Source organism: Wolbachia endosymbiont of Brugia pahangi, from assembly GCF_012030695.1.
GTDB lineage: Bacteria > Pseudomonadota > Alphaproteobacteria > Rickettsiales > Anaplasmataceae > Wolbachia.
Map to the genome: position 1 here is coordinate 173,015 of NZ_CP050521.1, position 230,686 is coordinate 403,700.

Sequence of the window (230,686 nt, forward strand, 5' to 3'; positions counted from 1 at the left end):
TACTCATTTTGCTTGTACCATCTCTTAAGCTCATTATCCTTGATGCATGATCTAAAACTAGGATTTCAGGTATAACGAAATGACCAAGCTTATAGTGATTATTGAAAGCTAATGCAATATCGCGTGCGAGCTCCAAGTGCTGTTTTTGATCATCACCAACAGGGACGTATTTAGTTCGATATAGCAATATATCTGCAGCCATAAGTACTGGGTAACTATATAACCCAAGAGAGGCTTTTTGTTTATCACTTCCAGCCTTATCTTTAAATTGAGTCATACGATTAAGCCAACCAACTGGTGTGTAGCACCCGAGCAGCCAACTGAGTTCTGTATGACCACTAATTGTAGACTGATTAAAAATAATGGATTTTTCTGGATCTATTCCACACGCGATATAAGCTGCTGCTGTTTTAAAAATATTACTTTTTAATTCACTTGCAGAAAGCTTATTGGCTGTGATTGCATACAAATCAACTATACAAAAAATAGATTTGTATTTATCTTGTAAAGTCACCCACTGCTTAATTGCACCAAGATAATTACCTAAATGTAGTACACCACTTGGTTGAGTGCCTGAAAAGACTACGCCTGTCATTACATATTTATCTTATTGTATATGTATTACTAACTGCTTCCACAATTAGCAGTTTTTTTGGAAATGATAACCATTGCAGGACGAAGCAACCTATTTTTGATAGTGTAACCGGTTTGCAAGACCTCTACAATAGTGCCAGTTTTTTTTTCATTATCCTCTCTTTCTACAACAGCTTGATGTAAATTACTATCAAAAAGCTCTCCGATTGGGTCTATCTCTTCTATTCCATGCTTTTTGAGATCATTCATAATTTTTTTATAAGCTACTTTAATTCCCTCATGAACAGGATCATCGTCCTTCAAAATTTCCATTACTCTTTTTAAATTATCGCACGAATCGATCATATCACGGGCAAATTTTGTAACTGCGTAGTCGTTTGCATCGCTAATTTGTTTTTGCATTATACGTTTAACGTTTTCGTTATCTGCAACAGCACGGCGTAAATGATCTTCAAGCTGAACTGCACGTTCTTTTAATGTTTTGAGCTCATCTAAATCATCAGCTTGTTTACTATTATTTTGTTGGTCTTCGCTTTTTTGTTTATTCACCATGCCAGTGAATTTCTTCTTTCTTTCTTTACTACTATCTGACATATCATTATCCTTAAAAATCTAATAAATATATAACAATTAATCTGAAAATATCAAGAACTAGCTAAGCTTGTCGTTCTATGCTTGCATTTAAAAAGTCAATTAAAGCAATTTTATAAGAAGAATCAGAAAAAGTGTTAATATTATTTTGTGCCATATTAACATAGTGCCTAGCTTTTTCTATAGAAAGCTGAATAGCATTGTGATGATTGATATAATGTAATGCTTGGTCAAAGTTGCGCTCAGCCAAAGAAAAACATTTTTCCCAGAATTTTTGTTCTGCTGGACTGCCTTTTTCGTACGCTATAATAGCAGGTAAAGTGACTTTGCCTTCAAAGAAGTCCTTTCCTACTTGCTTTCCAGAAGTACGTTGGTCAGCAGTATAGTCAAGCGTATCATCAATTATTTGAAATGCCATACCAAAGTTAAGACCAAAATTTTTCAACCTCTCTGTTTCATTACTTGTAGCGTTGGATATTACAGATGCAGCTTCACAGCATGCAGAAAATAAAGACGCTGTTTTCTTTCCAATGATGTCGAAATAGTTTTTCCTAATAGTGTGAGAGTTAAAGCGTGCTGCCATTTGTTTTATTTCGCCATTTACAAGTGAATGCGATGCTCCAGATAAAATGGAGAGAATGTTTAAATTTCCACATTCTATAAGCCATCTGAATGCTAGAGTCAATAACAGATCACCAACTAAAATGCTTGACTTATTTCCCCAAATTTTATTTGCTGTTTTAACTCCATGACGTGCTTCACTTTCATCAAGCACATCATCATGAAGTAAAGTGGCGTTATGTATAAATTCTACTGATGCGGCAACTTTAACCCTATCCTCTCCGGAATAGTTCAGCATTTTACATATGATAAAGACAAGTTTGGGCCTAACTTTTTTTCCGCCTGATCTGACAAGATGAGATATAATATCAGCAGCAAGCTTAACATCTCCGTTGTTAACATCCCTGAAGATAAAATTCTTCATAGCTGATAAGTCAGAGGATACGATATCGTCTAATATATCATTATTTGTTAAACCGGTGTTCAGCATTAATGAGACTTATACCTCTTGTTCTTTTACTTTTTTTATCTCTGCTTTCTTTGTTTCTACTTTCTTTTTTTCTGCTTCTAAAGTTATTATGCCTTTTTTAATGAACCATAGTACCCTTTCACTTGCTTGCGCACCTACATTTAGCCAATATTTTAATCTATCGGCTTTTACCACGACACAATTTTTGTTGTCTTTTGATAGCATTGGATCATACTGCCCTATTCTCTCAATAAAACGTCCATCTCTTGGTGCACGTGAATCAGCTACAACTATTCTGTAAAAAGGGCGTTTCTTTGCACCAAATCTTGCCAACCTTATTTTAACTGCCATGTTAACCTTTATTTATTATACTAGTTACAATTTTATATAATTAAGCAGTTTTAGTCAAACTAATTGCCACATTGCCATTCAAGGACAATACAACTGCTCTTATTATCTATGTCAGATAGTAATAATTGGACTTTTTTTATGTATCATCAAGTATAGCGTGGTTAACCTTAACTTTATACTTTGATTCTAAGTAGCTAATTAACTGCTCTTTTAGCGATATCATTACACGTTTTCCAGTATCGAACATGTTTAATTTGCCGCTTGATGAGTACATTTCTTTTAAAACGCCTACTATAACTTCATTATTGTGTTGAACAGGGTCTGTTACTGAACCGATCGTTTTCATATTAAAAATCTCCTCTATAAAAGAAAAGGGGTAACTTTGCTGACCTACTTCATTGCGATGTATCTGCTGATCCTTAATCAATTCTATACCTTGAGTTTTTTTTAAATCTGCCTTTTCTTTTAGTCGAGCTGCAACTTCTTGTCCAATTTTAAACATTTTCTCTTTTATAAACCCATTACGCCAAAGATCTATTGCTAATGCCTTACCTTCTTCGAAGCTTTGCAATTTAGGTGGAACAATGTTGACGATCTTTACACTAACAACGGCATCTCCAACGCCTTTAAAATAACCTTTCTGGTCTTTTTCTCGTGAAAAGATAAAAGAAACCAGATCACTAGAGCTTTCCACACTATTGCCGCTTTGATCCTTTCCACTAGCATCTATTGGACCGATAGTTTGCATAGGCAAATTATATTCACTGGATATTCCTTCAATCGTTGCACCGTTATATATCTTATAGTTTACTTGGTTTATAAAATCGTTGACCTTTTCAAAGGACTTCTGATTAGTTAAAACTAACTTTATATTCTTCTTCAGATCAACTAAGTTCTCATTAGAGATTTGATGTGCACTATCCACTTTTATTATATGCCAACCAAAACTGCTTGCTAAGACTTCACTTACTTCACCAACTTTGAGAGCAAACACCTTTTCTCTCATGTCTTCTGGTAAAGAATCCTTAGTTATATTATTTATCCTAGTTTCCTCAAGTTTTGTTTTTCCAAACTTCTCTACTATCTGTTCAAAGCTTACTTTGTCTTCCTCAAATGCTTTCCGTGCTGTTTCAGCCTCTTCTTTAGTATAGAATATTAAGTTAAATATATCTCTTTGATCTTTAAGCTCCTGTTGTTTTATTATATCGTCAACCTCTCTATCTGAAATTTGAATTTGGTTTGCAAAGTATTTTTGACCTAAAGAAATATATTGTGCAGTTCGATATTCAGGGTAATAGAAATGGGATTTATTTTTTTCATACAAGTCAAGTAAAACTCGATCATCTGGTTCAGTAACGTTTGTAACTGCATTTTGAGTTATTTTAACAATATTAACTACTCTAGTTTGATAGCGGTTCTTATATATCTGTTCGTCGATTTTTTCGCCAAAAGTTACTGGATAATTATCATGAAATAATGAAGTTATGAACATAATTGCAGGTAGGATTTTCTCTAGCTTTGCTACATATTCTCCTTCCGTCATGTGCAGACTATTTAGCGCCTCATGAAATTTTTCTTTATCAAACTTTCCTTTATCGTTTTGAAAGTACTTGGTATTTCTAATGTGGTCTTTTATGGATTCTTCCCCAACTACTAACCCCAAATCACTGATTAAGTTAAACAGTAGTTTTTGCTCTATGAGTGCATTAAGTAGATCGTATTTCAATCTTTTCACTTGCTCTTCACTAATATCAGATCCAGAAATCTGCTTTCCATAACTTTGATATAGCAATTTGTACTCACCTAATGTTATAACTTCCTTTCCAACTCTAGCTACTTCTTCCTTTTTATTCTCATCCGAGAGAAAGTTACCAACTCCCGTAAAGATTAACAAACAAGTTAAAATGACAGCGGTTACTTTAGTAAAAAAATTTTTGACATTCATAAATGAAAGTTGATTAGCGGTTAATTATAGAATAGTGATAATTTAGTTTTTGTAAATTTATTAATTATTTAACTACTATATATAGTATTACAACACACTAGATTTAAAAATTAACCAATCCTTAAGTAAAAATATACATTTGACTAAGTTATCATGCCCAAAGAGAGAAAATATTTTTTTGAGTCGCTTAAGATAGATCTGGCTGCTTGATTATCCTAAGAAGTTAAAACCAAAAAAAGTCATCTAGTGATAAAATTAGTGCTTTTTTAATTTTAATAGCTTATATTTTAGCTCTATGTAACGACAATTGATTTTATTTTGGAGATGTTTCTTTGATGTCAACAGAACTTTCTAAGGGCAATAATGATAGAAATAAACAGTTTTTCATGCAAATTGCTGCTTGGCTAGTAGATAATACTGCTTTAACTTTTAATCAAATAGCGCAGTGTTGTAGGTTAGCTCTCGAAGAAGTGCAAGGTATAGCTGATGAAGAAATAGACGTAGAAAAGTTTAATCCTGTTATTTCTGGAATAATAACTGAAAAAGAAATTGATGACTGTAGAAGAAACCCAAATCATATTCCAAGTTTGATTGCAAAAAATATAAAAAAAAGAAGTAAGGTAGTTGGTAATATTTTGGGTTTTGCCTCTGCAGCAAGGCGTAGAGATAAACCTGATGCAATTTATTATTTAATAAAAAAATTCCCTATCTTGGACAATGGTGTTATAGCTAAACTAATCAGTACAACAAGCTATACGGTGGAGCAGGTAAGAGATGGATCTCATTACAATATGCAAAATATAAAACCTCAAGATCCCATATTACTCGGCTTATGTAGCCAAGAAAACCTAGAAGCAGAAGTGGAAAAGGCAAGAGTGAAAGAAGAGAAACGAGAAAGGTTAAAAAATATAAAGAAAAATTATTAAAGTTTTTCAAATCATTTACTTATTTTCATGCTGTGTTGATATTAAATTAACTTGACTTGCCAGTATTTATTGGTATAGTATTTAGGTAAGGTATGTAGCTTAATGATAATTAAGTTTGATACTTCCTGAAGATTAGCTCAGCCTAATTTATTATCTTGTAATCACGTTTTAGGTTAGTAAGCATCAGTTAGAATTTTTGGAGGACTATGGTAACGATCAATAAAGATGTTTTAGTAAAGGAAAAGGTTGTAGTTGCACCTGAGCCAATAGAAAAAAGTGAGCAAATTTTCGATAACGGTATGATAAAACAAACAACGAACAAAGGTATAAAGGAAATCAGAAAAACATTAAACCTAAGCGAGCTAAGAGAAAAAACAGCAGAAGAATTATTAAATCTAGCTGAAGAAAGAAAAATTTCAACTAATGGTAAAGGCAATGGCAGAATGTTAAAGCAGGAAATGATATTCAACTTGATGAAGAAAATGAGCGAAGAAGGAGGTATTACTATAGGAAGTGGAGTAGTGGAAATATTACCTGATGGTTTTGGGTTTTTACGCTCAGCAAATGCAAATTATGCTCCAAGCACTGATGATGTTTATATTTCCAATGGACAAATAAAAAAGTTTAATTTGCGCACAGGAGATATAGTATGCGGAGAAATAAGACCACCTAGTGATAAGGAAAGATATTTTACTTTAACTAAGGTTCAAGGTATAAACTTTACTGAAGTAAGTGAATTAAGAAAGTACGTCCATTTTGATAATTTGCTTCCTCTTTATCCTGGGGAAAGTTTAATCCTTGAAAACAACAGCAGCGGAGATAATAAAAAAGATATAAATATGCGTGCTGTGGATATAGTCGCACCTCTTGGAAAAGGACAAAGAGCATTGATAGTTGCTCCACCACGTACAGGAAAAACTATACTACTTCAGCAAATGGCTCATTCTATAGCTACAAATCATCCTGAAATAGAATTGATAGTATTACTTATAGATGAAAGACCTGAAGAAGTGACAGATATGATGCGCTCTGTGAAAGGCGAAGTAGTAAGCTCTACATTTGATGAACCTGCTTACCGTCATGTACAGCTTGCTGAAATAGTAATAGAAAAAGCTAAAAGGATGGTTGAACATAAAAAAGATGTGGTAATCTTGCTCGACTCTATAACTCGTCTTGCACGTGCTTATAATGCAATTATTCCTTCATCTGGAAAAGTTCTAACTGGTGGTGTAGATTCTAATGCACTACAAAGACCAAAACGTTTTTTTGGAGCAGCTCGTAATATTGAAAATGGTGGTTCTTTAACAATAATTGCTACTGCTCTTATAGAGACCGGCTCAAAAATGGATGAGGTTATTTTTGAGGAGTTTAAAGGTACAGGTAATGCTGAAATTATACTTGATAGAAAACTTGCCGATAAGCGAATATTCCCAGCTATTGACATTACAAAATCTGGAACTAGAAAAGAAGAGCTGTTAATTGACAAAGCTATATTAAATAAAATATGGGTGTTGCGTAGGATACTGAGCCCTATGGGACCTGTTGAAGCAATGGAGTTTCTACGTGACAAACTACTTTTGACAAAGAGCAACTCTGACTTTTTTAACTCTATGAATAATTAAAAATAAGCCAGTCCTAATGGTACTAGCTCTAAGTTGTTTCCTGTTAATAAGAGGCAGTGCCTGCAGGACTTTGTTGCATTGCAACGTGTGAAAAGTTCACTATAGTTGGGATTATAAACAACTTATTGGAAATCTTGTTTTTTGTAATCAATCTAATCAAATTTAAGAATAGTAATTCGTTATTTATATTAATAAATTTAATCCTATTCAAAATAGCTAAAGTATTGAAATACTTGAATTTTAACCGGATTAGTGAATGATAGTGAAATTTCTTTTACTCAGATTTAGGTATTCATTGACAGTTTTTATTATAAAAGAAAATGATAAGTTACTAATATTCTCCAGCTACAAATATTTAAAAAACTTACTAAGTAAAAAAAAGGCAAAAAAACCAGAAGTGGCTAGTTACTACTCTTTATTTTAAAAATTTGACGTTGGGTGATGTCTTAAATGCTTTGTAAGCACGTTTCAGCTTGTATAGGTAAAGAACTCTAGAAATTTTATTAAAGATATTACAGTACACGTAGTGCGAAAGATTAAACAGTAATGCATCAGGTACAAGATCTTCTTGTCATTTTAATCTGTACAGATTGGGAAGTTATGTAAAATAGATCCACTACTGGGATAAGAAAGCTGGCAAAGTATGTCAAGTAATTTTTTGCATTTCTGTGAGCTATTTGAATGACCGGTAACTATGGAACAAAGCCTGCTCTTGCCATCATACAGCTTGGAACCATGTACCTAGCTAATTTTATGTAATGCCCTATTGCAATTTACTTAATTGGCGTATAAGCTTTAAATAAAGCCTATGAAAAAAAATGGAAGCTTGTTACTCGTTTGACGATATACTCCTTTTGCCAGCTTATTCTAATATATTGCCTTGTAATGCAGACACAAAAACTTATTTGACAAATAGTATAGAACTCAACATCCCTCTTATATCTTCTGCAATGGATACTGTCACTGAATCAGATTTTGCAATAACTATTGCCCAACATGGTGGGATAGGTTGCATACATAAAAACCTATCAGTAGATGAGCAAGTTTCAGAAGTAAGAAGAGTAAAAAAATATGAAAATTGGATCGTGTACAATCCAATCACGATTTCCCCAGATAAAACAGTTGCAGAAGCAATTTCATTAATGAAAAAGCATGATTATTCTGGTATTCCTGTGGTTGATCAACGCAAGTTAGTCGGAGTTTTAACTAACAGAGATATAAGGTTTATTGAAGATCAGAACATGAGTATAAAAGTCTCCGAGGTAATGACAAAAGAGAAGTTAGTTACAATACGGGAGCAGGAGGTAGATAGCGCTTCAGCAATGAAACTATTGCATGAAAATAGAATAGAGAAGCTTTTGGTCATAGATGAAAACTTCTGTTGTATAGGTTTGATCACAGTTAAAGACATTGAAAAATACAATAGATACCCTAATTCATGTAAAGATAGTAAGGGGCGGCTTAGAGTTGCCGCTGCGGTTGGTACTGGTAAAAAGGATGGTATAGAAAGATGTGAAGCTCTGATCGGAGAAGAGATTGACGTGATTATTGTGGATACTGCTCACGGTCATTCCGAAAACGTTATTGATACTATTAAAGAAATAAAAACGATGTACCCAAATACGCAGCTAGTTGGTGGAAACATTGCAACAAAGGAAGCTGCTGAAGCATTGATTGATGCAGGTGTTGATGCAGTGAAGGTTGGAATAGGACCTGGATCAATTTGCACAACCAGAGTAGTTACAGGTGTGGGTGTGCCACAATTTTCTGCAATTCAAAGTGTTGCAAAAACGTGTAAAGCAAGAAAAGTAAGATTGATTGCTGATGGTGGTATAAAATACTCAGGAGACATTGCAAAAGCTATTGCAGCTGGTGCTGATTCTGTGATGATCGGTTCAATTTTTGCTGGTACTGATGAAAGTCCAGGTGAGATTATCATGTATAAGGGTAGAGCATATAAAAGTTATCGAGGAATGGGGTCTATTAGTGCGATGAAACAAGGTTCTGCTAGCCGTTATTTTCAAGATAAAGACTCAAAACTCAAATTAGTTCCACAAGGAGTGGAAGGAAGAGTGCCATTTAAAGGTCCAGCTTCGGGAGTAATCCATCAATTAATTGGTGGGTTGCAAGCTGCAATGGGGTATACCGGTAATAGGAATATAGAAGAGATGAAGAAAAACTGCAGGTTTGTAATTATAACTGCATCAGGGTTAAGAGAGAGTCATGCTCATGATATAATCATTACGCAGGAAGCTCCAAATTATGCTTACCAAGTGTTTAATTTGTTAACTGATTCAGACGCCTAATTGTTAATTGTCAACTGGTACGGTAAGAGTAAACAAGGTAAAGCATGGGTTTTTGTACTAGTGCAAAAACCCCTACTGTGGTTGAAAATGCATTATTTCTTAGTTTATTAAGTTGTAAATGCGTGTTTTTTGATCTATGTAGTTTATATTATATCTGTGCTTGCTGTACAGCCTGCTACATCTATCACATCATTATCAATTACTCCTTCACTATCTTCTACTCCTCATAAGTTAATTGTGACCATTGAAGACATCTGGTGCAGAAGCTATCTCTTCTGCTTCATTAGAAGAGCATTTTGCACAAGCTAAAATAGCTTTTGCAAAGTCAAGTGATTCCACTGCAGCTGAATCTATAAATTCGGGCAGTTCTTTTAAACATTTGTCCTTTATGTAAATTTTGTTATAAAGTAAACTCCTTAGATTTTAATAATAGACATTCGTGCTAACGTGCTAATGTTAACTTTATATTAATAAAGACCTAAAATTATTTTTAGGGTGGTTTTGTTGCCCAACTAATTTGGGGTAGATGAAAAAAAACTACCAGAGTATATGGTCATTAACATATCATATCATAAAATGAATATATCAACTATATATATGCTATAAAATAGCAGTTAGCATAGCGGAATTCATGTTTGACCCCACTATTAGTAATATCTTTATTATTATATGAGATAGGCAGACTAGTATTTATAAATTTATACTGTGTTACGTATAGCTCAGGAAAGTAAGATTTACTGGTTACGTGCTGGAATGAACCAATTGTAACCTCAACTCTGCAATACTTGGATCTGTACTTGCTTGTATATTAATTTGTACCATGATTTTATTAGAATTTTCTGCTGTCTATGCTAACGAAAATTTGTAGATACAAAAAGCCTTTAATAGCTTTGCTAAGTATATGAAAGCAGACAAAAAATGTAAAGACTTTGACGTTATTGAAAAAAAGAGTGACAAATTCAATATTAAAATTTTACAGAGCTCCGGTAAAAGCTTTAGTATGCACTCTATCTTAGAGAAGGTAAAGGACTCCTTTGAGTCAGAAGGTAGTGAGACAGTTGTTTCTCTTCTTAGTCAAGTTGTTGCAAGATTTGCTTATCATAAAAATGCCTTAATTGTGGGCTAGGAAATATTTATTCTACTAACAAAGAATATAAAAGAGCTATAGAGGTCTACATAAAACTTTTAAAAGAATATCCTGGTAACTCTTATATATTAGAAAACTTTCTAACAATAATTTCACAGTATAATCCTGATCTGGTGTTAAGTGGAATGTTGAAATTGTATGATATGCAAAAAAATTATGCTCCTTTATTAGCAAACTTAGGTTTGATCTATATGAAAAAGGAAAACTATAAAGGAGCTAAGGAATACATGGTAACTGTAATTTCCCTTGATCAAAATAATATTTTTTATATCTATAATCTAGCTGTTATTCTAGAATAAATTATCAGATTTCAAAAATACTGCAATATTCTACCTAAAGTTATTGAACATGGCTGCAAATTTGAAGGATGTGAGTAAGAAAATACCCATATGCAAGGTGGAAGCAAGACTAAAATTTATAAAGCTTCACAGTACAGACTAGACGATTTTATAAAAGCTAAGGAAAAGTCAACCACTGTAAGATAATATATTTCTAAGAATATGGGCAGTGAGGTATAACCAATGGGTATCAAAAGCAACCTATTAATTCAAGCTACCAAATACAACAATAAAGGAATTATAAAACTTACTCAATGCCTCTTCAATGCGTTAGATAAACTCTTCTCATCTGCTAAAAGATCTGCTAAAAAAAAGGAATCCACCAACAATAGAAAGGATAATCAGCACTTAAACGATGCACTTGCGTTGCTATAGAAAATCTCAATTACAACATAGTAGAATTACTTATCAATGCAGGGGCTGATGTTAACTCATTAGACAAAGATGATAAAAATGCTATAACGCACGCTGTGAGAAAGACTAGCTGCCTTAAAATTTATAGTTGGACCTATCAAAGAACTTGCCAAAGGAAATAATCTCTCATCCTATAGTACAAGTTTTTGTTGGTAAGAGGCTCTGAATATTACAATACAGGCAGTATGAATATTGAAGGAAAGTATGCCTCAATGATAAGGGGGAGTGTAAGGCATTCTTTGCAATTGAATCACACTTATGAAGAAATGTCTTCCCAGAAGGCTGGAACACAATTTGCATATAATAAACACATTTATGAGAAAATGGATGGTTTTGAGATAATGATTCACTCAACAGTTGCTACTCTAGCATAAAAGAGCTTAGAGCACAGAGAAGGACGGTCGATTTGTCACGCGTATATATCCCGGTGAATCTTACTGCAAAACAAGAAGCAAAGGAACAAGATGGTGAACATTTTTATGAAGAATTCTCTCATTATAGAAGAGATAATAGTTCACTTGACAGTGATTATTCTAGCACAGGAGAATACAAAATACAGGATGGTTCAATTGATTTGTCACAACAATATGCTGAAGCAAGTTTTGCTGGAGAACAAGAAACAAGAGAACGAGATAGTAAACACATTTACACTAAAATTTCTTAATGTTAGGAAACGTAAAAACCAGCTCTACACCAGCACAGAAGAGTGTAAAGCACAGAAAAAGGCAAACGATTCATTGCAACAAGAATCCACATATGCTAAAGCGTATCTTACTACAAAAGGATCAGAAAGGCAGGCAAAATTTATAAAAGCTAATTCTGGAACTTACCATGGGCTAGTGCAAGATAGAAAAAGTCAGTGAGAGAAAAAATAAACAAATATAAATCCTTGGAAGCTAACACAGTGATAAATAAAAAAGAAGAGTTAAAGACTAATACTAGAAAAATTGTTGGTACCAATGTAGAAAGAATAAGGTATAAATATGAAACAGGCTGTAATTTTAGACATTCTGATATAGAAATGAAATGGTTAAGAAAGAACCCTAAAATTCCCAACTTTAAAATAAGTTCATGTTGAATATAGAATAGTAGGAGGTTGTAGATATACAATTACTGATATATCACTTTAACTGTATGATTCATGGAGGTTATAGTAATAGAAGTATGCGCTAAATAAAGTTTTGGATTTATGTAAGTTTATAGACCTTATTGCAACAATAGGAAACAAAGCTAACAAATGAAGAACTGTAAATAAAGTGTCACCTTTAAAATATTCCTACTTTTCAATTAATCACAAGAAGCATGGCTCCTTCAAAAACCCTGTCTAGTTAAAGATTTTTTGTAGAAAATTCTTTCTTTTGCTTCAATCTATTCTTCATTATTAGAATAAAAAGAATTAACTCATTTAAGATATGACCTGCAGCTACTGATAATATAGAGGCGGCACTGAGTGACATGAGGCCCATTAAGACCAGAAGCAGTTCTAGCCATCTTAGGAAAGATTGACATTACGCTCGCTGCACCAAGTAGAAAAAAAGATCTATTGCCTGATATTAGAATAGTTATAGAAATAATAATTTCTAGTGGATTACTAATTGTATTCCAAGCTAAAATAAACATCACTGCCCCACTAATGGTAAAGATTATTGTACCTAATAACAACGCGTTATCTATAGTGCTGGTTTTTATTATTTTTTTACTTAACACGTTGCCTAATACATATGATAAAGCTATGGTAATATAGAAGAAACCTATGCTACCTGGATTGAACTCTAATTTACTAAAGATAAATGGAAAGTTGACTAAGTGGGCGAAGTAAGTACAGTAAGCCGCACAATACAATTGTACTGTATGCTAATAGATCCGGTTGCATAGCATTTCCTTATGGTGTGTTATAAGGCCTGTAATAGATATGCTAATTCTTTTATTTTTGGGTAAGGTTTCTCTGAACGGAATGACTATGATAACCATCAATATAATTCAAATGATTACTGAAAAAAGAAAATTAGCCCGCCAGTTAAAATAAGCTGCAAGGAGTCCTCTAATTATAGGAGATATGACTGGTGACATGGCCAATAATTGAAAATATACTTCAAAAATTTGCGCTGTTTCTTCTTTTTTATTTAAATAAATCACCAACAGTTGTTCTTCCTAACACCATACCGGAGCATGCTCCTATTGCTTGAAAAGAGCGAAAATTACCAAGGCTTTAACGCTAGTAGATATTATACAAAGTCCAGAAAATACAACATAAATAGCAACACCTAATTATAATAATAATCTGTGTCCAAACCTATCTGATAAGGAACCATAAGTTATTTGTACAAGAGATAAGTTAAGCGATGTATACTTAGAGTGGTCTGTATGTCTTGTGGTTCCACGTGGAAATACTCTGCCATTACTGGCAATGCGGATAGGTAAATATCTGAAGACATTAATCCTATAACGCTCATCATTACAATTATTGTTATAAATAGGTAGTAATTTTTTCTTTCATAAAGATCTTCATCACAGCCTTAATAAAATAATATGGATGAAAAAAAAATAAAGAGAAAGAAAAAGTGATAGTTTAACCTAAAAATGACAAAATAGAGGAACTACCAAGTCTAAAGGCAATAACTGGACATATTTATTGTGAATGTTTTTTATAAAATAAATGAACCTTGCGTTTTGCTGAGTTACTGATATCCTGAATAAAGAAGTCGGGGCGTAGCGCAGTCTGGTAGCGCATTTGGTTTGGGACCAAAGGGTCGGGAGTTCAAATCTCTCCGCCCCGATTTTTGGCGGGGAGCTTCACGCTTTTGAGCCTTCACATTCTGGCCATGTTACAGTTAAGTTTATAAAATAATTGACAATGTTAATTTTCTAATTTATAAATAAGCTTTTGAGATGATTACCGAAGGAGGTATAAAGTTTGATTGAAGTATCAGTTCATTATGGTAATGTAGATAGGGCTTTTCCGGTATTGAAAAAAACAATTCAAAAGGAAGGAAGAGGGATGAAGATGAAAAAACAATATCATGAAAAAAAGTCAGAAAAGAGAGCTAAAAAGAAAGCTGAAGCTAAAAAAAAGAAGCGCCAACAAGAAAGTAGAAGGCAGCGCTACGGTTGGTAATTTTTAATAATTTATCATTGGTTGTTTTATGAATATTCACGAATATCAGGCAAAAGAGATCTTGCATAAATTTAATGTTCCAGTGCCAAAGGGTTTTGTTGCTATGTCTGCAGAAGAAGCAGAAACCAAAATAAATCAATTAAAGTCCGATGTGCTTGTAGTCAAAGCTCAAATTCATGCAGGTGGTAGGGGTAAAGCTGGTGGCGTAAAATTGGCAAAGTCGGCTGAAGAGGCTCAACAGTTTGTAAAGGGTATGCTTGGCATAACTTTAGTTACTCATCAAACAGGACCAAATGGACAGCAAGTAAGAAGAGTATACATTGAAGAAGGCTCTAGCATTAAAAAGGAATATTATTTAAGCATAGTAGTTGACCCAAAGCTCAGTAGGCCGGCGTTCATATTTTCCTCAGAAGGTGGAATGGATATTGAGGAAGTTGCAAAAAATTTTCCCACGAAAATTGTGAAGCTTGATATTGATTATGCTGCTGATTTCGCAAGTTTTGATAGCAGAAAACTAAGCAACATTTTTAACTTAAGTCCAGAACAAATAGAAAAAATAACAAATGTTGCAAAAAATATATATGACACATTTATTGCAACTGACGCAAACCAAATCGAGATTAACCCACTAGTTGAAACAAATTCTGGAGATTTTATTGCGCTTGATGCTAAAATAAGTTTTGACGACAACGCTCTATACCGCCATCCGGAGATTGTGGAACTCCGTGATTATGATGAAGAAGTGAAAGAAGAGATAGAAGCTTCAAAGCATGGGCTTAATTACATAAAAATGGACGGCAATATTGGTTGCATGGTAAATGGTGCAGGTCTTGCTATGGCAACAATGGATATAATAAAATATTATGGAGCAGAACCTGCCAACTTTTTAGATGTTGGTGGCGGAGCAAGCAAAGAGACTGTCACCGAAGCGTTTAAAATTATATTGTCTGATAGTAACGTAAAAGGAATTTTAGTTAACATATTTGGTGGTATAATGCGTTGTGATATTATTGCAAGTGGAATTGTTGAAGCTGCAAAAGGAATGAGCATTAAAGTTCCCCTAGTGGTTAGGTTATCAGGTACTAACTTTGAGAAAGGAAAAAGAATCTTGGAAGAATCAGAATTAAATATTATTGCTGCAGATGAACTCGATGAAGCTGCGCAGAAGATAGTAAAAGAGGTGGAATAAAGCATGTCTGTTTTAGTAAGCAAAGATACAAGATTAATATGCCAGGGTTTTACTGGTGCACAGGGTACATTTCATTCAGAGCAAGCTATCAGCTACGGGACAAAGATGGTTGGTGGTGTAACCCCTGGAAAGGGTGGAAGCTCTCATCTCAATTTACCAGTCTTTAATACTGTAGCAGAAGCTAAAGAAAAAACTGATGCGAATGCTACGGTTATATATGTACCTGCTAAGTTTGCTGCTGCTGCAATACTCGAGGCAATAGATGCAGAGATAGAGTTGATAGTTTGTATTACAGAGGGTATTCCTATACTTGATATGGTAAGGGTTAAGCATGCGCTTGTTAGTTCAAAAAGTCGATTGATTGGTCCTAACTGTCCTGGAATTATTACACCTGAAGAATGCAAAATAGGAATCATGCCAGGACATATTCACAAGCGTGGGCATATAGGAATTATGTCTCGTTCTGGGACTTTAACTTATGAAGCAGTGGCGCAAACAACCGCTGTTGGACCTGGTCAGTCAACATGCATTGGAATTGGAGGAGACCCTATTCATGGTATGACGTTCGTTGACTGTATGGAACTATTTTTAAAAGATGAGGATACTCATGGTATTGTAGTCATTGGTGAGATAGGCGGAAATGAGGAAGAGGATGTATCACATTTTGTGAAGACAGAAAAAACTAAAAAACCAATTGTTGGATTTATAGCTGGTCAAACGGCACCTCCAGGGAGACGCATGGGACACGCTGGGGCAATTATCTCTTCTAGTGGAGGAAGTGCTGGTGCAAAGCTAGAAGTTATGAGCAGTGCTGGTATTACAATTGCGGAAACTCCTGCGATGATTGGCAAAAAAATTTTGGAAGTGATGCATAAGGCTCATGTTGCCTAAACTGGGGCTATAGAAATCCTATATCGCCAGTCATAAATATGTTATCTGGCCACTCGATTAGTAATTTGCCTCCTGGCAAATTCACTGAGGTCTGTCGAGTAATCAAGTATCCACGAAGCACGGATGCAATAAGTGCTGCACAGGCTGCACTACCACATGAGGCAGTGATACCTGTACCTCTTTCCCAAACTCTTAAAGATATTTCCCCAGATTTTTCAACTTGCGCAATGTTAACATTCACTTTCTTGGGAAATAATGTATGCTTTTCTAGCTTTGGTCCTAAGCTTTGCAACGGTATTTCGCTTATGTTATCAACAAAAAAAACCATGTGCGGATTACCAATATTTACTGCAACTGGATCTTTTAGCATTTCAAGCTCTATGGGTAAATGAAGTGGATCACACTTAGCGGAAAGAGGAATTTCATGCCACTTAAACAGTGGTTTGCCCATATTGACCTTTATGGATCTGCTACCCACTTTGAAGCACTCTAAAATGCGCTTGTTTACTAACTCGATGGTGGCATACTCAGTACTTTTTTCTGACATTATTAAATATCCAACGCAACGTGCTGCGTTTCCGCACATTTCGACTTCACCACCGTCAGCATTATAAATGTGCATAAAGCAATCAGCTGCACTGGAGTTAGTTATTACTATAATTTGGTCACAGCCATTTTGATTGGCAATTTCTCTATAATTCCAATTCAAGTTGTTTATCCAGCGTGAGTCTATGATAACGAAATTGTTACCAGTACCATACATTCTTTTAGGACTTTGGCTACTCATTATAAAAACATTTCCTCTATTGGCTTTCTTGTCTTTTCCTTGATTTCAGCACCCTTTTCTTCGTAATCAACCGCTATTACTTACATTATATTAAAATCATCTGGTATATTGAATTTTTTACTATTTTATTCCTATCAAATCTACTCATCTGATGAGCATTAAATTCATAGATGTAGCCTGTAGCATAAATGTATAATTTGCTACACCAGTATCGTGGCTGCCCCAAAAATTTACTCTTTATTGTATGATCATGGAAATTTTTAGTGCTCAATGATATAATTAGCATTTGTGTATCTTTTGCCCACTTTTTGTTGGGTTCAGTAGGGCAACTCAGTAATTTTTCCCATGCATCTTGATTGCTTTGTCTATTGCATATCACTTGTCTCCAGGGCTCGTCACCATAACGTGAGGGAGATAACCATGCAGTTTCTATCAGCATATTTATTTCTTCCTGATGTGCTAATTTACTTTGACCATATGAACGTCTGCTGTGCCTTATTTTCATCAACTCCAGTAGATCTTCTTTACTTATCATTTTTAATCCTTAACAAAAAAAATTAACTATATAGTAGAATATTAAAAAAGTTTAACCTTTTTGTTCCACACAAGGAATATAATTATGAGCAACAAAAGCAAGATTTAAGTTGCAAAGCTCCTAAAATATAATTAGCTTTAATATGTTTTTACTTAGAGGAGTATGTTTACAACGCAATCTAGCAGTAAATCGGCGTTAATCGAGGTCTTCTTTTGTGTTTTGCTCTTATTTCTAACAGCTCAAATAAACATACCATTAAAACCCGTGCCTATTACACTGCAAAGTTTAGGAGTGATGCTTATTGGACTTAAGTTTAACTGCAGGGCAGCGTTTTTTTCTGTGCTTACGTATTTATCACTTGGTGCGGCAGGATTACCTGTTTTTGCAGATTTTCTTGGTGGCTATCACACTTTTCTCAGGCCAACAGGTGGATACTTAGTTGGCTTTTTAGCTGCTGTTATAGTGATGAGTAAAGTGAACGAATCGCTGAATTCTAAATATGAGTCACTTATATGTAATTCTCTGAACTGCCTGGCTGGTACAGCCGTAATCTTTATTTGTGGTATCAGTTGGCTTGCTATTCACGTAGGTCTGAAACAAGCAATAATGGTTGGCATGCTACCGTTTATCTTTCCTGGTTTGGTGAAGATTTTACTACTCGTAGCAGCTTTACGATATTTGAGGAATGATAAGATTTAGTCCTCACTATTTCATATAAGCTCTTGCGTTGCAAGGATATGGATATCTTCAAGATTTTATAGAAAGTTACAGAAAGATAGCAGTAAAGTAATCACTGACCCCAATACTCAAATTAAAGTAACTGGTAATCTTAATAGTATCTGTAGTGCTTGTCTAAACCAAGACTCAGCAAGATAAATGCACTACACAAGCTAAAGTTTTAGAACTGGACAGAAGGTATATGAGGTTTTAAGAATAAAAATTAGAGAAACTTTGACCTGGAGTGAAGCAGTAAAAAGAATCAGGGAAAAAACGTCTTTAGAGAAATTTGACTACACATGTGAGGGATGCAACTGGAAGCCAATTGAATATACAAAAGCGCCCTTTAACTTCCACATAATGTGTTGATAAAGATGTATAGAAAAATAATCAGGAAGGGTTTATCACCTCGATTTGCCAGAAAGGGTATTATTCCAGTGCCTTGACACTGAGATCCAGTTTTTCATAATCATTAAAAACGTTATACTCTGTTAAAAAACAGTTACTTTCATGACACTATTATCAAAGTAACTCAGCGTCAATGCCAGAATAAAAGGGAAGAGAGGACTATTACTTTTTGTTGAAACAATCCATTCTCTTCTCCGATAGTATAAGGCAATTGGGGAGCTTCTAAAAGACCTGGCATCTTATCACGAAGCTTGCTTAAACTTCATTTTGAATATTCTAAGTTCACTGTCTATTTTGCTTGTATTTTGCCCTATATTATCTATAGCTGATGACAGTGTTTTATTATTTTATTTATAGTCTCAGCTCTTGCATCTTCGTTATACTTATGAATGCTTCCCATCAAGCCATCGTAAAACTTTTTTAGGTATTTTGCACTTACACTTGCATTCACGGTATATCATCCATATCTTTTTGCTTCATTTCCTGAGTTATGTCAAATATCTTACTGGTCTTTGTATCAATTGTTTTCCCTACTTCTGAGTTTACGAAATTTAGTTTGTCAAACTTAGGTTTCTGAAGTTGTTGTAATTTTATTTTACTGTGAAACTTCTTCACTAGAATATAATTTTGCATTATTTTTACTCATAATAAGTTATTCCTATGAGAAATTAATTCTCATAAATTGCTACTATGGAAGTAGCATTGGATCGTTATTTCTTCCGCTATTGTAAAATCCTGAGCTTCTAAGAGACCTGATGTATCCTCCTTGATTTGCTTGAGTATCTCAATAACTTTTTTATTTTTTTTGTTCTGCTCCTCAAACTTTTCTATCAACATCTCAGCAACAGCATCAAGTTGACTTTTATCGCCTGATTGAACAACCATAGATATGACTTTCTCATAAGGCAGCTTATGAAGAACATCTTTTAGATCTTCTGCATTTAGATTGTTTAAAAGTTCTGCAAATTGTTGATCAGATATACTGTTAGCAAAAGTCTGAAGTTTTTCTGGTTAGTGGTTAGGTAATCGATTATAACTCCGATTCTGACATGATTGGTTAAATCATGAGCTATTGCTGCGAGCTCTCATGATCCAGTTGTTAACTAAATTCTTTAATTTATCTTCTTCTAAAGTAGAACTGGGAATTGAAGTCAATCATGCTACAGTTCCTTGGAAAGGATGGTTAAATGGTGGTCAGATAAATCTCTTGTTAGATATACAAGCTGATGGTCATCTATATTGTTAATGAGCACCTTGAACTGATCTGCTTTTAAGTGAGGTAAAGCGTTTTTTACCTGATCTGGTTCTAATTCTCTCACTAAAGATTCAAGTTAATCTTCACCTAACATAGGAACAATAATCTTCGGTTTTGTCTCATTTAATTCCTGAGCAAGAGTTTGTAATTGGTGATTAGTTAAGTGGTCTATTAAGACTTCGGGTTAACCATCAGTTAGGTGTTCTGCTGGGGCTTGAAGTTGGTAGCTATTAAGATCTTTTGTAAGGATCTTTAATTGATGATTAGTTAGTTGATCTGCTAAACTTTGGATTTGAATATCTGTCAGATTTTCAATAATTACAGATTCGCAAGATTGGAATATAATGTCAAGTGGGCTTTGTGAGTTTTGTAACGTACTTTTTAATTGAGCATTTCAAGAATTCCCAACAACGGAGTTTCCTTTCCTATCTTGAAAAATAGATAAGGGAATCATTAAGTCCGGTTCATTTTTTATCACAGTACATACTTAGAATCTCCTACTTTTTACCTGGATTAGGGCATCATTGTCTATAAATCATGGGTTTCATTTTATCTGTTACAGGCAACGCTTTATCATGTAGTCCACAAAAACAATTTGTTTTTGTAAATCTCTAACGGCCAGTACCGGATTACCATAGTCAATATACAGTATAGCTTTTCCCTTCTCAGACTGCTTTTCATAATATTCTTTTAATTGTAGGTTATTTACATGAGATTTTAACGATGAGTCAGGTAGAGTTATACCTCCCTATAAAAATTAATATTTCACTTGTTAACAAGCTTTAAATGGTATTTAACTATTCTAATCTTAATATTATATCAGTTACGATTGGATTATATGCCACATTACATACCATGTTGGACACCGATCAAGTTTCATTTTCAATGAGAATAGCAGAAAATTTGATTTGTATAGTCATCATTAGGATCATGCTCACCCAGATATTATATATTTTTATAATGTGCTGCAAATGTTCATTGAATGTGACTTCTTGCTCTATCTCTCCGAGAGGATTTTTCTCTACTAATTTTACCTTGTAACACTTTTTGCCATCAGTTTCTATTAGGCTACCTTTTGCTATCTTAAAAACACATTTTTTCACTCATGGAAATCTTTCGATAAGTTTGCAGTTATTAGTATTATAATGTCTATTGGTTAATTTATTAATAAATTAATATATATTCTAAATTACAATAGAAAACATTGTTTGTATGTAAATTACTAAATTTTTTATGCCTACCTCTCTATTGCTCAAGTGCCTCTTTCCTCTGTCGTCCCAGTGTATGACACTGGAATCTGGTAAATTTATTTACTATTTCTGTTGCCTCATGATTTTCCAGTATGAGAAGCCAGCTTCACGTGCTGGATATCGGCAGCCCCTATGTCATACTGCGATTCATTCACGGTATCCTTCAGCTGCTGACAAGCGGCGGTTATCGGTGGCTATAAATATTAAGAAATTTACCAAGTAGCACCGAACAGAAGAAATCTGTCAAACCAGGAAGAAGCTCCTTAATTTAAGTTTTTAAGAACCCCAGAGGCAATTACTGCTACTATAAGAAAGTTAGCACGTATCTTCTATCAAATGTTGAAATGTGGACAAGGATATGTGGAAAGAGGTATAAGCTACTATGAAACACGTTATAAAAAGAAAGTGTGAAAAATTTGATCAAAAGGGCACAGGAATTTGGTTATATGTTGGTTCAACAAGAGGAGTTGGTTGAAGAAGTTTCTTAGGAAGAAAAAGGGCAAAAGAAACCTTAGTGATATCTCTTGTAGGAACTTGACATTAATGTCTTATATGCTTGGTAAGTAGTCAACCTTGGAATTATAAATATCCATAACGTCACGATAAGGGTAATGCAGAAGTTTTTCAAATAATTTCTTTATAAAAAAAAGAAGGTTAGTTGATTTTTGAACTAATTCTTAAATAAAGAACAATGCAATGTGAGTTGTTTACTGTTCTCTCAAAAACTTGGCGCTTATTACATTACCTAATAAGCGAGATTCAGCTAACGTAGATAAAAATTTATAAAGACATGGAGTGTCTATATAAGAAAAATTAAACATAACACACCTAGTTTAATAATGTGCTTTTGTCACTTAAATAAAGATTAAGGATAAATTTTAGGTCTAAAACATCCCCATATAAGGGTTCTTAAGGCCTGTAAAATGGGCTTTACATTTTTATGAGCTACTTGAATCCTGTTATCAAATCACGATGTTTGTATAGTTGTGGGCCTGAAGTGTTTGGCACATAAGTCTAATAAAAATTCACATATATAGGAAAGATTGGTAACATTACCTAGAGAGATCATTATTATAATTATGCCAAAACGTACAGATATAGAATCTATATTAGTAATAGGGGCAGGTCCGATAATTATAGGTCAGGCATGCGAATTCGATTATTCCGGAACTCAGAGTTGCAAGGTATTAAAGAACGAGAATTATAAGGTTATTTTGGTTAATTCTAATCCTGCGACTATAATGACGGATCCTGAGTTTTCTGATGCAACGTATATTGAACCTATACTGCCTGAAATCATAGAAGAAATCATAATTAAAGAGAAGCCAGATGCAATATTGCCAACAATGGGCGGGCAAACTGCTTTGAACTGTGCAATGAAACTTGCAGATGATGGAGTATTGGATAAATATAACGTAAAGTTAATTGGCGTAAATAGAGAAGCAATTAAAAAAGCGGAGGATAGAGAATTATTTCGCCAATCTATGGATAAAATAGGATTAAAATACCCTAGAAGTATCATTATAAAAAATCGAGAACAAATAAAGGAAGCTCTCGATTATGTAGGGTTACCTGCGATCATCCGTTCATCGTTTACTCTTGGTGGTGCAGGTAGCGGCATAGCGTACAATAAGAAGGAGTTTTTCAACATTGTGGAGAATGCTTTGAAAGTTTCACCGATAAATGAAGTTCAAGTAGATGAATCGATTATCGGCTGGAAAGAATATGAAATGGAAGTTATTCGCGATTGCAAAGATAACTGTATAATAGTCTGTTCGATAGAAAATGTTGATCCCATGGGAGTTCACACAGGTGATAGCATTACCGTTGCCCCCGCTTTGACTCTGCGTGATGCGGAGTACCAACAAATGAGAAATGCATCTATAGCAGTGCTTAGGGAAATTGATGTTAGTGCAGGTGGTGCAAATGTTCAATTTGCAGTTAATCCTAAAGAAGATGGAAGCCTTGTTGTAATTGAAATGAATCCAAGAGTTTCCCGCTCTTCTGCGCTTGCCTCAAAGGCAACAGGTTACCCCATAGCAAAAGTTGCAACTAAGCTTGCTATTGGCTATTCACTTGATGAAATACGCAACGATTGTGCACCAACTATACCTGCTGCATTTGAACCAGTGGTTGATTATGTTGTCACTAAGGTTCCTCGTTTTGAGTTCGAAAAATTTAAAGAAACGGATTGTGAACTGTCAACTTCCATGAAATCAGTGGGAGAAGTAATGTCTATAGGTCGCACTTTTAATGAGTCACTACAGAAAGCTTTCCGCTCACTTGAAACTGGCCTTACAGGACTTGATGAGGTGTTTCCTGAGGATACGGATGTTGATCACATAAAATCTCAATTAGCGAAATTGTTGCCAAATAGATTATTAATTGCTGCTGACGCGATGCGTCATGGAATTAGCATAGAAGAGATAAATTCAATTACAGGGTATGACTTATGGTTTTTGCAGAACATACAGCAAATCATCTTGGCTGAACAGAAAATTAAAGAAACTGGCCTACCTGAAACCGCGTACGAAATATTAGAACTAAAAAAGATGGGATTTTCAGATGCAAGGTTGGCAAAGTTAAGCAATAAATCTATTCCAGCTTCACGCACTGTAGACCAAATAGAACAGATTGAAAAAATGAGAAAAAAGTTTGGTGTTAGCCCAGTTTATAAATGTGTAGATACGTGTGCGGCTGAATTTGAATCGAGCACTGCTTATATGTATGGTTGTTATGAGGGAGACGTTGTAAATAAGACAGAATGCGAAGCGGACGTTTCTAATCGAAAAAAGGTTGTAATTTTGGGTAGTGGACCAAACCGTATTGGTCAAGGTATTGAGTTTGACTACGCATGTGTGCATGCAGTTTCTGCTGCCAAAGAGATGGGATACGAAACAATAATGATTAACTGTAATCCTGAAACTGTTTCAACTGATTATGATACTGCTGATCGTTTGTATTTTGCTCCGTTAACTGTAGAGGATGTACTTGAGATACTAAGTAAAGAGCAAGAAAATGGTACACTAGTAGGTGCCATAGTTCAGATAGGTGGTCAAACACCTTTAAGGTTAGCAAAGGTACTGAATAAAAGGGGTTTTAATATCCTGGGCACGTCTTTTGACTCTATAGATCTTGCTGAAGATCGTATGAGGTTTAAAAACCTTGCTTTGCAACTTAATTTAAAACAACCTGAAAATTCTATTTGTCATTCAGTAGAAGAAGCGTTGGCTAACGCAGAAAAAGTGGGTTTTCCATTAGTAGTTAGGCCATCCTATGTCTTAGGTGGTCAATCCATGTCAATTAAACACGATATTGAGAGCTTTAAGGAATATGTCCTGGGTCAAACTAAAATTTTTGAACATGGGCCGCTGCTGCTTGATAAGTTCTTAGTTAATGCAGTTGAGGTTGATGTTGACGCTATATGTGATGGAGAAAAAGTTTTCATTGCGGCAGTTATGGAGCATATTGAAGAAGCTGGAATTCACTCTGGTGATTCAACCTGCTCAATACCGACAAACACGTTAAATGATGAAGTCGTAAAAGAGATTGAGCTACAGACTGAAAGAGTAGCTCTTGAATTAAAAGTGAGAGGTCTGATAAACATTCAATTTGCCATACAAGAAAATGATATATACATACTTGAAGTGAACCTAAGAGCTAGCCGTACAGTTCCTTTTATTTCCAAGGTAATTAATGTTCCTATTGCAAAGCTTGCTACTCAGGTTATTTTGGGCAAAAAATTAGACCAAGAAAAAAAATCTCTTAGTCACTTCGCAGTTAAAGCTGCTGTTTTTCCGTTTACGCGTTTTTCAGGGATTGATACTCTACTTGGCCCAGAAATGAAGTCAACAGGGGAAGTAATGGGAATTGACTTGTCCTTTGAAGCAGCACTTGCAAAAGTGCACATGGCTGCAGGATATAAGTTACCAACAAAAGGAACAGCTCTAATTTCAGTAAAAGATGACGATAAAGAGTATATATTGCCAATTGCACGAATGTTGAAAGAGATGAATTTTGGAATATATGCTACCAAAGGTACAGCTTCATATCTGAATAATAATGGCATTGCTGCGAAAGCTGTAAATAAAGTGAGAGAAGGCAGACCCCACATAGTTGACATGCTTAAAGATGGAAAAATAAATCTAGTGATTAATACCTCAAAAGGTGTGAAATCAGTTTCAGACAGCAGAGATATTCGCAGAACTGCTATTTTGCAGAATATAGCTTACAGTACCACAGCTTCTGGAAGTAAAGCATTAGTGCTTGCAATTCAATATGTAAAGAATAGTGAGATGGAAGTTAAGTCATTACAGCAAATACAAAACGTTTAGATACTAGAGCCAAAATAGTTTTATATACGTAGAGTTTCAGCATTACTTGAGCAAAAACTGCCTTATCTATGACCAATGAAGATGAGGTTTTCGACAGCCATGGTTCATTGTACTTTTTGCAAACTATGTAGTTTTTGCCAAGCCGTCATTTAAGTATCCCGAAAAAACTGCTTGGTAAACTCTGCCAGCTTTCTTACTATAGTAGTAAAAGTATTCAGTTATCTTTGATCTGTGCAGGTTAAATGACAAATTATTATGTGTTTGGCATCTTAATATTTAATCTTTTGCACTATGTGCACCTTATGTCTTCACAACATCTAGGTTTTATCTATATAAGCTGAAATGCGCTTATAAACCATTTAAGACAGTATAGTGCGCCAAATTTGTAGGATTAGAGAGTGAACACTATCTAACAAAGGTTTTTTTTGCCTTTTTTTTTCTGCCTAGTAAATTCGTATCCATTCAGCTAAGCGGTGTGAGAGACGATAGATAGGAGATTATGGAAAGGGTTTAGCTCCTTTTGTTTCCATGTTAAGTATAATGAAATTACCCATTCAAAAAATGCATTTCTTTGTCCCGATTATGTAAGATATGGGTTTTTGTATAAACTATATAATGCAGTGTTTGCCGTTCAGTATGGTTGTTCGTTAGCAGAATGTTTCCTGGATCATCCAAAAATTTCCACATCGTCCTTTCAACTTCAAAATATTTTTTGCAACTCGAGAGGCTCCAATTGTTTTAGGTAACTGGGATATCTCCTTCAAGTAATACCTTGTGCACTTTCACAATTTTCTGGTACGCCTGACAAATCTTAAAATATCTATCTCATTCTTTAGTAAGGCTCTTTTAGTGCAAATAACTCAGCAGCAACGTTTCTTTTAAATAACAGGCGAGAACTTTGACTTCTCTGTTACAACTATAGGCTAATCTTTCAAAATCTCTTGATAAATGAGTCCAACAGATCTGTCTCTTTTTATCAGTAAAATAACTGTATGCTGCATACCTGTTAGTTATTACTAAGCTATGACAATTGCAGAATTTACTATTTTTTTAAACTTTCATTCCTCTTAACTCTGTCAACTTTACAAAACTTGCCGTATTACTTGTAAACATCCAGCGCTAACTAAGCTTACCTTTATTGTAATGGCTGGTTTCGTCAATATAAAGAACTTTGCTTGTACTTACTTCTTGTTTAACTGCTAATACATTTCTTCACATTTTGAAGCTATTCTATGTTCACTATTTGATATGCTACCAACACTTATGTTCACATTGAAAATGTCATTATAATATTCGCTATTCCATATTTCGAATTTTTATAAAACTTGCTGAATGCTGCAATTATCAACTTAACTCTTGGCCTAAATGTGTCTGGTATAACACCTTCCGGTAAGTTGATATTCCATTACATAAGACTCGATCTTCGGAAGATCAACTTGGTGGATGTATGGTTTATCAAATAATGAATTTTTTGAATTTAAACCGAGCTTTTCCTTTAACTCAGCATTTTCTATTTTCAAAATCTTGTTCTCTGCCTTTAGACTTTCATTCTCTCTTTCCAATCTTTCTATTTTTGCTTCTAACTTTGCTATTTTCTGCTCCAGACTTCTGTAAAGTTCTAAAAGATTTACCATATTACCTCACTTTTGCTCTATCGTTATCTTTTATACTACCTTGTCTATCTTATTTTGCTACTCCGCTGAATGGATACCATTTTCTATATCTTTGTAATTTGCCATACCACTATTACTCTCACGATAAATTAAATGTCCTTTATGATCGGTATGAATATTTTTATTTTTACAATCTTTTTCTTTAGGGTCATGTTCAAGCACTATGTTTCTTCTGAACTACCCTATTTCAGCTAGTTGATCGCTAAGTTTATCGACAAATTGCGCTTCCTTGGAATTACATTATCGCCTTTCCTACTAGCAATTAATACAGAGCATTTTGTATTTTACAACTTCCCGTGGATTAAAATCTAATCTGTAACACCAAAACCAAAAATTCAAGGATTTTGTAGGAAGCCACCTTGTGAAAAAGTCCTTATTCCATGAGGAAAGTTATTAGTTGCATCTTTAAGCAAACTATAGGAATTGCTGTGAATTAGTGTCAAATGAATACCATGATCTTCAAATCTTTTTAAAACTTCTGCTGCAATTCTCGCTCCAATAGAGTTAATATCTAAAACTATGTTGTTTAGATGTATCTCATTTACAGGCAACATGTTTACCCCATTGCCATTTCAGCTTGAACTAATTCTTCTCCATTTGTTGGAAAGTTATATAGTGCTACGACCTTCTCTTTTTAAAAGGAACTCTATAATATCCTCTATATCTTTTTCCGACTCTTGATTGTGAGCTTTTGTACCCATTTCTGAACTTTTTATAAGTTCTTTTTCATAACGCTTTATCTACTCAGGGCTGACTTCACTTTCTAAAAAGCTTTTTATTCTATGTACAACAAACCTTTCCTTAATAAGGTCGAAAAACATCCATAAGCAAATCACAAAAAAATATATGGTAGCTAAAATTAATAACACTATTGACATAAAAGCTAACCCAGTAAGTACCTTTTTTGATCTTTGATTATTATACACTAAGTATAGTAATGTAGCAGAAGTGTAGATAATATTGCAGAACATGATCCATAGCGATATTATCCTTGCAACAAATTTTTTGCTTCATCCTTCAGTTCCTCTTCAAAGAATTTTGGATTAACAATTCTAGAAAAATAAGGATAGTCAAAATAATGCTTAACTAATTTACTTTCTTGCTTTTTAGGTGCACCTTTACCAAACGTATTAACCTTAATACATTTAAGCACTCCAAAAAAGTTTATTACATGTTGCGTACCTTCTTTTAGCTTAATATTACCATCGGTATAATAAATAACTTTCATTTACCATTAGTGAATATTCAGTCATTTTAACATAAAAATTGAAAAAAGCCAAGGTAGCTCTAAAATATAGACTAATATAATAAGAGGCCTATAGAAAACTTCCTACAATTTCTTTTAGATGGATTTTAAACTTTTGAAACGTCATGACATTGTTAATGCACCTATCAAGAAATGATAGAGTATCTGCAAAACCTTCTGAATAGTCATTAATAAAAAAGAGTATTATGCTTAAATATACCCCAGCCAATATTGCCCGTTTTGTATAGTAATTAAAATCTGTTGATTGATCGTGAATACCATACCAAATCATATCGACTATTCTGCATAAGAGTTTACTAGAAAAGTATATATTTTTTGGTAATACAGAAAAGGATAGAATATTTTTTAAAAACTCTCTGTAATTTGGTAGCGTAGCATAGTTTGAGAGGCATATTTGAACAGCTAACTTTATTTGCTCCTGCACTTTCATATCTTCCAAGTTAGAATTCCGAAGTTCAGCTTCCATTGAACTATTCAAGTCCTCTACTATGCACTCCAAAGCACTATATATTCCATTCCGAAATTTGCAAAAGCTATTGGCTAGATTAAGGTCTGTGCACACTTTTAATAGAGTCTTATCGCTTATCCCTTCAAATGGAATAATCCTGATTAGCTCATCTATTATCAACCTTATTTCATCTTGTTCCACAACAACATTGTATTAAACAACACGTGTAATTGTAAATGAATCCCTGAGTTTTTCAAACATTCTGCAAAATGCTTCACCACGCTCTTCAAAATTTCTCCACTGATCAAAAGAAGCACATGCAGGAGAAAGTAGTATTGTTGTTTTTTCTTTGCTCTTTATGGCCTCTTCAAAAGCCAGTCTAAATGCGTCTTCTAAATTGCAACATCTAACATAATCCACTTTATTTTCCATAGTGCTTGCAAAAACTTCTGTTGATTCTCCAATAAGAAGAGCTTTTCTAATTCTTGCAAAATGCTTGCTTAATGACTCTATACCACCTTCTTTACTTCTTCCACCAACGATCCAATATATGTTTTTATAAGACAAAATCGCCTTTTTGCTCGATTCAGCGTTAGTTGCTTTGCTATCGTTTACAAAAAGCACATTTTCTATTTTGCCAAGTAGTTCATTTCTGTGCTTTAACCCTGAAAAAGATTTGATCCCGTCGATAATAGTGCTGCTATCTATTTTAAGCAACTTACACACAGCACATGAAGCTGCTATGTTTTCTGCATTGGATGTTAAGTTTATTTTCGCGTCACTTACTAATAAGTTATGATTTTCTAGTTTTAACGAAATTTCCTGGATCTCAGCGCCCTTTTTATCATCCAATAAGGAGCGTACTCCTGAGATTGGAATCTTATTTCCAGTAAATTTATTAAATATATCAGCGGTAATTCCATTATCACATCCTATCACTGCGACCTTACTACCGCCTATTAGCTTTGATTTAACTGCTATATAATTTTCCATACTTCCATGTCTATCTATATGATCTAGGGTAATGTTGAGCAATACTGAAATATCTACCTTTATCATTCCAGCCATCCTTTTCGTCACCTCGGTCATCTTTTTTGTCATCTCAGATACCCTTTTTATCATCCAAGCAGCACGATACTGTGATCCAGAAAAAAAGGTATGGTCATGCACTGGAATAACGGCAGGCATGTTTATTAGTTCCAATTGAAAAGAGGAAATTTCAATTACATAAATTTCCGCATCTTTTTCTAGATCCAAAATAGGAACACCTAAATTTCCACCAATAGCTACTTTTTTCCCCGCAGATTTTAATATGTGACCTATTAATGACGTAGTGGTTGATTTGCCATTCGTTCCTGTGACGCCTACAATTTTCTGGTTCTTAGCTTTAGCTTCTAGAAATAGTTCAATATCCGATTTTATTTTACAGTCAAAACTTCTTGCAAGTTTTACTATCCAATGTGGCTTCGGATATGAAATTGGTACTCCAGGGCTTAAAATCAATGCTTTTATCTCGTGCCAATCGTATTTTTTTGGATGGATAAAATTACACTCTTTGTACATTGTTTTCGCATTTGCCATTTGTTCTTTACTATCATCCCACGCATACGCTTTTGCACCACTCTTTATTAGAACATTGATGACAGACAAACCAGTTTTGCCAAGGCCAAAAACAGCAACACTTTGATTTTTGTATTTGCTCAGTTGCATTACTTGTTTTAGGAAGGCGTCATATAAATTATTAATAGGCTTAACGTAAAGAGTTTGCAAATACTAGTTATTACCTGTAAGATATAGGAAAATTAGTAAGGATCTTAATAGGAAGGTAATATGCCATCTGTCACTTTTATTTTACCTGATGGAAGTAAGAAAAGCTATGAAGCTGCAGAGGGGGAAACTCTACTTAATTTAGCTCACAGAAGTGACCCTGATCTGCTTGAAGGTGCATGCGAAGGCTCTCTTGCCTGTTCTACATGTCATGTAATTATTGATCAAAATTTTTATGATGCTGTAGAAACACATAATCCTATATCTGATGAAGAAAATGATATGCTAGATCTAGCTTTTAGCTTAACAGAGACGTCAAGGCTTGGGTGCCAAATAAAAATTACAAAAGACATCGATGGTTTATGTGTAACCATACCAAGGGGTACAAGAAATATATCACTGGATAAACAAGGGAACGATTAAGTTATGCGTAAGGTTTTCATCTATACAATAATTTCTTTATTTCTGTTTGTCCCCATAGCTTACAGTGGTTTTTGGTATTTTTCTGCATGGAAGACAAAAAATCTTTTAGCTGAAACAATATTATATACTAACGATGAAAAATTCGATGTTTCCTATGACTTCAGCGGATTTCCTTCTAGCCTAACTTTCCACATGACAAACCCAAAATTTTCTAACGAGCAGTTAACTATTTCGTCTGAAGCTTTGCTGATAAAAAACAGGTTATTCGATAAATCGGTGTATATCTATATACCAAGCAATGAAGTCAATATTACTACTCATGATGATGAGAAAAAGAATATAAAATGCTACACAAGTAATAACAACCATTTTGTTATCAAGCTAAACGACTTACCATCTTCGTTGCGATTTACTAAAAATAGTACCATGATAGACTATGTAAACATACTTCGTTACGAAGATTATGGATTAAAATGCAATGTTTCAGAAAATCAACAAAGTGTTATAACTGAAGCAGGTGGTAAAAGTAACTACATTCAATTTCATTTCAATAAAGAACCTAGCGGAAATACTAAGCTAGGATTTGATTTTTATACCTACCGATACAAGAATGTTGCAAGTCCTGAACATTATCTTAGTATTGATACTAAATTAGATTATGAGTTTATAAGTCATATCTCAGCTTCCAGAGTTAATTTCAATATAGAAAGATTTTTAATTCAGAGTGATAACTTTTCTCTTACCGCAGATGGTGGAGTGCAAAATTACAACTTGATTACGTCTTCATTCACAAACAAGGTTAATGTGGCCGTATCCAATTATAAAGAATTAATCTCGCTTTTGGCTGGTGAGAAAAATCACTCAAAAACTTCAGATGCGTTTGAAAAACTAATATCTTCCTTATCAGAAAAAACAACTGATGACAGCATTCAATTTTCAATAAAATATGATGATAACTTAGGGTCAAGTTTTATTGGAAAGTTATCCACCACTGATTTTATGAACCAACTAAGTAAAATCACCAAACTAACCAAGAATGAAAATATTAATTAGTTTACTTTTCATATTGATATTCTACTCAAGCGCAAATGCTTTTACTTTGGATGACAAACTCAGAGACAAAAATATGGAAAAACGAGCAACTAATTTATTTGAAATGATAAAATGTCCAATATGTTCTGGTGAGTTGTTATCTGAGTCCGGGTCCCAAGTTGCATATAATATGCGCAAAATGATTCGTGAAAAAATCAGTGATGGATATACTGACGAGCAAATAACTTCAGAGCTAAGAAATTCTTATGGAGATTCAATTATAATTGTCCCACCTGTAAAATTTAGTACTTACATTTTATGGCTCATTCCACTTGTAATTCCACTAATAGGATGTTTTCTAATACGAAATATAATTAAATAGATATATACTCCAAAAGACAGAAAATTGATAAGTTCTTCTCCTTTACTATTAATAGGTTTATAACGCAATTAGTCTTAAATATTCAGTGTGAAAAGCTTTGCACTTATATTTTACTATTAGCATTACCTACAGATGCCGAGTGTGTCGAAGAAAACTGCAACTGTGAATATTACCCTAAATTGAATCACAATTCTACAGATGAACTATGCATTATAAGGAAAAATTATTACAGATAAGATGAGAAATTAAAAATATTAGGAGGTAAGAGAATAAAGGAGATAAAAGAAACCGCTTTAGACATTAACAGTAAAACTAGTGATTTATAAATTTTTCTGGTTTTACTATTCTTTCAAATTCTTGCTCAGTGAGTAGCTTAAGCTTCACTGCTGCTTCTTTTAGAGTGATATTTTCTTTATAAGCAAGTTTTGCTATTTTTGCTGCATTGTCATATCCTATATGTGTATTCAATATAGTGACCAACATCAATGACTGGTTTAGTAGATCTTTTATTCTCTTTTCATTTGCCTTAATACCAATCACACACTTTTCTGTAAAATTCAAACTTGCATCAGCTAAAAGTCTTATAGACTGCAAAACATTGTAAATTATCACTGGTTTAAACACATTCAATTCAAAATGGCCATTTGAACCACTGACAGTTACGGCAACATGATTCCCCATAACTTGAGCGCATACCATAGTCACAGCCTCACACTGAGTTGGATTTACCTTACCTGGCATAATTGAAGAACCAGGCTCATTTTCCGGTAATGTGATTTCTCCAATTCCACACCTTGGACCAGAACCGAGCAATCTTATATCACTTGCAATTTTCATTAAACTGACTGCTACTGTATTAAGCGTTCCACTTAATTCAACTAGAGCATCATTTGCTGCTAATGCTTCAAATTTGTTGTCTGCTGAAGTAAATGGAAGATTGGTAATTTCTGCAACTTCTTTGGCAAAATCCTCAGCAAAACCTTCTTTAGTGTTTAACCCCGTACCAACTGCAGTACCGCCTTGTGCGAGCTCGTATAAATTGCTCAGAGTTGATTTTATTCTCTCTATTCCCTTTTTAATCTGAACTGCATAGCCAGAAAACTCCTGCCCTAGTGTTAGAGGTGTTGCATCTTGCAAATGAGTACGTCCTACTTTTATTATATTTTTAAATTCCTGAACCTTGTCATTCAATGCTTTGTGCAGCACTTCAAGATTTGGAATAAGAGAATGATTTATCTGCTTTGCTGCTGCTATGTGCATTGCTGTTGGAAAAGTATCATTTGATGACTGACCGTAATTCACATGATCGTTTGGATGTACTGGAAATTTACTACCCAAATTACTGCCCAAAATCTCTATTGCGCGATTACTTATCACTTCATTTATGTTCATGTTAGTTTGAGTTCCAGACCCAGTTTGCCACACAACGAGCGGAAATTCGTTGTTAAATTTACCATCTATTATTTCCTTCGCAGCTACACAGATTGCATTTCCTACTTTTTCATCAATAGTACCATGCTTCACATTTACACGTGCTGCTGCAAGTTTTACCATTGCTAATGCTTTAATTATGGGCTCTGGCATTTTTTCCATGCCAATTTTAAAATTCTCCAAAGAACGCTGCGTTTGTGCTCCCCAATAATGTTCACTTGGTACTTTTACTTCCCCTAAACTATCTGATTCTATTCTAGTTTTTTTATCCATATTTCCTTCTTCGGTGTCATAAAAGTAGCTGACACTGGCGTTCAGCTTCACTACATAATTTTTTCATGTGAATATCTCTATTTCTTGGTTAATTAAATCATACTAGATTCCAGTGTCAAGTATGTGGATATTGTAACATCGATGTTTAATGGTAAACGATGTCATTCCAGTGCGTGACACTAGAATCTTAGTAAATTTATTTACTATTTTCTATCATTCTATGGTTTTCCAGTATGAGAAGCTAGTATCACGCGCTGGGATGTTGGCAGACACAAATATTAAGGAACTCATCAAGCAGGAAAAAAAGCAAAAGAAACCTTAGTGATATCTCTTGTAGGAACTTGACATTAATGTCTTATATGCTTGGTAAGTAGTCAACCTTGGAATTATAAATATCCATAACGTCACGATAAGGGTAATGCAGAAGTTTTTCAAATAATTTCTTTATAAAAAAAAGAAGGTTAGTTGATTTTTGAACTAATTCTTAAATAAAGAACAATGCAATGTGAGTTGTTTACTGTTCTCTCAAAAACTTGGCGCTTATTACATTACCTAATAAGCGAGATTCAGCTAACGTAGATAAAAATTTATAAAGACATGGAGTGTCTATATAAGAAAAATTAAACATAACACACCTAGTTTAATAATGTGCTTTTGTCACTTAAATAAAGATTAAGGATAAATTTTAGGTCTAAAACATCCCCATATAAGGGTTCTTAAGGCCTGTAAAATGGGCTTTACATTTTCTATGTCATCACTAATTGTAAAGACTTGCAGATTTTATGTATCCAGCTAAGCTGTTTACTATTATTCATAAAGCTCTTTTTGCTTCAGAGAGCATAAAAAAAACTGATGATCAAGAAATGCGTGATAAATTTTATTCATTATTTATGTTAATATCTAATTGTTAAGCTAATATATACCACCATAGGGCTTTGTGAAAATTCCCATCTTTACTATGCAAAACGGCCTATTTCTTCAAGGCTTGAGGCTCTACTTATCCTTCACCACCACCCATCTTTTTTTTCTGTTCTTTAGATTGACTTATTGTCTCAAAATGTATTGGTTTTCCAGATTTAGCAAAAAAAACTCGTTATATGGCTTTATTAACTGGTAGCCCTCCTAGTGAGCAATTCTTTCCTATTTTTTTGTTGCAATCTTTTAATCATTCCTACTTCTTTTGATCTTTTACTTCTACCTTTATTAGGTCTTTATCTTGCTTGCCAGTATATAATCTCACCTCTAATGCGCCCTGGCTGGTATAGAAAATTGATACTATACCGCTATCATCTGTAAGGTCCGTGTAAACCTTATTCCTTTTTCTGTTATAATTTCTGCCTCACTTTTACCAATCTTGTCCTTTTCATTAGCAGTAACCTTCTTTTTATTAAAATACTCAACTATATCTGAGTAACCATTTTTATCAGCAACATCTAAAGAAGTATCACTGCTGTTATTCTTATATTAGCATAAATCTCTTTATCTATAAGATATTTAACTATGTCCAACCGACCAGTTTGAGTAGCAAAGTGCAAAGGAGTATTGCTCTCATTACTCTTTGCATTAACGTCAACCTCTTTTTCATCTATAAGAAGATATTTGATTATGTCTAAGTGATGACCTTCAACAGCTAAGTGTAAAGGAGTGTAGTCAAATTAACTACTTGTTACATTAGCATCAACCCCTATCTCTTAAAGACATTTAACTATCGTCTGGTTGACCAATACAGGCAGCTATGTATAGTAATGTAAATTCGATCTGGTGTAGTGAGTGTTACGTTAAATGGATAATCTATCACCTTGTCACTCTTGATATATGTCTAAGATTTCTTTTTTTTACTGCTCTTTTATTTTTTCAATTAATGTTACTCTTAAAATCTCTTTGAGCATTTTATTGAACTGAGTACTTTTCCACACTGATTAAGGCGGAAACATGTTTATAGTTTCTCTAATTTAATGAAATGTATGCAAACTAGTATAATGAAAGATTTAATCATTAACTCTCTATTTTTCAAAGTTGCAAAAGTACGTACCTTTTTGAGAAGGATAGTAGAAAGTTAACAGATTACGAAAAGAGGATAGGAGAATTTGGGCAGATAATTAAAATGCAAAAGATTACCTGTATAGGTGATTGAAGCAAGCTATTGTTGCTGATCTTGTAGTATACTAGAATTAATATAATTAGTGGCTGAGGAGGGAATCGAACCCACGACCAAGAGATTATGATCCTCCTGCTCTACCGACTGAGCTACTCAGCCTAATCAAAGACCTTTTTGTATATATGGTCTACATATTTCGTATAATATTTCAAATCAAATAAAGATTCAAGTTTTTCAGAGTTAATGACTTCAAGTAAGGACCTGTCTTGTTTCAACTCAAACAGAAAATCACTGTTGTTTTGTTTCACTTTCATTGCATTGCCCTGAATAATTTTATACGCCTCTTCCCTTGTTAAACCACTATTTACTAATTCAAGTAATATACGCTGTGAGAAAATTAAACCTTTTGAAGAATTTAAGTTCTTTTCAATGTTTTCTTTATTAATTGCTAATTTATCTATCAAATCCGTTAATCGCACTAAAGCAAAATCCATTAATATACAAGCATCAGGAGCAATACATCTTTCTACAGATGAGTGTGATATGTCCCGTTCATGCCACAACACAACATCTTCTAGTGCAGGAGATACGTAACTGCGTATTAAACGTGAGAGCCCAGTTAAATTCTCACTTAAAATAGGATTGCACTTGTGTGGCATGGCAGAGCTTCCTTTCTGTCCAGTAGAAAAATATTCGGCAATTTCCGCAATCTCAGTTCTTTGTAAGTGACGAATTTCAACAGCAACATTTTCCATTGAACTTGCAATTACTCCTAAAACTGAAAAAAACATGGCGTGTCTATCACGAGGAATTACTTGAGATGATATGGTTTCAGGTACAAGTTCCATCCCTTTTGCTACATATTCCTCAACAAACGGATCGACATTTGCAAAATTACCTACCGCGCCTGATATTTTGCAAATTGAAATTTCTTTTTGTGCATTAATTAATCTTTGATAACTGCGTTTAAATTCCGCATAAAACCTGGTAAATTTCAACCCAAGAGTTGTTGGCTCTGCATGCATTCCGTGACTGCGCCCAACACATATAATACCTTTATAGTCCTCAGCTTTTTTTTTCAATACTGCAAGTAAATTTTTTAGATTCTCAAGTAGAATATTACATGACTCTTTTAGCTGCACAGCAAAGCATGTATCTAACACATCAGAACTTGTCATTCCGTAGTGAAGGTAACGTACATCAACTCCCACTTTTTCAGCGATATATGTTAAAAAAGCTATAACATCATGTTTTACAGTGGATTCAATCTCGTTGATACGTTCAACATCAAATGTAATAGCACCAGAGAGCCTTTTAGCAACATTACTTGGAATTACTCCTAACTTTGCTTGAGCCTCACATGCTAACTTTTCTATTTTGAGCCATATGTTGAACTTATTGTTTTCCTCCCAAATAGCAGATATTTCTTTACGGCTATAACGAGGTATCATAGAATGACCTCCTTTTTGTTTCTGAGTATACTAAACCCCAGTGCCACGTACTGGAATGACACCAACTTAGTTATGAAAAATATCTCCTTGCGATTATAATAAGATATCACTTTTGATCAGCTTTATCACTATCAGTAGCTTCTCGAACTTCATTCTGTTTTGCCTCTTGTTGTTGTGACTTTTGGCTTTGCGATTTTACCTGCCTCAACTCATGTGCATCTGTTTCTGACCTCACAACATGCACAGCAACTTGTACTACTATTTCACTATGAAACTCTATACTTGCCTGGTACTCACCTAAATTTCTTATCTTTACTCCATTAAAAGATATTTTACGGTGATCAACTTCATACTCTTGCGACAAAGATCTTGCAACTTCTCTTGTTGTTACAGAACCAAAAATTTTACCATCCTCAGAAGCTTGCTTTACCAATATTACAAACTTACCAGCAAGAGAAGCTGCTAGCTCACTTGCCAAATTCAATTTTCTTATATTTTCCTCTTCTAGAAAGGAACGCTGCTCCTCCAGTTTTGCTATACTTTCCTTGGTTGCTTTCACTGCTTTCCTTTGTGGAAAAAGAAAATTACGTGCGTAGCCAGGCTTTACTTTCACAATTTCACCTAATTTACCGAGTGTTCTGATATTTTCTTTTAAAATTACCAACATAAACTACCTAAACTTTTTTAGTACAGTAAGGAACAAGAGCTAAAAAACGTGCTCTTATAATTGCTAAGCGCAATTTTCTTTGTTTTTTTGCACACACCCCTGTTAATCTTCTAGGTAATATTCTACCATAGTCAGAGGTAAACCTGGATAATAAATCCGTATTCTTATAATCTATGTCTTCATCTTGAGAAGTAGCAAGAGGGCAAACTTTAGAACGCTTAAACCCTGTTCTATTATTTACAGATACGTAAGAATCATTAAAATTATTTCGTTTCTTTGTCATTATGCGCTTTGTTCCTCAACTTGTTTATTCATCATATGAGATTTACCTTCAAAAAATTTATCAACATGCACAGACAAGTGGCGAATAATGTTCTCGTTGAGTTTTATTCTACGCACAAATTCATCCATAATGTTTGAAGTAGAACTTATGCACATTATACAATAATGACCACTCTTCATCTTGTTTATTGGATACGCAAAATCCAGTAAACCCCAATATTCGTATTTTATCAATCCTGAAGCTTCAATATTGTCTAGAAGCATTTCCAATGTTTTGCTTGATTGGTTTGGCTCTGCCATTCCAAAATTTTGTAAAATTCCTTGAAAGATCTTTATTAGGTGCTTTGAAATATCTTCCTTTAAAGCACTTACTGCATTGTGAATAAATGCATTCTTAGCAATTTGCTTACCACCCTCTGGAAGCTTTATAAAACCTTGTGCTATTCCTAAACCTTTTAGGTCGTCTTTCAACTCTTTGCTAATTTTCAATTTCACTTCTTTCAAATTTGAGAGATCTTCCTCTAATTCAATCCATAAAATTTTCGCAAAACTTTCCAAGAAACTAGAGTAAGCAATTAGATTTTCTTGAATGTCTTTAGCATGCATTTCTGAATCTCGTTTTGTAAACTTGTCACTTCCTTTTTCCAGAATACCCTTAATTTGCTGGAACATAATATCTGCCTTAATATTTTTTAATGAAACACCTAGCTCTTGGGCCATTCCTTCTACTTCTTGCTGCAATAACCCCTGTTGCGCTATAAAAGTAAATTCGTAAAGGTTCACTATATTTTCCTTTAATATTGATTAAGTATTTCATTATATAAAACTTTTTTATATAAGCAAGCTATTTGTATCAATTTCTATGCCTTTAATCCAGCTTAAGTTAGATATTTCATAAACAACTTGAGGGGTGATCAAATATGCACCTGGTAGCAAGATGTTCACTGTATGCTTTTCAAAGAGAAGTTTGAGCATTATTTTAGTTTTACCATTGCCTTTCAATACTGAGTTTAATTCTATAGCGGCTTTTTGTGAATCAGCACATCCGGTAGTTAAAACTAAACTTTTCATTACAGAAGTAATCCTTTCTGTAAATTCAGATATATCCCTTCCCACTAATCTTGTCGTATTCTCCGAAGTTTCAAGATCAACTACTACAAATGTTCCAGGCGAAAATAAATTTCTTTTCTTCTCTATTATTTCATTATTGTAGAATGCTATTTCAGAAACGTTATGAGGATCAGAAAGCGTAAGTATAACAAACCTTCCGCGTTCTGAAGTTCTCATACGCACATTTAATATTACACCAGCAGTTTTTGCTATCTTATTCTCTCCAATAAACCCAATATTTAGCTTTTCGAGAAGAGTTCTAAATTTTTCAAGTGGATGGCTAGTTAAGTAAAACCCTAGCGAAAATAACTCATGCTCTAATTTTTCTTCTTCATTGAAATCTTTTACCTTCTCAAGTTTTGGCTTTAGAACATCAAAATTACCAAACAAAACAGCTTGATTTGATTCTCTATCCTGTCTGTTTTTATTTGCAAAGTAAACCAGTGTGTCTATTGACTCGTATAGTTGCTTTCTATTCTTATGTACACTGTCACATGCTCCAGACTTAATCAGGCTTTCTAGTGCCCTTTTATTTGTTATATGACCTGAATTTTGAATGAATTCCCATATATCCTTATAAGTGCTTGAACGTGTGTTCACTATTCCCTCTGCTATAGAAAAACCGACATTGCGCAGAGCAGCAATACCATAACGTATATGCTTGCCCTCTATTGAGAATTCAGCCTTAGATTTGCTTATATCAGGCAAAAGAACAGAAACCCCACTGAATTTTGCAGCATGATAGAACAAATTCAATTTATCTCTATCATCGATATTCAGATTCATTAAGGCCGTGAAAAATTCTAACGGATAGTTAGCCTTAAGGTAAGCTGTTTGATAAGATATAACCGCGTATGCGGCTGCGTGAGACTTATTAAACCCATAGCCAGCAAATTTTGCAACAAGGTCAAAAATGTAGCTTGCCCTATCATAATCAACGCCATTTTTTGTTGCTCCTTGAACAAAAAGTTTACGTTGTTTATCCATCTCTGCTTTGATTTTCTTACCCATAGCACGTCTTAGCAAATCTGCTTCTGCGAGACTATATCCAGAAAGAATACGTGCTATTTCCATCACCTGTTCTTGGTAGATTATCACTCCAAATGTTTCTTTTAATACCCTTTCAAGTAATGGATGAATATAATCTGGTTTTTCAAGTCCATGCTTTCTTGCGATGTAAGTTGGAATGTTATCCATAGGTCCTGGACGATAAAGAGAGATTAACGCAATGATATCTTCAATGCAATCTGGTTTTAACTTGATTAAAGCTTCCCTCATCCCCGAACTTTCAAGTTGGAATACTCCAATTGAATCACCGTTTGAGAGCATTTCGTAAGTTTTGCGGTCATTCAAGGAAACTGAGGCAATATCAATCTTTTTCCCATTTTGATTAATTAAACGACAGACATGATCTATTAGCGTTAGTGTACCAAGTCCAAGAAAATCAAATTTTATCAGCCCAGCTTTCTCAACATACTTCATGCTGTATTGGGTAATTGGCAGAGCCGAGTTTGGATCGTAGTACACAGGAATAAAATTTTCTAATTTTTGATCGCATATCACAATTCCAGCAGCATGAGTTGAAACGTGGCGATATATTCCTTCAAGCTTAAGAGAAATATCAAGGAGTTTTGCAATTACTTCATCACTATCTCGTTCTTTCTGTAAGTTTTGATCAAACTCTATTGCTTGTGATAAAGTTACAGGATTCACTGGGTTGAATGGAACCATTTTAGATATCTTATCCACCTGAGTATAAGACATTTGTAGCACCCTTCCCACATCACGCAGCACGGCTCTTGCCTGTAACTTACCAAAAGTAATTATTTGAGCAACATAACCGTATTTCTTTTGAACATAATCAATAACTAAGTCCCTTTTTTCCTGGCAGAAATCGATATCAAAATCAGGCATCGATATACGATCAGGGTTTAAAAATCTTTCAAAGATCAAGCCAAATTTTATTGGATCGAGGTCTGTAATCTGCAATGCCCAAGCAACAATTGATCCAGCACCAGAACCCCTTCCTGGGCCAACTGGAATACCATTTGCTTTGCTCCAGCGAATAAAGTCAGAAACTATCAAAAAGTAGCCAGCGTAATTCATCGAAGTTATTACACTTAGTTCATAGTTCAGCCGATCGTAGTATTGCTTAAGGTCTATGTCTATTTTATTTGCAATACGAAGTTCTAATCCCGCAGTTGCTTGCTCCTTTAGTTCTTCATTCTCAGTTTTATTTTCTCGACAAGGAAATTTAGGCAAAATAGGCTGCCTGCTTCTTGGCATGTAAGAGCAACGCTTAGCTATTACTAAAGTGTTATGAATTGCTTCGGGAATGTCGCTAAACAGCTTTTCCATTTCTGCCACAGATTTAAAATAGTGCTCAGTAGTTAGCTTCTTTCTGTTATTCTCCAGAGTATAACTCCCCTCCGATATACACGTTAATATATCATAAGCTTCATAGTCAGATCTATTTGGAAAAAATACATCGTTTGTTGCAACAAGTGGTATATTATGCTGGTAAGCAAAGTCTATCAAGGTTTCTTCAAGTTCTAATTCCTTGTTCAATCCATGACGCTGCAGTTCAACATACAAATGACCATTGAATGCTAAAAGCAGTTTTTCAACTATTCCTTTATCTTGCCTAAATAACAGTTGAGCCAATATTCCATCACATCCACCAGTTAAAGTGATCAGACCTGTGCTTAAATTTAATAGCTCATCAAAATCAACATAAGGAATATCGCTGTTATTTTTGCGCTTTCTGAAAGACTTACTTACCAAAGTGACTAGATTAGTGTATCCTTGCTCATTTTTTGTAAGCAATAATATAGGTAAATTTTGCTCTGAATATCTGACTATAATATTGCATCCTGTTATTAGCTGTATTCCCCTACTTGCCGCGTATTCTGAAAATTCAAGTGAGCCAAATAAGTTACCTGAGTCAGTAATTGCAACTGCCGGCATTTTGTTCCGCAAGCAAAGGCCTATCAGCTCCTCAATTTTGACCGAACTTTCAAGTAAAGAATAAACACTGTGAACACGCAAGTGTATGAACATAAAAAACTTTAGATTAGCAATAAAAGGATAACATTAATTTACTTATGAGGATATAATTTCATAAAAACAAAAGCTTATTTATGGTTTATCAGTTCTAACATAAAATACAAAAAACTACCTGATAAACTTCACCAGCTTCCTTATTATAGCACTGAAGGTATTCAGTTATCTTCAGTCTGTGCAAATTAAACAATAGAAGTATTAACATAGTTTGGTATCTTGTGTTTAATTTTTCTCACTATGTGCGCCTTGTGTCTTTATAACATTTCTAGGTTTTTATCTATATAAGCTGGAACGCACTTATAAAGCGTTTAAGACAATATAGAACAGCAATGTTTTTAAATAGGTATTAATCAGGGATTCTTTTGCCTTTTCTCCTATTTAGTAAATTTCTATAAATATTTATAGCTAAAAGTTATACTAAGAATACCTGAATTTATCACTATGTATTTCCTACATCTTATGCTATGCCATGCCTTCTTAGTAATGTTAAACTATTCTCAATCTTAATACTTACAAAGAGGCATAATGGAATCACAAAACTATTACTTAGAAATAGATCCTATTAATTGTTAAAAAGTGAAATATCGTGCAAAGTGCCTGAAATACTCCAGTTGTTTCACTCATGATAGCCTTAATGATATTGAACAAGGGATTTTTTACAGTATTTTGCCTTCAATCGATAGGTATAAAGAAGATAGGAGTTATTTTGCAACTTTCGTAAGCCGAGTTACTGAATGTTGTGCTATTAATCTAATAAGCAAATGTTTATGAGTGAAGCGTGGTGGTGAAGCTGTATTTTATTTATAAATTCCGCTGCTTTGGATAACATAGTTGGTAAGAAATACTTTTCTGAAATTGGAATAATAACCCGAATTGATATATAAGATACAGTAAAATGACAAATTATATGTGAGTAGCTAAAAACTTTAAATATTATGGAAATAGCTAAAGTGAATGGAATATCAAAAACAACTATATATAGCATTTTGAAAAAGATAAAACAGCGCAACAAAAAAAATTGCTTGACACATTTTTATAGCTCTATTCCCCTGGCAAGGAAGGTGTTTTAGGATCTGAGATCTATTTTCGTTTACAGGCTTAAATAACCAAATTTTAGTGAAAAATGTAGCGTATTTTTGCAAGTGGTATGCAAGTGTACATGCATTTCCACCCAATGCACGCTGCATTTTTTCTGAATCTTTTTGTATATGTGGTTCTATAACTAAGTAACTTCTGTGTAGCTCTTTATGTTATATAGTCTATGTATCTGTTTTACGCTGGACAGATTCTTCGTAAGAAAAGTATGAAGAAGCAGTACTCTATCCATGTTCAAAAAATGAAATGTACCCTAAATTGTTTGCAGTTGAAGTTTTTGTGGATAATATTACAGTATACGCTGTAAATTAAAATGAGTATAGCCTATTGTATGTTATGCTGAGAATTATGTTTTATTTTCATATTTATATCTTGATCCAATGCAACTAATAAGTTAAGCAAGTATTCTAAAGAGAACCCTTCAATTTTTGACTTATTAATTTGAGATACTTTAGGTTGGTCGATCTTTAGGGCAATTGCTGCTTTTTTCTGTGTTCTGTACCTCTTATTTATTAACCGTGCAACAATCTTTATTAATTTCAGTTTTGTATCTTTTATATCATCCAACTCTATTGTTATAGGATAATTTAATTGTGAATTTTGCATGATAACAACTTCCTTATGAAAAAATTACTTTAATTTTTCTTCTTTAAATAATACGTGCCTTCTGACTACTGGATCATACTTTCTAAACTCCAGTTTTCTAGTAAGCTTTTTTGGATTGCGCTTTTTTACGTAAAAGTAACCTGTTGACTTTTCTTCACCTGTACTTGTTATTTTTGTTGCGCTGCTAACTAACTTCACAAGCAAAGAAGCATTTTTTTTTGCCATACTTAATATAATAATATAAATCCTGTGTGAGTTTATTACGTAAAGCGCTAAAAGTCAATCACTTTGTGCCTTAGAACAATGTAGATTGCAAATTCTTGACAATCGGCAGTACGTTAAGTAACATAAAATTAATTTGAGAACGCAAGGCAAACGGTAAATAAGTGGCAAATAGTGGTAAGAGGTTACTATTAATAGAAAATTCTATCTGTTCTGATGAGGTAAGAGTTGCTTTATCAGCTGACAATAGAGTTGTGGAATTTGAACAAGAATTCAAAGAAAAAAAACAATTAAGAGGTAATATATATATTGCTTGTGTAAAACGTGTAGAGCCTTCTTTACAAGCTGTGTTTATTGAATATGGAAAAAATAAGCAAGGTTTTTTGTCTTTTTCTGAAATATCTCCAGATTATTTCAATATTCCAGAAAAGGAGAAAGAAACTTTCTTTGAGGGTTGCCTGAATGATGATTGTACAGAGGAAAGTGGTAATGCCTCAGCAAATATTTCTTCAGATTCCTTAACTAATAAGAATGTTAACGAATCCGGTAATGGTTTTGTAAGAGAAGTGTCTTTATATAAGAGATATAAGTTGCAAGATGTTATTTCAGTAAATCAAAGGCTATTAGTTCAACTAACTAAGGAAGAGCGAGGCAACAAGGGAGCTTCGTTTACAACGTACATAACTTTAGTAGGAAGGTACTGTGTTTTTATGCCTAATTCCATGAGTAAAGGTGGAGTGTCACGCAGAATTGAAGATGTTAATGTCAGAAAGCAGTTAAAGGATATATTAAGTTCAATGGACTTGCCAAAAAGGTCAGGTTTGATAATAAGAACCATTGGTTCAGGGAAAAGTAAAAAGGAAATTGAGCAGGATTACAATTATTTATCTTCATTGTGGCAGAATATTCAAAAAAATGCTTCCTCTGTAAATGTTCCATCATTGATTTATAATGAAGCAGACCTAATTATGAGGTCTATTCGTGATTTTTGTAGCAATGGTATGGAAGTTATAGTATCTGGAAAGGAAGCTTTTGAAACGGTAAGACAATATGCTAGAAATGCATTAAAAGGTAGTAGGTTACGTTATAGGTTGTATAGAGGTTTTATTCCAATCTTTACTTACTACGGAGTCGAAGATCAAATTTCTGAGTTATACAGCAATAGGGTAAAACTGCCGTCTGGTGGATCTTTGATAATAACTTTAACTGAGGCGTTTGTTTCAATAGATGTAAATTCAGGAAAGATGACGGGAGAGGATAGTATAGAGGAGACAGCTTATAGAACTAATATGGAAGCAGTACCTGAAATATCAAGACAGGTGAATTTAAGAGGCTTGTCGGGATTAATAGTAGTAGATTTTATTGACATGTTAAGGTATCAATATTGTAGAGCTGTTGAGTCTGCTATTAGGCAGGCGTTTAGGGATGATAAAGCTAGAGTTCAATTTAGCTACATAAATGACTTTGGTTTAATGGTATTTTCAAGGCAAAGGATTAAACCAAGCATACAGGAAATTAACACTACAGAGTGCTTGCACTGTAAAGGGATTGGGAAGGTGAAGTCAAATGAGGTGATTGTTGCATCAATATTGAGAGACTTGCAGCACATTGCTAGTAGAAATCGAAATAGGTCATTTGATTTGGTAGCTCATGGTGCAATTATAGCACATATTTTTAATAACAAACGCAGCACAGTTTCTACAATCGAAAAAGAGTTTAATATTAAGTTGAATGTTAGTGCTGATAGCAGTTTGAGTGTAGATACGTTCGTTTTAAAACGAGGGGATGAAGTTAACTTAAGTGATTGTAAGCCATTACAAAACTCTGGTTACAAAATTGAAAGCAGCAGTAATGAAAGGGCTGATAATTCAGAGAAGTTACAAGGCAGTTTTTGGTTAACTAAGTGGCTTTCACGCATTTTGAACTCTAATAGCTAACTGGAAATCCTAAAAGAGACTTGTAATTGGCGAGTCCTATACTTATATATCCTTATATCAGATAACATTTATAAGGGAGTATTCATTATGGGAAGAGCAATAGGTATAGATCTTGGAACAACAAATTCTTGTGTTGCGATACAAGGCAAGATAATAGAGAATAAAGAAGGAGCAAGAACTACTCCATCTGTAGTTGCATTTACTTCATCAGGGGAGAGATTGATTGGCGCTCCAGCAAAAAGGCAAGCAACCACCAATGCAAGTAATACTTTTTTTGCTACTAAAAGATTAATAGGCCGTCAGTATGGTGATCCTGAAATGAAAGATCTGAATGTGCCGTATAAAGTGTTTGCAGCAAAAAATGGTGATGCATGGATTAAAACAACAGATGGTAAAGAATACTCCCCTAGTCAAATTGGTGCTTTTATACTACAAAATCTAAAAGAGGCAGCAGAGGCTTATCTTGGGGAAGAAGTAAAAGATGCTGTAATAACAGTGCCAGCATACTTCAACGATTCTCAACGTCAGGCAACAAAAGATGCAGGAAAAATTGCCGGGTTGAATGTACTTAGAATAGTTAATGAACCAACTGCTGCGGCGCTTGCTTATGGTCTTGATAAGAAGCATGGGCATACAATAGTGGTATATGACCTTGGTGGTGGTACATTTGATGTTTCAATACTCGAAATAGGTGATGGAGTTTTTGAAGTAAAAGCTACGAATGGTGATACCCATCTTGGAGGTGAAGACTTTGATAATGCAATAGTAAGTTACTTACTAGATGAATTTAAGAAAAGTAATGGCATTGGTCTAAAAAATGATCCAATGGCTATGCAAAGAATCAAAGAAGCTGCTGAAAAAGCGAAGATTGAATTATCAAGTGCAATGGAAACAGAAATAAATCTGCCATTTATTACGGCTGATGCAAATGGTCCAAAACACTTAAATATGAAATTAACAAGGGCAAAACTTGAGAGCTTAGTAAATGATTTAATCGAAAGGACTATGACTCCTTGCAAAAAAGCTCTTGAGGATACTGGTTTATCCGCTAACCAAATTGGTGAAGTGGTGCTTGTTGGTGGTATGACTCGTATGCCAAGGGTAATAGAGAAAGTTAAAGAATTCTTTGGTAAGGATCCACATAGAGGAGTAAATCCTGATGAAGTTGTAGCAATTGGTGCTGCAATACAGGCAGGAATCGTTCAAGGTGATGTAAGGGATGTGTTATTGCTTGATGTAACTCCGCTTTCTCTTGGTATTGAGACTTTAGGAGGGGTGTTCACTCCACTTATTGAGCGTAATACTACTATTCCTACTAAAAAATCTCAGGTATTTTCAACTGCAGAAGATAATCAAACGGCTGTGACAATTAAAGTGCATCAAGGTGAAAGGAAATTGGCAGTTGATAATAAGTTGCTTGGTCAATTTAGTTTGGAGGGTATACCACCTGCTCCTCGTGGAATTCCTCAGATCGAAGTGACATTCGATATAGATGCAAATGGAATAGTACATGTTTCTGCAAAAGATAAAGCTACTGGAAAAGAGCAGAAAATACGTATTCAGTCTTCAGGTGGTTTATCTGAGAGTGAAATAAATCGCATGATAAGAGAGGCTGAGGAAAAGGCACAAGAAGATGAGAAGCGTAAAAAATTTGTTGAAGTGAAGAACCAAGCAGATAGCTTAGTTCATTCTACGGAAAAGTCTCTGAAAGAGTATGGCGATAAAGTTTTACCAGAAGATAAATCTGCTATTGAAAATGCAGTTAATGAATTAAAAGAGGCTAGTAAGTCTGATAACATTGATGATGTTGATTCAATACAACAGAAAATTACTAATCTTTCTCAATTATCTATGAAGCTTGGAGAAACTATGTATAAAGAATCTCAGCAGCAACAGGGGAAAGAAAGCTCTGCTGGTTCATCCACAATAAATGAGGAAGAAAAAGTAGTAGATTCTGATTATCAAGACATAGATAATAAGGAAGAGAATAAATAAGAGTGTATTTTGTCAGCGCGTGGTGCTAAAATTTAGGAAAAGAGAACTAGTATTAGCTATTTGAATGACAGGATGGATATTATTAAGACAATAGAAGAAAAAATACGTGGTTCAATAGATGTAATTGATGTTGATATTATCGATGAGTCCGTAAAACATGCAGATCATTATTTTTCTTCGTCTTCAATGCTACCTTCACATATCAAGCTAGTACTAATATCTGACAGTTTTGCCGGAATGGACAGTCTCAAAAGGCACAGGTTGATTTATGAGTTATTAAAGAGTGAGATAGAGCTAATACATGCAATTTCTCTTCACTTATATACACAAAGCGAATACAATTTAAAAAATAAATAACAGAACGTGAAAGAGAAATCCTTATTAGTTAAAGCGGGGAGAAAGTTTGAAGACTATAAAGGTTCTATGAACCCGCCAGTTTATCATTCTTCTACTATATTATTTCCTACTTACAAGGACTACTTAGATGCAGCAGATGGAAAAAACATATACGGTGTGGTTAATGATGGTATTGCAAGAGATTATAGCTACGGCAGTGTTGGTACTCCCACTGTTCATTATTTTTCAAATGCACTTGCTGAGATTGAGGGTAGGGGACAAGCATTAATCTATCCTTCCGGATTGTTTGCACTCACTTTTGCTATTCTGACTTTTGCTAGAGCAGGTTCGCATGTTTTAATTCAAGATAATAGCTATTACCGACTTAGGAGGTTCGCCGAAAATGAGCTACCAAAAAGAAGAGTAGAGGTAACCTTCTATGATCCAACACAGGATATAGCTAGTTTAATTCAGAGTAATACTAGATTAATAATGATTGAGACTCCTGGTTCTGTAACATTTGAGGTTTCAAATATAGAACATATAGTAAAAATTGCTAAGGAACATAAAATCGTGACTGTTTGCGACAATTCGTGGGCTACTCCTTTGTTATTTAGGCCACTTGATTATGGCATTGATGTTGCGTTGTATGGGGTTACGAAATATATAGCCGGTCACTCAGATTTATTGATGGGAGCTATTATTGCTGAAGGTGAAGTTTTTAAATTGCTTTATGAGATCTGCAAGAATTACGGAGTTACTGTGCAACCATACGACTGTTACCTTGCACATCGAGGGCTAAGAACACTAGGCACGCGCATGAGGAAGCATCAAAGTACAGCAATGAAAGTAGCAAAGTGGCTGGAAAAGCATTCAAAAATCAAAAGAGTCTTATATCCAGCACTTCCTTCTCACCCTCAACATGAACTATGGAAAAGTTACTTCAAGGGGGCAAGTGGCGTATTCAGTATAGTACTGGATAGAGAATATTCATGTGAGGAACTAAGCTATATGGTTGATCATATGAAAATTTTTAGTATTGGTGCTTCTTGGGGAGGATGTGATAGCTTGATATTGCCAATAGATCGTAAATCTGTGTCAAGATCTGTAATGAGTTCAGATTATAGTGGAAGTTTCATAAGAATATTTTGTGGACTAGAAGACCCTGAAGATTTAATTTCTGATTTGAATGCTGCACTAGCACGGTTGCCATGTTTGGGCTTTCAAGCTGATGAAGTAGGACATGATACTAAGAGAATTACTGCATGATATTGGCCATTTTTCTGTCATTCCGGTGCTTGGCACTGGGATCCAACAATTAGCGTTACACACTGGAATAACACTAGGCAACTGTACTGTTGATTTTAACATTGAAATTAAGGGTGTTACATGTAATCCGAAGAAAGTCAAAGAGGGTTATCTTTTTGTTTGTGTGTCAGAGGAAGGTGAGAGATGTGTAGGCGGCATAAAAGCTTCAGCAATAATAGCAAGCTTTAGTGCAATCCCAGCGCAGGGTGCTGAGATCTATATCTTCTACCCAAACCCTCGAGAGATATATGGTAAGATAGTTAGCAGGTTTTATCAATTTAAGCAGCTCAAATGTGTTGCTGCTGTAACAGGTACGAATGGCAAGACTTCAGTGGTAGAATTTTGCCGTCAAATCTGGCAAAATGCAGGTTGTAATGCAGCATCTGTGGGAACGCTTGGAACATGTGTTAATAATGAAAGAAAAGATAATAACAGTAACCTTACTACTCCAGGTGCGGATGACCTTTATTTTACATTGCGTGATGTAAATAGTAAAAATATAGAACATTTAGCATTAGAGGCTTCGAGCCATGGAATTGATCAGTATAGAATCCATGGATTAGAATTAAATGCTGCAGCTTTTACTAATTTCTCGCAAGATCATTTAGATTATCATAAAGACGTGAATGAATATTTCGAGGCTAAGAAAAGGTTATTTTACGAGGTATTACCAGAAGGAAAAACGGCAGTATTAAATTCGGATATAGATGAATACTATGCATTGCTTAAGATAGCTGAAAAACGTAGCAACAAAGTTATAACATATGGAAAAACAGGCTCTGACATTACTTTATTAAGGCAGATTCCCACTCCCGATGGTCAACACCTTACGATTAAAATTGGTGATGAGGTTTACGGTATGTTTTATCCAGTTTTAGGGCAGTTTCAAGCATATAATTTGCTGTGTGCAATCGGTATAGTTATTGCATCTAAGCTGGATTATCAGAGGATATGTATAGATAAATTTGTTTCTTTACCGGGAAGGATGGAAAAAGTTAAACCTTTTGCATTCGTGGATTACGCTCACACTCCAAGTGCACTTAAACAGGCTCTGTTGTCTTTAAAATGGCACTTCAGTAAAAAAGTAGTTCTGGTTTTCGGTTGTGGTGGAAACCGTGATCAGGCAAAACGTGCAAAAATGGGTAAAATGGCGAAGATGTATGCAGACAAGGTGATAGTTACAGATGATAATCCGCGTGATGAAGATCCAGCAAAAATTCGTTACGATATTTTACTATGTTGTCCCAATGCACTAGAGGTGGGGGATAGAAGAGAAGCTATAAAGAAAGGTATAAATATTGCCTATGACGAGAATATGGTTCTGCTTGTTGCAGGAAAGGGACATGAAAAATTTCAAATTATAGGGAACAAAACTTTTGAATTTAGTGATGTTGAGGTTATTAAAAATCAAATTTTAACATACTGATTTTCAAATGGGCTTCTTGCGTTGCCTCCTGTCATTCCAGCGTGTGACGCTAGAGTCCAGAAAAAATAGATTCCAGTATCAAGCACTGGGATAACACCGAAGAGTGAACTGCTAATTTTTTATGTGGTTACGTAAGAGGCCTAATCATTCACCGTTCTTGCAGGTGACAACACTCTTACTCCCTTGCACTAGAATTTGAGATTTCTTGAGAACAGGACCTTACAGGTGCTCCAGTTGTTACCATATCATCAGCCAATATCACGATTTTATTTTTGATAATTTTGTTATTACTTGTTTTAAAAGCCTTTTCTAAATTTTTCACGCTATTTAAGTCAAAAGACTAGCTTGAAGTGTGGTATGGCGAGGACGTTTTATTGCAAAAGTGGTGTATAAGACAAGTTGGATAACTTACTTAATTCCTTTGCAAGCGAAGTATATCCTTGTTAGCTTGACATATCCACTTCATATAGACTTTTGCATAATTTAAATTCTTAAAAATTAAGATTTATGATCATATTTTTACTGTGTTGATCATAAGCACAAACTGATTTTAACACTTTAAACGGTGAGAGATTAGTGATGCACTTACCACACATATAAATGTTGTCTGAAATTGCTGTACTGCAAACGTTGCAGTAATGTTTAGTTAAAAAGTTAATTTTTATTGCACTCGCTACACAGATCATAATTTTTATCGATTATGCGTTCACAATTTACGCACACATTTTGAAATAAGAGATTTGTGGCTTTTTATTAGTAAGAAACTCACTTTCCCTACTGTTTAAGCTTAAAAAATGTATATGATAGTGTTATTTCACTTAAATCTTTTGTGCTATCATCAAGCATTATGTTAGGATCTATGTAGAAGGATACAGGCATAGCTACTTTTTGTTTGGGTAGCAATATTTGCTCTTCAAAACAAAAGCATGCAACTTTATTGAAATACTTACCTGCTTTGAAAGGTGTAACGTTATACACTGCCATTCCAAGCAAGGGCTGATCAGATAGATTTTCTACGTAATAAAAAGTTAAACTTTGTTCCCCTATGTTTGTATCGATATAATTAGTTTCTGAATTGAATTTCCATGGTAAATCTAGCATTACATCAGCATTGAAATGAACCCTAATTTTTTGGTTAGTTATGTTAGTTGTCGCACTGGTTACTTTTCTTGTTGTACCGCCGTACCCAGTAGCTTTACAGAAGATGCTATATAGTGGTACCGATGCGTATGCAAAACACAGCATCAATATCACTAAAGATATTAGAAAGAAAACTATAGAACTCTTACTGCTTCTCCTTACAGAGGGGACCATCTAATCCCTATTGTTGAACAAGTTAAGTAACCTGAGTAAATTGAGGAATACGTTGATAAAATCAAAATAAAGATTAGTTGCACCAAATATAGCTAGCTTAGTGGTTACAGCTTCTGAGCCATCATTATACCTATAATAAACATCTTTAATTCTCTGAGCATCGTATGCAGTCATTAAGGTAAAGACTATTACTGATATGAACGATATTGCAAAGTAGAGGGGACTACTTCCAAGAAATAAGTTAACTATGGATGCAATAATTAACCCCCAGATTCCCATAACCAAAAAAGAACCCATACTAGTTAAATCTTTTTTTGTACTATTGCCGTATAAAGCCATAGAACCAAACATAATTGACGTGATGAAGAATGCTCTTGCTATATTTTCTGTAGTATAAACTATAAAGATATAAGATAGGGAGAGCCCCATTAGGACTGAAAACAGGAAAAATACAGTGACTGTGGACTGAGAACTTAGGTATTGAAGTCTATGAGACATGTAAAATACTAGTACAATTGGAGATAGGATTACCACAATCGAAAGAACGGGGTTAGAATAAATTACCTGAAAGAGATCAAAAAACACCGTTAGAAATGCAATAAGCCCTGTTATACCTAAAGCTAAAGCCATATAATTATATACTTTAGTTAGATAACTTCTAAGCCCAGCGCTATAGTAAACGCCTTGAGAGCGGATATCTTGTTCATTTTTCATATAAGACATAATATACTCCTTTCATCCTTATAATAATATACTGTAATACAAAACTGCACTTTTATCAAGCATAAAATCACTTTTTATTATAATTAATATGCAATGTTTTAGTATAGACAGAGTATAATCCTATTGCTGCTGCATTTGAAACGTTTAAACTATCAATTACATTTGACATTGGGATTTTTAAAAGATAATCACAATTTTCTTTAACTAACCTCCGCATTCCTTTCCCTTCAGAACCAAAAATGATTACTATTTTTTTCCCAAAGCTCTTTATTTCATCTATGTTCTCTTTAGCATTGCTATCAAACCCATAACACCAGTAACCGACTTTTTTTAAATATTCCATAGTTTTTACTACATTTGTGACATGTATTAGCGGGACAATGTCTAATGTCCCACTTGCCGCTTTTGCAATAGATGCATTTTCGCTTGGTGAATGGTTATATGGTAAAACCAATGCGTCGACATTAAAACAAGCTGATGTTCTTAAAATTGACCCAATGTTGTGCGTATCAGTAACTTGATCTAAAATGACTATAGTAGAGCTATTGCTCGAGCTTTCAGCTATTTCCTCGATACTTAAGCTATGAAGAATAGGAGCAACTTTTAAAGCAATTCCCTGGTGATTAGCGCTTTTAGATAGAACTTCACTAAGTATTTTGTTCTTTACTAGCTGAACTTTGATACCCTTACTATCTACACATTGTCTAATTTCTTTTTCATATTCTCTATAAGAATTTTCTGTTACCAACAGTTCTATACATAGCCTATTTTTGTTCTTCAGTGCTAACATGCAGGTATGTTTTCCATACAACCAAAAATTCTTATTAAGTTTTAATGATTTCATCGTATTATTGAAGGTCGAGTTTCCATAAAACAAGCAGCATTTTACTATGCTTAGATATTGTTGTAAAATTATATAATTTAATTAATGCGTTTATGTCAGACGATGAGTTAGATTGGAAAAAAAACGTTAAGCCAATAGAATGTGGGAAGGTTACTTTGAAAATTGACCATAAAGTGGGCACAAAATCTATAGTTAATAAAGGTACTTCTGACTTACAAGAAAAATTTCTCAGTACCAACAATATTAGCTTATCATTTTGCCTTGACTATAACACAAAATCAAAAGTTAATAAGGGTAAATATTTTATAAGCGATAGACTAGACCTTCATGGTTATAATATAGAAGATGCTTACTGTAAATTGGTAGATTTTATTATTAAAAATTATCAAACAGAGAGTAGAGGTTTATTGATAATTACAGGACAAGGTAATGGAACAGGTAAAGCGGATACTATAAAGAATAATTTAAGTAAGTGGTTGAATGATACTAAAATTCGGCATATGATTCTATACTATCAACAAGCTACAAAAAAACATGGTGGTAAAGGGGCTTTTTATGTTTTATTGAGAAGGAATAAAAATTTTGTACTCTGAATTTGTGTTGCTAGCCAGTGCTTAAATTTTTTTTAAGCCTTAATTTGAATAGGCTTCTTGCATATCCCAGAGAAAAGGCAAATAGTTACTGTTTTAAATATTGGTGTTTTTTTTGTAGCGTTTGCTGCTCTTAAGTTGCTTTAGCTAAAATATTTAAGAAATTTACTAAGTAGGAAAAAGGCAAGAAAAACCTAAGATAGCTAGTATTCAAATTCTCCTTTGTCGATTTGAAGTTCTTTGCTGTTTTGAACTCTTTATAAGCACATTTTGGCTCATATTAGGTAAAAACTTAGAAGTTTTATAAAGACGTACGTGCACATAGTGCAAAAAATTAAACATAAGATGCAAAATATCCTAGATTTTTTGTCATTAACCTGCACAAATTGTGAAGGTAAATAGCTTTAATTCTAAAGTAAGGAAGCTGACGAAGCTTGCCAAGTAATTTTTTTCGTTTCTATCAGCTACCTAAGTGATGACTGAATGCCCAGGTGTGCTACTAAAAACCGTACGGTTATACAAAAAATCTAATGAATTTTAATTCCCATATATCCGGAGTAATTCTTGTGCTCTATCCTTTATTAGAGTAGGACATTTTCTATCGTTTAATAGTAAATGCAATATTTTGATCGCACCTTTAATATCATTATTATGTATCTTTACTATAGCGATGGCTTCTTGGCTTGAATAGGGGTATACTATGCTTGATTCTAGATTGTTAATTTTATCTTCATTTATTTTTTCACCATTTAGGTGAAGTAAATTCATTATTTCTAAATATTGTGCTAACTCGCGTAAAATATTAGGAACATCTTTATTATCTGCCATACTACTATAAATAGATACTGCATCTGTTAATGTTAAATTTGATATATGATTAAATGCACCTTCAAAGTTTGCTAAATGCTTCCAATTTGAATCTGTTTCTTCTAGTAGCTTATTATCTTTTTTGGAGAATAGTATTTCATAAAACTGATTACCTGCGGTTATAGATTGTTTTATGTTATCAATATTGTGCAATAAGTGTAATGTAATGCCTACTAATATTAACACCAATGCAAGTAAAAAGATGTATTTTTTCATAGTAGTATCCTCAATAGATATGTATTTGTATCTTAATACTTTTTAATTTGCAAAAACATATTGACATAGTTATTGTATCACATGATAATGTTTTCAAAGTTGTTTGAATAGTTGGAAGTTAAAATATTTCTAAAGTAGAAATAAAGACAGCAGTATAAGCTAAATTATTTTTTATCGGATTTATCCGATATACCCTTAACCTTTTATAGGTTAAAGTCTAAATTTGAGAGTTTGATCCTGGCTCAGAATGAACGCTGGCGGCAGGCCTAACACATGCAAGTTGAACGGAGTTATATTATAACAAGTTATAGTATAACTAAGTAGCAGACGGGTGAGTAATGTATAGGAATCTACCTAGTAGTACGGAATAATTGTTGGAAACGGCAACTAATACCGTATACGCCCTACGGGGGAAAGATTTATTGCTATTAGATGAGCCTATATTAGATTAGCTAGTTGGTAGGGTAATGGCCTACCAAGGCAGTAATCTATAGCTGATCTGAGAGGATGATCAGCCACACTGGAACTGAGATACGGTCCAGACTCCTACGGGAGGCAGCAGTGGGGAATATTGGACAATGGGCGAAAGCCTGATCCAGCCATGCCGCATGAGTGAAGAAGGCCTTTGGGTTGTAAAGCTCTTTCAGTGAGGAAGATAATGACGGTACTCACAGAAGAAGTCCTGGCTAACTCCGTGCCAGCAGCCGCGGTAATACGGAGAGGGCTAGCGTTATTCGGAATTATTGGGCGTAAAGGGCGCGTAGGCTGATTAGTAAGTTAAAAGTGAAATCCCAAAGCTTAACTTTGGAATTGCTTTTAAAACTGTTAATCTAGAGGTTGAAAGAGGATAGAGGAATTCCTAGTGTAGAGGTGATATTCGTAAATATTAGGAGGAACACCAGTGGCGAAGGCGTCTATCTGGTTCAAATCTGACGCTGAGGCGCGAAGGCGTGGGGAGCAAACAGGATTAGATACCCTGGTAGTCCACGCTGTAAACGATGAATGTTAAATATGGGAAGTTTACTTTCTGTATTACAGCTAACGCGTTAAACATTCCGCCTGGGGACTACGATCGCAAGATTAAAACTCAAAGGAATTGACGGGGACCCGCACAAGCGGTGGAGCATGTGGTTTAATTCGATGCAACGCGAAAAACCTTACCACTCCTTGACATGGGAATTATTCCTATTCGAAGGAATAGGGTCGGTTCGGCCGAATTTCACACAGGTGTTGCATGGCTGTCGTCAGCTCGTGTCGTGAGATGTTGGGTTAAGTCCCGCAACGAGCGTAACCCTCATCCTTAGTTACCATCAGGTAATGCTGGGGACTTTAAGGAAACTGCTAGTGATAAACTGGAGGAAGGTGGGGATGATGTCAAGTCATCATGGCCCTTATGGAGTGGGCTACACACGTGCTACAATGGTGGCTACAATGGGCTGCAAAGTCGCGAGGCCAAGCTAATCCCTTAAAAGCCATCTCAGTTCGGATTGTACTCTGCAACTCGAGTGCATGAAGTTGGAATCGCTAGTAATCGTGGATCAGCATGCCACGGTGAATACGTTCTCGGGTCTTGTACACACTGCCCGTCACGCCATGGGAATTGGTTTCACTCGAAGCTAATGACCTAACCGTAAGGAGGGAGTTATTTAAAGTGGGATCAGTGACTGGGGTGAAGTCGTAACAAGGTAGCAGTAGGGGAATCTGCAGCTGGATTACCTCCTTGGGCTTTGTGCATGATTCACCACTTTTAATAGTGGCGCTATTATGTACTATACTGCTGTCTTTACTTTTACTTTGTTTTAATTTTCCGATAATGAAGTTTTATGATTGATAGGCCCCTTTCTCCGCATTTACAGATATATAAAGTACAAGTTACTAATTTCTTCTCTATTATGCACAGATTAACTGGTATCTTACTATTCCTTTTGTTGGTGATGCTTTCTTGGTATTTCACATTACATGTTTATTTTCCTGAACTATTTATAGTAGAATGCTTAAACGTATTATTGTCTACTTTTATTGCTAAATTAGTTTGCATTCTATGCTTTATAAGTTTTTCATACCATTTTCTTAATGGTATTCGTCATTTATTATGGGATGCTGGATTTAACTTAGAGATTACTGGTGTTTTAAAAAGTGCTATGCTACTGACAGTAATGCTAATTCTTTCTACTATGGCTTTTTTATTTGTGTTTATATGAATCAATCTGGAAATGCAGTACATTATTGGTGGGTTCATCGTATTTCTGCGGTAATTTTACTATTTTTACTTCCTTGGTTTATCTATTCATTTTCTTACGCATTTTATGCTAATAATTCTTTATCTTTTAATGAAAAATTATTTCAGGCTATCAATCACCCCCTAGAGCTTCTATTTTTTGTTGTATTGCTGTTTTGTATTTTTTGGCACGCAGTTCTTGGAATGCAGGTAGTGTGTGAAGATTATATACACAGCATACCTCTAAGGATTTTTACAATTACATGTATAAAGTATTTGTCAAGCATCACTTATATAGTTCTTGCCTTTACAATTTTTTTCTTTTATAAGCATGTTTTCTTATAAAATTGCTAATTCTATGTTAATGTATTATTAATGTGCTAGTTTTATTATTGAACTATAGTGCTTATAGTGATCTTGGTTTAACAGTATGTTAGAGGCGTTAAAGAGAGTAGGAACGGATTTTGTACTGAAAACAAAGGATCTGTTTACTCCATCCGAATCTCAAGTTTATGTCAAAGACCTTAGAAAAGTAATGGTATATAAGGATGGGCGAAAATGCCGATATCCAAAAAATTATGATCAGGTTGTAGAATCTGGTAAAGTTATAGAAAATAAGGATATGCATGGAAATTCTGTGCTAGATAAGGATAGAAATCCAACCTATAGGCTTTTATATGGAAATAAAAATAAAGATGGGTGGCCAGTTTTTGAATTAACTAAAATTATGGAAATTGGTGACAAGTCTTATTTTACCATTAAATTTTTAGTTGATAAGGGCAAGGTCAGTAAGGGTAAGTGTGATAATAATGATTATCATAGCTTTTATAAGCCATTTGGATTTTTAAAAATAGATCTTGAAAAATATTTGCCAGTTTTTGAAGCTCAAAAAACTAAGAAGTCTACATGTTCATTTGAATTCACCAATTCTTCTGTGCCTACTAAGAAAACTAAAAATAAGAAAAGCAATAAAGTCAAAGAAGTTGTTGATGAAAAAGAAAGAAATGGAGAATTATTATATACTAGTGATTATAAGAAACTAAGCACTAGTTTTTTTGAAATTAGAGATCAAAGTAATAACCTAGAACTAGGCAAGAGCCTTATATCTGTTCCTATTGTTTTTGCTGCGGGCTTAGCTAAGATTTGTGCTAAATTACTGACCTATATTCCTATGGAGTTGGGAGAGTATTTAATAGGTAAACAAAGTCTAATCGCAAAATTTTTTGGTTATTTTTTTTTATTTACTCCTGCAGTGGCAGTAAAGAATTCAGTAAATATGTTGGCTACCTTGCTAAAGTTGCCGATCTGTGCATTTGTAGCAAATAAAGAAGAGTATGGTGATGCTTACTGGACTATGTGGAAATACCAATTGAAAGAATGTTGGCAGGAAGCAAAGAATGATTATTCGGTCATTAAAGATGGGAAAAGATCAGAGCTAAAGAAAAAAAATTACCCTAAACGTGAGGTTGCAGGTACATGGAAAGAACTTGATGCTAAGAGGTCGATTATTGAGGAAGAGTTGGAAAGCAGATTGAGCAAAGGTGATGAAAATATGACTGATTCTGGGAAACAAGAAAAAGACTTAGAGCAAGACACAACGCAGCCAAGAACCCTAATACAAAGAAAAACTGATTATGTTAGTAAATTGAACGAAGAGCGAGACCAAGATAAATGTGTTTCACAAATCCATAATTGATTTGCTATTACTTTAAGTTAATATTTACTTTCTACCTTAACTGTTCTACAACAAAAGCTTGCACACATTTTACCTTTAATATAAGTTATTAATTATTTAGCTATTTTTTACTAAATGCGCCCTGTAATACTATGTGGTGGTAGTGGTAGTAGACTTTGGCCTTTATCTAACCCAAGGCAGTTTCATAAAATGTTTAGCTGTAGCACTATGTTTCAGAGCACTTTGTTGAGATTAAAAAGTGATTATATGCTACCCATAATTGCCACAAGTATGCAGTGTGAATCGTTGGTAATGGAAGAGTTAAATGTGCTGCAGGAATATAAAGTGATTTTCGGGCTAGTAAAAATTGGAACTGCAGTGGTGCTACTGATTTTAGCATTTCTTTGCGATAAAAACGAGACAATGTTAATTCTACCTTCAATCTATTTTATAGACGATTTAAATAATTTTTATGCTTCTGTTGAGAAAGCATCTCAGCTAGCCTCTGAACTGACTCTATGGTTACATTTAGAGTGAAACTTCATGAGTTTAATCCTGAATACGGCTATATCGATGTAGTGTATGATCAGAAAGAGAAATATTATGTAGTAAAAGATTTCATAAAAAAGCCTGAGCATAAACTAAGTAATTATCATTACTGGAACTCTGGCATATTTGTATTTAAAGCGAAACGCTATATAGTGAGACTAAAAAATATGTTCTGCATTTTTAATTGTATTGTGCAAGTGTAAAGCATTTCTCTCTACATAGAGAGATTGCTGTATTTAAAACAACGAGATTGTGTAGAAATTGAAGGCATTTCTATTGATTATTTGGTAATGGAAAGAGCAAGAAATATTGCAATAATAAAAGCTAATTTTGATTAGATAGATGTTGGAACTTGGAGTTCTGTTTTAGGATTAAGTAAGAAGTTTGATAAAGAACCAGAGTATCATCCCAATACGTAACTAGAGAAAAAGAACCGATTTTGACAACAGAAAGTGATGCAAAAAATTTGCTAGGTAAGGCTTATAAACAGCGAAATGTTTCAGATGAGAGCCTAATATCGTTTATTATAGAGTTAAGGAAGGAAAAGCGATAAGAAAAGAAGTTAAACCATGGGGATTTTATAGTGTAATTTTAATGTGCGAGAATTTTCTTGTAAAATGCCTTTTTATAAATCCATTAAGTTGCATTTCTAGGCAGTTCCATCACTGTAGGGATGAGTACCATATAGTACTGTCAGGAATTGGATATGTTAGTTTATACAATAAAACACATGCTATAATAGAAGATTATGTGATAGAAATTCCAAGGAAATTTTTCCATAGGATTGAAAATAGAAGCACAAACGCTTCACTTGAAATAGTTGAATTTCAAGTAGGTGAGCTTTTGTCTAATAATAATATAGTTAGTTAGATGATATATATGGAAGATATTATAATGTTAAAGTGTTGGATATACCCTATAAGCCTGCTAGATGATTAAAGGCGACCTAGTTTTTAAGTAAGGGGAAGTCTACGATTATATGAATCTTAAAAATATAATATTTAATCTCAAGTAATGTCCATTGTCTTTGAAATTACTATGGCTGTTCGCTATTTGCGAGCAAAGAATGCCAAATTTTGCTCTGCAATGACTTTGTTCTCTATTATAGGTATTGCTCTTGGAGTTGCGACATTAATAGTGGTGATGTCTGTAATGAACGGATTTAGAGCAAGGTTGCTTGACTCAATACTTGGCATTGATGGCCATATCAATGTTTATTTTGATAGAAACATAAATTCAGATTACCGTACAGTATTAGAATCTGTTAAGAAGATTCCAGGTGTATTAAAAGCAACCCTTATGACCAATGATCAAGTTATCATTACAGCGAATAGCAGAATTGTTGGTGCTGTAGTGCGGGGTGTGTCAGCTAAAGATTTGCTTAATAATACTACTATTAAAAACAGTGTAATTGTAGGTGATGTGAGAAAATTCGATGAAGGAGTAGTAATAGGGGCACGCTTAGCGGAAGTATTGGACGTTGGTTATGGAGATAAAATTGTGCTTATATCATCTGAGGGGTTTGATTCATTGCTTAGTGAGGTGCCGAGAATGAAAGAATATGAGGTCATAGCGATATTTGATATGGGCATGTTTGAGTATGATAATACCTTGATATACATGCCCATAAAATCAGCACAAGCTTTTTTTCACTATAGAGATAGTGCAAGAAACATAGAAGTATTTGTGAGTGACCTTACTAAGGCTAATGAGCTAGCAAATATTATAGAAAAAGAAACGGGAATGGAAGCTAGAAGTTGGCAATTACAACAGAGCCACTATTTTAATGCTTTGGAGACTGAAAGAAATGTGATGTTTTTAATTCTTACTTTGATTATAATTGTAGCGGCATTTAATATTGTCTCGAATTTAATGATGATAGTGCAAGAAAAAAAATCTGCGATTGCAATTATGCGCACATTTGGTGCAACAAGTGGGAGCATTATGCGCATATTTTGCATTTGTGGATTACTAATTGGTTTTACAGGAACTTGTCTTGGTTGTATTATAGGTGTTGTTTTTTCTCTCAATATTGAAAATATTAGAGTATTTTTAGAAAGCATTACTAACGTTAAGCTACTTGATCCTATGGTATACTTTTTTTCAAGTTTACCAGTAATATTAGTCCCTCAAGACATAGTAAATATTTCTGCACTTGCATTATTCTTATCATTTCTAGCGACAGTTGCTCCTGCATTACAGGCAGCTGCGCAAGACCCTGCGGAGATACTACGTTATGAATAGTACTTGGCAAAAATGCATAGGCTGGTTCTTAATTGCATTATTATTTGCTAGTTATATTACAATAAATAACATAGTGTTTTTAAAAGTAAATCAACAGGAGAGTGAGAACAATATAGAGGCTTTGACCGGGAACATAGATGAGCTTAGGGCATTGCTTGAAATTAATCAGTCAAGAATAGAAAAAAAGATATTTGATTTCAAAAGAAGTTTGCTCACTCAATGTGAGCAGATAGGTGATGGTAGTGCAAGGTATAGGAATCTTGCAAAATTACTTTTGCTTGTAGTTAAGATGAAAAATTCATTATTGCAAGAAGCAAAATTTGATAACTATATAAATTCAATGAAACCTTTGATATCAGAGCTTGATGATCCAGAGATAGAGAATGCAGTGAATGAATTAGAAAGTTTAGAAGAGATAAATACTTTACGTGAATTGAATTTATCTTTTGAAAAAACTATTGCTATTATTAACTACAATAAAGGTACACTGTTTCAAAAAATCATTTCAAACTGGGTAAAAATACGAGATAAAAATGACCCGTTAAGAACAAAATTTGCAGAAATTGAAAAGTTAGTAAACGATAATGATTGGCAAAGTGTGGCCGCTGCAGTAGGCAGTTTAATAAACCCAGAATTCAAACCATGGCTTAATAGATTGAATAGTTTTATTGTGGCTTCTAAGAATATTTCAATAATATATCATCACTTATTACAATATGTCTCATGATTTATTTTATAATTTTTGCCCTCTCATTTTTATTTGGTATATGGGCTAAGGTGAGTGGTGAAGTAGTAAAGTTAGAATTAGGGAGTTACACTATAAGTGCTGATCTATGTTTTATTATTTTTGCTTGTGTAGCTTTATTGTTTTTATCAGTTACACTTACGCGCTTTTTTTCTTCCATTTCGTCAACATTTGCCAATATAAGAAATAGAAAAAGAGACAGAGAAGAACTGCTTCTTTTTGAGGCATTTTTTAGCATAGATTTAGGTAATATAGAAGATGCTCATAAGCTAGTTAAAAGTCTAAATCAGAAAACCGATAGGTTATCTCTAATAAAGATTTTTAACTCAGGTAAGACGGGGAATTACAGCTTTTTCAGTAATGGTTTAACAGATATTGCAAGTAAAAATCGTAACTTAGCTCTGCTTCTAACCAATAAGCTGATTGCTCATCTCAAACAGGAAAGAATAATCTTTCAAAAATTCATAGAGTATTGCTCTAGCTCAGTTAATGACAGAATTCTATCTATTCCCTTTCAGATAGAACACTGTGCACTGCAAGAAGATTGGGTCAATGCAATTTCGAGATTAAAGGAAGCTATTAAGTTCAATGTTTTTCTTCCCTTTGATTGTAAAAAGATGCTTGCAGTTTTTTATTGTGCTTTGGCAAAACAATATGAAAGTAAAGGAAATTTTAAAGAGGCTGTGAAGTCTTTATTTAGGGCACAAAGTTATTGTGTAACTTTTCAACCTATCAATTATTTAAAGGCAGAGTTGTATATTAGGCTTGGAAAGATCAGAAAAGCTTCTGCAGTACTAGAGGCGGAGTACACAGTAAACCCTACTCCTCAATCAGCTAAAATTTACATCAGTTTGAATAGTGAAGGTGCTGAGAGGTTATATAACTTACGCCCCGATTATTATTTTAGTTATTGTTTACTTGCTTCATCCTCAATTAGTTCAGGTAAATACGATCTTGCAAGTCAATATCTAAATACTGCTATAAAAAAAGCTAATTACATGTCAATCTACCTCATTATGGTGCAGCTCAAGATTGTGTTACAAGAGCAAGATCAGACAATTTATTGGCTAAACAAGATGGGCTCAGAAGCTTTGCCTGATCCGTGCTGGAAGTGTAAGAATTGTAATAAAGAACTAGAACGATGGGATTATAAATGTTCAAGCTGCAATGGCTTTAATTGTGTATGTTATAGTTAGGTTAGTGGTGATTCTAGGCACAAGATCTATGAACCAGTTTCAACTACTGATTCAAAGCAGTCTTGTGCATTGCTGATTTTCTTTTCATTTATGTTGATATATTTCAAGGTAGTAGTTATGCTAATTTTGTAAATTAATTTTGTTTTTATGAAAGATTACAATCTAAAGACCTTGCTTTATCAATATAACGAAACAGGACCTTTTTAGTAAGTTCAAAATCTTCCAAGGTATCTCCTTCGCACCTTGCTGTAATGCAGTTTTGTGTATTTGATACCCTAAGGAGCCACCATCCTTTATTATCGTTGCCGGTTACTTTAATACCATCAAGATCTGAAAATGCAATGTTTTGTTGCTCTAGTGTTTTCTTTATTAATTCAATTATTTGAAATTTTTTTTCATCTTTAACCACAATCTTCACTTCATGGGTGATATATAGCTTTGGTAAATCCTCAATCATCTGAGATAGGCCCTGACTTTGCTTAAGTAAAATGTCAATGGCCTTAATAGCAGAATATAGTCCATCATCAAAACCTAGCTCGGAGAAGAAAAAATGCCCACTTAATTCACCAGCAAACTTTGCTCCTTCCTCTAACATCTTTTTCTTAACTAGTGAGTGCCCGGTGGCACAGGTAACCACTTGCCCCCCTAACTTGCTAACGAAATCATGCACTTTCATACTCATTTTTACATTGGCAATAACTTTGCTGCGTGGACATTCCTCTAATACTTCACGTACAAAAATCATAAATAAATGATCATTAGAAACAATACTGCCTTTATTATCAATTAAGCGCACCCTATCACTATCACCATCGAGTGCAATGCCAAGATCACATTTGTCTTGCTTTACAATATCAATAAGTTGAACGAGATTTTTTTCTTCTATGGGATCTGGATTATGCAATGGAAATACTCCATCTATAGAGTTATTGATTATAATATGTGTATGACCAGGTAAGATCGTTTCAATATACCTTAAGATTCCACTTGCTGGACTATTTCCACAATCCCAGGCTATCTTTAGTTTTTGTGTAGAATTGTTCTTTACCGCACTTTTTAATACGCGAATGTATTGGCTATATATATTTACATTGATTAAACTTCCAATTTTTGTACTGTTTTTAATTGAACTACTTATAATTTCCTTTGTTTCTTGATCTAAGTAAACTTTTTCACTACTGAAAAATTTAAAGCCATTATAGTCGCTTGGGTTGTGGGAGGCGGTTATTATAATGCCAAGGTCTGCCTGTGTGATTTGCGTTGCAGCGTAGAGCATAGGTGAAGAGCATAATCCAATGCGTATAACATTTGCTCCGGATAAAGTTAAGCCCCTAATTAATTCTTTTTCTATACTTGGTGAATCTATTCTACTGTCATAGCCTACACAAACATTAGCTACAGTCTGGCCAAACTTTCTGCCTATTTCATATCCATCGTTAATCTGTAGATCTTTGCCTACCACGCCCCTAATATCATATTTTCTTATAATGGTATTGTCCATACTATACTGCTCAGAGTAACTACTATATAGCATTATAGACAAGCGCTCAAGTTTCTTCTTTATTTACTCTCGTAATTAATTAATTTTTAAGTTAAAGATATTAATATTTTCTATATTCTCTAGAAATGTAAAATTATGCTAGAGGAGAACAGAGATTTCGTCTATGTCGGAAAAAAATGAAAATATATCTATTGAGGGTCAGAATTTAGATGTAGATGAATGAAAGAAAAATAATATTTTAAGTTTTATTCAATCTTCTAGCAGCCTTCAGGGCACTATAGAGCAACTAGAAAGAAAAAATTTAGTCTAGCATTTTATTGATCTTTTGTACAAGAAAGAAGATGAGAATATTACAGAACAGGTAAATTTAAAGTGGAAAGGAGAATTTAAAAAATCAATAAATAAAACACATAAGAAATTTGAAGCATTCTTACCAAGCCAAAAATTCTTAGCGTATTCGACAAAAGATAATAACTTTAACATTAGGTTTGAAAATAAAGAAGAATTAATAAAAATCAGTGATGTTTTAAGAGCTAACAATGAAGATTAGGTTTATCACATGTTTTTAGGAAAAGACAGTAAAATAGCTGCGTACAAGAAAAAGGCAATGAGAGGTACTATGATTTTACTGGCTTTGGTCCATGCAAGATGACCATTAACTGGCAGGCTAAGGATCCTGAAGGGAATAGCATAAATTGTAGCATGACTGTGAAGGTAGGATCTGGTGGTATCCAAAGTGCTACTGGTGGGTTTGGTGTTTCGAAGTTCAAAAGTCCATTACCAGAAGGGAAAAAAAGTGAAATATTAAAGTTGGTTAAACAGAATAAAGAAGTTTTTATTAGTGGAAAAACTCTGTATAAAGCTTTTACTGACATGGGCCAGAGTGTAGACGATTAGCAAATATCGAAGAAGGAAACGTTTACATGAAATCACCTACATCACCGCAATTGCCTACACAAAATAACAGTGAGTATTCTTTTCTCCTGGAAGCCTGTCCGCGTTTTCTTCACGCAGAAGTTCTTTTTTCATTAATAGCGAGGTTAGCAGTGAAGATGAAATATATGAGAATGATTCATATGATAACAGAGAAGTGCATGAACGAGGGGAAATGAATTAGAGAATAGAGTAAAAGATTAGAAGAAAAGAACAAGCATCTTGGAGGGGAAAATAAAGGGTTAGAAGGCCATAATGGAAAAATAACAGAGAAAAGTGATGAGAGGACAAATGGATTAATCAAGGAAAAGCAAATTTTGGAAAAGAAAGTTAAAAAGTTTAAAGCTGAATTGGAAAAAAAAGATAAAAGAATTAGCTGGGAAGGATTGAGACATTAAGGGATTAAAACGAGAGAAGGCGTACTAGAACAAAGTCAAAGGGATAGAAATGCTGGAATAGCAGAATTGAAGAGTCAACTAAAAGAAGAAAAAAACGAGAGCCTAATCAACAGACAAGATTAACAAAGAGCTACGGAAAAGTTAGAGAAAGGTGAAGAAGTTAAGGAGAGAATGGGAAAGAATTGAAAGAAGCTAAAGCTCAATTAAGTGTACTAGAGAAAGAAGTGAAAGAGATGACCGAAAACGTAAAGGATGATTATAAACAACGCTTAGCAGAACTTTCATCAAAGCTAGACAAAGAGCGATTAGAGATTAAAACAATTAGCTGAAGGATTAAATAAACTGTGAAAAAAAGCTTTAGAGGAGGAAACAACCTAATACAGGTAAGAAGTTACCTGTAGGTAAAATAGAGAAGTAGATATAAGGTGAGGAAATAAGAAGTTTGAAAGAGGAAATCGAGAGAAAAATTTGGAGATAAAAAAGTTAAAGAAAAGTTTAGAGCAATTACAAGAAGAAAATGAGTAACTAGAACAAAAGCTACTAGGAATATCTTTAGAAGATCAAGAAGAGATTAGAAAAACAGAAATGCAACTTTGTAAAGTCATTAGCTTATTCTTTGACGAAAAAAACAATTATCTTGAAACAAAGGTATTCGATCGAGCTTATCTTATTGATGGAGAAAGCGAAGGTGCCAATACAGTATTATTAAATCCAAGCTTAACTACCTGCTAAGAACTCAAAAATTAAACTAGACTAGGCTTAATCTGGTTGTTGTGACCTCTATCAATCGCATACATTATAAAACTTCTTGCACTACCTCCTACCATCTTCAGTAAGTAGACGCTAGTATTTTTTCTGGTTATGTGTTGAAATGAAATGAATTTTGTGTTGTTTGAAAGAGAGAATATGGATGACAAAAAAGTGACAATACATAACAATTCTCGGTATCATTAGAGGGTTTTTTGCTTAAAGATATATTTTATTTCATTTAGAATATTTTACTTGGTTTATTTGTAATATAGTGAATAAGTTACTGAAGAAATTTTACGGTATTATTTATTGTCTTTATCATGCTTTGATTGACACAATTTATAATGACGGGATGGAACATGCGGGATATTTATCATTTTTAATCTTGTTGTCGATATTTCCGTTTCTCATTGTCTTAATGGCTTTGGCGTCAACATTTGCGAATTTCTTAGACCAATATAACATTGGCTGGACATTTATAATTGACAACATGCCACAGGACATTTTAGCATCTTTAATGCCGCGCATTAGGGAGATAATATCAGGGCCACCACAAAGTTTATTAACTTTAGCAATTGTGGGTGCTATTTGGACTGCTTCGTCGACAATTGAAGGGTTAAGAACGATATTAAATAAAGCCTATAAAGTTCCGGTTTCGCCTCCTTATGTATTAAGGAGAATATTAAGTATATTACAATTCTTAATAATTACGTTTATTATAACTCTAACTATAGTATTTTCTACATTAGTGCCAATGCTAATCGATTTTTCTTACCATGGGCTAAGTTATACTAGGTATCTTCTCATTGAATTCGTACTTTTCATAGTAGTTTCCTGGCTATACTTTATGCTGCCCAACATAAGACAAAATGTGTCAGATGTATTTCCTGGATCTTATATAGCTGTTATGCTTTGGACAGTTTCTGCTTCAGCTTTCAAACAATACTTAAGAGCTTCCTTTGACCAACTGGATTTAATATACGGAAGCTTGGGTGGCGTGGTAGTGTCATTACTGTTTTTTTATATGGTGAGTTTAATTTTTATATATGGAGCAAAGTTTAATTTTCAGCTAAAATGTTTTAATGGATCTCGCTAAGGAAAAAGAAATGGGTAAGTTAGAAGGCAAAATAGCTTTAATTACCGGGGCTTCAGGTGGAATGGGATCAGCCGTTGCAAAAAGATTTGTGAGGGAAGGTGCATATGTAATTTTGATTTCGAGGTCTATTGATAATCTCAAGCAGCTATATGATGAAATCGAAAAGCTTGATGAATTCAAAGAGGGTTCTGTTAAGCTAATTCAGCTTGATCTTTTGGACTTTGAAAACGTAAAGATATTGGCAAATATGATAGAAAGCCTAAAATTATCAGAATCTGGGGCGCTTGATATATTAGTTGCATGCACTGGAATTTTAGGTAAATTGAATCTTGTTCATGACTGTGAGCTTGAAGAGCTACAGAATGTAATGAATACAAATTTTACTGCCAATTGGTACTTACTAAAAAACTTAGATCCAGTACTAAAAAAATCCAATTCTGGAAGAGTGATATTCATGACCTCAGAAGTGACGCTTTCTCCTTCTTCTTATCCATATTGGGTACCTTATGCTGCAAGTAAAGCTGCACTGGAAATCATGGTAAAGATATATGCATCTGAGACAAAACATACAAAATTGTGTGTGAATGCTGTGTATTCAGAAGGGCCTGTTGATAGTGAAATGTATAAGCAGGCATTTCCCGGAAAAGATATATCTGAATTGATATTACCTAATAAACTAACAGACAAATTTGTGGAGCTAGCTTCTGAGGATTGCAGCATATCAGGGCAAGTTTTGCCACTAAGTAAATCCCTTGAATAAATTGTGTGAACATTGTGTTTTGAAATAAACATTTAAAATTACCTGCAGTTGTTAGGCCTAAAGCATGCTATACGGGCATTGTAAAAGTAGTGAAATATTGTAGGAATTTTGGGAATATGATGTTCTACTACAAAGAAATGATATCAAAATTGCCAAAAGAAGAGCTGGGAAAAATGGATGGGGCTGTTGACGTAAATTATAGAGTTAGCAAATTTACGGGGAAAATGTTTTCAATTTATTGTTGTATAGCATACTAGAGAAAAATGAGATGAGCTTGCGGATAATTGAGAAAAATTATCGCCGCATGTTCAACTTAGATACACGCCATTCATCAGTAGCAAGCCGCTTAAAAACAATACCTGTTGAGTACTTTAAGAGGATTTTTCTATTCATGTTGTAGAGTTTTTGTAGCCCGGGGGAATCAACGAAAGTTGCTGATTATAGATTCAACGACACTTCAACTATCAAGTAAATTACTACGGCTTGGTATTTCCTGCAGAAGCACGAAATATTGTAAAGAGACGTGATAAAGTGCACTGTTGCAGCAGATGGGAGGTTTGAAAATTGTTTGATTTATGTACTCAGGCAGAAAGTTTTTCGTATTATAAATCGTTCCGGGAAATGATTTTAAATCACGGTCAAGAGTCAATTTGCTGTTTGACCGTGAGCTATAAAAACGTGCTCCTTTTGAGGAGTTTTTAGGGAAAAATGTATATTTTATCAATCATGGCAATGACAAATAAAATGGTTCGTATTCACGCAAAGATTACAGGTGTACAAACGGAAACGCTTGAACTGACAGAAGATATGATAGTCCAGTTAGTGCAAAAGGTTCGGCGTTTTTGCAGTTTGAAATCAGGCCAATTAAAACAAAAAACCAAGAAAGTGGTGAGATTCTCACATTTTTAACCAATATTTACGAAATATCTGTTGAGGAAATTTGTGCTTTTTACAAAAAGTACTGGTCAATAGAAGTTTTTTTCAAATTTATTAAGCAAAAGCTCAATACCAGGCATTTTCTTAGGTACAGCAAAAACACAATTTTTGTTACATTGTATATGATTCTCATCACCTCTGTTTTATTAATGAAATACAAGAAACGCAGTGAAGTCAAGAGTTACAAGTTTGCAAGGAGAGCGTTTATAAATGAACTTAGGCTCGAAATCTTAAAATCTGTCATTGAATATTGTGGTGGAGATCCAGAAAAAGTCTACGATTATTACCTTTATTCTTTTCCATAAGTAATATTTGTACAGCTGTGTGCTTGGTACTGGGATCAGGTTGTTTTTTTCTAAATCCAAGCGTCATATGCTGAAATGACACCCTACTTTTTCTGGATCTCAAGTTTGGGTGACCTCTCTCTTAAATTGCTTTAGCCATAAACATTAAGAAATTTACTAAATAAAAAAAGGCAAAAGAATCCCCGTGGTCGGCTAGTTATTTACATTTAACTTTGAAACATGGCATTCTCCTATTCTAAATGCTTAATAACTGCAACTCAGTTGCTTTTGAGCTGCAATCAGTCTAAATTATAAGCGTTAAGAAATTTACCAAGTAGCACCGAACAGAAGAAATCTGTCAAACCAGGAAGAAGCTCCTTAATTTAAGTTTTTAAGAACCCCAGAGGCAATTACTGCTACTATAAGAAAGTTAGCACGTATCTTCTATCAAATGTTGAAATGTGGACAAGGATATGTGGAAAGAGGTATAAGCTACTATGAAACACGTTATAAAAAGAAAGTGTGAAAAATTTGATCAAAAGGGCACAGGAATTTGGTTATATGTTGGTTCAACAAGAGGAGTTGGTTGAAGAAGTTTCTTAGGAAGAAAAAGGGCAAAAGAAACCTTAGTGATATCTCTTGTAGGAACTTGACATTAATGTCTTATATGCTTGGTAAGTAGTCAACCTTGGAATTATAAATATCCATAACGTCACGATAAGGGTAATGCAGAAGTTTTTCAAATAATTTCTTTATAAAAAAAAGAAGGTTAGTTGATTTTTGAACTAATTCTTAAATAAAGAACAATGCAATGTGAGTTGTTTACTGTTCTCTCAAAAACTTGGCGCTTATTACATTACCTAATAAGCGAGATTCAGCTAACGTAGATAAAAATTTATAAAGACATGGAGTGTCTATATAAGAAAAATTAAACATAACACACCTAGTTTAATAATGTGCTTTTGTCACTTAAATAAAGATTAAGGATAAATTTTAGGTCTAAAACATCCCCATATAAGGGTTCTTAAGGCCTGTAAAATGGGCTTTCTTATTTCTTTGGATGACAGTTATTATGCGCTTAGCGTGCTGCTAAAAACTAATTTGAGTGCAAAAATTCTATTATATAATTTATTTAACCACATATGAAAATTTTAGTTTGATTAAAACGGATAAAATCTGTATTACTGTTTAATATAGCTGAAAAATAAAATGATCCCGTAGCTCAGCCGGTAGAGCAACTGACTTTTAATCAGTGGGTCGCGCGTTCGATTCGCGCCGGGATCACTAAGGTCTCGGGAATCATAGTGAAAGAACAGGACAAAATATTCACTAATTTGAGTGGTAAAGAAACTCCACTACTCAAGGGTGCAAAAAAACGTGGTAGTTGGCAAAAAACAAAAGAATTATTGGATTTAGGGTCAGAAAAAATTATTGATGAAGTAAGAAAATCTGGCTTAAGAGGTCGAGGGGGTGCAGGATTTTCTACTGGTCTTAAATGGAGCTTTATGCCCAAGAATCCTTCAAAAGAGCAGCCAACATACTTAGTAGTCAATGCGGATGAATCAGAACCTGGTACATGTAAAGATAGAGATATATTGCGGTATGAGCCACACAAATTACTTGAGGGAGTTCTCTTGGCTAGCAGGGCAATTAGTGCATCTGTTGCATATATTTACATTAGGGGTGAATTTTATAATGAATATTTAGTTTTAAAACAAGCACTTGAAGAAGCGTATAAAGAAGGCCTAATAGGAAAAAATGCATGCAAATCAAGTTATGATCTTAACGTGTTTATCCATAGAGGTGCAGGGGCTTACATATGTGGAGAAGAAACAGCTCAGCTTGAATCGATCGAAGGAAAAAAGGGCTTTCCCCGTATGAAGCCTCCATTTCCTGCTGGTGTTGGACTTTTTGGCTGCCCAACCACGATAAACAACGTTGAGACTATAGCTATGGTTCCAGACATTCTGTATCGTGGAGGGGAGTGGTTTGCATCTCTTGGCAAACCAAATAATACTGGTACTAAGATCTTTTGTGTTTCAGGGCATGTAAATAACCCGTGTAATGTTGAAGAGGAACTTGGAATTCCGCTACGTGAATTGATTGAAGAATATGCGGGTGGAGTACGAGGAGGTTGGGATAACTTACTTGCTGTAATACCTGGTGGGTCTTCAGTACCATTAATTCCAAAATCTATATGTGATATTATTAAAATGGATTTTGATTCATTAAGAGCAGCACAGTCAGGGCTTGGTACTGCTGCTGTAATAGTGATGGATAAATCGACTGATATAATAGCTGCAATAGAGAGGTTATCGCACTTCTATATGCATGAATCATGTGGACAGTGCACACCATGTCGCGAGGGTACTGGATGGATGTGGAGAATTATGAAAAGAATGGTAACAGGAAATATTAAGCATGGTGAAATAGATAAATTACTTGACCTTACAACTCAAATAGAAGGCAATACAATTTGCGCACTTGGTGATGCTGCAGCTTGGCCAATTCAAGGATTAATCAGACATTTTCGCCACGTTATCGAAGAGAGAGCAATTACTAAACTCTCTGTTTATTAAAACAAGAGCTTTTGTCACCATCACTGATTTCTACTTGATCTTGCAATCCTTTCAATTTCACTAATGGAAAGACCAGTAAACTTGACAATAGTGTTGGTGTCAACATTATCAGCCAGCATTGCCTTTGCCACTTCAATTTTTCCTTCTTCTATACCTTCCAAGTTTCTGTTCAAGGATAGCTTCCTCTTTGTACAGATCCATTATTCTTTCTTCATACGCTGTTTAGGTCCTTTTCATCCCAGTGAAACTTGTTTAACTCATCATATGCTTAATTTATTATTAATACTTCTCCTGCTATCTTCTTTAAATTTTTATCCATTGTTTCTTCTGCATACTTAAATAAAGAAACACCAGCGTTCTACTATGCTTGTTAATTGGTCTACTTTACCTTTAGGAAATTTAGATAGTTCAATGAATACGAATTGAAAATCTTGTAAATCATGCTCATTAGTTTCATCGTCTCTTATGGTATGGCTAGATATATAATTGGACTCATCGGGAAATAAAGTACAATTTGATATTGTAATAAAGAAAATCTTTTGTAAATTATGATATCCACCAGATTGCCTTGAGAAGCTTTGGCAACGTAATATTGAGTACGTTTTTCAAAGTCCTTGTCACGAGTGAGCTCCATTTCAACCACAAACTTATTACCAACAGAATCCTTGCAGAGAACACCAACCATGCTTTGTTTCTCAGAAGCAAATTTAGAATTCATAATGACGCTGATGAATTCTATTTCTTGCATAGTATTAACTTCAGTATACCCTAAAACATCGCTCAAAAATGGACAAGAATATTCTTATTTATTCCGTGCCAAAGATCTTCTTGAAAGTCAGGTCCAACTTTATTAAGGAATTTAGAAAGTACTATAATAAATTAACTTAAATAGTATTAATAGTAATACACTATTTTTTCCAAATATTCAATCTTACTTGCACCAAATTTCAAGATGCAAGCAGTTTTCTTTTTAATTTAAAACAAAATCTGTTTTAAATTAATGGAGAGCTTAAGAAAGATAAAGCCAATCCTTGACCGCCCTTAAAAATGATAGAATGTAGTCGTTTATTTAAATAAGAACTAGTCAAAGGTTTTATTTAGTAAATTCTGCTACTTGGCAGTCAGAGCTAAGAAATATTGATTTCCTTCCCGTTTAGGTGCTGATTCTATTTTTGCAATATCCTCAGTGTCCCTAATTAGCCGTTCTAATTTTTCCAGCCCAACTTCAGTATTTATCAGCTCTCTACCTTTAAATTTCATTGTAACTTTAATTTTATGTCCATGTGTAAGAAAATCCCTTGCGTGACGCAATTTTGTTTCATAGTCATGATCACCAATGTTGGGACCTAGTTTAATTTCTTTTATAGTTAATGTTTTTTGTTTCTTTTTTGCCTCACTTGCCTTCTTTTTTGCATCATACTTTTGTTTGCTATAATCCAGTATTTTACATACTGGAGGAATTGAATCAGGTGCAACTTCCACCAAGTCTAAACCGACGTTTTGTGCAAATGTCAAGGCTCTTCCTATTGATACAACTCCAACCATTTCGCCATTATGGTCAACTAAACGTACCTCCTTAGCTGTAATGAACTCATTAATTCTATTTTTTTTAACTTGCAAGTTTTAGCTCCCTTAACTTAAATTAATACTTTCTTTAATAGCAGTTTAGCAGCTTTTTCACAAGAAGAAGACTCCTGCTTCTCTGATCCTAAATTTCTCACTGATACAGTTTTGCTTGCAACTTCATTTTTGCCTACAATCCATAATATAGGCACCTTGTTTGAACTATGCAAGCGTATCTTATAACTAACTTTCTCATTGGTTAAATCGGTCTTAACCCTGACACCTTGTTCTTTTAAAACGTTACTAATTTCTGTGGCATAATTGTCAGCTTCATTTGTGACGGTTAAAATAACAAGTTGTGTTGGAGCGAGCCATAGCGGAAATTTTCCTGCATAGTGCTCTATTAAAATTCCAATAAAACGTTCAAAAGTTCCAAGGATTGCTCTGTGCAACATAACAGGGTGATATTTTTGTCCGTCTGCTCCTATGTAAAAGGCCCCCAGACGTTCTGGTAAAATGAAGTCAACTTGCAGCGTTCCACATTGCCAACTTCTGCCTATTGCGTCTTTCAAAATAAACTCTAACTTTGGACCATAGAATGCACCTTCACCCGGGTTAAGTTCATAACTGAGTCCTGCTTCTTTAACGGCTTCAAGCAACGCTTTTTCAGCTCTATCCCACACTTCATTGTCTCCTGCTCTAACATTTGGACGGTCTGAGAATTTCACAGAAATTTCATTGAATCCAAGCTCTGAATATACTTCTTTTAAAAGAGCACAGAATTTTACAGTCTCAGAATTAACTTGTTCTTCCATGCAAAAAATGTGTGCGTCATCTTGTGTAAAACCGCGTACTCGCATTAGTCCATGTAATGAACCTGAGCTTTCATTCCTATGGCACATGCCGAATTCTGCCATACGTATTGGTAAATTACGATAGCTTCTTGTATAAGAGTTAAAAATCTGCACATGGCAAGGGCAATTCATGGGTTTTATTGCTAGTTTTTTACTCTCAGATTCGTCAACGATAAACATGTTTTCACGAAACTTATCCCAATGCCCTGATTTTTCCCACAACTCCTTGCTTACTAAGATAGGAGTTTTTACCTCAGCATAGCCATTGTTTATTAATTTTTTCCTTATGTAAGACTCAAGAACGTTATATAAAGTATATCCCTGTTCATGCCAAAAAACTTGTCCAACAGCTTCCTCTTGAATGTGAAACAAGTCCATATCCTTAGCGATTTTGCGATGGTCACGTTTTTTTGCCTCTTCCAGACGTTTAAGATAAATGTTTAGTTCGTCTTTGTTTCGCCATGCAGTACCATATATTCGCTGCAACATTGGGCCCTTTACATTGCCACGCCAATATGCTCCTGCGACTTTCATGAGTTTAAACGCTTTAACTCTGCTAGTTGAAGGAGAGTGTGGACCGCGACATAAGTCAACAAAATCACCTTGTCTATAAACAGTTAGATCTTCGCTCTCTGGTATGGAGGAAATAATATCAACCTTGTATTTTTCACCTATACTACTAAAAAAATTAATTGCTTGCTTACGGGCCCAAACTTCTCGAATAAATCTGTGGTTACTTTTTATAATTTCTTTCATTTTCTTTTCTATTGCAACAAGATCATCCGTGGTAAAAGTATGATCTATAGCAAAATCGTAGTAGAACCCGTCCTGAATTGTTGGGCCGATAGTAACTTGGGCATTAGGAAAGAGCTCTTTCACTGCCTGAGCCATTATATGAGCAGCATCGTGCCTTATTATATCCAAACCCTCTTCATCATTAAGTTGTATCACATCTATTTCTGTATCAGATTCAATTTCACGTGAGAGATCATACAACTCACCGTTTACCCTTAAGGCAATTGCTTCCTTTGAAATATCTGGTTGTAGTATATCAAAACCAGTAACTCTACTGCTATATTCTTCTACTTTTTGTTTTGCTAAAAAAGTAATTCTGATCATAAGTGGAACTCTTGTATAATAAGCGGAGGTCAGTATTTGCCAGTATGTGACCACGTTTTTTTCTGGATCCCAGTGTCAAGCACTGGGATGACATGAGAGGATGCTGGAATAACAGAGGTCTAATATTGTAAACTTCTAGCATTAGTGGTACGATACATCCTTTTTTAGTCTGAGTGCTATTGCTTCTTCCCAAATTTCACCATTACGCAATAGCTTTTCTTTATTATACATTAGCTCTTCTCTTGTTTCTGTTGCAAACTCAAAATTAGGACCCTCGACAATTGCATCAACAGGACATGCCTCCTGGCAAAGCCCGCAATATATGCACTTTGTCATATCAATATCATAACGCGTAGTGCGGCGGCTACCATCTTCTCTTTCCTCTGCTTCAATAACTATTGCTTGGGCGGGGCAGATAACTTCACATAGTTTACAAGCTATGCACCGTTCTTCACCGTTTGAGTATCTACGCAATGCATGCTCGCCACGAAATCTTGGGCTTAGTGGACCCTTTTCCATAGGATACTTAAGCGTAACCTTCGGTTTAAACGCATACCTGAGGGTAATAATAAATCCTTTGATCAACTCTACGAAGGACCAATACCAAGCTAGTTTCTTGAACATAAAGTATTTAAAGTTTATGACAGTAATTATAAATCATGTTACCAGTTTTTAGAAGGCTTTTTTCTTATGCTCGATTTTCAATTTTGGTAGCTATTAATTATATTTGAATCAATTGCCTTCATCCCTACAACATTATATCCTGAATCAACATGTAAAATTTCTCCGGTAGTACCACTACTTAGGTCACTTAATAAATATAGTGCTGCTTTTCCAATATCCTCAAGAGTAGTGTTGCGTCTAAGAGGAGAATTATTTCTGTTCCATTCTGATATGAAGTGAAAATCACTTATTCCAGAAGACGCTAAAGTTCTGATTGGACCAGCAGAAATGGCATTTACTCTGATGTTTTGTGGACCCAAGTCACATGCTAGATACTTTACACTTGCTTCAAGTGCTGCTTTACACAAGCCCATGACGTTATAATTTGGCATAACTTTTTCAGCACCATAATAAGATAAAGTAAGTAAACTGCCGCCATTTGGCATCATTTTTTCAGCCCTCTGTGCTAAGGCAGTGAAAGAATAGCATGATATATTCATTGCATTTTGGAAATTGTTCAGTGAAGTATTAACATACTTGCCGCTTAATTCGTTTTTGTCAGAGAATGCAATTGCATGTACCAAAAAATCAAGGGTACCCCATTTTTCTTCTATTGACTTGAAAACATCATCTATAGTTCCTTCATTTGCAACATCACAGTTTAATACTAGCTCCACATTTAATTCAGCTGCTATTGATGATAATCTCTCTTTTACTATTTCATTCTGGTAAGTGACTGCAGATTCTGCACCATGCTCTGAGAGAGTTTTTACTATACCGTACGCTATCGATCTCTTGTTTATTATTCCAGTTATTAATCCCTTTTTGCCTTGTAGTAGACTTATTGCCATAAAACTATCTGTTTTTTACAATTTAGAATATTAACTAGATAAAGTCAACTGTGGTTAAAAGTAATGTTTGTGGTCAAATTGAGTATATATCGACCTTGCATTGGATATAAGTTTTGGTAAATAGAGTAGCTAAAATCTTGAGGATCTCTTTTTCTCCTTAGGGTTATTGAAAGTAACAAACTCCTTTATTTAAAGCCGAAGTTTTGCTATCCTCACATTTTAATAATTTAAAATTAATGAATATAAACAAAAACGAATTTTTATTTCTTCCACTTGGAGGGGTAGGCAGGATTGGGATGAATGTTAACCTGTATCATTACCGAGGCAAGTGGATTATGATTGACCTTGGTATTGGTTTTGCCGATGAAACTATGCCAGGTATTGAGCTATTAATTGCTGATGTAAGTTTTATTGCTCAAAGGAAGAAAGATTTGCTTGGAATAATAATTACGCATGCACATGAAGACCACTGCGGTGCAGTGCCTTACTTGTGGAAAGAGTTACAATGTCCCATATATACAACAAAGTTCACAGCTAATTTTCTCAAGGAAAAACTGAAGGAATTTCGGCTGGAAGGTATGGTATCTGTGAAGGAGGTGGATATAAACGGTAGTATAAATTTAAGTCCTTTCACTGTTGAGTTTATAAATGTAACTCATTCAATTCCTGAAGCACATTCAATATTAGTTAGCACTGATGTGGGCAGCGCGCTTCATACTGGTGATTGGAAATTCGATCAAAAACCTATTGTTGGTTTAACTTCTAATATAAGTCGTTTAAAAGAAATTGGTGATAAAGGTAATCTGCTTGCAGCAATTTGTGATTCAACAAATGTGTTAGGCAAGCATAATCCTGAATCAGAAAGTGAAATTTATAACAATATTTATAATATAATAAAGCGGTCTAAAAAGCTAGTTGCTGTGTCGTTATTTGCTTCAAACGTGGCACGGATTGAAACGATAGGCCAAGCTGCAAAGGTACTAGGTAGAAAAGTGGTTTTGCTTGGTAGGTCCTTGTGGAGAATAGTAAGAGTTGCACAAAATAGTGGGTATTTAACCGATTCTGTTGAATTTTGTAAAGTAAAAGATGTGGCAGATTTGCCAAGGGAAAAGTTATTATTAATCTGTACTGGTTGCCAAGGCGAGCCAATGGCGGCAATCTCAAAACTTGCTAATAAGAGTCATCATGCATTTAAAATGCAACAAGGTGATACAGTAATTTTTTCGTCAAAGATTATTCCTGGTAATGAAACTCGTGCACATGTTATATTCAATGCTTTCATTGAAATGGGAGTGGAGATTGTTACTGAGAAAACAGAACGTGTTCATGCTTCTGGACATCCAGTCAAGGCAGAGCTAAGAGAAATGTATTCTTTGATAAAACCTAAAATGTCTATTCCAGTCCATGGTGAGTATATTCATACGCATGCACATGTAAAATTTGCTAAAGAGTGTGGTGTGGAAAAAGCAATAATGATTGCACCGGGTGATATTGTTAACTTGGAGAACGGAAAGAAAGTTGATTCAATTAATGTTAACTATTTTGGTGTTGATGGTATTTTGCTACGTCATCCGGAGAGTAATGTTATAAGAATGCGTAAGAAGATGAGGAATGCTGGAACTATTGTAGTGACAGCAATTGTAAACAAGAAAAATAAATTGCTGGCTAAACCAAAAGTATTTGCGCCTGGTGTTTTAGAAGCAGTAGAAGATGCAGCTATCATACAAAGGATCATAAAGGCGGTTGAGTCAGCATTTAATTTACAGTCGACAAAAAAAGTAAGAAGTAAGATTGAGAGCTTAATATTTAGTATCTTAAAGGAATATTTACTGAAAAGACCTATAATTGAGGTCCAGATAGAACAGGTATGAAATAAACCTCTTTTTTTAACCATTATTTAAGTAAGAGGTTAACAATGTACTCCTTGTCATTTCAGTATGTGGCGCTAAAATCTAGAAACAAAGGACCTGTGTCAAGCATACAGCTGTACAAGCATTGTGTTTGAGTTTACCCAGGAGGGTGTCATCCCAGTGCGTGACACTGGGATCTAGAAAAATTGCTTGTGAAAAAGCACACTGCGCAACATTTTCGATGAAATTACCAAAAAACTGAATTCCAGTGTCATATACTGGAATAACACCAGAAGCTGATGCCACGTGCTGTAACACGAGGATTTGAACAGTCGTGTATCAGCTACTTTCATGGCGTCATCTGTATGCAGTTTACCTTCAAAATAAACGCTTGCTGGGAGGGAGAAAGTCTAATGAATTTACTTGTTCAGCTAATATTACTTCTTCCGTTATTTATTTCTTATTTTACTAAAGCTGCTTTGTAGTTGATGTAAGAAAGGATAGTGTTGGTAATATCAGCTTTGTTGTGTCCAAATGTATATGCAAGACAAAGCTGGAAAGTGAATTAAGTGAAAGCATTACAAAAATGATTGAGAAAAATTTATCCAATTGCGGTTTATTTAATATAGAACAAGGCGTAGGGGCTATAAAATCATGTCATTCAAAAACCTTGGAAGAGCGATATGTTATTTACAGTAAGTTTAAACAAAGTATCTGGTAGTACCTTAGAGCTATCATTTCATTTGTTTGATTCTTTTATAAAAGGAGAGTTATTTACCCAGTCAGTTGTTTTTCCTGCAAAAGACTAGAGAAAAATTACCAATCTTATTTCGGATGCAGTACATGATAGATTAATTGGTGAAAAGGGGCATTTTAACACGAAAATAGAGTACATTGCAGAAGTAAAGAGATAGTAATTACAAGTCCATACGCAGAATTGCTGTTGTGAATCAAGATGAAAGCGATATAAAATACTTAACAAACGGCGATAAATTTGTGTCAATACTAGGGTTTCACCAAATGAGGAGAGTATTGTTTATATCTCATATTTGGATGGCAGAAGCTATATGATATGGAAGAGTTTAAAAAAAATACTAAATCAATAGTTGGTATATTTAAAGGTGTTATTTCTGCTCCTAGTTTTTTTCCTGATGGCAAATCTCTTCTCATTTCTCATTCATTTGGTGGTGAGACAAATATATTATCTTTAGGTTTAAGCAGTAAACGTACGAGAAAAATTACTAAAAGTTTAGCTATAAGTACTTCCCCATCTTTTTCTCCAGATCAGAAATACATGGTTTTTAGTTCTGATGTGAGTGGAAGTCAGCAACTTTACATTATTGATTTTACAAAAAAAAGTAGAGAATCTAAGAGAATTAGTTTTGGAAGTGGAGATATGCTACACCTGTTTGGTCACCAAAGCGTGGTCTTATAGTTTTTACAAAGATTCAACCAGGAAATTTTTATATAGGAATTATGAAGTCAGATGACGAAGAAGAACGTTTGCTTTCAGAGAAGCATAAATCAAATCCCAGCATGGCTGTCAAATGGCAGAGGAATATCTTTACAAAAACAGAATCACAGAGCAGTTCTAAACTGTATTTAGTAGACTTGGCAAAGGAAAAGCCACAAAATAATTTCTACTCCTACAAGTGCCTATTTACCAGATTGGTCTCATTTTTGAACTACTGAGTTGCACATTTCTGACTATTACAGCATTGATTTATTGCTGCATTAATAAGATATCCTGTTACACCACCTGCTATAGCATCAGCAATTCCTGACAACACGGCTGTTACAACTGCTTCAATAGCAGCAATTTTATGTATAATTCCTATTATAGCCAGTTTGGCTCCTATAGCACTAAACAATAACGCTAGAGCTATAATTATCCATCTTCTTTCTGAAGATTGTTTTTATGGAGAGTTATGATCTGTTATAGGTGGCTAAATACCTTATTTTTTACTGGATGTGAATTGTTGTTAATTACATTTTCTTTGTGTTCATTAAATAGTTTCACAAGCTTACTTTTTCCTTTTGACTAGGCCAAATATGATGTACTAGTATTTAATTCTCCTTTTTCTATTTCACCGAAAAATTTAGGGTTAGTACTTCCCTTCAATAGTAATTTTGCTTTTTCAATATCGTGATCAGTTTTCTCATGATAGCTGTAGGCAATTGATTGTAACATCCTGTTTTTTGTCTATATAGATGCATACGGTAAGAGTATTTCCACCGTACTCTGACTATATTCTGTAGTACCGCTGATAATTAACCTTTCTTCTACATAGTCTACATCAATTTTAGCACCATATTCAAATAGTGCCTTAGCAACATCATTTTTATTTTTCTTTAAAGTATAATTAAAGTGGTGAAGCCCAAATACCACATATATTATGGTCTGCTTCGTACTTTAAAAACAAATTTACAACATCAAGGTTACCTGGTGCACACGCAGCAGTAAAGGGTATCACAATAATCCCTCTAAGGGTTAATGTTAAGTTTTGGACATGGATCAACACTACTATTATAAACTGGTATTGAATTATTAGCGCTGTACTTGGATAGAAGTTTTTCAAGAAGTTCTATCCAAACTGATTCAGGATTATTACAAGAGTTTTCTACAATATAGTGTAATATTGAATTGCCAGTAAATATATCACAAATTTTAGTTTGTGCGTTGGTATCTTGAACTTTTTCTAACAGAGTTTTTGTTTTAGCTAGATCTCTATTGTCAAGAGCCTCAAAATAAATCAACTTCTTCTTCACTTGAATGTGAACCATAGCGTTCTTTACGGAATTCTTTTATCTAATTTTTAAAATATTTAGCTAAATTGTTAACCAAGTCATCATTAGACTTTTTACTGATGAATTCTTATTCAACTTGACTTGTTAATATTCCGTATGCTACTGTTATTTCCTTAGTCTTTTCCATTGCTTTGTTTTTCTCTTTTTGGATTTTGCCTTGCTGTTTATTATAGTACCATTCCAATGCAAGTTTGTGATATGCCTTTTAGTCTCTTCTATACTTGCACTCTCTAATAATCCTAGTACTTTAAATGCCTCTTCGCGTGTTTTTGGAGCCATAACTCCCCCTTGTTCAAATTAATTTAATGTAATATGCTATTTTTAGAAAATTCACCCAAGAAACCAAAGTAAAAGATGAGAGTTTAAAGACAGATTTCTTGCTTCACCAACTTGTATCTCATTTTATAATCCTCTGTGGTGTCATCTAAATAGCTTACACTAGAAAAAAAAGACCCAGACCTCTTGCTTAAACAAAAAAGTTTCATAACGAAAGTAGATTAGAATTTCAATCAACCTAAAAAAAGTAAAAGAACCCTTGTGGGTGGTTAGTTATATGTACTCAAATATAGGTGTTTTTTATTCTAAACGCTGCAGTTCGGCTGTTTTTTGCAACCAATCTAATATTAAGAAATTTACTAAGCAGGAAAAAAGGTAAGAAAAACCCAGGGTAACTAATATTAAATTCTTTCTGTTAATTTGACATTTTTTGCTGTCTTAACGCTTTTTAAGCACACTTCAGCTTATATAAGTAAGACCATAAAAGTCTTATAAAGGCATACGGTACGTGTAATGCGAAAAATTAAACATAAGATACCAAATACCCTAAACTTTTTGCCATTAATCTACACAGATTACAAAGATAAATAATTAGCTTCAATGCCATAATCAAAGAGCTGGTAAAGTTTATCAAGTAGTTTTTTGCATTTCTATGAGTCACTTGGATAACATCCTTAAGCACAGCTAATATTAACTTCCAATGTCGTACCTGAAGAAACCTCCTGGCCATTCTAAAAAATTTAATGCAGAGTACACTTTACTTTTAGCTTCTTCTAAAGTGTTTCCTTCTCCTACTATATTCAATACTCTTCCGCCATCGGAAACCCAATTGCCACTTTCATCCAACTTAGTACCAGCATGAAATACCAGTACACCAGGAATACTTTCAATTTTAGCTAGTCCTTTAATTATTTCTCCCTTTTGATAATCACCTGGGTAGCCTTTGCTTGCAACAACTACACAAACTGTAGCTTTGCTATTAAGCTCCACCGTTTTAGCACTTAACTTCCCTTTTGCAACTGACAACATTAATTCCAATAAGTCACAACTTGCATCAAACCTAGGTAACATGGATTGTGCTTCAGGATCACCAAATCTAACATTGTACTCAAGAAGTTTTGGACTATCTTTGCAAGTTATTAAACCAGCAAAAAGCACTCCTCGATAAGGGGTTCCCATGTTAGCCAATGCTTGAATTGTAGGATATATTATTCTTTGGATAATTTTTTGTTCCATATCCTTACTTATAATTGAAGGTGACGAGTATGACCCCATACCTCCAGTATTTCGACTGTCATTATTCTCATCAACTCTCTTATAATCTTTCGCACATCCAAGGGTTACTACTTTTAACCCATCAACAAGAGCAAAGAAGCTTACTTCCTCTCCAACTAAAAATTCTTCTATGATTATTTCTTCACCTGATTCACCAAATTTTTTCTCCACCAACATTGAGTCTATTGCTGAAAAAGCCTCATTTTCCGTATTGCATACTATTACACCTTTCCCTGCTGCAATTCCATTCGCTTTCACTACAAGTGGAAATTTTATTTTATTACTACGTACAAAACTTTTAGCTAATCTCTCGTCAACAAAACACTCGTACTTGGCAGTTGGTATGCCGTATTGCTTACATATTCCCTTGGTAAAGGATTTTGATGCTTCGAGTTTTGCAGCTGCTTGACTTGGAGCAAAAACATTTATTCCCTCTGCAACTAAGTTGTCAGCAAGCCCATCAATTATTGGTTGTTCTGGACCAATAATAACTAATTCTATATTTTCTCTCTTACAAAATCGTGTCATATCGATTGAATTTTGAATATTTATATTCACAAGAACTCCGAGATTTTCCATAGCTGGGCGGCCAGGAGTGATATATAACTCGGTTAAGATAGGAGACTTCTTTAAAGTCCAAAGCAAAGCATGCTCACGTCCACCAGAACCTATAACCAGAACCTTCATCTCCATTTCCTCGCTTTTCTACTTCAAAACTATTATTTGCTTATAACAGTACCATTACTGATGTATTTTTGCAACACATTTGGTATTGTAATCGACCCGTCAGGATTTTGATAATTTTCCATTACGGCAATAATCGTTCTTCCTATAGCTAAAGCCGAGCCATTTAAAGTGTGAACATATTTTTTTACCTTTTTATTAGCTTCTAAAGAGTATTTAGCGTTCATCCTCCTTGCCTGAAAATTACCACAATTTGAACAGCTCGATATTTCTCTATACCTATTTTGCTCAGGTAACCACACCTCTATATCATAAGTCTTTTGTGCAGCAAAGCCCATATCGCCGCTGCATAATAGTATTACTCTATATGGCAGTTCTAATCTTTTTAATATCTCTTCAGCAACACCTGTCATACGCTCAAGTTCATCATTTGATTGATCTTCAGTTGTGATACTTACCAACTCTACTTTACCAAATTGGTGTTGCCTTATCATGCCTCTCGTGCTTTGTCCTGCACTACCAGCCTCTTTACGAAAACATTCTGAATATGCAGTAAAACGAATAGGCAGTTTCTTTTCTTCTACTATTTTATCAGCAACCGAATTTGTTAAAACCACCTCACCTGTGGGGATTAATCTTAATTCGTCGGTAGTTAGATATGAATCATCAGAAAATTTCGGTAGCTGACCAACATTATACATAGCCTCATTTTTTACCAAGACTGGGTGATATACCTCAGTATAGCCAAATTCATTAACATGCATTTCAAGCATAAAATTTATTAGTGCTCGTCCAAGCTTAGCTAGCTGCCCTTTTAATATCGCAAATCTTGACCCAGAAATTTTTGCTGCTTGCTCGAAATCCATTAAACCTAACCTTTCTCCGAGTTCATAATGAGACTTTGGTACGAAATCAAATTGCCTCTTTTCTCGATATCTTCTCAACTCTAAATTAGAGTTCTCGCCTGCACCTATTGGTACACCCTGCACAGGGATATTCGGTAAATTAGATAAGATATTAACTAATTTATCCTTTTCCATTTGCTCTTTTAAGCTGATTGCTTCTATCTCATTTGTGATATTTTTTGATGACTTTATTTGCTTCTCACAAGGGCTCTTGCTCATTTTAAGCTCTTTTATTTTTTTTGTGATTTCGTTGCGTTGCCTATTTAAATCTTGCAATTTAGTGGTCAACAACCTTTTCTTGTGATCAACTTTTAGTATCTCTTCTGCAGAAAACTCTTTTATTCCCCTACTTTCCATTGCTTTTTCGAATTCTTCAGAATTTTGGCGTATATATTCTATATCATGCATACATTGCGCTACTACTGATATTGTTACTGTACTTTAAAAGCTTTTAATACTCAATATTTTTACACATAACATGAATGAATGCTAAGATCATCATGGTTGACTTTACCCTCAGAATTTGTTAAAATTTGGTTAACTTGCATTTACGGAATAAATATGTCAGGCACTATAGAAGAGAGCACTTATCTTATTAAGCTCAAGGCCGGTGGAAAATTTGCTATTTACGCTTTTGGTATACATCTGGCAGCTATGTTTACCATTAGCTGTTTAGGATTGGCAATAGGATCTCCCCTCTTAATTTTACTGCTTGCTATGCTAAACTCTCGTCCTATAGTTTGGATTGTGATCGGGATAGCTCTTGCAGTAGCATATAAAATTATTGGAACTTTATACCACTTAGTGAGAGATTATATTAGTGGAAGAGGAGCAAATCAAGAAGATCAAAAGACTCTAAGTGAGGATAGTGGTATTAATAGTGAACATGGTTCAAGGGACGATAGTCGTAGAAGTTCTATTTCCATCGCTTCAAAAGATAGTGGTTTGGGTAGTAAAGAATTCAGTGAGGATTTACAAACCCTTGTACATCAGACAAACGGAGGTAAGTATGCTTACTGGCTACAGCAGCATGATATTGCTCACATTGCAAGGATTAAATATGGATATTCAGAAAGCTCTTCGGATAATGTATTTTTCTGTATTCCTGGCAATCTTGAAGCTTTGAATGAAAGGCTGATAGAATACAAAAGTAAGGTGGAACAGGAAGATCAAAAAGTAACGTTCGCTTCAGTGGTGAACTTAGGAAATCGTCATTGGACCACATTAGTTATTGCATATGATTCAGGCAATGGACAATTTAGAGCCTATTACTGTGATTCTTTTAGTGCTAAACTACCACGTTCTGGTAGTCAGCGTAGTAATATAGAAAATGCAAATGAAATTAAAAACGATTTAATGCTTCCTCTTAACAAGCAAGCTTGTGCGTTAAATACGCAAGGAAGAAAAGAAATGAGCAAAGATGTGCAAAAAACAGCACAAACGTGTAAGAAAAGGAAAGATGAACTAATTAACATTCCAATAAACACCGACAGTATAGTAAGTGCACTGGAAGCAGCCTTAGAAATTGGAAATGATGATATAAGAAGCTCCTCGATTAAGCAGCAAAATGATGGCTATAACTGCGGAATATTTGCATTAGAAAATGCTCATAAGATTACACAAATGTTTAAGGAGAATAAGTCATTTGATGAAATTGATGCAGAGCTATCGAAATACAAACCTGATTCAAAGCAATTGAAAGAGAAAAGAAAAGAATTTGCAGAAGCACTTATGAATGATACAGAATGGAAAGAACATTTAAAATACGGATTGTTATGTGATCTTCCGCCAAGTACACAAACATCTATTACTTTAAAAGAGCAAAATGTTCAAGCTTGTACACCATGGGTTTACAATGAAGAATTACCGTTAACTCCATGCCCCTGCAAATAGGAATTTTGATGATTGGTTCTCCGGTAATCTTAGCTCCAATGTCTGGAGTTACTGATTATCCATTCAGAAGCATTGTGAAGAAACTTGGTGCAAGTTTGTTAGTTTCAGAGATGATTGCAAGCAGAGCTATGATCATGCAAACTCGCCAAAGTATGCAAAAAGCAAAAGTTGATGAATTAACTGCTGTGCAGCTTGCTGGGTGCGAACCAGATATAATGGCAGAAGCTGCAAAATTAAATGAAGATATGGGAGCTAAAATCATAGATATAAATTTTGGTTGCCCAGTTAAAAAAGTTGTGAATGGTTATGCAGGGTCAGCGCTAATGCGTAATGAAAAAAAGGCTGCTGAGATAATTGAAGCTGTAGTCAAGGCAGTGAACGTGCCAGTTACGGTGAAAATTCGTACCGGATGGAACAATGAAAACCGTAATGCTCCACGTTTAGCAAAAATTGCAGAGGATCTTGGAGCAAAGATGATAACTGTGCACGGAAGAACAAGAGCACAGCTTTATAATGGTCAAGCAGATTGGAAATTTATTAGAAATGTTAAAGAGCAAGTAAAGATCCCGGTAATAGTAAACGGCGATATTAAAAGTTTGAATGATATTCAAAATGCACTTAAAGAATCCAGAGCAGATGGGGTTATGATAGGTCGTGGTGCTTATGGTAGACCTTGGCTGATTAACCAAGCAATAAACTTTTTAAGTGGAAATGAAGTTTCTGAGCCAACAGCTTCAGAGAAACTGAGCATTATACTTGAGCATTATGACAATATTCTTGAGTACTACGGAAATGATGCAGGAATAAAGATCGCCCGCAAACACATAGGTTGGTACAGTAGCGGGTTTAAGAACTCATCTGAATTTCGTGTGAGAGTAAATAACATGACAGATAGTATGGAAGTGAAAGAAAATATAGTTAGCTTCTTTAGTCAAGTATGAATTAGGTATACCTCAAGATTCCTCCGGTATTTTTATGCACTAAGTTGACTATAGCACTCGATTCTTTTTGAATTTCCTCTTCAATCAAGGTGTGAGTTGGAGAACAGAAAGTAACTGACAATGCTATAGACATTTTATTCGGTTCCATGTTATTTCCATGGTATACGTCAAATACGAAAACTTCCGTGATGAGCTCTGAGCTTTTTTTTACCATGTTAATTATTTTACCAACTTCTACATCCCTATTCACAATAAACGCAAAATCGCGCTTTACGCTTTGATGCTTATAATCGATAAATTTTTCTCTGCTTACAGGTAGATTTTCCATATTTTCTAATATCATCTCAAAGCCTACAACTTTTTGTTTGATGTCAAAAAGGTCTAATATATTAGGATGCAACTCCCCAAAATAACCTGTTGCTTTATTCTTGAAAGAGAGAGTGCCTGACTTTCCTGGGTGGTAATATTCTTTTTCTGCTCTTTCTATTGTTAAATTTCCATAACTAACATTAAAAAGCTCCAAAGCTGCTATTAAATCAGCCTTTGCATCAAAAACATCTATTTTCCTATCAGTATTATAATGATTTCGCGGCAAATTATTGCCTGTTCTTATTCCACTTAAAGAATACTTAGGTTGGTCGAGACTATCGTAAACTGGTCCGATCTCAAAAATTGCAAGATCAGACATTCCATGGACGATATTGTCAGCAGTAACTTGCAACAAATTTGGAACGATACTTGGCCTCATTATATTGAAGTTATTATTAAATGGATTGTCGATGATAAATAACTTATTTGAGTAGCCAAATTTTTCAGCTATCGATTCACTCATAAATGACCAAGTGAACACTTCATGAAATCCTCTGCTTATCATCAAAACACGCAAGTTATCGTGTGTATTAATTTCTACCTCAACGTTGTCTATTAGTGGTTCCTCTTTTATTTTATCATATCCATATATTCTTACTACCTCTTCAACTAGGTCAGCAGGTATGGTAACATCCGATCTCCAGCTTGGTACTTTTACATTCCAATTATTCTCAGTTTTTTTATCAGTGCTAAATCCTAATTTTGTTAAGATATTAAACATCTCGTCAGGCAATACAGACACACTTCCAAACTTGTTTACATCTTGATAATCAAAACTCACCTTGGTATCAGCCTCATCCAAACTGCCAGCAAACACTACATTTGAGGCTTTTCCACCACACAAATCAACAATCATCTGAGCTGCAAAATGGAGCCCATCAAGAATAAATCCAGGATCAACTGAACGTGCAAATCTGTAACTTGAGTCTGTGGAAATATTGAGTTGCCTTGAAGATTTAGTAACAGAGATAGGATTAAACCAAGCAGATTCTAAAAAGACATCAGTAGTTTCAAGTGTACATTTACTGCACTTACCGCCTATAATTCCAGCAATTGCGTGAATATTATTATCATCAGAAATAACGCTTATATCATTGTTTAATAAGTACTCTTTACCATTTAAACCAGTAAATTTTTCTCCATTGTTTGCTTTGCGTACTATGAGTTTCCCTTCTATTTTTTTCGCATCATACGCATGCATCGGGCGACCAAAGGACATCATAATATAGTTAGTAATATCAACTATTGCAGAAATGGAACGTATTCCTACTGATTCCAGCCTATCTTTTAACCATCTTGGGCTCTCCTTATTTCCCACATTGGAAATGTATACTCCACTAATAAAGCTCTCACCATCGATGACCTTAACATTTATAGAAGAGCTACTTGTCATTCCAGACTTGGATCTATCTTGGATTCCAGTATCATGAGCTGGAATGGCGCTAGAATAAATTAAGGAATTTAATGTTCCAATTCCAGTTGCTGCCAAGTCTCGAGCTATTCCATGCACACTCAGGCAATCTCCACGATTTGTGGTGACATTTATATCGATTACAGAATCACAATTGAAAAATTTATTCCCCACTTTATAATCATCAGATAGTTCAATTATTCCTTTACTTTTCTCTTGAGCCAGCATAAGCTCAGAAGCAGAACAGAGTATTCCTTCACTTAGCACCCCTCGTATTTTTGTGGGCTTAATTGTGAAATTACTTTCTGGCAATGTGCTGCCAAGAGATGCAAGTACAGTCTTCAAGCCTTCTCTAACGTTATTTGCCCCACAGACTATTTGTAAGATTTTACTTCCATTATCTACTTTACACAGCTTTAACTTATCAACATTTGGATGAGGTGTGACTTCCAACACTTTTGCAACAATGAATCCAGCTAATTTGGTATTGTCAACCACATCTTTTACTTCTAACCCTATATGAGTTAACTTATCAGTGATTTCTTCTAAACTAGCATTCGTTTCTAAGTGCTCTAGTAACCAAGATAATGTAAATCTCATGAATCTTTAAAAGAGACAAAAAAGTTATTGTAATATAAAATATAATGCTTTTAAAGTTTGTTGTAGTAAATGACTTCTCTATTGCAAGAAACAATAGAGAAGTTTACATATGTGATTATGTATCTTTTCAAAGAGAAGGAATTTTGTTTATATCACTTTTTAAATCTATACCCATATAGTACTCAAGATTTATATTATGATTGTCTTCATGGAAATTGTAGATGTAACCATCAATAGTTAAGTTTTCTATTATGTCATGGCTTTCACTAGTATTTTACTTTCCACTTTGGAATAGCCAATATATTCGTTAGAGGAACCATCCGTTAGCTTGATGTGTCCATTGTCAAATTCCTGTTCTAAATTTAAAGATTGATTAATATTAATAAAATTTATTTTATTCATGATATATCTTACTAAAAAATTAAATTATAAATAAGATAACGTGTAAAGTAAAGTTATTTAATAATTTAGTAAAATTATTAAATTTTAAAATACAGCACAACTGCAATCAGCACTCTAGTATACATTTTACTAATCACTAACAGGCTTCTTACATAACCTAGAAAAAGAGACAAATAGTTATTATTTTAAATATTGGCGTTTTTTATAGCGCTGCTACTCTTAAATTGCTTTAGCTATAGATATTTAAGGAGTTTACTAAGTGGGAAAAAAGGCAAAAGATATCCCGTGGTAGATAGTGTTTACTCTCTAATCCTGCAAATTGGCGTTTTTATACTGTCTTAAATGCTTTATAAGCGCATTTCAGCTTATATAGGTAAAAACTTTAGAAAAGTTGTGAAGACATGAGGTACATATGGTGTAAAAAATTAAATATAAGACGCCAACTACGTAATACTTTGTCATTTAATCTGCACAGATTGAAGATAACTAAATACCTTCAGTGCTATGGGGCTGCGAGGTTTGTCAAGTAGTTTTTCGAACTACCTAAATGATGGCCAGGCAAAAACTATATGGTTTGCAAGAAGTTTAGTATTATATGGCCCTATACTATCTTAACTCTTGACTTCATCCTATAAAATTAGTACTTTATTTACTATTATAGTCTAAGTCTATAGGATCAAAAAATGGCGTTAAATCCGCTAGAACAGTTTAAAATACATACAATAGTAGAGTTACCTAAATTATTTGGGCATGACATAAATTTTACCAACTCATCCCTTTTTATGATGATTTCAGTAGTATCGGTTATACTTTTCTTGCTCTTGGGGGTAAGAAAAGGGGCAGTAATACCAGGCTATTTGCAAGCTGCGGTTGAGTACGTATATGATTTTGTTACTTCCATAATAGAAAGTAACACTGGAAGCAAAGGCCTAAAGCACATTCCGTTGGTATTCACAGTATTTACTTTTACTTTGTCGTGTAATTTGGTTGGTATGCTTCCTTATAGTTTTACAGTTACAAGTCATGTGATAGTTACTTTTGCCCTATCAATGATAGTTTTTACTTATACAACAATTGTTGGATTCAAAGAAAAGGGAATAAATTTTTTACGCATACTATTACCGGAAGGTATCCCATCATGGCTTGCACCCATGATGGTTTTTATTAAGCTATTTGCTTACCTGGCAAGGCCTATAAGCTTATCAATAAGGCTTGCTGCAAACATGATTGCGGGTCATACAATTATCAAAGTAGTAGCAGGGTTTATTATGAATATGCATTTGATTCTAACCCCTATACCGTTTTTGTTTATAATTGCACTAATAGGATTTGAAGTGTTTGTTGCAATTCTACAAGCTTATATATTTACTATATTAACGTGTATATATTTGTCGGATGCAGTAAAGTAATTGACTTTTCTCTAGAATATTTTATAATTAATACATTAAAGAAATAGTTAAAGGTGATATATGGATTTAGTAGCTTTAAAGTTTATAGCGATTGGTTTAAGCGTACTTGGCATACTTGGGGCAGGTCTTGGTGTAGCAAATATATTTTCTACTATGCTAAGTGGGCTTGCAAGAAACCCTGAATCGGAAGGTAAAATGAAAATTTACGTTTATGTTGGTGCTGGTATGGTTGAATTTACGGGGTTGCTCGCGTTTGTTCTTGCAATGTTATTGATGTTCGTTGCTTAACACATGCCACAGCTTGATGTTTCAACTTTCTTTTCTCAAGTTTTTTGGTTTTTAATTTTTTTTTCTTTACTGTTTTTTGTAGTACGTTATTTATTTCTGCCAAAGTTAGATGGAATAATAAATACTAGAAGTAAAAGGGTATTGGATTCTTTTAATAGTTCTATTTGTCTTCTAAGGCTCATAGAAAATCAGACTGTTAAATATAATACAGCTTTGGATCAAGCTGAGATACAGGTAAAAAGAGTTATAGATGATGCATTAATCCAGGTAGAAAAGATGAAGGCTAATGTGAAGAATATATTAGAAGAGGAAGACAAAAAAATAAGTAAGTTCATTGAAGAAGGAGTTGCAAAGTTTAAGTCTGAGTACACTGATGAGTTAAAGCAAATGACTACTAATATTGCCTTGATTTATTACAATAAGTTGACTAATTCTGAAATTAAAAAGGAATTTGTTGCTAATTTGGTGTCTAAAGAATTTTAGGAGTTTTTATGTCTACGTCACTAATTGTTGGTCTTGCTTTTTTTGTAGGCTTTATCTTTTCATATAAGTTATTAAAGAAAGTAATAAAAAATGCTCTTAACGACAAGCGCAACAAGAGCAAGCTTACGAATGAAGAGATTGAAAAATTCAGAAGAGATATGTTGGAGTATTACAAAAAATCTTCTGAAAAATACAAAAAATTAGATGAGGAAGTTAATAAAATGATGAATGAAGCATTTGATAAGGCTGATAGTATCATTAAGCATAATAGAAAGCAGCTAGATCGGACATTAGATGACAATGCACGTTCTTACTTGGAAAAAGTTACTGATCAAGTTGAAAAAGCCATTGGAGATTTGCAAGCTAACACAGCAAATATAGCTGCTGATGCTGTAAAGAAAATAATGCAAGAACATAAGGATGATAAGCGCAGTAGTGAGGTTATATCTTCGTTCTCGCGCAACCTAAATAAGAAACTGCATTAGGTTTAATGCAGGAATTACCTATACTTCAAGCTAGTAACATAGAAAAAATAAGTTCGGTGTCAATTTATGTAGGGAGCAAGGAGAACTCTTTTACTATGAGTTTAATATAGCACCCTGGCAAAAATTAAGCAACACTACTTTTTTTATGGTTGAATACGCAAGTTGAGATATCAGCCATTGGATCAAGACTAGCTACGGTGATGGCTATGTATTAATAAAAGCAAGTGGCGAGCAAGTTTTAAATTTTTTTAACTCGCACTTTGGTATTTCAGAATTTGCGAGCAATTATTTATAATATAAAAACCATGACTTTTTAGTCAAGAACATTAAACTAGGCTCAGTATTTTTTGCTTCTTTCCTTGTTGCAACTTCAATTTTAATGCTAGCAGAGAAATATACATATTTTGCTTTGACGTTGATATTTATAGTTGGATGTTCTAATTATTTGTTCAAATTTATAACTAAGGTTTTTAGCTTATATGAAACCTCCAACCGAAAAGTGAGTTATGATAAGATGAACGGAGAAGATTTTCCTATACATACTATTTTATTGCCTACTTTTGAAAAAAGTGCAATAATAGAATAATTGATTGAAAGTATCGAAAGTTTGGATTACCCAAGATCGGAATTAGAAGTAGAGTTTCTTATAGAAAGTAATAATCAGGAAATGCTTACAGCTATAGAAAAACATACTTTACCACAATATTTTGAAGTAATAAGTGTACCTCTTTTTTTACCTAAAATAAAGGCCAGGTTATACAATTATGCTATGAGCCTTGTAAGGGGAAAGTATGTAGTAATGTATGATGTAGATGACAAGTTAGACCCATTACAGTTAAAAAAAGCACTGATTGAATTTGACCGGGGTAACGATGAGTTATCTTGTGTGCAGGCAAGACTAAATTACTATAATCACAATCACAATTTTCTGACAAAATCCTTTTCTTTGAAATATATGAGTTGTTTCCGTACTTATTGCCTGGATTCCAAAAAATGAACATACAGATACCTTTGGGTGGTAGCAGTACCCATTTTTCAGTAGAGATTTTATGGAAAGTACTTTTTTGGGATGCTTATAACATTACTAAAGATGCTGAATAGTTTTGAGACTTGCACAAATGGGATATAAAACTAAAATTATTGATTTGAAAACATTAGAAGAATCACCAACTACTATGTTTTCTTGGATTAAGAAAAATGAGCACGTTGGATCAAATGCTACATGCAAACTTATATTATTCATTAAAAAAATATGAAGTCACTTTATAAACATACTGGACTCAAAGGAATTTTACTATTGAATCTTTTTGTTGGCTCTACAGCTTTTATGTTTTTCACTACTCCTTTTTTATTGCTTTTATTGATATTAACTCAAATTTTAAATAAATTATTTTTGTACTACTTTGCAGTGGTATACATTACTAATCTGATTCTTTCGACAATAGCGATCAAGCAGCAAAAGATGCCTTTTCACTTTTATGTAGCATTGGTATTTTCTCCTGTCTATAACCTGCTGCATAGTGTTGCATCTTTTCTCGCCCTGTGGGAATTTATTACTTGCCCTCAGCAATGGAACAAAATTCAGCATGGTTTATGGAACAAAAACAATCAAAATCCGTAGCTATTTGGCTATTTCTCTGCTCTATCATGATAGTCCTCATGGTGGGGATTGGTGGATTTACCAGACTCTCAAAAGCAGGGCTATCTATTACAGAGTGGAACCCAATTACTGGAGCGTTTCCACCACTTAACGAACGAGACTGGCTACAAGAAAAATCAAAATATGAGACTACACCTGAATATAAAACATTTAACTATGGTATGAGCATGGAGGAGTTTCGTACTCTATACTTGATAGAGTATGTACATAGATTGTTTGCAAGGCTAACGGGATTGATTTTCATTCTGCCATTTATATATTTTACACTAAAAAAAAGAATATCTAAAAAGGTAGTAATAAGGTTATCTATAGCACTATCATTTGGAGTCTTGCAAGCTTTTACTGGTTGGTATATGGTTAAAAGCGGTTTGGTAGCTAAGCCACATGTGAGCCACTATATGCTCACACTTCATTTGCTATTAGCATTGGTTATTTTTGCATTATTATCATATCAATTTTTTAATTATCAAGTTAGGCAAAAGCAAACTAAACTTAAGATTAGTGGTAGCACTGTACACTACGTAGGAATAATTCTGATCCTGATTGTAGTACAGATAATTTTTGGGGCATTTGTTGCAGGATTAAATGCTGGTTTAATTTACAATACCTTTCCACTAATGGGTGGACACATTATCCCGAAAGATTTATTTTTCTTACAGCCTACATGGCTAAATATCTTTGAAAACAGAGCAACAGTACAATTTATACACCGAACACTAGCATTGCTAATCTTGGTCCTGACAACAGTACTCACAATAAAAAATGCCAGTGTAAAATCTGTGTATGCTATGCTACTCTCCGTCATCATCCAGATAATTTTAGGAGTGGTCACTTTGTTGTTGCATATACCAATAACTATTGCTATATCTCACCAAATGTTCTCGTTTATCTTATTTGGATCAGGTTTATGTTTCCTATGCTATTTAAGAAAGCAGAACTAACACTACATCACCAATCTGTACATTTTTTCCTTCTTGAACGAGAACGTTTTTTATTACCATTTCTGCTTCAGCACATATGATATTTTCCATTTTCATTGCTTCCACAACAAATAAAGGTTGTCCTGTTTCTACCTGATCTCCTACGTTTACGTGTAATTTAACTAATAAACCGGATATTGGAGATTTTACAGCATCTACTGAGGCTTTTTCTGTTTCGTTATTTAACATTAACTTACTTAATTCAGCTACATGAGGTTTAAATATATAGCACTCAGCTTGCATTCCGGCATGCCTTATGAAGTATTTGCTGCCTTGTTTTTCTACTTTAAATGTTATATTAGTATCATCATTAATTGTAATACATAGCAACCTATAACTTGATTTCCACTTACCACTTACAGAATACGTGTTATGATTGTATATTGTCGTTAAAATATTATCTTGGTACTTTGCATTTACAAGATGTTCGTTGTCATTTATTCTAGCTACGAACACTTCATCGATCGGCTTATCGTAATATTTTTCTTTATTTTCTAAGTGAACATATAACCCAGCGAAAATAAATATTTTAATATATTCTTCTGTAACAAAATCACCATGAAACCCACTGGGGTAGTGGTCTAGAGTGAATCTTGTATGGAGCTTTGCTGCAACAAAATTTGGATGGTGGAAAATGGATTCTAGAAATTCTATATTATTTGTTACCCCTCCTATATAGCATTCAGACAATGCTTTTTGCATTCTGCTGATTGCTTCTATTCTATCTTTTCCATATGTTATTACTTTTGCAATCATCGAGTCATAAAACATGCTAATTTCTGAACCTGCAGCAACTCCGTCATCTACTCTCACATGATCATTTTCATTTGGTTTATCGTAGTATTTTATTCTTCCGCTAGAAGGGAAAAACCTTTTCGATGGGTCTTCAGCACAAGTTCTACTTTCTATTGCGGAACCAGTAAGTCTAATATCATCTTGACCGAACCTTAATTTTTCTCCGCAGGAAGTTCGTATCATTTCTTCTACTATATCTATTCCAGTTACAAATTCTGTTACTGGATGCTCAACTTGCAATCTCGTGTTTACCTCAAGAAAATAGAAGTTTTGGTTTTTATCCGCAACAAACTCAATAGTACCTGCTGAAAAATAGCCAGCTTGCTTTGCCAGGGAAACACATTGGGCATACATCTCTTGTCTTACTTTCTCGCTGATGAATGGACTTGGCGTTTCTTCTATTATTTTCTGATTATTCCTTTGTACTGAGCACTCCCTCTCTCCAAGACACACTACATTGCCATATTTATCTGCTATGATTTGTATTTCGATGTGCCTTGGTAACTCTATATATTTCTCTATAAAGATACTACCATCCTTAAAACTCTTCTCCGCTTCATTTTTTGCTGATGTGAATGCTAGTTCAATTTCCTTTTTGGAATTTACAATTCGCATACCTTTACCACCACCACCCGAAGCTGCCTTTAACATAACGGGAAAACCAATCTCTTCCGCAACTTGAGCTGCATGGGCAGCATCGTTAATCTTGCCCATATATCCTGGTACTATATTGACCCCAGCCTTTCTTGCGGCTTTTTTTGCTGTTATTTTGTTAGCTGTAACTTCTATTGTTTCTGCACTTGGCCCAATGAAATCTATATTGTATTTTTGTAGAGCATATGGAAAATCTGGATTTTCTGCTAAAAAACCGTAACCTGGATGCACAGCTTGTACACCTGTTTCAACTGCTACTTCACATATTTTTTCAATATTTAAGTAACTAAGGCAAGAAGGCGAAGGACCGATATACTTTGACTCATCTGCTTGCCTTACATGCACAGAATTTATATCTGCATCTGAGTACACGCATACACAAGATATACCCATTCTACGAGCAGTTTTGATAATCCTGCAGGCGATTTCCCCTCTGTTTGCTATTAAAATCTTATTGTACTTCTTTTCTGTCATCGTATAAGTATAATTTTATGTCATTGCCTACAAGTAATTTTCTTTCTTCATATATAAGTACCAGGTGCTACTATTTTTGCAGCACACTTAGCACTAATATCCTCCATTAGGGTGCTTACGTCATTCGAGTTGTATATCTCGCTAAATGCTTTAAAAGACAGACATGCAACTCCACCAGAAGCTATTGTTGCTACTGAAGCTAGTGCAAGCTCTTGAGAGCACAGACACAGAAAATATAAAGATGAACATAAGGTAGCAATACACGCTATAGTTCCTACTATATATAGGCACAGGTGAAATTTCTTATTACATAAGAAGCTCTCTTTTATGCCTGCAATTTTTCTTATGTCGTCTTTATCTTCCTTACTAACCATATCAAGGGGAGTCCTTTTTGTGGAGTCAGTTAACGCACATTTGCTACTTAACGCATTTCTGACGTAATTTTTGAACTTTTCTAGCTTTTCTGGATCATACTGCAATTTAGCTTTTTCTGAATTCAAGTGCTCAAATATTCCTTCTATTACTTTCAGTAGTATCTGCATTCTTGCTGCTATATGAAATGGATTTATGTTGCCTTCGCTGTACCCTAATAAACGGACATCACTTTTAATACTTTTCTTGAAAATAGATAAAAAAACTTCAACATTTCTTGTCCTTGCAGCTAAATGCAAGAGATTGTCTCCATTCGCTATTAATTTTGCTTTATCGGACGGACCTGCATAACACCAGTCAAGTGCACATGTATTGGTTGAAAGCAGACCTTTTATATATTCAAGTTCACCCATAACATACCTGGCTATATTTAACCGATATTGAACTATACACCACAATTTGTAAAAATAAATGCAAATTAATCTTTCAGGATAAATAATTTATAGTAATTCTAAATTGTTATAGACATGGATTTTAGCTATCATCGTTTACCATTGCTATAATAAACAAATATGCCAAACATAGTTACCAGATTTGCTCCATCACCAACAGGGTTTTTGCACATTGGTGGGGCTCGTACTGCCTTATTTAATTGGCTCTATGCAAAGCACCATGGTGGCAGATTTTTGCTCAGGATTGAGGACACTGACAGAAAACGTTCAACACAGGAAGCAATTGATGCGATAATAAATGGGCTAAAATGGCTTGGTGTGAGCTATGATGGAGAAATAGTATATCAATCGAAAAGAATAGAACGGCATATCGAAGTTGCAAATCTTCTTGTTGAGAAAGGTAAGGCATATTGCTGTTGTTGCCCTGAAGATAAAGTTGCAGAAAAGAAGGCAAAAGCGAGAGAGGAAAGGAAAATATATAAGCACAAATGTACTAGTGTAATACCAGACGCAAAGCCAGTTGTCCGTTTTAGCGTACCAGATTCACAGGAGATCATTGTCGATGATAAAATATACGGTCACATTAAAGTGAATAGTGACCAACTTGATGATATGGTGATCTTACGCTCTGACAATACTCCAACATATATTTTTGCGGTGGTAGTTGACGATCACGATGCAGGAATAACTGATATAATACGTGGTTCTGACCACCTCACTAATACCTTCAAGCAAGTGCTGATATACCAGGCTCTTGATTTTGATATTCCACGTTTTGCGCATGTACCGCTGATTCACGGGAGAGATGGGAATAAGCTGTCCAAAAGGCACGGTGCAACAAGTGTTTGCGACTACGAAAAAATGGGGATATTGCCAAAAGCGATGCGTAATTACTTGCTGAGGCTTGGGTGGAGTCACGGCAATGACGAGATTATTAGCAATGAGCAAGCAGTAAAGTGGTTTAATTTAGAAAGCATTGGTCGTTCGCCTGCACGGCTTAATTTTAAAAAATTGGAACATTTGAATAACCATTATATTAATAATATGAGCAATGAAGATATTCTGACCCTGATGCTTGGAGAAAGCACTCTAACTGACAAGAAAAAGAACTATTTATTACAGGGGTTAACGGAACTAAAAAAAAGAGCAAATTATCTGACCGAGTTGCTGGATTTAGCGCAGTTTTATATAAAAGACCCACCTTTTGGTTTGAGCGAAGAAGCTGAGCAAGTTGTCAAATCTAACCTTGATATAATCAAGTTACTTGCGTCATTTCTCTCGAATATCGGAGATAAAAACTGGAATAAGGGCTTTTTGTCTTCTCAGGTCAAGGAGTTTTCAAAGTTGCACAGTGCTAAAATAAGCGATATTTACCGTTCATTACGAGCCCCTATAACTGGGGTGATGGATGCACCAGGAATCATTGATATTATGATAATTCTTGGTAAAGATGAATGTATAAGGAGGTTACAGGCAGTTTAAATGAAATAAAAGAAATTACTTAACAAACCTTGCCAACCCACCATAGCACTGATGGTATTAAGTTATCTTCAGTCTGTGCAGATTAAATGATGGAGTGTCACATAGTTAGTGTCTTATGTTTAATTTTTTGCACTATGTGCATTGTATGTCTTTAAAAGTTTTTACCTATATAAGCTGAGACGTGATTACAAAGCGTTTAAGACAATATAAGCCGCCGATTTGCAGGATTAGAGAGTAAACTCTATCATGGGGTTTCTTTTACCTTTTTTTCTGTCTAGTAAATTTCTTAAATATTTGTAGCTAAAGCAGTTTAGTGTAAAGGCAACACAATACTATGAATGATGAATCAGTATTGCTTTAAAAAGAGTACCCATGTTTTCAGTCAACCTTAGAAATTCGCTAAAGATCCTATTCTTTTGTTCATCACTTGCATTTTCCATTAAAGCCTGTGTTCTTTCTTTTATACCAAAAAGATATAAAAATTCTCTTTGAGTTGAAATCTCACAGTCTACGTATCTTAGTGAGTCTCTTAACGCTTGAAAATTTACAAGCGCGGTAATATCACTATTACCGACATTTTCAAGAAAATTAGCATACTTATGTTGTCTTACCGATTGCAAAGTGCTCTTGTGAGAAGGATATACATAGCCGTAATCTATAATCAAAGCGGCTCCTCCGTTATTCATTATCTTATCCTCAAGCTTTTTTAATACTTCGATCCCAGCTGAACATACTTCCACTACTGCACCATCAAAACCCTCTGTCATCCCATTGCTTGACACTGGAATCCAGTTTTTTTGTAATTTCATCGAAAATGTTGAATAGTGTGCTTGTTTACGATCAATTTTTCTGGATCCAAGTGTCAAGCAATGGGATAAAAAGGAAGGAGCACTAGGATGACAAGAAAGGGACAGTGAGGTGACAACATTCTTTTTTCTGGATTTCAACGCCAGTTTACTTGGATCTTTTTTCTGGATTCTAGTATTAAGCAATGGGGTGACAAGAAAGGGGCACTGGGATGATGCCCCATCATTCTGCTTTGTCACCCTATTTTCGTGCCACTTCCCATTGCGATATACAAACTGGTCTATTGGAAGAGCATCGAAGAATTCATTTGCTAGAAAAATGGTTGGTTGTTCTGGTAAACTATCGATATTTTCGTGCCAACTGATTCCTAAACCCTTTAACTTTTCTTTTTGTATTTTTTGCAAAGTAGGACTTATCTCAACCAGGTGAATGGCCATTGAACTAAAAAAGCTACCGTACTTTTTAGTGACTCTTATTATATCATGAATGAGTGTTCCTCTACCTGGCCCAAGTTCGACTAGAGAAAATTTTGGTGGCTTTCCCAATTTTTTCCATGTGTGCATTACCCAAACTGCAATTATTTCACCAAACAATTGACTAATTTCAGGTGCTGTGATAAAATCGCCACCATTGCCAAGCGGTAATTTATTCATGTAATAGCCATATTCTTTATGGTATAGAGCAGCATTCATGAAATCACTGATGGATATTGATCCTTGGCTTTTATCAATTAATTCGTATATATAAGTGAGCATATTATTAATAAATGTTTAATTATAGTGTGCCATAATATAAAATAGTGGAGTATTTATATATATAGTATAAACTTAAAAGCTTATGAATAATAGTGCTTCAGTTATGGACGAACAAAACGTTACCCTTATGTTTCAAGATGATAGTATTGAACATAAGCTTGAAGAAGCTGTCAATTTTGTAGAAAACAAGGTTATAAGTTCTGACGGGCTAACTTTAGCAGAAGTATTTCAAGCGCTAGTTCAAATGCTAAATAATGATCTAGAGTTGGTAAAAAAAGTGCTAGCGCACGCTAATATTATGGCAAAGCATGGAATGAAGCTAGCAAAAGAGTCACAATTGAGCAAAGCTGATGTTTGCCGAGCTTTAGAAGGCAAAGAAAGTATCCTTCACAGACAAGACTTTATAAAGAAACTGTCTTCTCTACCTTCTGTAAAATCGATCAAAAAGAAAGGCAGAGGTCTTTAGATGGCTGATTCTATAAAAAAATTTACTGTGCAGTGTGATTTCAAAGGACAAAGCTCACCTTTTGCAATATACATAGGGGATCCAAAAAGTGATACTCATCCAATACATCATCAAGATCTATGGCTTGTAAAAGAACGTGGAGGGAATATCCCTAATAAAGTCAAAGAAAGCCTGCAGAAGTTATATAAGCTATCTCAAGAAAATGGAATTCCCTTTTCAGAGTTATGCGCTTATGCCATTACTGTAGTTAATAATAATGATAGAAAAAAGTGACGATAAGAAATGAGATAGCCTTAATCTCTCAATATTTCATTTATAGAAGTCTTCTGTCTTGTCTTTTCATCCACTTTTTTTACTATAATTGCACAATAGATTGAAATGTTATTTGCAGATAAAGTAGATCCTGGTACCACCACAGAATAAGGTGGCACTTCGCCGTAAAACACCTTATTGGTTTCTCTATCAATGATCTTTGTTGACGCTCCGATGAAAACTCCCATGCCTAAAACAGACCCTTCTCTTATTATAACGCCTTCAGCTACTTCGCTGCGTGCGCCAATGAAGCAATTATCCTCTATAATAACTGGAGAGGCCTGAATAGGTTCTAAAACTCCACCGATTCCTACTCCTCCGGAAACATGGCAATTTTTTCCTATTTGTGCGCAGCTACCAATTGTTGACCAGGTATCTATCATTGTACCAGAACTAATATATGCACCAACGTTAATAAAACTTGGCATAAGAACAACGTTTGTGCCTACGTAAGCAGATTGGCGAACAAAGCATCCGGGAACTGCTCTAATTTTTGACTGGTGAAATTCTTCTTCATTCCATCCGTCAAACTTATTATTGACTTTATCAAACCACCAACCGGTATGATCTGTCATTTTGCTCTCTTCAGTAAGAAAATATAACGATATTGCCTGCTTTATCCATGTATGTACTATCCACTTCCCATCTGATAGCCTTTCTGCTACTCTAATTTTGCCACTATCTAAGAGCTTAATTACCTTTTTAATTATTACTCTTGCTGCTCTTTTCACGCTACGATTGCTAAGTTTGCTTCTATTTTTCCAAATATCTTCTACGTCACTCTGTATTTTTTCTAGTTGCAAGTCTTCCATTTATTACTTATTAACAATAAGTTTATAATTTTGTATAACTTGAGCTTGTTACTGCTTCACGTGTAAGGGCTGTGAAAATACAATGTAATAATAATTGCACTAAAACCTACTTAGTACTTCCCGGATAAGTAGTTGAATCTGGGAGGAAAGTAAAATATATAAACTATAATCACGCATGGCATGAATATTGACAAGAACCTGACAAGCATACACACTGCTAGTATGCAAGAAAAAAGAATTGGTGGAAGGAATTTTTTACAAAATTTAGTGTTTACTACATTAGCCTTTGCTGTAGTAACAGGATTATGTGTCGCAATAGCTAGTTCCAAAGAGATGAATAGGGTATACAAAACAATAAGCTGTAAGCTGGATACAAAAAAAGCAAACTGATAGCCCAAGTATGAAAAGGCTTGCTGCAAGTAAATTTTATCAAGGCTACTTCTTTCTATCTAATTTAAGATCTAGCTAAACAGACGTCAATTACTGGTGTCATCTAAATAGATGATACTGAGATCCAGTTTCCGTAACGCAATTCTGTCCATAAATTTTTTGCTCCTTTTTATTTAGCGAGGTTCATTACAGTTAGAAAACTTATATAGATTTTTTCTACCTCTGTGATATCATAAGCCTGTAGTTATGGATAAGCACATATGAATAAATCAGCGTATGAAATCGTAGAACATGAATATGATGTAGTGGTGGTAGGTGCAGGTGGGGCAGGGCTCAGGGCAACACTTGGAATGGCTGCTACTAACTTCTCGGTTGCTTGCATTTCTAAAATTTTTCCTACACGCAGTCATACAGTTGCAGCACAAGGTGGAATTAGTGCGGCTCTAGGTAATATTGCTGAAGATGATTGGCGCTGGCATGCGTATGACACAATAAAAGGCTCAGACTGGCTTGGTGATCAAGACGCAATAGAATATATGTGTAAGAACGCTGCTAAAGCTGTTATTGAACTTGAAAATTTCGGTGTACCTTTTTCTCGTACAGGGAATGGTAAAATATACCAGCGTCCCTTTGGTGGAATGACAACTCATTTTGGCAAAGGAAAATCAGCCCAGCGTACTTGTGCAGCAGCAGACAAAACTGGGCATGCGATCCTTCACACTCTATATCAGCAGTGTCTTAAATTTAACACTGAATTTTTTGTCGAATATTTTGTAATCGATTTAATCATAGATAACGAAACCGGGGCGTGCTGTGGAGTTCTCGCTTGGTCGCTATGCGAGGGTACATTACATAAATTTCGTGCACATTCGGTGGTATTAGCAACAGGTGGATATGGACGTGTTTATTTCTCTGCAACAAGCGCACACACCTGCACAGGTGATGGTAATGGAATGGTGGTAAGAGCTGGATTACCACTTGAAGATATGGAGTTTGTGCAATTTCATCCAACAGGAATATATGGTTCAGGGTGCTTAATGACAGAAGGATGTCGTGGTGAAGGCGGGTACCTTGTTAATTCTCAGGGCGAAAGGTTTATGGAGCGTTATGCGCCAAAGGTAAAAGATTTAGCTTCTCGTGATGTAGTAAGTCGTGCAATAACAATTGAAATTAGAGAGGGAAGAGGTGTAGGACCGAAAAAAGACCACATATATTTAACTATAGCGCATCTTGATCCAGAAATAATAAAACTGAGACTTCCAGGAATTAGTGAAACTGCAAGGACCTTTGCAGGGGTTGATGTTACTAAAGATCCAATACCTGTTATTCCAACTGTGCATTACAATATGGGCGGTATTCCAACTAATTATCATGGAGAAGTGGTTACACTGAAGGAAAGTAAAGAAGAAGTGGTAGAAGGATTATTTGCAATCGGAGAAGCAGCGTGTATATCTGTACATGGTGCAAATCGGCTTGGTTCTAACTCACTTCTTGATCTTGTAGTTTTTGGTAGAGCTGCAGCACTCAGAGCAAAAAAGAAACTAAAGCCTAATATGCCACACAAAAAATTACACTCAGCTTGTATAGATTGGATAGTAGATAGATTCAATAAAATGCGGTTTGCTTCCGGAGGGCTCAGAGTATCAAAAATACGCAGCGAGATGCAGCACACTATGCAAAAATATGCATCAGTGTTCCGTGTTGCTGAGGTTTTAGAAGAAGGTAAAAGAGCTATAAAAGGAGTAGCAAAAATGATGCCTGATATTGCAATTGAAGACCGCAGCATGGTATGGAACAGCGACTTAGTTGAAGCGTTGGAGCTTGCTAACATGATTCCACAAGCGGTTATTACTATGGAGTGTGCAGCCAATCGCGAGGAAAGCAGAGGTGCTCATGCTCGTGAAGATTTTCCTGAACGTGATGACAAGAACTGGATGAAGCACACTATAGCGTGGCTCGAGGAAAAGGAAGGGCAAATCAATGTGAGAATTGATTACAAGAAAGTTGCTGAAGACACTCTGAGTGATGAGATTGATTTCATCGCGCCAGAGAAGAGGGTTTATTGATTTGCTCGTTGAATCCTAACAATCTCTTAATAACTTGAAATATTGATACACCATATATTTTAGAACTAGGAAGGCTTTCAGTGTCTTTTGATTGGTCTGATGACTCTTGTATTTCTTCCTTCTCTGAATTTTTGTGTTTATTTTCTACGTTCTGTTGAACAGTGCTTTTGAGAGCTTTGCCTTGCTCTGCAGATAGGTGATCATCTTTACTTTTAAGCACACCCTGTTTATCAGTGGTAAATTCTTTCGTAGACTTCTTAATACCATTAAACCCTAAAGTGAATATTAGGCAGACCATTCCAGTAATAGCTATAATAGGTAATGCTGCTCCGATTACAATTTGCCCTTGGAAGCAAGAAAGTGTTACCATTATAATAATGGTAGTTACTACTGTAATTGCTAACAATATACTAGCTCTCCTGCCAGAATCAACGCACTTCCATACAGCTTTGGAAGTATGTCCTATTTTTTTCATAGTGGTTTTTAATCGGTCTGCAGTAGCTCTACTTTGAGAATTAAACCATTTAGAAATGGTGCATACACCATATTTTGCTTCAAGCTTTTCTTTTAATTCTTTAGCTTTATCCCGTGCTTTTTGTGGTATTGTTTTATCATTCTTTGCATTTCTTAGAACCAGATAGTACTTCTTAGTATGAAATTTCTCATCTTCTAACCATAAAGAATGAGGGTTAGCACCTTCTTTTAATAATATTGCACAAAATTTTGTTGTGTTGCCACCACCGGACTTTCCGGAAACAATTTTTTTATGTTGAGAAAGGTGTTCAAATTTTTCTTTCATTGCTCTCCCCTTTAATGCTTCTTGTATAAGCGTACCTTTATCATCGGTGTCTGTCTCAGCCTCACTTAATTCACTTTTGCCTGATATTAGATCCAAACATGTAACTTTTTGCTTGCCTTTCGATGACATAATATAGTGCAGAGCATTATTTCCTTCTTTGTCCTGAATAGTAATATCAGCACCATTTTGTAGGAATAGCTCTAGTATTTTATACCTGTTAGTTTTTTCAAATTTCTTATCTGTAAGCGACTGGCTTTCACTTTTTTTTTCTATATACTGAAGCAATTGATGAAGAGGTGTTCGCCCTTCTTTGTTAGGAGTATTTACAGCATTACTAAATCCATCTTTATCTGAAATTAACTTCAAACATACAACTTTTTGTTTGCCTTTAAATGACACAATATAGTGCAAAGCATTGTTTCCTTCACCATCTCTTTTGCTAATATCAGCACCATTTTGTAGGAATAGTGCTAGAGTTTGATATCTATTAGTAGCATTAAATTCTTTTTTAACTACATTTTGTATTTTGTTTCCCAGCGAAGATTTTTTACTCTTTTCTTGTATGTGCTGAAGTACTTGATGAAGTGGCGTTTGTTTTGCTGTATTTTCAGTGTCTACAGCTTTTTTAAACTGTGCTTTAAGTTGCTCTTTTCCTTTCTCCTCGCTTATATTTAATACTATATTTAAAAATTCAAGCTTTTGTTCTTTCTTTGATTCTATAACTATTAGATGTAAAGCATTGTTGTTACTTGCACCTTTAATGCTAATATCCGCCCCTTTTTGCAATAGTTCCTTAAAAAGTTTCTCATCTTTATTTTTAATTGCTGAATGTAATAGATAATTGTCATTACCATCTGGAGTATTTATAATACGCGCTATAATTTCTTTAATTTTTGTTTTTATCTCTAGTTCTAACTCAGGTTTCTTTACTGACTCTGCTAATTTTTCTAGGAAATTAAGATAATATACCTTTTGCTTTTCATTTAAATTTTGTAGCACTTCTTGAGATAATTCTAACTGATCTGGTTTAACCTCATGCTCTAATAATGTAACAAAAAACTTAAGTGTGTTATCATTATCTTGGATTGTGTGGGGTCCATATTTCCCTTTTGTTATTTTGTCAATGAATGCCACCTGAAGCGGAGTTCTTTCATCCTGATTTTCACTATCAACAAGTTGTGCTAGATATTTCTTGGAAATTGCTTCTATTAGGGCATTTAAAGATCTGCGTTTTTGTTTTTTCTTTAGCAGTGCAGCAAGGTGTAAAATATTATTTACGTTTGCATCTTTTAGGCTAATATCTGCCCCTTTTCGCAATAGTTTTTTTAAAAAATTTTTATCATAATTGTCAATTATTGAATGTAATAGATGATTACCATTAGCATCTGGAGTATTTATAATACGCGCTGTAATGTCTTCAATTTTATTTTCTATATTGATTCTCTGCTCTAATGTAGATCGCCCTACTGACTCTGCTAATTTTTCTAAGAGTTTAAAATGATACTTCCTGTACTTTTTATCTAAGTTTTGTAATTCCTCTTTAGATAACTGCAAATTATTGACGTTAGCTCCTAGCTTAAACAAGCTTATAGCAGACTCTATCGTATGATCATCATATTGCGTAAATGGCTTTTTTAGAAATTTTCCAATTTTTCCGAGTACTCTTTCAGAGCTATGCTCTCCCTTAGTTATTTTTTTAGATGACAATTTTTGTAAGGGTGTTTGTCCTTCTTTAAGGTTTATAGTTTTACTAAGTTTATCTTGAGATATTTTTTCTTTTTTCACTAAACCTAATATTAGATTTAAACATGCAACTCTTTGCTTTCCTTGCTGTAAAGCAACTACGTAGTGTAGAGTGTTGTTATCGTCACCATCTTTTGTGCTAATGTCTGCGCCTTTTTGTACAAGTTTCTTAATTTTTTTCTTATTGTCTCGTTTTGCTGTTTCCAATAAACGATCATTAATGTTCTCATCTGTAAATATATTAAGAATTTTTTCCCTATTCTTAGGCTCTTTGTCATTAGTTTGACGTTTATGATTGCTATCACTTCCAATTCCATTATCTTCGCTGTTCCTATGGCCATTTTGGTTGTGGGTAATACTATTAAAATAATATTTGCTATTATAAGTAATTTCAGAAATTACTTGTCCTATTCCCTCTTTTTTTATAGGGTCTAATTCTTTCGGTATTTTTCTATTCAATATCGGAAGGAAACACTGGACATAATACCTATAATATTTTTCTTGTTTTCTAAGTGATTCTTCCAATGTAGTTAATACTTCAGGGCTAGCGCCTTCTTTGAATAACCTTGTACACTTCTTGATGATTCCATCTCGAACTCTTGGTTTTTTACGCTTATGCTCTTCTTTTTTTACCTTTCTCTCTATAGCACCATGCAATTGCTCGTCCTTTCTATCCTGCTCTCGCTTTTCATTTTTATCTGTGCATTCACCTAATTTATCTGTATTAGTAGTTAGTGTAGTTATATCTATACCCATACTAAAATCCCACTATTAAGCTATGTATCTTCTTGGCTGTCAGCGCTGGAGCTTCTTTTGCTTAAACTAACAACCTATTGAATTAGACTTTTAAATTGAGCTAGATGTTGTATATGTAATCGAAATATAGGTGAAAAAGCAGAAAATTAGTTTTTATTAGAAAACTTGCCATCATTAGTTAAACCTCACTTTAGCATTTATCTACCATTTTAACCATTTAATCTTAAAAAATAATAAATATAGCTAAAATAGATCTGATATTTTCTGCAAAACATGCCACTGCTGTTAGCTCTACGTCGTACCGCTGCAGTATCTCGCGTGCCAACAAGCATAAACAAACAAAATCTTCGGATTACCTTGGCTGTAGTCCGCATTTTAATTTGATTGTGCTTTGTTAAAAAAAACTTTAGATTAATTTCATAATCAGTACTTACAATTTTATGACTCAAACTTGGAATTTATTGCAAGCAGGGCAGGAGAGAAATTACAAGGTAGCATATATAAATGCTCGTATTATCGACCCAGAAACTAAACTTGATATAGAGGGTTCACTGCTGACTGAAGGGAGTAAAATCATCGATTTTGGTGAATCATTGTTTTCGAACGGAGTGCCAAGTGGAGTTGATGAGACGATAAACTGTGAAGGACTTGTTCTAATGCCAGGCCTTGTTGACATTCACGTGCATTTTCGTGAGCCTGGCCAGGAGCACAAAGAAACTATATATACAGGTAGCAAATCCGCAGCTGCGGGAGGTGTTACAACTGTAGTTTGCCAACCAAACACTACTCCAGCAATAGATAGTGTTATTTTGGCTAAGTATTTAAAATATAGAGCGCTTGAAACTTCACATGTGAACATTGAATTTTACGCTAAAATCACTACTTCAGAGGAAAAGTTAACTGAAGTGGCACTTTTAAAAGAAGCAGGTGCAGTTGGGTTTACTGATGATGGTATACCGGTCATGAATCCAATGATTATGAGGCAGGCGCTACTTTATTCAAGTATGCTGAATGTTCCTATTGCTCAACATGCCGAAGACCTGAATTTATCAGCAGGCGGTGCAATCAACGAAGGTAAGATTTCTGAAGCATTAGGAGTAAAGGGAATCTTAAGTGCATCAGAATCAGTCATGGTAAGTCGCGATATACTGCTCATGAAAGATATAGAGAATGTGCACTATCATATTTTGCATATCTCTTCAAAAGACTCACTTGACGCTGTTAAACGTGCAAAAGATTTAGGATTGAACGTCACATGCGAAGTAACTCCTCATCACTTCACTTTAACTGAAGATATAGTAAAACAACACGGAGCAATTGCAAAAATGAATCCGCCGCTTCGTACCGAAGAAGATCGTTTAGCTATGGTTGAAGGTTTAAAAACAGGCGTGATTGATTGCATTGCAACCGACCACGCGCCGCATGATCGTAGTTCTAAAGACCTGCCACTCGAGAGCGCTGCATTTGGTATTGTAGGCCTTGAAACAATGCTACCCCTTTCACTTGAACTTTACCACAGTGGGCAGATAGACCTGTTTGATATACTTGCAAAGCTGACATACAAGCCTGCAGATATAATACACGTACCACGTGGTCGTGTACAGAAGAACTTTGTTGCAGACCTAACTTTGGTTGATTTGAATTACGAGTGGGAGATTAAAATTGACAGCTTTGCTAGTAAGTCAAAAAATTCTCCTTTTGGCGGACGCAAAGTAAAAGGGCGCGTAGTACGCACTATTGTGTCCGGCAAAACTGTGTACTCGCAAAAATGATTTTCGTAGAATCACTTTTTCTTATCTGGAATTTTTAATAACTCGGTTTCCAATTCTTCTATCGTTGGCAGAACTGTTTTTATGTCTTTCGGTAAATTTTCAGTTATTCGATGTTCTGCTAACTCTATATTGGTTTGGTCATATCTCGAAGTGTATATTCAGCAAGCACACTATTCTCTGATTTTCACAAAATTAATCCTATGGAAGATTAATCTGTTGCATGTTTTAGTAAATCATCAACTGCAGAAAGATAGAAATTCATTTTACTAGCATATTCTGGTTTAAAGTCTTTATCTTTGAGTTCAATTACTACAAAGCAACACAACTTTAAGTGGTAAAATAATAAATCAATATAAAAGTCTTTATCTCCAACATCTAAGTGAAACTTGTCTGCAAACAAACGCGAATCCTTCACCCAGCTCTAGTAGGAACTTTTCAACATGCTTTTACAAGCCATTTTTCTACTTCTCTCTCATGAGCATCATCTCCTATACTTAAGAAATCAAAAACATATAGATCTTTTAATGTATAGTGTGCCAGGTCTGATTGGAAAGATGACAGCTTATCTTTAAGGTTAATAATAGCCTTTCCCTGCCTTTTATATAGCGTTCACTCTATCTGCTTCACTGTAATATTGCGTGATCAGCAATGTTTTATAGCTCTTTGAAAGTAGAAAAGCCTCTCTTGTAAGGCTCTTTAATCTTATCCATAATCACCACAGTATGAAACTAAGGCAATTCTACAAGCAACCTGTTGCACAAATTCAACATCGAGATATTCTTCAGCAAATTTGTGCATATACTTCAGATTTCTCATACTAAAATCCTTCATTTCTGGAAATGCACCCTTCAAATTCTTACTCAGTTATTCAAAACTTTCGCTTCCAGCCATGTTCTTTTTGTCACTTTAAAGTTTCTATACTAGTATAATAATAAAGTAAGTGAGCTTGCTGTAAGCGCTGCTTTATAACGATTTGTGGTAATATGATCTTTTAGCTACTTTAAAAATTTCGTATATTTTTTTCTATAGTTTTTGCCATTGGTTATCCCTTAAACAATTTTCACCATTCTTTACTTGTCGAAAAAACAATCTTTAGTTCAAGGTTTATGCCTGAAACCTTAAGTTATAGTAGTTTAGGATTCCTCTATGAATCACACGTGCCTAGCTAATACTTCTTTAACCTTGCAATGATATTTTCTTTACCAATAAAAATTAATAACTTAGCAAGCTCTGGGCCTGTTTTTGCACCTGTTAGGGCTAAACGCAGCTGCATAAACAAGTCTTTCACCTTTATATCCACTGTCTGTTGAATAGCTTTCACCCACTCCGACAATGTGTTTTCATTACAATCACCTTGAGGCAATGCATCGAGTACGATTTTTATAAACTCCTTATCAAGAACCACAGGTTCTATATTAGATTTACATATTTGCCACCACTCAGCCACTTCCGAAAATTTTTCTATATTGTTCCTTATGAAGTACCAAAACTCTGGAGAGTTCACTCCAATTTGACTTAAACGCTCTTTTACCATTTCAAATGGCATTTGTTGCAGGACTTTACTATTTAGCTTATGTATTTCACTCAAGTTAAATTGTGCAGAAGCTGAGCCAAATTTTTTAATGTCAAATGAGTCAATTAAAGATTGCATGTTAACGTAAGCTTCGATTGGATCAGATGTTCCAAGTTTTATTAAATAACTAGCGAGTGCCATTGGTTCAATTTCATTTTCTTTAATGGATTTGATGTCCAGTCCACCTTTCCGTTTCGATATTTTACTATCATCAAAATGTAGAAGGGGAAGATGAGCAAACACAGGAACTTTTGCTTCTAATGCTTGTATCATTTGTATCTGAACTGCAGTGTTAGTTACATGATCTTCTCCGCGTATAACATGGGTTACATTAAAGTCGACATCATCAATAACAGAAGGTAACATGTATGTATAAATTCCATCCTCCCTTTTTACCACGGGGTCGCTTATACTGCTGGTTGCAATATTTATTTCACCTTTAACCTCATCATTCCATTTGACAACTTCATTCCTATCTAACTTAAATCTAAAATGTGGTTTTCGTCCTTCTTGCTCATAACAAAATTTTTCCTGTTCAGTGAGAAGTAATGCACTCCTATCATATACCGGAGGAAGCCCATGTTTTAACTGCAATTTTCGTTTAATGTCTAATTCTTCTTTTGTTTCATAGCATGCATAAATGTGCCCTTTTTTTATTAACTGCAGAAACACTTCGTTATAATGCTTAAAGCGCTCTGATTGCTTAAAATTTACATCCCAATCTATGCAAATCCATCTCAAATCCTGCACTATGCTATCTATATGTTTAACGTCTGAGCGCTGAAGATCAGTGTCGTCGAAACGAAGTAAAAATTTCCCGTTTTGACTACGTGTGTACATCCAGCAAACGAGTGCAGTGCGGGCGTTTCCCACATGAAGATAGCCAGTTGGGCTTGGGGCGAATCTCGTTAACATTTTATTTGTGACTCTGATTTTTTTAATTCTATATGAATATGTGGCTAAAGCAAGATCTATAATATAGCTAAAAGGTTATGCAGCTGTACAAATGTTATGAAGGGGTGTCATCTAAGTGACTCATAGAAATGCAAAAATTATTTGACAAACCTCGCCGGCCCCCATAGTACTAAAGGTATTCAATTACCTTCAATCTGTGCAGATTAAATAACAAAGTATTACATAGTTGATGTCTTATGTTTAATTTTTTGCACTATATGTACCTTATGTCTTCACAACATTTCTAGGTTTTTACCTATATAAGCTAAAACTCGCTTTTAAAGCGTTTGAGACAGTATAATATGCCAATTTGCAGGATTAGAGAGTAAACACTATCTACCACGGGACATCTTTTTCTTTTTTTTATTTAGTAAATTTCTTAATATTTGTAGCTAGTTCAATTTAAGGGTCCAAAAAAGATGTCATGTCAGTATCAGATGTTTTCATAATATCCTTATGTTTGGGGTAAAATCTGCTATAACATTTAACACACTGTCTTCGAAAACAAATGTTCGTACAATTGTATATCAAGCATTGTAATGATACCACTTTTTTGGTCAAGGTCATTACAATGTTTGTACAGTTGTGCCTAAAGGACAGGAATTTTAGGTCGTTTTTCTTAAAAGTGTTTTAGTATACTAAATTCATTATTGAGGTAACAATAGAACTAGAGGATTTGATAGAAACATCTGAATTAACTTTACTCAACTTGCAAAACTTTCTTGACAGTTTTAAAGGGCAGTGTGCAGTAAAGTGGAAAAATATGTAGATAAAAGGGTAGAAGAAGTCAAAAATGAGATTGTGACATATGTAGTATGCAAGGTGTTAAATAATATCTTGGGTAATAAGCCACTAGCTATACTCAAAGTGAATAAACCTGACAAAATTACACAAGTTGATGATAGTTCAATACAAAATCAAAAATTTATCAAGATCTTTTTATAGGGAAAACGCTTATTGGAAAATATAAAGGGAGAATATATAAAGTTGCGGTCAGCAGTGAGGGCAAGTTCATCTATAATAAAGCAAAATATAACTCTCCTTCTATAGTAGGCAAAGGAATTATTGGTAAAAGTTGTAACGATTGGGATTTTTTTAGAGTATGCCTTGACTTCGAAAAAGGACTAAAAACTCTGGGCTACCATCTGCAAAATTTTTGTCAGCTCAAAATGGATCACAGCTAATGTTTAAGCCATATATTAAAGCTTTTAAAGAGGTCTTAGTTTACTTGCTCTGTTATTTTCTTTATTATTAAATATTGCTTTAAATAATATGGAGGAGTAGGTTGTCAGCAATTGCCATTATTGATTTTGGTTCACAATTTACGCAGCTTATCGCGAGACAGATCAGAGAAATGAACGTTTATTGTGAGATATTCCCTAGCAACATCAGTTTTGAAACAATATCGAAATTCAATGGATTTATTCTCTCTGGAGGACCACAATCTGTGCATGATGGTTGTTCTGAGGCAAGTGGAGTAGCACATGAGATTATAAAATTTAATGAGACAACAAATGTTCCTATACTTGGGATATGCTATGGGCAGCAACTTATTTGTCATTACTTTGGAGCAAAAGTAAAAAAAGAGTTCAAACAGGAGTTTTGCAAAACTAAGATTAAGATACTAAAGGAATCCTCCATTGTAAAGGATGTGTGGAATGTTAATTCTGAAGTAGATGTATTAATGAATCATGCGGACAGTGTTGAAACTGCACCACAAGGGTTTACTGTTATTGCATCAGGTGTAATAAATCAAACAATTGCGATAGTTGCCAATGAACAGCGTAGGATATATTGTACTCAGTTCCATCCTGAGGTTAAGCCTACAGCGAATGGTAGTAAATTGCTTTCTAACTTCTTGGACATTGCAAATTGTAAAAGAGACTGGACAATGAAGTCAATCATTGAAAAGCAAAAGGAGAAAATTAAAAATGTGGTAGGAGAGAAAAAAGTAATTGCTGCGGTAAGTGGAGGGGTTGATTCAAGTGTTGCAGTGGCTCTTACATATAAAGCCGTAGGAAAACAATTAAACTGTATTTTTATTGATACTGGGTTGTTACGTAAGAACCAGACCATTGCTCTGTTGGAAGAGATTCCAGTAAATTATGTTGATAAATCGAATTTGTTTTTGAGTAGGTTAAAAGGTATAACTGATCCAGAAGAAAAGCGAAAAATTATTGGTAACACTTTCATTGAAGTCTTTGAAGAGGAGGCAAAAAAAATAGGTAATGCAGATTTTTTAATGCAGGGTACTATTTACTCTGATGTGGTCGAATCAGGACATGCTTCGGGGAATGCTAGTACAATCAAATCTCATCATAATGTTGGTGGATTGCCAGAGAAGATGAATCTCAAGCTAGTGGAGCCTTTGCGCTACCTCTTTAAAGATGAGGTAAGACTGCTTGGGAAAGAGATTGGGCTTTCAAACGAGATAATATTTCAACACCCGTTTCCTGGACCTGGACTTGCGGTAAGGGTCATAGGTGAAGTTGATGAGGAAAGGGTGCGAATATTGCAAGAAATAGATGAAATATATATCAATACAATGAAAAATTATGATCTATATGATAAAATATGGCAAGCTTTTGCTGTACTATTGCCGATAAGAACTGTAGGTGTCATGGGAGATGGTCGTACATACGGATATGTTTGTGCTTTGAGGGCTGTGACATCGTTTGATGGTATGACGGCTGATGTATTTCCATTTGAGAATAAAAGTCAGCATTCATTAATATTTTGGGATTTTTTGCAGAATGTCAGCAGTATAATCGTTAATAACGTTTCCGGAGTAAATAGAGTTGTGTATGACTTAACTTCAAAACCACCGGCAACTATTGAGTGGGAATAATTTAGAACTGTTTTTTCTTCTTTATGCACCGCACTTTTTTCTTTATACTACTTGTAACTTCTACAAATAATGCAAATGTCAATGAAGAATACAAGTATTCTTTTGGTAATTCTACATGAAGTCCATCAAGCATCAGGTGTACACCAACAAGTACAATAAATAGGATGGCGATTATTTTTAAACTCGGGCTAGATTTAATTAGCTGGGCAGTATAACTTGATAAAAATATCATTGCTAGTATGGAAAATACGCATGCTATAGCAATTATTACCATGCTATGAGTTAATGCTATAGCAGTTAGTAAAGAATCAACTGAAAAAACTAAATCTATTAATATAATTTGTAGTACAGCTAAAAGCAGTTGTGATTTAATGTCTATTTTTTTTTCAACTTGCTTGCGTGAGAAAATGTCGTTCCATAATTCTATGAAGCTTTTAATGATTAGGAATAATCCTCCTGCTATCATGAGTAGATCTTTTACTGAAATGTTGAACGATGCAGCGTAAAATATAGGTTTTTGCATTGATAATATATATGATGTAAAAAATAGTGTTACAAAGCGCATCTGTAGTGCTAGTGCAAAACCTACGATGCGTACTCTCTCCCTCAACGCGTTTGGTACTCTATCTATTGCTAGAGAAATAAAGATTAAATTATCTATACTAAGTATTATTTCAAGTAGTGTAAGTATTAGTAAAGTCCAAGTTTCTGCTAGCATTTTTGTTCCAGATTTAGCTTCTTTACTCTACAATGGATATGTAAAATTTAAGTAACTTCACTCAGGCAAAGTATAGAGGGGTTTTGCTTCAGAACGCCCATGCTCGTATCCGTTCAGCCAATTGCATTAACTTAAAAGACTCCCTTAGTGAACTTCCCTAAAGACATAATGGATTTTAGGGAGAAATTTTATATACAATCACTGACATTTTTCCTTAAGTTAACGCCATTGTCCATTCAGCCCAACGGTTTGAGAGACAGTATCAGCTAGTGACTTCTTCTTTGAGCTGTGTAATTTCAGCTTAAGGAAAACAAATAAGTTCAGCTATTAAGTTGACAGATACACCAGCTTTGAGTAAGTTTCTTGCCACTTCGATTTTTCTTTTCTCTGTATCGGCTTTGCATACTCTCATCAAATTTTTGGTTAAGGGAGGATAAATTGTCATTCTCACGTTTCTTATCTTGATTATAAATAAAACGCTCTTCTTCACCCCAATTATATTGGTTCAACTCATTATAAGCTCTGCCAATAATCACATCACTCCCTACTACTTTCTTTACACCCTCTTTGCTAGTCTTATTTGCATACTTAAAAAAATAACACTACTTTTCGACCATATTTTCTAATTGATCCTCTTGCGTTTTTGGAAATTTTTGTGGTTTTATAAAAGTAAAACTAAAGTTCTACGGTCACGTTTGAAAGTTTTCATATCAAGAGTAACGTGATCGGATTTGTACTCTAGTTTATCAAGAAACAGAACAAAATCAGTTATAGCAATGAAGATAACCTCTTTAAGGTCTTGATAACCTGGCACCTACGTCAACTTGTCTTAAGTAAGCTTTGGCAGCGTAGTATTTGCGTGTTTTTTAAAGCCAGTGGTTCTAAGCGGCCTGTGTGTCCTGCAAGTGAATTGCACACCTGTAGAATCTCTAATGATACGTCAACAATACTCTCCTTTTTAGTGGTAATATTAGGGTTTTGAATGGAACTTAGAAGACTCACATACTCTATTTTAGCCTTACCAGTTCAACCTAAAATATCATTGGGAAGATGAATGAGAATATCCTATTTTTCTCAGTGACAAAGATGCGCCGAAACGCTAAATTGTTTTTTGGGTCTAGAAAAAAAGCTATAAGAAATTCACTTAAAAATTATTGATAATTATACATTATTTTTCACAAATATTCAACTTCCTTACGTTTGAAATCGTTACCCCATCTATAGAATAAGATGTACCAATGGTGAAAGTAGGCTTTTTAACCTCTCATAGTGTTTCTTTCTGCTACATTACTGAATAGAATACTTGCTTTCTGCGAAATATTAGAAAGGGAGAGTAAAAACATAAGATCAGCCACCTTCTGTGCACATCAGCTCAGTATGTAAATCCCTAACTAGAGCTTCAGCACATTCTCTTTGAACGATAATACTAATTTTGATTTCAGATGCTGTAATCGCAAGTATTTCTATCTTTTTTTCACTGAAGAACTTGAGTGTATGGTACATCACAGACATAACACCAATACCAATGATTGAAATTTTAGCTGCATTATTGTTTATAACATAATCTTCATTCTTGTTCAGTAGCTCTTTCATTAAGTCGATATCGAACTCGGAAATTACAATACTTGATCCATGTATCATATCAATTTTAATATTTGCCCCTGCCATATCTTTTAGAGTGCGCAAGGTATTTGCAAAATTGGTAAAAGTTATAAGAGCTTCATTAGTGCTATAAGTTATTCCAGTAATTGTGTGTCTCTCTAGTACATCATTTTCGTGTAATACTGCAGTGCCTTCTACCTCTTTAAAAGTGGATAGCACTTGTACTTTAATGTTATGTTTCATTGCGAGCTGTACTGAACGGTTATGCAATATTTTAGCACCTGATGATGACATCTCCAACATTTCATCGTAAGAGATGGATTTTAGTTTGCGTGCTTTTGGGACAATTTTCGGATCAGCCGTATATATTCCATCGATATCAGTAAAAATCTCACAAACTCTGACACCAAAAGCTACTGCAAGGGCAACTGCTGATATATCAGAGCCTCCTCTTCCAAAAGTAGTGATTCTATCATCATATATGCCCTGAAAACCGGCAATGATCGCCACAGTGTAACCTTCAGCAAAAGATCTTTTCAAATGATCAATCTTTATTGTCTTTATTTTAGACTCGGAATAAGAATTATCAGTTATAATTGGTAACTGCCAAGCAAGCCACGATTTGGCATTTACTCCGATAGATAGGAGGGTAATTGCTAATAGGCCACAAGAAATTTGCTCTCCCGCTGAAAGCATAACATCATATTCTGATAGTGCTTGTTTGTGGCTTAAGTTTAAGGTTTGTCTAGCCTGAAAAACCATTTGGTCGGTAAGTCCTGCAATGGCGGAAACAACAACAATTATTCTATAACCTTTATCAACATCTTTTTTTATTAAATTTGCAACTCTGGTTAAATCGGTTAACGAAGTTCCACCGAATTTTTTTACGATTATGTTGTTCATAATTACAATATAGCTTCCTTCAGAGAAAAATATAGCGCTAGTTGACATAAATTTTAAAAAACTTAGTCATTCTCCATGGCAAAATCTCCGGTCAGAAATAATGAACCACAAATCAGTATAATTTTAACGTTTTGGATAGGAGCTTTTGGCATGTGATTTAGTATAGTATCGCCGATTGATTTACATTTAATAACATTTATTCTTATATTGTTGGCTTCTTCCCTGATTAAATTTGTATTTGTTGCTTTTGGCTCAGATTTAACACAACCCGCATATAGTAGCTTGATATACAATTTTAAGTATCTAAAAATTTTTCCACATTTCTGTTACGAGTGATATCAAAAATTATATAAATGCCTTCGGCAAAATTATCTTTTACTCACTTAGCTAATACTTTGGCATCGTTATTATTGTGTGCACTATCTAAAAATAATTACCAATCTTTCGGTAATGAAGAAATTAAATTACCCTCTTGTATGAGCTCTAGTCGTGCAGGCCGATAGTATGCTGTAAACCTGAGGTGATATCATCTTCTCCAATATCAAACCCATACTTTCTACTCAAAATGCTGCATGACGTAATGGCATTTCTTGAGTTAATTATTTGATGATTGCCCTTTAAAAAGGGTAGGAAAAATTCTATTGATTGAATAGCTGATTGAGAAACCATTTTTTTGCAACTCCACTCAATGCCTTCTCTGTATAGAGGAGATTTATTACTTATTGCGTAGTGTTCTAGTGTATTTATTATAGAGTTTTCTTGTAGTGCTATTCGTAAGGAACATTATGCTTCATATTTTGATCTTTTCACCGCTGTAGTTTCTACAGTGGGGCCAAAGTGTTCTGTATGATCAAGTGCGATGGAAGTAATAGTTGTTAAAACTGGATTATCTGTTACATTCATTGTGTCAAGCCTTCCGCCCATACCTACTTCAATTAAGGTGGTATCAGCTTTATAAAGGGAAAAGGCTAAAAAAGCTACAACAGTTGCAGTGTGGCATTCTTCTATAGTAAATTATATAATTTATTATCTTCGATATAACCACCTACAACAACTATTCTTTTATTAGAGTTCACTGAATGTGGAGAAGTGTATATGTGAACCTCATACCCTAATGCCTCCTGCATTGTGTATCTTACAAATGATAATGTTGAACCTTTTCCATTAGCTCCAGCTATATGGATTATAGGCGGTATTTTTTTCAAGATTGTCTAGTTTGTTAAGAAAACCTTTTATACGATCAAGAAAAAAAATCTTTTGGTCTTCTACCAAGTGGCTTAGCCTAATTAGGTATGTATATCATAGATTGTTGTTATATTTTAATTCATCTATGACACGTGCTATGCTATATGTATCAATTTTTTCGCTGAATTGAGAACGTTGATTAATAGAAATGCTTATACCATTCATTACAACATCACTTATCAAGAAAGAACTGACATTTTTAGTAACTTTAAAATCAATATTTGTGAATTCTTCATCGCTGTAAAAAAATCTTGTACTAATCAAACAAGTTGCATTGTCAACTGCTCTTGAGCTCATTATAGTCATTTCACTATTATTCATATATTTATATAAAATTTCGATACACAGACGTGTAAAATATATCTCATATTCTCTTAAGAAATCTTCTCTTTCTTCCTGAGTAGTCAAAGTCCAATGTTTTCCCATAACAAATCGAGATATTTTTTTGAGGTCAATATTATTTTGAATGATTTCCTGAAGCTTTTTATATACATGTTCCCGGTCTTTTTTATTCTCCTTTGTAGATATGTTACCTACTTGTTGCTTCATAGCATGCACAAAAATTTTATGATCTGCGCAGTTGGTATAGGCTCTTGAAGAAATTATAATGAAAACAATAATAATTAAAAGTTTAATAACATTCATGAGATATGTTTATTAACTATGATACTTAAAGTGCGAAATTTAACAAAAGCTAAATAATAGCTATTTATCACTGACTCCAATATACATATAGACACGCCTTACGTAAATCGGCTATAATGATAGGGGTCTGTTCTATACGTTATGAGTTAAGTTAAATTTCCCGAGCGATAATTTCTAGTCAAGGGAATTGCCTCTATCAATTCCATTGAAATTGATACGTAATGCCCACCTTAACTTTAGGTCTCAGGAATCTACTAAGGCTAACGGTAGATACGGATTCCGTTCCAGTTGGTTTAAACTTATGCTTCACCAGTACAAAGAACAAGGTATTTTCCTCTGTTTACCTAATGAGGTATTCCAGGTTGTAATTGATGTTGAGAAGTATTCTGATTTTGTTCCTTGGTGCAAAGCTGTTTACTTAAAGGAGAAAATTGATAACCAGATGGTTGTGGATCTCTTAGCAGCTTTTCATGGAATTAAGGGAAGATATACTTCGGAGGTAACCTTTCTTTCTCCGAGTGGAACTAATGAAGGTTGGATAAAAGCAGTATCATCAAATGGAATATTTAAACATTTATACAATGAATGGAGATTCATTTCTATAGATGAAAAGAAAACTATGGTGAAGTTTTGTATAGAGTTTGAATTTAAATCCAGCTCGTTTTCCATTTTATTAAATTCAATATATAAATATACACAAAGTAAAATAGTTGCTGCGTTCAAAGACAGAGTTGAGAGTCTTGCTAAGAAAAAGTTATCTTGACATTATTGATATAAATACGTAATTATTTAGTAAGTTAAATGTTTGTATTATGATGATTTTTAGATTATTATTTTTATTGGTCTTTATAAGTGTTAACTCTTATGCAGTTATTAAGCAGGACTTATCCAACAACCATTATATTCAAAAAATTAATGAAATAACATCAAAAGAACTACTATTACCGTTGCCTGATGATAAATTATTAGGAGATTCCAAAGCACCAATTCTAATGATAGAATATGCTTCGCTCACTTGTTATCATTGTTCTCTTTTTCATAGAGAAGTTTTTCCTGAAATTAAAAAGAAATATATAGATACAGGTAAGATGCTATATATATTCCGTCATTTCCCTTTGGATTATAGAGGACTAAAAGCTGCAATGCTAAGTTATTGTTATGAGAAGCAAGAAGACTATTTTAATTTTAATAAAGCTGTTTTTAATTCGATAGACTCATGGAATTACTCTAATTTAAGTGACTTAACTGTGTTACAGAAAGTGGCGGCACTAAGCAACTTAAAGCAAGATACATTTAACCGATGTATTAACGATAAGGAGGTGATGGATAAAATTATAAATGATAAATCACTAGCAATTAATAAGCTTGGCATTATGGCCACTCCGATATTTTTCATCAAGCTTAACAACGATAGATCACACACAGAGCCTAATAAAATTAGGCACGAAGGGTACAAAGCACAAGAATACTTTACTAACGTGATAGATAGGCTATATGAAAAAGCTATAGTGAAATGATACCACTGTAGCCTATCATACAAAGACTCTATACTGACCCATCGTCTTTCATCACTGCTTGTTGTTTTTTACGCTCAAACTCTCTTTTTTTACTGTGCCAAGCGTAATAATACATAGCAATTTTATTTTCTATTAATATTATAGTCCCATCATAAAACTGAACCATATCCATAACTTTTTTCTGGGCTTCATCAAAACGTTCCCTATACTTTTCACGATAAGCTGGGTTATTTAGTAATGTAACCCCTTCATCTTTATTAGATCTTTTACTTAACGTTTCAACTTCACCAGCAATATTATAAGACATATAACTCCCTCTAATTGATTATGAAAATTATATTTAAAAGAGAAATTTGCATGTAAGCAGTCTCTTTAAATTTTAGTGTGGCAGCCAATCAGCTGTTGCACTAGTTAACTATGATATTATATATCACAATTTTTGTCACTTAAAATTTTACGCTATAAAATAATAGCCTAAAATAAATGTTTATATCATTTTAGGCTATATAATTATTTATGAATTTTATATTAATTAAGCCTTCCTATAATACAAAACATGGCACGTAATAACCCTAACATAAAATTATTATATATACGAGATTTATTTGCAAAAGAATGTAAAGAAATAGAAGAGTATTGTATTCTTGGGAAAAAACAACACATTCAAATTAGCCCTGAAGAAGGAAAGTTATTAAGTTTATTTATAAAGATTCACAAGGTGAGAAGTATCGTTGAAATTGGCACATTGTACGGTTACTCATCAATTTGTATGGCAAAAGCTCTACCTGAATATGGCCATATATACACAATAGAAAACAATCCTAAGCACTTTAAAATAGCAAAAAAAAATTTTAATGCTTTTAATATGAGTAATAAAATTACTTTAATAGTAGGCAATGCATTAGAAAAATTGGATGAATTATCAGCGAAAGCACCATATGACATGATATTCATTGATGCTGATAAGGCTGGTTATCCTAAATATTTAGATTGGGCAGAGTCATACATTAAACAAGACGGGCTGATTGTTGCGGATAATACTCTATTGCTTAACACAGTATTTTTGAAATCACCTCCAAAAGAAGTGTTAGAGAAATCATGGCGTGCTATGAGGGAATTCAATTATAGGTTATCGGACGAAAAAAAATATTACTCTATATTAATTCCAACTGATGAAGGAATGACTATAGCTTTAAAGCTTACGTAGACTAAAAATCAAAGTTGGCATAGTGCAGAGGAGGGGTTAACCCAGGAACTCTTTCTAATAACATCTCACGAAAACAAGGCCTTGACTTAACAATGGAATACCATTCTTTTAGAATTTTACTTTTTTCCCATGGAAAACTATTTACATAATCCATTACAGAAATATGTGATGCTAAAGTAATGTCAGCTAAAGTGAACTTATCAGTTACGAGACAAACGTTTTTGTTAATTAAGTACTCAATGTACTCTATATGGCAAGATAGATTATGTTGAGCTGCATGGAGAAACCTAGAGTCAGGACTGCGGTTAATTATTACTTTCTCATTTATAATATATTTAGTAACTTCATTATAAAATTTATTATCAAACCAATTAATTAAAGCACGTATTTGAGATTTAATAACAGTAGACGAGTCAAGCAATTTGATATCGCTATTATAAGTTTCTTCTAGATATTCACAAATAGCGTTGCTGTCTGTTATAATAAAGTTATTATCTATAAGCACTGGTACCTGTCCAGTTGGATTAATCTTCATAAATTCATTCCGCTTTTCCCACGGGTTTTCGTGTACTAAATCGCAGCTCAGCTTTTTTTCCTTAAGAAGGGCTCTAACTTTTCGTGAGAACGGACAAAGAGGAAAATGATATAAAATCATAACACCTCTCCTTCGTTATCCCAGTGCGTGGCACTGGAATCCAGAGGAAAAGGTGTGGATTTTAATAGGTCTCTTGCATAATCTCTTATTGCTCCAGCACTTATCATTCTATAGCTTGACCATATGGTCCAGTTGTTGAAGAGATTTCTGGGCCCCAGTGTCACGCACTGGGATGACATAAATAAACATTGAAGTGATAATCTTGTAGTGACTTGCATAATAACTAACTTTTTATTTACTTCAAAGTAGCACTGTAAAAAATTTAGCATATCAAGTTATAGGGCTAATATAGAATATATCTTGCTAAATAAAAAAAAAAGTATAATCTTTTATAAGGTATGCAGGCAAAAACTCTGTAACTTGGTCAGGTCAGAAATGAAGCAGCCACATCAGAATCTTTTTGGGTTGCATACCTATTTCATTATTTATTTTATCATAAACCATGAACATAGCATTAAAATATCGTCCTGGTAGCTTTAAAGATCTAGTAGGTCAAGATATACTAGTGCGTATATTAGAAAACGCTTTTACTCTCAACAGAATTCCACAATCTATACTGCTTTCCGGTGCTAGTGGGGTGGGTAAAACTACCACAGCAAGAATAATAGCCTTATGTTTAAATTGTTCCTCGGGACCGACTTTTGAACCGTGTGGGTCATGTAAAAATTGCCTGACGATAAAAAATTCAAGCCATCCAGATGTAATTGAAATCGATGCAGCAAGTCATACTAGTGTTGATGATATCAAAGTAATCCTAGGAGATATTTGCTATTCACCTATAAGTTCTAAATTCAAAGTTTACATTATAGACGAAGTACATATGTTATCCAGCAGTGCATTTAATGCATTGCTTAAAACCCTAGAAGAGCCACCACCAAGTGTAAAGTTTATCTTGGCAACTACAGAGATAAAAAAGATACCAATCACTATCATTGCACGTTGTCAAAGATTTGATTTGTACAACATTCCTGTAGCTAAAATAGTAGAGCGTTTAAATGATATTGCACAGAGAGAAAATTATTTCATTGAAAGGGAAGCATCAGAGTTAATTGCGCGCCACTCTGGCAATTCAATGCGTAACGCCTTGTTTTTAATGAATCAAGCAGTGCTGTATAATAAAGGTGGTGTAATATCTACTAAAAGTGTGATGGATATACTTGGCCTAGTGGATAAAGATATCATATTTGATCTAATGGAAGCAATATTGGGCAGTGATTTACAGAAAGCTCTATCGTTATTCGACAAAGCAGTAGAAACGGCAAACCCACTTAGTATTTTTGAAGGTCTATTGCAAACAATTCAGTTAATATGCCGTTTTTTGGTTACAAAAGAGGTTGATAGTTCAGTTACAGAATGTGAGAAGAACAGGATAAAAGACTTGGGTGTAAAGAAGTCTTTAATATTTTTCTCGAGATTGTGGAGGATGTTGCTCAAAGGAGTTCAAGATATAAAAGCTTCGACATGCAGTGATGTTGCTGCTGAGATGATATTAATTAGCCTCTGTTATCTTTCTGATCTACCTTCTCCTGAGCAGGTGGTCAAGAAAGTTCTTGCGCAAAGTACGCAGCAGAGGAATACACGCAGCGCAGAAAACATACAACAGAAAAATTATGATTTTGATAAGATTTTGCAACTATTACAACAGAATAACCAAATTTATCTTTACAAGCAGCTATGTAGTAATCTACAATTAGTGAATTGTAAACCTGGGTATTTAAAACTAAAGGCTGTATCTCAGTTGGATAGTAATTTTTGTAATGACTTGAAAAACTATTTAAGTCAGATAACTCAGCAGGAGTGGGTTATTACAATTGATGCAGGTTATATAAAAAAGGGGGCGAGTAGTTTAAGTTATGCACCTGCAGTTAAGGGTATACTTGATACATTTAAGGGTGCAAAGGTGGTCAACATAGAGAATAAGGAGTAAGTCGTGGATTTTAATCAGATAATGAAGCAAGCACAAGAGATGCAAAAGAAACTTACAGAAGCTCAAGAGAAGTATATTGGTAAAGAATTTCAAGGTATCTCTGGTGGCGGTAAAGTTTCTGTGTTGGTAGGAATCATAAAAATAGGTAGTTATAAGGCTAAAAAGGTAAACATAGACTTAGAGCTTATGAGAAATGAAGAGAAGGATATAGTAGAAGATTTAGTAACAGCAGCATTCAATGATGCTATTAAGAAGGCAGAGGAGGATATGGCAAATGTAACCTCTGATCTTGCAGGTATGATGGGTTTACTACCTGGATTTAAACTTCCCTTTTAAGTTTTTTCTACATAAAATTTCTGGTGTTTCTAATGCTAACGCTTCTTCGCTAGTGCACCTATAACATTGTATAAAGGTGGAAGAAACCGCAGTAGTGGAAATGATGTGGGGAATAAAGAAATGCTAAGCTAGTGACACGACTGTATGAACATAGCAATTTTCAGGTTATTTATGCAATAAATGGTGTCATTCCAATGTTTCTTTCTCGTCTCATCTCTTGTAGGAACTTGACATTAATGTCTTATATGCTTGGTAAGTAGTCAACCTTGGAATTATAAATATCCATAACGTCACGATAAGGGTAATGCAGAAGTTTTTCAAATAATTTCTTTATAAAAAAAAGAAGGTTAGTTGATTTTTGAACTAATTCTTAAATAAAGAACAATGCAATGTGAGTTGTTTACTGTTCTCTCAAAAACTTGGCGCTTATTACATTACCTAATAAGCGAGATTCAGCTAACGTAGATAAAAATTTATAAAGACATGGAGTGTCTATATAAGAAAAATTAAACATAACACACCTAGTTTAATAATGTGCTTTTGTCACTTAAATAAAGATTAAGGATAAATTTTAGGTCTAAAACATCCCCATATAAGGGTTCTTAAGGCCTGTAAAATGGGCTTTGTATTCTTGATATACATTGCTCTCAAATATTGCAATGTTAGTACAGATTCAGTCTTTTCGTTAGTAAAATCTTTACCTTTCTCTAAAAATTAGTTTAAATGTCAAATATTTTGTGTTATTAAGTTAGTACTTGACTTAACTTTAGTTTTTACTTAAATTGCTAAAGTGAAATTTTAATTTTTTTAACGAGGGTAATTATGCATTATAAAAAGTTTTTTTCAGCAACCGCTTTAGTAATGTTGCTAAGTTTATCAAACTCTGCTTTTTCAGATCCTGTTGGTCCAATAGCTGATGAGGAAACTAGTTACTACATTCGCTTGCAGTACAATAGTGAGTTTTCACCTTTGAATACAAAGGTTGATGGTATCACAGGAGCTCAAAAGGATAGTAAAGACACTAATGACCTTTATAAGCCTTCTTTCATGGCTGGTGGTAGTGCATTTGGTTATAGAATGGATGATATCAGAGTGGACATTGAAGGACTTTATTCACAATTAAGTAAAAGTACTCTTTCACGAGCTCCTACTCCAGATATTGTAGATAATTTAACAGCAATTTCAGGGCTAGTTAATGTGTATTATGATGTAGTAATTGAAGATATACCTATTACTCCATATGTTGGTGTTGGTCTTGGTGTAGCATATATCAGCAACCCTGCAAAGGCACAAGTTATTGCTGATCAAAAACATGGGTTTGGTTTTGCTTACCAGGCGAAAGCTGGTATTAGCTATGATGTAACCCCAGAAATTAAACTCTTTGCTGGAGCTCGCTACTTTGGTTCTTATGGCGCTAACTTTGATAAAAGTGAAGAAGTAAATAAAGGAACTAGTGAGGATAAAGAAACAAAAGTTACTGCGGGTGCATATAAAGTTCTTTATAGCACTATTGGTGCAGAAGCTGGAATAGCGTTTAATTTCTAATCTATCTTAGTGGTCTTCTTGTTATCTCAGTCTTGTTATTCAAGTAGCTGGTACTGGAACTTAGAGGAAAGAAATGTGGATTCCAGTGTCTCTTAAGCACTGGAATGGCACTGTTTACTATGTAGAATGTTTTGTATTGCATATTAGCAGTAAGTATTGAAGCACTTAAGGTTCAAGTTGGGTGCAGTGGTACACAATAAGTTATGCTTTTTCTAAATTAAAGCTTGAATTTTTACTGGAAAGTCAATACATTGTATATTTGGAGTTTTAATTTAAGTTGTTATGTTGATCCCAAAGGTGAGCTTATGTATTAACGGTAGCACTAATCTCACACAGTATATTACTGAAGTGCGAAAATTTCCTATGCTATCTCAAGAGGAAGAGGTACGGTTGGCGAAAAGTTGGAACCAGTGCAAGGATATTTCTTCTGCTCATAAATTGATTACTAGCCATTTGAATTTGGTAGTAAAAATTGCAATGAAGTTCAAAAATTATGGGCTATTGTTAATGGACCTAATTATGGAAGGAAATATGGGTTTAATCCATGCAGTGAAAAAGTTTAACCCTGATTTGGGATTTCGTTTTTCAACTTATGCGGTGTGGTGGATTGAAGCTTCAATAAAAGACTTTATATTGAAATCTTGGTCATTTGTAAAAATAGGCACAACACAAGCACAAAGGAGATTATTTTTTAGTTTGCGTAAAATAAAAAAAAGAATTTTGCAATATACAAACAGGGAAACTTTAAATAATGAAGAAATAAAAGCAATATCTAATGAACTATCTGTATCTGAAGGGGATGTTATACAGATGAATTACCGTTTAGCTTGTAAGGATCAGTCGCTAAATAATTGCATAAAAGTAGGTGGTGACTCTAAAAAAGAGCTACAAGATATGATCCCATGTAACTCAGTTAATCAAGAAGTAACTTATCAGAATCGTGAAGAGAAAGAATTAAAAGAAACAATTTTAAACAATGCATTAGCAAGCCTTAACGAAAGATCAAGGGATATTTTTATTAGTAGGTATTTGTCTGAGAATACTCAGACCCTAGATGAGCTTAGTAAAAAATACTGTGTTTCAAGAGAAAGAATAAGACAGCTAGCTGAACAAGCGATGAGTAAGGTAAAACAACATATACAGTCGGAGAGCTTGAAATTTAGCTTACATGCGTAGTTTTTTTGTATTTCTAATATTTTTTTCAGTAAGTGCTCTTGCATCTGTTAGTGATGTACAATTGAAGGAAAAATATAGAGACTGGCTTGTGTATACTGCATTGGAAGATGGAGAGAAAGTATGTTATATCGTGTCTTACCCTAAGAAAAAGAGCGAACATTATACAACCAACCGCAAGCCATATGTAATGGTCAGTTATGTCGATAAAAAAGCAGATGAGGTAAGTGTTACTTCTGGTTTTCAGTATGATAAGGAGCCTATAGTTGTCAATATCGATAAAAAAATAAAATATGCATTATACATAATACAAGGAGATCTTGCGTGGACAGAGCATACAAAAACAGATCGAGATCTAATTCTAAAAATGAAGCAGGGATTATCAATGGTGGTTAGTGGAAGAATAAAAGCGGCAACCATTGATGATACTTATTCCCTACTTGGGTTTCAAAAGGCATATCAAAAAATGCATGATTTATGCTACGTAAAGTGAACTGTTGTAATCTCAGGCTAAACCATAGTATAAAAAAACACTCTTCTGGTAAAAATATAAATAAGCACTTTACTTTACGTAGAATGTGGATATCATTTGAAATATTTTTTAAGGATAGATAATGTCAGAGGTTGTGGGTATAGATGTAGAAATCAAAAAACAAAGTTCTGTATGTGAGCAAATGCGTTTTCGCATAGGCCGTACAAGTCTTTTAAGTACGCTGTCCAGAGTAAGTGGAGTGGTCGAAAGGCGTAATGCAATAGATATCTTGGCGTGTATAAATATTAAAGCACAACATGGCAGCATAAAATTAATGGCTACTGATCTTGATATTTCAATATTTGCTTCACTTGCTGCAGATGTGTTAACAGAAGGAGAAGTAAAAGTTTCAGCACATACTTTACACGATATAGTGAAGAAGTTGCCAGCTGATTTGGATGTCAATTTTGAGGTAAACGATCAAGGAAAATTATTAATATCTTATGGAAATGCAAATTTTTCTTTACCAAATGTAGTCTTAAACAAGTTTCCTGTTCTTGAAGAAGGTGATCATAAGTATGATTTTACTCTACTGAATACAGACTTGATAGACTTATTAAATAAAACAAAATTTGCTGTATCGCTAGATGATACAAGATATAATTTGAATGGGATATATCTACATACAGATGAGCAGTTTTTATATTGTGTTGCAACTGATGGTCACCGTTTATCATGTGTAAAAAAGCCAAAGCCTCAAAATATCAATGGCGAATTTGGTGTAATCATACCGCGCAAAACTGTGATAGAGCTATTGAAAGTACTAGATGATTGTGATGAAATTAATATAAAACTTTCAGACAGGAAGATCAAATTTACATGTGGTAGGTATATTATAATATCAAAATTAATAGATGGGGCTTTTCCAGATTACAAATGCGTTATTCCAGTATCTCAAGATAAACAAATGGTCGTTGAGAGTAGCAAACTTGCTAGCATTATAGATCGAGTTTCCGTTGTTGTATCTGATAGAATAAAATCTATTGAATTTTCATTGCAAGAAAAATTATTAACTCTACACTCAAACTCTCAAGAATGCAGTGATGCAACTGAATTTATAGAGGTGGATTACAATGGAGCACCTATAGAAATAGGTTTTAATTCACGTTATTTGCTTGATGCTTTATCCTGTATAAAGAGCAAATGTAAGTTTAGCTTATCAGATAGTAATAGTGCTACGGTTATTACTGATGAGAATGATCCGAATGTATTATATATAGTGATGCCAGTAAGAACTTAAGCTATTAATTAGTAATCTATCTTTGCCAAATATAAACCAAAAGGCGGTGCAGTAACTCCAGCAGCGTTTCTTTTGCATTGGTTTAATATATTCAGCATTTTTTGTGGATTAGTTCTACTTTTTCCAAATTCAACTAAAGTACCTACAATGATCCTCACTTGGTTATGTAAAAAAGAAATAGCAGATATTTTAATGTATATGTGACTCCCGTTTTGTACTATATCGATATCATCAATTGTTCTTATCGGATTTGTAGCTTGGCAATCTTTTGAGCGGAAACTTAAAAGATTATGTTTTCCAAGCAGATATTTAGCAGCTTCACGCATAATGTTTACATCAAGTGGATTAAACACTTGCCACGCGTAACCAGCTTCCAAAGCTGCAGGAGCGTAGCGATTAATTATTCTATATTCGTAGTATCTTTTTTTTGCTGAAAATCGTGAGTGAAATGTATTATCTACAGCTTCTGCATTCAGTACAACTATAGGAATTGATTTTAAGTGATAATTTATGGCGTTTCTTATTCTATAAAGCTCAAATTTTCTTTCCATATCGAAATGAGCAACTTGTCCTAAAGCATGAACCCCTGCGTCGGTTCTGCCGCCACAGTGGAGAGTAACTTTCTCACCGCTGAAATTAAATATGGCATTTTCTATGGTCTCTTGAATTGAGTTAGCAGAATGTTGCTGCTTCTGCCAACCAGAAAAACTACTGCCGTTGTATTCTATCGTTATTTTGTATCGCACTGCAAAGTCCATCTAATTTTCTATCTTAACATAATTTGGTGTATAATTAATAAAGTCAATTGGACTACAAGGTTCTGCATTCGAAACAGTATGTACCATATCTTTTAAATCATATGGCTTATCTCCTCAAAATATTAATTTTTTCGCTAAATAATATATGAGCCTAAAAAAGCCTTGGCAGGTTGTTCACGTTTGATTATCATAGAAATTATACAAATTCATAAGTAATCTATGGCAAGCAACCCAGAAGAAAAAAGTAATGATAGACAAAAAGCGCTAGATAACGCAATAAGCCAGATTGAAAAAGCATTCGGTAAAGGTGCAATAATGAAGCTAAAGCAAAACCCTGTAGAGAAAATAGATACAATATCTACAGGATCAATTGCACTTGATTCAGCCCTAGGTGTTGGGGGATTGCCCAAAGGACGTATAGTTGAAATATTTGGTCCAGAAAGCTCTGGTAAGACTACTCTTGCTTTGCATGTAATTGCTGAAGCACAGAAAAAAGGAGGACTGTGTGCATTTATCGATGCAGAACATGCATTGGATGTCATGTATGCTCGTAAACTTGGAGTAAACACCGATAACTTAGTGATCTCACAACCGGATACTGGAGAGCAGGCTTTGCATATCGTTGAGTATTTAGTATGTTCTAGTGCAGTTGATGTGATAGTCGTTGACTCTGTTGCAGCATTAACTCCAAGAGCTGAAATTGAAGGAGATATGGGTGATCAGCACGTGGGATTACAAGCAAGGCTTTTAAGTCATGGACTGCGAAAGCTTACCTCCGCAGTTTCAAAAGCGAACTGTATATTGATATTTATCAATCAAATTCGTATGAAAATAGGGGTAGTATATGGAAACCCTGAAACTACTACGGGTGGAAATGCGTTAAAATTCTATACTTCTGTAAGACTTGATATAAGAAAAGTTGGTGCAATAAAAGATAAAGAGAGTATTAAAGGCAATGAAACAAGAGTTAAAGTTGTAAAAAATAAAGTTGCTCCTCCGTTTAGAGAAGCAAAATTTGATATAATGTACAATGAGGGTGTATCGAAGCTTGGAGAAATAATAGATATAGGAGCAAAACTTGGTGTCCTTGAAAAAGCGGGTGCTTATTATTCGTATAACAATACACGCCTTGGACAAGGAAGAGAGAATGTAAAAAACTATTTCAAAGCAAACAAGGAAGTTGCGAATGAAGTAGAAGCAAAAATCAGAGATTTACTTGGAAATAGTGATAATTCTATTACAATGGAAGAGGAAAGCAGGCAGCTTTTAGAAGAAGCAGTTTTCTAACTTTAACTAAAATTTGTGTTGGGTAGGTTGTTGTATTGTACATTTGTCGTACTACTGCGGTTTCAGTATAATTCCATTATGGAATAATAATTTATTAAATCTTTTAGCTATAATATGGTAATTTGTGATGTTACCTTTTATCAGAAGGATTTTGTTGAAGCAGCACGTACTTAAAAAAAAGCTTTTCATGAAGAGTGATAGATGATAAGTTGTTAATAACAGATTATTGTCAATAAGGTTATGTGTTTTAGTTTACCTAGTATAAACAAGGAGGGTTATTTGTTTATAGTAGTTTCTTTTATAGTGACGTGCATAGCATTCTCTATATCTTGGGGATTTGGTGTTACATGTTTGTTTCCAACATTATTGTGCACTTATTTCTTTCGTGACCCAGCAAGAATTATACCAGGCAATAAGGATCTTGTACTAAGTCCTGCCGATGGTGTAATTTCAAAAATTGAAGAAGTTAGTTACCCTTTATCAACAAACAATGGAGAGGAGAAGAAATTTACACTTGTTAGCATATTCTTGAGTGTTTTGAACGTGCATGTGAATCGTATACCAATATCCGGTACAGTGAAGGAAATGCACTATAAAAAAGGTAAGTTTGTGTCTGCAATGAGCGATAGATCTAGCAATGAAAATGAAAAGCAGGTTATTGTGATTGAATGCACAAAGGGAAAAGAGATTATTGTAGAACAAATAGCTGGATTAATTGCACGTCGTATCGTTTGTAATTTAAGAGTATCTCAGAGCGTCAAAGCAGGTGAGAGATTTGGAATTATAAGATTTGGCAGTAGAGTGAACATTTATGTTCCTACTGATGTGGAAATAAGGGTTTCAGAAGGGCAAACTGTTGTTGGTGGTGAAACAATTATAGCAAACTTGAATAAGGAAAATACTCAAGAAAAGCTTACTTTTGACCTTGTATGAATAACAATAGCAGTAACAGTAGATCTCTACCTATTGCTAAGTTGTTCCCAAATTTTATAACTTTATTGGGTTTGTGCTCTGGTCTTACTTCACTTAAGTTTACATTTAATGAACAGTGGGAGTTTGCAGTGATTTTCATTATCATTGCAGCAATTATAGATGGGATGGATGGCAGAATAGCCAGAATTCTAAGATCAACTAGTGATTTTGGAGCGCAACTTGATTCTTTTGCAGATTTTCTAAATTTTGGTGCAGCACCTGCATTTCTTTTATATTTTTGGAAGTTAAAAGAAATTAAAGTTGTAGGGTGGATATTAGTAATGATATACGTAATTTGCATCTCAATAAGGCTTGCTAGGTTTAATGTGTCGTTAAATGTAGAACAACTTGACTGGGAAAAATTTTTCTTTTCTGGGGTTCCAGCACCAATATGTGCTTTGCTTTCTTTGTTGCCAATAATTGTTACCTTTCATTCTCAGGAAAGTGAATATTTACTTCTTATAGAACGATTTTTTAACGTAAGAAATACGGCTTGTTACTTTTTAACTATTTCATTTTTTTCAGTCAGTCATATTCCAACTTTCTCTGCAAAGTACATTTATATTCCCAGGAGCCTGTCTTATATATTTGTATCACTTTTCGGAGTATTTATCGTATTCTTCGTCAGTAAGCCATGGATCACTTTACCAATTTTAGGTGTAGTGTATACTATTACTATTCCAATAAGCGTCGGGCTTTATATATATTACACATATAAAACTTGTTAGCTATAGATCGTAATAAGAAGTAGTGGCAATATAACTGGAAAATAAGTGAATTATTAAATTCATTTCTGTATGTAAAGATATTTTACGTTCCATTTGTAATCATTTGGGTAATTGCAACTGGAATTTTTTTATACAGTTCAGTTCAGGTTTACTAACTTTAACTTATTCAAGCGTGGAATACAAATGCTATGCAACCTAGAATGTAATCATAGCGACGGCATAACCACTCATATCCAAGCGTTTGCAACGGTAATTTCAGGAACGATTAGCCTTTGAGCAGTATCCAGGGTTGCAATAGCTACTACAATATGGGGTCCAAGTGCAATTTTTTGGATGGTAATTACCAAAATACTTGACATGTCGATAAAGTTTGTTGAAGTAGTGCTTGCGTTTACTTATTGCTCTGAAACCCAACTAGTGGAGTTTTTTATTATATGAAGTACGGGCTTGCAAAGATTAGATTTATAAGACTGGCAGATTTCTTGTATGAGCTTATGCAATTATGTCGCTTGTTGCAATGATTTTTGGTGACATATCACTCAGGCGAATTAAATTGTAGCGTTTATCAAGTAACCTCTTCAAATACAACGCATCTATCATTATATCACTGCTTATTTTAATTGTAATACTAAGAGAAGAATAAAATGCATTGCTTTCGTTGCGACAGGTTTAGCGCCGATTTTGATAGTGTTATATGTAAGCATATATGTATATCAATCTGTGTAGATGGAAATAATCTGCTGTAAATCAGCTACAGGAGGTGGGGTACTGAGTAGGTTAATAGCTGAAGTGAGAAGATCGTTTTTTGCTAACGAGGCAGTACAGGAACAGCAGCTATAGTGTATTCAGCTGTAAAAGAAGAAGATCCAATTAAAGTTGGGAGTGGTGCAATATTGCAACACTTGTAGGCATAATATTAATCTCATTTTTGACTGATATTATATAGTTATCGCTGGTATACATAGTACTAACAACATAGACGTATTACATTAGTTAGCTCAGCATTTTCAACAGCCTTGCCTTTATTCAGCAAGCTAGTTTTTCCGCTAATAATGTTTTCCTTTGCACTTTATACAATAATAACTTATTATTATTACTGAGAAGTTGCTCTTGTTGTACTTATTTGGTAACAAAAAAGTACTGATATTGTTCCAAGTTCTTATAGCGGTTTCGGTGTATATTGGTTGTATGTCAAAAAATATAGAATTTATATCTTATCTAGGCGACGGTTTGTTTATGTGCCTTATGGTTCCAAGCGCTGTTACGATATATCTACTGAGAAGGGAAGTCTTAAATACAATAGATTCTTATTACAATTCTAGAGGGTATTAGAGATGATTTATAGGTTGCTTTATATAGTATTATTTTGCCTGTTGTTTAATAATGTGTACGCTGCTTCAGATTTTTATGAGAGCTATGACGCTATGTTAAGTGGAATAAATAACTTCATGAATGAAGTGTTGTTTTTCAAGATTTTCTACGTGCCATTTATAATTCTTTTAGTGGCTTTTGGTTATATCTTTCTAACATTACGTTTTAAATTTCTCAACATAAGGATGTTTAAACATGCGTTTACTATTTTGTGTGGAAAATATGATACGGATCATCACGATGGTCACATTACGCATTTTCAGGCATTTGTAATTGCACTTTCAAGTACAGTAGGCCTTGGAACTGTTGCTGGTGTTGCAATTGCAGTTTCAATGGGAGGGCCAGGAGCAATACCTTGGATGATGATTACAGGCTTTTTTGGTATGTCAGCAAAATTCGCTGAAGTGACTTTAGCATTCAGGCACAGAACAGAAGGTCAGGAACAATTGTTTAGTGGTCCATTTCAATACATAAGAAATGGACTGGAGGAATTTGGGTTTAAGAAACTTGGTATTATCTTAGCTGCAGTATATGCGGTATTTTTTGTATTATCAGGTTTGGGGGGAAGTGTAGCATTTCAAACTAATCAAATGGTTTCAATATTATCTGGCTATTCAAATTGGGTGGATAGTCATCCTTGGTTTCTGTCTTCTATAATCTCTGCATTGCTTGCTCTAGTGATTATCGGGGGAATTAGAAGGATAGCGAGAGTATCTTCTGCGCTAGTACCTGTTATGTCACTCATATATATTTTTAGTTGTATTACAATAATTACGTTTAATATTCACAATTTTAGTAATGTATTTAAAATATTATTTTCTAATATGATAGACTTCAATGCTGTTGGTGGAGGAGTAGTAGGGGCATTTGTTGCTGGAATTCAAAGGGCTATTTTTGCCAGTGAAGCAGGTGTTGGCTCTGCTTCAATTACTCACGCAGTAGCTAAAGATGAGGAACCAGTTAGAACTGGACTAGTTGCGATGATAGAGCCATGCTTTGATACAATGTTAATTTGTTGTTTAACAGGAATAACAATAGTGATAACAGGTGCGTACCAGACTGGCATTGGCGAAGGAATATTGGTTACCCAAAAAGCTTTTGAGACAGTTTCTTCTTGGTTTCCTATATTTTTAATTATAGCTGCACCTTTGTTTGCGTTTTCTTCGGTAATCTCGTTTGTATATTGTTGTGAAATGGGATGGCTATATTTATTTGGTGCAAAAAGTATTGTAATATATCGCATAGCGGTAGTAGTGGTTGCATTTTTCTCAGGTTTGTCTAAAGATATAATGGCTATTGCTAATATCGGTGGAACTTTATTCTCTTGTTTGGCCCTTATTAATATGACAGCGCTTATACTATTTAGCAGTCAAATTAACGATGAAGTTCAGTGCTATTTGAAAAGGCTAAGAAATAATAAAATCAATTAGGTTCTAGTGCAAATGTCAGTTAAACGAAAAAAAATAAATGAGGATACTAATCTTTGACGTCGTTCCAGTGCATGACACTAGAATCAAGCTCTTATATAACTCTCTGGTGTACTTATTTACAATTAAGTTACAGTGTCTGAGCACTGGGGTAATATCTTTCTTGGTAAAGACTATTCTCAAGTCACAATATTGTACAGTTATATGTCACACGCTAGAATGACACTGAGAGCGTGGATATAATGGAGAAATATATAGTTTTTGTATTATCCTATATATTAGGTTCAATACCATTTAGCTTAGTTATTACGAAAATAAAAGGAATAAATTTAAGAGAAGTAGGTTCAGGGAACATTGGTGCTACAAATGTTGCAAGAACAGGAAATAAATGTATTGCTGCTTTAGCATTACTTCTGGATTCTTTAAAAGGGTTTATTGCGGTTTATATAGCAAAACAATTTTTCGATGATGGTAGTTTTCACATGTATGCATCTGCAATTTTAGTAGTTTTAGGACATATGTTTCCTGTATGGCTGAAGTTCAGTGGAGGAAAGGGAGTTGCAACAACTTTAGGAATTTTGATAGCGCTTAATATCTCTTTAGTATTAGCATTTGTATTTGTTTGGTTAGCAGTATTTTTTGCTTTTCGATACTCCTCTCTTGCTTCTTTGACTTCTACTATAGCTGCCGTATTATCATCTTTCTTTTTTCAAAGAGACTTATTTTTTACGCTATTAACTGTAGCAATATTAATTTTTTTTAAACACTATAGAAATATAGCGAATCTTCTACAAGGTAGGGAACGTAAATTTTCATAAGCTACGTCCCATCCCAGTCCCTTCTCTGCATTACTAGCAGATACTTCATGCGAGAAACGACTTGCGACTATTTCTTCTGCTTCTTTTATCGTTCCTCCATATTTTTTCTGCTTCTTCTGCATATATTATCAAGTGCTAATTTTAGCTTGCGTATATTATTCTCTTCTAATAGAGACTTCATTTGTTCCTTTGTTATTTCTAGTTTTTTAAGTAAAATTTCTATCATTTCCTTTTTTTATTACCTTGATATTTATTGCTAAGATGTTTATATGCGAGGCAGCACTTTTCTTTTAGCGATTTTTTTGCAAGATTTTGCAGTGTAGTATCTACTTGAACTTCAATGGGGTTAACTTTACTGGCTTTTTCAGCTTTCAGTTTAAATGCCTTAACCTCTTTCTCTGTTATTGTGTCAGCTACTTTCTTAGCTTCATTTAAAGATGAACCTTTGAGAGAAAAATCTGCCTTAAGCAAATCTCGGTTTAATAGTTCCAAGAATACTTTTTTTTTATGCTTTCAAGTAAACTTCCTTAGTCATCTAAGCTATACTTATTCAATTCATTTTTTATGTGCTAACCTAGCTCAAAACATTATAATTTATTTAAATTTATAGAGTTAATATTTTTCATTAACATCAGCATAACTTATTCACTATTGAGAAGTAAAACTCAATAACTTTCTCATTAAAGGAATACTTACTTCTGAGGTAAAATCATCAACTACTTTTTGACTTTCATTATCATCTGGGTTGTCCTGAATCTTATGCCAAGCATTAAAGATTTTTTTGTCGTTTTTTTCTTGTTCTTTAGCATATCTAACATGAACTTATGCACTTCATTTTCTGCTCTAAAATTGATATTTGATGTGGAACAGTAAATCTAGTTTCTAGATCTGGATAAATACCCTCTAGTGTACTCAACATTCTGCAGACAATACCGGTGAAGTAGGTGTTAGGAATTCGTTCTTTTCTAGAGAAGGTTTGACTATCAGCAGATTTATAATTAATGTGTCTTTTTTATTTTTTACACCTTCTATGCCTCCATCATTGCAGGCTCTCAAAACTAAAAGTAAAATTTACCCACCTGTAAAGCCAGAACTATGTTTTTGATCATTTTCGCAGAAGTCATTAAAAAATCCCAATCACCTTCCTTTGTCTCCATTACTAAATTGACGATTATTAGGTTAAGTTAATATGAATCATTTATATATTTAACAAACTGCTTAAATTCACCATCATTAATAACATCTTCTGATACTTTATTACCGTACTTACTTCTTAGCTTGTTGATATTGTGGTGAATACCATCATTTAACTGATGAGGAAGCAAGTGTTCGAGATCAGCATCAAAACTATTGATCATGCCTGTAAATTTTCCTTTATACTCTCTAAAAAGAAATTCATAGAAATTTTAAATAACATAATAGAATTAGAATCTTTTTGTCTGAGTTCACTCTGCAATAAAGTTAATGGCATTGTAGGTGGTGTTGTTTCCAGTAACGGGATCAATAAGAAAGTGGTGGGTGAAAGTCAGGTAGATCAAAAAAGCAGCAAGCAAGGGAGAAGCTGCTATTTTATAGTATTGTTCTTAAAAAACATTTTCCAATACTCTTTTTTTGCTTATTTTGTGCTGCTTTGCAGTTCTGATTTCTTTATAAGTGTAAAAGGTTTTAATTTCAGATCTGAAGAATATGGTAGCAAGGTGAAAATAAAGAGTAGCAGGGTTAACTAAAATGCTTAAAGAAATAAAAATTGCAAAGCAATTAACAGATTTTAGCTTACTAAGCTCTCTTGAAGGAAATTGTATTTGAGAAATATCTATCATAGCCTACCTTACTAATTATTATTATTATGCTTTAATAATATGTATATGGTCCATTAATGTTAATATTTAAGTATTTTATTGTCTTCAATTCATAAGAGTGGTTAACTTTCTCTTCAATTTTTCTGAAGTAGAGTCATTATTATCTTTCCTTAAAAAATCATTCTAGTTATACTGTAGACCATGAACCTTAGGCAAAAAATCAAGTTTTTTTCTCTGTCCTTTATAATTTTATTTTCTCTATGGACTATATTGTCTGGTTATTTTGAGTCATTTTTTGTTTTTTGTGGAATATTTTCCTCTATGTTTACGCTGTTTATCTTTAAGCGGTTGATGGATGCTGAAAACGCTCTTAGCCAGATCTTAAATGGTACAAATAGACTGGAGTTTTATAAATTGTTAAGTTATATATCATGGTTAATATATCAAGTCATTCTATCGAGTATTTACGTAATAAAAAAGGTACTGCAAGCTAAACTTAAACTTGAGCCGATAATTATCCTAAAGAAGTGCAAAGGGCATAACGACGGGAGTATTGCATTATTTGCCAATTCAGTCACAATTACCCCTGGTACTTTAACTATTGATGTTGCAAAAAAACGACAGATATATCTGTCTATCATGTGTTTGATAGATGAAAGCCTTGAAAGTGGCGTTTCTGAAATAGAGAACGAAGTTTTGAAAATACTGTGCTCAATTAGGTAATTGCTTAAATAAGTTAACAGTGTCCTTATATTTCATTACTAGACTTTCAAGCATTTCTTTTAGAAGACTATATTGCCAACAATAGAGCATAAATGATTGTACAAGTCTTCTAGTCTTAATATGTTATATTTTCTTCTTACTGTTAAATTTACATGGAAAAATGTCTTCCATGATTTCAATAGTAGCAGCCTTATTTAAAAATACATTTTCACTTGTCACACTTACTCTTGTCAGAATAGTGTTGATTTCAGGTTCATCGCTTATATAGGAATCTAATAGCTGAACCATTTTGATAACGTATAAAGTTAGTATTTTTGACAAGCAGTTATCATCATATTCACAACTTTTTATTACTTCCCACTGGGTAACCTGAGACTTACTTATTTTCGCATTGTTCGGTAATTTGTTCATTCAAATTTCTCCATTAATCCAGTCAATAGATTATACTAATACTTTGTTAAATAAATAATAACGCAATTACAAAAATGTATACTTATAATTATATACTACATAAAAACAGCAAAATATCTAAGCGTTAAAGCCAATTTAAGCTAGATGCGTGAGGCAGTTCATTATTAGGTTTTGCATAGCCTATATTATTTATTGGCGTTTTTTTTAGTATTTTTAAACACTTAATTAAGTATAATTTATGACATTGGGTATAACAACCACATTATAGAAAAAGTTCAAAAAGAATGTAGCAAAAAACCTTATAGAAATTAAATGCAACACACTAAAAGAATAGAACTCCTAGATCCAGGCTTCCAATAGACTTAGAATTATAAAACAGCTTTATTGTTAGTAATAACGAGACTGGTAAAGCTTATTAAGTAGTTTTTGAGCTACCTAAATGGCGGCTGGATACCCATGCATGTTGCTAAAGCTATGCAAAAAAGTCTAAGTAAGTTACTTCTTCGCCATAAAATAAGTTTTCCTTTTGGGCTATTCTGCTAATATTAATTCTCACACTAGACTATAAATTAACTATACATGATGAAAAAGGTAAAACTCGGAATACTAATTTCAGGTAGGGGATCGAATATGCAAGCATTAATGAAAGCATGTCAAAATTACGGCTTTCCTGCAGAAATGGCATGTGTTATCTCCAACAATAATAAAGCTGCTGGTTTAAAAGTAGCAGAGCAAGCAGGAGTGCCAACATTTGTTGTTGAAAACAAACCACTTGATGTTGATAAAATTCATGAAATACTTGTTCAACATGAGGTTAATTTAGTTTGCCTTGCGGGGTTTATGAGAATTCTCAAAGCTGACTTTCTTAATAAATGGCATGGCAAAGTTATAAATGTCCATCCCTCTTTACTTCCTTCTTTCAAAGGCCTAAATGCCCAGGAACAAGCCCTGAAAGCAGGTGTAAAAGTTACGGGTTGTACCGTGCATTACGTCACTTCTGAAGTTGATGCTGGAGCTATAATTGCTCAAGCTGCTGTACCAGTGTTACCAAATGATGATATTCATAGCCTCTCAAAACGCATCTTGTCTGAAGAGCATAAATGTTACGTAGAAGCAGTAAGGTTAATAGCAATGCTAAGTAGAAAACTAGAGAGACCATGAAGTATTGCTGTCTTTCTCTTTATCAACTACATTTTCACTCAAAAAAGGTATGATTGATGAAACTTCAGAATTGCGTTTAATATTTTCCTTTTTGTTATCTTTACTTGGTGCTTCGACAACTTTACCTTTTTTACTCACTGTATTACTGTTAACTTATTTCCTGTTACCTCATTTCAGCATTTCTTTTAAAAGTTAACCTTTTTCGTTTTTCTTTGTTCTCCTTATTAGTGTGCAATCTTGCTAGTACTATTATGTTAGGCAGGACTTTTGCTGCAATTTTGTAAAGGCGTGATGAATTTATTTCTTTTTTCATCTCTGTGTGCAGCTCTTACTGTTTCTCTTTTGAAAGTTGTGAAGAGTGGTTTTTAAAGTTTTTAACTTGACGGTAAATAGAGTGAGTTATGTTCAACCATCACTACACAACCTAATGTAATGAGTGGTATAGTAATGAAAAGAACTACAGGACTACTAAATAAAGCAATAGAAACTGCAAGCACCAGTTAAAAATAGTACATCGCATAGAATGTCCAAACAAATACCTTGAATTCTATATTCGTTCCTTCTTTTTGCTTCTAGTGTTTTCTTGTAGTTACGTTTTTTATATAGGCTTTTTTTTCTCTGAAATAATCAAAATAAAGAGTATACATTTGAAATCAGGGAAATTAAACCAAAAAAACACCTGTGCTAATATTACTGAGAGCATACTTGTTATGCCTACTTGTCAGCTTGTAATATGTATCAAATTAACAATGATGAATATACCTGTGTTGATGCGGACAATGTCATTATTAATGAGTCTACTAAGGCTTTTTTGTTTCCTGTTTTAGCGCTTTTTGTATTATCCTTCACCTGAAATAAGGATATATAGTTCAAAATTTATCCATATTATAGTGACCGTTTGCTTTAAGTGTTTCTTCCGACTTTAACAAAGAATAAATTTTCAGGATCTAATAAAGAACTTGCCAGTTCATTTACTTTCTCTAATTTAACGTCATTAATGATATCCGCATAATTATTTATGCGGTTAACATCACGATCATTTATCTGCGTATCATCTAATAGCATTGCTGTATTTGTGTTATTAGATAGAAAAAAGGTAAGGTTATTTACTAAAATGGTTTTTGCATCCTTGAACAATTGTTCATCAATTCCTTCCCTTTTTATTCTGCTCAATGTATCTTTTACTGCTAATATAGCTTTGCCAGCAGTAGAGCTATCAGTACTCATATTTCCAACTATAGCATTCCCATGTTTATTGGGGATAATATGTGCAAAAACACCGTAAGTAATACCCAAGTTTTGCCTCAATTCTTTCATTAATATTGAATTTAGTCCCATGCCGCCAAGCGCATTAATTAAGACGCTGGCGCTATAATAATCAGGATCTTCATAAGCTATACCTTTTTGGGCAAAAAATATTACACTCTGCGGTATATTCATAAAAATGTTTTTACTTTCTGCAGGGCCAAAGTTATTTTTTACAGGTATTTTTCTGACTTTTGATCTTTTTAATGGTAGTTTTGATAAATATTTATCTAGTAGTGCACTAACTTCTTCCTTTGTTGTGCAACCAACAACACTAATAACTATATTATCTTTAGTGAAATTACGCTTTACGTACGCTAGAACATCATCTTTAGTAATGCTCATTATAGTATCAAGAATTCCATACTCACTTTTTGAGTAAGGATGTTTCTTAAACAACAACGTATTCAATTCTTTTCCAGCAATAAAATAAGGATCTTTTTCAAAATTATTAAAATTAACTTTGGCTTTCTCAAAAGCTCTATTCAATCCTTCAAGGTCAACTTTAGGGTGCATTATAGCATCGCTTAGTAACGAAACTGCTTCCTCTAGATTCTCAGACAAAGTATTTAACGAAGCCCTAAATGCTTCTAAACCAGCAATAAAATTTAAGCTAATCCCTTTATCTTCAAGCTTTTTTGCAAAATCTTTGGCATCATTTTTTCCCGCTCCTTCTTGAATTGCAAGGGAAGTGAACCAAGTAAGTCCCTGTTTTTCTACATTCTCATATGCGTAACCTGCATCTTTGAACGATATGTTCAGTGAGACCTTTGGTAAATCACAGTTTTCAACGAATAAAAATTTAAACCCTTTACGGGTAATGACCTCTTCTATATTTAGGGTACCGCTTGCTTGTAAATTAAAGCCTAGACAGAAAAGAAATAGAAATACAAATTTACTTATCTTCATTATTACCTCCTTTTGGTAGCAAACGACCAACTAACTTATTAGCAGAAAAGATGGTACGAATTTTACTATTTACATCTTCTAAATTAACATCACCAATTTTACTATATGAAATATCTATTTCATCAAGTGGAATACCAAGTGCTAGATGTGAGCCATAGAAAAATGCTATATTGGTTAGGCTCGATAGATTATCAAGTTGTGCCGCCTTGTACCTATACTTTGTGCTTTGCAACTCCTCATTCGTTATTCCTTCCGAGGTAAAGTGATTGATAGCGCTATTTAGCTCTCTTTCAACGATATCTAAACTCACTCCGTTTTTTGGAGTTATCTTGATATCAATATAACCATCACTAAAAGTTAAACTATCATAATAAGCAGACACTGACACTGCTATGTCTTTATCTAGAACCAAATCTTTATATAGTTTACTAGATTTGCCACTTCCTAAAATGTCAACTGCCAAATCAACAGCAGAAATTTCACTTATATGCTTGAATAAAGGAACACGATAACGAAAATATAACACTGGTTCTTTTACCTCAGCGCTTTCTAAGGTTACTGATAGATTTGCATTGTATACTGGATCCTGATTTGGGTAATACCTAATTACTGGCTTGGCTTTGATTTTTCCATACTTTTCCTCCGCTAATTTCACTACTGCATCAAATTCCACATCACCAACAACCAACAGTATTGCATTGTTTGGGTGATAATAGTTATCGTGAAATCTCGTTATATCATCCTGATTGTAAGTTTTAATATCGCTTTCCCAGCCAATAACGGATCTGCCATAGCCAGTACGGTAAAATACACTATTCATTTCTTCCCATAATAAATTGTTAGGATGATTGTCAAATCTCATCTTCCTTTCTTCTAGCACGATGTTTTTTTCCCTGTCTATTTTGTCTTGAGTAACATTAAAGTTGCCCATTCTGTCTGCTTCGACTTCCATTGCTAGTGGTAAATCTTTTTTGAGGACCAATTCGTAGTAAATGGTATATTCTTTAGTCGTACCAGCGTTAAATTGAGCCCCAATACTGCTCATAGTAGATTCTATGTCTTTAAACCTTCCTGTAGTTTCAAACATTAAATGTTCAAAATAGTGAGCCAATCCTGCTTTGCCAATCGGGTCATCCATTCCTCCAACTTTATATATTATTGCGTGTAGAGCAGCAGGAATTCGATAATTAGGGACGACATAAACATCTAACCCATTGCTGAGTTTAGCATATTTTATGTTGTGTTCTACACTTTCAGTTTTCAGAACAATTGGATAAATGAAAAAAAATACAGGTAATATAAAAAAACTAAAGAACTTGTTAAGCATTATTCTGGCCTAATATAATTGAACTCAAAACAATGATTTTTCCTCATTTCACTTAGAAATAAACCTATCATATATGTACCATTTATATAACAATGTAAACATTCCGCAAACTATATATAAATCTGCTAAATTGAAAGCTGGCCAATACCAATCACCAATATGAAAATATATGAAGTCATATACAGCTCCCCAGTAGATCCTGTCAACTACATTTCCGATTGCTCCACCAATCATCAAAGAAAAACCAAGACAGGTTAATTGCTCATTAGACTTATAAACTAAGTATGCAAGTACACCAATTATCAATGTTGAAAATGCTGAAAAAAAAAGATCGCTATATGGTAAGGTGCTGAACATTCCAAAACTAATACCTGAGTTCCATACTTCAACTAGTCTTATAAAGCTGGAAACCTCAATTGACTCTCCTTCATCAATCAATGAATTTATGTAAAGCTTGCTCGCCTGATCTGTCAATACTATTATGAGTGTAATAATCAAGCATAGTTTTTTCATAAGTCTGTCCTTAACTGATAAGCTTCAAGTATATCATGATTTATCTGTTTTGTTAATTCGTCAACACTAAGGAACCTTTTTTCTGATCTTATGAACTTTAAAAGTTGTATATTAACCTTACGGTCATATATATCTTCATTGAAATCAAATATGTGCATCTCTACTATGGGTTTTTTTAAGTCATTAAACGTAGGCCTCATACCAATGTTGACTACTCCGTATAGCCAACTTGGACCACTGCCAGAGAATGAGCCTTTTGCGGAACCTTCTGTTGTTTCATTGCTTTGATACTGGGATCTATAGATTCCAGCATCACGTGCTGGAATGACATCTAAGGAGGTAAATGCCACTTTAGCATAATATGTACCAAACTTAGGTTTTATCATACAATCTTCTATAGGAATGTTTATGGTTGGAAATCCTATTTCTCTACCTCTAAGTGCACCTTTCATTACAGTACCAGAAACTTGATAAGATCTGCCAAGCAACTTATTAGCAATTTCTATTTCACCCTTTTGTATGTGCTCTCTAATTGAAGAAGAAGAGCAAATTTTTCCATTAACTGTTAATGGTTCTAATTTAGTCAAGGAATATCCATACGTTTCAGAATGTTTCCTTAAGATTAGTGTATTACCCAATCGTTTATGACCAAAAGTACAACTTTCTCCGACAATTATGTGTTTAGTGTTATACCTATCTATCAAAATCTTGCTAATGAAGTCGTCACAGCTGATTTGAGAAAAACCTTTATTGAAATTGATAATGTATAAGTAATCTATACCATAGCTGCTGATTAGTTCCTTTTTTTGTTCTTGATTTATTAATCTAAAATTATTTCTGTTAAATAAAATAGTTGATGGATGAGGCTCAAAAGTTAAGATTGCGGAGGGAAATCCTCTTTCTTGCGCTATCTTCTTTAGAGTAGAAATTGCTAACTCATGTCCTAAGTGAATGCCGTCGAAGTTTCCAAAGGTTAATGCTACGTTATTTTCTATTCCTCTCTCGTAATCATAAATAATTTTCATACAATTTGATATTTTATACATGCTTTCTTAATATATAATAACTGTATTTTATAAATTACGGAGATAAATTGTGAAAAATGCTAAAAGAAAGGTTGTTATATATATAAAGCAGTACTGTCCGTTCTGTAAGAGAGCAAAGGAGCTGCTAGATGAGAAAGGTGTGAAATATGAAGAAATTGATGTGTTTAAAAATTCAGATTTGTTTAGTGACATAAAGTTAAAGTATAATGTTAGAACAGTTCCGCAAATTTTTATTGCTGATAAAAATGGCAATTATGTACACCATATTGCTGGATGTGACAAATTGATGGACCTTGAAAGGGAAGGGAAGTTAGATGATATGTTAAGTACCAATTATGATAAAACTGATGTAACAACTTACACAAGCAATAGTGATGAATATGAAGAATATGTAGCATCACATGACGATTTTATGTAATTTTTCTTGCTTTTACTGTTGTGCAATGCACGAATGAAGAATTAGCATATTTGCTTTAAACAAATTTTAATGGATTAAAAATACAATTTATTTAGTGAGTTTTTTTAGTGGGAAAAATGACAAAAAATATTTCAATTGTTAGCAGGAACTTAATTACTATTGAATTAATTGACAAACAGGATTTAGAGAATTTCATCAAAATTTTCACGGTGCTTGATAAACATGTAGCAGCCAAAACTCTTTTTACAGAGGAGGTAAGGATAAGGTATAAACAACAAGATAGCATAGAGATTGTTGATTTACTAAAAAGTTCAGACTTCACGTATTATGACGTTGAAAATGTACTGCATCATTTGAGTAAACACGGAATGAAGGTGCCAAGCAGTGTTATAGCGCACACTCTCTTTTCTGCATGTAATCATGCACTTGAATCTAAGGGCATAGTGCTTTCATTTTTTGGTGGCTCTCCACAGTTCAACATTAGAGTGAATAAAAACACCTTCATCATGACTCCTATGAGCGAAGAAAATTTAGAATTAAATTCACAAAATAGCGAAACATTGATAGAGTTGTTAAAGAGCGAAAAAAGTATGTATGATTGTGTGGTAAAAGAGAATATTATTAATATTGTAGTAAATTATGAGATACATCAAACAATAAATTCGATCATAAAATCACTGATACAATCTTGCCTATTGGCAAAAGAGGAAGAATTAAAACTCAAAGAACAATTGAGAGAACTTGCTTTTAAGGATCAAGCTTTTGTCGAGTATTCCAGTATTAAAACCATCAATAGGTATCCACAAAATCATCCTTTGAGAAAGTATGAAAATATTACTAAGAGTATAGAAGACATTTTGTGTAATTTTATAGCTAATGAGAATAGTGAATTTGCTATAGAGCAACTAAATAGGCTTAATTCAAAGGTTTCTCCGGATACTCCAAGAATCATTACTAAAACTATAGATAAACTTGTTAAGTTCCACTGAGATAATACAAACCAATGTCTGTATATATCTGTTTTTTTTCAAGAAATAAGCACTCAAATTTGAGTGCTTATTTAGATTCATAACTTAAGTCTGCAGCAGTAGAATTTATATGGGAAACCGAAAAAATTTTTAATGGTTACTATGTAATAAACAGTTATTATCTTTTTAGCAACTTATCACGTGCTGCATTTAACTTTTGCACAAAATATTCTAAGCCTCCTTTGTCTGGATGAACTAACTTAATTAAATTTTGATATGCTTTATTGATTTCATTTTAGCTTGCTTCAGGATTTAGCTCCGGTATTTTTAATGCCTCATCTATATACATGTTATTGCCAGTATAATTTTTAGTGTGACTTCTGAGGAAAGACACAACTACCTTAGGTAGGGTAAATTTAACCTACCATGAGTGCCAAAAAAGGAATGACGTGTATATTTTTTTCATTTTGTGATTAAATAGTAATATTATAATCGTCAGGTAAATAACATGTTCATTCAAATTGAAGAAACACCAAACCCCAATACGCTAAAATTTCTTCCTGGATTTGCGATTTTAAACGAAAGAGAAACTGCTGATTTTTCAAATCCAGATGAAATAAAAAATTCTAAATTAGCAGCAGACCTTTTCCAAATAGAACATGTGATAAGAGTATTTTTTGGCCATGATTTTATTTCAGTAACAAAATCGGATGGGATTAGTTGGGACATATTAAAAGTGGAAATTTTAACTACGGTTATGGATCACTTTACCTCTGGTGGGAAGGCACTAGATAGAAAAGGAGTGAATGACAACAACATACCGGATGAGGAATTTTTCGATGAAAATGATATAGAAATTGTAAATAGAATAAAGGAGTTGATGGAAAATTACATCAAACCTGCAGTTGCTCAAGACGGCGGCGACATCAAATTCCGCGGCTATAAAGATGGAATAGTTTATGTTGAACTGCAAGGAGCCTGCTCTGGATGCCCAAGTGCTGCAATTACCCTAAAACAAGGAGTGCAAAATATGCTGTGTTACCACATACCAGAGGTTTCAGGTATAGAGACTACGTTATGACTAATCAAACAGTTAGAGGAACAAAGGATCTTCTATTTGATGAATGGTATAGGTTTAAATACATTCAGCAAATAGCAAATAGGATCTCAAGTCTTTACGGCTTTTTACCTGCCCAAACTCCGATATTTGAATATACAGAAGTCTTTATGAAAACTTTAGGTGATGGTTCCGACATTATTAATAAAGAGATGTATACTTTTTATGATAAGGGAGGAAAGAGCATAACTTTACGTCCTGAGTTCACCGCAGCGATTGTTAGGCTATTGGTTGAAAAAAAACTGCAAATACCGATAAAATTATTTTCAACAGGACCTGCATTTCGCTATGAAAGACCACAAAAGGGACGGCAGAGACAATTTCACCAAATAAATTTTGAGGTTTTTGGTGTAGAAAATCCAAAAGCTGATATTGAATTGATATCGCTTGCTCATCATTTATTAACTGAATTTAATATCAGCAAGAATGTAAGACTAGAAATTAACTCTTTGGGTGATAGTGAAACAATTGCTAAGTACAGAGAAGTTTTGATACCGTACTTTAAAAAGTTTCAAAATGACCTATCAGAGGACAGCCAAAATAGATTGACTAAAAACCCACTCAGAATATTAGATTCCAAGGATGAGAAAGATAAATTGATAATCTCTGATGCGCCCAAAATCAGTGATTATTATACAAGAGAATCCTCAGATTTCTTTGAGCAAATACTAAATGGATTAACAGCTCTCAATATACCTTGTACTGTAAATAGTAAATTAGTTCGAGGGCTGGATTATTATTGCCATACAGTGTTTGAATTTGTTATAGAGGATTTTGGTGCACAAGGGGCGGTCTTTGCAGGTGGAAGATATGATAATCTGGTATCTTCAGTAGGTGGAAAATATACTCCAGCAATAGGATTTGCAGGGGGTATTGAACGCATAATGGAATTAATTAACTATTCCATGAAGGGAGATAGACCTATTTGCTTAGTTCCTATTGGCAGAGAAGCTGAAGAGCATGCTTTGACACTTGCGAATGAATTGCGCAGGAATGGCTTATATGTAATCTATGAGTATAACGGGGCGCTTAAAAACCGAATGAAAAAAGCAAGTCAAGCAAATGCTAAGGCTGCATTAATTTTTGGTAATGAAGAACTGGGCAGTAAAACTTTAAAGATTAAAAATATGGATACAGGTGAAGAAAAGATAATTGCTTACGGTAATATAATGGAAAATATCCATCAAACTTTGCTTGTGTAAGTACAATAAACATTAAGCTTCATGTCAAAATACAGGGTCTGTAAAGGTAAGAGGTCTGTTCATTTGTGAGCAATGTGACTATAGCCAAATCACTTTTTTTATGTATAATCTTAAAAAAACTTTCTACATAAAAGTGAAGATTAAGAGAGCTTTAATATCAGTATATGATAAGACAAATATAATTGATCTTGCATTGTTTTTAATACAGCAACAAGTAGAGATTCTCTCAACAGGAAATACATATAAAGTGCTGTCCGATGCGGGAATAAAAACACAAGAAGTCTCCAATTACACGCAATTCCCAGAGATATTAGGTGGTAGAGTGAAAACTTTGCATCCTAAAATTCACGCAGGAATACTCTTTGATCGGGAAAAACACAAAAAGGAGATGCAGGATCTAGGAATTGAACCTATAGATCTGCTTGTAATTAATTTATATCCATTTTGGGAAACAGTCAGTAGCGGCTCAAGTGAAGAACAAATCGTAGAGCAAATAGATATTGGCGGAGTAGCGCTAATTAGAGCTGCAGCAAAAATTTTTCATTTTACTTCGGTCATTTCTAGTGTTCAGGACTATGAAGCACTGAAAGCTGAAATGATGAAAAATAACAATAAGACAACATTGGAATATAGAAAATATCTAGCAACTAAGGCGTTTGCTCTTACTGCACACTACGATTCTAATATTTACAGCTGGTTTTTATCCAAGAGTAAAAGTAGTGAATTACCAGAGTTTTTTGTTCTATATGGAAGTAAAGTACAAGAATTAAGGTATGGTGAAAATCCTCATCAAAAAGCTGCATTTTATAGTAATCAATTTACTAAATATCCACTGGAAAAAATACATGGAAAAGAGTTGAGTTATAATAATATAGTAGACATAGAATCTGCGCTTAATATAGTTTCTGAGTTTAAAGAGCCTGTAGCAGTGATAATTAAGCACAATAACCCATGTGGCGCTGCTGTTGGTAATAGTGTTTTGGAAGCATATAAAAAAGCTCTATCGTGTGATGAAATAAGCAGTTTTGGTGGCATAGTTGCTTTAAATCGGGAGATAGATTTAAAGCTAGCAGAAAAATTGAGCGAAATATTTTTGGAGGTAGTGGTAGCACCATCAGTCAGCGATGAAGCACTAAAAACTTTGCAAAGAAAGAAAAATCTAAGAGTGATTATTTATAGATCTCTTCAGCAAAATGCGAAATATCAGATTAAAAATATTATTGGTGGGTTTTTAGTACAGGAAAATAATAGCTACGCAATAAAAGCAGAAGAAATGAGTCAAGTAACAGAACACACTGCAACGGAAGAAGAAAAAGAAGATCTCATTTTTGCTTGGAAAATATGTAAACATGTAAAATCCAATGCAATAGTTATAGCAAAAGGCGGTTGTGCTATTGGCATTGGTGCAGGACAAACAAGCAGAATAGATAGTGTGAACATCGCAGTAAAAAATGCGGATGAAAAGTGTAAGGGTGCTGTGCTTGCTTCAGATGCATTTTTTCCATTTCCAGATAGCATAGTGGAAAGTGCAAAACATGGAATCACAGCCATAGTTCAGCCTGGTGGTTCGCTGAAAGATCAAGATGTGATAAAAGCTGCAAATGAAAATGAAATTGCTATGTTTTTCACTGGTATTCGTAGCTTCTTTCATTAATTTTGTGTTTTGTAGCTAGATCTAAATTATATCACTGTAACTATATAGATGTTGTGATTTGATAAACCAAGATTCAAATAGCTTATGAAATAGAAATGCAAAAAACTACTTCTTGATAAACTTTACTAACCTCCTTATCATGATAGCAAGGGTATTTTTGACTTACGACCTGTTTTTGACCTGCAGGTTCAATAACAAAATTTAGTAAAAAAACTCAAGTATTTATTGGTGGATTATATCAGATTATTGCGGCTACATGTCTTTTAAATTTTTCTATATTCAGCTAAATTGCGCTTAAACTAGGCGTTAGCAAATTATTACAGTGCCAGTTTAAATTATTATATGGTCAAAACTTGCTACCTGGAGTTTTTTTGCCTTTTTTCTATTTAGTAAAATTTTTTAATATTTATAGCTAAATGACAACCTTCATTCTGCTACTCGTTAGCAGAATCTATGGTGAGATACCGCGAACGAATCGTGGTATGACGTGGGGTTGCCAATATTCCCGGCCACTTGACGCTTGCTTCTCACACTAAAAGACCATAGGATGATAGAAGTAGTAAATAAATTTACTAAATAACAGTGTCACGCACTGGGATGACAAAAAGAGGGCTACTTGAACGACTCGCCTGGTAGTACAATATTCTTACAGTTGTGTGTTATTAGCCATTTGAAAGTTTAAGTTACGCGCTTTGCCTTTTTTAACAAAGATGAAAGCACAGTTATTATGAACAACATTTTGCCAACAACTGATATAGCTCTACCTACGACAGAACAAGTATATGCTAATTTTAATAGAATATTTGACAAATCTACAGATTTTCTTAAAGCACCATATCCACCAAGCCATACAAATCCGGTAATATGCAAAGAATATTCTACACTATAGGCATGGATCTGTAATCTTACTATGGACTTTTTATCTTTTTACAGCCTAATTTTGATAATAGCCAGTAGACAAAATTTATAAAAGCTATAGTGATACCGGCTACAGAACCATGATAATGGGCATGGATAGTAACGTTTCCTTCAATAGTCAGTATTTCAAGTACACCTCCTTAGGTAAATAACAGAAATGAATGTAATAGATAGTTACCCTTATCATTAATAAAAGTCCTGATATTAAAGCACACTAATTTTAAAAACACGGTAGAACTTGCTCCAGCAATTCTCATATTCCAAATGGAAAATTGTATCAATTCAACACTATCCACTGAATAGGCAAAATATATAAATGGTGCACCTATAGCCAAAATTATGTTTATAAATAGTGGTAAAATAATAGTCTTGTTATTTGAAGCTAAATTAACGGTCACTAGAACTTGGCATTATTAAATAGACTAAAAACATTGCTTGAACAAAAGCTAATTGCAATAAATGCCTGCTTCCCAAAAAGAGATATTTGTAAAATAAATTCTTATCCGAGTGATATGTGTCTGTCAGCATATTATTATATACTAAAACAACATAAAGAAATGACGACAAGAGTATAATAACTAGTCCAATTTATTCGACATGTAGATAAAGGACTGCTGTCAATCATAGTTATGGCGTTAAGTATAAAGAAGGTGCCAAGTTGCTTATAGATGTACGGAGAGAAATTAGGTTCGAAAGTGTATGCTTCGCGTATGATCAAAATAGAGTTATAATCCACGATTTTAACTTACATATTTATGCAGGTCAGAAGATAGGAATGTCTGAGGCAGATAAAACAACACTTATCAAGTGTTTGCTCAGGTACTTTGACGTGCAAAGTAGATGAATTCTTATATCGACAGTCATGACATTGCAGGTATTACACAAGAGCCTTTATGGGCAAACTTATCGGTGATTCCACAGGATGTTGGTATATTTGATAAGACTGTTCTGGAAAATTTACAACTTGCTAAATACGATGCAAGCTTCGACGAAATTGTTGAAGCATGTGAAAAGGCGAGGGTTCATAATAATATTATACAAATGACCAATGGATATCATTCCATTGTGTAGGTGAGAGAGGCGTTAAAGTAAGTTAGTGGACAAAGAAAACGCATCGCAGTTGTAAGGGCTATTTAAAAAAGTGCTCCTATATTAATTTAAAATGAGGCAACTTTTACACTTGATGCTCCAATAGAACAGTTAGTACAACAATCACTAAGCGAAATACTTGAAATGAGCAATGCTACAACTATTGTCATCGCGCATCGTTTTGCCTACGCTTCTGCACATGGATTGCATTCTAGTTCTCTTGATCAGGGAAAATTGTAGAAGATGGCACACACTAAGAACTTTTTAATAAAAATGGAATGTATAAGACCATATGAAATGTGCGAGTCGGTGAGTTTTTACCAGATAAAAAGGAAAACGAAGAAATTGGATGCGTATTCCAAGAAGTATGTTGAAGAACGAACGTAAGATATTCTGATTCAGACAATGTTTATTGTATTTATAAAAATTAATTATGCAGTGGAGCTATTTTATATAATAATACAGAAGCATGTGCTAGTATTCCTTCATTTCTCCCAATAGAACCTAATTTTTCTGTAGTGGTTGCTTTAACATTTACAAATTCACTATCAATCTCTAATGTTTTTGATATGAATTTCTTCATTGCTACTTTGTAAGGCGATATTTTAGGCTCCTCGCAAACTATAGTAATATCTAAATTAGATACGCTGTATCCTTTTTCTTTTGCTTTTTTAGCAGCAAAATCAAGAAAGTGAGATGAATTGCGATCTTTCCACTCAGGAAAACTCGGAGGAAAATGTGCTCCTATGTCGCCACATCCTAGTGCTCCCAGTATTGCATCAACAACTGCATGTATTGCAACATCACCGTCGGAATGTGCTTCTATTTCCATGTCATACTCGATTTCTACGCCGCAAATCTTTATAAAACTTTTAGCCTTACCTTGAGCTTTAATGAACCTATGTATGTCATAGCCAGTTCCAACGCGATATTTTGGTTCATCAAGAAGAAGCTTTGCCATATTAATATCCTCTTTTGTGGTTAACTTAAAATTGATTTTCTCACCTCTAGTAACTACAACACGTTTTTTGTGTTCTACCATTAGTGATGAATCATCAGTAAATTCTTTATTTGACCGATGATATGATAATAATTCTTTAAAATTGAAAATTTGAGGGGTCTGTATAGCTCTAAGTCTTTCTCTTGGAATTGTGGATTCAATGAGATCGTCATTTACTAATGATATAGTATCTTCTACTTCTATTGCTGGTACTACTCCTGTATGTTGGTTATTAATCATGGACCGAGCTAAGTTATTTATCAAAGTATTTGACACAAAAGGCCTACAAGCGTCGTGTATAACTACAAAATCTGGGTTAATTTTTTGCAAGCTTTCAAGTCCCAGCTTAACTGAGTTTTGTCTACTTTTTCCTCCATATACTGGACTTAGTAACTTAGTATCTACTCTTCCTTTCATTCCAGTGCTTGACACTGGAATCCATTCTTCTTTTTTTCTAGATTTCAGCGTCACATACTGGAAAGAGTGTACCGCTTCGCTTAAATAATAGTTATGTAGAGAATCTATCGTTTCTCTATAAAAATCTTCATGATTTCTGTTAATTATAACCCTTACGTAATCTATATACTGGTTGGTTAAAAGTTTTTTGACTGCATGCGATAAAACAGGTTTATCTGCTAGTGTCATATACTGCTTAGGAATTGTATTGCTGCATCGGCTTCCTACTCCTGCTGCAACTATTAATGCTGCTATTTTGTATTTCTTAGGTCTGTTAGTGTATATATCTATCACAGGGTTCTTTAATTACAATTTCAGAATTAATAGGCTTTTTCAACTTGCTGTACAATTTTATGAAAGCGATCAAAATCTAAGCTTGCACTACCAATTAAAACTCCTGATAAATTCAAGATATTCGATAAATTTTCTATATTTTCTAAACTGACTGAGCCGCCATATATAACGTGTTTTTTGCTAGTATAAGATTGTATCACTTCTATTACCTCAGCAATTGCATTATTACTTGGTACATGTCCTGTACCTATTGCCCATATTGGTTCATATGCTACAGTATATTCACCATGTATTGGCAAGCGGCTTTTGCATTGATACTCTACTACTTCCTTTGTTTTACTACTCTCACGGTCTTCTAAATTTTCACCTACACAAATAATTGGGTGTAAGCCCGATTCTATAGCTGTTTCTGATTTAAGCTTTATTTCACCATTTGTTTCGTGAGTTCTTTCGGAATGCCCAAGTATTACGTAAGTACATCCTAACTCTTTTAGCATCTCTGCGCTAATTTCACCTGTATAAGAACCAGACTTTTTATAATGGCAATTCTGTGCTCCTATACTAATATTATTATTCAGCTCTATATTACCTGGAAGTGATGTAAAAGGTGGGCAAATCACGAGCTTAGAAGTAATTTCATTACTCTTGTCATTGAGTTTACCTATAAAGTTGACGAATAAAGAGCGTGTTCCATTCATCTTCCAATTTGCGACTATTAAAAAAGACATCAACTTTACTTATATGGATGAGAGTATCCCAAACAACACTAAAACGAACTCCTCTCACGCTTGCTTGTTAGTTTAACAAGATTAGCTATCATTTTACTAACCTTTGTTTACATAAAGGTATATACCTAGATGAGAATTAATAAAAAATAAATTAAGTTTATAGAATAAAACAAAATTAAGTCAATAAAAAGTTTTTTACCATTACTCGCCTCTACTAAATTTTCTCTTTAAATTATAGCTTTCTTGAATTTTCCTTACTCAATCTGATTCCTTCAGCTTCCGTTTGGCTTTTGTTGTATGCCAGCTATGGTGATTAAAGACAAGAAAGGTGAAGAATATTAGTAACTTGTCATTCTCTTAATTTATAATAAGAATGGTCAGTAAATACCTAATTTGAGTAAAAGAAATTTCACTATCATTCACTAATTTGGCTAAAATTGAATAATTTCAACACTTTAGCTATTTTAAATAGAATTAAATTTATTAATATAAATAATAAATTACTATTCTTAAATTTGATCAGATTGATTGCAAAAAAAATAAGATTTTTAATAATTTGCTTATAATCCTAACTATAGTTAATCTTTCATAGATAGTGATGCAACAAAGCTATTCCACTAGCGGAGGTAAAATTGAGCTAGCTCTCCACTAAGTGCTTGTGAAGCTATTTAATAACTTGCTTTAAAATCTCCTCTTGTTGCTGAGCGTGGACACTAGCGTAACCACATGCAGGAGATGCAGCAGCAGGTCTTGTGATGCACTTAAGCCTTTTTGCTTGAATATTGAGGCCAAGTAATACCTCCTCTATTAATGGGTTGACAAAAAACCATCCTCCCATATTTTTTGGCTCTTCTTGACACCATATAATTTCAGCGTTTTCATATTTTTCAAGTTCAATGCTTAGCTTATCAGCAGGAAATGGATAAAATTGCTCCAATCGTACCACTGCTATATCGTTTATTTTTTGTACTTCACATGCCTCAATTATGTCGTAATAAACTTTACCACCGCATATTATAACTTTACGCATTTTGTCATCTAAAACTAAATTCTTCCTATATTCTGGAATTACCGTAAGGAATCCACCTTTAAAGTCAGATAGATTAGAAACTGCTCTTTTATGACGCAATAGCGATTTAGGTGTAAACACTATCAAAGGTTTACGGAAGTCTCGATGAATTTGCCTACGTAAAACATGAAAGTAATTCGCTGGAGTAGAGCAATTAACTACTTGCATATTATCTTCCGCGCAGAGTTGTAAAAACCTCTCTATACGCGCAGAGCTATGCTCAGGTCCCTGACCTTCATAGCCATGAGGCAGCAATAAAACCAAACCACTTGATCGCAACCACTTTGTTTCTGCAGACGCAATAAACTGGTCGATCATAATTTGTGCACCATTCGCAAAATCACCAAACTGTCCTTCCCAAAGCACCAGTGAATATGGAGAATCAAGGCTATATCCATACTCAAAGCCCATCACAGCATACTCTGATAAAGCGCTATCTATGACTTCAAAGTGAGCTTGCTCTTTATTTATATTGTTCAGTGGAATAAATGCTTCTTCTGTCACCTGATCAACAAGCCTTGAATGGCGGTGTGAGAAAGTACCTCGACCAGAGTCCTGTCCTGACAGACGCACACCTATTCCTTCTGTGAGCAATGATGCAAATGCAAGACTTTCAGCCGTTGCCCAGTCTATATTGTTACCGGAATTTATATTCTCTATTCTTCCATCAAGTATTTTTCTTACTTTATTGTTGATATTAAAACTGCTTGGAATATTGCTATTTATGAGTACACCTAGCTTTTTCAGCTCACTTTGTGAGGCACCAGAATCTGTATAATATTCGTTCAGATTATTCAACTTTGCCCTTCTTAATTTTGACCACACTCCATTGAACCAGTCAGCTTTTTTGGGAGCGTAAGCCACTGATTCAGTAAGACTTTTATCCAATCTTGCCCTGAACTCACTGCGTAATTTATCTACTTCGTCACCACTTAGTATTTTATCTGCAGTCAACTTTTCTTCATATAGCGTTCCTGGAGTTTTATGATTTGATATTATTTTATACATGAGCGGCTGGGTAAAATTAGGCTCATCTCCTTCATTATGGCCGTATTTGCGGTAGCATATTATGTCAATCACCACGTCTTTCTTAAATTTCTGCCTATATTCCATTGCCAGACCTGCAACAAAATTTACAGCTTCAGGACTATCTCCACTTACGTGAAACACTGGGGCTTCTATAGATTTAATTACGTCAGTGCAATAAGAAGATGACCGTGCACAGCATGGATTAGCAGTAAAACCAACTTGGTTATTAATGACAACGTGTACAATACCATCTACTTTATATCCTTCAATATTGCTCAAGGTCAGGGTTTCGCCAACCACCCCTTGACCGATAAAAGCTGCATCACCATGAATTGATATTCCAAGTACAGATCTTATTTTTTGTTTTGCTCTGACTCTTCCAATCAGAACTGGATTGATCGCTTCAAGGTGAGATGGATTAGGGCACAAACTTAAATGTATTGTCTTACCGTCAGCAAGCGTTCGATTAGAAGAATAACCAAGGTGATATTTAACATCACCAGACACTTCAAGATCACTTGGATATGCAAGATTACCTTGAAATTCAGATAACATTGCTACATATTCTTTTTCCATAACTTTGGTTAGAACGTTAAGCCGTCCGCGATGAGCCATACCAAGAACTATTTCCTCAATACCAAAAGTCGTGGAATCACTAATAATTCTCTCAATTGCAACAATAGCTGACTCCCCACCTTCAATAGAAAAACGCTTATGTCCAGGAAATTTCGTATGGAGAAATTGTTCGAACATCTCAGATTCGATTAAGTGTCTGAGTATTTCCTTTTTATCTTGCGAGCTCAGCTTGTAAGTTTGATTTTCGATCTTTTCCTGCAGCCATATTCTCTCCTCATAAGAGGAAATATGCATAAATTCAAAACCGATGTCTTTGCAGTAAATATCTCTATAGATTCCGGCATCATGCGCTGTAGAGAGATTTGAATATTTCTGATAATTTATTTCTTCACTTACATTTGACGACAATGGATTAAGATCTGCAAAAAAGTGACCATAAGATCTAAAAAAATTTGCCACCGAATCATCTGTCTTGGCCACATGCTGCACAGCACAGGGTTCTGCTTTATTAACTTCTAAATTGCTTGAAAAAATTCTGTACCAATCCTCCCCGATTGACTTGTCACCCTGCAGATAACGGTTATACATTTCTTCTACAAATTCCACATTATCACCATAAAGGCAGGAGCTACTTCTCAAATCTAGCATAATTACTATAAAAGGTATCAAATACTTATAAGTATAACTTAAGTTTTTTAAAAAAGAACTTTTTTGATACCCGTGAATTAAGTCATTACATTATCAGTTCTTTAAGGATTGCCTTCAGCATTTAGCTTAACATTATTTACTAATTTTTCAGTAATAACTTCAGCAAACTCAGGAGAAGGTTCTTTTATTTTTGCAAAAAATGCAGCCTGTATGGCATTTTTAACAAAGAAATACGCGGCAAATGCAAATACTACTGTCGGTATATAGCACCAGGGAGGAGCTATACTAAACAAAGTAGCAGAAGCTCTACCATTAAGCAACAACGAGAAAGACCAGCTTAGCTAATAATATAGCGTCTATCCACACTACCATATTCAGCCATCAACTTTTTAACTTTGTCATTGTTGCTGTGCGACAAAACAAGTGCCTTAATGCAATTTATTATCTCACTATTAGCGAAATATAGAGTGTGTTCTATGACCTCCTCACGTAGTAACCTTTTGCATGATGACCGGCTGTATTAGGATCATCACCATATTTTAAAAGTAATTTTGCAATTTCATAGAACTTATCATGTGCAGCTACATCTAATGGAGCAAGACTATATACTCGTGTATTAGGGTCAGCACCGTACTCTAAAAGTAGTTTTATAATATTACCATATATGATAATTCCGTGATAACATAATAAAGTATACTCACGAAATATTTTTATGTTAGGGTTAGCGCCATTCTCTAATGCAGGTTTGCAAGATCAATATTATATGAATTGATAGCAGCATCCGACGGCAAGTGATCCTGTACACACATTTCGTTAATGTAATTACTAAATTTTTCATCTTTACTGCTCTTGAAATTAAAAAGAGCTTTTTAAGAAATCCTGTATCTTGATTGAAGAGAGGCGTATGTAAGCAAAATTTTAGATCTTAGATAGAGCTAACTCTATCTAAGTCTTCGTCATGGAGTAGCATGACCTCTTTTGCACCTGTTCCAGCAAGAAGCTTATATGCGCTTGTAACTGTTAAAATTTCTCTTCGACTTTTTTAAGTTCTTCCTGTTCTTTATCTGAGTTTTTGTCTCGATGATACTGAAGAGCTAGTGTATTACGTGCTTTTCTGATGTCTTCTTCACTCGGGTTACTTTAAAGAGCCTAATATTTTTAAAGCTTCTTCTTCATTCATAATAACTACCTCTACTAATAGTGAATTATACTCTAGTATAACTAAAAAGTCCAAGAAAGTCTAGTCTTTTATGTTAACACTGCTATAACTATTTAAGTCTACCAGGGAGGCAAGTAGCTCCTAATAAAAATTGATTAATTTCTTAACCAAATTAAAAAAGACAAAAGAAATCCCGCAGCAGCTATTATCCACTATCATTTTACCAGTTGGCGTTTTTTTTAATGTTTTTAAGCACCTAGTAGGCGCGATTTACAGCACTAATTGGTAATGTAAACAACAATGTAAAAGACATGAGGTACATGTAATGCAAGAAATTAAACATGAGATGTCAGATATGTTAAGTTTTTTTGTTGTTTAATCTGTAAAGAGAAGATAAATAATTAGCTTTAGTGCTATTGATAAAAGGGCTGGCGAGGTTTATCAAGTAATTCCAGTCTCGTTTCTATGGCTTAAAAAATTCGTCACGTGCTGGAATGACGAGAAGAACACTAAAAATTTCCATGTTTATGGCAACTTCTTACCTACGCTCAAACAATTTTTCTATATCACTTAGTTCCATTTCTATATGAGTTGGTCTTCCGTGGTTGCATTGCCCAGAATATGGTGTTTCTTCCATTTGCCTCAGCAACACATTCATCTCCTCCAATTTCATTGTCCTGCCTGCTCTAATTGACCCATGACAAGCAATAGTGGCCAATATTTTGTTCACTTTATCTTCTATTGGCAACATATCTTCTATTTCCATCAATCTATCGACTATATCAATTAGCATCTCTTTTACATCTATTGTTCCCAAAATTGCAGGGATTTCTTTTACTATAACCTTGTTTTCTGAGTTGATTTGAATATCAAAACCCATTTCGAAAAGCTTATCCTTATAGACTTCAACCATCTCCATTCCAGCTTGATTTTTGATTTCAACTACCTCAGAAAGAAGTAGTTTTTGTCTTTTTATACTTGATTTTTGTTTTAAGCATTCATACACTAACCTTTCATGGGCTGCATGCTGGTCAACTATAATCAATTTGCCTCTAGCCTCAGCAATAATATAAGTGTTATAGACCTGACAGCGTGCAAACCCTAGAGGATGGTTTTCTATCAAATCAATTTGCTCTCTCTCTAGAGCCACAGTTTTCGCTTGTGACAAGGATTTTTGTATACCTGAATCAAACAATACTGATCGTTCTGACAAGTCTTTCTTTCCTACACTTGGTGAGTTGGATTCTTTCATTAGCCGATTTTCAAAAGGATTTGGTCTCCCTTCATACAATTCTCTTTCACTTTTTGTTTCTCTGCTTTTTCCATTATTAATATGGTTATCATTTCCTTGACTTTCACTAACATCAAAAGGTAACCCACTCGTTTCCTTTCCAATACCTTGATACCTAGACCTATCAATATTACTCACTGCAGAGTTGCCTGTTCTTGTTGATAATGCCTTAATTAACCCTCTTCTCACTATTTCATATATCAGCCTCTTATTTTGAAATCTCACTTCCGATTTATTTGGGTGCACATTCACATCTATTTGATCGTATGGTATTTCTAAATGCAACATTGCAAAAGGATACCTATTGCTTGGAATAAAGTCATGATATGCGTAACGAATCGCACTAACAAGTAAATTATCTTTTATCGGCCTTCCATTTACAAATGTATAGATCATATCAGACTTACCTCGATTGACCGTCGGTTTACAGATGTGTCCTGTTAGTCTGACGCCGTCCTCTTCTTCATTAATTTCTAGAGAATTGTCTTGAAATTCTTCTTCTACTTCACATAATCTACTAAATAACGAAGTCTGCTTAGCATATTTTAGAGGTTTCTTACTACCAGAAGTGAGAGTAAACCCAATACTATAATTGATCATAGCTAAGTTATTCACAATGTCAACAATGCTTTGAATTTCTGCCCTTTCGGTTTTTAGAAATTTTAGTCTATTGGGAGTGGCAAAAAACAGATCACGGACCTCAATATGAGTACCTTGTGGTAAAGAGTAAGGAATAAGTTCACCTATTTTTTCTCCACCTTCATAACTTATAGACCAAGCTTCACTTGCTCCGTTTGCCTTAGATGATAGCTTAATTCTACTCACTGCTGCAATTGAAGACAGAGCTTCTCCTCTGAAGCCAAGATGCTTGATTTCTATTAATTCACTATCACTTAATTTTGAAGTAGCATGGCGCATAAAAGCAAGCTCTAAATCGCTCTTTTCTATTCCACCTCCATCATCCGTGATAGTAATAAGGTTACACCCACCACTTTCTATTTTTATCTCTATTTCCGAGCTTCCAGCATCTATTGCATTCTCAACTAATTCCTTGACTACACTAGCTGGCCTTTCTATAACCTCCCCTGCAGCTATACGATTTATGGTTTTTGTATCTAAAAGAATTATTGCCATAAATTTACTGTGATGCTGGTTTTTCCTTTACTACTTCGGTCTGTTCCTTTCTCCATTTTTTTAACCTATCAGCAATTTCACTGTTAGAAATTGACAGTACAGATGCAGCAGCAATTGCTGCATTATAAGCCCCACTTTCTCCTATAGACATTGTTGCAACTGGCACACCCTTTGGCATTTGTACTATAGATAATAGACTATCCAGCCCATTTAACTGTTTACTATGTACAGGAACACCGATAACGGGTAAACAAGTGAGCGATGCAACCATACCAGGTAAATGAGCTGCTCCTCCCGCACCGGCTATAATAACTCTAAAGCCTTTTTCTTGTGCAGACTGAGCAAAATTGAAGAGCCTTTCTGGTGTTCTATGTGCAGATATTATAAACACGTCATGCAAAATTCCTAATTCTGTTAACATATCAACAGCATGAATCATAGTGCTATAGTCTGATTCACTTCCCATAATTACAGCAACATCTTTTTTTATTTCCGCCATATTCAACATAACTTTCTTACTAACTAAATAGTGTTTCAGCTAAAAAGCAACAAATATTTGAATCATACTGTGAATATAGTGTATGACATAAAACCCTCCCTTTAAAATAGAAATTTCAAATAAGCATTCGCATTGGAGCACACAAATGTGCAAACATTGTAATTTTAGGGACAGTAGCTCACAGAAACACAAAAAACTACCTGACAAACCTCGCTAGCCCCCTTATCCCGATACTGGGGGTGTTAAGTTACCTTCAATCTGTGCAGATTAAAATAATAAAGTGTTATATAGTTAGCATCTTATGTTTAATTTTTTGCACTATATGTACCTTATGTCTTCACAATATTTCTAATTTTTTACCTATATAAGTTGAAACTCGCTTATAAAGCGTTTAGGACAGTATAATATGCTAACTTGCAGGATTAGAGAGTAAATACTATCTACCACAATATATCTTTTGCCTTTTTTTTGCCTAGTAAATTTCTAAAACATTTATGACTAAAGGTTAGTTGCAATAAAAAACAACTAAGTCGCGATTATTAAGTATTTAAAACATAAAAAAACGCTAGTGTTTTTAAATAGATATTAACTAGGGCTTCTTTTGTCTTTTTCTTACTTGGTGGATTTCTTAAATATTTGTAGCTGAAGATTTACTGACAACAGCTGCTTGTTAGCGTAATCTAGAGATACCGCAAATGAATCGCGGTATGACGTGGGGGTTACTGATATTCCAGAGCGTGATGCTGCCTTCTCATACTGGAAAACCATAGGATGATAAAAAATAGTAAATAAGTTCACTAAATAACAGTGTCACATACTGGAGTGATATTATAGATGCGCTAGGATTAGGAGAAGGAGACACCGGAATGACACCCCCTGGATGGAAAGCTGAATGCTAATATCAACATTAAAGCAATACCCTTTCCTAGTGAAAATCATTACCAAATTATAATGTTCGTACAGTTGTACTTTTTACCCTAGAAGCGCTAGGCATTATTTCCATTTACATTCGTCTGCTATCATAACAGCCTCAAAAAGATGCTTTTCAAGCTCACTTAGAGGTAAATCACTTTGTGGGTAGTCTCCCCAAAATTTTAGTATATTGGAAACCTCAACGCCTTCAATAATAGGATATTCTTGATTTTTCTTAGCATATAGTTCCTGGGCCTGCTTGCTTACTAAAAACTCCAATAAAGCTATAGCATTTTCTCTATTTTTTGCATTTTTTGTTACTGCTGCACCACTAATGTTTACCATTACACCATTACTATCATGATTAGGGAAGAAAACTCCTAGTTTGTTTGCAACATTCTTTTTATTCTCACGTTCTGATGAAAGGATTCTCGCAAAGTAATAGCTATTTACTATTGCAATATCTCCTTCACCAGCAGCTACAGCATAAATTTGGTTAGTATCACCACCGCTTGGCTTTCTTGCCATATTGCTTACAATCCCACTGACCCATTCTTTCGTCTTTTCAAAACCATTATTTGCAATCATAAAAGCAATCAGCGATCGATTATATGGACTTGTAGAAGAACGTACTAATATTTTTCCTTTCCATTTTTTATTTGCTAAATCCTCATAGGTACTTAAGTCTTTAGGATCTACTGATTCTTTATTGTAAACCAATATTCTCGTTCTTTTTGTGAGACCAAACCAATAACCTTCACTATCCCTAAACTTTTCAGGTATAGCTCTTTTCAAAATCTCTGAGTTTACCTGAGACAAAAGCCCTCTTTTTTTTGCCAAAATTAGGTTCACTGCATCTGCAGTTAAAAATACATCAGTCTCACTGCCATTTTCCATGCGTGAGAGCAGCTGGGAGTAATCGTCAATAATATAACGTACTTTAATACCTGTATTTCTTGTAAATTCATCAAATAAAGTACGTACCAATTCCTCTTTACGCGATGAATAAACGTTTACCACTTGTAAGTCATTAGTCTCGTTGTTTTTATATAAAAAAGTAACGACGATTAATACAACTACTACTAAGGAAGTGAATATTAAAGCTTTTTTCATATAAATAAAACAATTTCCTTCAACTTAGGATACCAAAACGCAAAGTTTTAGTAAATGTAAAATTTACTCAGACCTATTTTGCTCCAATTAAGGGGTATCAAAATTATGTAAGAGATTTTACTACGTACTTTATTCACCAATACTATAAACAATATCTTTACAATTATGAGATTGAACTACAACTTGTTCAAGCGTTAGGCTGATGCATTTAGCGTCTTTACCGTGATTATCCTTAAGAACATTTGTTCTTTCTTGTTCTATTTTCTTAATGAATTTCTTGTTAACACTTTCTGTATTAATCTTTTCCTGAGAATATATAAGATTAGTGCAATTCGTTTTCCTGTAGTAATGTACACCAAGACATATGATTGATAATGCAAGTATACCTGAACCTATGAATAACGACAACCCTACGTTATGAGTCAAAGGGTTCTGGTAAAATTTTTGCACATTATTAATGCCATCTATTGCAAGTAGCCCTAAGGGAAACGCTATATTTGCAGCAACTACACTAGTTAATAATGCAATGAATAGCGGCCTATTATTAATTATTGATTCTATTTTGTTAGCTCTACTAATTACTTTTTCGCCAATATTAATGAAGTTATCTTTAGCTTCCCAAGCATTAAGTGCAAAATTTGAATGAGTGTCATTGCTATATTCCAGTCTTACAGATTTTATCACCTTGTCCCTTGGCTGGCACTCTAACACTTTATCTAAAATTTCATTTGCATTCCCTTTTTGGATTTGATATTCTTCAGCGTCTCTAAATTGCTTTATTGTATGAAATATAGGACTAACCGCAAACAATGAAGCAGATGCAATGACCGGTATAGTAATATAGAACGGGCTATTTGTAAAAAAAACAATAAATTTTGCTTTATCTTGTAAGTACACTAAAGCTAAAGATGTGCATAATATAATAGTATTTGCACCAAAAATTATAACGCCCTTCTGCTGCATGGCATATTTTACCCTTGGCCAGACTCTGTTTGTTTTCTTGCCTGAGCTGATTAAAGGAGTTGTTGAATCTGTTTCACTGTTTTCAATGTAAGAATCGTCTTTCGGTGTAAAAGGAGTTGGAGGTGTGTCTGAACCATTACCTGGCTTGTTATCTAATAATCTTTTCCAATCTCCTGATGTTTTTTTACTATCCCAAGATTCGCTAAACAACGTTCCTTCAGAAGCTGATTTTTTTATCCCTGAGCTTTGATCATCTATTCCACTATCCCTAGTATGATCCATTTCTTCATTATTTGATTCTTTTTTATACAACTCCTCCTGTACACGCAGTGGCTTTGATGGTACTGCATCTAGTACATCTAAGATAGCATTTGCTGCCACTCCAGCCAATGATGGATCTGTTTTTGGTGCTTCTGCTGATATTTTATTTTTCAATTCTAGCATACTTACCATCCGAAATTAATTACTACTGTTATATTGATTATACTATAGTTATTAAGATACAGTAAATACTAATTTGAGAATAATTCTAGAAAAGCTTAATATAAGAATTGTCTGTCAAAAATTCTTTCATCTAGGGAATAATCCTTGTCAAAGAGCAGAGTAACTGTGTTCTCATGGTCTTTCTGCATTTTTATCTGTGATATGTTGTGAAGCTCCTTGTAATCTGATACTACAAGTGCTGGACGATTTTGTGCGTTGTTAATGTCAATTTGCACAATTGTATCATTTGAGATCAACGCTCCATTCCAATGCCTTGGGTAGTAGCTATTAATAGAGGTCAGTGCAAATAAGTTTGAATTGAGTGGTAAGATTGGGCCGCCAGCAGAGAAATTATATGCAGTACTACCTGTGGGAGTAGACAATATTATTCCATCTCCTCTAAACTTTTCCATTTTTAGTTTACTATTGATAGCAACATTCATCTCTACTATCTGATTTGCCTTTCTAAAGACATACACTTCATTTACCGCTACATGGTGATATTTTTTACCACTCAGATCTATAGCTTCCATCTTTAGCAAAGTTAGCTGAGCTGAAGTTGCGTGCTCTATGTTATCAATCAAATCTTCGCTGCTACTGAAGTATTTATTCATCAAAAATCCAACACTACCAGTGTTTACCCCATATACATGTATATCTTTGTTTCCTACGACGTAATTATGCAAGGTGTGTAGCATTAAACCATCGCCGCCAACAACTACCAGTAGATCAACTTCAGATTTATTTTCCTCTGTTATATTGATAAAATTAAGCTTCTGTAATAATTTAGATACTTCCTGTGATTTTGGTGACTCAGAAGCAACATAGCCTATATTTTTGTATTTATGCATGCTCCAGTCTAAAGCTTAAAAAGAAAGAAAATTAGAAAATATTTCCGTACTTATCGTTAAACTTAGCTATTTTGCTAGTTTTATTTGTTGACCCACTTGTCAAACTTCCAGTCCATGCAGGGTGAGTGAGAGGATCTCTATCAAGCTTTATCTTATCTCCCTCCTTTCCATAGGTTGAACGAGTTTCAAACTCTTGACCATTTGTCATGACTATAGTAATTTTATGGTAATCAATTTCTGCCATTGCCGCTTATAAACTCTTAGTCAGTTACCATTCTAGTGTATTCAATTCGTTAAGTCAATTATTATTATTGGACATTGACAAAAGATAAATAAAGTAGTACTTTTAATAAAGAATCAAGAATTATCGTTATGATTTTTGCTTTCCCTGGTCAGGGTTCACAGTTTGTAGGAATGGGAAGAGACCTATATAGTCAATTTTCCGTTGCAAAACAAGTATTTGATGAAGTAGATAGCATACTAGGTAGGAAGTTGTCTCATTTGATTTTCAATGGTCCTGTCGAGGAGTTAACCATTACAGAAAACGCTCAGCCAGCTATAACGGCAGTATCAATTGCAACACTACGTGTTATGGAGCATGTGTTTGGTAAGTCTCTCTTCTCTGATCACGATGTTAAATATGTTTGTGGGCATTCAGTTGGTGAATATACAGCACTATGTGCTGCAGGAGCGTTGACACTCGAGTCCACAGTCAAGTTGCTGAAAGCTCGCAGCGAAGCAATGCATAAAGCTTCTTTAAAATGTAAAGGTGGAATGGTTGCGTTGCTTGGAGCGGAGATAAGTGAAGTAGAAGATATATTGGAATCAGCTCAAATTGATGAAATTTATGGAATTGCAAACGATAATGGTGGTGGACAGGTAGTGGTAAGTGGTACTGCAGAGGCCCTTGAAATATTACCTGGTTTGTTCAAAAACTCAAGTGTGAGAAAATTAATTAAATTGCAAGTTAGTGGGCCTTTTCACTCATCTCTTATGAGACCTGCTGATGAAAAGATCTTGGAATTTCTAGAGAGCATTGACATAACTCATCCTTCAATTCCTTTTGTATCAAACGTCACAGCTAAAGAAGAAAGCAATCCAGAAACTATAAAAATCTTACTTGCTAAGCAAATTGTAAGTAGAGTGAAATGGAGAGAAATGGTTTTACATATGGCAAGTAGTGGCATTAACGAATTCGTTGAAATTGGACCTAATAAAGTTTTATCTAATTTAGTCAAAAGAATTGATCAATCCATCAGTACAAAAAATATAGATAGTATCAGTGATATTGACAGCTTCTTTAATAGGTCACCAGTACTGACGGTGGAAAATTTAGAAGTTAGCTTAAGTTAAAGCACACCTGTTTGATGTTACCACAGCTTGGAATAACATAGGGCGATACAGGAAATTACACAATCAGTGAACTACCTGTCATTTCATCTGGTTTTTTAATTCCAAGTAACTGTAAAATAGTAGGAGCGATATCAGATAATCTTCCATCTTTCAACTTTAGGTTGTTACAAGAATTAGGGTATATAATAAACGGAACTTTATTTAGAGTGTGTGCTGTGTGAGGTGTATTATTTTTTTCATCAAACATACATTCCACATTTCCATGGTCTGCAGTAACAATTAACACAGCGTCGTTTATTTCCTTAACAGTATTCAATACTTTTGCAAGGCAATCATCAACAGCCAGCACAGCTTTTTTGGCTGCTTCCATGTTACCTGTGTGTCCCACCATGTCAGGGTTAGCGTAATTTGCAACTATCAGCGTAAATTCTTGGGAACGAATTTTTCCTACGAGTTTTTCTGTAAGTTCAAAGGCTGACATTTCAGGCTGCAGGTCATAAGTTTCAACTTTTGGTGAAGGAATGAGTATTCTTTCTTCATTGTAGAAAGGCTCTTCCTTTCTACAATTGAAGAAAAAAGTCACATGGGCGTATTTCTCAGTTTCAGCAATGCGTAATTGCCGTAATTTATTATCTGCTATTATCTCTCCTAAAGTGTTAGTAAAAAATGCAGGGGGAAAAAGACAAGGAATCTGAAGGTCTTCCTTATACTTCATCATACTTAAAATTGAGGAAAATTTTGCTACCTCAGTGTAACCTGCTTTGCCTAGCAAAATACTTGCCAATTGTATCATTCGATCAGCACGAAAGTTGGCTAATAACACCCCATCTTTTAGTTCTATGCCTTTGTAGTCACCTATTACTGTAGGCCTAATAAATTCATCAGTTATATTATTTTGATAGTTATTATCAATCAACGACATCACATTATTGTGACACGTTGCCCTTGCAAATGCGATAGCCTCGTAAGTTTCTATTGTTCTTTCCCACCTATTATCGCGATCCATAGCATAGTAACGCCCAGAGACAGTAGCAATTCTTATGTCATTGCCTTTTATATTCTCTTCAAATTCTTGAACGCACTTTTTTCCTGAATTTGGCAGTGTATCTCTGCCGTCCAAAAATGCATGTATCACTACTTTGATTTCGTGCTTTGATATTTTATTTGCTAAAGTTGAAATATGTTTTTGATGCGAATGAACACCACCATCTGATACCAACCCCATTATGTGGCACACGCCGTTCTTATCCTTTAGATCACTAATAAAACTTCGTAAGTTCTTGTTATTCTCTATTGTTTTGATTTCTCGATCAATGCGCTGCAGGCTTTGCATTACCACTCTACCACTGCAGATGTTCATATGACCAACCTCTGAGTTGCCTATCTGACCATCTGGTAATCCAACATCAGTCCCACAGGCAGATAAACTGCATCTTGGATAATTAGAGCTAATATATTGCCAACAGGGTGGATTTGCGTTGCTAATGGCATTGTATTTACTATCTCCTATTCCATTCCCCCAACCATCTAGTATACATAAAACAACTGACTTAAAGTTCATACAAAATAACAAACAAAAACGCTCCCCGGGCCGGATTCGAACCAGCGACCAATTGGTTAACAGCCAACTGCTCTACCACTGAGCTACCGAGGAATAAACTGTTTTTAACTTATCATGTTGAGCATTAATTGTAAACGTTTTTTGTACTTTATAAGACTTTAGTGATGTTATCTAAGCAGTTCATAGAAATGTAGAAAACTACTTTGACAAGCTTCACCAGCCTCCTTACCATATTACTGAAATTAGTTGTTTATCTTCTCTGTAGAGATAAACTACAAAAAAACTTAACCTCATGTCTCTTAATATTGTTGCCTACATTACCAACTAGTGCTGTAAATTGCGTTTGCTGAGCGCTTTAAAAAAACGCCAACTGATAAAATGTAGTGAATAACTAGCTGCTCTAGATTTCTTTTGTCTTTTTTCTGTTTAGTAAATTTCTTAACGTTTATAATTTAGACTAATTGCAAAAGCAATTGATTTGCAATTATTAAGCGTTTAGAAAGAGAATGCTATATCTGAAAATCAAATGTAAATAACTAGCCATCCGCAGGGGTTTTTTTGCCTTTTTTCCATTTGATAAACTTGTTAATGTTTATAACTAAGTGACGACCGTCATTCCGTTACTCATTAGCAGAATCTATGGTGAGGTACCACGAATGAATCGTGATATGACGTGATAGTTACCGACGTCTCAGCGCTTGACACTAACTTCTCATACTGGAAAACCATAGGATGACAGAAATAGTAAATAAATTTACTAAATATCAGTATTAGCTACTTTCATGATACTTCTTGGATGGAAATTGAAGCCCAGTTCTAGGCATGTGCACTTGTTTACACTTTAATACCCTGAACTTTTTGCCCAGTTACGTTTGGTTTATCTAGGCTGTTACTAGGTTGTAATACTGCATATGTGATACCACCAATAGCTCCAGCTGCCAATCCAGCAGCTATAGCTATACCGATTATAGCTAGTACTGGTAAATAGGACCAGCAATACAAGTCCTGCAACTACCGCTATTTTGTTATGGTACTTAAAATAACACCAATCCCAACTGCTTTAGCAATTCGTTCATTTTCTGCATTGTTTTCACCTTCTGAAGACTGTACCACATCTTTTACCACTAGCAGTATTATTGATTATGTCTTCAGCTTTTAGTCCCTCAATAATTACTAGAAGCCGTTCTTTTATGTTTTCATTACCAACTTTAGGTCTACCGGAGTTTTACCCATCATTTTCTAATGGAGGATTAGCCTTCCATTTTTGGAATAGATCTAATACTATTTTTATGTAACCATTTTCAGCAAGCATAATGTAAAGGAGTACATCCATTATTATCTTGCAATAAATGATTAGCCCTTTTGTCTAATAGAGCTTTAACAGCAACCATACAAAGCAGGCAAATGCAACGATGTAACTTTTCAATTATAACTGCCTTATTGTAGGTAAATTAATAATTTATATTAAATCTTTCTATTTCTAGCATACACCTTTATGTTTTGCTTCTAGTTTACTTTTTATTAAAGCAATGACATTGTTGTAAGTGTTTAGTGATATTACTACTAGTTTTAAGTCTTCCAACTCTAAAGCTATAATTTTCTCCTATCAAAAATAATAACATAGTTTAATTATTATGTTTTTAATAAAAAAGTCAAGGATTTATATTTTTCCCTCTACATACACTTTTTTAAACTCTTCCTTAAGATATCGAAAATATCTATAAATCACTACTTCCTTTCTCAATCCAGTTCTAGATTAGTATAACGTTATTCAATGTTTAGATTGTTAAGGCGTGTGCTTAACGTGTTTTTTTACAGCTTCTGCAAATACATATAGCTCTAATCTAGGAATGTGTATCTCTTTCGCATCTTCAAAATCTACAAAGTCAATCAGATGCCTTTCTATTCCTGCAAGCTCTATTATGATGTCACTCCTGTGTTCCTGAAAGAAAGTTTTTACTTCAGCAAATGTCATCTTCTGAAAATCACACTCATAGCGTTCTGATAAAACATCAATTAACGGCTGATAATTATATAGCAATATTTTCCTTCTACCTCAGGTTTAAATTGTAAATCTTTTTGATTAACATTAAAACCAAAAGCGTCGCTCTATTATCTTATTCATCATGTACGCACAAATACCTACTTTGCTTTCACTGAAAGTACGACTTAAAGGAGTTAATCCATCAGAATTCACTGCATTAATATCTGCTCCGTTATCAATTAGAAGCTTTACCACACTTATGTTGCCATATGCTGGATGAAAAGGTGTTCTACCACTGTTGTTTTTGCATTAACCTCTACCCCGTTGTTGATTAGAAGCCTTACTACATCTATAGTATCATTGTCAACATCATCATGTAAAGGAGTGTCACCATACTCATCCTTTGCATAAATATTTGCTCAGTTTTCAACTAGAAACTTTGCCATATCTCTATTATTTTCTATGATAGCCAAACACAAAAAAGTAGATCCGGTTTCATTCGCTGCATTAGCACTTCTTCCCTCTTTTATTAATTTCTCAATCTTATCTAAATCTCCATATAAAGTTGATGTAAATTACATTGACAACGCAGTATTACTACCAACTTTATTTTCTGACTCTAGAGTAATTAGTGCCCAGTGTGTTGATTATTTAAAAAATTTTTTGACTAAGCACACTCAATTGCAAAAATCGATTAACGCACTATAAGCATTGATGCAATAAGGCCATTGGTGCAGGTTTGTATACCTTTAAAATTAAAGAACGGAGAGGAGCTAAGTGCACGCTATATATTTACTTACAGGTGACGCGACAATAAATAGCTAATATCATCACATCATTCTTCATTACCACCTATGGATTAGAGGCAAGAAAAATGAATATTCATAGAAGAGGAACACAAGCTATATTTTTTATTGACTTATCTACATTCTATAACTTACATTAATAAGCAAGTAAATGAGTGTTGTTAATATATGACCAATGAAATGATATTTTATACAGAATAGCCAGTAGTTTGTTATTGGGAAAATAAAAATGAAGAGCATAGTTCACATGAAGATAAAGAACTTATGATGAAATGAAAAAAAGAGTCTGCGTAATTCAAGTACCGATTATGTAGAAGACTACTTTAGAAGGTATTAAACGGATGGTAGATAAACACCTAAACAAGGACTGAGGCTAAATTTATGTTACAGAGGTAAGAACGATAATTAGGATGAAACTTTCACAAATTTTACATTTGGAAAAATATTAAATACTCTTTCTAAAATATCCTGTTGCCCTGTAGATAGTAGAAGATGTGGATTTCCTTTCATTTCAGATGAACAAGACTACGATAACAAATATGGTGATGATGAGGATGAATTATCTGAAAAAGTTCAGACATCATGAAATATATCATTAGCAAGTTAGTGCTACAAGATGGAAAAATAAGACACAGTTTTTACCATGATAATGGTATGATAGAACAAGAAATTAGTAGGTTTGTGGACGATCTTAATGCGCAATGTAAGAAGATTAAAAGCGATCTAGAAAAAATAGCATATGAAAGTATTGTAAGCAGAAGCAAGCAAATTCAAAACAGATTGGAGTAGAAAGAGATAATAAATATCTTTATGTAAAATATATAAAAGATAGTGTTATTAAACCTGCAAAAATCATAAACAATCAGGAAGTAGAAAAGCTAGGATTAAGAGTTTACATATTATAGATCGGAGAAAGTACAGCAAAAATTGAAAAAGATAAAGATGGAATAAAAAGAAATTATACTGATATCTTAGGCAGCACTGAAATGTCTTTTACTACTAGAAAAGGGGAGATCAGTATTCATCTACATCCTAGTGAGTAAGATAGTAATAAAATAAAAGTAGTGTTTGCTAACGAGGAAAGCAAAGCAAGGTTTAATAACTTAGAAGACAAACAAGTTTAGAACTAAGCTGTCTCTTAGAGAGGAAAAGTGTTGCAAAAGTCATAGGTAAGAGTTTTGAAAGAAATGGTAATGTACCTACAGAATTAACTGAGGCTATTAAGCAACAGAATGTTTCATCTACTTTCACACATGTTTATTTGTTACTACAACAGGAAATAAGAATAGCTCCAGGAGGGTAAAAATTGATATTATTTTAGAATAAAAACTAAAAAGTTAATTACAGATGTTCATATATGCTAAGTCAAGGAGGCGGAAGGGGTAGTATAAATGCTCATTAAAAATTCTAATAATTTAGAAGCTTTTCTAATGCTAAGTATACTAACTGAATTTAATGAAGCCAAAAGTCTTGCATTAGTTTTGACTATATCAATTCTTCTGTCAGTTACTCTTGTCTTTTATAGCAAAGTTGCGTGGACTACCTACTTATTTCATCTATATTTCTACTTTGTATTACTCTTTACCTTATGATTCTTAGAAGGCAAAAGCGGTGCCTGTTTCTTGGCCGGCTTTCTGCTCTTACAGAGTTTGAGTTTACTATTCTCCTTTTGCAAATCAGTATTCAATAACTTTGATACCTCTCGTTCAGCTATTCACCTTTATAGTACTTCTTAAGATCTTCAAATTGCTCTTTACTTTCTATTGTTACTTTAGTCAGAGAATCAGCAATATCTTTGTGTATTTTTTGATTATCTATTGGCTTATTATCGTTAATAGTAACTTTACCCTTTTCTTGTCCACTACTTACTTATAGCCCTGTCCTTTGATTCTTGTTGCTGCTTTTCTTTTAAATAAGCTGTAAATAGCATCTATTGTTTTTTGACTATACTCCTTAAAAAGAAGTTTGATTGTCCCAAGTTTCTATGCTAGGGAGATGGGTTTAGAGTGTGTTTTTGTTTTTTACTCTCACCACCAACAATCATATCATCGCTCAATCTTCTCTTTTTAGAAGGCAACAGTGGCGATTCTTGAGTACTCCTATGTACAGATTTTTCTTGTGTTTTCAATAATGTATTTCGAATATCTTAAGATTCTGGTGTATATGTTCCTTTAGTGCTATTTCTGATACTTTAAACCCTTGTATTACCCTATCAGGAGCATCCTATACTATCTCCTTAACCCTCTGAAATATTACTCCTCTTGACAATAATTTCTTTTCCTTACCTACAGCTCACACCGTAACTCTGCTCTTTAATTGCCTTTATTGCCTCTTCTTTAAACAAGTCTTGAACATTATGTACTTCCTTTTTGAATCTATGACTGTCTTCAATAAAAACAAATTTAATTATTTTCATTTTTTCTCTAAAAAAATGGTGCGTTTATTAACTGTAGAATATACGGGTTTTTTATTCAAGTTTTCATAATTGGCCTTTATACTAAACTGGTATCTATAAATTTTTGTACTTTTTCTAGATAATCAACACTTTTGTTCTCTTTAAGCACTTGAACGCCCTCAAATTTGATATTTTTACGCCTTCAATACTCAGTCCATTTCCTTCAAGCCATTCCTTTCTCTTGCTTATTGATTCAACAAACCCATTAACCCTTTTAACATTGTCTGCACTATAACTAATCAGCGTATTACAATTTTTGGTAGCTAACTATTGTGGTTGTTTTATACTCTACAATTGCCTTATAAATGTGCAAATTCTTCCCAACTTGATTTTATTGTCCCTTAAGAGTTAACCTATGCAACTGAGTATTGTAGTTTTCTAGAAATTCACCAAATACAGAAATACGTTCTCCAAATAAATCCAAACGATCTTCCACAACTCTTCTTACAGCATTTGAATATCCCGTGTACGATACAATATTAACTTCCACTCCGCTTAAAAGCGCAGACTACAATACGGATTTTAATGTCTACTCACTTTTACTCTGCCTGTATTCTCTAGAAAATTTCTTATATCGGTATCAGTAACTGAATACCCCACCTTAGAATTAAAATCGCTTCTTTTTATTCCAGAATATTTACCAGCAAAAACATTACACGTGTACCCATTAGTAATAGTGGTATCAAAGTCAGATATTAATAGGGCATATTTCCTGTACCCATACCTTTACCTCTCAACTCTCACAAATCAATAGATAAAGGATAATACTAGCAGGCTAACTATTTATAAAAACACTAAAATAGTTAAATATACAAGCAATATGCACAGCTGGTTAAAAGTAGGCTATTTTGCGAGTTTTTCGATATGTTAAATAAAATACCCATGGGCAATGACAGACTTGAACTGTCGACCTCCTCGGTGTAAACGAGATGCTCTACCAGCTGAGCTAATTGCCCCTTTGAAAGGTAATTCTATAACTCAATAGTATTATTGTAAACAAAAAGTAGAATCAAATGCAGCCTAATTTCTAATTGACCATTTGCTTAACTAAATGTTAATATTAAAATCACTTCGGTCAAAGTACAGAAAATGCAAGACAATATAGTACCAATTTCAATAGTGAAAGAACTGGAAGATTCTTATCTCTCCTACGCAATGAGTGTGATTATAAGTCGTGCTATACCTGACGTGCGAGATGGATTTAAACCTGTTCATAGGCGCATATTATATGCAATGTCGAAGGCTGGATACGATGCTGGCAAGCCATATAAAAAGGCAGCTCGTATAGTTGGGGATGTAATGGGGAAATATCATCCACACGGTGATGCAGCTATTTATGATTCCTTAGTCAGAATGGCTCAAGATTTTTCTCTTCTTCTACCACTTATTGATGGGCAAGGTAACTTTGGTTCGGTAGATGGAGATCCACCAGCTTCAATGCGATACACAGAAGCAAGACTTCAAGGAGTGTCACACTTCTTATTGAATGACATTGATGAAAATACAGTTGACTTTAGACCAAACTACGACGGAAACGAATCTGAGCCTGTTGTACTGCCTGCAGAATTTCCGAATTTGTTAGTAAATGGTGCAAGTGGTGTTGCAGTTGGTATGGCAACCAATATTCCTCCTCATAATCTTGGAGAAATAATTGACGCCTGCGTGTTATACATAGACAACCATGAAGTAACCTTAGATGAATTGCTTAAAGTAGTACCAGGGCCAGATTTTCCGACAGGAGGAACAATTCTTGGTAGGTCTGGAATAAGATCAGCGTTTGCTACAGGTCGAGGCTCAATTGTTATACAAGGTAAAACTCATATAGAAGACCTGCCACAAGATAGGCAAGCAATAGTTATTGATGAAATACCTTACCAAGTAAATAAAGTGAAATTAATTGAGAAAATCGGTGAACTTGTAAAAGAAGAGAAAATTAATGGCATAACAGAAATTAGGGATGAGTCTGATAAGTCTGGTATTAGGGTAGTGATTGACCTTAGAAAAAATGCTGCAGCAGATTTTATACTGAATCAAATACTAGGACTTACTCCTCTAAGAAGTAGCTTTAGCGTTAATACTTTAGTTCTCAACAACAATAGACCTGTTTTGATGTCATTAAAAGAAATCATAGTTGCTTTTGTTGACTTTAGAAAAGAAGTATTAATCAGGAGGACAGAATTTCGTTTGAGAAAAACGAGAGAAAAAGCCCACATATATATAGGACTTTATATTGCGGTCTTGAGCATAGATGAAGTGATAAAAGTCGTCCGAGGTACAAAAGACCCTGAGGAAGCAAACAAGAAGCTCTTAAATAAAGAGTGGAAAACCTCGGCTGAAATAAACACAATTATTGGCTTGATTTCAGATAGCATGAGCTTTTTGAAAGATGGAGTGTATAGATTAACCGAGTTACAGACGAAAGCCATTCTTGACATAAAATTGCAACGTTTAACGGGTCTCGAAAGAGATAAATTAGAAGCTGAGCTAAATTCAATGGTTAACCTGGTAAAAGAATATATCGCTTTTCTTGGTTCAGAAGAGAAATTAATGAAAGAAATAAAAAATAATTTACAAGAAGTAAGGAAAAGATTTGCCGTACCACGCAAAACTGTAATAGAAGAATCAGATGCAGACATTGAGGCAGAAGATCTAATCCCACAAGAGGATATGGTGGTAACAGTGACCATGAATGGTTACATTAAGCGCGTGAAGCTCTCTCACTATAGGACTCAGCGTCGTGGTGGAAAAGGAAAGTTAGGACAGGGGCTAAAAGAAGAGGATGTAATCACAAAATTGTTTGTTGGGAACACCCACACTAGCCTTTTATTCTTTTCCAATATTGGCAGAGTTTATAGATTAAAAGTTTATAAATTACCTCTTGCGGAGCCAACTGCACGTGGAAGAGCACTTGTTAACATATTCCCTCTTGCTGATGGCGAAACAATTACCAATATAATGCCACTGCCAAGTGAGAGTGATGAAAGTCAAAATATAGTTTTTGCTACTGCTCATGGAAACATAAGGCGTAACTCTTTAGCTGACTTTCACTATATTCCAAGCAATGGGAAAATAGCAATAAAGCTCGATGAAGGAGATAAATTAGTATCGGTCAAAGTATGCAACGAAACTGATCATGTTTTACTTTCAACAATGCTTGGGAAAAGTATTAGATTTATTGTAAGCGACGTGCGTCAATTCAAAAGCCGCAATTCGGATGGCGTAAGAGGTATCAAACTTGCAAAAAACGATAGTGTGATATCTATGACCATACTAAACGGTATAGGCGTTACAACAGAAACAAAAGAGCTTTATCTAAAAGTTCCACTGGCAAAAAGACTAGAAACTGCAGTTAATAACTCCATTGATTCTAAATTAGAAAAAGTTTTGAACGATTTAGGAATAGATAACAAATTATTCTTAAAACTTGCAGCGAATGAAGAGTTTATACTAACTATTACTGAAAATGGCTTTGGTAAAAGAACTTCTGCATATGAGTACAGAGTAACCAACAGGGGCGGTATTGGTATTACCAATATTCTTACTACCAACAGAAACGGTAATGTCGTTGCTAGCTTTCCAGTTGAGCAGGGTGACAATATAATGCTTATTACAGATAAAGGAAAGTTAATCCGCATTTCAGTCAACGGAATTAGAATAGCAGGACGTAGTACTCAGGGGGTCACTCTATTTAAAACAGAGAGTAGAGAAAAGGTAGTGTCAGCGGCAAAAATTGAAGATCCTGGTTCTACTGAAGAGAATATGCCTGAGATTGGAGATTCTGCGTCTTCTTAGCTGTAGTATTATAAAAACATACTAAGAGTAAAAAGTGCAAGTTTTTGTTGATTAATCTATAGTATTTAAATTAAAATGTATACTACATAGCTGAGTAGAGGTTGATGAACAAGAAATTAACTGAGAATAAAAAACTGCTGGTAGACAAGGAAGATAAAAAAACACCTCCTGTTAAAGGTTTTACTAAAAAAAATAAGAGCAGGAGAGATTTTATAACATTAACTACATGCGCTATGGCAAGTATAGGAACTGTAAGTGGGCTTTGGCCACTGATTAAGTCTATGAACCCTTCCGCCGAAGTCTTGGCAATGTCTACAGTTGAAGTTAATTTATCTGGAATTCAAGAAGGACACGGAATAAAAGTAAAATGGCAAGGTAAACCAGTATTTATTCGCAGACGTACAAAGCAAGAAATTAAAGCTGCAAGAGTTGTGAATGTAGAGGATTTGAGGGATCCTCAGTCAGATGAGCAAAGAGTACACAAAGGAAAAGATGAATGGCTAATTATGGTTGGAGTATGTACACACCTTGGATGTGTACCAGTTGAACATGCTACAAAAGATGGAAATGGTTGGTTTTGCCCTTGCCACGGTTCATATTATGATACATCTGGTCGAGTAATTGGAGGCCCTGCACCAAAAAATATGGTTGTACCTGATTATTTTTTTCCAAATGAAAATGTTGTGGTAATTGGCAAAAAGGCTTAATTAATAACTGTACTTAAGTTATTATAGCCTTAGTTCTCATTTAATTAACTAAACTAAACTTTGCTCTTTTTAGGAAGCACAAACAAAGGAACTACTTGACAAGTTTCAACAACTTCATTATCATAGAGTTAAGGGTATTTCTGATTCACAACTTATTTTTGACCTGCAAGTTCAATAACAAAATTCGGTAAAAATTTTAGGTATTTATTGGCAGATTGCATCGAGTTATTGCGGTTGTATATCTTTAAAATTTTCTACATTCAGCTAAGTCATGCTTAAACTAAGCGTCGGCAAATTATTACAGCGCCAGTTTAAATTATTATAGGGTCAAAACTTGCTATCCGGGGGTTTTTCACCTTTTTTTGTATGGTAAATTTCTTAAATATTTGTAGCTAAGGATTTACCGACAACCTCTGCCTGTTAGCGAGACCTATGCTAAGAGACCGCATTGGTATAACATAGAACTGTGCTAGCCATAGCAAACTGAAAATACTTTTTTAATATTTTTATCAACAAATTAAGTAATTTACATATTATTCGCTAGTAGACAAAATTGTTCAACAGTTAAGTTTTTTGGACGCTCGTTTCCACTTAATTTAGCATTTTCAAGAGCGGTTTCAGTACGATTCGTTACATTTTGCAAGCTATTCCTTAGCATTTTTCTTCTTTGAGCAAAAACAGCACGTGTTAATTTTGTTAAGGCTTCCAAATTTACTGCAAATCTTTGTGTAGGTAAAGGCCTCACTGTAATGACCGAAGAGTATACTTTCGGTCTTGGAAAAAACTCTTTAGGTTCGATATCAAATTCCCTTCTTATATCACATAGTAACTGACTTAGCACTGATAAGGAACCATAATCTTTAGAATTGGGTCTTGCTATAATACGATCTGCTACCTCTTTCTGAAACATTAATGTAAAAGTTGTAAAAAGTTTTATTTTATTTAACCACTTTAAAAATAACGCTAACGAAATATTGTAAGGCAAGTTTGCAATAACTTTTACTGGGCGTTCTATTAGCTCCTCTTCTACAACATAAAGCGCATCTGCTTCTACAATTCTAAACTTTCCCTGGTGTTCATTAAGCAATTGGTCATGACATTTCACTAAATTGCTATCCTTTTCTATAGCCAGCAGAGACTTTGGATTATGTGCTAATATCTCCTTTGTTAGGGCACCATATCCAGGGCCAATTTCAATGACGTTAAAATCTTCCAGATTACCAGCTAAAACAACTATTCTTTTTGTTATCTCACTTGATAAGATAAAATTTTGCCCTAGACTTTTTTTTGGCTTCAATAAAAATTTTTTCATACTACTTCATTATGCAATGCTTTGATAATTATAAAAATAGTTGACTGAAATTCATTAGTAATTATATATTATTAACGTATTTAATGCCGGCTTAGCTCAATTGGTAGAGCAACTGACTTGTAATCAGTAGGTTGTCAGTTCAAGTCCGACAGCCGGCACGTGTAGTAATGTCATACTTGACCTGAAAGACAAGAATTAACTGGCAAAAGAATGGCTTTGTTGCATTGCTACTTATGAAAGGCTAACTATAGTTAGGTTATAAGCAACATATTGAAAATCTTGTTCTTTTGCAATCAAGCTAATCAATTTTGAGAATAGTAATTTATTATTTATATTAATAAATTTAATTCTATTTAAAAGTGAATGATAGTGAAATTTCTTTTACTCAAATTAGGTATTTACTGACCATTCTTATTATAAATTAAGAGAATGACAAGTTACTAATATTCTTCACCTTTCTTGTCTTTAATCACCATAGCTGGTGATTAACAAAGTCATTCCAACGTCACGGTTAGCATAACACCATTTTGTTTGCCCTTAAACGCTTCAGCTACAAATATCTAAGAAATTTACTAAGTAAAAAAAGGGAAAAGATATTCTATAGTAAATAGTGTTTACTCTCTAATCATGCAAATTGGCATTTTATACTGTCTTAAATACTTTGTAAGCGTATTTCAGCTTATATGGGTAAAAACTTAGAAATATTGTGAAGACACAAGGTACATATAGTGCAAAAAATTAAACATAAGATACTAAATACCCTAAGCCTTTTGTCACTAACCTGCATGATTACAAAGATAAATAAATAGCTTAAGTGCTATAATAAGGAGGCTGGTAAAGCTTGTCAAGTAATTTCTTGCATTCTTATACTGATAAGAATTTGCGATCATAAATTGTCAATTTAAGCTTCGAAAAAGGTCTATTGACTTACATACATTATTGAGATTACACTTAAACTCTATTAGCTTCTAAAGGTGCACATGAAAGTATGGTATTAAGATACATAACAAGAGGATAAGCATATCCAAATCCTGCTCTTCATGGTAACATAAGTATAGTAAGCAGCCAAGCAGAATTAGTGGATATTAATAGTTGATAATAGTTTTAAAACATGTGAGGTAAAATTATAGATTTAGCAGAACAAGTCATTAAGGTAAACAACGGCTATATTGGAGAGTTTTAACGTCAACTTAACGAAAAACTAGGCTCTATACTGCCTTATATGGCTTAATCGTTATTTATCATAGTACAATATGGTCAGAAAAATATAGCTGAACTTTTGCTGAATAGTGATGCAAATCTTATAGCCAAGATGTGCACCTCTAGGGTAGTTAGTCCATTAAGAGTAGCGCTTAATATTTAAAGATTAATTATCTTGCAAAATACTTGAACTGTTTTGAATTTAAAAATAAAAACTTATAAGATGTTTTTGCTAAACTCCCAGATAGAGAACTGTTAGAATATTTAAGTCATTGTTAGATCATAGTACTAGCTATGGGCTTATAACGAACATAAGACCAAGTCATCATGGCTCAGTAAATTGTCGTTTTGGCGCAAAAAAAACTTTACTAATTAGTCAATTTCGAACAAGTGTTGCCTTATATGTAAATGAAAACAATCATATACTTAATGCGATAAAAGGTAGTTCTTTATCTAAAATACTAGATCGAGTTAATATAAGGGATAAAGATGGTCTTTCAGCATTACATCTCACTGTTAAAGGTGGCAATGTTAACATTGTAAAGTTATTGTTAGATGGGGGCGCAGAACCTAATATCAGAAGCTGGATGAATCTAACAACTCCACTGCATAATGCTGTTTTAAACAATAGGGTTTATATAGTAAAATTACTTTTTGATAGTCATGCAAACTCTAATATTTTAAGCAGAAGTGACATTTCTCCTTTATATTTTGCTGTCGTCAATAACTATAAAGAAATATCACGTTTATTGTTAGAATGTGGGGCAAAACCTGAAACTCTATTAAATCAGTTCTCTGTTTTGTTAAACGATGCTGCAACTACAAAAAATGAGAAGAAGGAAGAAATTTCTTAGGTAAGATGGATTACTTAGGTAAGTTCTTATACAAGTAGAGTACCAATATTATTGATTTGTTTACTGCAGAAATGAAAGAAGCACAATGAGCGGTAATGATAAAATTGCAAGAAAAATATTTTATATTATAAGCGATATGACTTTTCCATTAGAATTGGAACCTGTAAGAGTGTAGGAAGTTGGCACTGGAAAAGTAGGTAAACAATGTATCTGTTCAAAATCTTCCATCTATTGTTTTCCAGCTCTTACATCTTCTCTTTACTTCGTGCCAAAATGATCGCATTATATTATTTGACATTTCTCTAAAAGAACCCTCTCAACTTTCTAGCACGGCATGGATGTTTTAATTTGCGCAATGCTTTTGATTCGACTTGCCTAATTCTCTCACGTGTTACCTTAAAAATGCATCCTATTTCTTCTAAGGTATGTTCCTTGCAATCTTTACCAAGGCCAAAGCGCATTCTAATAATTCTCTCTTCCTTCGGTGTTAAAGTTGCAAGGAGGTTAGTCGTAATGCAGCGCAAGTCAGTGAGTATTGCAGCATCTTCTGGTTTTGAGACTCGCTTATCTTCTATACAGTCACCGAAAGTACTACTATCGTCTTTTCCTGTTGGAGCGTCAAGGCTTACCGGATCCCTTGCTATTTTCATAACTTTGCGTATTCTTTCCAGCGGCATTCCAAGTTCCATACTTAATTCCTCTAATGTAGGCTCTCTTCCCATCTCATGAGTTAACTTTCTCAATGCTCTGTTGATCTTGCTAATAATTTCTACCATGTGAACTGGTATTCTGACTACCTTAGATTGCTCAGGTATTGCTCTAGTAATTGATTGCCTTACCCACCAAGTTCCATAGGTTGAAAATTTGTATCCACGTTTGTAATCAAATTTATCCACAGCCTTCATAAGACCAATATTACCTTCTTGTATCAAATCAAGCAGAGCGAGACCTCTGTTTGAATATTTTTTAGCTATGGAAACTACTAACCTCAAATTGGCTTTAATCATTCCCTGCTTTGCTTCAGAGACTTCTCGTTCATGTTTTTGTGTTCTCTTGATTAGCTCTTTAAACTCTTGCACATTATCTTCTTGTATATGTTGCTTAATATTGTTCAAGGTATTAGCTATATGTTCAAAATTTTCGTCTATAAACTTTACAAACTTGTTTTTTAGTTCACCTGTAAAACAAAATTGGTTTTCACTGGATTTTAAAGAACTAATTTCTTCTAACTTGTACCTTAAAAGTACGTCAGCATAAACTTTGAGGAAGTTTTCTCTATCAATATTGTATTTTTTAGCTTCAGAAATAAGATTAGCTTCCTCAAGCATGATAGACCTATTTATGTTATAAAGTTTTTGTGTGATTTTGGCGACAGCAGTGTCACTTAACTTAATTTGTAGCACTATAGACCATATTTGGTCATATAAATTTTGATATCTTAATCCACCAGAGGGATCTTTTCTTAATGTCAATGCTTCATCTGCTAAAGTAATTATCTCATCTAGTGCAACTATGACCTTGGGCAATAAGTCGTTTTCCATTTCAAGAATAGAAACATTTAAATTTGCTGAATTTATATCTTCATTACTATTTTCTTTCTCATCGTTACCTTTTTTACTATCTATCTCATCATCTTCACAATATTCGTCATCTTTGGTGCCTTCAGAAACGTTCTCAGAATCCTTATCATCTTCAATACTTTCTTCACTCTCTTCTTTGGGTATCGCATTAAAATCGGAGTTATAAATTGCATCTAGGTCTATAATTTCTCTCAGTAAGAGAGATCCACTGCTCAAATCATCGCGCCATGCTTTTATCATCTTTAGTGTTACTGATGTTTCAATGATTGCACGCAACATGTTATGCTTTTCAGATTCAATTTTTTTTGCTATCTCAATTTCATCTGTTCTTGATAAAAGCTTTACGGAGCTCATATCTTGTAAATAAACTCTTACCGGGTCGTCATTTTGTACTAAGGTTGTGGTGGTATTCGACAGTGCGTCGTCATCATCAAGTTTGCTATCATCACTATTGGAAGGAGCCTCTTCTTCGTCTTCGCTACTTTCAAGTATGTTGATTCCTGAGTCTTGCAATAGAGATATAGTATCATCTATAAAGTCAGATGATAAATTTTCGTCTGACAGTTTATCATTTATATCATCAAAAGTGATAAAGCCACCCTTTTTAATACTTTTGGTTACAAGATCCCTGATGATTTTTTTCTTATCTTCTGAGTTGTTAATAGTTGACATCATTACCCTTATAGTTTAAAATCTATTTCTTATTAGTAAATAGGCTTACAATAAGTAAGCCTATGACTTTATTTTTAGCTTGTGGCTACTTATTACTTCATATAGTTTAAGACATTGTTAACTCACATACGCTTGTCTTGATCAATTATTCCATATCTTTCTTCTATTCTTACTGCTATGGATAATCCAACTGAAAATGTTGCAATTCCGACTACTATGGCAGTGAGCATTAGAACGTGTGGTACAGGATTGCTATATAAGTGAGAATTTGAAACTAATATAGGGGGTAAGGAGCTTTTTATATACCCAAGAGATATGTAAAATAACAGAACAGATGCTTGGAAAATGCTTACCCCTATCATTTTCTTAATTAAATTTTTGTCATTTATGATGGTATATAAACCTAGCGTCATTAATATAGTAATAATTGTATAATTGTATAAAGTCATTATTTTTTTCTGCGAGCAAAATCTATATATATGATTAACATGGAGGAATAAACAGTAAGTGCTACACCCAATTCCACCAAGAAAATACCCAATTTTTGACCTGCAACGTTGTTAGCTAACAATATATTGTAAGATAAAAAATTTTGGCCAAGTAAAACTGTTGCAATACCCGTTCCCCCATAAATAAAAATGCCTAGCATGCTAGTGAATTTAATTGCAGAGTAAGGTATTGCTTTTAGAGTTGTGGATACACCAAATAGCATTGAGTATAATATTATCCCAGAGGCAATGATTATTCCTGCTTGAAACCCTCCACCTGGGGTATAGTCGCCATGAAATTGTATATATAAAGCAAATAAAATAATAAGAGGTACCATCAAAAACGTTACTGCATTTAATACTGGATCTTTAATCATTTTCTTTTTCTTCTTTTAATATTAATGTTATGCAAAGTGCGGCGGTGAAAACTACTATAGTTTCTCCAAATGTGTCATAGCCACGGAAGCCTGCTAAAACAGCTGTTACTATATTGGGAATGCCAACGGCTTTTTTAGTATTTTCTATATAGTAAGGAGCAACATGTGAGTGAATGGGAGCATCATAGCTGCCAAAATCTGGTAATTGGGTCATAAAGTGTGATAAACATATAGCTAGAAATAACATAAAAAAAAGTATTATAGGGTTGTGAGATAAATCTACTTTATGGTTCTTTATTAAAGAGAGTGCAGCAAATGTAAAGACTGTACTGAGTCCTGCACCAACAGAAGCTTCAGTAATTGCAACATCAGGTGCATTCATAATTAGATATATAAGTGCGATGAGTGAGCTAAATGCACACATTAGAACACCACTTGTGACTAGATGATTTGAGAGAACTATAAAAATAGCAACTATAAGTAGCAGTAAAAGTAATGTTACATTCAGTATTTCTAACATCTTAACTTTCTTTAATAGCTTTTTCCTTACTTTTATAATGAGTGCGTGCTAAAATATAACTATTAGTTGAGTTAGCTACCCATATTATAAAAATTAATAGTACTATTTTAACAGTATTGACTGAAAATTCATTCTGCAAAGCGAGACCAATTAATAATAACATTGCACCGCTAGAATCTGTAATACCTGCTGCGTGTAATCTGGTGTAGAAATCAGTAAATCTAATTACCCCTATGGTTGAAATAGTTACTAAACAAATACCTAAAAATATGAAAATAGACCCTATCATAAATTATCAAAGCAACATTAACCTCATTAGTGCTATAGTTGATATAAAACTGACACTAGCATACAACAATGCTATATCAACCAAAAAAAAACTATCCAAAATGATCGATACTGCTGTTATGAGTAAAATTACTTGTGTTGAGAAATGATTAAACGCTAGAGCCTTATTGTAAATGTCACTTAACTTTGCTATACGGTACAACATTGCACTCATACAAAGCAGTAACATGTAAATAGCAACATGAATCATTTATAGGTTACACAACTCCAATAGGACTCTACTTAGTTTACTCTTCATTGTCTACTTCATCATCTATGTCCTCACTATCTTGATTGCTCATTTCATTTTCTACCTCGTCATCCTGAATATCAGTACTTTCTTGATCTACATCAGCATCTGTGTTAAACTGATCATTAGAAAAGTTTAGTAGTTTTTCTAGCTTGCTCGTATTACTGCTGTAGGTATTACTCAGATTTCCTTTCATATACTCCTTGCATCTGCTTACCAAAAGGCTAAACAGCTCATGAGTATCCACCTGCCTTTCTGCTATTTCGTACAGAGAAATGATGGTGTTTTTATGGCCTTTAAATCTAGCTGATTGAACAGGATTACTCGCCCCTGTATTTAAATCATGTGTTCTCTGACTTGCCAGTAGGGCTAATTTAAAACGGTTACTCACCTGCTCTGTACATTTTTCTATAACAGACTCAGCCATAAAATACTACCTCAATAAACTTTACATTATACTACAAAAAAAACAAAGTGTCAACTTTGTACCTATGGAGATCCAACTTCACGTTTAACCTTTTCTGTTTCAGGTTTTACTGCTTGACTTTCTGTTATCGTAATTGTTATCTCATGGTCGAATTTCTTGAGAAACCCTAACAGTCGTTCTAAAGAAAAACCATCTGTTTTGCCATTTTTAATTTGAGATATCTTTGGCTGATCAACACCTAGTCTCTCGGCGGCATGAGCTTGAGTCCAAGTGTTTTTTTCTATAACTTTAGTTATTATACTGAGCAGCTTCTTTTTTATTTCTACACTGCACGAGTTATTGTTTAATGATATTATTTCCATATACACTCACCTATCAAAAGCTTTGTAAAACATTACAACATAAATTTGATATCTCAAAGTATTAATATCATATAAGTTGTACTAAATAATTATATGATATTAGTATATTAAGGCTTTAGGTTGATTATTTACTAATATTTTAATTTAATTAATATCAATTTCAAATATTATTATACATGAAAAGGTCATTCATAGTAAAAAAATAACCATAAGGCTTAAGATATAAATTCTGTAGATTAATTTTACATAAAAGGGTTTTGTATCTCTATGCTCTAATACACCTGTATAAACACTGTGATTTTAATCCACCAAGAAGGTGTTATTCCATTGCGTGACGCTGGGCGCAGTTTATCATACTACAATTCATTCTAGGCATCTCTAGATCCCGCTAACAAGCAGCAAAATGACGGTAGCTATAAATATTAAAAAATTTACTAAATAAAAAAAGCAAAAGATATTCAGTGGTAGATAGTGTTACCCTCTAATCCTGCAAATTGGCATATTATACTGTCTTAAACGCTTTACAAGCGAGTTTCAGCTTATATAGGTAAAAACTTAAAAATGCTATGAAGACATAAGGTACATATAGTGCAAAAAATAAAACACAAGACGCCAACTATGTAATACTTTGTCATTTTAATCTGCACAGATTGAAGATAACTGAATACCTTCAGCATCATGATTAATAGAGTGGGCTAGCGAGGTTTATTAAGTGGTTTTATTTAATCTACAGCATAGCATCTACTTAAATTTTAATGTTGTTTAAAAAGCTTTTTCTACCTCTTTTTTAATAAAAGCACCTACAATCTGTCTTTCAGTATTCTTGTTTTATAATCAACTTCTTTTTCACCACTCTTTGACTTTATGTTAGGAGAATAGGCAGGATTTTTAAAGTTATATATTGACTTTTCCTCAATTATTTTTTCAGAATTTCTTACCTTGTCTACTCCTCATTTTCCTGCATCTAGTATTTTATCTTTTACCCAATTGAGTGCATAATAACCTACACTCAATTCTTTTGCTACTCCTTGTAATAAGCTTGCCATTTGATATAGAATCGAACAACTACAAGACCGATAGCGACTGCACCACCAATTGGTCTTCTGAGGAGAAAGCCAACTGCAATAACACTAATTCTTATTGCAATAATGCCAGCTTCGACCGAAAATTTCTCTAAACGATCTGGTTGTATACTTTCTTTTTTACTTTTCCTCTGTTGGCGTTGTTTTTCATGGCAGGTAGTTTAGTATTTTGCTTTTTAGATCGAGTTGTTCACCTTTTTCTTCAGTTTTTTTTGACCATTTTGAGCCTCACTCACTACTGGTATAATGACTATGATAAAAGTAGAGTACTAATTATCGATTAATACCAGTTTTTGTTTTAATGCAATATCTATAGGCTGAGCTAAAACAATTGTTGCGCAAGAAGCTTATTGAAAAAAAGTAATAAAAAAGTAGAATAGATTAAATCGCAATTGTATATTAAAAGAAGCTATGAGTAATAGAAAGGATTTGCTAAGTGTTCTAGATTTCACAGTCAATGATGTGGGAAATATAATTGAATTGGCTGGACAATATCTAGAAAATAAGGCTGCAAATGGTCGTATCTTGGAAAATAAAACAGTAATAAATTTATTCTTTGAAGATTCAACACGTACGCTTACGTCTTTTGAAATGGCAGCCAAAAGCCTTGGAGCAAACGTTGTAACCTTGCCAGTAAAATCTTCTTCTATTAATAAAGGGGAGGATTTGACGGATATGATAAAAACGTTAAATGCAATGAACCCTGACTATATAGTGGTTAGGCAAAAAAGCAGCGGCATTGTGAACATGCTGGCTAAGCATGTTAGTTGTTTGCTAATTAATGCAGGTGATGGAAGCAGTGAACACCCAACTCAGGCTCTTGCAGATTATTTTGTAATCAGTAGTCATAAAAAGCAAATAAAAAATCTCAAAATTGTTATATGTGGAGATATTTTGCACAGCAGAGTTGCAAGATCAAATATAAGATTGCTAAAAATGTTTGGAGCAAAAATATGCTTGGTTGCACCGCCAACTTTAATTTGCAAACATTTTCCTGAGGTAGATTCAATCTATTATTCATTAATTGAGGGTATAAAAGATGCCGATGTAATTATGCTTCTGAGATTACAGAAAGAGCGCATGAATAGTGGTTGTTTTATTCCTTCAAATAGGGAATATTTCTATTTGTATGGGCTTGATTCACAAAAGTTGTTATGTGCAAAATCAAATGCAATTGTTATGCACCCAGGGCCAATAAATAGAGGGATTGAAATTAGCAGTGATATAACAGATCATATTATTTTACAACAGGTGGAATTTGGACTGGCAATACGCAAAGCAGTGCTGCACTATTATAGGCCTTGCTAGTATCAAAAAAAGTGTGTGGTTTTATAATAATTTATATCTAATATTACATAGTAAACTTCATATACATCAAAGAGCTACTGCATTCAAGCAGCAACTCTTTATGTGTTTGTTAGATTAAGCTATGATCATGGTAAATATGATCGCTCGCACAATCAAACATTTTCACTAAGCCATTCTCTAGGTAAAGATCATATTCATTGTGTTGATCTGAAAACGTAGTGCTATCTTGTGCTTCCAAGCTGAAATCACTTATATCTAATAGCAACTCATAGTTTAAGTTGTCTATTTTAGTAATACTACTTATTACCTTACCCTCCTTATTAGATATAGCTAAATCATAATGGTTTCCATCCTTCATTATCTTGATCGATACTTTATCTTCAGGTAACACTACAAGCTTTTTCTCGTTACTATCATGAATTACAAACTTACCATCTTTAAAGTAGTATTTGTCTTCTGACAAAGCACCAACCTTATATTCTGATTCAGCCAATTTATTCCAAAACTTTAACACAGATTGCTTTTTCGCTCCAGCAACTCTATCATACAAGGCTTTCATGTCATAATAATCTATGATTACATTTGCCTTATGCTTTCCCTCTGAATCTCGCTCATAACTTTTTTCTATTTTGAGGATTGTGTCTTTTAGAACAATGTTTTCTTGCCCTTTATTTTGTTCATGTATTACTGGTTTCTTAGGTACTTCTAAGCCAAGAAATGAACCAGTAGGCTGGACTTCAGTTCTATCTTCACTTACTTGTCCTTTTGAACTATAAGACTGCGCTTCATCTTTTTCGTTACCTACTGCTTGTTGCTCATGTTGAGCATGGCCAGACTCAATAGTAATATTTTCCGCGCTTGAGTAGGTTTTTACCCAATTAGAAAACCCTTCTCCTTTTTGAATTTTGTCTTCTTCGCTTTGGTAAATCTTTTGCATCATTTCCTTGAAGTAAAAACGACCATTCAGAGTTTTCCTATCTTCTGTTGCTGCATAGAGCAGGTTATCAATAAAATTTGGATAAGTCTCTTCAATATATGCAATAATTGCTGCTCCTGTCTGATAAGGATCAACAGCTCCTTTGATTATCTCCTCTAAGGTATGTTCCTTATATTCCTCACCAACGAGTTTTGCAAAATCAGCTGGTTTTTCTCCTTCTGTTAAGTGTGTTACGTATTCTGCTAACCCTTCCATTAAAACTTTGCCAAGATCCAGCTTAGAAGTTAAATAGAACGTTAACGCATGGACAAGTTCGTGCTTGATAACGTAGTTATAATCCTTGCAATTCCCTTCTTTATCACCGTTAAAATCACTTCTAGCGTTTTCAGCATGAGAATACATATTACTAATATAGTTATTGTCAGAGAATTGTGCTACACCACCGCCTGGTATATGAGCATCATGATCGCCACTTAAATATTTTTGGTAGCTTTCCTTACTTTCAAACAAGAACAGTCTAAAGTTAGCAATGTTTCCATATACTAGAAGTGGATTATTATCTTTTTTTATTCCAAAGACTTCATTGAACGTCTTCACAGTGTTTTCTAATGATTTTAGGAGACCTTCATTATTAATAACACCATCACCATTTTGATCGGTAAGATCTTCAAAATTTTTGTTCTGAAATAGGTCAATGTTTAGGCTAAACTCATTATCAGCATTATTATCAGTAACGTTTAGATTTATCCTACCCTGGAATGTTAAACCTGTTTTTTGCTCATGATATTCAATAGATCTCTTTTCTCCCTGTACTTTTTTCAGACTTTCGAATTCACTCTCTGTTGGAGGTGCTATACCATACTTATCATATATCTCCTTAATCCGATTAATACTCATACTAGTATGCACAAGCTCTTCAGAGATTTTTTCGTATAACACATGATATTCCACGTCTGTATATCCTTTATTCGCTGGATCACTGAGCCATTCTTTGAGGCTCCCTTGAGGAACCTTTTCTAACAACTCCTTGATTTCTTTTCTATTGATATTACCAAGACTTTCTCTTATTTGTGCCTCAGTTTCGCCTCTCTTGAGCTTTTCAAGAGCATCTGATACAATAAGCTTTTTATATATAAATCCATAATACGCATCTGAATCCGTAATATAATCTTGATAACTTTGATGGTTAACTAAATCTGCCTTTATATATGAAGCTTTGATATTAATCTGATCAGCAATATATCCGTGATCATGATTTCTTACTGAATCTGTTTCATAGTCTACGTAACACTTTATGTCGTCTTTTGGCACAAGAGTAAGTAACTCGTTTACCGTGAACAAAGGAATATCATTTTTCTCACAGAAGTCATTTATTTCCTTAATAGTAAAAGGTTTTTCTATCATCTTCTCAGAGATATCATAGTGTAGCAAATTAAACTGCTCCACCGAAAAATCCCCTTGGACTAGTTTTTCACAAATGAGTTTGTAGAAAGCATGGTCATTTGTGATCTTTATATTTTCAACAGGTTGATCTTCGTTTTCTCTGACCTTACCTGTTGCTTGTAATTCGTCTCTTATAACTCTAGTTCCGCTATTTTGTATATAATTGGACATTTTACTCTCCATTTCATGTTTGATTTTTAAATGTATGTTTCAATCTTAACGTGATCTCTCTAAAAAAGAGTAAATTTCCATACTGGTATAATTTTCATCTTAACAAAAAGATATAAGTAGTTAATTTGATATGTAAAATATGGGGTATAACTAAAGCTTTATGATTTAGCTACAGCTAAATTCTGGCATTATATTGGATAAAGTGACAAGGACAAAAATTTAAAAGCAAATTGACTTTTGTCCCGCTGAAGCACTATACTAAAACCATGATGGGTAATTAGCTCAGTTGGTAGAGCACTTGCTTGACGTGCAAGCGGTCGCTGGTTCGAACCCAGTGTTACCCACGTTTTTGTTCATGAAAAGATTTCACATGACAGCAGTGCACAACGGCAAACATTCAGCAGCAGAGTCTAAGCGCTTAATCTATTCCATAATAATAGTTGCAATAACAATGTTTACGGAAATAGCAGGCGGAATAATTTCACATTCACTAGCTCTGTTATCAGATGCAGGGCATATGCTTACTGACCTCTTTGCCTTGGCTTTAAGCTGGATAGCACATAAATTTTCAGCCAAGAAATCTGATTTGCAAAGGTCATATGGATATCACAGACTGCAGATAATTGCAGCGTTTGTTAATGGTTTAACTTTATTCCTCATTGCAGTGATCATTATAATTGAGTCGGTAAAGAGATTTATTTTTCCAATCAATATTGAGTGGAAAATTATGTTAATAATAGCCACACTTGGACTGGTTGCTAATATCGTAGTCTTTTTCATATTACATGGTAAATGCGAAAATAATATAAACATAAGGAGTGCTGTACTGCACGTTATAGGAGATATTTTAGGTTCTGTGGCTGCTATACTTGCATCAATAATTATCATGCTTACTGGATGGCAAATAGTGGATCCAATTTTATCGATATTTGTCAGTGTGATAATCCTAAATAGCGGCTATAAAATCCTAAAGAATTCTTGTCATATACTTCTTGAAGGTGCACCTGAAGGTATATCTGCTGAGGAGATAAAAAGTAAGATCATATCTGAACTACCTGAAGTGGTAGATGTACACCATATACATGCGTGGTCACTTTCTGATAATTATTTTATAATTACTATGCATGCCAAGGTAAAGGAAAATACACAACGCACTGATATTTTGTATGAAATAAAAAAAATACTGCTAGATAGGTTTGAAATAGCGCACTCCACAGTTGAGATTGAACATGATGAGTGTGCAGATAACAAGATACTTAAACATTGACATTGTAGGCTATCAACAACAGCTGCACGAATGTTGTGATTTGATAAACCAAGATTCAAGTAGCTTATATAAGAAATACAAAAAATTACTTGACACACTTTACCAGCTCTCTTATCATGGCATTAGAGCTGTTTTATATAATTTCCAACCTGTGCAGGTTAAAATGACAAGAGAGTCTTGTATTTTTGCACGTGCACCTTATGTCTTTATAAATCTAAGTTCTCACCTATATAAGCTGAGACATACTTATAAAGCGTTAAGACATCAACCAACGTCAAATTTTTAAAATAAAGAGTTAGTAACTAGCTACTCCGGGTTTTTTATCTTTTTTTGCTTGGCAAATTTTCTAAATATTTGTAGCTGAAGCAATTTAGGAGCAAACGAAAATTATGATCGACCAGTTTATTGCGTCTGCAGAAACAAAGTGGTTGCGATCAAGTGGTTTGGTTTTATTGCTGCCTCATGGCTATGAAGGTCAGGGACCTGAGCATAGCTCTGCGCGTATAGAGAGGTTTTTACAACTCTGCGCGGAAGATAATATGCAAGTAGTTAATTGCTCTACTCCAGCGAATTACTTTCATGTTTTACGTAGGCAAATTCATCGAGACTTCCGTAAACCTTTGATAGTGTTTACACCTAAATCGCTATTGCGTCATAAAAGAGCAGTTTCTAATCTATCTGACTTTAAAGGTGGATTCCTTACGGTAATTCCAGAATATAGGAAGAATTTAGTTTTAGATGACAAAATGCGTAAAGTTATAATATGCGGTGGTAAAGTTTATTACGACATAATTGAGGCATGTGAAGTACAAAAAATAAACGATATAGCAGTGGTACGATTGGAGCAATTTTATCCATTTCCTGCTGATAAGCTAAGCATTGAACTTGAAAAATATGAAAACGCTGAAATTATATGGTGTCAAGAAGAGCCAAAAAATATGGGAGGATGGTTTTTTGTCAACCCATTAATAGAGGAGGTATTACTTGGCCTCAATATTCAAGCAAAAAGGCTTAAGTGCATCACAAGACCTGCTGCTTTTCTACGTTTAACACATCTTATTTTCTCGAAAGAATCGTGAGACAACAATTTAAAACATAAGAGAGTTGAAATTTATATAGAGTAATATATAATTATTAACACCTCTTGATTGTATTTATTATGGCTTTTTCTAAATTTCTCGATCCAAAAAATGATGTAGCTTTTAACGTATCTTTGATACTGAAAAAAATAAAGATATTCTCATTCACTTTCTCAATGATATCCTAGTCTTTACTGGCAAAAGTTAAATAAAGAACATAGAGTGCTTTAAGCACTATAATAGATGCTGAGATTACCTCTAAAAAGCAAAGTATTGTTGGTGTACTTGTAGAGATGAAAATGAGGTGCAAGTAGTTGTCAAAATGTAAGTTGCTAAAACTAAAGGCTTTGAGAAACGTACCCAATACTATGCTGCTAGGGCCTATTCGAGACAAGCTGATAAAGGCAACCAATACCAAGATCTTAAAGAAATGATCTTTATTATTATAGCAGATTGTATCCTATTTCCTAATAAGTCTGAGTATAAATTAAAGCACACTATCAGAGATAAAAAGACTAATGAGCATGACTTGAAAGATTTTTATTCTACATTTGTTAAATTGCCAAAATTTCCCAAAACGAAGGAAGACCAACTAGAAAGTATAGTCGAAAAGTGGGTCTACTTTTTCGATTATGCAGAGGAAACCAGTAAAAGGGAGTTGGAAAGAATAATAGGAAGTGATATAATAATCAAGAAAATATATGAAAAACTAAATAAATTCAATTAGTCAGAAAAAGAATTCATAGCTTATGAGCAAGAGATAAAGCGTATTCATGATGAAAAAGCTATTCTTGCACAGAAGCTTGATGATGCTAGAGATTAAGGTTAAAAATTGGTAAGGAAAAGAGTAGGAGGAAGGAAAAATTGAAGTAGTAAAGAATCTACTTAAAGCAGGTGTATCAATTGATATCATATCTCGAACTATTGATCTTTCTCAAGATGAAATTGTACAACTTAAAGAAGAAGTAGTATCTCTCTTAAACCGCTGAGCTGAGCGGATACAAAACATAAGGTTAGCAGTTGCCTTTAAGCTTGTAATATGATGTAGGTCTATGCTCTATGACTGATGTTTCACTTCCACTAAGGGAATATTGTTCCAGCTGTTGCTGCCGTAGTTATCAATAGAAGCGTTTAAGTAATCTGTATCAAAGTGTGTAGGCGCATCAAATTCAAAAACCTGCCATAATTATTATACCTTTCACTGGTGGTTTCATAAACGTTATTTCTCCCGTTGAATAATTTACTGAATATTCGCTCTTTTCTTTACCGTTCAGGTAAATTTTTACTATGCCATGTACTGGCTTTTAATTGTGCATATATGCTTGTCTTTTCACTTGCATAGGTTTTGGTCAATTGAAATGTTGTGCTGTTCATAACCATTATGGGTAATTACAATGTCGGTAGAAGATTCCAGTCCTTTAGTGAACCCATAGGATATATTTTCTGAAAATGACATATATTCTTCTGTGGAAAAAAATTTAAATAGTTTAATTAAAGAAGTTATGTAAACGTTATAGCTTGAGAGCACTTTATGTAGCTAAATGGGTAACATGAAAATAGCCTAAAACCCTGCTAAAATAGTACATTAGACTAATACTACGTGTCATTACTTATATAGTATATCACATCTATAATTACTATACTCAAACTTGCTTAGGTTGTCAAGTAAAGAAATAAAATTTTATAACAATTAGTTTTGTTTGTGGCTTAATTCGTCTACTTTTTTGCGTAATACATCCAAATCGGTTGCTCCTATAAACAGACTGTCTCCGATTATTAAAAAAGGTGTACCACCTGCTCCTAGTTCCCTGACTAAAAATTTGCTATCATTTATCATTTGCTCAATTTTGCCTGCATTATTTTTCATAGAATTATTGAAGTTATCCTCATTTATTCCTATGCTTTTTACTATGTCCAATATATTTTCATCTGAAAATTCTCCTTTGTGATCTAAGATGGCATAGTGAAAATCGAAATATTTTCCTTTATCAATAAAATAGACAGCTAAAGCACTTTTTGCTGCCTTTAAAGAGTTGTTACCAAGTATTGGAGTATCCCTAAAGATGTACTTAATTTTGCCGTCATTGATTAACTGTTTTATGTCATCTTTTATGGCTTTACAATATCCACAAGAATAGTCAAAAAATCCTACAGCTATAATATTGCTATTTTCATTTCCTAAATAAGGATAAGCGAGGTCAAATATTTTATTTTCGTACTGTAAAATTTTACCTTTAGTTGCGTTATCCCGAGCAGCGTAACTGCTTTTGATTGATTCTTCACGGAGAATTTTGATAATCTTGTCAAAATTTCTACTTATATAGTTATCTAGTCTCTCACCTATATAATCATCGTTTAGAGTTTGATTGTGATATGAAAGCCAATTGTTTATTACTGGTAAACTTGCTATCACTATTATTAAAATCAATAAAAATGGTATTCTAGACATAAACTTATTAAAGGACCTACAATATAAAATTTTTAATATACATTTACTTCTATACTAAAAAAAACATTTTATATTAATATATAAAAATATTTATATCAAGTGTATGTTATAGCTAATTTTGCCACAAGTGCAAACTTTACGCAGAGGAACTCAATCATAGAATTCATCAAAGGACTTGATGATCAGGTGGACAAAGCGTGTTAGAATGGCCAATTATAAAGTGCTCTATCTTTTACTGCCACGTATAGCGATTGTAAATATGGCGGTAAAGAAAGTCAATTATCTTATAAACGCCTGTATAATGCTAACAAGCACGACGTTAAGTTATATGAACGGACTAATAATTGGTAGAAAAAAGGAAATAGCCATTTTAGAAAATAGGCTTCGTTTCCAATCTGCTGAATTTATTGCTGTTTATGGTCGGCATCGTGTAGGAAAAACATATTTAATAAAACGATTTTTTATCCAATATTATTGTGTAATCATATTTGAGCAGACAGGCCTTAACAAAGGTAATCTAAGTGAGCAGCTTGAAATCTTTGCAGAATCATTGTCTAGAGCTTTCTACAGAGGTGCAAAAAGGCTGTGCCTGAAAACTAGATGTATGCATTATATCAATTAATACTTACTATTAATAACACAAGTAAAAATGATCAAGTTATCTTATTTTTTGATGAATTGCTGTGGCTAGCTATAAGAAGATCTGATTTTCTAAAAGAATTAGAATATTTTTGGAATATAAGTTGACATACCAGGAAAGGGACTTATTTTGGTTGTGTGTGGTTCAGCGGCTTCTTGGATGTTAGAAAGTATAATTTATACCAAAGGAGAATTGCATAATTGTATTACTGCAAGAATACCTCTTTGCAACCTTTTAACTTATGTGAAACTAAAGAGTACCTAAGATATTTAGGAGTCAGCCTTAATCACCAACAGATATTACAGATTTATATAGCTATGGGAGAAATACCGTATTATCTTAAGGAAATAAGCAAAGGACTATCAGCAGCACAAAATATTAATGTGATCTGTTTTCAGAGGGATAGTTTATTATTTGATGAATTTGATATTCTATTCCATTCTTTGTATGAAGAGCCAGAGACATATCTAAATATTATTCGTGCGATTGCAAAAAAACAATAAGGAATCAGCAGAAAAGAATTTACGGAAATAACTAAAATTGCTGAGGGTGGTCGCTTAACCACTAAATTAAGGAGTTTAGAAGAAGTAGGATTTATTAGTGGTTTTTGCCGCTAAACAAAGGAAAGAGAGGGGTATATTATAGAGTAATTGACGAATATATATTATTTATCTAACATGGATTGAACTATTTAAGGAAGTAATAAAAAGAGCAATAATAAGTGATGCTCACTATTGGGAATTAGCGATAAAGAAGCCAGCCTGGCAAACATGGACAGGGCAAACATTTAAAGTGGTGTGTTTTAAACATGCTAATAAGATTAGAAGAAAATTAAATATAGAGTATATAGCAGTCATATGTGGAGATTGGCAGTATCAACTAGAAAAAAACAGTAAAGGAAATGGTGCTCAGATTGACTTAGTTTTTGATCGAGAAGATGGATGTACAATGCTCTGTGAAATAAAGTATAATGATAAACTTTATGTGGTAACAAAAGAATTTGTTGAACAGTTAAAGAGAAAGAAAGCAGTTTATAGAGAAAAAAAGAGGCCAAAGAAGCAGATATTCTGGGTGTTAATTGCTGCAAATAGAGCTTCTGAGAACCAATATCTAAAAAATATGGTATATCAGTGATTACACTAGAAGATTTGTTTTAAGTTATGTACAACAATTTACGCGACTTCATTGAAGCCTTAGAGAAAAAAAGGGATTTGATTAGGATTAAGAAAGAGGTTTCAACGATTCTTGAAATGACAGAAATTCACCGCAGAGTTTCGTTAAACAAAGGACCAGCTATCATTTTTGAAAATGTTGTCACAGAAAATGGCAAAAGTATGATTCCGGTTTTGGTAAATTTATTTGGTACCATTGAGAGAATCGCTTTTGGGTTGAACATAAGCCCTGGTGAACTAAGAGGTCTTGGTAAACTTTTGGCATTTTTGCAATCACCTGAGCCGCCAAAAAACCTCAAAGATGTCATAAAAATGTTTCCTCTGCTAAAAGTTGTGTTGTCAATGCGAAGTAAAATCGTGAACAAAGCTCCATGTCAAGAAGTGGTGTTAACTGGGGATGATGTGGATCTCAGTTTGCTGCCCATTCAGACATGCTGGCCAAATGAACCTGCACCACTTATCACTTGGCCGATTGTGATAACAAAAGGGCCAACGGAAGACAAACAGGATAATTTTAATCTTGGAATATATCGTATGCAGGTCATGGATAAAAAAACGACTCTAATGCGCTGGCTTGCGCACCGTGGTGGGGCAAGCCACCATAAACGATGGAAAGAGAATGGGCGAAGTATAAAGTTTCCTGCTGCTGCTGTAATCGGTAGTGATCCTGCAACACTTATTGCTGCAGTAACTCCGGTGCCAGAAACATTGTCGGAATACCAATTCGCTGGACTGCTGCGAAAGAAGCCCCTTGAACTTGTAAATTGTAAGACTATATCACTTCAAGTGCCAGCTCACGCGGAAATTGTTCTGGAAGGCTATGTGAGTTTAGATAGCTATCGAAATGAAGGGCCATACGGAGATCACACAGGTTACTATAATTCTGTTGAGCAGTTTCCTGAGTTTAATATTACTGCAATTACAATGCGCAAGAACCCGATTTATCTTAGCACTTTCACTGGCAAGCCACCAGATGAACCATCAATTCTTGGTGAAGCACTCAACGAAATTTTTGTGCCGATTCTTATCAACCAATTTCCGGAGATAGTGGATTTTTATCTGCCGCCAGAGGGTTGTTCCTATAGAATAGCAGTAGTGTCAGTAAAAAAATCTTATCCTGGACATGCGAAAAGAATTATTATGGGCATACTTTCTTTTCTCAAGCAGTTTTTATACACAAAATTTATTATAGTTGTTGATGACGACATAAATATACGTGATTGGAAGGAAGTTATGTGGGCAATATCGACGAGAATGGATCCTGTACGTGATACGGTCATGATAGAGAATGCCCCAATTGATTATTTAGATTTTGCCTCTCCTGAAAGTGGGCTTGGAGGTAAAATGGGATTTGATGCAACAAACAAAATGCCACCTGAAACTAAACGGGAATGGGGAAAGAAGATTGAAATGAGTGAAGAAATAGTAAAAAAGGTTACAGAGAAGTGGGAGGAATATGGATTGACAGATGATTAAGCTATGATGTAGCTTGTCACCATATATTCAGGTGTGGGTTGTGAGGCTTTTATACCTTTTATTTATGTTAGTATGTTTTTTTCTGTATTGCTGTACGGGTCGTGTGCTTTCACCTTGTCCAAGAGCTAAGGTTTGCTTTTCACCTGGAGAAGACTGTGCTGTACTGATAATCAGTGAAATAGACCAATCTAAAGAATCTGTCTTAGTTCAAGAATATACGTTTACTCTTGAAACAATTGCAAGGGCTTTGATTAATGCTAAAGAACGTGGCGTTGATGTTGAAGTCATTTTAGATAAATCACAACTTCACTCAAAATATAGTGTTATCAATAAATTATTTTCAAATGGAATACCAGTTTGGATTGACGATAAGCCAAAAATCGCCCATAATAAGGTAATAATTGTTGATAATCAAAAGGTCATCACAGGATCATTTAACCTTACTAAGACAGCTAAAAAAGGGAATGCTGAGAATTTATTAATTATTAAAAACTATCCTGAGTTAGTTCAGCAGTATGTGAAAAACTGGGAGATACGAAAGTCGCAATCTTACAAATACGCTTCCTAGATACTTGCTAAAGGATAGTTAAAAAGGGTTTTTTAGTTGATTGGTATAATTATGTATGGTATGGTAAGTTCAGGACTTTAAGAGTTAAGTAGTGGGTTACATAAATGATGTTTCTGGTAGTTACACTGCCACTCATGATTTTTTTTAATAACGAGGTAGGGAACTATAAAGTTCAATTCAGTTACGGTTGTGTGTATTATGCCACTAATGAGTACGTACATGCTGGAGATAAGTTCTATTCTAACTATTTTATAGACTCTCATTATAGCAGGGAGATAAACATGTATCCTCAAAGTGAACTCTTAGCTAAAGAATATGTTGGGAATACGCTGCCTATTTTGATATCACTGGATAAGGATTTGATAAAATAAAGAAATATCAGAAAAAAACGAAGTTTGTAAAATTAGAAGGAGAGTCCGGTGATTTAGTGTACGGTAAGCAAAAGCATATAGAGTGCTACACAATAAAGTTATCATATAACGATGTTCATACTTGTGGTAACAGCAAAATTTCAATGCTTAACATTAAATATGATATGCCAAACGATCAGAGATGCAGTTTGAGTGTAACCTTTACGAAAGTTAATAATAATGGCCTGGGTTTTAGCAGAAGTTTAAAACATATTTTAGCTAAAGTAGCGTTACTTCTCAGTGGGGGATTTTGCAGGAGAATGATGAATGTTTGCTTTTTAAAACGATCTGCTAAAATTGTACGAATGTTACAATATGTACATAGCAAATGGTGTCATACCAGCACCTTCTTCTCCTGTTATTCCAGTGCGTGACACTGGAATCTAGTAAGTTTATTTACCGTTTTCTATCATCCTATGGTTTTTCAGTATGAGAAACCAGCATCACGCGCTGGGGTATCGCAGCCTCTACGTTATCTCGCAATTCATTTGTGGCATCTCTAGGTCCTGCTAACAAGTAGCGGGGTGACAGTAGCTACAAACATTAAGAGATTTATTAAATAGAAAAAAAGGCAAAAGATATCTCGAGCAGATAGTGTTTACTCTCTAATCTTGCAAATTGGCGTACTATACTGTCTTAAATGCTTTATAAGCGCGTTCCAGCTTATATAGGTAAAAACCTAAGAAATATTGTAAAGAAGTAAGGGTGCACATAGTGCAAAAAATTAAACATAAGATGCTAACTACGTGATACTTTGTTATTTAATCTGCACAGATTAAAGATGACTGAATACTTCAGTGCTATAGTGGTTGGCAAGATTTGTTAAGTAGCTTTTTGCATTTCTAGCTATTCATTAAAACTTTAAAGTTATTTAATATTGACGCTATACACTTAAGTCTTAAAATAAAATAAGAAGTTTTTAGGAGTTCATATGGCAGCAGACGGAAAAGCGAAAACAGCTAGTAAAAATAACCCTACTCAACGTAAAAAAGCAGAACAAAAAATGTATAAAAATAAGCCAGTAAAACCGGTCAGATATATAGACCGTGATTCACGCATGAATTATATATCTGCTCAATATGATAATGGCAATCTAGTTGAAGATGAAGTGAGCGGTAACCCTATAAAGTGGGAAGCTGTATAGTAGGTTTAAACTTGTGGTTAAAATTACTATTAATTCTCAGGAATGTGAAGTAAAGCCTGGGCTTACTATAATTCAAGCTTGTGAAACCGTGGGCGTTGAAATTCCACGCTTCTGTTACCATGAGCGTTTAGCAATTGCAGGTAACTGCAGAATGTGTCTGGTTGAAGTGAAAGGTGGACCTCCAAAACCAGTAGCCTCCTGTGCAATGCCAGTTGCAGAAGGTATGGTTATTTACACTGACACCCCTAAAGTCAAAAAGGCACGTGAAGGAGTGCTCGAGTTTTTACTAATCAACCATCCGCTTGATTGTCCAATTTGTGATCAAGGTGGTGAGTGCGATTTGCAAGATATAACTGTGGTCTATGGAAAAGGAAGCAGCAGGTTTGATGAGCATAAAAGAGCTATACCAAAAAAACATTTTGGGCAACTGATTGAAGCTGCGATGAATCGATGCATTCATTGTACTCGGTGTATCAGATTCTTGTCTGACGTTGCAGGTACAAACGAACTTGGAGGAATTGGAAGAGGAGAGAATATGGAAATCAGCACTTACATAAAAAAACACATTAGCTCTGAATTATCTGGAAATATAATAGATCTTTGTCCTGTAGGGGCTTTAACTTCAAAACCTTACTCTTTTACAGCACGTCCATGGGAGCTATCACACTGTGAAACTATAGATGTACTTGATGCTGTGGGAAGCAGTATTAGAGTTGATTATCGTGGTCCAGAAGTTATGCGAATACTGCCAAGACTCAATGAAGAAGTAAACGAGGAATGGATATCAGATAAAACTCGTTTTGCTTATGATGGACTCAAAGTGCAACGCCTCGATCAACCATATATAAAGAGAGACAATAGGTTAGTTCCAGCTGATTGGAACGAAGCACTAACTGTTGCTGCAAAAAAACTAAGGAGTACAAAACCGAACAAAATAGCTGCCATTGCAGGCGATTTAGCGGATTGTGAGTCTATGCTTCTACTGAAAGAAATTATGCAGAAGCTCGGTTCATCAAATATAGATTGCAGACAGGATGGAGCAAAACTTATACCAAATAATCGTGGGTCATATGTATTCAATACCACTATCGAAGGTATAGAAAATGTAGATCTATGCCTACTTATAAACACAAATCCCAAAGTAGAGGCACCTATTATTAATGCGCGTATAAGAAAAAGATATTTACAAGGTAATTTTCCTATTGCAAGCATCGGTCCTGACATTGAATACTTATATCACGTTGAAAAGTTGGGTAATAATCCTGGTGTTTTAAATGAAATAGCAAAAGGGAATCATAAATTTTGCAAGCTGCTTAGCGCTGCTCAGAACCCTATGCTCATTATCGGTCAAGATGCATTGACAAGGGATGATTCTGAATCAATTTTAGCTCTAGCTGGTGCAATCGCAGAAAAGTTTAACATGGTTAGAAATGACTGGAATGGCTTTAATGTGCTGCATAAAGCTGCAGCAAGAGTTGGTGGACTAGATATTGGGTTCGTTCCTAAAAAAGACGGAAAAAATATTAACCAAATACTGGAACAAGCAGAAAGTGGCGAGATAGAAGTTGTTTATCTTCTCGGTGCAGATGAAATTAACACATTAAAATTAGAAAATGCTTTTGTGATTTACCAAGGCCATCATGGAGACAGAGGGGCACACGTGGCAGACATTATCTTACCTGGAGCTGCATATACAGAGAAATATGCAACTTATGTAAACACTGAAGGGCGAGTGCAGAGGGCAAAGTTAGCTGTATCTCCCCCTGGTGAAGCAAAGGAGGATTGGTCGATTATTAAGAATTTATCCCAATATTTGGGTCTTTCCTTACCATATGATAGTTTATTTGACGTGAGAAAAAAGTTAGATGCTATTGGCCCACAATTTAGAAACACTGATCAAGTGGTAAAAAACAAATGGATATCAATTACCTGCAACGAGATAAAATTAAGTAGTGTACCTTTCTTCCTAAAAGAGTGTAATTTCTATATGACAGATTCAATAAGTCGTGCTTCGAAAATAATGGCAAATTGTACTAAGGCTTTTTATGAACACGCTAGTTAATATCTTATTTATTATGATACCGCTACTGTTCTCGGTTGCATATTTAGTGTACTTTGAGCGTAAAGTCATTGGTGCAATTCAACTGAGACATGGTCCAAGCGTGGTTGGACCTTTTGGACTATTACAGCCATTTGCAGATGCTATTAAGCTACTAGTCAAAGAACCGATAATACCGTTTAGAGCAAATACCATATTGTTCATAATGGCTCCGATGCTTACTTTTATTTTAGCATTAATTGTTTGGGCAGTAATACCATTTGGCGCTGAAGTAATTACGGAAAACGGACAGCAGATAGTGATTCCTAAAGTGATAGCAAATGTTAATATTGGAGTACTCTATGTGTTAGCTATATCCTCTCTAGGGATATATGGCATTATTGTTGCAGGCTGGTCAAGTAATTCCAATTATGCATTTTTGGGTAGCATAAGGTCAGCTGCCCAGATGATTTCATATGAGGTCTCAATGGGCTTAATAGTGGCCACAGTTGTGATTACGACTGGTACGCTGAATCTTGGAGAGATGGTAGCTACAAAACACAGTATGCCGTTTTGGATTGATTTGCTAATGATGCCCATAGGAGTAGTGTTTTTTATTTCTCTACTTGCAGAAACTAACCGTCACCCATTTGATTTACCAGAAGCCGAGGCAGAACTTGTTTCTGGATATAATGTCGAGTATTCGTCAATGCCTTTTGCTCTCTTTTTCTTAGGGGAATATGCAAACATGATTTTAGGAAGTGCTATGATGACAATATTCTTTTTAGGAGGATGGTATCCTCCACTAAAGCTTAGTTTACTGTATAAAATACCAGGATTAATTTGGTTCGTTTTAAAAATAGTTTTGCTACTATTTATATTTGTTTGGACTAGGGCAACAATACCTCGTTATCGATATGATCAGTTAATGCGTCTTGGTTGGAAAGTGTTTCTACCAATATCTGTGCTTTGGGTAATACTCATTTCAGGAGTACTACTCTTTACTGGAAATCTGCCGGGTCGAGGGTTATAAATATATGTGCTGATTACTATATTAAAAAATTTTTGATAAATTTTGTATCATAGTATATAATATTAAAGTTTTAAAGGTTATTGTGTCATGGCTTTATCAAAATTTCTTGATCTGAAATTTGACCTAATATTTAAGAAAATCTTTGGCACTGAAAAGAATAAGAAGATTATTATTTGCTTTCTCAATAATATTTTAGGATTCACTGAAATAAATGCTATACAAGAGGTAGAATTCTTAAGCGCTATAATCGATCCTGAAATTGCCTCTAACAAACAAAGCATAATAGTTGATGTTTTCTGCAAGGATGCCACTGGAACCAGGCGTGTAATTGAAATGCAGCTCGCTATAAACAAAGGCTTTGAAAAACGTGTTCAACCTTACGCTGTTAAGGCTTACTCAAGGCAATTAGATAAATCTGGTAATTACATTGTTGATTTAAAGAAAGTTTTCTTTATTGCAATTTCCAATTGTAACTTACTCTCTGAAAAAGTTGATTATATATCTACTCATAATATACATGATACAAAAACCAATGGCCATTACTTGAAAGATTTTCAATTTATCTTTATTGAACTACCTAAATTTTCTAAGAGTAAAGTAGAGCAATTAATAAATATAGTAGAGCATTGGTGCTTCTTTTTTAAGAATGCAGAGGATACCACTGAAACAGATCTAAAAAAGGTTGCCAAAAAAGTACTAATAATAAAGCTAGCATACGATGGGTTAGATGAGTTTCATTGGAATGAAGAAGATATAATAGCGTATGAAGAAAGAGTAATGAATCTACAGAAAGAAAAAGCCATCCTTGAATACAGACTACTTGATCTTGCTACTGAAAAAGGTAGAGAAGAAGGTGTCAAAATCAGCAAAGAGAGAGGCATCAAAGTTGGAGCAGAGAAGGGTAGGGAGGAAGGTGTGAAGAAAGCTAAAATAGCAGTAGCGAAAAATTCACTTAAGGCAGGTATATCTATAGGTGTTATAGCTGAAATAATAGGTCTTTCTGTTGGTAAAATAAAAAAGTTGCATGAAATAGAAGTGAATTGATTGATAAGAAAGACAAACTATATATTTTATTCATAAAAATGAAATTTGAGGAGAAATCGCAAAAATGCCATTGATGTTTACTTCTGTTAGGGTAGTTTTAGAAGGGGTATGATGTTTAATTTTCCAAACACACGGTTAAGACGCAGGCGCTCAAGCAAATGGGTTCGTAATTTAATAAGTGAAAGCGCTTTATCAGTAAATGATTTGATTTTTCCTCTGTTTGTTCATGACAGAGAAGAAACAACTGAGCTAGTTTCTAGCTTACCTGGCATAAAATGTTACTCAATAGATGGATTGGTTTCCATAGCTCAGGAAGCTGAGGATTTAGGAATTAATGCTGTTGCAATTTTTCCTGTAGTTGATAGTAAATTAAAATCTGAGAATGCTGAGGAAGCATACAATTCTGATAACTTAATCTGCAAGGCAATTCGTGCTATAAAATTAAAGGTACCTGGTATTGGTATTATCGCAGACGTTGCGCTGGATCCATACACTACTCATGGTCATGATGGCATCTTAAAAAGCAATCGGATAGATGTAGAAAACGATAAAACGGTATCAATATTGTGCAAGCAAGCGCTTGCTTTAGCAAAGGCGGGGTGTAATATAGTTGCGTCTTCTGATATGATGGATGGCAGAGTAGGAAGGATAAGAAAAGTATTAGATGATAATAACCTTCAGGATGTGTCAATATTGTCTTATGCAGTGAAATATTGTTCCAGCTTTTATGCACCATTCAGGCAAATTGTTGGTTCATGCGTATCATCAAATTCTATTGATAAAAGTGGCTATCAAATGGATTACAGAAATGCAAGAGAAGCAATTTGTGAAATTGAAATGGATTTAAATGAAGGTGCGGATTTTATTATGGTAAAGCCGGGTATGCCATATTTAGATATAATAAAAATGGCAAGTGATGAGTTTAATTTTCCGATTTTTGCTTACCAAGTAAGTGGTGAATATGCAATGATAAAAGCTGCAACGAACAATGGTTGGCTAGATTATGACAAAGTAATTTATGAGTCTTTGGTTGGTTTTAAACGTGCAGGTGCAAGTGCAATATTCACTTATGCAGCACTTGATGTTGCAAAAAATTTGAGGTAAATACACCCTGTAAAAAGTTCTCCTAACATAACAAACTTTTAGTAGCATCCCAGCCCAATGAAAAAAAACTACTTGATAAGTCTGCTGACCCCTTTACTATAGTACTGGGGTTGTTATTTGTCTTCAGTCTGTGTAGGCTAAACGGTAAAAAACTTAACATGCTTGGCGTCTTGTATTTTATTTTTTGTACTATGTGCACCTCGTGTCTTTATAAACTTTCAAGGTTTTTACTTAGTATAAGTGTAAAATACACTTGTTAAAGCGTTTAAGACAACAAAAAACACCAATTTATAAAGTTAATATAAATAACTAGCCATCAGAGAAGCTTCTTTTGCCTTTTTTTATCTGGTAAATTTCTAAAATATTTATTACTAAAGTAGTATCTCAGATTTCAATGTTTGCTACTTCAAAGACACCTTGTGTTTTAGGTAAAATCTGTTTGTAATATTTAGCACACTGCTCTCGCAAACAGATGTTCGTACAAATGTATGCTTGAGATTGGCATACAGTAAGCTTAACTCATTAGACATAAAAGGTTAATATATTTGTAAAATGGAGATAAACCATTAATAATAGCAAACTTTACGAAGTACGGTAAAATGAAAGTAGTAAATTTATATGTGAGAGCTTCATTGAAAAGGCAAGTACAAGAGGATATAATAGGTAGCTAATTTGCTAACTTGGAAAGTAGAATTGATAGGGATAGGTATGAGCTGCTAAATGAATATAAATTTATCGATAATGGTATAGTGAATCAAATTTAAAGCATCCTGGTTTACACAGTTTACGTGGCAAAGTAGTAGAAGTAAAATTGTGAAATTTACGTTCATCTGCCTAGCCATTTTTTACGTAAATGTACAGGTCTGAAATTCTTATCTAAAGAGTTCTAAAAAGCAGGAGCAAAGGTAATTCTTTTGAACTGTCAGATAGACGATAGTCCAGGGTCTGAATTACTTTACTAGATGTGCAGGGAATAGCAGCAGAAGATGAAAGAACGAAATCTCCGAGGAGAAAATCTATGCAGCAAGAGAAGGTCGTGTAATGAGTAATACTCCTTATGGTTACCGTTATATAAAGTATATAGTGAGGGAGAGGCAAGGTTTGAAGTTAATTAAGAGGAAGCCGAAATAGTGCGCAAACTGTTTGCGTGAGTAGATCAAGAAGAGCGACTTTAAGAGAAGCTGTACAACGACTGAAAAAGATGTGTATTATTATACCAAAGGACAAAAGAGATTGGCATCCAAGTGCAATTAATAGAATCTTGAGGGATCTTACATACAAAGGGCAAGCAGCGTTTGGTAAAACAAAGTTAGGTCCAATAAAAAAAGAAGTGGAGTAGGAAATGCGCAAAAAAAGCTATTCCGTCTATCATAATGACCGAGAAAGTTGGATTAATATAACAATACCAAATGTAATAATTGGAGAAAAATTATTTGATGCAGTACAAGAACAACTGGCTGAAATAGGGAAAGAGCAAGAGTACGGAAGGGTAAAGGAACGTCTTTACTTCAAGGATTGGTTATATAAAGAAGCTACTATTGTTGTAGTGCTCCTAACCTTTATTATTGTTATAGTGAAATCAGAAGATGTAGTGGTAAGCCAATTCGTGCAGAAATATTGGAAACTCCTATCTGGGAAGAAGTGGAAAACTTATTAAAAGAGCCAAACAGAATTATAAAGGAGTACTAGCATAGAATTCCAGAGCATAAAAAGCCACTGGATAAAGCGTTTGAAAAACAGAAAGGTAGATTGAATAGAGATATTGAGATACTCATTGATGGCTATATCACAAAACATAATCTTGAGTAGGAAGAGAGGAGATTAAGTCAAAGTATTGAAAGGCTCACTTACAGTTATAATAAAGGGGATATATAACAGGGGAGAGTTTGAGTAGATAATAAAAAAGAGAGAGCAAGATTTGGAGAAAGTTAAAAAGCAAAAGGAAAAGATAAAAAATCAGGAAGCAGTACAACGGGAGTTGGCTAGTGTATTACAAACAGCTTAAAGAGGTTTTCCCCTAGTGTTAAGCCAGAGCTTGACCAATTGCATTGGATAGACAGACGTAGTGTAATAAAGAAATTAGTTAAAGAGAATTAAGGTTAGCCTTGATCCCATAACATAGCGTTTCAAATAAAAAAGTTTGTCTAACCTTACCCAAAATGGATGAAGTCAAAATATATAACGTTATCACAGGAGTTTTGACTCAATATAAACCCTAAAAACTGTTGCTTTCATTATCTCGCTCCTCAAAAGATTATAAACAGGTTCTTAAAATGAGATGGGCTCAATAAGGTGCAATGTGGTTTGAGGCAAAAATTTAAAGTCTTTTCGCTTGTATCTTAACTACACCTCTGCATCTATTCTTTATTATCTACGTGTTTAAGGATAACTTCTGCTAACTCCTTACTAATTCTAGCTACATTTTGAATTTCAGCTAGAGAAGCTTTGCTTATGTTTTCTACCGAACCAAAATGAGACATCAACGCATTTTTTCTTTTGTCACCGATGCTGGTTATTTTGCTTAACGGTGAAACAAAAAACTGCTTATCACGTTTTTTTCTGTGCGAGGTTATTGCAAAACGATGAGCTTCGTTGCGTAGCGATTGTAGGTAAAGCATGACTTTGCTACCATTTTTCAAAGTAAAATCCTCTCTGTTTGGCATATAAAATCTCTCATTCCCTGCATTGCGGTAAGAGCCTTTTGCCATACAAGCAAAAGGAACATTTATATTTAATGTGTTCAACACATTCTGCACTACGGAAATATGCCCTGGACCACCGTCAATCAGTAGAAAATCAGGAACCACGTCCTTTATATTGTTGGAGAAACGTCTGGTTAGCACTTCCCTCATCATTTCATAGTCATCTCCTAAAATTTCTCCTTTGATAGTAAATTTTCTGTATTCACTTTTTAAAAAACCTTCCTTTCCTGCAACAACCATGACACCAACTTGTTGATTTCCAGATGTATGGCTATTATCATAAACTTCGACACGTTTTGGAATATTGGGTAACAGGAAAATTTTGCTAAGCTCTTCAAATTTTTCTAGGTTGTTTTTATAATCAGTGAGCTTTTGCTCTAGGCTACGCTGTGAGTTATCATAAACAAATTTTAACAAATTATGTTCTTTTTTACTTTTTGCATGCAAGGCTTTTATTGGTTTGTGAGTAACATTATGCAGTGCTTGCTCTATAATTTCCTTACCCGTAACAAAGTCAGAAACATAAATTTGTGCTGGAGGTATGTTAGCTGAATTATACAATTTGATTAAAAAGGTGGATAAAATTTCATCATCTGGATGATCACTACAGTTTTCGACAAAGTAAGGAGTGCTTCCATAGTTATCTTTATTTCTGAATGATAACACACCAATACACGCCAGATCCTCTTTACGTGCAATGCCGAAAAAATCTGCATCTTTTTCAAAAGAAAAATCCATTGACTGCATTTGAATTTGTTCAAGGAATTTTAACCGATCTCTATATATAGCAGCAAGTTCATAGTTCTCTTCTTTGCTACACTTTTCCATTGTAGAGGATAACTGTTTTTTCACTTTCTCATTCCTTCCAAGCAACGTGTCTCGTGTTTGTTTTACTGATTGACAGTAATCATCTTTTGTAATTTTACCAACGCATGGTGCTGAGCAGCGCTTAATTTGATATTCAATACATGGCCTTTTTGTTGAGGAAAAATATTGATCTGAACATACTCTCAAAAGAAAAGTTTTTTGCAATGACAACATAGTTTGCTTAACAGCAGCGACAGATATAAAGGGACCATAATAGTGAAATTCACCTTTTTTGAATTTTCCTCTATATTGCGCTATTCTTGGGTAATTGTGCTTGGAAATCACTATATAAGGATAAGATCTTCCATCCTTGAATATAATATTGTAAGGTGGCTTCAATGATTTGATTAGTCGTGCTTCAAGAAGTAGTGCATCTATTTCATTTTCAGTGACGAGTACTTCAACCTTAATAACTTGCGAGAGCATAAATTTAGTTCGTTCAGAAAGATTTTCGTATCGAAGGTAGTTAGATAACCTTGATTTTAAGTTTTTTGCCTTTCCAACATATAAAACTTTGTCCTTATCTCCAATCATTTGATACACACCACAAGATTGTGGAGATAACTCGATTTGTTTCTTTATTGCTTGAATATTTATGACATAGCCCATTGTTTAACTTGTATAAGGTTAAAATATGCTACTAAATGAAACGTGGAAGCTACATTAGCAAGCAAAGACAATCTATTTCTTCTTAGCTTATCAGAATCGCAGTTGATCTTTACACTGTTCATAAATTGATTAATAAATGGGGTAAAACGGATAAGCTCATCAAGCGCTGCGTTAAAGTTGCCACTTTGCATTGCTTGTTTAATGTTTCTACAAGCAGTTATAGCATAATCTGATAATACCATTTCTTCGCTTTCAATTAAAAACTTCTTATTATAGGGTGCACTGTAAGCAGTATTATCATTTTTTTCTGCTTTGTTAACTATGTTACTGACCCTTTTATAAGTGCTCAGGATCTGCTTGCCTTCAGGCGTATTAAGGTAACGATCCAATATAACAGTTTGCCTTTCTGCTGTGAGCAGATCATTAATATCATCTTTACACAATATTGAATCTACAATATCTTGCCTTATATCTCTGTTTTTTAAAATAACCCTGAATCTTTCTAAGCAAAACTTAAGCACCAGTTCTGCTCTACTTAACTTATGGGGGTGATCAACTGACGTTACATCTTTAGTAAATACAAGCTTGGGGTATAAAGATACTGATTTATCTATCAATAGCCTGATCGGAATGTGCAAATTATTTTCAAGTATCATTCTAATTATACCTATTGCCATTCTCCGTAAACCAAACTGATCATACGAGCCGGAAATCTTTTCACCTGCTGCTGCAATTAAACCAACCAAACTATCTATCTTATCAGCAATGGACATAACAATTGCGGCAGAAGACTTAGGGCACTCTTGCTCTGGCCCAATTGGCTTATAATGTTCAGTTATAGCTTCTACTATCTCCCTATCTTCTTGGAAATAAGAAGCATAATATCCACCCATTATTCCTTGCAATTCTGGAAATTCTTTTACTATCAATGTTGCTAGATCAGCTTTTGCTAAATATGCGGCACGCCCAATTTTAATTAGTGAAACACGTGGAACATATATTGCTATGTACTTTGATAAAGTTATAATGCGCTTTACTTTTTCTCCAACACTACCAAGAGAAGCATGGAATAATATAGAATCTAATTTTTTGACATAATAATCCAGATTTTCCTTTTTGTCCTGAGATATCAAAAATTGGGCGTCAGCAAGACGCGCTTCCAATATTCTTGCGTGTCCTTTAACAACTTCATCATTGTTAACATTCACAACAGTAATAAAATGTGAAATTTTCTGTCCATTGCTCAAAGCAAGGTACTTTTGCTGTGTATTAATTATGCTAAGAATTACTTCCTTTGGTAACCCCAATAATTTCTCTTGGTTCACTTCACCAAATAATACAATTGGCCACTCTATAAGTCCTGTCAGTTCATTTAGTAAATAATCATTTTTTTCAAGTTGTAAATTCTGCTCCTTCGTAAATTTGTTAATCTGATCCAATATAAATTGCTTTCTTTTGCCCGGCTGAAGGATTACGTTGTTTTTCTCTAGCAATTCAAAGTAGTCTTTAGGTGTTTTAACAGTTAATGCTGTGCCACTTGAGAGAAACCTATGGCCATATGTTATGTTGCATACTGTTATCCCTGCAAAAGATATAGGTATTATCTCGTTATTTAAAGTACATAAAATATTCTTAATTGGCCTAACCCATCTTTCTTTTCTTTCACTCCACCTCATACTTTTTGGCCAAGAGAAATTTTTGAGCATTTCCTCTAGTTGACTTTTGAGGAATTCTTTGATGTTAAATGAGTAAACGTCCTTTTTAAGGTAGTAAAAGTCTACATTATTCACCTTGCGAACAAGTAGATCTGTTTCACTTTTTTTATTCTTCCTTAAAAAACCTTCGATGGCACTTTTTGATGCGTTGACATTTGGTCCTTTAATTTCATCGTTAGAACCTTTTAGCCCAGAAATGCTTATATTGTCAACAAAAAGAGTGATGCGACGTGCCGTTATAAAAACTTCTATAGATGCAAATTTCACATTATTTTTATTGAAAGCATTAGTGATATAATTCTTAACTTGAGCTGCAGCTGAGTTCTGCATTCTTGATGGTATTTCTTCTGAAAGGCATTCAAACAATAATTGTGATGACATATGTTACTTACTCATATATAACTCACAACATTTTTTTGTCAGCTCTCTCACTCTACCAATATATGCTGTGCGTTCATTTACGCCAAGTACACCTCTTGCATCGAGCAGATTAAGCAGATGACTAGTTTTAACACATTGGTCATAAGCTGCTACCGGTAACTCTTTTTCGATAAGAAATTTACACAGTTTTTCTGTATCTTCAAATTGCTGTTGTACTACTTCAGTATTATAATAGTCTAATGCCAGATAAGAAAGTTCATACTCTCTTTGCTTAAAAATATCTCCGTAAGTTATACCATTGTCATTCCATATTATATCATAAACATTATTTACACCTTGTATGCACATTGCTAAACGTTCCAACCCATACGCCACTTCACCAGGGATTATTCTGCAATTAATACTTCCTATTTGCTGTATATAAGTAAGTTGTGTTACTTCCATTCCGTTGCATGTTACCTCCCACCCAAGGCCTGATGCGCCAACACTTGGATTCTCCCAATCATCTTCGATAAACTTAATATCATATTTTTCTGTGGATATGCCAAGAGCCTTTAAGCTACTTAAATAGACATCTTGCAAATTATTACCAGATGGCTTTATTATAACCTGGTATTGATGATGTTGATATAAGCGATTAGGATTGTCACCATAGCGTCCATCTGCTGGCCTAACTACTGGTTGTAGATATGCAATTTTTGTTGGTTTTACGTCAATTGCTGACATGATTGTTGCAGGATGCAATGTTCCAGCCCCAACTTCAGACGTATATGGGTGGAGTATGGTACATCCTTCACCAATCCAAAAATCTTGTAATTCTTTTATTATGCTTTGTAGATTCACGCAAACTACACACTTTTTATACTGAATATATAAACAAATAAGTACTATTCAATACTTATTTTTTTAACAGTGTTATGTAAATAGTCGCCTAAAACCGCTGAACTTTCTTTCATATACTGAATTATGCTCTTGTTTAGGATAATTGCATTATGCATAATGAGGTCGCAGAATATAAATGCAGTTAAATATAGCAAAATTACCGCATAAAAGGTATGGAAAATCCCTTCAAATGTGATTGATATTGCATTGTTATAACTGAGCTGTATTGAACTTATTGGCCAAGGTTTTATCACTTCTACAAAGTTAAAAAATATATAAGGTATTATAAAAAAGAAGAATAAGTGCATGAAATCATTAAACCAAAACGGACATTGAAGTATCTGCTTGCATACGTTTCCATAGAGGTTACTCACAGTATAATAAATTGACATTATTGCTGGCATTGAAAGTGCAACAGTCAGTACCTGTCCTGACGCTATTTGTATTACTATGTTTTCATCACTGCTTGCTGAAGGGTCCTGGGCGTGAAAAATAGATATTCCAACTAATTGCAGTATTAACATAATTACCGCCAGCTTCATAAAAATAGCAGCCACGACTATGCCGGAACTTGGCATCTTATATAGTATAAAATCGCCTCCATATGTGAGAATTAATGTAATGTCGGCAACAAGTAATATTAAAAAAGAAGACCAATAGTTCTGCCAACCTGGTAAATATCCTATTCCTAGAAAAGAGCTTACTGTTTTAGCAGGAAAAATCTTGCCTAATATCTTCCCCAGAATTGTCCACAAAATTCCCATATACTTAAGTAATGTTCAGCTAACAAGACTATAATACTTTATTGTAATAGACTTATCAATAGTTCAAAACACGATTGAAGGGTTTTGCGTGATATCGACAGCTAAAGAAAAATATCAACTAAGTTTATAATCTATTACTACTGTTTTTGCAATTTTACCGTAAAGAAATTGCTTACGCTGGCTAAAGATTGCAAATAATATAATTAAGATTGGTACAACTATGAATAGATTAGAAATATTGAGTAGTGTATGATAGATTATAAAATACGACACTCCAAAAGTTGCTGTTCTGTTTATTGCTTGTGTTAGAGTATTTTTCAAGTGTATTCTCGTCTTTTACACGCATGCGAAGTAATAATTGTTCTGGAGTACCACCAAATTCTATTATCGTAAATACATAAAATGTTAATTCCAATATTACCCCTATTACTTGTATAATTACTGCTTTATCTAAAATCATTTCAGTCACATTGAGTAATAGAGAAGGCGCTAAGGTAATCGAATAGTAAATCCAATGACAAATCCTATTCCCTGTGCTAAGATGTAATCAATGGCAAATGTAAGGATACGTCTTATAGTTCTTGCATAACTTATTTTAGTATCCATACACTGCCCGTGTTTTCTGATGCTATAATTAGTATGAAAGCACATTATTAAATAATTATAAATATACTAATTTATATAATATTGACCCGCCCTATTATTTGAACTAATATTAAATCACTTATAGTTAGGGAAGTTATGTCAACACCAATCACAGTTGCATATGGTGACGGTATCGGGCCAGAAATTATGGAAGCGGTGCTGTCGATGCTGCGCGAAGCAGAGGCAAAAATTTCAATAGATGTTATTGAAATAGGAGAGCGTGTTTATAATAAGGAATGGTCTTACGGAATTTCTCCAAGTGGTTGGGAGTCTATTGAAAGAACAAAGGTATTGCTCAAGTCTCCGACAACAACTTCACAAGGTAAAGGGCACAAAAGCTTAAACGTTGCACTCAGAAAAAGTCTAGGGTTATATGCAAACATCAGGCCATGCACTTCATATCATCCTGTTATAGAAAATAAATTCGATAGGTTTGATATTGTAGTGATACGCGAAAATGAAGAGGACGTTTATACAGGAATAGAGCATAGGCTTACTGGTAATTCCTACCAGTGCACTAAAATTATTACTAGATCTGGCTCAGAGAAAATATGCAGATACGCTTTTAATTATGCAAAAAGACACAATAGAAAGAAAGTAACTTGCCTAACTAAAGATAACATAATGAAAATGACTGATGGCATTTTCCATACAGCATTTGATTCTATTGCAAAAGAATATCCAGATATAAAGGCAGAACATTATATAGTTGACATTGGAATGGCACGTGTTGCCACAGAACCTGAAAATTTCGATGTTATAGTAACTGAGAACCTATATGGCGATATATTGTCAGACATAGTAGCACAAACCTCAGGTTCTGTAGGGCTTGCTGGAAGTAGTAATATAGGTAGTGAATATGCAATGTTTGAAGCAGTTCATGGTTCTGCTCCTAATATTGCAGGAAAAAACATAGCTAATCCTTCTGGCCTTTTAAATGCCGCGGTGCATATGTTGATCTATATAGGTCAGGCAGATGTTGCAAAATTAGTTCACGATGCATGGCTAAAGACTTTGGAGGATGGGATACACACTGCTGATTTGTATAAAGAGAAGAAGAGTAAACAGAAAGTTGGTACGAAAGAGTTTGCAGAGGCTGTTATAGATAATATAGGAAAGAAACCTGGAATATTGCCTGAGCTTATAATTAGCAATGGTGTAAGTAGTAAAATTAGTAAAATACAAGGTAACTGTGAACAAGACTATAAAGTTAGGAAACTGGTTGGTAGCGACATAACGCTCGCTTGGGACAAATCCAGCAATTTTAATCAAATAGTGAAATTATTTGAATCAAGTAATCCAAAGGTTATAGCAATATACTCAAAAGGGCTGGCGATCTGGCCTGGAGACTCAAAATCTTTGAGTGACCAAGTAACTTGCAGGTTTATTGCAAATAACGAAAAGAAAACTATCACAAACATTGATGTAAACAACCTGCTAATCAAACTTGAAGGAAATAGCTTTGATGTGGTAAGAATGGATAAGTTGTATTTGTATGATGAGAAAGAAGGGTTCTTTTCTTAAGTTATTGTTGAGAGTTTTAGCTCCATGCAATATTTAATTTATTGTGTTAAGAGCACGTAATGTTTGTATAGGATATAGTAGTGAGTTAAATTAACTAATCAGGAGTTTCGCGATAAAGCTGATTTGTTTAGCTTATTGAAAATAAAGGCTGAGCAAGTTGTAGATAAGAGTTACGAAGAGCTTAGCAGAATTTTAAAGAAGCAGCATAGGAAATTGATACTTGTAGATCATTCTGATAAAGGTGGAGAAGGAAATAGATTTATATAGATTTATCAGGCTTATGAAAAGCTGAAAAAATATATTAAATCTTTAGAGTTAGGAAATCCCTGTGTTAAAGTTAACGTTAGTGCTGAAGGTGATGGGCGTTCAACAGTACGTGAATTTCATTATAGAAAGAAATTATTTGAAAAATTGAATATCACTGAAGAAGAAGCAGTTGGAAAAATTACGTAAAATTAATGTCTATATTAAAGAGTAAAGGCCTTTTGTTTGAAGAAAACTAAAAAAACTTGATTAAGCTTATAAGTTAAATGGAAAAGTTTTACAAGATCCAAGTTTAGGTATCTTCAAAAAAGAGATGGAAATTAAAAAGTTGACACAAGAACTGAATCAATGTCAAGTAAAGCCAGATATACAATTATCCAATTGTATTGTTTCCCTAGAAAAAGGTGGAAGTTCAGTTGAAGAGGATAAAAAGGCCTTGACGTTAGAATTTATAGTGCGTAAAAATGCTTTACTAAATATCGGAAAAGAAAGCACTTTACCTTTAGCTCTATTAACTACCATTACTGTAGGCTGTTACTTGTCATGGTGGATAGTAGCATTTAATATTGTTTGTGAATACGTTGTTTATAAGTTAGCGAGCCATTATATGGCTAAGTATGGAAATAGTGAAATTTCTACTTACGGGTTTATGAACAAAATGAACTATATTGCGCTAGGCAGTAAACCTCTTTTTACCTATCTTATTGCTGCTTTTTCTGTTTATTTACTTACAACAAATTTTATTGCTAATGGATTAACTGTTGGTGTAGGTATACTTGGTTCTCTGCTTGCATTAGCAATATTAATTGAAGTGCTAGCTCCTGTCTTCTCAAGAGGTTGTAAAATATATGCTGAAAAGCATACAAGAGACTTACTTGGATGAAGGTCCAAAAGATAGAGTACAAAAGGAAACTGATCTGTTAGGGCAGTATGGTACATGAAAACTGTTAATGTCAATAATTATATCCCTTGTTAGGAAGTGTTTTGCAGAAGTGGCAAATAAGTTTGCTGAAAGGGAATTTTGATGAAGTAAACATAATGTATCTGGTGTTAACACTAAGTACTATAACCATGGAACAATTGGATTTATATGGTAGGATATTACAGTATAGTATAAGTTTTTAGCTCTATGCATGGATTCAGAAAAAATAGAATTGATATTTGAGAAATTAAAGCAATCGAATCCTATACCGAAAATAGAGCTAAGTTATACCAATCATTTTACATTACTGGTTGCAATAGTTCTATCTGCACGTACAACTGATGTAAGTGTTAATAAAATTACAAAAGAGCTATTTAGCATCGCTAATACGCCAGAAAAGATGCTGAATCTTGGGCAGAGCGAGCTTAAGAAACACATAAGCAGTATTGGTTTATATAATTCCAAAGCAAAAAACATAATTGAGCTCAGCAGAATATTAGTTGAGCGGCACACTAGTAAAGTGCCTGCCAATTTTGACGACTTGGTGTCTTTGCCAGGAGTTGGGAGAAAGAGTGCTAATGTATTTTTAAATTCGGGACTTGGCATTCCAACATTGGCAGTTGATACTCATGTTTTTAGAGTGAGCAATAAAATTGGCCTTGTGAAAGAAAAAGACGTGTTCAAAACAGAGAAATCTCTTTTAAATGTAGTTCCAAAAAAATACCTACTCTATGCTCATCACTGGCTAGTTTTACATGGTAGATATGTTTGCAAAGCACAAAAACCCTCGTGTGAAACATGCATAATTCATGATTTATGTGAGTTTGAGTGCAAAAGGTATAAAGTCTAGTATTTCTTCTCTTGTAGTTTATAGAAATGTGGCTGAAAAACTACTTGATAAACCTTGCCAATCCTTTATCATGAGATTGAAGGTGTTTATTTATCCTCAACCTGTACAGATTAAACGACAAGAGTATAACGGGGCTGGCTTCTTATTTTTTAACTTTTGCACTATGTACACCTCATGCTTATAAAGCTTACCTAGATTTCAGGTTTTTACCTATACAAATCGAAACGCACCTATAAAACGTTTAAGACAGCATAGTACGGCAATTTACAGGATTAGAGAGTGAGCAACTTCTATATGGAGTCCTTTTACCTTTTTTCTTTACTTGATAAATTTCTTAATATTTGTGGTCCAATGTGTAAAAGTGAGATTCCAGTGTCAACTGCTTAAATGACAAGAAGGGGACACTAGAATGACACCACCTTGGTGGACTAAAATTACAATATTCGTACAGCTATGTGCTTGACACTAGAATCGAGTTTTTTGTATTATTCCATAAAAATCTATTATGCATACTTGTGATAAGTACACCAGCGCCATGTGCTGGAACGATATCGGTGCATGTGTTTAGACATTTACGTATAGAGTGAAAAGATTAAAAAAACATGCCAAATAATAAAAGCATGAAAAGCTTATATATCAAAACTTATGGCTGTCAAATGAACGTTTATGACTCCATTTTAATGGAAAATATAATTAAACCTTTGGGGTTCAACGTTGTTAATGATGCAGAAAAAGCTGATTTGGTAATACTTAATACCTGTCATATTAGAGAGAAAGCAGCAGAAAAGCTTTATTCTGAGCTTGGGAAAATTCATTCATCAAGAAAAAATAAAGAAATTACTATAGTGGCAGCGGGATGTGTTGCACAAGCAGAGGGAGAAGAAATATTTAGAAGAGCACCTTTTGTTGATATTGTTGTTGGCCCACAGAGCATAACTACCCTGCCAGAGCTGATAGTTAAAGCAAGCAAAAGTAAAGGTCATGTGATAAACACTGATTTTCCTAAGGTTATGAAGTTTGATAGATTATCAGATGAATGCTATGGTAATAGCCAAGGATCTTCTGCATTTCTTTCTATACAAGAGGGTTGCGATAAGTTTTGCACATTTTGTGTGGTGCCATATACTCGCGGAGCTGAATATTCACGTCCAGTAAATGAAATATTCCGTGAAGCATTGAAATTAGTTGCAAATGGGGCAAAAGAAATCAATTTACTTGGTCAGAACGTTAATGCTTATCATGGCGAATACGAAGGGGAAGTGTGGGATTTAGGAAAATTAATTAGTCATATTGCTAAAATTGAAAAACTAGAAAGAATTCGCTATACGACTTCTCACCCAAGGGATATGCATGAGTCTCTTTACTTGGCACATGCGGAGGCACCAAAACTTATGCCATTTATTCACCTGCCTGTGCAGTCAGGTTCGAATAAGATATTGCGTGCGATGAACAGAAAACACACTACAGAGGAATATTTAGAAATAATAGAAAGATTTCGCAAATTGAAACCCAAAATCGAATTTTCCTCTGACTTTATCGTTGGTTTTCCTGGAGAAACCGAAAAAGACTTTGAAGGGACTATAAAATTAGTGGAAAGAGTTAGGTATGCTCAGGCTTATAGCTTTAAATACAGCACAAGGCCAGGTACGCCAGGGGCAGAAAGAAAAGATCAGGTACCAGAAAAGGTTAAAACAGAACGCCTCCTTCATTTACAGAAGTTGATTAATAAGCAACAACTTGAGTTTAACCAGAGTATGGTAGGTAAAACTATACCTGTTCTATTTAGCAATAAAAAAGGTAAACACCAAAACCAAATTATTGGTAAAAGCCCGTATATGCAATCGGTGTGCATTGATGATCCTGAAGATAAATGTAGAGATAAGATAGTGAATGTAAGGATATTGGAAGCTTGGCAAAATAGCCTATTAGGGCGTGAACTACAGGAATGAATTTGTTTTTTTGAATTTGTGATTTTCCAGAAAGTTATATACTTTTTAGTTTTAAATAGTGAACATGAAGCCAAAGCATTACCCTGATACAATAAGCAGCCCTGATTTTTCATCATTAGAAAAGGAAATCATAAAATTTTGGCAGGAAAACAAGATTTTTGAGCAGTCAGTTGAGAAACGTTCTAAGGATAATTGTTTTGTCTTTTACGATGGACCTCCATTTGCAAATGGACTTCCACATTATGGGCACTTACTCACTGGCTTCATAAAGGATGCATTTGCGAGATATCAAACTATGCTTCAAAAAAAGGTTGAACGTAGATTTGGTTGGGATTGTCATGGGCTGCCAGCTGAGATGGGGGCAGAAAAGGAACTTGGAATATCTGGCAGAACTGAGATAGAAAAATTTGGCATTGAAAAATTCAATAACTATTGCCGTACTTCTGTGATGAAATTTTCATCAGAATGGGAAAAGTATGTAAATAGGCAGGCAAGGTGGGTAGATTTTCATAATGACTATAAGACCATGGATAGGTCATTCATGGAGTCGGTCATATGGGCGTTTAAGCAGCTTTATGATAAAGGTCTAGTATATGAATCGGTGCGCGTTGTTCCATACAGTTGGGCATGTGAAACTCCGTTATCTAATTTTGAAACAAGGCTTGATACTGCATATAGGAAAAAGACTAGCAAAGCTGTAACTGTTGCATTTGAGCTTTTAGAAAATCCACAGCAGTTTAAACAAAAATGTAAATTACTTGCCTGGACTACAACTCCTTGGACGTTGCCGAGTAACTTGGCTTTAGCGATAGGAAAAGATATTGAGTATTGTACAGTGTCAGTTCACTCTTCAGTGTCATTCCAGCACGTGACACTGGAATCTAGAGAAAAAGAAACCTGGATCCCACTGTCAAGAACTGGGATGACAGAAGAAGGCACTGAGACGGTAACAGAGGACAATGAAGTAAGTCTAGTAAATAATGAGATATATATCTTTGCTGAAGACTACCTGGAAAAATTTATCGGTCATTGTGAACAAAACAATATTCCATATGAAAACTGCAATACAAAACTTAAAGCAGATGACCTAGCAGGTCTTTCTTATAAGCCACTGTTTAATTATTTTAAAGGTACGAAGAATGCATTTCGTGTTTTCATTGCTGATTATGTTACAGGAGAAGATGGTACTGGTGTTGTACACACTGCTCCTGGGTTTGGTGAAGAAGATTTTTACTTATGTCAAAGCCATGATATTCCAGCCATTTGTCCAATTGATAACAGTGGAAGATTTACTGCTGAAGTTTCAGATTTAACAGGAATTCATGTTTTTGATACCAATGATGCGATAATAAAGAAGTTAAAAGAGCAAGGAAATTGGTTCAAAACTGAACAATATATACACAATTATCCTCACTGCTGGAGGACTGACACTCCTTTGATTTATCGCGCTATGCCTTCTTGGTACGTTGCTGTAACAAAGTTCAAGGAGAGAATGACTGAGCTAAATAAGAGAGTTAATTGGATACCAACTCACATAAGAGATGGTCAATTTGGAAAGTGGCTTGAAAGAGCACATGATTGGTCGATTTCTCGCAACCGGTTTTGGGGTACTCCAATTCCTATATGGAAATCAGATGATGCAAGATATCCAAGGGTGGATGTATATGGTTCAATAGCAGAATTAGAAAGAGATTTTAATGTTAAAGTGAATGATTTACACAGACCATTTATTGATTCTTTAACAAGACCAAATCCTGATGACCCAACAGGAAAATCGATTATGCGTCGTGTACCTGACGTGTTTGACTGTTGGTTTGAATCTGGCTCGATGCCATTTGCACAAATTCACTATCCGTTCGAAAATAAAGAGTGGTTTGAGAGTAACTTCCCCGCAGATTTTATTACTGAATATATAGCACAAACAAGAGGGTGGTTCTATACGCTTTTTGTGTTATCCACTGCTTTATTTGACAGTGAACCATTTAAGAACTGCATATGTCACGGTGTAGTTCTCGATGTAAAAGGACAAAAATTATCCAAACGTTTAAATAATTATGCAGACCCGATGGAGGTTTTTGATAAATATGGTTCTGATGCACTGCGTTTTCTTATGCTTTCTGGATCTATTGTTTGTGGTGGCAATTTATTTCTTAATAAAGAAGGAAGCTCAATACGGGACGTTCTGAAAAACGTAATGAAACCTATTTGGAATAGTTATCACTTTTTTACCATGTACGCAAACGCAGACGGAATTAAAGCTGAAGTTTGTAAGGACTATAAAAGTACTATTGATTCCTACATGATTTTCAAATGCTTTGAGGCTGTGGAAAGTATCCAAGCTTCTATGAGCAACTATAATTCCCAAGAAGCTTGTAAAATTCTGATAGATTTTTTTGAAGTACTAAATAATTGGTATATTCGTCGCAGTCGTGAGCGTTTTTGGAAAAGTAACTTGGACCAAGATAAAACTGATGCTTACAATGTTCTATATACGGTTTTTTATTACATATTAAGAGCCGCGGTTCCTTTGTTGCCACTTATAACAGAGACTATATGGCAGGGGCTTAAGTATAAAGAAATATCTGTTCATTTGGCTGATTTTCCACAGTTAGAGAGGTATGATAGTGAACTCATTGCCAAGATGGATTTGGTAAGAGAAATATGCAACTCTGCATTATCTATTAGAAACACTTTCAATATACGTGTCAGACAGCCACTTGGTAGTATGACCGTTTATCATCAGTCCTCCTGCAGTTTTCTTGAAAGTGAGCCACTTTCTGTTGTTATTCCAAAATTCTCTCCTGTCATCCCAATGCGTGACACTGGGACCCAGAAAGAGAAGAAATGGTCAAACGCCGAGATGAAAACGAGCATGAATGAATACCAAGAGATGATAAAAGATGAAGTAAACGTGAAAGAGCTAAAGTTAGTAAATAGCCTTGAAGGTATTGCATCATTGGAGTTGAAACTAAACTTCCCTATGCTTGGGAAAAGAATTCCAGACAAGGTCAAGAAACTAGTTCAATATGTCAAGGAGGGGAAATGGAAGCAAGTTGATAATGAGCAAGTATTTTTAGGCAATGAGTCAGAAAGCTACATTATAGAGAAAGACGAATATGAGCTATTATTAAAGACGAACAGTGAATACTCTTCTGTGTTTGGTGACAACAAAGGGATTGTTATCCTGAATACTGCCTTAGATGATGCTCTGGTTCTAGAGGGGCTTGCAAGAGATGTTGTAAGGCTTATTCAGGAAGCCAGAAAGCAAGCTGACTTTCATATATCCGATAGAATCAGAGTAATAATCAAAACCGAAGATGAGAAAATTAAAAGAGCAATAAAT

The 230,686-nt window shown here is 34.3% G+C and carries 204 protein-coding genes, 7 tRNA genes, 1 rRNA gene, 2 other RNA genes and 14 pseudogenes (2 of these 228 cut by a window edge); 121 read left to right on the forward strand and 107 right to left on the reverse strand.

The window, feature by feature from the left end:
* The 5 genes from trpS to WBP_RS00860 form a co-directional block, all read right to left on the reverse strand.
* Nucleotides 1-595, reverse strand: partial view of a tryptophan--tRNA ligase gene (gene trpS, locus WBP_RS00840; RefSeq protein WP_167895772.1) — the 5' portion only. Its footprint begins 404 nt before the window's first position; only the first 595 of its 999 coding nucleotides appear in the window; it begins with the start codon at nucleotides 593-595; its stop codon lies off the left edge, out of view.
* Nucleotides 596-624: 29 nt separating this feature from the next.
* Nucleotides 625-1,188 carry a nucleotide exchange factor GrpE gene (locus WBP_RS00845; RefSeq protein ID WP_167895773.1) on the reverse strand — a complete coding sequence of 188 codons (564 nt, stop codon included), beginning with the start codon at nucleotides 1,186-1,188 and terminating at the stop codon, nucleotides 625-627.
* Nucleotides 1,189-1,249: 61 nt separating this feature from the next.
* Nucleotides 1,250-2,236, reverse strand: a complete 987-nt coding sequence (locus tag WBP_RS00850) for a polyprenyl synthetase family protein (RefSeq protein ID WP_011256730.1) — start codon at nucleotides 2,234-2,236, stop codon at nucleotides 1,250-1,252.
* Nucleotides 2,237-2,245: 9 nt separating this feature from the next.
* Nucleotides 2,246-2,566: a 30S ribosomal protein S16 gene (rpsP, locus tag WBP_RS00855; protein ID WP_011256729.1), complete on the reverse strand. Its 321-nt coding sequence runs from the start codon at nucleotides 2,564-2,566 to the stop codon at nucleotides 2,246-2,248.
* A gap of 136 nt (nucleotides 2,567-2,702) precedes the next feature.
* Nucleotides 2,703-4,511 carry a peptidylprolyl isomerase gene (locus WBP_RS00860; RefSeq protein ID WP_167895774.1) on the reverse strand — a complete coding sequence of 603 codons (1,809 nt, stop codon included), beginning with the start codon at nucleotides 4,509-4,511 and terminating at the stop codon, nucleotides 2,703-2,705.
* A gap of 335 nt (nucleotides 4,512-4,846) precedes the next feature.
* On the opposite strand from WBP_RS00860, the gene WBP_RS00865 reads away from it, so the two are divergent.
* From WBP_RS00865 to WBP_RS00900, 9 genes are all read left to right on the forward strand, one after another.
* Nucleotides 4,847-5,437: a cell cycle transcriptional regulator TrcR gene (locus tag WBP_RS00865; protein ID WP_167895775.1), complete on the forward strand. Its 591-nt coding sequence runs from the start codon at nucleotides 4,847-4,849 to the stop codon at nucleotides 5,435-5,437.
* Between the two features lie 206 nt (nucleotides 5,438-5,643).
* Nucleotides 5,644-7,059 carry a transcription termination factor Rho gene (gene rho, locus WBP_RS00870; RefSeq protein ID WP_167895776.1) on the forward strand — a complete coding sequence of 472 codons (1,416 nt, stop codon included), beginning with the start codon at nucleotides 5,644-5,646 and terminating at the stop codon, nucleotides 7,057-7,059.
* An 818-nt stretch (nucleotides 7,060-7,877) separates the two neighbouring features.
* Complete coding sequence (gene guaB, locus WBP_RS00875) at nucleotides 7,878-9,365, forward strand: IMP dehydrogenase (protein WP_167895777.1); 1,488 nt, start codon at nucleotides 7,878-7,880, stop codon at nucleotides 9,363-9,365.
* A 901-nt stretch (nucleotides 9,366-10,266) separates the two neighbouring features.
* Nucleotides 10,267-10,491, forward strand: a complete 225-nt coding sequence (locus WBP_RS05465) for a hypothetical protein (protein ID WP_246166036.1) — start codon at nucleotides 10,267-10,269, stop codon at nucleotides 10,489-10,491.
* Nucleotides 10,492-10,496: 5 nt separating this feature from the next.
* A complete protein-coding gene (locus WBP_RS05470; RefSeq protein WP_246166144.1) occupies nucleotides 10,497-10,811 on the forward strand; it encodes a tetratricopeptide repeat protein in 315 nt (104 codons plus the stop codon).
* Between the two features lie 222 nt (nucleotides 10,812-11,033).
* On the forward strand, nucleotides 11,034-11,225 hold the full coding sequence (locus WBP_RS00885; protein WP_011256722.1) for a hypothetical protein: 192 nt from the start codon (nucleotides 11,034-11,036) through the stop codon (nucleotides 11,223-11,225).
* Nucleotides 11,226-11,449: 224 nt separating this feature from the next.
* On the forward strand, nucleotides 11,450-11,638 hold the full coding sequence (locus WBP_RS00890) for a hypothetical protein (RefSeq protein WP_167895778.1): 189 nt from the start codon (nucleotides 11,450-11,452) through the stop codon (nucleotides 11,636-11,638).
* Between the two features lie 53 nt (nucleotides 11,639-11,691).
* Nucleotides 11,692-11,928, forward strand: coding sequence for a hypothetical protein (locus WBP_RS00895; RefSeq protein WP_136132004.1), 237 nt, complete (start codon nucleotides 11,692-11,694; stop codon nucleotides 11,926-11,928).
* Between the two features lie 195 nt (nucleotides 11,929-12,123).
* Nucleotides 12,124-12,342 carry a hypothetical protein gene (locus WBP_RS00900; RefSeq protein WP_011256720.1) on the forward strand — a complete coding sequence of 73 codons (219 nt, stop codon included), beginning with the start codon at nucleotides 12,124-12,126 and terminating at the stop codon, nucleotides 12,340-12,342.
* A 323-nt stretch (nucleotides 12,343-12,665) separates the two neighbouring features.
* Here WBP_RS00900 and WBP_RS00905 read toward each other — a convergent pair whose 3' ends face one another.
* Complete coding sequence (locus WBP_RS00905) at nucleotides 12,666-12,971, reverse strand: hypothetical protein (protein WP_167895779.1); 306 nt, start codon at nucleotides 12,969-12,971, stop codon at nucleotides 12,666-12,668.
* Nucleotides 12,972-13,967: 996 nt separating this feature from the next.
* On the opposite strand from WBP_RS00905, the gene WBP_RS00910 reads away from it, so the two are divergent.
* The 4 genes from WBP_RS00910 (at nucleotide 13,968) to sucD (ending at nucleotide 16,459) form a co-directional block, all read left to right on the forward strand.
* Nucleotides 13,968-14,041, forward strand: a tRNA-Pro gene (locus WBP_RS00910).
* Between the two features lie 137 nt (nucleotides 14,042-14,178).
* Nucleotides 14,179-14,379: a 30S ribosomal protein S21 gene (gene rpsU, locus WBP_RS00915; protein WP_011256719.1), complete on the forward strand. Its 201-nt coding sequence runs from the start codon at nucleotides 14,179-14,181 to the stop codon at nucleotides 14,377-14,379.
* A 28-nt stretch (nucleotides 14,380-14,407) separates the two neighbouring features.
* Nucleotides 14,408-15,568 carry an ADP-forming succinate--CoA ligase subunit beta gene (sucC, locus tag WBP_RS00920; RefSeq protein ID WP_167895780.1) on the forward strand — a complete coding sequence of 387 codons (1,161 nt, stop codon included), beginning with the start codon at nucleotides 14,408-14,410 and terminating at the stop codon, nucleotides 15,566-15,568.
* A 3-nt stretch (nucleotides 15,569-15,571) separates the two neighbouring features.
* Nucleotides 15,572-16,459, forward strand: coding sequence for a succinate--CoA ligase subunit alpha (gene sucD, locus WBP_RS00925; protein WP_167895781.1), 888 nt, complete (start codon nucleotides 15,572-15,574; stop codon nucleotides 16,457-16,459).
* A 7-nt stretch (nucleotides 16,460-16,466) separates the two neighbouring features.
* Here sucD and dapF read toward each other — a convergent pair whose 3' ends face one another.
* Both dapF and WBP_RS00935 read right to left on the reverse strand, forming a co-directional pair.
* Nucleotides 16,467-17,246, reverse strand: coding sequence for a diaminopimelate epimerase (gene dapF / locus WBP_RS00930; RefSeq protein WP_179958981.1), 780 nt, complete (start codon nucleotides 17,244-17,246; stop codon nucleotides 16,467-16,469).
* Nucleotides 17,246-17,781 (reverse strand): annotated as a pseudogene (locus tag WBP_RS00935) (nitroreductase family protein). The gene dapF and the pseudogene WBP_RS00935 overlap by 1 nt, the downstream one beginning before the upstream one ends.
* Before the next feature lie 162 nt (nucleotides 17,782-17,943).
* On the opposite strand from WBP_RS00935, the gene WBP_RS00940 reads away from it, so the two are divergent.
* Together WBP_RS00940 and WBP_RS05475 are read left to right on the forward strand one after the other, a co-directional pair.
* Entirely contained in the window at nucleotides 17,944-18,480 is a 537-nt protein-coding gene (locus WBP_RS00940) for a biotin transporter BioY (RefSeq protein ID WP_167895782.1), read from the forward strand.
* A gap of 252 nt (nucleotides 18,481-18,732) precedes the next feature.
* Nucleotides 18,733-18,867: a DUF1284 domain-containing protein gene (locus WBP_RS05475; protein ID WP_233417505.1), complete on the forward strand. Its 135-nt coding sequence runs from the start codon at nucleotides 18,733-18,735 to the stop codon at nucleotides 18,865-18,867.
* A 486-nt stretch (nucleotides 18,868-19,353) separates the two neighbouring features.
* Here WBP_RS05475 and WBP_RS00950 read toward each other — a convergent pair whose 3' ends face one another.
* The 4 genes from WBP_RS00950 to WBP_RS00965 all read right to left on the reverse strand — a co-directional run bounded on the left by WBP_RS00950 (nucleotide 19,354) and on the right by WBP_RS00965 (nucleotide 21,264).
* On the reverse strand, nucleotides 19,354-19,539 hold the full coding sequence (locus WBP_RS00950) for a hypothetical protein (RefSeq protein ID WP_167895783.1): 186 nt from the start codon (nucleotides 19,537-19,539) through the stop codon (nucleotides 19,354-19,356).
* Between the two features lie 42 nt (nucleotides 19,540-19,581).
* The gene (locus WBP_RS00955) at nucleotides 19,582-19,791 is read right to left on the reverse strand and encodes a hypothetical protein (protein ID WP_011256712.1); all 210 of its coding nucleotides are present in this window, start codon (nucleotides 19,789-19,791) and stop codon (nucleotides 19,582-19,584) included.
* Nucleotides 19,792-20,066: 275 nt separating this feature from the next.
* Nucleotides 20,067-20,225 carry a hypothetical protein gene (locus WBP_RS00960; RefSeq protein ID WP_167895784.1) on the reverse strand — a complete coding sequence of 53 codons (159 nt, stop codon included), beginning with the start codon at nucleotides 20,223-20,225 and terminating at the stop codon, nucleotides 20,067-20,069.
* A gap of 805 nt (nucleotides 20,226-21,030) precedes the next feature.
* Nucleotides 21,031-21,264 (reverse strand): hypothetical protein, encoded by a 234-nt coding sequence (locus tag WBP_RS00965; protein ID WP_167895785.1) that lies wholly within the window; start codon nucleotides 21,262-21,264, stop codon nucleotides 21,031-21,033.
* A gap of 1,226 nt (nucleotides 21,265-22,490) precedes the next feature.
* Here WBP_RS00965 and carB point away from each other — a divergent pair.
* A complete protein-coding gene (gene carB, locus WBP_RS00970) occupies nucleotides 22,491-25,745 on the forward strand; it encodes a carbamoyl-phosphate synthase large subunit (protein WP_167895786.1) in 3,255 nt (1,084 codons plus the stop codon).
* 466 nt (nucleotides 25,746-26,211) lie between these two features.
* Here carB and WBP_RS00975 read toward each other — a convergent pair.
* From WBP_RS00975 to murD, 4 genes and pseudogenes are all read right to left on the reverse strand, one after another.
* Nucleotides 26,212-27,379, reverse strand: a pseudogene (locus tag WBP_RS00975) (IS66 family transposase).
* 81 nt (nucleotides 27,380-27,460) lie between these two features.
* A pseudogene (locus tag WBP_RS06395) lies at nucleotides 27,461-28,646 on the reverse strand (alpha/beta hydrolase family protein); the annotation flags it as partial.
* Nucleotides 28,647-28,734: 88 nt separating this feature from the next.
* Nucleotides 28,735-29,334, reverse strand: a complete 600-nt coding sequence (locus WBP_RS00995; RefSeq protein ID WP_179958982.1) for a COQ9 family protein — start codon at nucleotides 29,332-29,334, stop codon at nucleotides 28,735-28,737.
* A gap of 12 nt (nucleotides 29,335-29,346) precedes the next feature.
* Nucleotides 29,347-30,843, reverse strand: coding sequence for a UDP-N-acetylmuramoyl-L-alanine--D-glutamate ligase (gene murD / locus WBP_RS01000; protein WP_167896292.1), 1,497 nt, complete (start codon nucleotides 30,841-30,843; stop codon nucleotides 29,347-29,349).
* Nucleotides 30,844-30,963: 120 nt separating this feature from the next.
* Between murD and WBP_RS01005 the strand changes: the two genes are divergently transcribed.
* Genes WBP_RS01005 through WBP_RS01015 form a run of 3 tightly spaced genes read left to right on the forward strand, consistent with a single transcriptional unit; the run spans nucleotide 30,964 to nucleotide 32,737 of the window.
* The gene (locus WBP_RS01005; RefSeq protein ID WP_167895790.1) at nucleotides 30,964-31,323 is read left to right on the forward strand and encodes a ferredoxin family 2Fe-2S iron-sulfur cluster binding protein; all 360 of its coding nucleotides are present in this window, start codon (nucleotides 30,964-30,966) and stop codon (nucleotides 31,321-31,323) included.
* 3 nt (nucleotides 31,324-31,326) lie between these two features.
* A complete protein-coding gene (locus WBP_RS01010) occupies nucleotides 31,327-32,376 on the forward strand; it encodes a hypothetical protein (protein ID WP_167895791.1) in 1,050 nt (349 codons plus the stop codon).
* Nucleotides 32,360-32,737, forward strand: coding sequence for a cytochrome c-type biogenesis protein (locus tag WBP_RS01015; RefSeq protein WP_167895792.1), 378 nt, complete (start codon nucleotides 32,360-32,362; stop codon nucleotides 32,735-32,737). Before WBP_RS01010 ends, WBP_RS01015 begins: the two co-directional genes overlap by 17 nt.
* 312 nt (nucleotides 32,738-33,049) lie before the next feature.
* On the opposite strand, the gene fumC is transcribed toward WBP_RS01015, so the two are convergent.
* Nucleotides 33,050-34,441 (reverse strand): class II fumarate hydratase, encoded by a 1,392-nt coding sequence (gene fumC, locus WBP_RS01020; protein WP_011256702.1) that lies wholly within the window; start codon nucleotides 34,439-34,441, stop codon nucleotides 33,050-33,052.
* 148 nt (nucleotides 34,442-34,589) lie between these two features.
* On the opposite strand from fumC, the gene WBP_RS01025 reads away from it, so the two are divergent.
* Entirely contained in the window at nucleotides 34,590-34,763 is a 174-nt protein-coding gene (locus tag WBP_RS01025; RefSeq protein ID WP_167895793.1) for a hypothetical protein, read from the forward strand.
* Between the two features lie 1,111 nt (nucleotides 34,764-35,874).
* On the opposite strand, the gene WBP_RS06140 is transcribed toward WBP_RS01025, so the two are convergent.
* The 10 genes and pseudogenes from WBP_RS06140 to rpmG all read right to left on the reverse strand — a co-directional run bounded on the left by WBP_RS06140 (nucleotide 35,875) and on the right by rpmG (nucleotide 45,038).
* On the reverse strand, nucleotides 35,875-35,976 hold the full coding sequence (locus WBP_RS06140; protein ID WP_369799974.1) for a hypothetical protein: 102 nt from the start codon (nucleotides 35,974-35,976) through the stop codon (nucleotides 35,875-35,877).
* Nucleotides 35,962-36,051 (reverse strand): annotated as a pseudogene (locus WBP_RS06145) (ankyrin repeat domain-containing protein); the annotation flags it as partial. The pseudogene WBP_RS06145 and the gene WBP_RS06140, both read right to left, overlap by 15 nt.
* Nucleotides 36,052-36,625: 574 nt before the next feature.
* Nucleotides 36,626-36,698, reverse strand: a tRNA-Met gene (locus WBP_RS01035).
* Nucleotides 36,698-37,990, reverse strand: coding sequence for an adenylosuccinate lyase (gene purB, locus WBP_RS01040; protein WP_167895794.1), 1,293 nt, complete (start codon nucleotides 37,988-37,990; stop codon nucleotides 36,698-36,700). The genes WBP_RS01035 and purB overlap by 1 nt, the downstream gene beginning before the upstream one ends.
* 106 nt (nucleotides 37,991-38,096) lie before the next feature.
* The gene (rplI, locus tag WBP_RS01045; protein ID WP_167895795.1) at nucleotides 38,097-38,657 is read right to left on the reverse strand and encodes a 50S ribosomal protein L9; all 561 of its coding nucleotides are present in this window, start codon (nucleotides 38,655-38,657) and stop codon (nucleotides 38,097-38,099) included.
* A 7-nt stretch (nucleotides 38,658-38,664) separates the two neighbouring features.
* Nucleotides 38,665-38,940 carry a 30S ribosomal protein S18 gene (gene rpsR / locus WBP_RS01050; RefSeq protein ID WP_011256699.1) on the reverse strand — a complete coding sequence of 92 codons (276 nt, stop codon included), beginning with the start codon at nucleotides 38,938-38,940 and terminating at the stop codon, nucleotides 38,665-38,667.
* The gene (gene rpsF / locus WBP_RS01055) at nucleotides 38,940-39,722 is read right to left on the reverse strand and encodes a 30S ribosomal protein S6 (protein WP_167895796.1); all 783 of its coding nucleotides are present in this window, start codon (nucleotides 39,720-39,722) and stop codon (nucleotides 38,940-38,942) included. Before rpsF ends, rpsR begins: the two co-directional genes overlap by 1 nt.
* A 48-nt stretch (nucleotides 39,723-39,770) precedes the next feature.
* The gene (gene dnaE, locus WBP_RS01060) at nucleotides 39,771-43,109 is read right to left on the reverse strand and encodes a DNA polymerase III subunit alpha (protein WP_167895797.1); all 3,339 of its coding nucleotides are present in this window, start codon (nucleotides 43,107-43,109) and stop codon (nucleotides 39,771-39,773) included.
* Nucleotides 43,110-44,531: 1,422 nt separating this feature from the next.
* The gene (locus WBP_RS01065; RefSeq protein ID WP_011256696.1) at nucleotides 44,532-44,813 is read right to left on the reverse strand and encodes an XRE family transcriptional regulator; all 282 of its coding nucleotides are present in this window, start codon (nucleotides 44,811-44,813) and stop codon (nucleotides 44,532-44,534) included.
* 24 nt (nucleotides 44,814-44,837) lie between these two features.
* Nucleotides 44,838-45,038 (reverse strand): 50S ribosomal protein L33, encoded by a 201-nt coding sequence (gene rpmG / locus WBP_RS01070; protein ID WP_011256695.1) that lies wholly within the window; start codon nucleotides 45,036-45,038, stop codon nucleotides 44,838-44,840.
* 161 nt (nucleotides 45,039-45,199) lie between these two features.
* Between rpmG and WBP_RS01075 the strand changes: the two genes are divergently transcribed.
* The 5 genes from WBP_RS01075 to WBP_RS01095 all read left to right on the forward strand — a co-directional run bounded on the left by WBP_RS01075 (nucleotide 45,200) and on the right by WBP_RS01095 (nucleotide 52,037).
* Nucleotides 45,200-46,972 (forward strand): Rne/Rng family ribonuclease, encoded by a 1,773-nt coding sequence (locus WBP_RS01075; protein ID WP_167895798.1) that lies wholly within the window; start codon nucleotides 45,200-45,202, stop codon nucleotides 46,970-46,972.
* Between the two features lie 87 nt (nucleotides 46,973-47,059).
* Nucleotides 47,060-48,967 (forward strand): molecular chaperone DnaK, encoded by a 1,908-nt coding sequence (dnaK, locus tag WBP_RS01080; protein WP_167895799.1) that lies wholly within the window; start codon nucleotides 47,060-47,062, stop codon nucleotides 48,965-48,967.
* 72 nt (nucleotides 48,968-49,039) lie between these two features.
* Complete coding sequence (locus tag WBP_RS01085; RefSeq protein ID WP_167895800.1) at nucleotides 49,040-49,324, forward strand: BolA family protein; 285 nt, start codon at nucleotides 49,040-49,042, stop codon at nucleotides 49,322-49,324.
* 6 nt (nucleotides 49,325-49,330) lie between these two features.
* Nucleotides 49,331-50,572: a cystathionine beta-lyase gene (metC, locus tag WBP_RS01090; protein ID WP_167895801.1), complete on the forward strand. Its 1,242-nt coding sequence runs from the start codon at nucleotides 49,331-49,333 to the stop codon at nucleotides 50,570-50,572.
* Complete coding sequence (locus WBP_RS01095; protein ID WP_246166041.1) at nucleotides 50,547-52,037, forward strand: Mur ligase family protein; 1,491 nt, start codon at nucleotides 50,547-50,549, stop codon at nucleotides 52,035-52,037. The genes metC and WBP_RS01095 overlap by 26 nt, the downstream gene beginning before the upstream one ends.
* 175 nt (nucleotides 52,038-52,212) lie before the next feature.
* On the opposite strand, the gene WBP_RS05485 is transcribed toward WBP_RS01095, so the two are convergent.
* The 4 genes from WBP_RS05485 to rlmB all read right to left on the reverse strand — a co-directional run bounded on the left by WBP_RS05485 (nucleotide 52,213) and on the right by rlmB (nucleotide 54,918).
* Nucleotides 52,213-52,359 (reverse strand): phosphoribosyltransferase, encoded by a 147-nt coding sequence (locus WBP_RS05485; protein WP_246166043.1) that lies wholly within the window; start codon nucleotides 52,357-52,359, stop codon nucleotides 52,213-52,215.
* Between the two features lie 452 nt (nucleotides 52,360-52,811).
* Nucleotides 52,812-53,351: a cytochrome c oxidase assembly protein gene (locus tag WBP_RS01105; protein WP_167895802.1), complete on the reverse strand. Its 540-nt coding sequence runs from the start codon at nucleotides 53,349-53,351 to the stop codon at nucleotides 52,812-52,814.
* Nucleotides 53,352-54,074, reverse strand: a complete 723-nt coding sequence (locus WBP_RS01110; protein WP_167895803.1) for a Bax inhibitor-1/YccA family protein — start codon at nucleotides 54,072-54,074, stop codon at nucleotides 53,352-53,354.
* Between the two features lie 67 nt (nucleotides 54,075-54,141).
* On the reverse strand, nucleotides 54,142-54,918 hold the full coding sequence (gene rlmB, locus WBP_RS01115) for a 23S rRNA (guanosine(2251)-2'-O)-methyltransferase RlmB (RefSeq protein ID WP_167895804.1): 777 nt from the start codon (nucleotides 54,916-54,918) through the stop codon (nucleotides 54,142-54,144).
* 92 nt (nucleotides 54,919-55,010) lie between these two features.
* Here rlmB and WBP_RS01120 point away from each other — a divergent pair, with 92 nt between their 5' ends.
* A complete protein-coding gene (locus WBP_RS01120; protein ID WP_167895805.1) occupies nucleotides 55,011-55,511 on the forward strand; it encodes a Smr/MutS family protein in 501 nt (166 codons plus the stop codon).
* Nucleotides 55,512-56,045: 534 nt separating this feature from the next.
* On the opposite strand, the gene WBP_RS01125 is transcribed toward WBP_RS01120, so the two are convergent.
* Nucleotides 56,046-56,591 (reverse strand): hypothetical protein, encoded by a 546-nt coding sequence (locus tag WBP_RS01125; RefSeq protein WP_167895806.1) that lies wholly within the window; start codon nucleotides 56,589-56,591, stop codon nucleotides 56,046-56,048.
* 219 nt (nucleotides 56,592-56,810) lie between these two features.
* On the opposite strand from WBP_RS01125, the gene WBP_RS01130 reads away from it, so the two are divergent.
* The 8 genes and pseudogenes from WBP_RS01130 to WBP_RS01165 all read left to right on the forward strand — a co-directional run bounded on the left by WBP_RS01130 (nucleotide 56,811) and on the right by WBP_RS01165 (nucleotide 65,218).
* Nucleotides 56,811-58,314, forward strand: a 16S ribosomal RNA gene (locus WBP_RS01130).
* Nucleotides 58,315-58,414: 100 nt separating this feature from the next.
* Nucleotides 58,415-58,792, forward strand: a complete 378-nt coding sequence (gene sdhC, locus WBP_RS01135) for a succinate dehydrogenase, cytochrome b556 subunit (protein ID WP_167895807.1) — start codon at nucleotides 58,415-58,417, stop codon at nucleotides 58,790-58,792.
* Nucleotides 58,789-59,154: a succinate dehydrogenase, hydrophobic membrane anchor protein gene (sdhD, locus tag WBP_RS01140; RefSeq protein WP_167895808.1), complete on the forward strand. Its 366-nt coding sequence runs from the start codon at nucleotides 58,789-58,791 to the stop codon at nucleotides 59,152-59,154. Before sdhC ends, sdhD begins: the two co-directional genes overlap by 4 nt.
* 85 nt (nucleotides 59,155-59,239) lie before the next feature.
* Complete coding sequence (locus WBP_RS01145) at nucleotides 59,240-60,505, forward strand: hypothetical protein (protein ID WP_167895809.1); 1,266 nt, start codon at nucleotides 59,240-59,242, stop codon at nucleotides 60,503-60,505.
* A 114-nt stretch (nucleotides 60,506-60,619) separates the two neighbouring features.
* Nucleotides 60,620-61,968, forward strand: a pseudogene (locus WBP_RS06400) (sugar phosphate nucleotidyltransferase).
* 79 nt (nucleotides 61,969-62,047) lie between these two features.
* Nucleotides 62,048-63,277, forward strand: a complete 1,230-nt coding sequence (locus WBP_RS01155; protein WP_167895810.1) for a lipoprotein-releasing ABC transporter permease subunit — start codon at nucleotides 62,048-62,050, stop codon at nucleotides 63,275-63,277.
* Nucleotides 63,270-64,004, forward strand: a complete 735-nt coding sequence (locus WBP_RS01160; RefSeq protein WP_167895811.1) for a hypothetical protein — start codon at nucleotides 63,270-63,272, stop codon at nucleotides 64,002-64,004. The genes WBP_RS01155 and WBP_RS01160 overlap by 8 nt, the downstream gene beginning before the upstream one ends.
* Nucleotides 64,001-65,218: a heme biosynthesis protein HemY gene (locus WBP_RS01165; protein WP_167895812.1), complete on the forward strand. Its 1,218-nt coding sequence runs from the start codon at nucleotides 64,001-64,003 to the stop codon at nucleotides 65,216-65,218. The genes WBP_RS01160 and WBP_RS01165 overlap by 4 nt, the downstream gene beginning before the upstream one ends.
* Before the next feature lie 145 nt (nucleotides 65,219-65,363).
* Here the strand turns inward: WBP_RS01165 and WBP_RS01170 are convergent, their stop codons facing one another.
* Nucleotides 65,364-66,719: a phosphomannomutase/phosphoglucomutase gene (locus WBP_RS01170; RefSeq protein ID WP_179958983.1), complete on the reverse strand. Its 1,356-nt coding sequence runs from the start codon at nucleotides 66,717-66,719 to the stop codon at nucleotides 65,364-65,366.
* A gap of 325 nt (nucleotides 66,720-67,044) precedes the next feature.
* Between WBP_RS01170 and WBP_RS01175 the strand changes: the two genes are divergently transcribed.
* The 10 genes and pseudogenes from WBP_RS01175 to nuoF all read left to right on the forward strand — a co-directional run bounded on the left by WBP_RS01175 (nucleotide 67,045) and on the right by nuoF (nucleotide 74,455).
* A complete protein-coding gene (locus tag WBP_RS01175; protein WP_167895814.1) occupies nucleotides 67,045-67,269 on the forward strand; it encodes a hypothetical protein in 225 nt (74 codons plus the stop codon).
* Between the two features lie 98 nt (nucleotides 67,270-67,367).
* A complete protein-coding gene (locus tag WBP_RS01180; RefSeq protein ID WP_167895815.1) occupies nucleotides 67,368-67,616 on the forward strand; it encodes a hypothetical protein in 249 nt (82 codons plus the stop codon).
* A 26-nt stretch (nucleotides 67,617-67,642) separates the two neighbouring features.
* Complete coding sequence (locus WBP_RS01185; RefSeq protein ID WP_167895816.1) at nucleotides 67,643-67,831, forward strand: hypothetical protein; 189 nt, start codon at nucleotides 67,643-67,645, stop codon at nucleotides 67,829-67,831.
* Between the two features lie 401 nt (nucleotides 67,832-68,232).
* Nucleotides 68,233-68,379 carry a hypothetical protein gene (locus WBP_RS01190; RefSeq protein ID WP_167895817.1) on the forward strand — a complete coding sequence of 49 codons (147 nt, stop codon included), beginning with the start codon at nucleotides 68,233-68,235 and terminating at the stop codon, nucleotides 68,377-68,379.
* Between the two features lie 692 nt (nucleotides 68,380-69,071).
* On the forward strand, nucleotides 69,072-69,896 hold the full coding sequence (locus tag WBP_RS01195) for a YihY/virulence factor BrkB family protein (RefSeq protein WP_011256674.1): 825 nt from the start codon (nucleotides 69,072-69,074) through the stop codon (nucleotides 69,894-69,896).
* The gene (locus WBP_RS01200) at nucleotides 69,883-70,656 is read left to right on the forward strand and encodes an SDR family NAD(P)-dependent oxidoreductase (protein WP_167895818.1); all 774 of its coding nucleotides are present in this window, start codon (nucleotides 69,883-69,885) and stop codon (nucleotides 70,654-70,656) included. Before WBP_RS01195 ends, WBP_RS01200 begins: the two co-directional genes overlap by 14 nt.
* A gap of 842 nt (nucleotides 70,657-71,498) precedes the next feature.
* Nucleotides 71,499-71,693, forward strand: a pseudogene (locus WBP_RS06150) (transposase); the annotation flags it as partial.
* A gap of 48 nt (nucleotides 71,694-71,741) precedes the next feature.
* Nucleotides 71,742-71,897 carry a hypothetical protein gene (locus WBP_RS05500; RefSeq protein ID WP_246166046.1) on the forward strand — a complete coding sequence of 52 codons (156 nt, stop codon included), beginning with the start codon at nucleotides 71,742-71,744 and terminating at the stop codon, nucleotides 71,895-71,897.
* A gap of 1,190 nt (nucleotides 71,898-73,087) precedes the next feature.
* Nucleotides 73,088-73,160, forward strand: a tRNA-Lys gene (locus WBP_RS01210).
* Between the two features lie 17 nt (nucleotides 73,161-73,177).
* Nucleotides 73,178-74,455, forward strand: a complete 1,278-nt coding sequence (gene nuoF, locus WBP_RS01215; RefSeq protein ID WP_167896295.1) for an NADH-quinone oxidoreductase subunit NuoF — start codon at nucleotides 73,178-73,180, stop codon at nucleotides 74,453-74,455.
* A gap of 20 nt (nucleotides 74,456-74,475) precedes the next feature.
* On the opposite strand, the pseudogene WBP_RS01220 reads toward nuoF, so the two are convergent.
* The 5 genes and pseudogenes from WBP_RS01220 to WBP_RS01240 form a co-directional block, all read right to left on the reverse strand.
* Nucleotides 74,476-75,328: pseudogene (locus WBP_RS01220) on the reverse strand (Rpn family recombination-promoting nuclease/putative transposase).
* A gap of 237 nt (nucleotides 75,329-75,565) precedes the next feature.
* On the reverse strand, nucleotides 75,566-76,075 hold the full coding sequence (gene infC / locus WBP_RS01225; protein ID WP_167895820.1) for a translation initiation factor IF-3: 510 nt from the start codon (nucleotides 76,073-76,075) through the stop codon (nucleotides 75,566-75,568).
* A 17-nt stretch (nucleotides 76,076-76,092) separates the two neighbouring features.
* Nucleotides 76,093-77,991 (reverse strand): threonine--tRNA ligase, encoded by a 1,899-nt coding sequence (gene thrS, locus WBP_RS01230; protein WP_167895821.1) that lies wholly within the window; start codon nucleotides 77,989-77,991, stop codon nucleotides 76,093-76,095.
* Nucleotides 77,992-78,132: 141 nt separating this feature from the next.
* Nucleotides 78,133-78,615: an NADH-quinone oxidoreductase subunit NuoI gene (gene nuoI / locus WBP_RS01235; protein ID WP_167895822.1), complete on the reverse strand. Its 483-nt coding sequence runs from the start codon at nucleotides 78,613-78,615 to the stop codon at nucleotides 78,133-78,135.
* Nucleotides 78,616-78,692: 77 nt separating this feature from the next.
* Entirely contained in the window at nucleotides 78,693-79,505 is an 813-nt protein-coding gene (locus WBP_RS01240) for an enoyl-ACP reductase FabI (protein ID WP_167895823.1), read from the reverse strand.
* A gap of 236 nt (nucleotides 79,506-79,741) precedes the next feature.
* Here WBP_RS01240 and WBP_RS01245 point away from each other — a divergent pair, with 236 nt between their 5' ends.
* On the forward strand, nucleotides 79,742-81,376 hold the full coding sequence (locus WBP_RS01245) for a ribonuclease J (protein ID WP_167895824.1): 1,635 nt from the start codon (nucleotides 79,742-79,744) through the stop codon (nucleotides 81,374-81,376).
* Between the two features lie 392 nt (nucleotides 81,377-81,768).
* A pseudogene (locus tag WBP_RS01250) lies at nucleotides 81,769-83,039 on the forward strand (protein TolB).
* A 1-nt stretch (nucleotide 83,040) separates the two neighbouring features.
* On the opposite strand, the gene WBP_RS01255 reads toward WBP_RS01250, so the two are convergent.
* The 6 genes from WBP_RS01255 to serS all read right to left on the reverse strand — a co-directional run bounded on the left by WBP_RS01255 (nucleotide 83,041) and on the right by serS (nucleotide 87,711).
* Nucleotides 83,041-83,226 (reverse strand): hypothetical protein, encoded by a 186-nt coding sequence (locus tag WBP_RS01255; RefSeq protein WP_011256665.1) that lies wholly within the window; start codon nucleotides 83,224-83,226, stop codon nucleotides 83,041-83,043.
* Between the two features lie 332 nt (nucleotides 83,227-83,558).
* Nucleotides 83,559-83,744: a hypothetical protein gene (locus tag WBP_RS01260; protein ID WP_011256664.1), complete on the reverse strand. Its 186-nt coding sequence runs from the start codon at nucleotides 83,742-83,744 to the stop codon at nucleotides 83,559-83,561.
* Between the two features lie 95 nt (nucleotides 83,745-83,839).
* Nucleotides 83,840-84,139 (reverse strand): hypothetical protein, encoded by a 300-nt coding sequence (locus tag WBP_RS01265; protein WP_167895825.1) that lies wholly within the window; start codon nucleotides 84,137-84,139, stop codon nucleotides 83,840-83,842.
* A gap of 129 nt (nucleotides 84,140-84,268) precedes the next feature.
* On the reverse strand, nucleotides 84,269-84,442 hold the full coding sequence (locus tag WBP_RS01270; protein WP_167895826.1) for a hypothetical protein: 174 nt from the start codon (nucleotides 84,440-84,442) through the stop codon (nucleotides 84,269-84,271).
* 687 nt (nucleotides 84,443-85,129) lie between these two features.
* Nucleotides 85,130-86,401: a phosphoribosylamine--glycine ligase gene (purD, locus tag WBP_RS01275; RefSeq protein WP_167895827.1), complete on the reverse strand. Its 1,272-nt coding sequence runs from the start codon at nucleotides 86,399-86,401 to the stop codon at nucleotides 85,130-85,132.
* A gap of 32 nt (nucleotides 86,402-86,433) precedes the next feature.
* Nucleotides 86,434-87,711 carry a serine--tRNA ligase gene (serS, locus tag WBP_RS01280; RefSeq protein WP_167895828.1) on the reverse strand — a complete coding sequence of 426 codons (1,278 nt, stop codon included), beginning with the start codon at nucleotides 87,709-87,711 and terminating at the stop codon, nucleotides 86,434-86,436.
* A gap of 153 nt (nucleotides 87,712-87,864) precedes the next feature.
* Between serS and WBP_RS01285 the strand changes: the two genes are divergently transcribed.
* Together WBP_RS01285 and dusB are read left to right on the forward strand one after the other, a co-directional pair.
* Nucleotides 87,865-89,196, forward strand: coding sequence for a hypothetical protein (locus tag WBP_RS01285; RefSeq protein ID WP_167895829.1), 1,332 nt, complete (start codon nucleotides 87,865-87,867; stop codon nucleotides 89,194-89,196).
* A complete protein-coding gene (dusB, locus tag WBP_RS01290) occupies nucleotides 89,181-90,137 on the forward strand; it encodes a tRNA dihydrouridine synthase DusB (RefSeq protein WP_167895830.1) in 957 nt (318 codons plus the stop codon). The genes WBP_RS01285 and dusB overlap by 16 nt, the downstream gene beginning before the upstream one ends.
* Nucleotide 90,138: 1 nt before the next feature.
* On the opposite strand, the gene pheT is transcribed toward dusB, so the two are convergent.
* Entirely contained in the window at nucleotides 90,139-92,517 is a 2,379-nt protein-coding gene (pheT, locus tag WBP_RS01295; RefSeq protein ID WP_167895831.1) for a phenylalanine--tRNA ligase subunit beta, read from the reverse strand.
* A gap of 1,085 nt (nucleotides 92,518-93,602) precedes the next feature.
* Between pheT and WBP_RS01305 the strand changes: the two genes are divergently transcribed.
* The 8 genes from WBP_RS01305 (at nucleotide 93,603) to WBP_RS01330 (ending at nucleotide 98,185) form a co-directional block, all read left to right on the forward strand.
* Nucleotides 93,603-94,328: a F0F1 ATP synthase subunit A gene (locus WBP_RS01305; protein WP_167895832.1), complete on the forward strand. Its 726-nt coding sequence runs from the start codon at nucleotides 93,603-93,605 to the stop codon at nucleotides 94,326-94,328.
* Nucleotides 94,329-94,388: 60 nt separating this feature from the next.
* Nucleotides 94,389-94,616 (forward strand): F0F1 ATP synthase subunit C, encoded by a 228-nt coding sequence (locus WBP_RS01310; protein ID WP_011256657.1) that lies wholly within the window; start codon nucleotides 94,389-94,391, stop codon nucleotides 94,614-94,616.
* Between the two features lie 3 nt (nucleotides 94,617-94,619).
* Nucleotides 94,620-95,099: a F0F1 ATP synthase subunit B family protein gene (locus WBP_RS01315; protein WP_167895833.1), complete on the forward strand. Its 480-nt coding sequence runs from the start codon at nucleotides 94,620-94,622 to the stop codon at nucleotides 95,097-95,099.
* A gap of 8 nt (nucleotides 95,100-95,107) precedes the next feature.
* On the forward strand, nucleotides 95,108-95,584 hold the full coding sequence (locus tag WBP_RS01320) for an ATP synthase F0F1 subunit B (RefSeq protein ID WP_011256655.1): 477 nt from the start codon (nucleotides 95,108-95,110) through the stop codon (nucleotides 95,582-95,584).
* A gap of 379 nt (nucleotides 95,585-95,963) precedes the next feature.
* Complete coding sequence (locus WBP_RS05510; protein ID WP_246166048.1) at nucleotides 95,964-96,170, forward strand: hypothetical protein; 207 nt, start codon at nucleotides 95,964-95,966, stop codon at nucleotides 96,168-96,170.
* Nucleotides 96,171-96,581, forward strand: coding sequence for a glycosyltransferase (locus tag WBP_RS05515; protein ID WP_246166050.1), 411 nt, complete (start codon nucleotides 96,171-96,173; stop codon nucleotides 96,579-96,581).
* A gap of 255 nt (nucleotides 96,582-96,836) precedes the next feature.
* Nucleotides 96,837-97,205 carry a hypothetical protein gene (locus WBP_RS05520; protein ID WP_225416090.1) on the forward strand — a complete coding sequence of 123 codons (369 nt, stop codon included), beginning with the start codon at nucleotides 96,837-96,839 and terminating at the stop codon, nucleotides 97,203-97,205.
* Nucleotides 97,154-98,185 carry a COX15/CtaA family protein gene (locus WBP_RS01330; protein ID WP_167895834.1) on the forward strand — a complete coding sequence of 344 codons (1,032 nt, stop codon included), beginning with the start codon at nucleotides 97,154-97,156 and terminating at the stop codon, nucleotides 98,183-98,185. Before WBP_RS05520 ends, WBP_RS01330 begins: the two co-directional genes overlap by 52 nt.
* On the opposite strand, the gene WBP_RS01335 is transcribed toward WBP_RS01330, so the two are convergent.
* Both WBP_RS01335 and WBP_RS01340 read right to left on the reverse strand, forming a co-directional pair.
* Nucleotides 98,168-100,147: an ATP-binding protein gene (locus WBP_RS01335; RefSeq protein ID WP_167895835.1), complete on the reverse strand. Its 1,980-nt coding sequence runs from the start codon at nucleotides 100,145-100,147 to the stop codon at nucleotides 98,168-98,170. The two genes, WBP_RS01330 and WBP_RS01335, sit on opposite strands and share 18 nt — an antisense overlap.
* A 47-nt stretch (nucleotides 100,148-100,194) precedes the next feature.
* Entirely contained in the window at nucleotides 100,195-100,932 is a 738-nt protein-coding gene (locus WBP_RS01340) for a hypothetical protein (protein ID WP_167895836.1), read from the reverse strand.
* A 159-nt stretch (nucleotides 100,933-101,091) separates the two neighbouring features.
* On the opposite strand from WBP_RS01340, the gene gltX (WBP_RS01345) reads away from it, so the two are divergent.
* Complete coding sequence (gltX, locus tag WBP_RS01345; RefSeq protein WP_167895837.1) at nucleotides 101,092-102,453, forward strand: glutamate--tRNA ligase; 1,362 nt, start codon at nucleotides 101,092-101,094, stop codon at nucleotides 102,451-102,453.
* 332 nt (nucleotides 102,454-102,785) lie between these two features.
* On the opposite strand, the gene WBP_RS01350 is transcribed toward gltX (WBP_RS01345), so the two are convergent.
* A complete protein-coding gene (locus tag WBP_RS01350; protein WP_246166053.1) occupies nucleotides 102,786-104,015 on the reverse strand; it encodes a class I SAM-dependent methyltransferase in 1,230 nt (409 codons plus the stop codon).
* Nucleotides 104,016-104,097: 82 nt separating this feature from the next.
* On the opposite strand from WBP_RS01350, the gene WBP_RS01355 reads away from it, so the two are divergent.
* Together WBP_RS01355 and WBP_RS01360 are read left to right on the forward strand one after the other, a co-directional pair.
* A complete protein-coding gene (locus WBP_RS01355; protein ID WP_011256649.1) occupies nucleotides 104,098-104,481 on the forward strand; it encodes a hypothetical protein in 384 nt (127 codons plus the stop codon).
* Entirely contained in the window at nucleotides 104,482-104,754 is a 273-nt protein-coding gene (locus tag WBP_RS01360) for a DUF2610 domain-containing protein (RefSeq protein ID WP_011256648.1), read from the forward strand.
* 20 nt (nucleotides 104,755-104,774) lie between these two features.
* Here WBP_RS01360 and dapD read toward each other — a convergent pair whose 3' ends face one another.
* Nucleotides 104,775-105,605, reverse strand: coding sequence for a 2,3,4,5-tetrahydropyridine-2,6-dicarboxylate N-succinyltransferase (gene dapD, locus WBP_RS01365; RefSeq protein ID WP_167895838.1), 831 nt, complete (start codon nucleotides 105,603-105,605; stop codon nucleotides 104,775-104,777).
* 222 nt (nucleotides 105,606-105,827) lie between these two features.
* On the opposite strand from dapD, the gene WBP_RS05525 reads away from it, so the two are divergent.
* Together WBP_RS05525 and sdhA are read left to right on the forward strand one after the other, a co-directional pair.
* On the forward strand, nucleotides 105,828-105,995 hold the full coding sequence (locus WBP_RS05525) for a hypothetical protein (RefSeq protein WP_246166054.1): 168 nt from the start codon (nucleotides 105,828-105,830) through the stop codon (nucleotides 105,993-105,995).
* A gap of 260 nt (nucleotides 105,996-106,255) precedes the next feature.
* The gene (gene sdhA, locus WBP_RS01375) at nucleotides 106,256-108,061 is read left to right on the forward strand and encodes a succinate dehydrogenase flavoprotein subunit (RefSeq protein ID WP_167895839.1); all 1,806 of its coding nucleotides are present in this window, start codon (nucleotides 106,256-106,258) and stop codon (nucleotides 108,059-108,061) included.
* On the opposite strand, the gene WBP_RS01380 is transcribed toward sdhA, so the two are convergent.
* Nucleotides 108,033-111,359: an ankyrin repeat domain-containing protein gene (locus tag WBP_RS01380; protein ID WP_167895840.1), complete on the reverse strand. Its 3,327-nt coding sequence runs from the start codon at nucleotides 111,357-111,359 to the stop codon at nucleotides 108,033-108,035. The genes sdhA and WBP_RS01380 overlap by 29 nt on opposite strands.
* 440 nt (nucleotides 111,360-111,799) lie before the next feature.
* On the opposite strand from WBP_RS01380, the gene WBP_RS01385 reads away from it, so the two are divergent.
* Entirely contained in the window at nucleotides 111,800-113,131 is a 1,332-nt protein-coding gene (locus WBP_RS01385; RefSeq protein ID WP_011256644.1) for a dihydroorotase, read from the forward strand.
* Between the two features lie 208 nt (nucleotides 113,132-113,339).
* Here the strand turns inward: WBP_RS01385 and WBP_RS05530 are convergent, their stop codons facing one another.
* Entirely contained in the window at nucleotides 113,340-113,546 is a 207-nt protein-coding gene (locus WBP_RS05530; RefSeq protein ID WP_246166056.1) for a PDDEXK nuclease domain-containing protein, read from the reverse strand.
* A 750-nt stretch (nucleotides 113,547-114,296) separates the two neighbouring features.
* Nucleotides 114,297-115,619, reverse strand: a complete 1,323-nt coding sequence (gene gltX / locus WBP_RS01395; protein WP_167895841.1) for a glutamate--tRNA ligase — start codon at nucleotides 115,617-115,619, stop codon at nucleotides 114,297-114,299.
* A 792-nt stretch (nucleotides 115,620-116,411) separates the two neighbouring features.
* Between gltX (WBP_RS01395) and WBP_RS01400 the strand changes: the two genes are divergently transcribed.
* Both WBP_RS01400 and guaA read left to right on the forward strand, forming a co-directional pair.
* On the forward strand, nucleotides 116,412-116,603 hold the full coding sequence (locus WBP_RS01400) for a hypothetical protein (RefSeq protein WP_167895842.1): 192 nt from the start codon (nucleotides 116,412-116,414) through the stop codon (nucleotides 116,601-116,603).
* Between the two features lie 340 nt (nucleotides 116,604-116,943).
* A complete protein-coding gene (gene guaA / locus WBP_RS01410) occupies nucleotides 116,944-118,506 on the forward strand; it encodes a glutamine-hydrolyzing GMP synthase (RefSeq protein ID WP_167895843.1) in 1,563 nt (520 codons plus the stop codon).
* A 1-nt stretch (nucleotide 118,507) separates the two neighbouring features.
* On the opposite strand, the gene WBP_RS01415 is transcribed toward guaA, so the two are convergent.
* The 5 genes and pseudogenes from WBP_RS01415 to WBP_RS01435 form a co-directional block, all read right to left on the reverse strand.
* A complete protein-coding gene (locus WBP_RS01415; protein ID WP_167895844.1) occupies nucleotides 118,508-119,224 on the reverse strand; it encodes a TerC family protein in 717 nt (238 codons plus the stop codon).
* A 301-nt stretch (nucleotides 119,225-119,525) separates the two neighbouring features.
* A pseudogene (locus WBP_RS06405) lies at nucleotides 119,526-120,357 on the reverse strand (Rpn family recombination-promoting nuclease/putative transposase).
* Between the two features lie 214 nt (nucleotides 120,358-120,571).
* Nucleotides 120,572-121,729, reverse strand: a complete 1,158-nt coding sequence (locus tag WBP_RS01425; protein ID WP_041571569.1) for an aspartate kinase — start codon at nucleotides 121,727-121,729, stop codon at nucleotides 120,572-120,574.
* A gap of 62 nt (nucleotides 121,730-121,791) precedes the next feature.
* Nucleotides 121,792-123,032 (reverse strand): annotated as a pseudogene (locus WBP_RS06160) (bifunctional folylpolyglutamate synthase/dihydrofolate synthase).
* The gene (locus WBP_RS01435) at nucleotides 123,029-123,619 is read right to left on the reverse strand and encodes an MlaC/ttg2D family ABC transporter substrate-binding protein (RefSeq protein ID WP_167895845.1); all 591 of its coding nucleotides are present in this window, start codon (nucleotides 123,617-123,619) and stop codon (nucleotides 123,029-123,031) included. Before WBP_RS01435 ends, WBP_RS06160 begins: the two are co-directional and overlap by 4 nt.
* Before the next feature lie 121 nt (nucleotides 123,620-123,740).
* Between WBP_RS01435 and ssrS the strand changes: the two genes are divergently transcribed.
* The 3 genes from ssrS to WBP_RS01450 all read left to right on the forward strand — a co-directional run bounded on the left by ssrS (nucleotide 123,741) and on the right by WBP_RS01450 (nucleotide 125,136).
* A non-coding RNA gene (gene ssrS / locus WBP_RS01440) (6S RNA) lies at nucleotides 123,741-123,902 on the forward strand.
* Between the two features lie 18 nt (nucleotides 123,903-123,920).
* The gene (locus tag WBP_RS01445; protein ID WP_167895846.1) at nucleotides 123,921-124,382 is read left to right on the forward strand and encodes a type II toxin-antitoxin system RatA family toxin; all 462 of its coding nucleotides are present in this window, start codon (nucleotides 123,921-123,923) and stop codon (nucleotides 124,380-124,382) included.
* Nucleotides 124,383-124,434: 52 nt separating this feature from the next.
* The gene (locus WBP_RS01450) at nucleotides 124,435-125,136 is read left to right on the forward strand and encodes a thioredoxin domain-containing protein (RefSeq protein ID WP_041571567.1); all 702 of its coding nucleotides are present in this window, start codon (nucleotides 124,435-124,437) and stop codon (nucleotides 125,134-125,136) included.
* A gap of 28 nt (nucleotides 125,137-125,164) precedes the next feature.
* On the opposite strand, the gene WBP_RS01455 is transcribed toward WBP_RS01450, so the two are convergent.
* Nucleotides 125,165-125,443, reverse strand: a complete 279-nt coding sequence (locus WBP_RS01455) for a DUF2671 domain-containing protein (protein WP_011256635.1) — start codon at nucleotides 125,441-125,443, stop codon at nucleotides 125,165-125,167.
* 249 nt (nucleotides 125,444-125,692) lie between these two features.
* Here WBP_RS01455 and WBP_RS01460 point away from each other — a divergent pair, with 249 nt between their 5' ends.
* On the forward strand, nucleotides 125,693-126,343 hold the full coding sequence (locus WBP_RS01460; RefSeq protein WP_167895847.1) for an O-methyltransferase: 651 nt from the start codon (nucleotides 125,693-125,695) through the stop codon (nucleotides 126,341-126,343).
* 1 nt (nucleotide 126,344) lies between these two features.
* On the opposite strand, the gene WBP_RS01465 is transcribed toward WBP_RS01460, so the two are convergent.
* Nucleotides 126,345-126,998 (reverse strand): glutathione S-transferase family protein, encoded by a 654-nt coding sequence (locus WBP_RS01465; protein ID WP_167895848.1) that lies wholly within the window; start codon nucleotides 126,996-126,998, stop codon nucleotides 126,345-126,347.
* Between the two features lie 327 nt (nucleotides 126,999-127,325).
* Between WBP_RS01465 and ffs the strand changes: the two genes are divergently transcribed.
* From ffs to dnaN, 7 genes are all read left to right on the forward strand, one after another.
* Nucleotides 127,326-127,425, forward strand: an RNA gene (gene ffs / locus WBP_RS01470) — signal recognition particle sRNA small type.
* A gap of 15 nt (nucleotides 127,426-127,440) precedes the next feature.
* Nucleotides 127,441-128,925 (forward strand): DNA polymerase III subunit gamma/tau, encoded by a 1,485-nt coding sequence (dnaX, locus tag WBP_RS01475; RefSeq protein WP_167895849.1) that lies wholly within the window; start codon nucleotides 127,441-127,443, stop codon nucleotides 128,923-128,925.
* 21 nt (nucleotides 128,926-128,946) lie between these two features.
* Entirely contained in the window at nucleotides 128,947-129,261 is a 315-nt protein-coding gene (locus WBP_RS01480) for a YbaB/EbfC family nucleoid-associated protein (RefSeq protein WP_179958988.1), read from the forward strand.
* 822 nt (nucleotides 129,262-130,083) lie between these two features.
* On the forward strand, nucleotides 130,084-130,806 hold the full coding sequence (locus WBP_RS01485) for a P44/Msp2 family outer membrane protein (protein ID WP_011256630.1): 723 nt from the start codon (nucleotides 130,084-130,086) through the stop codon (nucleotides 130,804-130,806).
* Between the two features lie 282 nt (nucleotides 130,807-131,088).
* Nucleotides 131,089-131,982, forward strand: a complete 894-nt coding sequence (locus WBP_RS01490) for an RNA polymerase factor sigma-32 (protein ID WP_011256629.1) — start codon at nucleotides 131,089-131,091, stop codon at nucleotides 131,980-131,982.
* A complete protein-coding gene (locus WBP_RS01495; protein WP_167895851.1) occupies nucleotides 131,975-132,472 on the forward strand; it encodes an invasion associated locus B family protein in 498 nt (165 codons plus the stop codon). The genes WBP_RS01490 and WBP_RS01495 overlap by 8 nt, the downstream gene beginning before the upstream one ends.
* Before the next feature lie 121 nt (nucleotides 132,473-132,593).
* The gene (gene dnaN / locus WBP_RS01500) at nucleotides 132,594-133,751 is read left to right on the forward strand and encodes a DNA polymerase III subunit beta (RefSeq protein WP_167895852.1); all 1,158 of its coding nucleotides are present in this window, start codon (nucleotides 132,594-132,596) and stop codon (nucleotides 133,749-133,751) included.
* 8 nt (nucleotides 133,752-133,759) lie between these two features.
* On the opposite strand, the gene truA is transcribed toward dnaN, so the two are convergent.
* Nucleotides 133,760-134,497, reverse strand: coding sequence for a tRNA pseudouridine(38-40) synthase TruA (gene truA / locus WBP_RS01505; RefSeq protein WP_167896298.1), 738 nt, complete (start codon nucleotides 134,495-134,497; stop codon nucleotides 133,760-133,762).
* A gap of 231 nt (nucleotides 134,498-134,728) precedes the next feature.
* Here truA and recA point away from each other — a divergent pair, with 231 nt between their 5' ends.
* From recA to WBP_RS01520, 3 genes are all read left to right on the forward strand, one after another.
* The gene (gene recA / locus WBP_RS01510; protein ID WP_011256625.1) at nucleotides 134,729-135,796 is read left to right on the forward strand and encodes a recombinase RecA; all 1,068 of its coding nucleotides are present in this window, start codon (nucleotides 134,729-134,731) and stop codon (nucleotides 135,794-135,796) included.
* Between the two features lie 240 nt (nucleotides 135,797-136,036).
* The gene (locus WBP_RS01515) at nucleotides 136,037-136,729 is read left to right on the forward strand and encodes a phosphatidylserine decarboxylase (protein WP_167895853.1); all 693 of its coding nucleotides are present in this window, start codon (nucleotides 136,037-136,039) and stop codon (nucleotides 136,727-136,729) included.
* Complete coding sequence (locus tag WBP_RS01520; RefSeq protein ID WP_011256623.1) at nucleotides 136,726-137,496, forward strand: CDP-alcohol phosphatidyltransferase family protein; 771 nt, start codon at nucleotides 136,726-136,728, stop codon at nucleotides 137,494-137,496. Before WBP_RS01515 ends, WBP_RS01520 begins: the two co-directional genes overlap by 4 nt.
* A 227-nt stretch (nucleotides 137,497-137,723) precedes the next feature.
* Here the strand turns inward: WBP_RS01520 and WBP_RS06165 are convergent, their stop codons facing one another.
* Nucleotides 137,724-137,855, reverse strand: a complete 132-nt coding sequence (locus WBP_RS06165) for a hypothetical protein (RefSeq protein WP_369799994.1) — start codon at nucleotides 137,853-137,855, stop codon at nucleotides 137,724-137,726.
* Between WBP_RS06165 and WBP_RS06170 the strand changes: the two genes are divergently transcribed.
* The 3 genes from WBP_RS06170 to plsY all read left to right on the forward strand — a co-directional run bounded on the left by WBP_RS06170 (nucleotide 137,830) and on the right by plsY (nucleotide 141,112).
* Nucleotides 137,830-137,934, forward strand: a complete 105-nt coding sequence (locus WBP_RS06170) for a hypothetical protein (protein ID WP_369799978.1) — start codon at nucleotides 137,830-137,832, stop codon at nucleotides 137,932-137,934. The genes WBP_RS06165 and WBP_RS06170 overlap by 26 nt on opposite strands.
* An 896-nt stretch (nucleotides 137,935-138,830) precedes the next feature.
* A complete protein-coding gene (locus WBP_RS01530; protein WP_167895854.1) occupies nucleotides 138,831-140,297 on the forward strand; it encodes an alanine/glycine:cation symporter family protein in 1,467 nt (488 codons plus the stop codon).
* A gap of 239 nt (nucleotides 140,298-140,536) precedes the next feature.
* A complete protein-coding gene (plsY, locus tag WBP_RS01535) occupies nucleotides 140,537-141,112 on the forward strand; it encodes a glycerol-3-phosphate 1-O-acyltransferase PlsY (RefSeq protein ID WP_167895855.1) in 576 nt (191 codons plus the stop codon).
* An 85-nt stretch (nucleotides 141,113-141,197) separates the two neighbouring features.
* Here the strand turns inward: plsY and WBP_RS05550 are convergent, their stop codons facing one another.
* The 3 genes from WBP_RS05550 to WBP_RS05560 all read right to left on the reverse strand — a co-directional run bounded on the left by WBP_RS05550 (nucleotide 141,198) and on the right by WBP_RS05560 (nucleotide 142,470).
* On the reverse strand, nucleotides 141,198-141,338 hold the full coding sequence (locus WBP_RS05550) for a hypothetical protein (protein WP_246166064.1): 141 nt from the start codon (nucleotides 141,336-141,338) through the stop codon (nucleotides 141,198-141,200).
* Nucleotides 141,335-141,604: a hypothetical protein gene (locus tag WBP_RS05555; protein ID WP_011256620.1), complete on the reverse strand. Its 270-nt coding sequence runs from the start codon at nucleotides 141,602-141,604 to the stop codon at nucleotides 141,335-141,337. Before WBP_RS05555 ends, WBP_RS05550 begins: the two co-directional genes overlap by 4 nt.
* Before the next feature lie 692 nt (nucleotides 141,605-142,296).
* Entirely contained in the window at nucleotides 142,297-142,470 is a 174-nt protein-coding gene (locus WBP_RS05560) for a hypothetical protein (protein WP_246166065.1), read from the reverse strand.
* 642 nt (nucleotides 142,471-143,112) lie between these two features.
* On the opposite strand from WBP_RS05560, the gene WBP_RS01545 reads away from it, so the two are divergent.
* Nucleotides 143,113-143,634: a Na+/H+ antiporter subunit E gene (locus WBP_RS01545; RefSeq protein ID WP_167895856.1), complete on the forward strand. Its 522-nt coding sequence runs from the start codon at nucleotides 143,113-143,115 to the stop codon at nucleotides 143,632-143,634.
* 123 nt (nucleotides 143,635-143,757) lie between these two features.
* On the opposite strand, the gene WBP_RS01550 is transcribed toward WBP_RS01545, so the two are convergent.
* Entirely contained in the window at nucleotides 143,758-144,045 is a 288-nt protein-coding gene (locus tag WBP_RS01550) for a hypothetical protein (RefSeq protein ID WP_246166068.1), read from the reverse strand.
* Between the two features lie 582 nt (nucleotides 144,046-144,627).
* Between WBP_RS01550 and purN the strand changes: the two genes are divergently transcribed.
* Nucleotides 144,628-145,206 carry a phosphoribosylglycinamide formyltransferase gene (gene purN / locus WBP_RS01555; protein WP_167896299.1) on the forward strand — a complete coding sequence of 193 codons (579 nt, stop codon included), beginning with the start codon at nucleotides 144,628-144,630 and terminating at the stop codon, nucleotides 145,204-145,206.
* Here the strand turns inward: purN and WBP_RS01560 are convergent.
* From WBP_RS01560 to ribF, 6 genes are all read right to left on the reverse strand, one after another.
* On the reverse strand, nucleotides 145,192-145,344 hold the full coding sequence (locus tag WBP_RS01560) for a hypothetical protein (protein ID WP_167895857.1): 153 nt from the start codon (nucleotides 145,342-145,344) through the stop codon (nucleotides 145,192-145,194). The genes purN and WBP_RS01560 overlap by 15 nt on opposite strands.
* A gap of 25 nt (nucleotides 145,345-145,369) precedes the next feature.
* Nucleotides 145,370-145,519, reverse strand: a complete 150-nt coding sequence (locus WBP_RS01565; RefSeq protein WP_158676332.1) for a hypothetical protein — start codon at nucleotides 145,517-145,519, stop codon at nucleotides 145,370-145,372.
* A 590-nt stretch (nucleotides 145,520-146,109) separates the two neighbouring features.
* On the reverse strand, nucleotides 146,110-147,420 hold the full coding sequence (locus WBP_RS01570; RefSeq protein WP_167895858.1) for a M16 family metallopeptidase: 1,311 nt from the start codon (nucleotides 147,418-147,420) through the stop codon (nucleotides 146,110-146,112).
* The gene (locus WBP_RS01575; protein ID WP_167895859.1) at nucleotides 147,407-148,747 is read right to left on the reverse strand and encodes a M16 family metallopeptidase; all 1,341 of its coding nucleotides are present in this window, start codon (nucleotides 148,745-148,747) and stop codon (nucleotides 147,407-147,409) included. Before WBP_RS01575 ends, WBP_RS01570 begins: the two co-directional genes overlap by 14 nt.
* A 48-nt stretch (nucleotides 148,748-148,795) precedes the next feature.
* A complete protein-coding gene (lspA, locus tag WBP_RS01580) occupies nucleotides 148,796-149,260 on the reverse strand; it encodes a signal peptidase II (protein ID WP_167895860.1) in 465 nt (154 codons plus the stop codon).
* Entirely contained in the window at nucleotides 149,257-150,285 is a 1,029-nt protein-coding gene (ribF, locus tag WBP_RS01585; RefSeq protein WP_011256614.1) for a bifunctional riboflavin kinase/FMN adenylyltransferase, read from the reverse strand. The genes lspA and ribF overlap by 4 nt, the downstream gene beginning before the upstream one ends.
* Nucleotides 150,286-150,355: 70 nt before the next feature.
* Between ribF and WBP_RS01590 the strand changes: the two genes are divergently transcribed.
* From WBP_RS01590 to purH, 5 genes are all read left to right on the forward strand, one after another.
* Entirely contained in the window at nucleotides 150,356-150,724 is a 369-nt protein-coding gene (locus WBP_RS01590) for a glutaredoxin (RefSeq protein ID WP_167895861.1), read from the forward strand.
* A 116-nt stretch (nucleotides 150,725-150,840) separates the two neighbouring features.
* The gene (locus WBP_RS01595; RefSeq protein ID WP_167896300.1) at nucleotides 150,841-151,713 is read left to right on the forward strand and encodes a hypothetical protein; all 873 of its coding nucleotides are present in this window, start codon (nucleotides 150,841-150,843) and stop codon (nucleotides 151,711-151,713) included.
* Between the two features lie 487 nt (nucleotides 151,714-152,200).
* Complete coding sequence (locus WBP_RS01605) at nucleotides 152,201-152,773, forward strand: NifU family protein (protein ID WP_011256611.1); 573 nt, start codon at nucleotides 152,201-152,203, stop codon at nucleotides 152,771-152,773.
* Nucleotides 152,770-154,011, forward strand: a complete 1,242-nt coding sequence (gene hisS, locus WBP_RS01610) for a histidine--tRNA ligase (RefSeq protein ID WP_167895862.1) — start codon at nucleotides 152,770-152,772, stop codon at nucleotides 154,009-154,011. Before WBP_RS01605 ends, hisS begins: the two co-directional genes overlap by 4 nt.
* A gap of 133 nt (nucleotides 154,012-154,144) precedes the next feature.
* Nucleotides 154,145-155,665 carry a bifunctional phosphoribosylaminoimidazolecarboxamide formyltransferase/IMP cyclohydrolase gene (purH, locus tag WBP_RS01615; protein ID WP_167896301.1) on the forward strand — a complete coding sequence of 507 codons (1,521 nt, stop codon included), beginning with the start codon at nucleotides 154,145-154,147 and terminating at the stop codon, nucleotides 155,663-155,665.
* Nucleotides 155,666-156,343: 678 nt separating this feature from the next.
* On the opposite strand, the pseudogene WBP_RS06175 reads toward purH, so the two are convergent.
* Nucleotides 156,344-157,171 (reverse strand): annotated as a pseudogene (locus WBP_RS06175) (cbb3-type cytochrome c oxidase subunit I); the annotation flags it as partial.
* Between the two features lie 252 nt (nucleotides 157,172-157,423).
* Between WBP_RS06175 and WBP_RS01625 the strand changes: the two are divergent.
* Both WBP_RS01625 and WBP_RS01630 read left to right on the forward strand, forming a co-directional pair.
* Nucleotides 157,424-157,654: a hypothetical protein gene (locus tag WBP_RS01625; protein WP_167895863.1), complete on the forward strand. Its 231-nt coding sequence runs from the start codon at nucleotides 157,424-157,426 to the stop codon at nucleotides 157,652-157,654.
* Nucleotides 157,655-157,915: 261 nt separating this feature from the next.
* On the forward strand, nucleotides 157,916-158,059 hold the full coding sequence (locus WBP_RS01630; RefSeq protein ID WP_167895864.1) for a hypothetical protein: 144 nt from the start codon (nucleotides 157,916-157,918) through the stop codon (nucleotides 158,057-158,059).
* 40 nt (nucleotides 158,060-158,099) lie between these two features.
* Here WBP_RS01630 and ispF read toward each other — a convergent pair whose 3' ends face one another.
* The 11 genes from ispF to rpmE form a co-directional block, all read right to left on the reverse strand.
* On the reverse strand, nucleotides 158,100-159,422 hold the full coding sequence (gene ispF, locus WBP_RS01635; RefSeq protein ID WP_167895865.1) for a 2-C-methyl-D-erythritol 2,4-cyclodiphosphate synthase: 1,323 nt from the start codon (nucleotides 159,420-159,422) through the stop codon (nucleotides 158,100-158,102).
* Nucleotides 159,423-159,448: 26 nt separating this feature from the next.
* On the reverse strand, nucleotides 159,449-160,150 hold the full coding sequence (locus WBP_RS01640; RefSeq protein WP_167895866.1) for a triosephosphate isomerase: 702 nt from the start codon (nucleotides 160,148-160,150) through the stop codon (nucleotides 159,449-159,451).
* A gap of 664 nt (nucleotides 160,151-160,814) precedes the next feature.
* Nucleotides 160,815-163,463 (reverse strand): 2-oxoglutarate dehydrogenase E1 component, encoded by a 2,649-nt coding sequence (locus WBP_RS01645; RefSeq protein WP_167896302.1) that lies wholly within the window; start codon nucleotides 163,461-163,463, stop codon nucleotides 160,815-160,817.
* A 110-nt stretch (nucleotides 163,464-163,573) separates the two neighbouring features.
* Nucleotides 163,574-163,765: a hypothetical protein gene (locus WBP_RS05570; RefSeq protein WP_225416080.1), complete on the reverse strand. Its 192-nt coding sequence runs from the start codon at nucleotides 163,763-163,765 to the stop codon at nucleotides 163,574-163,576.
* Between the two features lie 181 nt (nucleotides 163,766-163,946).
* Nucleotides 163,947-164,186, reverse strand: a complete 240-nt coding sequence (locus WBP_RS06180; protein WP_369799982.1) for an ankyrin repeat domain-containing protein — start codon at nucleotides 164,184-164,186, stop codon at nucleotides 163,947-163,949.
* 983 nt (nucleotides 164,187-165,169) lie between these two features.
* The gene (mutL, locus tag WBP_RS01655; protein WP_167895867.1) at nucleotides 165,170-167,056 is read right to left on the reverse strand and encodes a DNA mismatch repair endonuclease MutL; all 1,887 of its coding nucleotides are present in this window, start codon (nucleotides 167,054-167,056) and stop codon (nucleotides 165,170-165,172) included.
* 4 nt (nucleotides 167,057-167,060) lie between these two features.
* On the reverse strand, nucleotides 167,061-167,555 hold the full coding sequence (gene purE / locus WBP_RS01660; protein WP_369799983.1) for a 5-(carboxyamino)imidazole ribonucleotide mutase: 495 nt from the start codon (nucleotides 167,553-167,555) through the stop codon (nucleotides 167,061-167,063).
* A 993-nt stretch (nucleotides 167,556-168,548) separates the two neighbouring features.
* Nucleotides 168,549-169,580 carry an extracellular solute-binding protein gene (locus tag WBP_RS01665; protein ID WP_167895868.1) on the reverse strand — a complete coding sequence of 344 codons (1,032 nt, stop codon included), beginning with the start codon at nucleotides 169,578-169,580 and terminating at the stop codon, nucleotides 168,549-168,551.
* Nucleotides 169,581-169,709: 129 nt separating this feature from the next.
* Nucleotides 169,710-170,996: a hypothetical protein gene (locus WBP_RS01670; RefSeq protein WP_179958984.1), complete on the reverse strand. Its 1,287-nt coding sequence runs from the start codon at nucleotides 170,994-170,996 to the stop codon at nucleotides 169,710-169,712.
* A gap of 86 nt (nucleotides 170,997-171,082) precedes the next feature.
* Nucleotides 171,083-171,877: an NAD kinase gene (locus tag WBP_RS01675; RefSeq protein WP_011256598.1), complete on the reverse strand. Its 795-nt coding sequence runs from the start codon at nucleotides 171,875-171,877 to the stop codon at nucleotides 171,083-171,085.
* 31 nt (nucleotides 171,878-171,908) lie between these two features.
* Nucleotides 171,909-172,121, reverse strand: coding sequence for a 50S ribosomal protein L31 (rpmE, locus tag WBP_RS01680; protein WP_011256599.1), 213 nt, complete (start codon nucleotides 172,119-172,121; stop codon nucleotides 171,909-171,911).
* A gap of 128 nt (nucleotides 172,122-172,249) precedes the next feature.
* Here rpmE and fabD point away from each other — a divergent pair, with 128 nt between their 5' ends.
* On the forward strand, nucleotides 172,250-173,230 hold the full coding sequence (gene fabD, locus WBP_RS01685; RefSeq protein ID WP_167895869.1) for an ACP S-malonyltransferase: 981 nt from the start codon (nucleotides 172,250-172,252) through the stop codon (nucleotides 173,228-173,230).
* A gap of 58 nt (nucleotides 173,231-173,288) precedes the next feature.
* Here fabD and gpmI read toward each other — a convergent pair.
* The 5 genes and pseudogenes from gpmI to WBP_RS06190 all read right to left on the reverse strand — a co-directional run.
* Nucleotides 173,289-174,791 (reverse strand): annotated as a pseudogene (gene gpmI / locus WBP_RS01690) (2,3-bisphosphoglycerate-independent phosphoglycerate mutase); the annotation flags it as partial.
* A 21-nt stretch (nucleotides 174,792-174,812) separates the two neighbouring features.
* A tRNA-Asn gene (locus WBP_RS01695) sits at nucleotides 174,813-174,884 on the reverse strand.
* A 1,693-nt stretch (nucleotides 174,885-176,577) separates the two neighbouring features.
* Nucleotides 176,578-176,832 carry a hypothetical protein gene (locus WBP_RS01700; protein WP_167895871.1) on the reverse strand — a complete coding sequence of 85 codons (255 nt, stop codon included), beginning with the start codon at nucleotides 176,830-176,832 and terminating at the stop codon, nucleotides 176,578-176,580.
* Nucleotides 176,833-176,880: 48 nt separating this feature from the next.
* Nucleotides 176,881-177,036: an ankyrin repeat domain-containing protein gene (locus WBP_RS06185; protein ID WP_369799985.1), complete on the reverse strand. Its 156-nt coding sequence runs from the start codon at nucleotides 177,034-177,036 to the stop codon at nucleotides 176,881-176,883.
* A complete protein-coding gene (locus WBP_RS06190) occupies nucleotides 177,033-177,188 on the reverse strand; it encodes a hypothetical protein (protein ID WP_369799986.1) in 156 nt (51 codons plus the stop codon). The genes WBP_RS06185 and WBP_RS06190 overlap by 4 nt, the downstream gene beginning before the upstream one ends.
* A gap of 49 nt (nucleotides 177,189-177,237) precedes the next feature.
* On the opposite strand from WBP_RS06190, the gene WBP_RS01710 reads away from it, so the two are divergent.
* Entirely contained in the window at nucleotides 177,238-177,483 is a 246-nt protein-coding gene (locus tag WBP_RS01710; RefSeq protein WP_167895872.1) for a hypothetical protein, read from the forward strand.
* 680 nt (nucleotides 177,484-178,163) lie between these two features.
* A complete protein-coding gene (locus WBP_RS01715; RefSeq protein WP_167895873.1) occupies nucleotides 178,164-178,370 on the forward strand; it encodes a hypothetical protein in 207 nt (68 codons plus the stop codon).
* Between the two features lie 1,198 nt (nucleotides 178,371-179,568).
* On the opposite strand, the gene WBP_RS01720 is transcribed toward WBP_RS01715, so the two are convergent.
* From WBP_RS01720 to WBP_RS01725, 3 genes are all read right to left on the reverse strand, one after another.
* A complete protein-coding gene (locus tag WBP_RS01720) occupies nucleotides 179,569-179,709 on the reverse strand; it encodes a hypothetical protein (protein WP_167895874.1) in 141 nt (46 codons plus the stop codon).
* A gap of 153 nt (nucleotides 179,710-179,862) precedes the next feature.
* A complete protein-coding gene (locus tag WBP_RS06015) occupies nucleotides 179,863-179,997 on the reverse strand; it encodes a hypothetical protein (RefSeq protein WP_256366205.1) in 135 nt (44 codons plus the stop codon).
* Between the two features lie 922 nt (nucleotides 179,998-180,919).
* A tRNA-Val gene (locus WBP_RS01725) sits at nucleotides 180,920-180,992 on the reverse strand.
* A 133-nt stretch (nucleotides 180,993-181,125) separates the two neighbouring features.
* Here WBP_RS01725 and gyrA point away from each other — a divergent pair.
* The gene (gyrA, locus tag WBP_RS01730; protein WP_167895875.1) at nucleotides 181,126-183,828 is read left to right on the forward strand and encodes a DNA gyrase subunit A; all 2,703 of its coding nucleotides are present in this window, start codon (nucleotides 181,126-181,128) and stop codon (nucleotides 183,826-183,828) included.
* 104 nt (nucleotides 183,829-183,932) lie between these two features.
* On the forward strand, nucleotides 183,933-184,535 hold the full coding sequence (petA, locus tag WBP_RS01735) for a ubiquinol-cytochrome c reductase iron-sulfur subunit (protein WP_167895876.1): 603 nt from the start codon (nucleotides 183,933-183,935) through the stop codon (nucleotides 184,533-184,535).
* A 526-nt stretch (nucleotides 184,536-185,061) separates the two neighbouring features.
* On the opposite strand, the gene rsmA is transcribed toward petA, so the two are convergent.
* Nucleotides 185,062-185,847, reverse strand: a complete 786-nt coding sequence (gene rsmA / locus WBP_RS01740; protein ID WP_167895877.1) for a 16S rRNA (adenine(1518)-N(6)/adenine(1519)-N(6))-dimethyltransferase RsmA — start codon at nucleotides 185,845-185,847, stop codon at nucleotides 185,062-185,064.
* A gap of 85 nt (nucleotides 185,848-185,932) precedes the next feature.
* Between rsmA and WBP_RS01745 the strand changes: the two genes are divergently transcribed.
* Nucleotides 185,933-186,005 (forward strand) — tRNA-Thr (locus WBP_RS01745).
* 1,314 nt (nucleotides 186,006-187,319) lie between these two features.
* Nucleotides 187,320-187,901, forward strand: a complete 582-nt coding sequence (locus tag WBP_RS01750; protein WP_167895878.1) for an ankyrin repeat domain-containing protein — start codon at nucleotides 187,320-187,322, stop codon at nucleotides 187,899-187,901.
* A gap of 302 nt (nucleotides 187,902-188,203) precedes the next feature.
* On the opposite strand, the gene rpoD is transcribed toward WBP_RS01750, so the two are convergent.
* From rpoD to WBP_RS01790, 8 genes are all read right to left on the reverse strand, one after another.
* Complete coding sequence (rpoD, locus tag WBP_RS01755) at nucleotides 188,204-190,153, reverse strand: RNA polymerase sigma factor RpoD (protein ID WP_167896303.1); 1,950 nt, start codon at nucleotides 190,151-190,153, stop codon at nucleotides 188,204-188,206.
* A 122-nt stretch (nucleotides 190,154-190,275) separates the two neighbouring features.
* Nucleotides 190,276-190,602, reverse strand: a complete 327-nt coding sequence (locus tag WBP_RS01760; RefSeq protein WP_011256590.1) for a cation:proton antiporter subunit C — start codon at nucleotides 190,600-190,602, stop codon at nucleotides 190,276-190,278.
* A complete protein-coding gene (locus WBP_RS01765) occupies nucleotides 190,602-191,018 on the reverse strand; it encodes a Na(+)/H(+) antiporter subunit B (RefSeq protein WP_167895879.1) in 417 nt (138 codons plus the stop codon). Before WBP_RS01765 ends, WBP_RS01760 begins: the two co-directional genes overlap by 1 nt.
* Nucleotides 191,011-191,538, reverse strand: coding sequence for a DUF4040 domain-containing protein (locus tag WBP_RS01770; RefSeq protein WP_011256588.1), 528 nt, complete (start codon nucleotides 191,536-191,538; stop codon nucleotides 191,011-191,013). Before WBP_RS01770 ends, WBP_RS01765 begins: the two co-directional genes overlap by 8 nt.
* 1 nt (nucleotide 191,539) lies before the next feature.
* On the reverse strand, nucleotides 191,540-191,827 hold the full coding sequence (gene mnhG, locus WBP_RS01775) for a monovalent cation/H(+) antiporter subunit G (protein WP_011256587.1): 288 nt from the start codon (nucleotides 191,825-191,827) through the stop codon (nucleotides 191,540-191,542).
* A 6-nt stretch (nucleotides 191,828-191,833) separates the two neighbouring features.
* Nucleotides 191,834-192,076 (reverse strand): monovalent cation/H+ antiporter complex subunit F, encoded by a 243-nt coding sequence (locus WBP_RS01780; RefSeq protein ID WP_011256586.1) that lies wholly within the window; start codon nucleotides 192,074-192,076, stop codon nucleotides 191,834-191,836.
* A 37-nt stretch (nucleotides 192,077-192,113) separates the two neighbouring features.
* Nucleotides 192,114-192,542, reverse strand: a complete 429-nt coding sequence (gene rpoZ / locus WBP_RS01785; protein WP_011256585.1) for a DNA-directed RNA polymerase subunit omega — start codon at nucleotides 192,540-192,542, stop codon at nucleotides 192,114-192,116.
* A gap of 62 nt (nucleotides 192,543-192,604) precedes the next feature.
* Entirely contained in the window at nucleotides 192,605-192,904 is a 300-nt protein-coding gene (locus WBP_RS01790) for a helix-turn-helix domain-containing protein (RefSeq protein ID WP_011256584.1), read from the reverse strand.
* A gap of 1,493 nt (nucleotides 192,905-194,397) precedes the next feature.
* Here WBP_RS01790 and WBP_RS01795 point away from each other — a divergent pair.
* Nucleotides 194,398-195,294, forward strand: a complete 897-nt coding sequence (locus tag WBP_RS01795) for an aspartate carbamoyltransferase catalytic subunit (RefSeq protein ID WP_011256583.1) — start codon at nucleotides 194,398-194,400, stop codon at nucleotides 195,292-195,294.
* A gap of 109 nt (nucleotides 195,295-195,403) precedes the next feature.
* On the opposite strand, the gene WBP_RS01800 is transcribed toward WBP_RS01795, so the two are convergent.
* Entirely contained in the window at nucleotides 195,404-197,845 is a 2,442-nt protein-coding gene (locus WBP_RS01800) for a hypothetical protein (RefSeq protein WP_167895880.1), read from the reverse strand.
* A 271-nt stretch (nucleotides 197,846-198,116) separates the two neighbouring features.
* On the opposite strand from WBP_RS01800, the gene WBP_RS01805 reads away from it, so the two are divergent.
* From WBP_RS01805 to WBP_RS01820, 4 genes and pseudogenes are all read left to right on the forward strand, one after another.
* Nucleotides 198,117-198,189 (forward strand) — tRNA-Val (locus WBP_RS01805).
* Between the two features lie 26 nt (nucleotides 198,190-198,215).
* Nucleotides 198,216-199,112 carry a cation diffusion facilitator family transporter gene (locus tag WBP_RS01810; RefSeq protein ID WP_167895881.1) on the forward strand — a complete coding sequence of 299 codons (897 nt, stop codon included), beginning with the start codon at nucleotides 198,216-198,218 and terminating at the stop codon, nucleotides 199,110-199,112.
* 383 nt (nucleotides 199,113-199,495) lie between these two features.
* A pseudogene (gene sucA / locus WBP_RS01815) lies at nucleotides 199,496-200,149 on the forward strand (2-oxoglutarate dehydrogenase E1 component); the annotation flags it as partial.
* A gap of 122 nt (nucleotides 200,150-200,271) precedes the next feature.
* Nucleotides 200,272-201,180, forward strand: a pseudogene (locus WBP_RS01820) (Rpn family recombination-promoting nuclease/putative transposase).
* Between the two features lie 701 nt (nucleotides 201,181-201,881).
* Here WBP_RS01820 and WBP_RS01830 read toward each other — a convergent pair.
* On the reverse strand, nucleotides 201,882-202,640 hold the full coding sequence (locus WBP_RS01830; protein WP_167895882.1) for a DsbA family protein: 759 nt from the start codon (nucleotides 202,638-202,640) through the stop codon (nucleotides 201,882-201,884).
* Between the two features lie 178 nt (nucleotides 202,641-202,818).
* Between WBP_RS01830 and WBP_RS05575 the strand changes: the two genes are divergently transcribed.
* From WBP_RS05575 to WBP_RS01885, 13 genes are all read left to right on the forward strand, one after another.
* The gene (locus WBP_RS05575) at nucleotides 202,819-203,262 is read left to right on the forward strand and encodes an ATP-binding protein (protein ID WP_246166074.1); all 444 of its coding nucleotides are present in this window, start codon (nucleotides 202,819-202,821) and stop codon (nucleotides 203,260-203,262) included.
* A 335-nt stretch (nucleotides 203,263-203,597) separates the two neighbouring features.
* On the forward strand, nucleotides 203,598-203,783 hold the full coding sequence (locus tag WBP_RS05580; protein ID WP_246166077.1) for a hypothetical protein: 186 nt from the start codon (nucleotides 203,598-203,600) through the stop codon (nucleotides 203,781-203,783).
* Between the two features lie 292 nt (nucleotides 203,784-204,075).
* Nucleotides 204,076-204,414 (forward strand): hypothetical protein, encoded by a 339-nt coding sequence (locus tag WBP_RS05585; protein ID WP_225416076.1) that lies wholly within the window; start codon nucleotides 204,076-204,078, stop codon nucleotides 204,412-204,414.
* Between the two features lie 26 nt (nucleotides 204,415-204,440).
* Nucleotides 204,441-205,928, forward strand: a complete 1,488-nt coding sequence (locus WBP_RS01840) for a UbiD family decarboxylase (protein WP_167895883.1) — start codon at nucleotides 204,441-204,443, stop codon at nucleotides 205,926-205,928.
* A gap of 40 nt (nucleotides 205,929-205,968) precedes the next feature.
* The gene (locus WBP_RS01845) at nucleotides 205,969-206,496 is read left to right on the forward strand and encodes a phospholipase D family nuclease (protein WP_167896304.1); all 528 of its coding nucleotides are present in this window, start codon (nucleotides 205,969-205,971) and stop codon (nucleotides 206,494-206,496) included.
* 104 nt (nucleotides 206,497-206,600) lie between these two features.
* The gene (locus WBP_RS05590; protein WP_246166080.1) at nucleotides 206,601-206,867 is read left to right on the forward strand and encodes a hypothetical protein; all 267 of its coding nucleotides are present in this window, start codon (nucleotides 206,601-206,603) and stop codon (nucleotides 206,865-206,867) included.
* Nucleotides 206,868-207,837: 970 nt separating this feature from the next.
* The gene (locus WBP_RS01855) at nucleotides 207,838-208,050 is read left to right on the forward strand and encodes a hypothetical protein (protein ID WP_011256575.1); all 213 of its coding nucleotides are present in this window, start codon (nucleotides 207,838-207,840) and stop codon (nucleotides 208,048-208,050) included.
* 13 nt (nucleotides 208,051-208,063) lie between these two features.
* Nucleotides 208,064-210,112 (forward strand): NADH-quinone oxidoreductase subunit NuoG, encoded by a 2,049-nt coding sequence (nuoG, locus tag WBP_RS01860; protein WP_167895884.1) that lies wholly within the window; start codon nucleotides 208,064-208,066, stop codon nucleotides 210,110-210,112.
* A complete protein-coding gene (nuoH, locus tag WBP_RS01865; RefSeq protein WP_011256573.1) occupies nucleotides 210,096-211,121 on the forward strand; it encodes an NADH-quinone oxidoreductase subunit NuoH in 1,026 nt (341 codons plus the stop codon). The genes nuoG and nuoH overlap by 17 nt, the downstream gene beginning before the upstream one ends.
* A gap of 87 nt (nucleotides 211,122-211,208) precedes the next feature.
* A complete protein-coding gene (locus WBP_RS01870; protein WP_167895885.1) occupies nucleotides 211,209-212,165 on the forward strand; it encodes an Rpn family recombination-promoting nuclease/putative transposase in 957 nt (318 codons plus the stop codon).
* A gap of 111 nt (nucleotides 212,166-212,276) precedes the next feature.
* Entirely contained in the window at nucleotides 212,277-213,269 is a 993-nt protein-coding gene (hemB, locus tag WBP_RS01875) for a porphobilinogen synthase (RefSeq protein WP_167896305.1), read from the forward strand.
* Between the two features lie 1,201 nt (nucleotides 213,270-214,470).
* Nucleotides 214,471-214,608: a recombinase family protein gene (locus tag WBP_RS01880; protein WP_167895886.1), complete on the forward strand. Its 138-nt coding sequence runs from the start codon at nucleotides 214,471-214,473 to the stop codon at nucleotides 214,606-214,608.
* Nucleotides 214,609-214,611: 3 nt separating this feature from the next.
* The gene (locus tag WBP_RS01885; RefSeq protein WP_167895887.1) at nucleotides 214,612-214,926 is read left to right on the forward strand and encodes a hypothetical protein; all 315 of its coding nucleotides are present in this window, start codon (nucleotides 214,612-214,614) and stop codon (nucleotides 214,924-214,926) included.
* A 700-nt stretch (nucleotides 214,927-215,626) separates the two neighbouring features.
* Here WBP_RS01885 and uvrC read toward each other — a convergent pair.
* The 5 genes from uvrC to WBP_RS01910 form a co-directional block, all read right to left on the reverse strand.
* A complete protein-coding gene (gene uvrC, locus WBP_RS01890) occupies nucleotides 215,627-217,447 on the reverse strand; it encodes an excinuclease ABC subunit UvrC (RefSeq protein ID WP_167895888.1) in 1,821 nt (606 codons plus the stop codon).
* Complete coding sequence (glyS, locus tag WBP_RS01895; RefSeq protein ID WP_167895889.1) at nucleotides 217,432-219,543, reverse strand: glycine--tRNA ligase subunit beta; 2,112 nt, start codon at nucleotides 219,541-219,543, stop codon at nucleotides 217,432-217,434. The genes uvrC and glyS overlap by 16 nt, the downstream gene beginning before the upstream one ends.
* Nucleotides 219,544-219,546: 3 nt before the next feature.
* Entirely contained in the window at nucleotides 219,547-220,386 is an 840-nt protein-coding gene (locus WBP_RS01900) for a glycine--tRNA ligase subunit alpha (RefSeq protein WP_167895890.1), read from the reverse strand.
* Between the two features lie 44 nt (nucleotides 220,387-220,430).
* Nucleotides 220,431-221,189: a phosphatidylglycerophosphatase gene (locus tag WBP_RS01905; protein WP_167895891.1), complete on the reverse strand. Its 759-nt coding sequence runs from the start codon at nucleotides 221,187-221,189 to the stop codon at nucleotides 220,431-220,433.
* 229 nt (nucleotides 221,190-221,418) lie between these two features.
* A complete protein-coding gene (locus WBP_RS01910) occupies nucleotides 221,419-221,649 on the reverse strand; it encodes a hypothetical protein (protein WP_167895892.1) in 231 nt (76 codons plus the stop codon).
* A 281-nt stretch (nucleotides 221,650-221,930) separates the two neighbouring features.
* On the opposite strand from WBP_RS01910, the gene icd reads away from it, so the two are divergent.
* From icd to WBP_RS01940, 6 genes are all read left to right on the forward strand, one after another.
* Complete coding sequence (gene icd, locus WBP_RS01915; RefSeq protein WP_167895893.1) at nucleotides 221,931-223,358, forward strand: isocitrate dehydrogenase; 1,428 nt, start codon at nucleotides 221,931-221,933, stop codon at nucleotides 223,356-223,358.
* Nucleotides 223,359-223,481: 123 nt separating this feature from the next.
* Entirely contained in the window at nucleotides 223,482-223,625 is a 144-nt protein-coding gene (locus WBP_RS01920; protein ID WP_167895894.1) for a hypothetical protein, read from the forward strand.
* Between the two features lie 310 nt (nucleotides 223,626-223,935).
* Nucleotides 223,936-224,505 (forward strand): hypothetical protein, encoded by a 570-nt coding sequence (locus WBP_RS01925; RefSeq protein ID WP_167895895.1) that lies wholly within the window; start codon nucleotides 223,936-223,938, stop codon nucleotides 224,503-224,505.
* Nucleotides 224,506-224,755: 250 nt separating this feature from the next.
* Complete coding sequence (nth, locus tag WBP_RS01930; RefSeq protein WP_167895896.1) at nucleotides 224,756-225,394, forward strand: endonuclease III; 639 nt, start codon at nucleotides 224,756-224,758, stop codon at nucleotides 225,392-225,394.
* A 620-nt stretch (nucleotides 225,395-226,014) separates the two neighbouring features.
* A complete protein-coding gene (miaB, locus tag WBP_RS01935) occupies nucleotides 226,015-227,343 on the forward strand; it encodes a tRNA (N6-isopentenyl adenosine(37)-C2)-methylthiotransferase MiaB (RefSeq protein ID WP_167896306.1) in 1,329 nt (442 codons plus the stop codon).
* 64 nt (nucleotides 227,344-227,407) lie between these two features.
* Nucleotides 227,408-230,686: the 5' portion of a class I tRNA ligase family protein gene (locus WBP_RS01940; protein ID WP_167895897.1), read on the forward strand. It continues 126 nt past the right edge of the window; 3,279 of the gene's 3,405 nt are visible here — the first part of the coding sequence; the start codon lies at nucleotides 227,408-227,410; its stop codon lies off the right edge, out of view.

Bases quoted from the DNA above. Each gene is read 5' to 3' on its own strand.
- WBP_RS00845 (WP_167895773.1), bottom strand. From the start codon at position 1,188: ATGTCAGATAGTAGTAAAGAAAGAAAGAAGAAATTCACTGGCATGGTG.
- WBP_RS00850 (WP_011256730.1), bottom strand. From the start codon at position 2,236: ATGCTGAACACCGGTTTAACAAATAATGATATATTAGACGATATCGTA.
- rpsP (WP_011256729.1), bottom strand. From the start codon at position 2,566: ATGGCAGTTAAAATAAGGTTGGCAAGATTTGGTGCAAAGAAACGCCCT.
- WBP_RS00860 (WP_167895774.1), bottom strand. From the start codon at position 4,511: ATGAATGTCAAAAATTTTTTTACTAAAGTAACCGCTGTCATTTTAACT.
- WBP_RS00865 (WP_167895775.1), top strand. From the start codon at position 4,847: ATGTCAACAGAACTTTCTAAGGGCAATAATGATAGAAATAAACAGTTT.
- rho (WP_167895776.1), top strand. From the start codon at position 5,644: ATGGTAACGATCAATAAAGATGTTTTAGTAAAGGAAAAGGTTGTAGTT.
- guaB (WP_167895777.1), top strand. From the start codon at position 7,878: ATGGAAGCTTGTTACTCGTTTGACGATATACTCCTTTTGCCAGCTTAT.
- WBP_RS05465 (WP_246166036.1), top strand. From the start codon at position 10,267: ATGAAAGCAGACAAAAAATGTAAAGACTTTGACGTTATTGAAAAAAAG.
- WBP_RS00885 (WP_011256722.1), top strand. From the start codon at position 11,034: ATGGGTATCAAAAGCAACCTATTAATTCAAGCTACCAAATACAACAAT.
- WBP_RS00890 (WP_167895778.1), top strand. From the start codon at position 11,450: ATGAATATTGAAGGAAAGTATGCCTCAATGATAAGGGGGAGTGTAAGG.
- sucC (WP_167895780.1), top strand. From the start codon at position 14,408: ATGAATATTCACGAATATCAGGCAAAAGAGATCTTGCATAAATTTAAT.
- sucD (WP_167895781.1), top strand. From the start codon at position 15,572: ATGTCTGTTTTAGTAAGCAAAGATACAAGATTAATATGCCAGGGTTTT.
- dapF (WP_179958981.1), bottom strand. From the start codon at position 17,246: ATGAGTAGCCAAAGTCCTAAAAGAATGTATGGTACTGGTAACAATTTC.
- WBP_RS00940 (WP_167895782.1), top strand. From the start codon at position 17,944: ATGTTTACAACGCAATCTAGCAGTAAATCGGCGTTAATCGAGGTCTTC.
- WBP_RS00950 (WP_167895783.1), bottom strand. From the start codon at position 19,539: ATGCAAAATTATATTCTAGTGAAGAAGTTTCACAGTAAAATAAAATTA.
- WBP_RS00955 (WP_011256712.1), bottom strand. From the start codon at position 19,791: ATGGTTGTTCAATCAGGCGATAAAAGTCAACTTGATGCTGTTGCTGAG.
- carB (WP_167895786.1), top strand. From the start codon at position 22,491: ATGCCAAAACGTACAGATATAGAATCTATATTAGTAATAGGGGCAGGT.
- murD (WP_167896292.1), bottom strand. From the start codon at position 30,843: ATGCAACTGAGCAAATACAAAAATCAAAGTGTTGCTGTTTTTGGCCTT.
- WBP_RS01005 (WP_167895790.1), top strand. From the start codon at position 30,964: ATGCCATCTGTCACTTTTATTTTACCTGATGGAAGTAAGAAAAGCTAT.
- WBP_RS01010 (WP_167895791.1), top strand. From the start codon at position 31,327: ATGCGTAAGGTTTTCATCTATACAATAATTTCTTTATTTCTGTTTGTC.
- WBP_RS01015 (WP_167895792.1), top strand. From the start codon at position 32,360: ATGAAAATATTAATTAGTTTACTTTTCATATTGATATTCTACTCAAGC.
- fumC (WP_011256702.1), bottom strand. From the start codon at position 34,441: ATGGATAAAAAAACTAGAATAGAATCAGATAGTTTAGGGGAAGTAAAA.
- WBP_RS01025 (WP_167895793.1), top strand. From the start codon at position 34,590: ATGGTAAACGATGTCATTCCAGTGCGTGACACTAGAATCTTAGTAAAT.
- purB (WP_167895794.1), bottom strand. From the start codon at position 37,990: ATGATACCTCGTTATAGCCGTAAAGAAATATCTGCTATTTGGGAGGAA.
- rplI (WP_167895795.1), bottom strand. From the start codon at position 38,657: ATGTTGGTAATTTTAAAAGAAAATATCAGAACACTCGGTAAATTAGGT.
- rpsR (WP_011256699.1), bottom strand. From the start codon at position 38,940: ATGACAAAGAAACGAAATAATTTTAATGATTCTTACGTATCTGTAAAT.
- dnaE (WP_167895797.1), bottom strand. From the start codon at position 43,109: ATGTTCATACACTTGCGTGTTCACAGTGTTTATTCTTTACTTGAAAGT.
- WBP_RS01065 (WP_011256696.1), bottom strand. From the start codon at position 44,813: ATGCAAAATTCACAATTAAATTATCCTATAACAATAGAGTTGGATGAT.
- rpmG (WP_011256695.1), bottom strand. From the start codon at position 45,038: ATGGCAAAAAAAAATGCTTCTTTGCTTGTGAAGTTAGTTAGCAGCGCA.
- dnaK (WP_167895799.1), top strand. From the start codon at position 47,060: ATGGGAAGAGCAATAGGTATAGATCTTGGAACAACAAATTCTTGTGTT.
- WBP_RS01085 (WP_167895800.1), top strand. From the start codon at position 49,040: ATGGATATTATTAAGACAATAGAAGAAAAAATACGTGGTTCAATAGAT.
- WBP_RS01095 (WP_246166041.1), top strand. From the start codon at position 50,547: ATGATACTAAGAGAATTACTGCATGATATTGGCCATTTTTCTGTCATT.
- WBP_RS01105 (WP_167895802.1), bottom strand. From the start codon at position 53,351: ATGGTCCCCTCTGTAAGGAGAAGCAGTAAGAGTTCTATAGTTTTCTTT.
- WBP_RS01110 (WP_167895803.1), bottom strand. From the start codon at position 54,074: ATGTCTTATATGAAAAATGAACAAGATATCCGCTCTCAAGGCGTTTAC.
- rlmB (WP_167895804.1), bottom strand. From the start codon at position 54,918: ATGAAATCATTAAAACTTAATAAGAATTTTTGGTTGTATGGAAAACAT.
- WBP_RS01120 (WP_167895805.1), top strand. From the start codon at position 55,011: ATGTCAGACGATGAGTTAGATTGGAAAAAAAACGTTAAGCCAATAGAA.
- WBP_RS01125 (WP_167895806.1), bottom strand. From the start codon at position 56,591: ATGAAAAAATACATCTTTTTACTTGCATTGGTGTTAATATTAGTAGGC.
- sdhC (WP_167895807.1), top strand. From the start codon at position 58,415: ATGATTGATAGGCCCCTTTCTCCGCATTTACAGATATATAAAGTACAA.
- sdhD (WP_167895808.1), top strand. From the start codon at position 58,789: ATGAATCAATCTGGAAATGCAGTACATTATTGGTGGGTTCATCGTATT.
- WBP_RS01145 (WP_167895809.1), top strand. From the start codon at position 59,240: ATGTTAGAGGCGTTAAAGAGAGTAGGAACGGATTTTGTACTGAAAACA.
- WBP_RS01155 (WP_167895810.1), top strand. From the start codon at position 62,048: ATGTCCATTGTCTTTGAAATTACTATGGCTGTTCGCTATTTGCGAGCA.
- WBP_RS01160 (WP_167895811.1), top strand. From the start codon at position 63,270: ATGAATAGTACTTGGCAAAAATGCATAGGCTGGTTCTTAATTGCATTA.
- WBP_RS01165 (WP_167895812.1), top strand. From the start codon at position 64,001: ATGATTTATTTTATAATTTTTGCCCTCTCATTTTTATTTGGTATATGG.
- WBP_RS01170 (WP_179958983.1), bottom strand. From the start codon at position 66,719: ATGGACAATACCATTATAAGAAAATATGATATTAGGGGCGTGGTAGGC.
- WBP_RS01180 (WP_167895815.1), top strand. From the start codon at position 67,368: ATGACCATTAACTGGCAGGCTAAGGATCCTGAAGGGAATAGCATAAAT.
- WBP_RS01185 (WP_167895816.1), top strand. From the start codon at position 67,643: ATGAAATCACCTACATCACCGCAATTGCCTACACAAAATAACAGTGAG.
- WBP_RS01200 (WP_167895818.1), top strand. From the start codon at position 69,883: ATGGATCTCGCTAAGGAAAAAGAAATGGGTAAGTTAGAAGGCAAAATA.
- WBP_RS05500 (WP_246166046.1), top strand. From the start codon at position 71,742: ATGAAATACAAGAAACGCAGTGAAGTCAAGAGTTACAAGTTTGCAAGG.
- thrS (WP_167895821.1), bottom strand. From the start codon at position 77,991: ATGATCAGAATTACTTTTTTAGCAAAACAAAAAGTAGAAGAATATAGC.
- nuoI (WP_167895822.1), bottom strand. From the start codon at position 78,615: ATGTTCAAGAAACTAGCTTGGTATTGGTCCTTCGTAGAGTTGATCAAA.
- WBP_RS01240 (WP_167895823.1), bottom strand. From the start codon at position 79,505: ATGGCAATAAGTCTACTACAAGGCAAAAAGGGATTAATAACTGGAATA.
- WBP_RS01245 (WP_167895824.1), top strand. From the start codon at position 79,742: ATGAATATAAACAAAAACGAATTTTTATTTCTTCCACTTGGAGGGGTA.
- WBP_RS01265 (WP_167895825.1), bottom strand. From the start codon at position 84,139: ATGGTTCACATTCAAGTGAAGAAGAAGTTGATTTATTTTGAGGCTCTT.
- WBP_RS01270 (WP_167895826.1), bottom strand. From the start codon at position 84,442: ATGGCTCCAAAAACACGCGAAGAGGCATTTAAAGTACTAGGATTATTA.
- purD (WP_167895827.1), bottom strand. From the start codon at position 86,401: ATGAAGGTTCTGGTTATAGGTTCTGGTGGACGTGAGCATGCTTTGCTT.
- serS (WP_167895828.1), bottom strand. From the start codon at position 87,711: ATGCATGATATAGAATATATACGCCAAAATTCTGAAGAATTCGAAAAA.
- WBP_RS01285 (WP_167895829.1), top strand. From the start codon at position 87,865: ATGTCAGGCACTATAGAAGAGAGCACTTATCTTATTAAGCTCAAGGCC.
- dusB (WP_167895830.1), top strand. From the start codon at position 89,181: ATGCCCCTGCAAATAGGAATTTTGATGATTGGTTCTCCGGTAATCTTA.
- pheT (WP_167895831.1), bottom strand. From the start codon at position 92,517: ATGAGATTTACATTATCTTGGTTACTAGAGCACTTAGAAACGAATGCT.
- WBP_RS01305 (WP_167895832.1), top strand. From the start codon at position 93,603: ATGGCGTTAAATCCGCTAGAACAGTTTAAAATACATACAATAGTAGAG.
- WBP_RS01310 (WP_011256657.1), top strand. From the start codon at position 94,389: ATGGATTTAGTAGCTTTAAAGTTTATAGCGATTGGTTTAAGCGTACTT.
- WBP_RS01315 (WP_167895833.1), top strand. From the start codon at position 94,620: ATGCCACAGCTTGATGTTTCAACTTTCTTTTCTCAAGTTTTTTGGTTT.
- WBP_RS01320 (WP_011256655.1), top strand. From the start codon at position 95,108: ATGTCTACGTCACTAATTGTTGGTCTTGCTTTTTTTGTAGGCTTTATC.
- WBP_RS05510 (WP_246166048.1), top strand. From the start codon at position 95,964: ATGCTAGCAGAGAAATATACATATTTTGCTTTGACGTTGATATTTATA.
- WBP_RS05520 (WP_225416090.1), top strand. From the start codon at position 96,837: ATGAAGTCACTTTATAAACATACTGGACTCAAAGGAATTTTACTATTG.
- WBP_RS01330 (WP_167895834.1), top strand. From the start codon at position 97,154: ATGGAACAAAATTCAGCATGGTTTATGGAACAAAAACAATCAAAATCC.
- WBP_RS01335 (WP_167895835.1), bottom strand. From the start codon at position 100,147: ATGACAGAAAAGAAGTACAATAAGATTTTAATAGCAAACAGAGGGGAA.
- WBP_RS01340 (WP_167895836.1), bottom strand. From the start codon at position 100,932: ATGGGTGAACTTGAATATATAAAAGGTCTGCTTTCAACCAATACATGT.
- gltX (WP_167895837.1), top strand. From the start codon at position 101,092: ATGCCAAACATAGTTACCAGATTTGCTCCATCACCAACAGGGTTTTTG.
- WBP_RS01350 (WP_246166053.1), bottom strand. From the start codon at position 104,015: ATGCTCACTTATATATACGAATTAATTGATAAAAGCCAAGGATCAATA.
- WBP_RS01355 (WP_011256649.1), top strand. From the start codon at position 104,098: ATGAATAATAGTGCTTCAGTTATGGACGAACAAAACGTTACCCTTATG.
- WBP_RS01360 (WP_011256648.1), top strand. From the start codon at position 104,482: ATGGCTGATTCTATAAAAAAATTTACTGTGCAGTGTGATTTCAAAGGA.
- dapD (WP_167895838.1), bottom strand. From the start codon at position 105,605: ATGGAAGACTTGCAACTAGAAAAAATACAGAGTGACGTAGAAGATATT.
- WBP_RS05525 (WP_246166054.1), top strand. From the start codon at position 105,828: ATGCAAGAAAAAAGAATTGGTGGAAGGAATTTTTTACAAAATTTAGTG.
- sdhA (WP_167895839.1), top strand. From the start codon at position 106,256: ATGAATAAATCAGCGTATGAAATCGTAGAACATGAATATGATGTAGTG.
- WBP_RS01380 (WP_167895840.1), bottom strand. From the start codon at position 111,359: ATGGGTATAGATATAACTACACTAACTACTAATACAGATAAATTAGGT.
- WBP_RS01385 (WP_011256644.1), top strand. From the start codon at position 111,800: ATGACTCAAACTTGGAATTTATTGCAAGCAGGGCAGGAGAGAAATTAC.
- gltX (WP_167895841.1), bottom strand. From the start codon at position 115,619: ATGTTAACGAGATTCGCCCCAAGCCCAACTGGCTATCTTCATGTGGGA.
- WBP_RS01415 (WP_167895844.1), bottom strand. From the start codon at position 119,224: ATGCTAGCAGAAACTTGGACTTTACTAATACTTACACTACTTGAAATA.
- WBP_RS01425 (WP_041571569.1), bottom strand. From the start codon at position 121,729: ATGAACAACATAATCGTAAAAAAATTCGGTGGAACTTCGTTAACCGAT.
- WBP_RS01435 (WP_167895845.1), bottom strand. From the start codon at position 123,619: ATGAATGTTATTAAACTTTTAATTATTATTGTTTTCATTATAATTTCT.
- WBP_RS01445 (WP_167895846.1), top strand. From the start codon at position 123,921: ATGCTTCACCAGTACAAAGAACAAGGTATTTTCCTCTGTTTACCTAAT.
- WBP_RS01450 (WP_041571567.1), top strand. From the start codon at position 124,435: ATGATTTTTAGATTATTATTTTTATTGGTCTTTATAAGTGTTAACTCT.
- WBP_RS01455 (WP_011256635.1), bottom strand. From the start codon at position 125,443: ATGTCTTATAATATTGCTGGTGAAGTTGAAACGTTAAGTAAAAGATCT.
- WBP_RS01460 (WP_167895847.1), top strand. From the start codon at position 125,693: ATGGCACGTAATAACCCTAACATAAAATTATTATATATACGAGATTTA.
- WBP_RS01465 (WP_167895848.1), bottom strand. From the start codon at position 126,998: ATGATTTTATATCATTTTCCTCTTTGTCCGTTCTCACGAAAAGTTAGA.
- dnaX (WP_167895849.1), top strand. From the start codon at position 127,441: ATGAACATAGCATTAAAATATCGTCCTGGTAGCTTTAAAGATCTAGTA.
- WBP_RS01480 (WP_179958988.1), top strand. From the start codon at position 128,947: ATGAAGCAAGCACAAGAGATGCAAAAGAAACTTACAGAAGCTCAAGAG.
- WBP_RS01485 (WP_011256630.1), top strand. From the start codon at position 130,084: ATGCATTATAAAAAGTTTTTTTCAGCAACCGCTTTAGTAATGTTGCTA.
- WBP_RS01490 (WP_011256629.1), top strand. From the start codon at position 131,089: ATGTTGATCCCAAAGGTGAGCTTATGTATTAACGGTAGCACTAATCTC.
- WBP_RS01495 (WP_167895851.1), top strand. From the start codon at position 131,975: ATGCGTAGTTTTTTTGTATTTCTAATATTTTTTTCAGTAAGTGCTCTT.
- dnaN (WP_167895852.1), top strand. From the start codon at position 132,594: ATGTCAGAGGTTGTGGGTATAGATGTAGAAATCAAAAAACAAAGTTCT.
- recA (WP_011256625.1), top strand. From the start codon at position 134,729: ATGGCAAGCAACCCAGAAGAAAAAAGTAATGATAGACAAAAAGCGCTA.
- WBP_RS01515 (WP_167895853.1), top strand. From the start codon at position 136,037: ATGTGTTTTAGTTTACCTAGTATAAACAAGGAGGGTTATTTGTTTATA.
- WBP_RS01520 (WP_011256623.1), top strand. From the start codon at position 136,726: ATGAATAACAATAGCAGTAACAGTAGATCTCTACCTATTGCTAAGTTG.
- WBP_RS06170 (WP_369799978.1), top strand. From the start codon at position 137,830: ATGGTAATTACCAAAATACTTGACATGTCGATAAAGTTTGTTGAAGTA.
- WBP_RS06165 (WP_369799994.1), bottom strand. From the start codon at position 137,855: ATGTCAAGTATTTTGGTAATTACCATCCAAAAAATTGCACTTGGACCC.
- WBP_RS01530 (WP_167895854.1), top strand. From the start codon at position 138,831: ATGATTTATAGGTTGCTTTATATAGTATTATTTTGCCTGTTGTTTAAT.
- plsY (WP_167895855.1), top strand. From the start codon at position 140,537: ATGGAGAAATATATAGTTTTTGTATTATCCTATATATTAGGTTCAATA.
- WBP_RS05550 (WP_246166064.1), bottom strand. From the start codon at position 141,338: ATGATAGAAATTTTACTTAAAAAACTAGAAATAACAAAGGAACAAATG.
- WBP_RS05560 (WP_246166065.1), bottom strand. From the start codon at position 142,470: ATGATCAATAGTTTTGATGCTGATCTCGAACACTTGCTTCCTCATCAG.
- WBP_RS01545 (WP_167895856.1), top strand. From the start codon at position 143,113: ATGAACCTTAGGCAAAAAATCAAGTTTTTTTCTCTGTCCTTTATAATT.
- WBP_RS01550 (WP_246166068.1), bottom strand. From the start codon at position 144,045: ATGAACAAATTACCGAACAATGCGAAAATAAGTAAGTCTCAGGTTACC.
- purN (WP_167896299.1), top strand. From the start codon at position 144,628: ATGAAAAAGGTAAAACTCGGAATACTAATTTCAGGTAGGGGATCGAAT.
- WBP_RS01565 (WP_158676332.1), bottom strand. From the start codon at position 145,519: ATGAAAAAAGAAATAAATTCATCACGCCTTTACAAAATTGCAGCAAAA.
- WBP_RS01570 (WP_167895858.1), bottom strand. From the start codon at position 147,420: ATGAAGATAAGTAAATTTGTATTTCTATTTCTTTTCTGTCTAGGCTTT.
- WBP_RS01575 (WP_167895859.1), bottom strand. From the start codon at position 148,747: ATGCTTAACAAGTTCTTTAGTTTTTTTATATTACCTGTATTTTTTTTC.
- lspA (WP_167895860.1), bottom strand. From the start codon at position 149,260: ATGAAAAAACTATGCTTGATTATTACACTCATAATAGTATTGACAGAT.
- ribF (WP_011256614.1), bottom strand. From the start codon at position 150,285: ATGAAAATTATTTATGATTACGAGAGAGGAATAGAAAATAACGTAGCA.
- WBP_RS01595 (WP_167896300.1), top strand. From the start codon at position 150,841: ATGACAAAAAATATTTCAATTGTTAGCAGGAACTTAATTACTATTGAA.
- WBP_RS01605 (WP_011256611.1), top strand. From the start codon at position 152,201: ATGTTCATTCAAATTGAAGAAACACCAAACCCCAATACGCTAAAATTT.
- hisS (WP_167895862.1), top strand. From the start codon at position 152,770: ATGACTAATCAAACAGTTAGAGGAACAAAGGATCTTCTATTTGATGAA.
- WBP_RS01625 (WP_167895863.1), top strand. From the start codon at position 157,424: ATGAATTCTTATATCGACAGTCATGACATTGCAGGTATTACACAAGAG.
- WBP_RS01630 (WP_167895864.1), top strand. From the start codon at position 157,916: ATGGCACACACTAAGAACTTTTTAATAAAAATGGAATGTATAAGACCA.
- WBP_RS01640 (WP_167895866.1), bottom strand. From the start codon at position 160,150: ATGTCTTTTTTAATAGTCGCAAATTGGAAGATGAATGGAACACGCTCT.
- mutL (WP_167895867.1), bottom strand. From the start codon at position 167,056: ATGGCAATAATTCTTTTAGATACAAAAACCATAAATCGTATAGCTGCA.
- purE (WP_369799983.1), bottom strand. From the start codon at position 167,555: ATGGCGGAAATAAAAAAAGATGTTGCTGTAATTATGGGAAGTGAATCA.
- WBP_RS01665 (WP_167895868.1), bottom strand. From the start codon at position 169,580: ATGAAAAAAGCTTTAATATTCACTTCCTTAGTAGTAGTTGTATTAATC.
- WBP_RS01670 (WP_179958984.1), bottom strand. From the start codon at position 170,996: ATGGTAAGTATGCTAGAATTGAAAAATAAAATATCAGCAGAAGCACCA.
- WBP_RS01675 (WP_011256598.1), bottom strand. From the start codon at position 171,877: ATGCATAAATACAAAAATATAGGCTATGTTGCTTCTGAGTCACCAAAA.
- rpmE (WP_011256599.1), bottom strand. From the start codon at position 172,121: ATGGCAGAAATTGATTACCATAAAATTACTATAGTCATGACAAATGGT.
- fabD (WP_167895869.1), top strand. From the start codon at position 172,250: ATGATTTTTGCTTTCCCTGGTCAGGGTTCACAGTTTGTAGGAATGGGA.
- WBP_RS01710 (WP_167895872.1), top strand. From the start codon at position 177,238: ATGATAGCCAAACACAAAAAAGTAGATCCGGTTTCATTCGCTGCATTA.
- WBP_RS01715 (WP_167895873.1), top strand. From the start codon at position 178,164: ATGAAATATATCATTAGCAAGTTAGTGCTACAAGATGGAAAAATAAGA.
- WBP_RS06015 (WP_256366205.1), bottom strand. From the start codon at position 179,997: ATGAAAATAATTAAATTTGTTTTTATTGAAGACAGTCATAGATTCAAA.
- gyrA (WP_167895875.1), top strand. From the start codon at position 181,126: ATGCAAGACAATATAGTACCAATTTCAATAGTGAAAGAACTGGAAGAT.
- petA (WP_167895876.1), top strand. From the start codon at position 183,933: ATGAACAAGAAATTAACTGAGAATAAAAAACTGCTGGTAGACAAGGAA.
- rsmA (WP_167895877.1), bottom strand. From the start codon at position 185,847: ATGAAAAAATTTTTATTGAAGCCAAAAAAAAGTCTAGGGCAAAATTTT.
- rpoD (WP_167896303.1), bottom strand. From the start codon at position 190,153: ATGTCAACTATTAACAACTCAGAAGATAAGAAAAAAATCATCAGGGAT.
- WBP_RS01760 (WP_011256590.1), bottom strand. From the start codon at position 190,602: ATGACTTTATACAATTATACAATTATTACTATATTAATGACGCTAGGT.
- WBP_RS01765 (WP_167895879.1), bottom strand. From the start codon at position 191,018: ATGATTAAAGATCCAGTATTAAATGCAGTAACGTTTTTGATGGTACCT.
- WBP_RS01770 (WP_011256588.1), bottom strand. From the start codon at position 191,538: ATGTTAGAAATACTGAATGTAACATTACTTTTACTGCTACTTATAGTT.
- mnhG (WP_011256587.1), bottom strand. From the start codon at position 191,827: ATGATAGGGTCTATTTTCATATTTTTAGGTATTTGTTTAGTAACTATT.
- WBP_RS01780 (WP_011256586.1), bottom strand. From the start codon at position 192,076: ATGATTCATGTTGCTATTTACATGTTACTGCTTTGTATGAGTGCAATG.
- rpoZ (WP_011256585.1), bottom strand. From the start codon at position 192,542: ATGGCTGAGTCTGTTATAGAAAAATGTACAGAGCAGGTGAGTAACCGT.
- WBP_RS01790 (WP_011256584.1), bottom strand. From the start codon at position 192,904: ATGGAAATAATATCATTAAACAATAACTCGTGCAGTGTAGAAATAAAA.
- WBP_RS01795 (WP_011256583.1), top strand. From the start codon at position 194,398: ATGAGTAATAGAAAGGATTTGCTAAGTGTTCTAGATTTCACAGTCAAT.
- WBP_RS01800 (WP_167895880.1), bottom strand. From the start codon at position 197,845: ATGTCCAATTATATACAAAATAGCGGAACTAGAGTTATAAGAGACGAA.
- WBP_RS01810 (WP_167895881.1), top strand. From the start codon at position 198,216: ATGACAGCAGTGCACAACGGCAAACATTCAGCAGCAGAGTCTAAGCGC.
- WBP_RS01830 (WP_167895882.1), bottom strand. From the start codon at position 202,640: ATGTCTAGAATACCATTTTTATTGATTTTAATAATAGTGATAGCAAGT.
- WBP_RS05575 (WP_246166074.1), top strand. From the start codon at position 202,819: ATGATCAGGTGGACAAAGCGTGTTAGAATGGCCAATTATAAAGTGCTC.
- WBP_RS05580 (WP_246166077.1), top strand. From the start codon at position 203,598: ATGGGAGAAATACCGTATTATCTTAAGGAAATAAGCAAAGGACTATCA.
- WBP_RS01840 (WP_167895883.1), top strand. From the start codon at position 204,441: ATGTACAACAATTTACGCGACTTCATTGAAGCCTTAGAGAAAAAAAGG.
- WBP_RS05590 (WP_246166080.1), top strand. From the start codon at position 206,601: ATGATGTTTCTGGTAGTTACACTGCCACTCATGATTTTTTTTAATAAC.
- WBP_RS01855 (WP_011256575.1), top strand. From the start codon at position 207,838: ATGGCAGCAGACGGAAAAGCGAAAACAGCTAGTAAAAATAACCCTACT.
- nuoH (WP_011256573.1), top strand. From the start codon at position 210,096: ATGAACACGCTAGTTAATATCTTATTTATTATGATACCGCTACTGTTC.
- WBP_RS01870 (WP_167895885.1), top strand. From the start codon at position 211,209: ATGGCTTTATCAAAATTTCTTGATCTGAAATTTGACCTAATATTTAAG.
- hemB (WP_167896305.1), top strand. From the start codon at position 212,277: ATGTTTAATTTTCCAAACACACGGTTAAGACGCAGGCGCTCAAGCAAA.
- WBP_RS01880 (WP_167895886.1), top strand. From the start codon at position 214,471: ATGTGTATTATTATACCAAAGGACAAAAGAGATTGGCATCCAAGTGCA.
- WBP_RS01885 (WP_167895887.1), top strand. From the start codon at position 214,612: ATGCGCAAAAAAAGCTATTCCGTCTATCATAATGACCGAGAAAGTTGG.
- uvrC (WP_167895888.1), bottom strand. From the start codon at position 217,447: ATGGGCTATGTCATAAATATTCAAGCAATAAAGAAACAAATCGAGTTA.
- glyS (WP_167895889.1), bottom strand. From the start codon at position 219,543: ATGTCATCACAATTATTGTTTGAATGCCTTTCAGAAGAAATACCATCA.
- WBP_RS01905 (WP_167895891.1), bottom strand. From the start codon at position 221,189: ATGGGAATTTTGTGGACAATTCTGGGGAAGATATTAGGCAAGATTTTT.
- WBP_RS01910 (WP_167895892.1), bottom strand. From the start codon at position 221,649: ATGATTTTAGATAAAGCAGTAATTATACAAGTAATAGGGGTAATATTG.
- icd (WP_167895893.1), top strand. From the start codon at position 221,931: ATGTCAACACCAATCACAGTTGCATATGGTGACGGTATCGGGCCAGAA.
- WBP_RS01925 (WP_167895895.1), top strand. From the start codon at position 223,936: ATGGAAATTAAAAAGTTGACACAAGAACTGAATCAATGTCAAGTAAAG.
- nth (WP_167895896.1), top strand. From the start codon at position 224,756: ATGGATTCAGAAAAAATAGAATTGATATTTGAGAAATTAAAGCAATCG.
- miaB (WP_167896306.1), top strand. From the start codon at position 226,015: ATGAAAAGCTTATATATCAAAACTTATGGCTGTCAAATGAACGTTTAT.